Genomic DNA, 212,026 nt, shown 5'->3' with positions numbered 1-212,026 from the left:
TCGAAATGTTTTATAACAGTAAGCGTCGGCATGGTTCTAGCGAACAGATGTCACCGACAGAATATGAAAACCAGTATTATCAACGGCTCGGAAGTGTCTAGATTATCCGTGGCGATTCATGCCTCCCATGTTTTATTTCCACAATATTTATTCGCGCCAGTATTCCCTTCCTGATATTCACGCTACGGAAAATACCGTTTTCCCCATAAAAAAAGCGCCCGCAGGCGCTTAGAGAGTGTTGTTCGAAAACGGCATACTTATTTGGTCAGTTCAGCCGTCATATGAACATTATTGTTGGTGTTGGCTTCAATGATTTTATATGAAGCGCCAGCCTGCTGTGCTTTGGCGGCAATTAATGATTCCGCTTCGTCAAGCGTAGAAGCAGTGGCGGTTACGCTCTGAGCGAAAGCGCCAAATGACAGGACAGAAAGCACAGTAGCGACAGCAAGTGAATGGATGGTTTTCATAATGGTATTCCTTAAATTTTTATTTGTGCTGGGCGATAACGCCCGATTCAACATCTGTTATGAATGCCGGTTTTATACGGCAGAGCTTATTTGTAAATCACCGCAGTGCCGTGCAGGGTATTCGGGCCGGTCACGGAAGTAATGCGGAATGATTTCGCACCCATTTCATCGGCTTTCTGCGCCAGTTCGCTTTGCAATGAGGAGAGATTGGTGCCGGCATTGGCAGAAATCACGCCCACTTTTTGTTGGTCAGCCGGAGTGGACTGCACTTCAACGGCGGCTACGCTTGCGAAAGAAAGGGAGCTAAGTACAGCGACTGCGAGCAGGGATTGGATGGTTTTCATAATTTTTGCCTTCTGAATCTGGATTTGTATGAGGTCGCAAGTATTAACTTAACGATCGATAGGTAAATGATAAGTGTGATCTGTGTCACTCGTCAATACTATTTTTATAATGATCATTTAAATAATTAAAAATCGCTTTTTATTCATGAGGATAAATCGTGTATTTTTTAGAAAAATTTCCGCTGGTCAGCCGCTTTGTAATGTTTTTATAATGATTATTAACTAAATTGATATGAACGAGGGAGGAACAATGGCAACCGACGTCACATGCTGTACGAGAAAAGGTCGCGGACGGCCAAAAGTTTTTGACCGCGACGCAATGCTGGATAAAGCGATGATGCTGTTCTGGCAACATGGCTATGAAGCCACATCGCTGGCAGACCTGGTTGAAGCCACCGGCGCAAAAGCGCCGACGCTGTATGCGGAATTTAATAGTAAAGAAGGGTTATTCAGAGCCGCGCTTGATCGTTATATGGCACGGTTTTCCGCCAAACACCGGGCAGCGCTTTTCTGTGAAGAGAAAACCGTTGAGCAGTCGCTGCGCGATTATTTGCAAGCGTTAGCCGATTGCTTTGCCGGTAGCGATACCCCGGCAGGCTGCTTTTTGATAAATACGTCTGCCACGGTTTCTGCTGAGTCGGAGCCGATAGCCGACACCATCCGGGAGCGGCAAACGGCACAGGAGCAAACGCTGCTGACCTTTTTATTGCAACGTCAGTTACGTGGTGAGATCCCGGCGCAAACAGATGTGCAAACCACCGCGCTTTTTTTAAGCTGCATTATCCATGGAATGTCGGTCAGCGCGCGAGAAGGCGCCAGTTTGGATAAACTGCAGCAGATTATCGACACGACGCTGCGGCTGTGGCCGATGTTAATCAGCCAGAACGAACGGAATACCGGTTAATGAAACGGCTGACAATGCGCTTAATGATTGCCGCTCGCGGGCGAGAGGATAGTTCGCCCGCGGTGAAACCATCAGTGATGCAGCATCTCGTCGACAATCTGCGCTTCGGTCATATTGTACGGATAATATGTCGGCCAGTTATCCATCTCTTTTAGCAGCGTCTCTTGCGATTCGTTGCCCATAAAAATATGGAAATGTTGCGACTGGCGCGGGCCGATAATATGGTCGCTGAACTGCACATATTTCGGCGCTTTTGATTGCGCGTCTTTGCATTCGAAGAGATAACGCACGCCTTTTTTCCCGGAGGTGTAGGTCAGAATTTTATAGCCCGCGTAATCATAACGGCAGGAATTGACTGTTTTGCCAACGTGAAACTCCATCACGTTGTTTTCTATGCCAATCATCTCTACATCGGTGGCGTAACCTTTTTGGTAATAGGCGCGGTACTCTTCTACGCTTTTACCGCCTTGTTTTGCTTTTTTCTCCAGCACCGGATCAAGCGCACCGCTGAGCAGATACGGGTTCACGGATTGCCAGATCCCGTCCCAATCGGACAACACCCGGTCTTTCACGTCCTTATCATCAAAAATGCCTTCGCTGGCTTTACGCTCCGCTTCTGTAAGTGGTTTGCCGTGGTGGTGGTCATGCGCTAACGTCTGCGCGCTCACTAGCAGCACTCCCATGCCAAGTACAAAGGCCGATTTCTTCATGATCATATTGCGCTCCCTGGTTATCATTTGTTACGAAATGAAATGTTATAATATAACAATAACAAATACCACATCGCTTTCAATTCACCAGCCAAATGAGAGGGGCACCATCTGACATAGCCAACGCTATAAAACATAGCAATATCTATATAATGCTGATTAATAAGTGATTTTTGCATTTTTTGTGCGGCTGTGGCATCTTTGCCGCACTTTTCGCAGCGTCTGCGGTTTTGCCCTCGTCTGAGGGCATTTAGGGGTCAGCAATGAGTTTTTATGCAATTACGATTCTTGCTTTCGGCATGTCGATGGATGCTTTTGCTGCTGCTATCGGTAAAGGGGCGATGTTAAAACGTCCACCGGTAAGCGAAGCGCTACGCACCGGGTTGATTTTTGGTGTTGTTGAAGCCATCACCCCGCTTATCGGTTGGGCCGCAGGCTTAGCCGCCAGCCAGTACATTATGCAGTGGGATCACTGGATAGCCTTTGTACTGCTGTTTGTGCTTGGCGTGCGCATGATGAAAGAAGGCCTGAGTAAAACCACGGATGAAGAAGCCGAAGTGCCGCGTCGCCACGGTTTCTGGTTACTGGTCACCACCGCTATCGCTACCAGCCTTGATGCTATGGCCGTCGGTGTCGGTCTGGCGTTTCTCTATGTGAACATTGTGGCGACGGCGCTGATGATTGGCCTTGCGACCACCATCATGGCCACCACCGGTATGCTGCTGGGGCGTTTTCTTGGCGCGGCGATAGGTAAATGGGCTGAAGTATTCGGCGGTATTGTGCTTATCTGTATCGGCAGCTCAATTCTGGTTGAACACTTAGGCTTACTGTAACTTGTCCGAACATGCGAAATCGTCAACAATGCCTGCTCAGGTGATGGCGTTCCACCTGACCCAACCGCTTCCCTGAGAAGCTGATGACGCCTGGTATGTCTCTGTCATGAGGCATGTCGGGCGTTTTTCTTTTGTTCCCTGCATGCCTCGCACATTTGTTGATGAGGAAAAACATGCTGAAGTCTTTATTTGCCGTAATCATCGGTGGTTCTGCAGGTTGCGTGATCCGCTGGCTGCTCGCGATTCGTTTAAATACGCTGTTTCCCAACCTGCCGCCTGGCACGCTGCTGGTAAATTTACTCGGTGGGCTGATTATTGGCGGCGCGCTGGCATTCTTTACTCGCCAGCCGCATCTTGATCCTACCTGGCGGCTGCTGATCACCACCGGGTTATGCGGCGGCATGACCACCTTTTCCACTTTTTCACTGGAGATTTTTGCCCAGTTGCAAACGGGCAACTACGTGTGGGCGCTGGCTTCCGTGCTGGTACATGTTACGGGTTCGATTTTGATGACGGCGCTGGGGTTTGCGCTGATAAACGCCTGGTATTGATAAAACCGGAAGGGGGAGCAATGCTGCTCCCCTTTTCGCACGTTACTTCACGCCGCCATTTGCAGGCAGGCTTGTGCGCATGCCCGGCAACGTTTAGCGCACTGCTGGCAGTGTTGATGTTGATGCCGGCTGCACTCTTCCGCGCAGGCTTTACATACATCGACGCAAATCCGGCACAGTGAGGGTAAGTGTTTGCTTTCCAGTGCCATAAATTGGCCGGCAAGGCGGCACAGGGCGGCACATTGCACGTCCAGCTTGATGCATTCACGCATCATGTCGATATTCTCTTCCTGCAGGCAGGAAAGCGCACAGTGTTCGCAAGCCGCAGCGCATTGATAACAGGCTTCGGCGCATCGTTGGTGTTCTATATGCATGGTTTATCTCCACAATATTTATGTGTCATGAGATAATTGTGCACAAAATATTTATCCCTACCATTTTATTTACACATTTCATCACATCATTAATTTTATGAGATGAGTAAAGTTTTAGTAACCTGCTTATAATTATAAAGATTTATTTTGAATGCAACATATGTGTTTAAATATTTCTTTCGGATTTTTTATTTTTAGAGTGATATATTTTTGGATGATTAATTGACTAATTGATATAAATAGCCAAACTTAAGATTCCAACGCGATCGATATGGATTATTAACCGTATCGATTATATCGAAAACGAGATGTGGAGATATAACATGGCCGAACATAGAGGCGGTTCCGGTAATTTCGCAGAAGATCGTGAGAAAGCTTCAGAAGCGGGACGTAAAGGTGGTCAGCACAGCGGCGGTAATTTTAAAAATGACCCCGAACGTGCATCCGAAGCCGGCAAGAAAGGCGGTGAAAATAGTCACAGCGGTGGAAAAAAATAACCACTTTTATGGTCATTATTTTCCAAATGCTAGCGAGCCGGGGACGGCTCGTTTATTTTTTAATTAACAATGTCTTAAAGATAAAAACGTAGAGGTATTAATGGAATCACAAAATAATGATGAGGGTGAGAGGATATGCACATTACCTGAAGATTTATCTGAGCATTTATCTACTCATTTAATTGAAGATTCTCACTATCCTGCTGAAGTAATTTCCATTAATTTTACCGAAGCAGTTGATTTACGTCTCCCGCCTTATAAGAAACGTCTCGTGCACAAAATGTCCAATCGCAAACAACCCCCCAAAAGGCAATAATCAATAAATCCTTTTCACCTTTCTAACGGCGTTGTGCTTCTTCAACGCGGTGAACTCTTCTTTTAAAGTTATGCCGCTGAAAGAGACAGGAAACTTTCAGTCATTCGTTTTTACGAAAACGATCAGAATAATTTTTAGCGCATTGAAAATGAATAAAAAATAACCTTCAGGCCCAGCAAATCCGCGTTGCGCCTGAAGGCATGCAAGTGCATCTTTGTTACTAACAATAAGCGTGCTAATTATTAGCAAATTTCAACCAGAAAAGCGCTATAAAACAGCGAGTTATGATGAAATAAACCGATCTTTGCGAATAAAATTTTTTATCGTTAACGCATTGATGTTATTGATGATTTGTCTAAATTTCATCCATTCCCACATTTTTCAATTAAAACGTTGTCGCAGCGGTAACCACGTTTGATGGGCTGTTTTTTCGTCCGCCGCTTGGCCTCTATGGCGGCGGAGGATCTATAGTGAGTAAACTGAAGGCAAATAGAGGAGGTTTTGTGCTCTACATTGAAAAAGATGATCCTCGTGAAGCGCCGGAATCGGGTGACAAAAAACCCCAGCCGGTGAAGAAATAAATAAAAAGGTCGCTACGGCGGCCTTTTTATCGATTATTCAGTCCGTTAACAGAAAAACCAGTAAGCATCTCGCGTCTATCTTAGCGGCCTGGTTGCTTTATCGAACGCAAATTGCCACCTGCTGGTTGGTTTTACTGCTTATCAATGCCGCTGAAGCGCGCATCTGTCGTTACGCCCGCAAGCCATGCGGGCGCAGAGTTTTACTCCGCTTTCTTTTCCACATGCCCGAGCGGTTTTTCCGGGAAGCAGAAGTCGCGAACGCGGCGCTTTAACTCTGCCGCATCGGGAAAACCGCCGTCCAGCTTGCGATCCCATATCACTTTGCCATCAACATCAATGGCAAAAATTCCGCCAGTGCCCGGTATCAGCGTGACGGAACCGAGATCCGTACTAAACGTGTGCAACAATTCTTGCGCCATCCAGGTGGCGCGCAACATCCAGTTGCATTGTGAGCAGTAGTGCAAAGTGATGACCGGTTTTTTCATGTTTCGTTGACTCCTGGCGCGGATGGAAAAGGGTTGTATAAGCCTCGTGCTGCTGAAAAGCTGACGGCATAACAAATTTATTGCAAATGATAACTGTTATCATTATCTTCGGTGTCGATAACATAACAATAACCTGCAACTCTTTTGCGCTGACTGCAATCTTGCGCGGTTTCCTGGAAGTCATACGTGAGCCTGATACTAATAAATTCTAAGGCTTACAAGACAATATGTGTAAATCGCACCTTTCCCTGCTGCGCGTTGACAAGCGTGTGCTGGTCACTTCATTACTCGCAGCGTTGTATCAAACCTCCGCATTTGCGGTAGATAACGGCACCTCATCGACAGCTTCCACCGGGGCTCAGCAAGATAACGCCGAGGAGATGCTTGTCACGGCACCCGCACCGGTATTAAAAGCCGGAAGCACGCATTCCGTCAGCGCCCAGGATCTGCAAAACAAAGGCGCGAAAGACTTTGGCTCTATTATGCGTTATGAACCACTCATCAGCGCCACGGGCGCAAGCGGCGGTTCCGGCAACGGCAAAAGCGGTTTTGACCGCGGCGGTTATACCGGCTACAACATTCGCGGGCTGGAAAGTAACCGCGTCGGCATTGATGTCGACGGTATACCGCAGCCGGATGCCACCGGGCGCAGCTACGTAAGTCGCGCAGGCCTTAACACTTTCGGCATTGGCCGCGATTATATCGACCCGTACATGTACGGCAGCGTTGATATCCAGTCCGGCGCAACCCGTACCGAGCAAGCTAACACCTCCATTGGTGGTAACGTCTCCTTCCGCCCGAAGTCGGCGGATGATTATCTGCGCCCTGGCAAAGAGACCTACTTTGGTTACCAGAGCGATTACGACTCCGCGGATCGCAGCTGGCACAACGGCGTGACGGGAGCCGCAGGCGACGAAACCCTGCGCGGCATCATGGTTTACAGCCGTCGCGACGGTCAGCAAACCCGCAATAACAGCGGTACGGTTGACGCCTATCCGGCGAACTGGCACTCGGATGCGATGATGGCTTCCGGCATCTGGCAACCGAATGATGCGCATAAATTCACCGGTACGCTGGATTACTACCACAAAACCAACCACACCCACTACGATGCGTGGAATAACGCCGGCAGCGCCATCCTTGGCGACGCACAGCAAACCAGCCAGACGCGTCGCTGGGGCGTTAGCCTGAAAGATGACTGGACGCCGATGAACGACTGGCTGGACAGTATGTCCAGCAAAGTCTATTACCAGCACACCGAAGCGCATGACCGCACTTACATGCCAGACAGCGTCACGGCGACCATGGAAACGGTCTACTCCAGTTACGACACCGATACCTGGGGCATTCAGAATGCGCTGGCGAAAACAGTGGGCCGTCACGATCTGAGCGCCGGTTTTAACGCCAGCACCAGTAAAACCGAGCGTCCGTTTAACCAGTCACCGGTACCGAGCGCCTTTAGCGAGATCATGCAGCCGGAAGCCGATAGCCGCAGCTACACGTTAGGCGCATTCCTGCAGGATCAGATTAATTTCGCTGCTGATGGTCACCACTTTGCCATCATTCCCGGCATGCGCGTGGTTCATCAGTCGACAAAACCGGATAACCTCTCCAGCCTGACTGCCAACAGCAGCGTGTTGGACGAATCCGATGTGTCCTCCCTGTACGGTAAAAATTCCGACACCCAACTGCTGCCGTCGCTGACCTTCCAGTACGACATCACGCCGCGTCTGATGACATACCTGCAATACAAACGCGGCGCGCAGTTCCCCAACGCCAGCCAACTGTATGGCTCCTGGAACCTGGGTTCCAGCTATGCGGGACGCGGGCAATATGCGCTTATCGGGAATACGGATTTGGACACCGAAACCAGCGATAACCTTGAGTGGGGCATGAAGGGCGAGGTGACCGAGGGCGTAACGCTGCGCACGGCGCTGTTCTACAACAGTTATAAAAACTTTATCGCGTATACCCGTTACACCCGTTCCGGCAACCCGGATAAATTCACCAACGTGCCATCTAACATCTACACCACCTATCAGGCGGAAAACCGCGATAAAGCCTTTATCTACGGCGGCGAAATTAGCGCGAAATTCAACTTTGGCAGCTGGTTTGAACAGGTCGATGGTCTGAGCGCCACGCTGGCGTATGGCTACAGCGAAGGGAAAGCGAAATCGCGCTATCTGGGCGACAAATACATCGATCTCGATAGCGTCGCGCCAATGAAAGCGATTGTCGGCGTCGCCTGGGATGATCCGGCGAAACGCTACGGTACGGCGCTGACCGCCACCTTCGTCAAAGGTAAGCAAGCCACCGCCACCAACCGTCAAACCTACAGCAACACCGGCGGGTCGCTGGGCGATTCCGGCACGGAATATATGCGGGTGCCGGGCTATGGGCTGCTCGACTGGACGGCGTACTGGCGGGTGGCGAAAAACGTCAAAATTAACGGCGGCGTTTACAACATCACCGATCGTAAATATTGGGATTACCTGAACAGCCGTAACCAGGAAGAGACCACCAACCAGAATACGTATGACAAAGCGCTGGCGGTAATGCCGGGGCGGACATGGCAACTGGGCGTCAATGTTGATTTCTAAGGCGATTCCATTTCATGTTGCTCGTTTGCCGGCGCTACAGCTTTGCCGCCGCGATGCAACGCGAACGATTTCTTTGCACATCAGTAGGTAATTTCCCTCCCCGGTATCGCTGCCGGGGATTAAAACTGTTAAGGAAGTGAAAAATATGCCTGCAACATCACGTGATTTCACCGCCATCTGGCAGCAGTATCAGGCCATTAAAGCGCAACAGCCAACGAAATACGCCCGCGACATCGCGAACGAGATGGCGATAAGCGAAGCCGAATTAACCTATGCCCGTGTCGGCCACGACGCCGTGCGCCTGCAAGGGGAAATGCGCGACATCCTCGCCGCGCTGGACGTAGTCGGCGACACCAAATGTATCTGTCGCAACGACTACGCGGTTCATGAACAGATTGGCCGTTTCACCAATCTGCATATCAGCGAGCGCGCCGGGCTGGTGCTTAACCCGCGTGCGCTCGATCTGCGTTTGTTTATCAGCCAGTGGGCCAGCGCCTTTCATTTGCATGAACACAGCCCGCGCGGCGAGCGTCAGAGCATTCAATTTTTCGATCGGCAAGGCGATGCGATATTGAAGGTCTACCTGACGGAACACACCGATATTGCCGAGTGGAACGGCGTTATCGCCCGCTTTACCGTGCCGGAGAACCCGCCGTTAACGCTCACTGAAGCTGATGGCGAAAAATACGCGGAATACGCAGACGGCGCCGCGCTGGACAGCGAATGGCGGGCCATGACGGATGTGCATCAATTCTTTGGTTTGCTGAAAAAGTACAACCTCTCGCGCCAGCAGGCGTTCCGGCTGGTGGGCGACGATCTTGCCTGCCTGGTCAGCAATGACGCGCTGCCAAACCTGCTGGAAACGGTGCAACAGCAGGGGAACGAAATCATGATTTTTGTCGGCAACCGTGGCTGCGTGCAGATCTTTACCGGCGTGCTGGAAAAACTGACGCCGATGAAAGGCTGGATAAACGTCTTCAATGAAAACTTCACCCTGCATCTGCGTGATACCGGGATCGCCGAAAGTTGGGTCACGCGCAAACCTACCGCCGATGGGCATGTCACCAGCCTTGAGTTGTTCGCCAAAGACGGTACGCAAATCGCCCAGCTTTACGGGCAGCGTAGCGAAGGCCAGCCGGAGCAAAGCCACTGGCGCGCGCAGATTGATGCATTAACCAACCCGGAAAAAGCCGCATGAAAAAATTGCTGATCCTGCTGGCGGCGCTGCCGCTGGTGGCAAGCGCCGCCGGGCAAAAAATTGTCTCCCTGGGCGGCGACGTCACCGAAATTGTCTACGGGTTAGATGCGCAGGCGCAGCTGGTTGGGCGTGACAGCACCAGCACTTGGCCCGCCAGCGCACAAAAACTGCCGGATGTCGGTTATGTCCGTCAGCTCAACACCGAAGGCATTCTCTCTCTGCGCCCGACGCTGGTGCTGGCCAGCGACCAGGCGCAACCTTCGCAGGTGTTGCAAAAAGTTCAGGACAACCACGTCAGGGTGGTAGCGGTGCCGGGCGGTTACACGCTGGCGGCGATTGATAAAAAAATCGCGGTCATTGCGGAGGCTATCGACAAAACAGATGCAGGCGCGCAGTTGCGTAAAACGCTGGCGAACGATATTGCCGCACTACCGAAACAGCCGCTGAACAAGCGCGTGCTGTTTATCCTCAGCCACGGCGGGATGGGGACAATGGTGGCCGGGCAGAAAACCGCTGCCGACGGCGCGTTGCGTGAAGCGGGGTTACAAAATGCGATGCAGGGCTTTGACCATTACCGTTCGATGTCGCAAGAAGGGGTGATCGCCAGCCAGCCGGATCTGGTGGTGATTTCCGCCGACGGCGTAAAAGCGATGGGCGGTGAACAGAACCTGTGGCGGTTGCCTGGTCTGGCGCAGACGCCCGCCGGGCGTAATAAACAGGTGTTGCTGGTCGATGATGTCGCGCTGCTCGGTTTTGGCTTGCGCACCCCGCAGGCGCTGCTGGTGCTGCGTAATAAAGCGGAGCAACTGCCCTGATGAACCGCCACGCTTCCCGCACGCTCTGGGGGCTTGCGTTGCTGCTGCTTGGGTTGACGGGGCTGGCAAGCACGCAGGGCGCGATGCAATTGCCACTCGCCAGTTTATGGCAGGTCGGTGATGAGGCGCTGCGTCAAATCTGGCTGACGGTGCGTTTGCCGCGCGTGGTGTTGGCATTGCTGGTTGGCGCGGCGCTGGCGCTTTCCGGCTGCGTGATGCAGGGGCTGTTTCGCAACCCGCTTGCCGATCCCGGATTGCTGGGCATCAGCGGCGGCGCGTCGTTAACGGTCGCCTGCTGGCTGGTGCTGCCGATTACCGTTTCACCGCTGGTGGCGTTGTATGCGCCGATGCTGGCGGCGTTTATCGGTAGCCTGGCGGTAATGATAGTGATTTATCTGCTCAGTAAAGCGGGAGAGGTCGGTTTATCGCGGTTGTTGCTGGTGGGGATCGCCATTAATGCGCTTTGTGGTGCGGGCGTTGGCGTCCTTTCGTGGATCAGCAACGACGCGCAATTGCGCCAGCTTTCACAGTGGGGAATGGGCAGCCTCGGGCAGATTGAATGGTCGACGTTAGCGGTCGCCGCCAGCCTGATCCTGCCCGCATCGCTGGTGATTTGGCGCGTCGCCAGCGCGCTTAATCTGCTGCAACTGGGCGATGAAGAGGCGCACTATCTGGGCGTCAATGTGCCGCAGCTCCAGCGCGTATTACTGGTATGCAGTGCGCTGCTGGTGGCAACGGCGGTCGCGGTGAGCGGCATTATCAGCTTTGTTGGCCTGGTGGTGCCGCATTTGATGCGCATGTGGCTGGGGCCGGATCACCGTGCGCTGGTGCCCGGCGCGTTGCTGGCGGGGGCAATTTTGCTGCTGGTCGCCGATACCGTGGCGCGCACCGTTGTCGCGCCCGCCGAAATGCCGGTTGGCCTGCTGACCAGCATGGCTGGCGCACCGTGGTTTTTATGGCTGATCTTTCGCCAGTCGAAGGCGGTGACATGAACAGACTTTTAACTGCCGCGCATTTGCGGCTCAACGCCGGTTCACGGCGGCTGATTGACGATGTTTCCCTGACGCTGACCGGCGGCGAAAGGGTAGCGCTGATTGGCCCGAATGGCGCGGGGAAATCGACGTTACTGCGTCTGTTAACCGGTTTTCTGCCCGCGGCGGCAGGGGAGTGCCATCTGGAAGGCAAACCGCTACAGGCGTGGACGGCGCAAGCGCTTTCGCGCCGCCGGGCGGTAATGTTGCAACAGACCACACCTGGTTTTGACTGGTCGGTGGAGGCCATTATCGCCATGGGACGTGCACCCTGGGGATCGCAACACGAACGCGAAATTGTGCAGCAGGTGGTGACGCTGACCAGCTGTGAAATGTTGGTTGGGCGGCGCTACGCCACCTTATCCGGCGGCGAACAGCAGCGGGTACAACTGGCGCGCTGCCTCGCGCAGCTGTGGCATCATGACGGCCCGGAAGGCTGGCTGTTTCTGGATGAACCGACGTCGGCACTCGATCTCTATCATCAGCAGCAGGTGCTGCGCCTGCTAAAGCGGCTGACGCTGGGCGGCGAACTGCATGTCTGCGCGGTGCTTCACGATCTCAACCTTGCTGCGTTGTGGGCGGACAGGATCTTGCTGTTACACCAGGGAAAACTGGTGGCACAAGGCACGCCGGAACAGGTGATTCAGGCACCGCTTATCGCGCAGTGGTACGGTGCCGAAGTCGAGGTGAGCCAGCATCCGGGTGGGAATACGCCGCAGGTTTTTCTCTCGGTCTGATAAACGCCACGGTTGGCTGATGAAGCCGTATTTTTGCTAAAGTTTAGTGTGACTTAACTGATGCGGAGATCGGCAATGACCTTACCGCCTTTGCAGGCGCTCATCTGTTTTAATGCTGTCGCACAACACGGCAGCATGAAAGCGGCAGCGGCGGCGTTGTCTATCAGCGCCAGCGCAGTAAGCCAGCAGATTGCCAAACTGGAAGCCTGGGTGAATGTGCGGCTGTTTATGCGCGGCTCGCGCGTGCTCACGCTGACGCCGGAAGGGAAAATTTACCTGCGGGCCATTCAGCCTGCTTTTCGTCAGATTTCACAAGCCACACACCGGTTAATTGACGCGGCGGCGCACCACCGCGTGAGCGTCAGTTGTTCAACGGATTTTGCCATGCACTGGTTGCTGCCAAGGCTTGGCGGTTTTGAACGTTATTACCCGCATGCCGAGGTGCTTATCACTACCGCTACGCGGGACGTTGATTTGAAAACGGAAGGGATCGATTTTGCTTTTCGCCGTGCGGTGCAGGCCGGGAGTGAATACATTCTGCACCCGCTGGAGAACAGCGGCGGGATGCTGCTGATCTATGATAAGTCGGCGCTGTTAGAACCGCTTTGCCACGCCTTTCGCGACTGGCTGCTGGCTGTCGCGCAGGAACATCATTGGCCGGAACGGTAAATGCAAAAGTGGCGGCATGTTCGCGTTCCGGCAAGTGTATATTTATCCGCGGTTACGCATATTGCCACCACAATCGATGCAGTTCATCTCCATTGTCATCAGATTCGGGCCGCGTTTCCCACGGTTTATCGATAATGAAGTGCAGGTTTTTCACCTGCGCTAAATCCCACATTTGCGGATGCTGAAGCGGCAACGTTTTTAAGGCGTTATAGCCGTAATGCAGCGGTAGCCAACGGTCGCGGAACACCTCGTTAAGAAAATCCTGCTCGGCAAAAACATAGTCCGAAATATCCGCTTTCTCCGCCAGCTTCGCCATCATCTGCTGATAAAGGGCGTTATCCGGCGTGAGCAGCAGAAAACCACCGTTCAGGTAGTTATCCAGCGACGCCGGTGGGTTGGCATGCATTTGCGCGTCCGTACACCAGCTGTAATAGCAGTTTTCCGGCCGCCAGCTCGCCGGGTAACTTTCGATATGTTTAGGGTTACAGCGACAGGCATGGCAGGCGGCAATGGTGCCTGCGGCCAGCGGCAGTTCAAAGAGATGATCCATATTTTGCAGCACCAGCATGTCGGCATCGAGAAACGCCACCCGCTGGTATTCGGTGAGCGTCCACACCGCCAGTTTGCTCCACACGTCGGCAAAACGGGCGTTCGCATAGCAGCTTTCAAGCGCCGGATCGGGGCCGAGAACCGGCACTTCCCGCACTTTGCAGCCCTGCGCGCTTAAATGCTGGCGCGTGCTGTCGTCAATGGCGTCGGTCACCATTACCACCAGTGGCCACGGCGAACCACTGGCGAGCAGCGAACGGTGCAGCGTTTTTACCCCCGGCAGGTAATCCGGCTGTGTCAGGAGAGTTACCCAGGCGAATGCGGCGCTCATGACAACAGCTCCGTCATAAACGTGTTGAGGAATTTGCCCTGCGGATCAAAACGCTGGCGTACGGTCTGAAACGCCGTCCATTGCGGGTAGAGCGCGGGCCAGTCGTATAACGTCGGATCGAAGTATTTCCCCCAGTGCGGCTTCCCGCCTTCTTCTGCCAGCAACTGTTCGGCGGCGCGCAGAAACGCCAGCCCCTCTTCAGAGAGCGAGCCGTCTTCGGCGTAATAGACCACAAAGCCAAAAAAACAGGTCGCTTGCTGCCAGGCCGGGCTTAGCCATGCTCCGGAAGGCCCGGTGCAGCGCAAAATAATCGGGTAGTGCATATGCGGGTGCGATTGCTGATGCCACGCTTTAATGCGTGCAATCACCGCCGGGGCGCGCGCCAGCGGAATACCAATTTCTATATTGATTTGCGGCGTGGCGATACCGCGGCAGAACACCTGGTAGATATCGCCAATCACATCTGAAAAGTCTTTAAAGCGCGTCACGGTGCGAAACGGCTTGCCGTTTTCATCAACAATGTTGGTGTCGTCATGCATCTGCTCCAGCGTTTTTTCCACTGTGTCGTTCATCTGTGTGTCGGTCTCTTCCCGCTCGACCAGATCGCCATGGTTATCGCGCCATAGCGCCATTTCATCGGCGGTTGATTCGCGCGCGTTCCAGGTATGAACGTTGTTTTCATCCGGGAACCACCACGTTTTGCTGAAGGCCCATTGCTGGTTCCAGCTAAGCAAGTCTTGCGCAAGATTCTCTGCGCTGCTGGCGCTTTTAAAGCAGGTATACAGCGTTGCCGGGCGCGTACGTAGGGTGACGGCGGTAATCGCCCCCAGCGTGCCGAGCGCCAGTTGCGCGGCGGCAAACGCCGGTTGCTGGCGGTCAAGCTCGTGGATCTGCCCGGCGGCATCCACCAGCCGGATGCGCAGCGCTTCATCCGCCAGCGAGCTTTGTTGCATGCCCTGGCCGTGGGTTCCCGTTGAAATGGCGCCAGCCAGCGTTTGCGAGTCGATCACGCCCGGCGACGCGTACAGCATACGGTTCATGACGGTGAGGAGTTCAAACACTTCGTGCAACGGCGTCCCGGCGCCAAACGTCACGCTGTCGTCATCCACCGCCAGCACACCGCGCAGCGCAGAAATATCAATCAGCGTATCGCCCGGCTGGCTCAGTTTCAGCATGCGCCCAGGCGACATGCGGCTGCCCATCACCCGCACGCGCCCGGTAGCGGCAGCAATAACCTGCTGTAACTGCGCTTCATTTTCCACGCGAATAACGGCATTTTTGCAGGCCAGTACCGCGTTTTTCGCCCAGTTGAACAGGTGCGGATCTTGCGGGTCCGCATGTGGCTGACGGCGTGGAAAAAGGGTGTGCGTGTCGGTCATGGGCGGCTCCTCGCTCAGATTTTTATGTATTAACCAAGCGTAGCGCATCACAGAAACGTGTGAGTGTCGGCGCGGCTTTTCACGGTGTTGCGTCGTGGCGCAGCAGAGGGCGAGTGACTGATTGCCTGGCGCCACAAACACGCAGGCGGAACAGATAATTAAGCTTTCCACACGGCACGCTAGCGTGGACGTAGTGCTGATAATCAGGCCATTTGCGGCCTGATTATTGAGGGCTTACAACATGATGGTCGTGAAATGGACCAGCGCGACATAGCGAAACGCGGCAGAGTGAAAAGGTTAGCGGTTTAATAGGGTTATTAGCGTTGCGAGCGCATATTTCACCGACTGCTCAATCACGCTTTCGCAATCCCCGGCAAAATGACGCAGCGCCGTGATCGGCGCTTGCCCCGGCAGCGCCCAGGCAAACCACACGGTTCCGGCCGGCGTACCATCTTCGCCGCCATCCGGGCCGGCATAACCGGTGACCGCAATCCCGACCGGTTCATGGCTGACCGCGCAAGCGCCTTGCACCATCTCGCTGGCTGTCTGCTCGCTCACCGCCGTCCAGCGTGCCAGCGTTTCGCGCTTAACATGCAACAAGGTACTTTTCGCTTCATCGGTAAACGAGACAAACCCGCAGCCAAAGAAGGCTGGTGTATCGCCTGCGGCGCACAGCGCGGTGGCGATTTGCCCGCCGGTGCAGGATTCCGCTGTGGTAACGCGCAGCTGTTTTTGGGTAAGCAGTTCGCCCAGTTGTGCTGCCAGCATCGGAATGGGCAGACAGAGCAGGGCATTCATGTTGTTGGTTAAGTTAACATCTTCATTCATAGGCTATTTTTCGTTAAGTTGGTTGTGAGCCGGTAAGCAAAGTATAGCGAGCAAAAAGTCATGATGAGTTTTTGGGAATAATCGAGATATGGCCGTTGCGCTCAAGAATAGCGAATTTAATCTCCGCCAGATCGGCAATGCCCTGGTTGTTTCGCGCTGACACCATAATGTCGTCACGCGTGATATCGGCTTCGCGCATTTTGTTTTCCAGCATTTGGCCGTTCTCCACTAACACCACCGGCGTGCCATCGATCAGGTTTTCCGCCCCTTTGACATACTTCTTCAGCGTGCCAAATAAGATATCCACCACCACCAGCGTGATAATGGTCAGCGCCGCGCCGGTCACGGAGAAGTCATTGCCGAGCAGCGCTTGTTGCGTGGCCTCACTGATGATCAGCAGCAAAATCAGATCAAAAGAGGTCATCTGTAGCAGCGCCCGGCGACCAGCGATTTTGAACACCACCATCAGTACCAGATAGATAGCTATCGCGCGTAATACCATGTCCATCGCGTTCTCCTCAGGGCCAGATAAACTGCGTCAGGGTGACCGGGGTTGCGTTATTCACTGAAATCCGCTGCGCGCTGTTACCAACGCCGAGCGGTGTCAGCCCCAGCCACACGGTCAGCGGTTTATCGGCGGCAGGACGGGCATATTCCAGCACCAGTTCGCCGCTGCGGCTGAACATGTTGAGCGGTTGTGGTTGCAGGGTGCGGATCTCAAAATCGTGCATGAAATCGCCGCCTAAGGTGAAAGTGATGCGGTTATCGGCTGTGGCATTGGCGGTAATCTGCATATCCAGATCGCTTTGCAGCCGGCCAAAGCGGTCGTACTCCACGGTGAGATGTTGATCGGCGCTGGTCGCCGTTTTTTTGCTTAGCCAGCCTTGTGAAAAGAGCCCGCACAACGCGGCAATCACAATGGCGATAAGCGCTATCGCCCCCCATTTCTGCACCTGCATTTCAACATGCAGCCAGAAAGGGTTGTCTTCCACGGGCCATGTTCGTTCTGCATCAGCGCTGCTTTTTTTCTCCATACGCCCTCCACGGGTTCGCCGTAAATAACGTAAAGAGTGTAGATGACGAGGGGAGAAAGAGCGCTTCGTCACGCCAGCGCTCTGTACTGAGATCAGCTCGTAATACGGGGTGTCACACGCCCGTGCAGCGCCGGGTTGTCGCTTTCGTCTTTCAGCTGCACACCGGTGAGACGGCGCAGAAATGCCTGTTCCAGCAGCCAGGCGAGCTTAAACGCGGCGGCCTCGTAATTGAGCCCTTCCGGGCGAATGTTAGAGATGCAGTTGCGCTCGGATTCAATACGCTGGCGCGCGGGTTTCCAGGTGAGGTAGACGCCGAGGCTATCCGGTGAGGACAACCCCGGACGCTCGCCAATCAGTATCGCCACCGCTTTACTGCCCAGCGTTTCGCCAATGTCATCGCCAAGCGCCACGCGCGACTGGTGCGCCAGCACGATGGGGCCGAGAGAAATGCCCAGCGTGTCCAGATAGGGCAGCAGGGCGGTGATAAGCCCGACTGACTGGCGATGCACGGCGTGGGAAGAGAGCCCGTCGCCAATCACCAGCAGCAGATCGTGCGCGGGCGGGCGATGAGCAGCAAGCGTTTCGCGGCTCTCATCACTGAGCTTGCGCCCCAGATCCGGGCGATTCAGGTAGATATGCCGGTCGGCAGCGGCACTGTGCGCCTCCAGCGTTTTTAAGCCAAGCGTATGCAGCTGCTGCGCCAGGCTTTCGCTGTCAAAAGGCTGGTGGATGGCATCACGCGCCTGGGCGTGCGCGAGGCCAAAGTTGAGCACTTCCCGCGTTGGCAGGCTTGCGCCGCTGCGCCCCAGCGCAATGCGGGCATCGGTAAACTCACGCAGCAGCGTCCAGGCATCGGGTCCATTCATGCGTGCGCTCCTTGTGGCATAACGGTCAGCAGCGGGTGGTTTGCTCCGGTCAGGCGCAACTGGCCATGAGTGTCGATAATCTGCATCTTCGTTAGCCACTCGGCGAACTCCGGTGCATGTTTCAGCCCCAGCAGGCGACGGGCGTAGAGCGCGTCGTGAAACGAGGTGCTCTGGTAATTGAGCATGATGTCATCCGCGCCCGGTACGCCAATCAGGAAGGTCAGTCCGGCGGTACACAGCAGCGTCAGCAACGTGTCCATATCGTCCTGATCCGCTTCGGCGTGGTTGGTGTAGCAGACGTCGCAGCCAATCGGTAGCCCCATCAGTTTGCCGCAGAAGTGATCCTCCAGACCGGCGCGGATGATCTGCTTGCCATCGTAGAGGTATTCCGGGCCGATAAAACCGACCACGGTATTGACCAACAGCGGGTTAAAATGTCGCGCTACCGCGTAAGCACGCGCTTCGCAGGTTTGCTGATCGACGCCGTGATGCGCATTGGCTGAAAGGCAACTGCCCTGACCGGTTTCGAAATACATCACGTTATTACCCAGCGTGCCACGCTTCAGGCTCAGCGCCGCTTCATGCGCCTCCTGCAACAGCGCCAGGTTGATGCCAAAACCGCTGTTAGCGGCTTCCGTCCCCGCCACCGACTGGAACACCAGATCAACCGGCGCACCGCGTTCAATCAACTGGATGGTATTGGTGACATGCGTCAGTACGCAGGACTGGGTAGGAATGGCAAAGCGCTCAATGATGTCTGCCATCATATGGTTAAGCTTTTGTAGCACCGGCAGGCTGTCGCTGGCCGGGTTGATGCCTACCACCGCGTCGCCCGCACCATACAGCAGGCCATCGAGCATACTGGCGGCAATGCCTTTCAGATCGTCGGTCGGGTGATTAGGCTGCAAACGCACACTGAGATGGCCGGGCAGGCCAATGGTGTTGCGAAAGCGGGTGATCACGCTGCATTTGCTGGCGGCGAGGATCAAATCCTGGTTACGCATAAGTTTACTTACGGCGGCGGCCATTTCCGGGGTGATCGCCGTGGCAACATGGCTAAGCGTGGCGGTATCGGTGCTGTCGGCCATCAGCCAGTCGCGGAATTCGCCCACTGTCAGGTGGGCAATCAGGGCAAACGCGCGGCTATCGTGGGTATCGATAATTAACCGCGTCACTTCATCGTCTTCATACGGGATGAGCGGCGAGGCGAGGATCTCGCGCAGCGGCACATCCGCAAGGGCGATTTTCGCCGCCATTCGCTCTTCCGCCGACTGCGCCGCCACTCCGGCCAGCACATCCCCGGATCGCGCCGGGGAGGCTTTCGCCATTAACGTTTTCAGGCTGTCGAACTGATAAGTACGGTGAGCCAGCGTGGTTTTATACATTCCGTCTCCTCAGGAGAGTGCCCGCAGTTGCGGATCCATCCCGGCACGTTCACGCGCGTGCGCCGTTTTACGAAACCACATATAGCCGCCCAGCATCATCAGCGCAAAGATCAGTGCCAGCAGCGTGTTGTACCAGACCATCGCCACCAGGCAGAGCACCGCCATGCCCAGCGCAAACGCGGGGGCGTAAGGGAACAGTGGCGCTTTAAATGGGCGCTCAAGTTCCGGTTCGCTGCGGCGCAGCTTAAACAGCGCGGCCATTGAGGTGATATACATAACGATAGCCCCGAAAACGGACATCGTCACAATACAGGCGGTGAGCGGCATGCCGCTGATGGTGACCAGCGAGTCGGAGAAAATCGCCGCAATCCCGACCACACCACCGGCGAGGATCGCCAGGTGCGGAGTGCGGGTTTTGCGGTTGAGGTTTGCCAGGCTTGCCGGCAGATAGCCCGCGCGTGCCAGCGAATAGATCTGGCGTGAGTAACCCATAATGATGCCGTGGAACGATGCCACCAGACCAAACAAACCAAGCCACACCAGCATATGCAGCCAGCCGCTGCTGTTGCCGACCACCACTTTCATCGCCTGCGGCAGCGGATCGTTAATGTTCGACAGTGTGCGCCAGTCGCCAACGCCACCGGCAAAAATCATCACGCCAACCGCCAGCACGGTGAGGGTCAAAATACCGCCGCCGAGTGCACGCGGAATGGTGCGTTTCGGATCTTTGGCTTCTTCCGCTGCCATAGAAGCGCCTTCAATGGCGAGAAAGAACCAGATGGCGAAGGGGATCGCGGCGAACATGCCCGGCAGCGCCAGGCTGCTGAAGCTCTCTGCGCCTGCCCAGCCGTTGGCGGTGAAGTTGCCCCACGAGAAGCCTGGTGCCACCACGCCCATAAACACCAGCAGTTCGAAAATTGCCAGCAGGGTGACAATCAGCTCAAACGTGGCGGCAATGCCGACGCCGAGAATGTTCAGCGCCATAAAGATGAGGTACGCGCCGCAGGCCACCCATTTCGCATCCAGCGACGGGAACTGCACGTTCAGGTACGCGCCAATCGCCATCGCGATAGCCGGAGGCGCGAAAACGAACTCGATTAAGGTGGCAAAACCGGCAATAAACCCGCCTGTTGGCCCAAAAGCCCGGTACGCGTAAGCGAAGGGGCCACCGGCATGAGGGATCGCGGTAGTCAACTCGGTAAAACTAAAGATAAAGGCGCAGTACATCGCGGCAATTAACAGCGCGACAATCAAGAAGCCGAGCGTACCGGCCTGTGACCAGCCATAGCTCCAGCCAAAATACTCCCCTGAAATTACCAGCCCGACGGCAATGCCCCACAGACGGAAGCTGCCCAGTGTTCTTTTTAGTGTTGTTTGTGTGCTCATGCTTTACTGCCTCGCCATTGAATACAGTTAACAGTGAATGTGCAAAGGCGATGCCAGGAGATATATTCTTTGGTTAATTAAATAGTTAGATGATTATGGTTTTGAAATGATGCAGGGTTTGCACCGTGGCAGATCGGATTCTGGTGCAGGTTGCCCTGCAATGGTGAAACTGGCGAATATGCTGCTTAAGGTGAAATTCATTGCCGGTGGGTTAATAAAAAAAGGCGATAGCCCGATTTCTGGAAATGTTATAGGGAATAACTGGAAATTTAAATCCGACTATTCTTACCCCTTTTTTTGTCACATCGGGCTTTAATTAAAGTGACTGTGTGTTATTTAAATGGCGTAATTCACAATAACTTAACATGTTGATTTTACAGCGTGATTTATTTTGTTTTTTGTGAGGCGCAACACATATCATTATCGTAATAACCTGATGTTAAATCTAATCCGGAATAATGGGTTGACCTGAATTGTCTGGCACTTTAGTTTGACACAATAATTTTCAGCCAAACCCAGGATGATATTTAACAAAGGAGGATGTCATGGCCTGGCGACCCATTTTATATGTCATTTTTACCGACAACCCTCGTTTAAATAGCCGACGAGCACAGTTGCGGCTGGTGCATGGCTGACAGGATCCGTTAAAAAGCCGTCACGCATAACGCGACGGCTTTTGTATTTTGTGCAGGTTTACATTATGCCGTTTCTGTTTCCGGCTGGGGCAGATGCGCAGCAATATAGCGCTCGTAGCGGTTCGCTTTCAGGTGCGTTAAATCCACCAGCACCAGGCCATCCACGCAGTTATTAAAATCCGGGTCGCAGCCGAAATCGATAAATTGCACGCCGCCAGGCTCACACAGTTCGGAATATTGTTTATATAGCGGCGGAATGCCGCAGCCCAGGTTTCCCAGCAGCGATTTCAGCCGTGTCAGATCTTCGGTGTAGTCATCGCCGGTAAATTGCGCCAGCACTTCCGGCATACTGGCTGGCCACGGGCGGCGCGATGACGCCAGCGGCCAGGTTGCCGGGAACCACAGGCGGTAGAACGCCACCAGCAGGTCGCGCGCCGCAGGCGGCATGCCACCGGAAATAGAGACCGGGCCAAACAGGTAGCGATACTGCGGATAACGCGCCAGATAGGCACCAATGCCCGACCACAGATAATCCAGCCCGCGACGTCCCCAGTAGCGCGGTTGAATAAAGCTGCGCCCCAGTTCAATGCCGTGGCGCAGCACATCCGCCATACGATCGTCGTAATGGAATAGGCTGTGGCTGTATAACCCTTCAACGCCGCGCGCCGCCATTTGCTGCGCGGTCGGCATAAAACGGTAAGCGCCGACAATTTCCAGATCCGCGTCATCCCACAAAATCAGATGCAGGTAATCGTCGTCATATTTATCCGTATCACGACGTTTACCGCTGCCTTCGCCCACCGCGCGGAAGGCGATTTCACGCAGCCGCCCAAGCTCGCGCAGCAGCGGCGCATCTTCCTGCCCTTTACGCTGCCACAGATAGATGATCTTGCCATCAGCGGTGCGACCGAGGCACTCGGCGTTGTTAAGCTCCCGGCGCAGCGTAATGCGCTCTTCCGGACGTGCGATGGCACACTCGGTTTTGAAGGGGCCGGGCAATCCCTTGCCAAGACGCAGGACATGTTTGCGACACTTATCGGCCAGCTCGCGCGGCGCGAGCTGCGGCGTGTGCCAGCTGTCCCAGGGAATACGTTCACCGATTTTGATCGGCAACGCGCTGTCGCGCCGGCGAAACATCTGCTGCATAAGCAGTAAAAAGGGCAGGGTCTCAGAAACCATCGCGCTGGCGTAGAACAGGGCACTGTTGCGCGCGTCAATCCACACCGGTAGCAACGGGGTGCGGAATTTGCTGGCCAGTTTAATAAACCCGGCGTGCCAACCTTTGTCACGAATGCCTTTGCGCGTCATGCGCGAGACTTCTCCGGCCGGGAAGAAGATCAACACGCCGCCGCCTTGCAGATGGTTTTCCATTTGCTGCAATGAGGATTTGCGCGTGCGACCACCCATATTATCCACCGGAATAAACAGCGAACTGAGCGGTTCAAGGTGCGACAACATGCGGTTGGTGACTACTTTCACATCGCGGCGTACGCGGGAAACGGCGTACATCAGCGCCAGCCCGTCGAGCGTGCCTGTCGGATGGTTAGAAATGATGACCAGCGGGCCATGTTCAGGGATTTGTTCTAGGCAGTGAGCGGGAATGGTGCAGCGGATTTGTAGATGTTCAAGTACTTGTTCCACCATATCCAGCCCTTTCAGGTGGGGGTGGTGCGCGGCGAACTGCTGGAACTCTTGCTCATAGAGCAGGCGTCTGAGCAGATTTTTTTGCCAGGGTGCTGGCCTGGCCTGTGGCCAGAGATCCTCAAGTACATTGTCGAGACTAAACATGGTGATTCCTCCTCCCGTCTTGCCGATGACAGTAAAGGGCGAAGATGACGCTTACATTTCATTACAATGAATAAATGACACTTTAAAGACGGGAGAAGAATCAGAAGCAAAGGCAAAAAAAAGCGGGCCAGGCCCGCTTCGTTCAGAGGATGCCGCGTTCGGCGAGATCGAGGGCGAAATAGCTGAAAATCAAATCCGCGCCGGCGCGTTTAATCGCACCCAGGCTTTCCAGTACCACTTTGTCTTCATCAATCGCGCCTGCCTGAGCGGCAAACTTGATCATCGCGTATTCGCCGCTCACCTGATAAGCGCCCAGCGGCAGTTCGGTGCGCTCGCGAATATCACGCAGGATATCGAGATAAGCACCTGCCGGTTTCACCATCAGGCAATCTGCGCCTTCAGCCTGATCGATAAGCGACTCGCGAATCGCTTCGCGGCGGTTCATCGGGTGCATCTGGTAGGTTTTACGATCGCCTTTCAGCGCCGTGCCCGCTGCTTCACGGAACGGGCCGTAGAAGGATGAGGCGAACTTAGTCGAATAGGACATGATCGCGGTATCGGTAAAGCCCGCCGCATCCAGCGCCTGGCGGATCGCCTGCACCTGGCCGTCCATCGCCGCTGATGGCGCAATGAAATCGGCGCCCGCCGCGGCGGCAATCACCGCTTGTTTACCGAGATTAATCAGGGTGGCGTCGTTATCGACGCCGTGATCGCACAGCACACCGCAGTGGCCGTGCGAAGTGTATTCACAAAAACAGGTGTCGGACATAACGATCATTTCCGGCACTGTCTCTTTGCAGATGCGCGACATCCGCGCCACCAGGCCGTTTTCCTGCCAGGTATCGCTGCCAGTGTCATCGGTGTGATGCGAAATGCCAAAGGTCATCACTGAGCGGATCCCGGCGTTGGCGATGCGTTCGATTTCGCGCGCCAGATACTTTTCCGGAATGCGCATCACGCCCGGCATAGCGGCGATGGCTTTGTAATCGTCGAGCTCTTCTTCAACAAAGATCGGCAACACCAGGTCGTTTTTGCTCAGTGTTGTCTCTTCAAACATGGCGCGCAGCGCAGGCGATTTGCGCAGGCGGCGGGGGCGAGTAATTAAATCGGTCATGGTATGCCTGATGTTTGTGGAACAGATGGCGGCATTGTAGCCGAAAAGGCGGCGGGCTGTTTTACCAAAATCGCTGTTAAAAGGGGAAGGCAGGCGGCAAACCGCCTGCCTTTTGCCGCATCAGGAGGCCGGAACCACCAGCGGCTTATTGTTGCTCAGCTCGCTGACCAGGTCGTTCGCGCCGTCGCTCATGCTGGTAAAGCGCGTCAGCGGTGAACGGGTCATCACCACAAAGACGCCGACGTTATGCTGCGGCACCATCGCTATATAGGTGATGAAACCGCCACCGCCGCCAGTTTTCTGAATGATGCCAGGGTGGCCGTCTTTCGGTGCCATATAGACCCAGCCAAGACCCAGCGCGTCGGCTTTGCCGGGAACATCCATGCCAATCACTTTGGTGAGCTGATTACGCGGGTAGATCAGCGTTTGCATCCGATCGGCCTGGCTGTTGCGGGTATAGAAATCGGACGAGAGAAACTGCTGCATCCAGCGCATCATATCGCCTGGCGTGGAGTAAACGCCGCCGCTGCCAATCGCTGCCAGCGTGTTATCGCACGGGCTGGCGCCTTTTTCCGCCACCATCAGACGTTTGCACTGATCTGGCGACGGCGTAAAGGTGGTGTCTTTCATCCCCAGCGGGCGGGTTATCTGCTCTTCAAACAGTTGCGGATAGGGTTTGCCCGCCGCCTGAGAAAGCGCATCGGCCAGCAGGTCAAAGGCCAGGTTAGAGTAAGACGCCTGCGCGCCCGGCGCGGTTTTTAACTTCGCGGTGGAAAGCCAGCTCCAGCGCTGTTCGCGCGTTGGCCAGACAAATACCGAGCGGTGCGCTGCGCCGCCGGGCTGTTCACGCGGCAGCGCGCTGGTGTGGGTCGCGAGGTTAACCAGTTTGATCGGCGTGCCTTCGTAGGTCGGCACGCGTGCGCCAGGTGGCGCATATTTGCTTAATGGATCGTCGAGACGCACCCGGCCCTGATCGAGCAGTTTCACCAGCATTTCGCTGGTCATCAGCTTGGAGAGCGACGCAATACGGATAACCGAATCCAGCTGCGGGCGTACATTGTTGCCCGGACGGGTTTCACCAAAACTTCTGAACACGCGCTGGTTACCGTCGATGACCACCATTGCCATTCCGGTCGCACCGCTACCGTAATAGATGTGATTGGCGTAACGATCGACAATGTCAGAGGCAAATACCGGATCGGGAGATTGTTGCGCCGCACGGGCGCTGGTCATACTCAGCGCGCAGAGCAACGCGGAGAAAAGCAGACAACGTTTCAACGAAGGGGATCCATATAAGAATGGGAACGATAGAGGATATTTATACTACCCGGCGTTTCGATGCAAAGCACCAATAAGCGTGTTATTTCGCCCTAATACGTAACGATGGGTAAATATGAAATTTTTTCCCTATGACTTTGGCGTAAGGCGGCTGTGATAACCTCTTTCTTTCCCACACTCAGGAGTCAGGTAATGGCAAGTCAACGGGTAGTGATGGTGGTGGATATGCAAAACGGCGTGTTTGCCACAGAGCGTATTCAGCGTGAGCAATGCGTGGCGCGCATTAACCAACTCACCGCGGCAGCGGACACGGTGATTTTTATTCAGCACGCCGAAGCGGGCGGGCTGGAAGAGGGAAGCGACGGGTTTGCTCTTTTGCCGGAGCTGACGCAACCGGCGAACGCGCTGTATGTCACCAAAACCGCCTGTGATGCGTTTTATCACACCACGCTCGAAAGTGTGTTGCGTGAGCATGATATCCGCGCCTTTGTGATGTGCGGGTGCGCCACCGATTACTGCGTGGATACCACGCTGAAAAACGGCGCCAGCCGTGGTTACGCCATTACCGTCGCGCAAGATGCGCACACCACGGCGAATCGCCCGGCGGCGCAGGCCACGGTGTTAATCGATCACTATAACGAGGTCTGGCGCACGTTAACGGTGCCTGGCAACCCGGTGTTAGTGAAATCCGTCGAAACAATTCTTCACGAATGGCAAACGAACTAAGGCGTTAACCTCAGGTCAGATTTAACCAGACGGCGCCGCGCTTCGCGGCGCTTTTTTTGTCGCGGCCCATTCAGGGGCTTACAGACAGTGATGCACAGCATTTGTCGTAAATAATAAGAAGTGAGCAGGAGAGCATTATGTTTAAGTCCTTCTTTCCAAAACCGGCGTTGTTCTTTTTGTCGGTGTTCATCTGGACCGCGATTACCGTGGTTTTCTGGCAGGCTGGTGGTGAAGCGTGGTTGATGCGCCTCACCGGCGCGTCTGCGGATGTGCCGATTAGCGCCGCGCGTTTCTGGAGCCCAGGCTATCTTCTGTTTTATGCCTACTATCTGCTTTGTGTCGGCGTTTTTGCGCTGTTCTGGTTTACCCTCTCGCCGCATCGCTGGCAGCGCTGGTCGATTCTCGGCACCGCGTTAATTATCTTCGTGACCTGGTTTTTGGTGGAAGTGAACGTCGCCATTAACGCGTGGTATCAACCGTTTTACGATCTTATCCAGACTGCACTCAGTGCGCCGAATAAAGTCAGCATAAGCCAGTTGTATAGCGAGATTGGCGTGTTTTTGTGGATCGCGCTGATTGCCGTAACGGTGGCGGTGCTCAATAACTTTTTCGTCAGCCACTATGTGTTCCGCTGGCGCACGGCGATGAACGAATACTATATGGCGCGCTGGGATCGTTTGCGCCATATCGAAGGCGCAGCGCAGCGCGTGCAGGAAGACACCATGCGTTTCGCCTCGACGCTTGAAGATATGGGCACCAGTTTTATTAACGCCATCATGACCTTGATTGCTTTTTTGCCGGTGCTGGTGGCGTTATCGCCGCATGTACAAGAGATACCGGTGGTCGGACATATCGCTTATGGTTTGGTGATTGCCGCCGTGGGCTGGGCGTTGCTCGGTACCGTGCTGCTGGCGTTTGTGGGCATCAAACTGCCGGGGCTGGCGTTTAAAAATCAGCGCGTGGAAGCGGCTTACCGTAAAGAGCTGGTCTACGGTGAAGATGATGCCGAGCGCGCCAGACCGCATACCGTTGCGGAGCTGTTCGCCGCCGTGCGCCGTAACTATTTCCGGCTCTATTTTCACTATATGTATTTCAATATCGCCCGTATCCTGTACATGCAGGTTGATGTGGTGGTTGGCCTGATTGTGCTGTTCCCGACGATTGCCGCCGGGGCTATCACTTTCGGTCTGATGCGCCAGATAACCAACGTATTCGAGCAGGTGCGCAGTTCGTTCCAGTATTTGATCTCTTCCTGGACAACGCTGGTGGAGCTGATGTCTATCTTTAAACGTTTACGCAGTTTTGAGCGTGAACTGGATGGGCAGGAGATCCAGCCTGTGCCCCCTATTTTTGGTTAATACAAGGAACGTTATGGTTTACGTCCCCCGTTTTGGCTGGTTGCTGGCGACGTTGATTCTCGCCGGATGTAGTACGCAGGGTACGCTTTCGCAAAAAGAAGCCGACGCTGAAAAAGAAAAAGCGCTGGAACAACAGCAGAACAAGCCGATGGATGTCGCAAGCGTGGTGCGGCGAACCATCCCCGCCAGCGTGAAAGATCGCGAAGGCTGGGCGCAGGATCTGGCGACGACCTTTAGCAGCCAGAAACTGTCGCCGACGCTGGAGAACATCTGCTCGGTGCTGGCGGTGGCGCAGCAGGAATCCAATTACCAGTCTGATCCGGTGGTGCCGGGGCTGAATAAAATTGCCTGGAAAGAGATCGATAAGCGCGCTGAGCGGATGCACATCCCAACGATGCTGGTGCATACCGCGCTGAAAATCCCGTCGCCGAATGGTAAAAGCTACAGCGAACGGTTAGACAAAGTGCGTACGGAAAAAGAGCTTAGCGCTATTTTTGATGACTTCATTGGCATGGTGCCGATGGGGCAGAAACTGTTTGGTTCGCTTAACCCGGTGCGCACCGGCGGGCCGATGCAGATTAGCGTCGCCTTTGCCGAGCAGCATACGGACGGTTATCCGTGGAAAATGGAAGGCACCGTGCGCCAGGAGGTCTTTAGCCGCCGCGGTGGACTATGGTTTGGCACCTACCATCTGCTCAATTACCCGGCCAATTACACCGCACCCCTTTACCGTTTCGCCGATTTTAACGCCGGGCTGTATGCCAGCCGTAATGCGGCGTTTCAGAATGCCATCAGCAAAGCGACCGGCGTGAAACTGGCGCTCGACGGCGATCTGATTTTGTACGGCAGCAGCGATGCCGGTACGACGGAATTAGCCGCGCGCAAACTGGGCGCTTCGTTGGGTATGAGCGATCGTGATATCCGTCGGCAGCTGGAACGCGGAGACAGCGACAAGCTGGAAGAGACCAAACTCTATCGCGAAGTTTATCGGCTGGCCGAGAAGAAAAGCGGCAAACCATTGCCGAGAGAGGTACTGCCGGGGATCAAGCTGGAAAGCCCGAAGATCACGCGCAACCTGACAACAGCATGGTTTGCGAAGCGCGTAGACGATCGTCGGGCCGCCTGCATGGCGCAGAACTAGCGCGAATGGTGGTGTCGCCAGCGTAAGATAAGGAAGATAACACCAAGCAGGGCGCTTCCCGCGAGGAAAGGCACAAGACCGAAAATCGTGCCTACGCCCATTCCCATTTCTACGTGCGGGCGGGTGGTGTCCTGCACTTGCATCAGATGCTCGAACACGCCCGGTGCATGCACCAGCAGGTTCAGCAGCTGCGCACCCGCCCAGAAGCAGAGTAGTACGAATATGGCGTAAGCAATATTACCCGGTCTGGAGGTGTCACGTTTTTTTGCGCCCTTAAAGGGTTTTGACATAGTAAAGTCAGCCATAAGACCTCCGGTACTCTTTACTTTTAACGCTCGATTTAGTTGGCGCGTGGCCTCAACTGACGGTAATTTTGGCAGTTGTACCGCGTTGTCAACATCAGAATGGTGATAATTTCGCCCCGGGAATGATTCCAGTCGGATGATTTTTGCCGGCGCTCACATTTCTGTAACGTTTTAATTACCTTGGTAACATTTCAGAATTTCCGCATACGCCACAGACGGTAAGCGGCGGTTGTGCGATGATGCCGTTTTGACTGCCGGAGTTGTCATGAAGCTGCCTGTAAAAATCCGCCGTGACTGGCACTATTACGCGTTTGCGATTGGGTTGATATTTATTCTGAATGGCGTGGTCGGGCTGCTGGGGTTTGAAGCCAAAGGCTGGCAAACCTACGCGGTGGGACTGGTGACCTGGGTGATTGGTTTCTGGCTGGCTGGTTTGATTATCCGCCGCCGTCCGGAAGACGAGGAGACGGCGGATAAACCGCAGTGATTAATTGTTAACGGTAATTTTCAGCGCGCTGTTGGCCTGATGGCGCGCAATGGCCAGCTCAATCAGGCGCGTGATTAACTCGCTATAACCAATGCCGCTCGCCTGCCACAGTTTCGGGTACATGCTGATATTGGTAAACCCTGGCAGCGTGTTGATCTCGTTGATGATCACGTCGTTTTCCGGCGTCAGGAACACATCTACGCGCGCCATGCCTTCACAACCCAGCGTCTGATAAGCCTGCACGGCAATGGCGCGGATTTTATCGTTGATTGCCGGATCAATGTCGGCGGGCACAACCACCTGAGCGCCGTTTTCATCAATGTATTTGGTGTCGTAGGCGTAAAACTCGCTGTTAAGCACGATTTCGCCGCATGTGCTGGCTTGCGGCTCGTCATTTCCCAACACCGCGCATTCGATCTCGCGGCCTTTGATGCCGGTTTCAACAACCACTTTTTTATCGAATTCAAACGCCAGGTTGACCGCAGCGTGGTACTGCGTTTCATTTGTCACTTTACTGACGCCCACGGAGGAACCCTGGTTGGCGGGTTTCACAAACAGCGGCAAACCGAGTTGGGCTTGCACATCGCTGAAGCTAATCTGCTCGCGATTGGCGCGGGTGAGCGTGATAAACGGGGCGATGGAAAGCCCGGCATCGCGCAACAGGCGCTTGGTGACATCCTTATCCATGCAGGCCGCAGAGGCGAGTACGTCGGAGCCGACAAACGGCAAGTTCGCCAGACGCAGCATGCCCTGCAATGAACCATCTTCGCCCAGCGTGCCGTGAACAATCGGGAAGATCACATCGACATTCGGAAGCGGTGTGCTGTTTTCTGCCTGGATCAGTTGCTGCTGTTGGATCCCCGGCACCAGCGCCACGCTATTTTCCGAGGGGTTTAAGGCGATACGCGCCGGATCGCTGGCGTTTAGCAGGTAATTATTCGCATCGCTGACATGCCACTGCCCCTGTTTATCGATTCCCAGCAGCACCACGTCAAAGCGTGATTTATCCATGGCGTCGACGATATTTTTCGCCGACTGTAACGACACTTCATGTTCCGCTGATTTGCCGCCAAAGACGACCCCTACCCGCAGTTTTGCCATTTCTCCGTTCACTCACACTGAATTCACAAAGCACATACCATAGCACGTCAAAACGCACGATTCGCGGCCTTCTGCCATAATGTTTTCTGGAAACCAGAAGGAGGCGACGTGAGCGGGAAAGGGCTGATTGTTTTGTGCATTCTTCTGGCGGTGATTTGGGTTGGCTACCGCGCGTTGCCGTCTTACTACAATCCGTTTACGCCGTTACAGCTTAGCGACCCGCCCGGGCGCATCACGCAGTTCAAATTGCGCCGTTTGCCACCGCAAGCCTGTGCGGAATTATTGTCGCAGGCGAATCAGCAGCGGTTAATCTCCTCCGTCGCGGTTGCCAACAGCGCCGGAGATTGCCCATTAACCAATGTCGTGCGGGTGCGCGACTTTGGGGCAGTTAAACTGAGCAGCAGTTTTCTCGCCAGTTGCCCGCTGGCGCTCAGCTCCGCGCTGTTTGTTGAGCAACAGGCGCGGCCACTCACTGAGCGCTTTATGGGCAGTCAGCTTATGCGTATCGATCATCTTGGCAGCTATGCGTGTCGCAATATCTACAACCGCGCTGATGCCAGGCGTAGCGAGCACGCCAGCGCAGAAGCGCTGGATCTCAGTGGTTTTCGCCTGGCGAATGGTCAGTCGGTGACGGTGCTGAAAGGCTGGCGGCAGGCGCGAACACAGCCGTGGCTGCGGGCAATGTTAAGCGCCAGTTGCGGCTATTACGGTAACGGCCTTGGGCCGGAGTACAACGCCGCTCACGCCAACCATTTTCATCTTGGCATGCGCGGCTTTGGCCTCTGTCGCTAAGCATAATCCACTGTGAATAATGGGGTTTTTCTTCCCGGCGGCGGCGTGAAACGCAAGCTGACAGATAAAATACCGAAATTGTCATAACCGCATCTCTGGTGACCCATCGCTGGCGCATTCTTGTTAACCTGTGCGCTGTTTGTCGAAACCTCAATAATTACGCCTACTTATGGAATCCTGGAAGGTCAATCTCATTTCGGTCTGGTTCGGCTGCTTTTTCACCGGTCTGGCCATTAGCCAAATTCTGCCGTTCTTGCCGTTATATGTTGCGCAACTGGGCGTGACGTCCCATGAAGCGCTGTCGATGTGGTCAGGCTTAACGTTCAGTATCACCTTTCTGGTGTCGGCGATTGTTTCGCCCATGTGGGGCAGCCTGGCGGATCGGAAAGGGCGCAAACTGATGCTGTTGCGCGCCTCGCTGGGGATGGCGATTGCTATTTTGTTGCAGGCGTTTGCCACCAATGTGTGGCAACTGTTGATTCTGCGCGGGGTGATGGGGCTGACGTCTGGTTATATTCCGAATGCGATGGCGCTGGTGGCCTCGCAGGTGCCGCGCGAGCGCAGCGGCTGGGCGCTAAGTACGCTCTCCACGGCGCAGATAAGCGGCGTAATTGGCGGGCCGCTGATGGGTGGTTTTCTTGCGGACCATGTGGGGCTGCGCATGGTGTTTCTCATCACGGCGATATTGCTGATCGTGAGTTTCCTCGTCACGCTGTTTTTAATTAAAGAGGGCGTCAGGCCGACGGTGAAAAAGGGCGATCGTCTGAGCGGCAAAGCGGTGTTCTCGACCTTGCCGTACCCGACGCTGGTCATCAGCTTGTTTATCACCACCATGGTGATCCAGTTGTGCAACGGCTCTATCGGCCCGATCCTGGCACTGTTTATTCAATCTTTGTCGCCGCACACCACGAATATTGCTTTTCTCAGCGGGCTTATCGCCGCTGTGCCGGGTGTTTCGGCGCTGATTTCCGCGCCGCGCCTCGGCAAACTGGGCGATCGCATTGGTACATCGCGTATTTTAATGGCGACGATGGCGGTGGCCGTGGTGCTATTTTTCGCCATGTCGTTTGTCACGTCGCCGCTCCAGCTTGGGATCCTGCGCTTTATGTTGGGCTTCGCGGATGGCGCGATGCTGCCCGCCGTGCAGACGTTGCTGCTGAAATACTCCAGCGATCAGGTCACCGGGCGCATCTTCGGTTACAACCAATCGTTTATGTATCTGGGAAATGTTGCCGGGCCGCTGATGGGAGCCACCGTATCCGCGATGGCGGGTTTCCGTTGGGTATTTGCCGCCACGGCTGTGGTAGTGTTTATTAATCTTTGGCAATTACTGCTGGCGTTTCGCCGGGTAAAACGCTAACGCAACAGGGCCGGAATAATATAAGTCTGCTTCGGCCTTGCTATTGTTTTTTCTTATGCAAATAAGCCAGGCGCTTCTTTTTATTTATCGCTAAACCACTCAAAAGATTTGCCATCGAAGCGGGAGAAACGTTTCGTTAACCCTTTTTTTTTTAATGGCTATTAAGTGTTGTGAGAAAATCCGCAAAAATAATACATGTATCTACTTTGCAACATCAAAACTCAATGCTAACGTCTTCGAAATCTCGTAAGGAAATAGCGCTATGAAAAATCTCATTGCAGAGTTATTGGTCAAGCTGGCAGAAAAAGAAGAAGAGTCGAAAGAACTGGTCGCTCAGGTTGAAGCGCTGGAAATCGTGGTGACCGCGCTGCTGCGCCAGATGGCGACGACGGAACAACAGGCGTTAATTCAGAGTATCGAAGGCGCGCTGGAAGAAGCCCGGCCGGGGACTCACGTAACCCATCAGGACGCGGAGTTGCTGCAACAGTACGTAAAAAAGCTTTTAAGGCACCCGCGCAGCTAAACCTCTGACGCGCTGCCTGCACTGTCATATCACTGTCATCTGCGCTACCTATAGTCGCTCTGTTTTATTTTCTTTAAGTATTTGTACATGGAGAATATTAAAGTGAAACAGAGCGCATTATTTCTTGCATTATTACCTCTGATGTTTACCCCTACTATTCATGCCGAAACGACGTCGGCACCGGTTCTTGATAATCGTGCCGCTCAGGGTGATATTTCCACGCCTGGCGGAGCCCGCCGTTTAACTGGCGACCAAACCGTTGCGTTGCGTGATTCCCTTATTGATAAGCCCGCCAAAAATATTATTTTGCTGATTGGCGATGGTATGGGGGATTCCGAAATTACCGCTGCGCGAAATTATGCCGAAGGGGCAGGCGGATTCTTTAAAGGTATTGATGCATTGCCGCTGACCGGCCAGTACACGCACTATTCGCTGGACAAAAAAACCGGCAAACCGGATTACGTCACCGACTCCGCCGCATCGGCCACGGCCTGGAGCACTGGCGTGAAAACTTACAACGGCGCGCTCGGCGTCGACATTCACGATAAAGATCACACCACCATTCTGGAGATGGCCAAAGCCGCCGGTCTCGCGACGGGCAACGTTTCGACTGCGGAACTGCAAGATGCTACGCCAGCCGCGCTGGTTTCTCACGTTATCTCACGCCGCTGCTACGGTCCGACGGTGACCAGTGAGAAATGTGCGCTCAACGCGCTGGAAAAAGGCGGTAAAGGCTCGATTACCGAACAACTGCTGAACGCCCGCGCGGATGTTACGTTGGGCGGCGGCGCGAAAACCTTTAGCGAAACCGCTACCGCTGGTGAGTGGAAAGGGAAAACGCTGCGCGAACAAGCGCAGGCGCGCGGTTACCAACTGGTCGGCGATGCCTCTACGCTCGCGGCGATCACCGAAGCGAACCAGGATAAACCGCTGCTGGGGCTGTTCTCCGACGGCAACATGCCGGTGCGCTGGGAAGGGCCAAAAGCTTCGCTGCACGGCAACCTTGATAAACCTGCCGTGACTTGTACGCCGAACGCGAAACGCACCGACAGCGTTCCAACACTGGCAGCAATGACGGAAAAGGCCATTGATTTGCTCAGCAAAAACGAAAAGGGCTTCTTCCTGCAAGTAGAAGGCGCGTCTATCGATAAACAGGATCACGCGGCGAATCCGTGCGGTCAGATCGGCGAAACGGTTGATCTCGACGAAGCTGTGCAGAAAGCCCTGGAATTTGCCAAAAAAGATGGCAATACGCTGGTGATCGTGACGGCGGATCACGCCCATGCCAGCCAGATCATTCCGGCAGATACCAAAGCGCCAGGCTTAAGCCAGGCACTGAACACCAAAGACGGTGCGGTAATGGCTATCACTTACGGCAACTCGGAAGAGGAGTCGATGGAACATACCGGAACGCAGGTTCGCATCGCAGCTTACGGCCCGCATGCGGGCAACGTGGTGGGGCTGACGGATCAGACCGATCTGTTCTACACCATGAAAGCAGCGTTGAATCTGAAGTAACAGCCTCCCGGCGGTAAATCTTTGCTGCCGGGTGGTTTTTTCACCAATTAGTACCATTCTTAAAAGGCACATTAAGAGAAGGATGGTGCTATGAAAATAACATTACTGGTTACCCTCGTTTTTGGTCTGCTGTTTGTCACGGCGCTGAGCGCCGCCGAAAAAACGCTGACCCCGCAACAACAACGTATGACCCTCTGCAATCAACAGGCGACGGCGCAAACCCTGGCGGGAGACGCCCGTAAGAAATATATGAGTGACTGCCTGAAAAACACCAAAACTGAGCCCGGACAAAAAAGCCTGACGCCGCAGCAGCAGCGGATGCGTGAATGTAACGCCCAGGCGACGCAACAATCCCTGAAAGGCGAAGATCGCAGCAAATTTATGAGCGGTTGCCTGAAAAAACCGCAATAACGCAGCGGGTGAGCATTGCGTTTGCTCACCCTCTTTTCGGAATTTGCCCCGTCTTTTTGCCCGCCCGCTAATCTCTGTCAGGCTTACTTTGTGAGCTTCGTTTTATTTTCCCTTTTCCTCGTGGTTGTGCGCTGTCTGGCGTTACGCCCGTTTTCGCAACACTGACACGGGAGCAAAGTGATGAACTATCAATATGTTACTGAACTGAATGCCTTGCCGGAAAGCCAACCGGTCAAAGTGGATGTCGCGGGCACCTCAGTGATCCTTATCCGCACCGGGGCGAAAGTTCGCGCCTTTCAGAGTAAATGCCCGCACGCAGGCGGGCCGCTGGAGAAGGGCGCCGTGTGCGATGGCAAATTGGTCTGCCCGTGGCATAAAGCCGCGTTTGATATCACCAATGGCGAATGGCGCGAACCGCTGGCTCTGCAAAACCTCAAGCAGTATCCGGTGATGCTTGAGCAAAACCGTGTGCTGGTGAACCCGCGCCCACTTTCTCCTGCCAGCCACTCGCTTATCCGTGGCGAGCACCCGCAAACCGCCGTGATCCTCGGGACCGGTGCGGCAGGCAGCGCGGCATCGATAACACTGCGTGATGCCGGATTTAACGGTCACCTGGTATTGATCGATAAAGAAGATGATGCGCCCTACGATCGCACCGCGCTGAGCAAATTCGTTCCGGCGGGGAAAATGAAAATCAGTGAAGTCCCCCACTTGCTGGACAGCGCCTTTTACAGCCAACCCGGCGTCGAAAGCCTGCGTGAAGAGGTGGCGAATATTGATTGCCAGTCTCACCAGCTTACGCTTGCCGGTGGCCGAGAGATCACCTTCGACAAACTACTGCTGGCCACCGGCGGGCAGCCAGTGTGGCCGGATATTCCCGGCAACCACCTGGCGGGTGTGCATGTGCTGCGTGGCATTCACCAGGCTGAGCGTTTGCTTAATGAAGTCGAACAGGAGCAGCAACTGGTAGTGATCGGTAATAGTTTTATCGCCATGGAACTCGCGGCGGCGCTGCGTAATCAGGATATCGATGTGACAGTGCTGTCGCGCCATGCGCTGCCGTTTGTACCGCAGTTTGGTGAAGAGGTAGGTCGGTATTTTATGAATCTGCATAAACAGAATGGCGTGAAGTTTGTTACCGGCGAACCGGCGGCGCTGGAGGGGAACGGCCATGTGCAGAGCGTCACGTTAAAAGATGGTCGTTCAATGCCAGCTCATGTGGTGGTATTCGCCACGGGTGTCAAGCCAGTGACTGATATGGCACACGATCTGCCTCATGAAAAAGATGGCAGCCTGACGGTGGATGAAACGTTGAGCGCGGCACCGGATGTCTGGGCGGTAGGGGATATCGCCAGCTACCCGGCCCCGGAAGGGCGTCGGCGTATTGAACACTGGCGCGTAGCGCAGCAGCAGGGGCGGCTCGCAGCGCTGAATATGCTGGGCGAACAGCACACTTTTGATCGGGTGCCCTTTTTCTGGACGACTCACTTCGGTAACCGTTTTGAATACCTCGGTTATACCCGCGAGTGGGACTGCATGAAAATGTTGGGATCGTTTGATAATAAACGTTTTGCCGTGCTCTACGGCGAAGAAGGCATACTGAAAGCGGTGCTGAGCTGCGGTGAGTACAGTGAAACGGCGGGTTTACTGCTGAAGATGCAGCAACCAATTAGCCTGCATGCCGCCAGCGAAATGCTGGCCTGAGAAATCGCGCCACGCGGTTGAGCGTGGCGCATTGCTTTAGCTGCTGAGTTTGTCGGACTTCGCCATACACGCGGCAATGGCTTCGATAACCGCCGAGCGGAAACCTTTCTCCTCCAGCACTTTTACCGCTTCAATGGTGGTGCCGCCAGGCGAGCAGACCATATCTTTAAGCTCGCCTGGATGCTTGCCGGTTTCCAGTACCATTTTCGCGGAGCCCATTACCGCCTGAGCGGCAAATTTATAGGCCTGCGCGCGCGGCATCCCGCCCAGTACGGCAGCATCGGCCATCGCTTCGATAAACATAAATACATACGCCGGTGCAGAGCCGCTGACGCCAACCACCGGGTGGATCATCGGTTCGGCAATCACTTCCGCTTCACCAAAGCAGCGGAAGATATTCAGCACATCGGCGGTATCTTCCGGGGTGACCAGCGCGTTAGGCGTCACAGAGGTCATACCCGCGTTCACCAGCGATGGGGTGTTGGGCATAGCGCGGACGATTTTGCGGTCGTGGCCGAGAGCGCGAGCTAACTGATCAAGCGTAACGCCTGCGGCGATGGAGACCACCAGCGTCTCTTTGTTCAGGCTGGAGGCGATATCGTTAAGCACTTTCACCATAATGTTCGGTTTGACTGCGCCAAAGACGATATCGGCAATCTGCGCCACTTCCTGCGCGCTTTGCGCGGCGTTCACGCCAAACTGGTCATGCAGGGCAGCCACTTTATCCGGCGACGGGGTATACACCCAGATTTGCCCCGGCAGCACCTGGCCGCTGGCAATCAAGCCGCCAACAATCGCTTTTCCCATGTTACCGCAGCCGATAAAACCGATTTTCTTCTCCATCACATCCGTCTCTCTGCTTGTAAATGTTTGTGCGATATAGCTTAACGTGGATTGGCGGCGAGGGCGAAAGGATCTCTCCTTTCCCCGACAGGAAATTAAAGCGACAATGCGCCGCAAACAGAAAGGAGTAACGATGGCGATTTGGGTTGATGCGGACGCCTGTCCGAACGTAATCAAAGAGATTTTATTCCGCGCCGCCGAGCGCACACAGACGCCGTTAACGCTGGTGGCGAACCAAAACCTGCGCGTGCCGCCGTCGCGGGTGATCCGTTCCATCAGAGTGCCTGCGGGTTTTGACGTTGCCGACAATGAAATTGTCCGGCTATGCGAAGCCGGTGATTTGGTGATCACGGCCGACATTCCGCTGGCGGCGGAAGTGCTGGCAAAAGGCGCGGCGGCGCTGAACCCGCGCGGTGAACGCTATAGCGAGGCCACCATCCGCGAAAAACTGACGATGCGCGATTTTATGGATACCCTGCGCAGCAGCGGTATTCAAACTGGTGGTCCGGACAGCCTGTCACAACGGGATCGCCAGCAATTCGCTGCCGAGCTGGATAAGTGGCTGCTGGCCGACAAGCGCCGCCAGAGCGAGTAAATTCTGCGCGTCCCCGCATGATGTGTTACTGTTTGCCGCCTTGCGGGCTTGCCAGCCTGTGTTACATTCAGTAAGGTTGCCGCGACACGTACTGCCATAGAATCTTTACAGATGAAACCCAGATTAACTCTGGTTTCGCTTGAGGTTTTTATCGGCGAAGACATAAAAGTGTAACGTTAATTTTACGATGAATTCCGTACTAGTTTGGTGATATCATCGCTGTCTTATTTTCCGTCCTGCACTGTGCAGGACCCGGAGGGAACACCTGCTCATGACGCTCCCCATTTTTCTTATCGGCGCACGTGGTTGCGGTAAAACAACGGTAGGTCGGACGCTGGCGCTGGCGCAGGGATGCCAGTTTATCGATACCGATTACTGGTTGCAGGAAAACGCCCAACAGACCATCGCTGAGATTGTTGAACAAGAAGGGTGGGACGGTTTTCGCGCGCGGGAAACCGCCGCGCTGGAAGCGGTTAGCGCGCCATCACGCGTGGTGGCGACCGGCGGCGGAATTATCCTTCGCGAATACAACCGCCGCTTCATGCGCGAACACGGCGTGGTGATTTATCTTTGCGCGCCGGTCAATGTGCTGGCGGACCGGCTGGAGGCCTTTCCCCAAGAGGGGCAACGCCCGACGTTAACCGGTAAGCCCATCAGCGAAGAAGTTAGCGAGGTGCTGGCGCAGCGCGATGCGTTATACCGTGAAGCTGCGCATTATGTGGTGGATGCGGCGCAGTCGCCGGATAAGGTGGTGTCTGATATTGAGGCGGCATTACAACTGGCGCGCGCCAGTTAGCGAAACGTTTGTCTATACTTATTGCTCGACCCGCAAAATGAGGAAGAGCTATGCCGACCAAACCGCCATATCCGCGTGAAGCCCGTGTAGTCGCCGTTGAAAAAGGTGCGAACTGTCCGACGGTGACCTGGTATGAACTGCGCGCCGACCATCCGAAACCGGATACCTTAATTAGCGAACACCCCACCGAGCAGGAAGCTCTGGACGCCAAACGGCGTTATGAAGATCCGGACAAAAGTTAAGCCGGATCTGGCAGGCTGGATGATTTCCTGAACATTACAAAAATGGATCTACGTCACGTTTTTAAACTGGCTGAATAGTAGCCAGCGGTTACTCTTTTATGGTTACTGGAATTTACATGAACACGGGAGTGGCATGTTCTCTTTACACAACAGCCGTCAAAACGGCGTGATCGAGAGCGAATAAGAACAAGCAGTGATGAAAGGCGGAAAGTAAAAAATGAGTGCGTCCCTGGCGATCCTCACCATTGGTGTGGTTCCGGTAAAAGAGATTTTCCCGCTCCTCGCGGAGCACGTTTCAGAAGAGCAGATCACCCATCTCAGCTTGCTGGGAAAAATGGATCCGGATGAGGTGCGACGTGAATACGCCGTAGACGCCGGGGAGCACGCCATTCCCACTCGATTAAGCGATGACAGCCTCGGGATGGTTTCCCGCGAGAAAGTGGAGCGCGATCTCCAGGGCGTTATAGAAGTGCTGGATAACCAGGGCTACGATGTCATTTTGTTGATGAGCACCGCTGATATTCGTGGTTTCGTTGCACGTAATGCCATTTTGGTTGAGCCGCAGCGCATTATTCCGCCGCTGGTCGCTTCCATTGTCGACGGACATCAGGTAGGCGTGATTGTGCCCATTCCCGAACTCATGGCGCAGCAAAAGAAAAAATGGCAAGTGCTGGAAAATGAACCTTATTACGCGCTGGCTCATCCTTACCTGGCGACAGAACATGAATTAATTGAAGCGGGTAAAGGACTTATTGAGCGCGGTGCGGATGTGCTGATGCTGGATTGCCTTGGTTTCCACCAGTATCACCGCGATTTGCTGCAAAAAGCGCTGGATGTGCCCGTTTTACTGTCGAATGTGCTGGCCGCGCGGCTGGCATCTGAACTGCTGGTTTAGGCCTGCAATCGTGTGAATTTCTCGTGACAGAAGCAAAGCCCGGCCTCTATAGTGTTTTTCCATACATTTTCTTTATAAGGGCCAGTTCATGCTTCAAAGTAACGAATACTTTTCCGGTAAAGTGAAATCCATTGGTTTTACCAGCAGCAGCACTGGCCGTGCCAGCGTTGGGGTCATGGCGGAAGGGGAATACACTTTCAGCACCGCGCAGCCGGAAGAGATGACGGTGGTAAGCGGCGCGCTGAATGTGCTGCTGCCGGGCGAAACCGAATGGAAAGCTTACGCCGCAGGCGAAGTGTTCAACGTACCTGGTCATAGCGAATTTCATTTGCAGGTGGCGGAACCGAGTTCTTACCTCTGCCGTTACCTGTAATGCAAAACGCCCGGAAAATCCGGGCGTTTGTCTGTGGATAAAAGGTTAGCGCTGTGCTTCGCCGCCTAAGCCTTCCACCAGGTTTTGAATCAACGCCGCCAGTTCGCCGGTCATCAGAATAAAATCGGCATCGAAGCGCTGGGTAAAATCTTCGCGATCGATATCTTCGTTCTGATCGCGCAGCTCATCGCAGAATTTCAGGCGTTTTACGGAACCGTCATCGCACATCAGGAACTGGATACGCTGCTGCCAGTCGAGCGCCAGCTTAGTGACCACTTTGCCTGCCTCAATGTGTACGGCAATTTCATCGCTCACCAGATCCTGTTTTTTCGCACGGATCACGCCGCCATCTTCCAGCATCGCTTTCAGTTCTGCTTCGTCCAGCAACTGGAAACCCTGCGCCACCGTACCGGAACGCACCCATTCGGTCAGCGTCAGTTCGATAGGATTTTCCATCGCCAGCGGTACCACCGGCAGCGAGCCGAGGCTTTTTCGCAGCAGCGCCAGCGTGTCTTCCGCTTTTTTGGCGCTGGCGCAGTCGACCATAATCAGGCCATTCACGGTGTCGATCCACATCATGGTCTGGCTGAAGCGGCTGAACGCACGCGGCAGTAAGGAGTGCAGCACTTCGTCTTTCAGCGAATCTTTTTCGGTTTTTTTCAGCTTGCGACCCTGCTCGGCTTCAAGACGAGAAATTTTTGCTTCCAGCGCTTGTTTGACTACCGGCGTCGGCAGAATTTTTTCTTCTTTACGCGCGCAGATAATAATCTGGCCGTTGTTACTATGGGTCAGCGCGTCGCTGTGTGAACCCATCGGTGGAACCCATCCGGTTTTCGCCATATCCTGACTACCGCATGGAGTAAACGATAGTGGGGCAAGCTGTTTTTCCATCTCTTCCGCACGCAGCGCAACATCGCGGCTGAGACGGTATACCATTAAATTTTTGAACCACAGCATGATTTTTTCCACGGCCTTGTCGTTAAATGCAGCGGGCATGATAGCGAATTGTCGCCGCCGTTGCATTGCTAATGCGTGGTCCACAATGAGGAGTTTGATGTGCGTATCGGTATCGACTTAGGTGGTACAAAAACAGAAATCATTGCGCTGGGCGAACAGGGCGAAGAGTTGTTTCGCCATCGCCAGGCCACGCCGCGTGACTATTGGCAGACCATTGAGCTAATCGCCTCGTTGGTGGATCTCACGGAAAAAGAGACCGGGCAGCGCGGCACGGTGGGCATGGGCATTCCCGGTTCAATTTCGCCCTACACCGGTGTGGTGAAAAATGCCAATTCAACCTGGTTGAACGGTAAACCGTTCGATAAGGATTTAAGCCAGCGGTTAAATCGCGAAGTGCGGCTGGCAAACGACGCCAACTGCCTGGCGGTTTCCGAGGCGGTGGACGGCGCGGCAGCCGGTGCGCAAACGGTGTTCGCGGTGATTATCGGCACCGGCTGCGGTTCCGGCGTCGCGCTTAACGGGCATGCGCACATCGGCGGTAACGGCACCGCAGGCGAGTGGGGACACAATCCGCTGCCGTGGATGGATGAGGACGAGCTGCGCTATCGCAACGAAGTCCCCTGTTATTGCGGCAAGCAGGGCTGTATCGAAACCTTTATTTCCGGCACCGGCTTTGCCACGGATTATCAGCGGCTTAGCGGCAAGGCGCTCAAGGGCAATGAGATCATGCGTCTGGTCGATGAACAGGATGCGGTGGCGGAACTGGCGATTAGCCGGTACGAGCTGCGGCTGGCGAAATCGCTGGCGCATGTGGTGAACATTCTTGACCCGGATGTGATTGTGCTGGGCGGCGGCATGAGTAACGTCGAGCGGCTTTACCAGACCGTACCGGTTCTGCTGCGCAACTGGGTGTTTGGCGGTGAGTGCGAAACGCCGATCCGCAAAGCGCTGCACGGCGATTCCAGCGGCGTACGCGGCGCGGCGTGGCTGTGGCCGCAGGGCGAATAAACAACGAGGGCGCGGTTGAACGCGCCCTTATTTTTAACTCACCGCGAATTTCCCGTCGAGCTTGCTGTAGCCCAGCCCATTAATTTTCTTCACTTTGATCTGCACAGGAATGCGCTCTTTCATCGCTTCGACATGGCTAATCACGCCGATGGTTTTGCCGCTGGCGTTCAGCGCGTCAAGGGCATCCAGCGCCGTATCCAGCGTTTCGCTGTCCAGCGTGCCGAAGCCTTCATCGAGGAACAGCGAGTCGATGCGGGTTTTATGACTCACCAGATCGGAGAGCGCCAGCGCCAGCGCCAGGCTGACCAGGAAACTCTCGCCGCCAGAAAGGGTGCGCGTATCACGAACCGCATCCGCCTGCCAGGTGTCGACGACCTCCAGTTCCAGGGCATCGCTCTCCTTGCGTTTCAGCAGATAACGTCCGTGCAGGCGATTAAGCTGGTTGTTCGCCAGCCAGACGAGGTTATCCAGCGTTAAACCCTGGGCGAATTTGCGGAATTTATCTCCCTCTCTGGAGCCGATAAGCGCATTCAGATGGCCCCAGTCGTCATACAGCACGCTGGCACGCGCCATCTCCTGCATGACATTTTGCTGGCGTTTGCGGTTATCTTCATCCTGCTTCAGCTGTTGACGGAATTCACCCTGGCGGGTGGTATTTTCCCGAAGCTGGCGCGACATCGCGTCCAGCGCCAGGCCAATGCTTTCAACCGTGGCATCCGGGGCGAGTGCTGCAGGCGGCTGTGCCTGGTGTGCGCTCAATGCCCGTTCAGCGCTGTTCGCTAATGCCTGTTTCTGCTGACATTCGCTGTCGAGCTTCTGGCGTAACTGCTCAAGGCGCTGGCGTTCAGGTTCGGTGAGCAGGGCGTCGAGAAAGGCCTGATGATCGGTGAAAACGCTTTTTCCCAGCGCATCGGTAAATTGTTGCTCCAGCGCGCCTGCGGTTTGCTCCTCTTGCGCCAGTTGCTGATGCAGGGTTTGCCACTGGCTTTGCAGTGCAAGACAGGCATCGTGTACCTTTCGCCAGCCTTCCAGCGCTGCTGTCTGCCCGTCGTTGGCGCTGTCGCTTTCCGGTAGTGTGTCGAGGATCGGCGTGAGTTGCGCCATCTTTTCGTGCAGCGCACTGAGCTGTTGCTGCTGGTGTTGCCATTGTTCGGCTTCCTGCGTGCGCGCCGCCAGCCACGGCTCCTCTTCGCCTTCCGGCGGCAGGGCCAGATCCAGCTGTTGTAGAGTGGTCGCCAGTTTTTCACGGCGGGCAATCACAACTTGTTGATACTGCTCGCCTTGTTGATGAAGTTCGCGGATTTGCAACTGCAATGTCTGGCGCTGGTTCAGCAAATAAAGCTGATGTTCATAAGCATCCTGCGCGCTTTGCCAACTGGTGAGTTCGCGATGCGGCTCCAGCGTGACGCTGAGCGCGGCGCAGGCTTTCGCCCACTCCTGCAACCAGTTTTGCTCCTCCTGTTGCAGGTTTTTCACTTCGCGCTCATCTTTTTCGTAGCGTTCAGCCAGCCCTTTCAGCCGCTCGCCAAGCGCGACGCCATCCTCTTTGACCTGACGCACTTCGAGATCCAGCGCGCTGCGTCGCGCCTGATTGACGCCTGGCTCAAGAGTTTGATAATGCGCAACCGCCGGATGTTCGGTTGCGCCACACAGCGGGCAAGGGTGACCCGGTTGCAGGCGTGCGCGTTCGCTTTCCAGATCTTTGATGCGGTTTTCCAGCTCGCAAATGGTCGTGACTTCCGTCAGTAGCTGGTTTTTCTCTTTGTATAGCTCGCGTTTGCGCGCCAGTTCAGCGCTGATCTTTTCCTGCTCGGCGCGTAAATCAAGCAAGCTCTGCTGGCGCAGCGCCAGTTGTTTGCGCAGCGGAGCGAAACGGGCATGCAGAGCGGTAAGTTGCTGGCGCAGCGGGCGGTTTTGCGCGCACAACGCCATTGCCGCAGCCGTCTCTTCCACGCTCATTGCAAGTGTCGACTCAGGCAAGGTGCGCAGTTTCGCCTCGTGGGTCTGCACACGTTGTTGCAGGCCGAGCCACTGTTTTTTCTCTTCTTCCAACTGGTTGAACAACACACGCCAGCCGGTTAATTCGTTCTGCCAGCGCTCAAATCGCGCGTTCTCAACAAGCCAGCTTTCCAGTGTTTTCTGCGTTTCCCGCAAGGTTGCATGCTGCTGCTGGGCGCTAAAGCGAATACGTGCGCGCTGTAACAGGCTGGCATGTAAGCGAGTATTTACTTCTTCGCTCTGCGCGCGGGTGCGAACCAGCGCTTTACGCTGCTCTTCAAGGCGGTCCCACAGCGGGCGCAATTGTAGCGCCGGTTGCGCACGTTCCAGCGCCGCTAACTGCGGCTGGGCACCGGCCAGCGCCTGCTGCGCCTGTACCAGTGCGGCCTGGGCGCGTCCGCGCGCTGCGCGTAACTCAGCGTCGCGGTTCAGCCAGTTGGCCTGCGCCTGTATGTCGCGCTGCTCTGCCAGCAAACGTTGCTCTTCGTCAGTAAGCGCCTGCAAACTTTGTGTAAGCTGCTGGCGCTGCTCATCGCTAAGCAGTTCCACGCCTTTTGCCTGCGCCTGCAACTGCTCCAGCCGGGTTTTCGCCGCTTTATGTTTTTCAAACACCATGGCGGAAATCTGGCCGTAAATCTCGGTGCCGGTCAGCTCTTCGAGCAGCTCGGCGCGTTCACGCGGTTTCGCATTGAGGAACGCGGCAAACTGCCCCTGCGACAGCAGCATAGAACGGGTAAAGCGGCCATAATCCAGCCCGGTCAGTGAGGCGGTAAGCTCAAGCTTGTCTTTCACTTTATCGGCAAGGATTTTGCCATCGGCGCAGAGCGCAAGCTCAACGCGCGGGGCTTGTAGGTTGCCATCTGGCAGCCCGCGGGCGCGGCTCTGGCTCCAGAACGCGCGGTAGGCGACGCCTTTCACTTCAAACTCCACTTCGGCAAGACAGTCGGCCGTATCGCGGGTCATTAAATCGTTTTGCGATTGCGAAAGGGTGCTCAGGCGCGGTGTTTCGTGGTACAGCGCCAGGCAGATGGCGTCGAGCAGGGTGGTTTTCCCCGCGCCGGTCGCGCCGGTAATGGCGAATAAACCGTTACTGGCGAACGGCTCTTCGGTGAAGTCTATTTTCCATTCGCCTTTAAGCGAATTCAGGTTTTTTAGCCGCAGGCTCAGGATTTTCATGCCTCATTCTCCTCATCCAGCGCCTGGCGCGCTTCGCTAAACAGCGTGTGTAACCGCGCATTTTGTGTGTCGTCGAGTTCTGCCAGCGCAAGGCGACGAGCGAACACCTCTTCCACTTTTAATTCGTTTAAGGTTTCGCGTAACTCGCCGGAAAGAATTCGTTCGCGCTGCTCGCGGCTGCGGCGCACCAGCAGCACTTCTACCGGCAAATCTTCGGTTACCAGCTGGATTTTGCGCTGCATATCCGCCAGATATTCATGACTTTCGATTTCGATATCCAGCCATACGGGTGGTTCTGCGGGCGCATTGCGCCACTGTTCTAACTGGCGGCAGATTTCAGCAAAATCACCTTTGATCACCGCTAACGGTTGGGTTGCCGGCACCTCCAGCGCCGTGACATTGGCGAGTTTACCTTCGGCGAATGTCACCAGATTGACGCTTTTGCTTTTCCCGGTTTCATCAAAACTCAACGCAATGGGCGAGCCGCAGTAGCGGATATGCTCCTGGCCGCCAATCTTCTGCGCGCGATGAATGTGGCCGAGCGCGAGGTAATCCACAGGGGGAAAATTTTGTGCAGGGAAGGCGTCTAACGTGCCGATATAAATATCACGCACCGCGTCACTTTTACTGGCACCCACCGTGGTTAAATGGCCGCTGGCGATAATCGGCAGTGGTTTGTCACCGCGCAGTTCACAGGCTTTAGTAAATTGTTGTTGATAGTAATCGGTGATTGCTGCGAGTAAATGCTGCTGTTTTTGTTGTCCGGAAAGCCCCGCCTGGCTAACGGTAATGTCGCGCGGGCGTAGAAATGGCACCGGGCAAAATACCGCACCGGGTTCGCCATCGCGGCGCTTTAGCAGGAACGGACTGGCACCTGCACTGGCCACCACGGTGGTTTTCAGGTAGGCGAGGATCTCTTTTGATTCGTTCAGCGTGGCCACGGAATCGTGGTTTCCCGCCAGCACGATAAGCTGGCAGCCCGTTTGCTGGAGTTTGACCACAAAGCGGTTGTAAAGCTCGCGGGCGTAGCTTGGCGGGGAACCGGTATCAAAAATATCGCCTGCGACAATAATGGCATCCACCTGATGCATTTCGGCGGCGGCGAGCAGCCAGTCGAGAAAAGCGTCATGTTCGGCGGCGCGGTTTTTGCTGTAGAAGTTTTGACCCAGATGCCAGTCTGAAGTGTGAATGATGCGCATAGCGGTTCCATGGCGAAAAAGCGTAAAGCAGATTATAAACATTAAGCAGATGAGGGACATAACCGAACGCAAATTTGCGTTGTCACACGGCCACCGCGCGGGTCATATAGCGGTCATCTTATTCATAAATCTGTCATAAAACTGACGCATAATGGCGCCGCTACATATACTGACGACTTAATTAAAACAGGGCGAATTATGGCGAGACGAATTCTGGTCGTAGAAGATGAAGCACCGATCCGTGAAATGGTGTGCTTCGTGCTCGAGCAAAATGGTTTTCAACCGGTGGAAGCTGAAGATTATGACAGCGCGGTGAACCAACTTAACGAACCCTGGCCCGACCTGGTGTTACTGGACTGGATGTTGCCTGGCGGTTCTGGCATTCAGTTTATTAAACATCTTAAACGCGAAGCGATGACCCGTGATATTCCGGTGATGATGCTGACCGCGCGCGGGGAGGAAGAGGATCGCGTTCGCGGTCTGGAAACGGGTGCGGACGATTACATTACCAAGCCATTTTCTCCGAAAGAGCTGGTCGCGCGCATTAAAGCCGTGATGCGCCGTATTTCACCGATGGCGGTGGAAGAGGTGATTGAAATGCAGGGGCTGAGCCTCGATCCTTCCTCACACCGCGTGATGACCGGTGAAAATCCGCTGGATATGGGACCGACAGAGTTTAAACTCTTACACTTCTTTATGACTCACCCGGAACGGGTTTATAGCCGCGAACAGCTGCTGAACCACGTATGGGGAACCAACGTTTACGTTGAAGACAGAACCGTGGACGTGCATATTCGCCGTCTGCGCAAAGCGCTGGAACACAGCGGCCACGATCGTATGGTGCAAACAGTGCGCGGCACGGGATATCGTTTTTCGACCCGTTTCTGAAATTTGACAGGAGTGTGACGCGTGCTGGAACGGCTGTCATGGAAAAGGCTGGTGCTGGAGCTCCTCCTTTGTTGTATCCCCGCCTTTATTCTCGGCGCGATTTTCGGTTACCTGCCCTGGTTTTTGTTCGCCGCGGTAACCGGCTTGCTGATCTGGCATTTCTGGAATTTACTGCGTCTTTCCTGGTGGTTGTGGGTTGATAAAAGCATGACCCCGCCGCCGGGAACGGGAAGCTGGGAGCCGCTACTTTACGGGCTACACCAGATGCAGATGCGTAATAAAAAGCGCCGCCGTGAACTCGGAAATTTGATCAAACGCTTTCGCAGCGGTGCGGAATCGCTGCCGGATGCGGTGATCCTCACCACCGAAGAGGGGGCGATTTTCTGGTGTAACGGTCTTGCACAGCAGATGCTGGGGCTGCGCTGGCCGGACGATAATGGCCAGAATATCCTTAACTTGCTGCGCTACCCCGAATTTACGAAATACATCAGGAATCAGGAGTTTGGCCGACCTCTGCATCTGGTGCTCAATAATGGGCGGCATCTTGAGATCCGCGTCATGCCCTACAGCGAGCAACAACTGCTGATGGTGGCGCGCGATGTGACGCAAATGCACCAGCTGGAAGGCGCGCGGCGTAACTTTTTTGCCAACGTCAGCCATGAACTGCGCACGCCGTTAACGGTGTTGCAGGGCTACCTGGAAATGATGCAGGAGCAAACGCTGGAAGGGGCACCGCGCGAAAAAGCGCTGCACACTATGCGTGAACAAACGTCGCGGATGGAAGGGTTGGTGCGCCAGTTACTCACGCTGTCGAAAATTGAAGCTGCGCCGACGCTACCGCCTAACGAAACCATTGATGTGCCGATGATGTTGCGGGTTGTCGAACGGGAAGCGCAAACCCTCAGTCAGCAAAAGCACACTTTCAGTTTTGAAGTGGATAACACGCTCAAAGTGCTCGGTAATGAGGAGCAACTGCGTAGCGCAATCTCGAATCTGGTCTATAACGCCGTCAACCACACGCCAGCAGGCACGCACGTTATTGTGCGCTGGCAGCATGTACCGCAGGGCGCGGAATTTAGCGTGGAAGATAACGGACCGGGCATTGCCGCAGAACATATTCCGCGCCTGACCGAACGTTTCTACCGGGTGGATAAAGCCCGCTCACGGCAAACCGGCGGCAGCGGTCTTGGGTTGGCGATTGTCAAACACGCGGTGAATCACCACGAAAGCCGCCTTGATATTGTCAGCGAACCGGGCAAGGGCACCCGCTTTAGCTTTGTCCTGCCGGAACGTCTGGTTGCCAAAAAAGCCGCTTCCTGAAGGCTCTGTCAGCATATCTTTCCAGCGGCCTGTGAAGACAGGCCGCTTTCCCGCACCGTCTACCACCGCTGAAACGTATTTTGTACGTCTGCTGCTTTTTTGTTCGCATGATCAGCCATGTGTTTTTCTTATAAATAGAGTATTTGACTGCTTGTTTTTTACAATGCAGCATAACCATCTGGTTTTGCAATCCCACCTTGCCTTTAAACGTTATAAGCGTTTAAATTGCGCCCCATACATTGTCAGACCGACTGTGTTTACGTGGTAAATCGAAAAACTATTCTTCGCCACGTTGTACATAAAGCATTTCCCGCTGATTTTTCACGCAATTGGCGTTTTATTGTTCGGTCGGGAAAGGCCAATAATTCATCACTTTACGACACCACATCCACAGGCAGTAAAACTTATGACCCATCACTTAAAACCACGAGACATTGTTGCTCTGGGCTTTATGACCTTTGCCCTCTTCGTCGGCGCAGGTAACATCATTTTTCCTCCGATGGTCGGCTTACAGGCGGGTGAACACGTCTGGACGGCGGCGTTTGGCTTTCTGATTACCGCTGTGGGTTTGCCGGTGCTCACCGTTGTTGCGCTGGCGAAAGTCGGCGGTGGCGTCGATAGCCTGAGCACACCGATTGGGAAAGTGGCGGGTGTTCTGCTGGCGACGGTTTGCTACCTGGCGGTTGGGCCGCTGTTTGCAACGCCGCGTACGGCAACCGTATCGTTTGAAGTCGGGATTGCACCGTTGACCGGCGAAGGCGCGATGCCGCTGCTGATTTACAGCGTGGTGTATTTCGCGCTGGTGATCCTGGTATCGCTCTATCCGGGCAAACTGCTTGATACTGTGGGTAATTTCCTTGCTCCGTTGAAAATCATCGCGCTGACTATCCTCTCGATCGCCGCGATTGTCTGGCCGGCGGGTTCCATCAGCCACGCGCTGGACGCCTACCAGAACGCCTCTTTCTCCAACGGTTTCGTCAACGGCTACCTGACGATGGATACGCTGGGCGCGATGGTCTTTGGTATTGTGATTGTCAACGCGGCGCGTTCGCGCGGCGTGACCGAAGCGCGCCTGCTGACCCGTTACACCGTTTGGGCTGGCCTGATGGCGGGCGTGGGTCTGACGCTGCTTTATCTGGCGCTGTTCCGCCTGGGTTCAGACAGCTCTTCGCTGGTTGAACAGTCTGCCAACGGTGCCGCCATTCTGCATGCTTACGTTCAGCACACTTTCGGCGGTGCGGGCAGCTTCCTGCTGGCGGCGCTGATTTTCATCGCTTGCCTGGTGACAGCAGTTGGCCTGACCTGCGCCTGTGCTGAGTTTTTCGCGCAGTATCTGCCGCTCTCTTACCGTGCGCTGGTGTTTATTCTGGGTATCTTCTCGATGGCGGTGTCCAACCTCGGGTTGAGCCACCTGATTCAGATTTCGATTCCGGTGCTGACGATGATCTACCCGCCCTGTATCGTACTGGTGGTGCTGAGTTTTACGCGCTCCTTCTGGAACAGTTCAACACGCGTTATCGCACCGGCCATGTTTATCAGCCTGCTTTTTGGTATCCTTGACGGCGTGAAAGCCTCCGCGTTTGCTGAACACCTTCCTGCCTGGACACAGCGCTTGCCGCTGGCGGAGCAGGGGCTGGCCTGGTTGATGCCAAGTCTGGTGATGGTGATTCTGGCCGCAATCTGGGATCGCGCCGCAGGACGGCAAGTGACTTCCAGCGCGCATTAACAGCAGCAAACACGGTTTGTTTAACCACGGGGTACGCGCTCCGTGGTTTTTTATTTTTGTGTTGAATAATGGCAGTGGAAACGATGGAAAGTACTAATAAGCTGAAGCGTGGGCTAAGCACCCGCCACATTCGCTTTATGGCGCTGGGTTCAGCGATTGGCACCGGGCTGTTTTACGGCTCCGCAGACGCCATCAAAATGGCCGGGCCAAGTGTGCTGCTGGCTTACATTATTGGCGGTGTCGCCGCGTATATCATTATGCGTGCGCTGGGCGAAATGTCCGTGCATAACCCTTCCGCCAGCTCCTTCTCCCGCTATGCGCAGGAAAATCTCGGCCCGCTGGCCGGTTATATCACCGGCTGGACGTACTGTTTTGAAATCCTGATTGTCGCCATTGCCGATGTGACCGCTTTCGGCATCTATATGGGCGTCTGGTTCCCGACGGTGCCGCACTGGATTTGGGTGTTGAGCGTGGTGCTGATTATCTGCGCCATTAACCTGATGAGCGTGAAGGTGTTCGGCGAACTGGAGTTCTGGTTCTCGTTCTTTAAAGTCGCCACGATCATCATCATGATTGTCGCCGGGTTCGGCATCATCATCTGGGGGATTGGCAACGGTGGTGAGCCGACCGGCATCAGCAACTTGTGGAGCCACGGCGGCTTCTTCAGCAATGGCTGGCTTGGCACGGTGATGGCGCTGCAAATGGTGATGTTTGCCTATGGCGGTATTGAAATCATCGGTATTACCGCCGGTGAAGCGAAAGACCCGGAAAAGTCCATCCCGCGCGCTATTAATTCCGTGCCGCTGCGCATACTGGTATTTTACGTCGGGACGCTGTTCGTGATTATGTCCATTTACCCTTGGAACCAGGTAGGAACAGACGGCAGCCCGTTTGTGCTGACCTTCCAGCATATGGGTATCACCTTTGCCGCCAGCATTCTTAACTTTGTCGTGTTGACCGCCTCGCTTTCTGCCATCAACAGCGATGTGTTTGGTGTCGGGCGAATGCTGCACGGTATGGCCGAGCAGGGAAGCGCACCGAAGATGTTCGCCAAAACGTCGCGTCGCGGTATTCCGTGGGTCACGGTGATGGTGATGACGGTCGCGCTGCTGCTGGCGGTCTATCTGAACTACATCATGCCGGAAAATGTCTTCCTGGTGATTGCTTCGCTGGCGACCTTCGCTACGGTGTGGGTGTGGATCATGATCCTGCTCTCGCAGATTGGTTTCCGCCGCCGTCTCTCTGCTGATGAAGTGAAAGCGCTGAAATTCAAAGTCCCAGGCGGGGTAGCCACTACCGTTGCCGGGCTGATTTTCCTCGTGTTTATTATTGCGCTGATTGGCTGGCACCCGGACACCCGCATCTCTCTGTATGTCGGCTTCGCTTGGATCGTGCTGCTGCTGATTGGCTGGATGTTTAAACGCCGCAAAGCCTGATAACTGTGCCGGATAAGCGTCAGGCTTGTCCGGCATTTTCCCCTCTTTACCGGCTTATACCACCGGTGTCAGCAGTTTCCCTTGTGTAAAGTAGCTCAGCAGATTATTGATGGTTAGATCCGCCATCGCCTGGCGCGTTTCGGCGGTATTACTGGCGATATGCGGCAATAACACCACGTTTTGCAGGCTGCACAGCGCTGGCGGAATATGCGGTTCCTCTTCAAATACATCCAGTCCGGCGCCGCGTAATTTCCCTTCCTGAAGCACAGCGATTAACGCCTCCGTATCAACCACGCTGCCGCGCGCAATATTGATCAGAATGCCCTCCGGTCCCAGCGCGTCCAGCACGTCACGGTTGATAATGTGCTGCGTTTTCGCACCGCCTGGCAAGGTGAGCACCAGAAAATCGACCGCATTCGCAAGCTTGATAAGCGAGTCATGGCGTTGCCAGTGACTGTTGCGCGCTTCCCGTGGGCTGAAATAATGAATCGGCATATTGAAGGCCGCCGCGCGTTGGGCGATGTCATGACCAATATTGCCCATGCCGACAATGCCGCAGCGCTTGCCGCTCATCTTCCATGCGCCGGGGAAGGCGCGATGTTCCCATTCGCCGGCGCGGGCAAACCGATCGGCCTCGCAAATTTTCCGCGTGACGGCCAGCATTAACGCCAGCCCGGTATCGGCTACGCATTCGTTAAGCACGTTCGGCGTGTTGCTGACTTTTATTCCGCGCTGGCGACAGACATTGAGATCGGTGGCATCCACGCCGACGCCGAAACCGCTGATCACTTCCAGCGCCGGAAGCTGCTCTATCAGCGCGTTACTGATACCTTTCGCGGCGCGTGTCAGGGCGCCACGGATGGTAGGCGCGCGTTCGCGCAACAGGGCCTGTGCATCGGTCTGCCAGTAACGATGCACCACGAAATGGCGTTCGAGGGTGTCGATCATCGCCTGCGGAATTTCGCTAATGACAAGGATCTCGGGTTTGCTGCTCATACTAAGCCCTTTATTCATCTATAGTTTTTATCAGTATAAAAAGCACGTCTGCCTGCGGCTTCGGGCATCAGCACGAAGCGGGCGCGGAAAAACTCACACAAATGCCTGGTGAATATCTCGCCAGATCACATCTGCGCCCTCCCTCTCACCCCCGGAAAAAAGCGGAAAGAAGGAGGCAGGCTGAGAATCGCTATGGAAGAGTGGCGTCATTTTGAGCAAAGGGGATTTTTGATGTTGAATGCATGGCATTTGCCCGTCGCGCCGTTTGTGAAACAGAATCAGGATCAATTAGTTATTAGCCTTTGGCTAACCGGAACCTCGCTGCCGGAGCGGGTGACGCTGCGGACGGAAATCGATAACGAAGAGACGCCGGTAGTGATGCATCGCGCGCGCAAACCAACAGCCGATGGAGTGACTGTCTGGCGGGCGGCGATCGATGTGGCGAACGGGCAGCCGCGTCGTCGCTATAGCTTTAAGCTGCTGTGGGAAACCCGCCAGCTCTGGTTTACCCCGCAGGGCTTTAGCCACTTTCCGCCCGCGCGGCTTGAGCAGTTCGCTATCGATGCGCCGGACAGCGGGCCGCACTGGGTGGCGGACCAGGTGTTCTACCAGATTTTCCCGGATCGTTTTGCCCGCAGCCTGCCGCGCGGCGAAGATCAAGACAAAATCTATCATCACCATGCGGCCGGGCAGCCGATCATCAGGCGTGAATGGGACGATCCGCTGACTGGCGAAGCGGGTGGTTCGACCTTTTATGGTGGCGATCTTGACGGTATTAGCGAGAAACTGCCGTATCTGAAAAAGCTCGGCGTCACCGCGCTGTACCTTAACCCGGTATTTGTCGCCCCCAGCGTACATAAATATGACACCGAAGATTATCGCCATGTTGACCCGCAGTTCGGCGGCGATGAGGCGTTGCTGCGCCTGCGGCACAACACGCTTGACGCGGGCATGAAGCTGATTCTGGATGGCGTCTTTAATCATACCGGCGATTCCCACGCCTGGTTCGACCGGCATAACCGCGCAACGGGTGGTGCGTGTCACAACCCGGACTCACGCTGGCGTAACTGGTTCAGTTTTGATGAGAATGGCCACGCCCGCGACTGGCTGGGCTATGCGAGCCTGCCGAAACTCGATTATCAGTCGCCCGCATTAGTTGATGAAATTTATCAGGGTGAAGATAGCGTGGTGCGTCACTGGCTGAAAGCGCCGTGGCAGATGGATGGCTGGCGGCTGGATGTGGTGCATATGCTGGGTGAAGATGGCGGGGCGCGTAACAATTTGCGCCATGTCACGGGTATTACGCAGGCGGCGAAAGAGACTCAGCCGCAGGCGTATGTCTTTGGCGAACATTTTGGTGATGCGCGCCAGTGGTTGCAAGCGGATGCTGAAGACGCGGCCATGAACTATCGCGGTTTTACCCTGCCGGTGTGGGCTTTTCTGGCGAAGACCGATCTCTCTTATGATCCGCAAAAAATCGATGCGCAAACCTGCGCGGCATGGATGGATAACTACCGCGCCGGGCTGTCGCATCAGCAGCAATTACGCATGTTTAACCAGCTCGACAGTCACGATACGCCGCGCTTTAAGACCGTGCTCGGCAACGACATTGCGCGCTTACCGTTGGCGGTGGTCTGGCTGTTTAGCTGGCCGGGCACGCCGTGCATTTATTACGGCGACGAAGTGGGGCTGGATGGCGCTAACGATCCGTTTTGCCGCAAGCCGTTCCCGTGGGACAAAAAGCGCCAGGATGGCAAACTGCTGGCGCTTTATCAGCGCATGGCGAAGTTGCGTTCCCGTTCGCAAGCGTTGCGCTACGGCGGCTGTCTGGTGATTTATGCGCACGACAATGTGCTGGTATTTTTGCGTGTTTACCGTCAACAACGGGTTTTAGTCGCCATTAACCGCGGCGAAGCCTGTGAAGTTGTGCTGGAGGATTCACCACTGTTACGGGGGAAAAGCTGGCGGCTTCAGGAAGGTACAGGTACGCTACAGGATGATGTGCTGACGCTTTCAGCCATTAGCGCATCTGTCTGGTCCGCCGCCTGAATCGCCACGCGAAAAGGGGCGGGCATTACGTCTCCCCTTTAGCGAAGGCGATAGTACATGGATGGTCTTTTACTCTTTGGCGTGGTGGTGATGTTTCTGGCACTGGTGGTGGTGCCCATTGTGGCCATCACCGCCTGGCGGCGCAGCATTGCCACCCAGAATGAACTGCAACAACTGCGTCAGCGGCTGAGCATACTGGAACGGCAGTTTTCGGCGACGCCGGAAAGCCGCGAACCAACACCGGTGGCGGCGGCTGAAATTGCGCATTCCACCGAACCTGTTGAAATTCCTCAACCTGCCGCGCCGGTGGAAAACCCGTGGGGGCGAAAAGCCGAATCGCCTGTGGCGGCGGAAAACCCGTGGGGACGTAAAGCTGAAACACCTGCACCGGTTATGTCCGCACCTGCTATTGACGAACCTGCCGTAACGACAAAAACGCCGGAAACCGCATCGTGGGGAATGGTGACGTCGCTGGTGCGCTGGTTTATGCAGGGCAACCCGCTGGCAAAACTGGGCGTTATCCTGCTGTTTATCGGCCTCTCTTTCCTGCTGCGCTACACCGTGGAATATGCGTTGTTCCCGCTGGAACTGCGGCTGGCCGCCGTCGCGCTGGTGGCGATTGTGTTGCTTGGGCTGGGCTGGCGATTGCGACATAAACAGGCGGTCTTTGCGCTGATACTGCAAGGCGGCGCGGTTGGCGCGCTCTATCTCACCGTTTTTGGCGCGTTTCGCTTATGGCAGATGCTGCCGATGACGCTGGCCTTTGTGCTGTTAATTGTTATCTGTGCGGCGAGCGTTGGCCTGGCGGTGCTGCAAAAAGCGCTGAGCCTGGCGTTGCTGGCAAGCCTTGGCGGCTACCTCGCGCCGATCCTGCTCTCTACCGGCGGCGGCAGCCATATTGCGCTGTTCTCATTTTACCTGCTGCTTTCGGTGGGGATCCTCGCCATCAGTATCTGGCAGCACTGGCGCGAATTGAACCTGCTCGGCATGGTCTTCACTTTCGGCGTTGCCGGGGTGTGGGGCATGGATAACTATCGCCCGGAATTTTATCTCAGCTGCCAGTTGTTCCTGATGGCTAACATTCTCATCTTCGGTGTACTCAGTGTGGCGCTTTCACTGCGCGCGCAGCGCCGGGGTGAGCGCATTATTGATGGTGTTTTACTCTTTGCGCCGCCGCTGGCGGGCTTTGGTATGCAGTATGCCATCACGCAACACTGGCATTATGGCCCGGCATTTAGCGCGCTGGGCTTTGGTCTCTTCTATTTGGCGCTGGCGATGCTGGCGCTCAAACGGTTCCCTGCGACCGCAAAACCGCTGGTGCTGGCAGCGCTGGCGCTCGGCGGCGCGTTTGCCACGCTCGCCATTCCGCTGGCGCTGTCGGCGCGCTGGACGGCGATGGCCTGGGCGCTGGAAGGGCTGGGCATTTTGTGGCTCGGCGTGCAGCAAAATCTGCGCCGCATGAGCTACAGCGGCAGCGCATTACTTCTCCTGGCGTTGTGCAGCGCGCTGTGGGCGGTGGCGGACAGCATCAATGCCGTGTCGACATTGCTGATCTTTGCCGTGCTCAGCGCGTGCTGGCTGGCGGCCTCCTGGCTGTGGCGTGGTTTGCGGCAAGAGGGAAGCTGGCTATTGCTGGTGGGCGGCATCGCGTTTTGGCTGGTTGCGCTCGGCGGCGCGTCTCAGGCTGCGCTGCCAGCCTACATTGATAACGGGTTCAGCGTGCTGGCGTTGCTGGCGCTTTCCGTATGGTTATGGCGGGCGGGCAGCCTGCGCTGGTCGTGGCCGGAACTGGGCTACGCCCGCTGGCTGTTATGGCCGGGAATGGCAGTGATGCTGGGCTGGCAGATTATGACCGAGGGGCATCTGCTGGCGGCAGGTTGGCCAAATCTGGCCTGGTGTGTCGCGCTGCCTGCCGCATTCCTGCTGCTTTACCGCGAGAAAGAGACGATAGCCGTGTGGATGTCGCAAGGTTTGCATATTTCGTTGTTGTGGATGTTGCTGCTGGCGGCAGGCACTGAGCTGTGGTGGTTCGTCGATGGGCTGGCGTGGGGGAATGAACCCTGGCGGCTCGGGCTGCCCATGGTGGCGGGTGGTGTGCTGATTGCGTTGGCGCTGGCGGCCATTCGCCGCCAGTTCTGGCCGTGGCGCATCTGGCCTGCGCTGTATGGCGCGCTGGGATTATTGCCGCTGGTTCCTGTGCTGCTGTGTTTGCTGGTGTATGCCAATCTGAGCGATGGGGTGGTGATAGGCATGCCGTATCTGCCGGTCATTAACCCGCTGGAAGAGGGCGCGGCGTTTGCGCTGCTCGGCGTCTGGCTGTACAGCCGTTTTGCCGAAGCGCACTACCCGACGATCGCAGCGCAACTCTGGCGTGCGCGCCCGTGGGTACTGGCGGCGCTCGGTTTCTGGTGGCTAAACGGCGCGTTACTGCGCCTGCTGGCTTATTACGGCGACGTGGCCTGGGAGAGTGAAAGCCTGTGGCAGTCGCGATTGATTCAGACCAGTTTTGCGCTGTTCTGGATGCTGATTGCGCTGGTGGTGATGCTCCGCGCCACACGTCAGCATGCGCGCCAGCAGTGGATGTGCGGCAGTGTGTTGCTGGGCGTGGTGCTGCTTAAATTAATGCTGGTAGACAGCGCTGGCGGCGGCGGGCTTTCGCGAGCCATTGCCTTTATTGGTGTGGCGGTTCTGGTGCTGATTGTGGGGTATTTTTCACCCCTGCCGCCAAAGGCCGTGCGGGAAGAGGACAAGGGAGAAGAGCAATGAAAAAGTGGCATGGATTACTACTGGCCGCACTGATGACCACCGCAGGCGCGGCGATAAGCAGTGAAGCTGTTCCGGATTCACCGCAGGATTACGCGTTTGGCGCGACGCTCGATCTGCCGCAACCGGCATCCTGGTATCGCGTCGATCTGCCGCAGGATACTTACGCGCAGAGCGCCTGGCCGGATCTGCGCGATGTGCGGGTGTTTAACCATGATGGCGAGCGAGTGCCGTTTACGCTGGAAACACAGCGTGTTACCGCGCGTGCGCCAGAGCCTGTTGCGCTGCGCGTGTTCCCGCTGGATACGTCGCCGGTTGAAACCGGCACGGAAGGGCAAAATGTGGTGCGTTTGCACTCCTCGTCCGGCGTCGATATTCGTATTGAAGGCGAGCCTGACGAAGTGGTCGGGCAGAGCTATTTACTGGCGTTCCCGGAAAATACGCCGGAAAACTTCAATCTCGCGCAACTGAAGCTGGCCTGGTCGGAGCCAGTAAAGAACTGGCGTGGCAAAGTGACGCTCTTTTTCAGCGGCGACATGCGCAACTGGACGACATTGCAGCAAGACATACCGGTGATGGAGCTGGCGAGCGGCAGCGATCGGCTGAAGCTCGATCAGATTAACCTCGACCAACCGATGCCCGCCGATGGCGTACGTTATTTGCTGATGGTGTTTGATACCCCGAATCTGCCAGTGACGATTACGCAGGTCACCGCGCGGCCTGGTAGTGAGCCAACACCGCTGGAACAGGTGGAGATGGCAGGCCACGAACAACGGATGTCTCCGACCGAAGCGCAGTATCAATGGGCGCAACCGCAGCCATTAAGCGCGCTGTCGGTAAGGCTTACTGAAGAGGGCGTGTTGCCGGTGGCGATTGACTGGCGCAGCAGTGCCAGCGGTGAGTGGAAGCCGTTAAGTAAAACGGTGCTGAGGGCGCTTAATGGACGTGTTTCCGCGCCGCTCAGCCTGCCAGGCGATATCGTGCAAGCGGTGCGCATCACCACGCTTGATGCCCGTTTACCCGGAGCATTACCGCAGGTAACCGGCAGCCGCGACCGACAATCGCTGGTCTTTAATGCGCAGGGCAAGGGGCCGTTTATGCTGGCGTGGGGCAACCGGGCAGCGGCGTCTGCTGCGGTGACGATGGAAGGATTGATCCCGGAAGCGCTGCGTAAACAGCTCGATCTTACGGCGATACCGGAAGTGCAGGTGCAGGATCGCGTGGCGCTTGGCGGCGAGGAACGGTTAACGGCGACATCTCCGGCAGAACGCCAGCAGACGTGGAAAACATTGCTGGTGTGGGGCGTCTTACTGTTGGGGGTTGTGGTGCTGGTATGGATGGCATTGCGCATCTGGCGTGAAGTGAAGGCACGCGAATAACGATCCGCTTGTTAAGCGGGCGGTATTGGTTTCGCCCCTGAACGGGGTGCCGGAACTTAACAAGCAGCCGCGGCCCATCGGGTTTGCTTGCAATCCAAAGACATTGAGGCCGATTCAAACTTGTTGATGACGACGCCCACCGGGCGTTGTTTTAAGCTATCCATAAAAAAGGCCCGCAGTGCGGGCCTTTATCAATGCAGCCAATTACAGGCTGGAGACGTTTTCGCTCAGGTATTTTGCCACGCCGTCAGGAGAGGCGTTCATCCCTTCTTTGCCTTTTTCCCACTGTGCCGGGCATACTTCGCCGTGCTCTTCGTGGAACTGCAGCGCGTCAACCATGCGCAGCATTTCATCGATGTTACGGCCCAGCGGCAGGTCATTGACGACCTGGTGGCGCACGATGCCGTTTTTGTCGATCAGGAAAGAACCACGCAGGGCTACGCCCGCGTCTGGATGCTCGATACCATAAGCCTGCTGAATTTCACGTTTGATGTCAGCGACCATCGCGTATTTCACCGCGCCGATGCCGCCTTTCTCAACCGGGGTGTTACGCCATGCGTTATGAACAAACTCGGAGTCGAAAGAGACGCCAACCACTTCCACACCGCGGCTTTTGAACTCTTCGTAACGTTTGTCAAAAGCGATCAGTTCAGACGGGCAAACGAAGGTGAAGTCCATCGGCCAGAAAAACAGTACGGTCGCTTTACCGTTGGTGTGCTGTTTGAAGTTGAAGTTTTCAACAATTTCACCGCTGCCCAGAACGGCTGCGGCAGTAAAATCCGGTGCCTGACGAGTAACCAGTACCATATGTACTCCTGTAATTTACAAGGTTAATAGAACGCAACGCGGGCCAGTATAGGGAGAGGGGTAGGGCAGCTCAAAGCGCCACTGACAATCGCTGGTATAGGTTTTGTCTATCGATTGCTTTTGTAATGACGCTTTCCAAAATAGCGTAATGCACACACAGTGCAAGCGTTAAAGCTGCTGATCTTTAGCCTGCGCCATCATGCGCGGATAGAACGCCCAGAATTGTGACTCCAGCGCGGCGTAGTTGGCGTCGAGATCCTGCCAGGAGTCGCGCAGGGCGTCCAGGCGCGGGCGACGGTTCGCCATGCCGTTAAGCACATTCTGGATAAAGGTCATCTCGCGGTAGCGCTCCAGCCAGCGCTCTGACCAAAGGTAATTATTCAAATTAACAAATCGCGGCGGAGAGTCGGGCAGGATCGTCGCCACCTGCGTACGGGCGTAGCGAACAAAATCATCCAGCGGGAAATCCGGTGAGATTTGCGCCCAGTGGCGGGAGAGAAAATGATCCCACATCACATCCAGCGTGATCGGTGCGACCCTCCGGGTTTCTGGGCGGAACCACTCGCGGGCGGTTTTGACTTCCGGCAGGTTGTCAGTCATGACGTCGATACGGCGATGCATCTGGATCCCGTCAACGATCTCCACCGGGTAGAGGTCTTGTGGGTTGCCGCGAACAAAATCCGCCAGCAGGTTGCCGGGCAGGGAACTGTCGGCAAGATGGGCTAAGTGCAGGTGTGCTAAAAAATTCATGCTTATTGTTTGTCCAAAAGCGGCTAACGGTTGCAGCGAAGGGGCGTGGGCACTAGACTACCCGCCTCTTAAATATGTATCGAGTTAGTGTCATGCGCGTTGCCGATTTTTCCTTTGAATTGCCCGAATCCCTGATTGCCCATTACCCGCAGCCTGAGCGCAGCAGTTGCCGCTTACTGTCGCTGGATGGCCCAACAGGCGCGCTGACGCACGGTACTTTCACCGATTTGCTCGACAAGCTCAACCCCGGCGATCTGCTGGTGTTCAATAACACCCGCGTAATTCCGGCGCGCCTGTTCGGCCGTAAAGCCAGCGGCGGCAAGATTGAAGTGCTGGTCGAACGCATGCTCGACGATAAACGTATTCTGGCACATATTCGCGCATCCAAAGCGCCGAAACCGGGCGCGGAACTGCTGCTGGGCGACGCGGAAGATATCCAGGCGACAATGGTGGCGCGCCACGACGCGCTGTTCGAAGTGGAGTTTCACGACGAACGTCCGGTGCTGGATATCCTCAATGCTATCGGCCATATGCCGCTGCCGCCCTATATTGACCGCCCTGATGAAGAGGCGGACCGTGAACTCTACCAGACCGTGTACAGCCAGAAGCCTGGCGCGGTTGCCGCACCGACTGCAGGGCTGCATTTTGATGAGCCATTGCTTGAGCGTTTGCGTAATAAAGGCATCGAAATGGCGTTTGTGACGCTGCATGTGGGGGCGGGAACTTTCCAGCCGGTGCGCGTCGACAGCATTGAAGATCACATTATGCATTCTGAATACGCCGAAGTGCCGCAGGAGGTTGTTGACGCGGTGCTGGCGGCAAAAGCGCGTGGCAACCGGGTGGTTGCCGTGGGAACCACGTCCGTGCGTTCGCTGGAAAGCGCCGCGCAGGCAGCAAAAAAAGATCTGATCGAGCCGTTTTTCGGCGATACGCAGATTTTCATTTATCCAGGTTATCAATACCGGGTGATTGATGCGCTGGTCACCAACTTCCACCTGCCGGAATCGACGCTGATTATGCTGGTTTCAGCCTTCGCCGGGTACCAACACACCATGAATGCGTACCACGCCGCAGTTGCAGAGAAATATCGCTTTTTTAGTTACGGGGATGCGATGTTTATCACGTACAATCCGCAAGCCATTTTTGAACGCGTCGGGGAATAGGTCCGCGGCGCTGGTTTTAAACGTCAGACTGTCTTTCTGGCTGGAGAAGAAATGAAATTTGAACTGGATACCACTGACGGACGCGCCCGCCGCGGTCGTCTGGTGTTTGATCGCGGCGTGGTTGAAACGCCAGCGTTTATGCCTGTGGGCACTTACGGCACCGTAAAAGGGATGACGCCGGAAGAAGTTGAAGCCACCGGCGCGCAGATTATCCTCGGTAACACTTTCCACCTGTGGCTGCGTCCGGGTCAGGAGATCATGAAGCTGCACGGCGATCTGCACGACTTTATGCAGTGGAAAGGCCCAATTCTTACCGATTCCGGCGGTTTCCAGGTGTTCAGCCTTGGCGACATCCGCAAGATCACCGAAGCGGGCGTACACTTCCGTAACCCGATCAATGGCGATCCTATTTTCCTCGATCCCGAAAAATCGATGGAGATTCAGTACGATCTCGGTTCCGATATCGTGATGATCTTCGACGAATGTACGCCGTATCCGGCGGACTGGGATTACGCAAAACGCTCCATGGAGATGTCACTGCGCTGGGCGAAACGTAGCCGTGAGCGTTTTGATGGGCTGGGTAACAAAAACGCGCTGTTCGGTATTATTCAGGGCAGCGTTTACGAAGATTTACGCGATATCTCGGTCAAAGGTCTGGTAGAGATTGGCTTTGATGGCTACGCTGTCGGCGGTCTGGCTGTGGGCGAACCGAAAGAAGATATGCACCGTATTCTGGAGCATGTCTGCCCGCAAATCCCCGCAGACAAACCACGATACCTGATGGGCGTCGGTAAACCAGAAGATCTGGTTGAAGGCGTGCGACGCGGCATTGATATGTTTGACTGCGTGATGCCGACGCGCAACGCCCGTAACGGTCACCTGTTTGTGACCAATGGCGTGGTGAAAATCCGTAACGCGAAATATAAAAGCGATACCGGCCCGCTTGATAGCGAGTGTGATTGCTATACCTGTCGCAATTATTCTCTTGCTTACTTGCATCATCTCGACCGTTGCAACGAAATATTGGGCGCGCGTCTCAATACCATTCATAACCTGCGGTATTATCAGCGTTTAATGGCTGGTTTACGCAAGGCTATCGAAGAGGGTAAATTAGAGAGCTTCGTCGCGGATTTTTACCAGCGTCAGGGGCGGTCTGTACCACCTTTGAACGTTGATTAATTTAATAATGAGGGAATTTGAATGAGCTTTTTTATTTCTGATGCGGTAGCAGCAGCAGGCGCACCGGCAGCCCAAAGCCAGTGGACGTTGATTCCGATGCTGGTGGTGTTCGGTCTGATTTTTTACTTCATGATCCTGCGCCCGCAGCAAAAACGCACGAAAGAGCATAAAAAGCTGATGGACTCCATCGCTAAAGGTGATGAAGTGCTGACCAACGGTGGTCTGATTGGCCGCGTGACCAAAGTAGCAGACACTGGCTACATTGCTATCGCACTGAACGACACCACCGAAGTGGTAATCAAACGTGACTTCGTAGCTGCCGTTCTGCCGAAAGGCACGATGAAGGCGCTGTAATCTATTGTTTTCCCAAAGGGAACTGCCGTGTTAAACCGTTATCCTTTGTGGAAGTACATTATGCTGGTCGTCGTCATTATCGTCGGCCTGCTTTACGCACTTCCCAACCTGTATGGTGAGGATCCGGCTGTTCAGATCACTGGCGCGCGCGGTGTCGCCGCCAGTGAGCAAACGCTGATCCAGGTCCAGAACGATCTACAAAAAGAAAAAATCAACGCGAAGTCTGTGGCTCTGGAAGAGGGCGCGATTCTTGCTCGCTTCGATTCTACTGATACGCAGTTGCGCGCCCGCGAAGTGCTGGTCAGCGCGTTAGGCGATCAGTACGTTGTCGCGCTTAACCTTGCTCCGGCTACACCACGCTGGTTGACCGCCATTAAAGCCGAACCGATGAAACTCGGTCTCGATCTGCGCGGCGGTGTGCACTTCCTGATGGAAGTGGATATGCAAACGGCGCTCAGTAAACTGCAGGAACAGAACATGGACAGCCTGCGCAGCGATCTGCGCGACAAAGGCATTCCTTACACCACCGTGCGTAAGGAAGATAATTATGGCCTGAGCATTCAGTTCCGCGACAGCGCGGCGCGCGATCAGGCGAACACTTACCTGACAGCCCGCCACCGCGATCTCGTTATCTCCAATCAGGGCGACAACGTACTACGCGCCGTGATGAGCGATGCGCGTCTGAGCGAAGCCCGCGAATATGCTGTTCAGCAGAACATCAATATCCTGCGTAACCGTGTAAACCAACTGGGCGTGGCTGAGCCGCTGGTACAGCGCCAGGGCGCTGACCGCATCGTGGTTGAGCTGCCGGGGATTCAGGATACGGCACGAGCGAAGGAGATTCTGGGCGCTACTGCGACGCTGGAATTCCGCCTCGTTAACAGCAGTGTGGATGCTTCCGCCGCCGCCGCTGGCCGCGTACCGGGTGACTCCGAAGTGAAACAGACGCGCGAAGGCCAGCCCGTTGTGCTGTACAAACGCGTGATCCTGACCGGTGACCATATCACCGATTCCACCTCCAGCCAGGATGAGTACAACCAACCGCAGGTGAATATTTCACTCGATAGCGCGGGTGGCAACATCATGTCTAACTTCACCAAGGACAATATCGGTAAACCGATGGCGACCTTGTTTGTGGAGTACAAAGACAGCGGTAAAAAAGATGCCAACGGACGTGCGGTGCTGGTGAAACAGGAAGAGGTGATTAACATCGCCAACATCCAGTCTCGCCTCGGCAACAGCTTCCGTATTACCGGTATCAGTAACCCGACCGAAGCGCGTCAATTGTCGCTGCTGCTGCGCGCTGGTGCACTGATAGCGCCGATTCAGATTGTTGAAGAACGCACCATTGGCCCGACGCTTGGTTCGCAAAACATCACGCAGGGTCTGGAAGCGTGCCTGGCAGGTCTGGTGGTTTCTATCATCTTCATGATCTTCTTCTATAAGAAGTTTGGTCTGATCGCCACGTCTGCGCTGGTCGCCAACCTGGTGTTAATTGTCGGTATTATGTCGCTGTTGCCTGGCGCAACGCTGACGATGCCGGGGATTGCCGGGATCGTGCTTACCCTTGCGGTCGCGGTGGACGCCAACGTTCTGATAAACGAACGTATTAAAGAAGAGCTGAGCAACGGCCGTTCGGTACAGCAGGCGATTCACGAAGGTTATCAGGGCGCGTTTTCGTCCATTTTCGATGCGAACATCACCACGTTGATCAAAGTACTTATTCTTTACGCAGTAGGTACTGGTTCAATTAAAGGGTTTGCGATCACCACCGGTATCGGTGTGGCGACCTCTATGTTCACCGCCATTGTCGGCACCCGTGCCATCGTCAACCTGTTGTACGGCGGCAAACGCATTAACAAGCTGTCTATCTGAGGAGTGCGTTGTGGCACAGGATTATACTGTTGAACAATTGAACCACGGCCGTAAAGTCTGGGACTTTATGCGTTGGGACAACTGGGCTTTTATCATTTCCGGCGCGCTGCTGATCCTCTCCATCGTTGTGATGGGTGTTCGCGGCTTTAACTGGGGCCTGGATTTTACCGGTGGTACGGTTATCGAAATCTCGCTGGAAAAACCAGCGGATATGGATTTGATGCGTGACGCGCTGGAGAAAGCGGGCTTCCAGGAGCCGCTGCTGCAAAACTTCGGTAGTAGCCGCGACATCATGGTACGTATGCCACCTGCTCAGGGCGAAACCGGTGGCCAGGTGCTGGGAAGTAAAGTCGTTAGCGTGATTAACGAAGCGACCAGCCAGAATGCAGCCGTGAAACGTATTGAGTTTGTCGGTCCGAGCGTGGGCGCTGATCTGGCGCAGACGGGTGGGATGGCGCTGCTGGTCGCGTTGATCAGTATTCTGGTTTATGTCGGTTTTCGCTTCGAGTGGCGTTTGGCGGCTGGTGTGGTTATCGCGCTGGCGCACGACGTCATCATCACGATGGGCGTACTCTCGCTGTTCCAGATTGAGATCGACCTGACCATCGTGGCGTCGCTGATGTCGGTAATCGGTTACTCGCTTAACGACAGTATCGTGGTATCTGACCGTATTCGTGAGAACTTCCGCAAGATCCGCCGCGGCACGCCATATGAGATCTTTAACATCTCTCTGACGCAAACATTGCACCGTACGTTAATCACGTCCGGTACGACGTTAGTCGTGATTTTGATGCTTTATCTCTTTGGTGGCGCGATGCTGAAGGGCTTCTCGCTGACCATGCTTATCGGTGTTTCCATCGGTACGGCTTCGTCTATCTATGTCGCGTCTGCTCTGGCGCTGAAAATGGGAATGAAGCGCGAGCATTTACTGCAGCAGAAAGTGGAAAAAGAAGGGGCGGACCAGCCGTCTATTCTGCCGTAAGCATTCATTGCACCGAACAAACCGCAGCCATGTGCTGCGGTTTTTTTATCTGTGGCATTTTTTCTGTTTATAATAACAACGCATTTATTTATTAAATATATTAATTTCGCTTTTTTATTTTTATAAAATGCGAGCGCCTTTCCTTTATTAAATATTCATTCTGCATTGCCATTTTTTTTTGTTAAAGTGCGTGAACTCGTAATGATATGGCTGTGACCAGAGATTTCTAAGCGTGTTGAAACCTAAAAAAGTGTTGATTGCAGATGATCACCCTATTTATTTAATGGGGATGCGAACGTTACTCGCACCACTTTCCGCGCAATACCTCATCATTGATGAAGCCATGACCGCCGATGAAGTCGTGGCAAAGCTGGAGCAGCACGCAACTGATATTCTCATAACCGATCTCAGTATGCCCGGAGAGCGATATAATGATGGTCTGGCGCTCATTCAATTATTAAAAAGACGCTGGCCAGATTTACTGATTATTGTGGTTTCTATGATCAATAACCCCGGTATTCAGCATTCATTACTCCGTCTCGGAGTCCACACGGTATTAAATAAGGCCAGTTTGTCGACAAAACTGTTACAGACATTGCAAGCGCTCACCTCGCCTGCTATTTCTCCGAGAACGAATACGCCGCAAGATGACGCTTCCGCGCAACTTGAGGTGAAGTTAACGCCAAAAGAGAATGAGGTGTTGCGCCTGTTACTGCGCGGCATGACGGTGAACGATATCAGTACCCGGCTTAGCAGGACGAAACAAACCGTCAGCGCACAGAAAAAAAGTGCCATGCGCAAACTGGGTGTCACCTCCGAATACGAGCTTTATCAATACCTGCAGCAAATTGGATTAACAAGTTAACGACATGGAGTTTGTTATGCATGGAATGCAGACACTACTTGCGACATACAGTGCTGAGCAGCAGCGCGCACTCGCCCAACAGCTGCGCTTTTACAGTGATGTAAATATCGCTACTGTGAATATAAGCGATGCGCAGAATGCGCTTTCCCGTCACCCCTGGCATGCGCTATTGGTCGATTTGAGCGAGAGTGCACATTCAGGTGTTGATTTAGTTGAGAAACTTCTCGCTGCGGAGTTGGCGGGAGAATTAACATTGCCTTCGTTATTACTGGCCTGCATAGGCAATGAACAGCCAGAAACAGAATCAATGCTGCGTCTGAAGGGATTCGACCATATTTTGTCTCTTCCTTTATCTGCAGAGCGTTTACGCTGCTCTTTTCAGCCGAGGGATATAGCGCAACCGGAGTTGCATGAATTACATCTGCTGGCGAATCATCAGCAGCCAATAATTGATGCCATGCTTTCGAAGCTCTTACAGGCGTTAGCGTCCGATATTCAACAACTCGATATCATCGCGCGCGCTGGAACACTCCTTCAGATCGCGAATCTTGCCCACCGAATGAAATCTTCCTGGTATCTTTTGGGAATGCGCCGGGCGATACGCTACTGCATCGTGATGGAACGATTGCCGAAGTTGATCGATGAGGGAACGATAAATCAAGAAAATATTTCTAAAATGCGTCAGCGTTTTATTTCACTCATGTTTAAAGATTTTAACCAACTGGTGTTTTTGTTCGGTTGATTTGCTGTAAGTATACCCGGTCTGGAATATTAATTGTGTTTATACACATTGTATTGGCCAGCAATTAAAAACCAGGAAAAGAGAATGTTTTATTTTATTTCTCACTATATTAAATGGTGCGTTTTTTTATTATCGCTTCTCTTTACTTGCTGCCTCGCAGTAAATGCTCGTCAGACAAATATCGCTTTTTATACAGCCGATATTTCCGGCAGCGGAGCAGCAGAAAAGCAAATAGTTCAAGCAACTCCTCCTGTCGGATCTGCAGCCGTAAATACGTTTCCGGTGAACAGTGGAGTTGCTGCGCAAAAGAGCGTGTTTTGGCAGGGCGGGCGCCGTCATATCAAGGTCATTAGTCTGGTGATGTCGGTGATTGTTATCATCTCGATGGTGTGGATCATTTCGCTCAGACGCCAGGTCAACCAGCGCATACGTATGCAGCAGCGGCTTAAAGAGCAACTCGCCTGCATGAGCAATATGATGTTTTCCGTCCCCTGGCCGGTCGCGGTGCGTAATCTGCGCGGGGAGCTTGTCAGTTGTAATATCCGCTATCTGGAAGAGATGAACGTCACGCGCGAAGAGGTGTATGGGAAAACCGTCGATGTTTTGCCTCTGCCGGAATTCATGATCCGTGAGTTTCACCGCGACTATCAGCGGGTGATTACTACAGGTGTCCCGCACATGCGTGACAGGTTGCTGACGTTTAACCACTCAGCCCAATCACGCACTGTTTTTTACTGGATCATTCCTTTCCACGGGAGCGATGGCCGAAACAATGGTGTTTTAAGTGGCTGGATAGACATGACGGAGCGGCAGGAATTCATTCAGCAATTGAATGAAGCGAGGGATGAAGCCGTAGCGGCAAATCGGGCGAAGACGAATTTTCTCTCGGTGATGAGCCATGAAATTCGCACGCCGTTAAACGCGATTCTTGGCATTCTCGAACTGCAAATCAAACAGAATGTGCTGGCGCAACAGCCACAGCCAATGCTGGAAGTTGCGCACGATGCCGCAAAAAATTTACTCGCTGTCGTGGGGGATATTCTGGATATTTCACGGATTGAATCGGGCCGTATGGCAATAGCGCCGCGAAAAGAGGAGCTGATTGCGTTGACTCGCTCGGTGGCGCTGTTATTCAAAGAGGCGACCGATCAAAAACAGCTAACGATTAATATGCATGTAGAAGGTGGCGATCGGTGTCTGCTAAAAATTGACCCTCATCGTTACAAACAGATCCTTTCTAACCTGTTAAGTAATGCGGTTAAATTTACCCGCGAAGGTTCAATAGACGTCATTTTAAAACATGAACCGGCTGTTGAGGGGATGATTGCGGTTTCGCTGACCGTCAAAGATACCGGGATCGGCATTACGCCCGACGACCAGAAAAGGCTTTTTAAGCCCTTCACCCAGTTGAGTTCCGATAAAGACGCTTCGCGGCTTGGCTCTGGGTTGGGGTTGTTTATCTGTCGTACCCTGTGTGAACTGATGAAAGGTGAATTAACGCTGGAAAGCACCCCAGGTGAAGGTACCGCTGTGCATGTGCGTTTGCGTCTGCCTGCTGTAGCGGTAAATCCTGCTGAGCATGTATCGGCTGCGCCAGCAAGGTGCTCATCTTCCGGCGTAAAACGGGTGCTTATTGTTGATGATTATCCGCCGAACCTTATGTTGTTACGTCATCAACTTGAATTTCTTGGTCATCAGGTCTGCGAAGCAACGAATGGAGAAGAAGCGCTAACCCTTTGGTTAATGACCCGCAATTACGATTACATTCTGATCGATTGCAACATGCCGGTGATGGATGGTTTCGCGCTGGCAAAGCTGATACGCGCGGAAGAGCTGCGTTCCGGAGAGACGCGTGCAACGCTGTTGGGGTTCACCGCCATTGCGCAAGCCGAGGTTGTTGAACAATGCATCGCGGCAGGAATGGATGGCTGTTTGTTCAAGCCTTGCAGTCAGGAAGTTATCAATAAATGGATTAAATGACTGTTGATAATTTTTAAGTTATACATAAAGGCCTGAGTTGGAAAAATACTGAGGCCTTTTTATTTACCGGCTAAGAGATTAAATGCGATGCGGCAATTTACATTGCGATATCAAACATCCGCGTCTGAAATAATAAACAATAAAGCTGGCAATCCGTTCGCACATTGAGTTTTCCCATGGCGCGGAGTTTATGTGCGCTGACAGTTTTAATACTGATGTTCATGCGTTTGGAAATCGTTGTTAACGAAAGTCCACGGCATAATAAGCGTAAAACCTCACTTTCGCGCGTTGATAATTCCTGCGGCGTCAGCGCATCGCGGCGGAACAGTGAGTCCATTAACCCTCGTTCAATATAAACTTCGTCCATCAGCACGGTAGTAATGGCTCGCCAGAGTGTGCGTTCGCTGGTGTTACGGCTTATATAGCCTTTGGCACCCGCCTCCAGCGCAATACGAATAAGATTCGTATTGTTATAAGGCGACAACACGATGGTTTTTGTATTGGGGTAACGGCTTGAAATCCATTTTACCAGTGCAACGCCATCCAGTTCCGACACAGGGTTACCCGTTTTAATGGTATGCAGGCCATAACCCAGAAAGAGAAGATCCACTTTTTTACTGGCGAGAATATCAAGAAGCTCTGTTTGCTCATTGGTATCACCGATAACATCAATATCAAGTTTATCAGTATTAAGATTGCTGTTTTTTAGTGAGTTAATCATCGAGGTCATTCCCCGACGTATAATGGCATGCTCATCCACAATTAAAATATTAATGGACATAGATTAACCTCCTAAACCTGCCTGAGGAATGTAAGCGGGATAGAGAAGATACGATGTTCTATTCCTGTTTTCTATCTGACCAGTAAGAAAAATGACCATGATATTTAAGCCCGACATGGAAGATGTGATGAATAAACTGTCAACGTTATTTTCAGGGCTGCTCGTTATATTCCTGAAATGGATAGATTCCCGTTCAACAATTGTTGAGGTGATGAGTCAGGTTATTCATATTGTCATTGCGGGTCGGGGATTGCTAATGCCCCGGCAATATCACGCAGTTTAAAAATAGTAATCCACGGAGAGTTGCCAGCGCCTTTCTGGCTGCACGCTATAGGTCTTTTTCACCTCAGGGCGGTAGATTTTTTGCCACTGAAGGGCGATATCCACCGAATCCAGGTGACGCCTTAGCTCGACAAATCCCATATTTTTCTGACGCTGCAAATCCCTCTGCCAAATCAGGTTGAAGTCATACTGGTCGGCGATGTCTTTCCAGTACGCCTGCAATAGCGCACCACGTCGTGGCGTCAGCCCGTCTTGCGCTTGCTGCGCGGTGCTGTCTGCGGGAGAGGCGGCAATCTGTGCGGCAATATAAGGGGGAGCGGCACGGAGTGCGGAGATGGCCTTTTTACTGTCGGCACTGCCGTTATAGTGCCCCTCCAGACGCAGGGTTAAATGGTTCTCGCCAGTCCAGGTTAAACCAACTGCTGCACGGTTACGCCACGCCGTATTCCACTGGCTTTCGGGCAGCGCTTCCTGCCAGTTAAAGGGCTGGCGTCCTCCCGCCCATTCCGCATAGACCAGCGCGGAGCGCGACAACACTCGCGAAAGGTTTACGCCCAACTGAGGTGATCGGTGTTCTTCCTGTAGCAGCAATAACTGAGGATTAAGGTTTTCGGCAAAGCGATAGCTTCCCGCCAGTAAAATCCGTTCGCGGGGATTACTGGCATTCCAGTCAAGGCTGGCGCTGTTCTGCCGCCGGCTGGCACTGATTTTTGGCGACCAGATCACCGTTGCCGCCGCGTTGTCCCAAAATTTTTGCAAACGGATCATGGCATTGCCCAGTCGATTGCTGCGCAGGGACTCCGGATCGGCCGATATGGCTGAACGCACAGTACCGCGACCAAGAAAATCGGTAGGGTTATAGCCCAGCGCAACACCATAACGGGTGTTAATGCGCCCGACATCGATGGAGGCCTGAGACGTCAGCGCATAGCTAAGCCAGGCTTCACGCAAGGTATTGATATTACGGTTTTGGTTTAGAGCGTGAGAGAAACGGCTGTCGAAGCGGTTCGAAAGTACAGCCCGCCAGTTGCGTAACAGGGTTTTGTCCCAGCGCATATCCAGCGACGCGCGTTGCTCTTTAGCGCTGTTTTCGTTCAGGCTGCTGGCTATTTCGAGTAGTCCACTCAGCGCCTTATTTTCCATGGCGGTAAACTCGGTCTTATCCGCCAGTTCAAGCGCCGCCAGGGTACTATCCTGCTGTGCGCTGGCAGAAGCGTTGCACAGCGCGCCGAGTGCGATGAGCCAGCTTAAGCGCGCGCGCGTAGCCTTCATTGATCCGTATCCTTAAAGTGCGCCAGATAATCGCGTTGTAGCCACGCTTCCGGGACATCTCGCCAGGCAAAATTTTGCTGGCGCAGAACGGTAACAAGCTGGGCGTTGACGCCATCAATGATCACCGCCTCGGTAGGGCGCACACCGCCCAGTGCGGGTTCGTAGCGACGATACCAGGTCGTTTTCAGCAGGTTGCCATTAACGGCGTAAAACTCCGCTTTACGGCTTTTGAAATCGTTTTTGTCGACCCAAAGATCCATCGAAGGGTAGGGAGCGTCCGGATTGGTTGCGACTAAATGCAAGCGGTAGCAGTCGCGCATCTGTTTTTCGCCGTCCTGGATCTGTTCTTCCGCCACCAGGCTTGCCTTGTAATCTTCGGCCCAGTTTGCCGTTACGACATCGCCGTTAGACGCTTGCCCCAACAGACGCTGTTGCGGGGAGATTGGCACGCTCGCCTGGCTTGCCGGATCATAAAGCCAGAGATCGCGGCCACTTTTTAGGGTCAATTTTCCCGCATCGCGCTGCGGACTGATAAAGCGCAGCAGGCTGCGGAATTGACCGCCATTCGGCGATGCGCGCGAGTAAAGCACCAGTTTGCTGGTGTCGTTCTGCTTGCCGTTTTTATAACTGATAAGCGTTGTGACCAGGCTAAAGGATCGATCCGGGTTACGCACCTCGTCACTTTTTTTCAGGATTTGTTGCGCTTCAAGCGCGGCGCTTGCTGGCATCGCGGCCAACAAGAGCCACACCAGGCACAAGGGTGCCAGTGGTTTCTTTTGCAATTGCATTACGTTCTTCCTTGTTGATAGATGAAGGGCAGGGTCAGATATGGCGCAGCGCCTCGACGATAGAGACATTCGCCGCGCGGCGTGCAGGCCACCACGATGAGATCACGGTTATCAGCAACAACACGCCGACTACGCTGCTAACCATTGCCCACTCTCCCCACACGCTGATATGGATCCTGATTGGCACTGTCACGCCGGGAGGCTGCCAGGTAAGCCCGGCGTGATTGATCAGATACGCCAGCAATAAAGAGACGATTACCCCGATAATCGAGCCGAACACACCCAGTAGCGAGCCTTCGCTAAGAAACAAGCGCTGGATATCACGCCGTGTCTGCCCGACAGCACGCAGCGTACCAATCTCCACCGTGCGCTCCATTACTGCCATTCCCATGGTGTTACTGACGGTGAATAGCGCGATGGCGAGGATGAGAACCAGCATGAAATTGAGCATGTTGGCGAACATTTTTAGTACCTGTTTATACAATGGCTGCAGCTCGGTGAAGTCGTATACTGTCAGCGGATAATCCGCGAGTTCGCTGGCAAAAAGCTGCTGGAGCCGCGCTCGCGTCGCCGCCAGTTGCGAGGTGCTGTGCAGTTGCAGAATGATAGCCGTCACGCCTGGCGTCTCCTGACCAAACAGCAGTTGTTGCGCCTGGTGCAGATGGATGCCAACAAAGCTATCATCCAGCTCGCGAGCGGGTTGCGGCTGAATACCCTCCACTTTAACGCGCACAATATTTGGCGCGCCGTTACCGGAAGCCGCCAGCAGCTCAATGTAATTGTCGCTGTCTGTAGCGTGCGCCTGCCGCGCTTGCTGCGACAGTTGCAGAAGATCGGCCGGAAGATCGGCGGCGTGATTCTCTTTGGCTTGAGGAGCATTGCAAGGCTGGTTTTTTGCGAGGTCGCACAATTGCAGCAAACGCGCCAGGCCGCCGCCAATAAATGCCGAATCCGCTGCGGCACCAGAGTATATCTGGCGGTTTTGCAGGAAATCACCGAGGTGGTATTCGTCCCATTTGTTCAGTTGTACTTTCCCTGCGGCTTCACTGCCGTAAATAAGCGCCGGACGTGACGTCCCGATCGCATAATGCCCGGCGATGCCTGTCAGCATCAGCACTGGCGTGCTGACGGTGAGCATCGGTTGCAGTACCGGATCGCGGGCGATGATATCCATCACTTTCTGGTAATTGCGGATGCTGTATTGCGCCGGGTTTCCCGTACCGTGCAGTAAATAATCCCGATGCTGGATTTGCAGATGACCGGTACTACGCACGAATGTCGTTTGCAAACTGTATTTGATCGAGTGGTTATAACCGCCAAACAGCAGAATACCGACGGCACCCACCACGATTGCACAGAGTGTTGATAAGGTCCGCCGACGGTTGCGCAGCAGGTTGCGCAACGCGTGTTTCAGCGTTTTTAGTTTCAGCATGTTCTCTCCTTAGCGATCGCTCGGTCCGTTCACACTGCCGTCGTGGACGACATACAGATCATCGGCCTCGGCAATCACCTGCGGATCGTGGGAAGAGAACACCACCGTAACGGCATGCTCCTGCTGCAAACGCCGTAACAGTTGTAAAATGGATTTGCCTGTTTTGCTGTCGAGGTTCGCAGTGGGTTCGTCGGCCACCACCAGCGTTGGGCGGTGAATGAGCGCCCGGGCGATGGCGACGCGCTGGCGCTGCCCGCCAGAGAGCTGGTTCGGCAACGAATCAGCTTTATCGCCAAGGCCGACGCTCTCGAGCATGTCGTTGACCGCCTGTTTGCGCCAGGCTGCGGTGCGACGCTGTGCGAGAAGTGGAATTTCGACGTTTTCGCGTGCGGTGAGCACCGGGATAAGATTGAAGTTCTGAAAGATAAATCCAAGGTTACGGGCGCGAAAAGCGCTGCACTGGTCGTCATTGAGGCTGTTCATTTCGCGATTGGCAATCACCAGGCGGCCACTATCGGGAGTATCAATACCGCCGATTAAGTTCAGTAGTGTCGTTTTGCCACTGCCGGACTGACCGGATAACACGGTAAACCGTTTTGCTGCAATGTTGAGCGTCACTTCTTTTAATGCGTCAACACGAACCTGCCCTAATAAATAACTTTTACTGACGGCCTGCATTTCAACTGCCCACATTGTTCCCTGTTCCTTAGCGTGAAATTCCTGTTTGTGTCGACTACCGATTACGGCAGGGGGCGGATTTTATAGATATCATTTTGCTTTGAATACATAGCATGCTCATTAATGCTTTAGTTAATTATGTTTTTCGGATAATTATCGCGGCAGGACGGAAAATAGTAAGACGATCCCTACTGACAATATGCTGTCAGGAGCCCTCTGGCAGACTCGCTGTGTTGATTTTTTTAACGCAGAGGAACAGAGCATGAAAACATTAGTGAATTGGTTTGAATTGCCGGTACAAAAGCTGGATCGTGCAGTCGCGTTTTATGAGCATGTTTTAGGCGGCCAGTTTCGCCATGAGACCGTAGCTGGTATCGAAATGGCGGTATTTCCGCATGTAAAACCCGCCACTGGCGGTGCGCTGGTAAAAGGGCCAATGTTCCAGCCGGTAAGCGGTGGTACAGTGGTCTACCTGGCGACGGCAAACCTTGCGGCTGCGCTGGAGCGCGTACGTGAAAAGGGCGGTGAATGTTGTTTTGGCCCGGAAGTATTGCCGCAGGGCATTGGTACTATTGCCTTGATTATTGACAGTGAGGGTAACCGGGTTGGATTGCATCAACCCGCCTGAACCACTGATGCCCGTGCTAATGCGCGGGCTTTTCTTCATCCGGATAAGTTATGAGCCGTCGTGCCGATCGATTGTTTCAGATAGTTCAGGTTCTGCGTACCCGACGTCGCGTGACGGCGGCGCTACTGGCCGAGCGGCTGGAGGTTTCTGAACGCACCATTTATCGCGACATTCGCGATTTGTCGCTTTCCGGCGTACCGATTCAGGGCGAGGCGGGCAGCGGTTACCGTTTACTGCCCGGTTTCGATTTGCCGCCGTTAATGTTTACCGGTCTTGAGGTTGAAGCACTCATTGCCGCTATCGGCATGTTGCAAACCTGGAGCGGTGATACGCTGGCACAGGCTGCCGGTTCGGCGCAGGAAAAACTTTTGGCGGTGCTGCCTTACGACAAACGCATTACGGCTGAGCGCAACCGCATCGTTTCACCCAATTTTGATAAATACCCGCAGGTGCGCGTCTGGTTTGATGTTATGCACCAGGCGATGCGGCTACATCAGGAGCTGCATTTGCATTATGAAGACGACAAAGGAAAAGCCTCGGAGCGGGTGATCCATCCGTTAGGGTTGTCGTTTATGGGAAGCGTGTGGGTATTGGTGTCGTGGTGTACGTTACGCGATGACTATCGTTGTTTTCGTCTCGATCGCTGCACATCGGTCGCTTTTACCGGCAAGACATTTACGGAACGCGCGGACAGAACGATGCAGGATTTTGTTAACTTGCAGAAAGCGCGCTGGCAATAAAAAAGCCGACCATCGGGTCGGCTCTTGTGCAATGCTGCGGGATTAGAAGTTGTAACCAACAACCAGGTAACCACCCCAACCGGTAGAACGCACATAGCTATCGCCCATGGCTGCATCATCTTTAAACTGACCGCCATTGTGCCAATAACGGGCAACCACAGAGTAGTGCCAGTGATCGTAGCCCAGCGAAAGAATGTGGCTGGAAGCAATCGAGTTGTTGGTGCGGAACTGTTCGCCGTTAACGTAGTAGCGGCTGTCGCCCAGTTTTGAGCCCCAGTCAAAGTTCGTAAAACCGATGTAGCTCAGCTGGCCGCCCCACAGGCTGGTGATCGGCACGAAATATTTCACTTTGAAACGGTATCCATCCCACTCGTTCTGGTTCGGCGCATCGTAGTTCTGCCACTGGTATTTCGCATAGACGTTCAGGGAGAGGCTCATCGGCAAACCGGTGTCGATATCGGTACCCAGACCCATGTACCAGGTGCTCTGGCGACCGGAAGCGTTGCGGCCCATGTCGTAAATGTAGTTGTTGGCGAAGTACCACTCTTTGAACGGACCGAAACTCAGGTCGGTTCCGGTCAGTTTATCAATAGAGAAACGCGGCTCGATTTCCATAAACAGCGGCGAACCGTGGTTCCAGATCCCCTTCGCACCGGTGTTACCACCGAAGAAGACCGGCGCATCCAGGTAGCCGTAGAAATCAAACCAATCTTTCTTAGCGAACGCTTCATATTCCAGATAAGTATCGTTACGCGGAACAGGTCCGAAACGGGTGTGGTAGCTGCCCACCACGTTTACGCTCTGGTGCCACCAGTCGGAAACGTATTCAGGTTTGCTGTTATCCGCTGCGTTAGCAGTAAAAGAAGCGGAAAGCGCCAGAGCAGCACCGGCTGCGAGAATTGTTTTTTTCATCATTACGCCACTGATTGAGATCCCAGACGGGAGTGAAAGAAAGCACGCATGGAGTTTCTAAATGTTTCATATTTCTGCGCGCCTATTATAAGTATCCGCGTTCACAAAAATATGTGTTGTTTCACATTATTGACACACGCGTAATCGATTGCGTTCACGTTTGCGTGCAATAAACGACGGCGATTGTACTGGCATTTATCGATATTGCAAATTGGTGAATGTGATGAAGAGATGACAAAAAAGAAGAAAATGCATGACAGAGAGTAAGAAAGGGCGACAGCGTCGCCCCGGATGTTACTGCAAATTGGCGGGCTGGATATCGTGAATGCGGACAAAACCTAACTGCTCCGGCGTGATGCCGTTAAGTTGCAGCGGAATATCAATGTCGCTCGGCGCCAGCGTGCTGGCTGGTGCGTTAATCAGCTGGTTTTGTACATTCACTTCCTGGTAGTTCTCGGTGGTGCCCTGGATCTGACCCCACTCAACGGTGCCGCTAAAAGCCGGTAACGGATCGTTCGATTCGCCCTGAATTCGCAACACAACGCGGGTTCCCGCCGCATTCGGCGCGATATTTTGCAACGACATCCGCAGCATACCGATTTGGCTATTCAACCGGGCGGGCGTATTGGCGCCTGGCAGCAGGTAAACGCCGCTACCGGATTTGGCATTCAGCGTGTTCTGCTGGGTGATTTTCACCGTCTCTTTGTTCAGCTTGCTCATTTCATTATTTAGCGTGCTGACACTTTGATGAAGCTGGCGAACTTCGCTTTGCTGGGCGCAGGCACTGAGGGCAAAAAGGCTTCCCAGTAACAGGGTTCTTAGGTAACGTCTTGTCATTGTGTCTGTTTCCTTGGATAGGATCTTCTCTGTAATGGTAGATCGCAACGGCCTCGTTGCCATCGATCCATTGTCTCAAAAACGGTCTGCCTTTGTTGTCATGCCAGTTCAGGGTAAAATAGATTTCAGTTAACTCTAACGTCAGGACGCCGTATGCATTGCCCATTCTGTTTCGCCGTGGATACCAAAGTTATCGATTCTCGCCTGGTAGGTGAAGGTTCATCCGTTCGCCGTCGCCGGCAGTGCCTGGTTTGCAATGAGCGTTTCACCACCTTTGAAGTGGCGGAGCTTGTGATGCCGCGCGTCGTGAAAAGCAATGATGTGCGTGAACCGTTCAATGAAGAGAAGCTGCGTCGTGGCATGTTAAAAGCGCTCGAAAAGCGCCCGGTCAGCGCGGATGACGTTGAAATGGCGCTGAACCACATTAAATCGCAACTTCGCGCAACCGGTGAACGGGAAGTGCCGAGTAAGATGATTGGCAATTTGGTGATGGAGCAACTGAAAAAGCTCGACAAAGTGGCCTATGTCCGCTTTGCCTCCGTCTACCGTAGCTTTGAAGATATTCGCGAATTTGGCGAAGAGATCGCCCGTCTACAGGACTAATCATGCTCGACGAAATATACATGGCGCGGGCGCTGAAACTGGCGCAGCGCGGGCGTTTTACCACTCACCCGAACCCGCGTGTCGGCTGCGTAATTGTCAACGATGGCGAAATTGTCGGCGAAGGTTTTCATTACCGCGCAGGCGAACCGCACGCGGAAGTGCATGCGTTGCGCATGGCGGGCGAACGGGCTCGCGGTGCGACGGCGTACGTCACGCTCGAACCGTGCAGCCATCACGGACGCACACCGCCATGCTGTGAAGCGCTGATTAATGCTGGCGTTGCGCGCGTGGTTGCCGCAATGCAGGATCCGAACCCGCAGGTTGCCGGGCGCGGTTTGTATCGCTTACAGCAGGAAGGTATCGAAGTCAGCCACGGGTTAATGATGAGTGAAGCCGAAGCGTTGAATAAAGGCTTCCTCAAACGTATGCGTACCGGGTTCCCTTACGTGCAACTTAAGCTCGGCGCGTCGCTTGATGGCCGTACCGCGATGGCCAGCGGCGAAAGCCAGTGGATCACCTCACCGCAGGCGCGCCGCGACGTACAGCTGCTACGCGCGCAGAGCCACGCGATCCTGACCAGCAGCGAAACGGTGCTGGCGGACGATCCGGCACTGACCGTGCGCTGGGCAGAGTTAAATGCGGATACTCAGACGCTTTACCCGCAGGAAAATTTGCGCCAACCGGTACGCATTGTTGTTGACAGCCAGAACCGGGTGACACCCCAACATCAGTTAGTCGGCCTGCCGGGAGAAACCTGGTTTGCCCGCACGCGCGCCGATGAGCGCCAGTGGCCTGAAAATGTGCGTGAAATTATCGTACCGGAACATAACGGCCACGCCGATCTGGTCACGCTGATGATGCTGCTCGGCAAACAGCAGATCAACAGTGTATGGGTCGAAGCGGGTGCGCATCTTGCCGGCGCGTTACTGCAGGCAGGCTTGGTGGATGAGCTGATTGTCTATCTGGCTCCTACACTGTTAGGCAGCGATGCGCGCGGTCTGTGTGTGCTGCCGGGGTTATCTGCCCTTGCTGACGCACCACACTTTGAATTCAATGAGATACGTCAGGTTGGCCCCGATGTCTGCCTGCATCTCACTCATGCGTGATGCCTGCTGTAAAAGGGAAGCAGCGCGTAAAATATTATGCTAAAATCCGCCCCCCTGCGGGGTCCGAACTGAACCTGTGAAGGAAGTGTATGAACATTATTGAAGCCAACGTTGCTGCCCCGGACGCTCGCGTCGCCATCACCATTGCGCGTTTCAACAACTTCATCAACGACAGCCTGCTGGAAGGCGCGATTGATGCGCTGAAACGCATCGGTCAGGTGAAAGATAACAACATCACCGTTGTGTGGGTGCCTGGCGCTTACGAACTGCCGCTGGCGGCAGGTGCGCTGGCGAAAACCGGCAAATATGACGCGGTGATTGCACTTGGCACCGTGATCCGCGGCGGTACCGCGCACTTCGAATATGTTGCCGGCGGTGCAAGCAATGGTCTGGCACATGTTGCCCAGGACAGTGAGATCCCGGTAGCTTTCGGCGTGCTGACCACTGAAAGTATTGAACAAGCCATCGAACGCGCTGGCACCAAAGCCGGTAATAAAGGTGCGGAAGCCGCACTGACCGCGCTTGAAATGATTAATGTATTGAAAGCCATCAAGGCCTGATTTTTGTAAGGGGAATTCCGTGAAACCTGCTGCTCGTCGCCGCGCCCGTGAGTGTGCCGTCCAGGCGCTCTACTCCTGGCAGTTGTCCCAGAACGACATCTCTGATGTTGAATACCAGTTCCTGGCAGAGCAAGACGTTAAAGACGTTGACGTCCTGTACTTCCGTGAACTGTTGACCGGGGTGGCGACTAATAGCGCATATCTCGATGGCTTAATGAAGCCTTATCTGTCCCGTTTGCTCGAAGAGCTGGGGCAGGTCGAGAAAGCGGTATTGCGTATCGCGCTGTTCGAACTGTCCAAACGTGATGATGTGCCGTACAAAGTGGCGATCAACGAGGCTATCGAACTGGCAAAAACCTTCGGTGCTGAAGACAGCCACAAGTTTGTTAACGGCGTGCTGGATAAAGCCGCACCTGCGATCCGTCCCCACAAGAAGTGATCCGCAAGCCGGAAACTGGCGCTGCACGTTGCGCGTCGGTTCCGGCTTTTTCTTTTTTCTACAGAGGCATAACGTATGGCATGCGGCGAATTTTCCCTGATTGCCCGTTATTTTGACCGCGTACGAAATTCCCGTCGCGATGTAGAAACTGGCATCGGCGACGACTGCGCGCTACTCAATGTTCCCGAAAAACAGACGCTGGCGATAAGCGTCGATACGCTGGTGGCGGGCAACCATTTTCTGCCGGATATCGATCCGGCCGATCTGGCGTATAAAGCGATGGCATCGAATCTCAGCGATTTGGCGGCGATGGGGGCCGATCCGGCGTGGTTAACGCTGGCTCTGACGCTCCCCGAGGCAGATGAAGCCTGGCTGCAAGCCTTTAGCGACAGCCTGTTCGAACAGCTCAATTACTACGATATGCAACTGATTGGCGGCGACACCACGCGTGGCCCGCTGTCGATGACGATTGGCATTCATGGTTATGTGCCGGTTGGGCGCGCAATGAAACGTTCTGGCGCGAAACCAGGCGACTGGATTTACGTCACCGGCACGCCGGGCGACAGCGCTGCCGGGCTGGCGATTTTGCAACAGCGTTTAGCCGTGAACGATAGCGCTGATGCCCAGTATTTGCTCAAGCGCCACCTGCGACCAACGCCGCGCGTATTGCAGGGGCAGGCGCTGCGTAATCTCGCAAGTTCGGCGATTGATCTCTCCGATGGTCTGATTTCTGACCTGGCGCATGTGTTGAAAGCCAGCGGCTGCGGCGCGCGTATTGATCTGGATGCGTTGCCATTTTCCAACGCTGTTCGCCGCCACGTCATGCCGGATCAGGCGCTGCGCTGGGCGCTTTCCGGCGGGGAAGATTATGAATTGTGCTTTACCGTGCCGGAGCTGAACCGCGGTGCGCTGGATGTCGCGATTGGTCAGTTGGGTGCGCCTTTTACCTGTATCGGGCAGATCAGCGCGGATATTGAAGGGCTGCATTTCACCCGCGACGGCAAAGCCGTAACGCTTGACTGGAAAGGATATGACCACTTTGCCGCGCACTAAAGATGTGGCTAAAAGCCGTCTCAACTTACGCAACCCCTGGCATCTGCTGGCTACCGGTTTTGGTAGTGGTTTAAGCCCCATCGTTCCGGGAACCATGGGCTCGCTGGCGTCGATTCCCTTCTGGTGGGCGATGACCTTTTTGCCCTGGCAGCTCTACTCGCTGCTGGTGATGTTTGGGATCTCGCTTGGCGTTTACCTCTGCCACCAGACGGCAAAAGACATGGGTGTGCACGATCACGGCAGTATTGTCTGGGATGAGTTCATCGGCATGTGGATAACGCTGATGGCGCTCCCGACCAATGACTGGCAATGGGTCGCCGTGGGGTTTGTATTGTTCCGTATTCTGGATATGTGGAAGCCGTGGCCGATCCGCTGGTTTGATCGCAACGTGCATGGCGGTATGGGGATCATGGTCGATGATATTGTCGCCGGGATCATCGCCGCCGGGCTACTCTATCTGATTGGCCATCACTGGCCGCTTGGGCTTATCTGACGCTTTCCCTCTCCCGGCGGGAGAGGGCGGTTTCGTGTTTACTTAAAGCCAACCACTGGATGCGGTTGATATGGCGTCTCCAGCTCGGCAATCTGCTCCGGTGTCAGCGTTAAATCCACCGCGCCCAGTAAATCGTCCAGTTGCTCTTCACGCGATGTACCAATAATCGGCGCGGCAACACCGGGTTTACTCAGTAGCCACGCCAGCGCGACCTGCGCGCGCGATGCGCCAATTTCTTCTGCCACACCCGCCAGCCGCTCGGCTATCTGTGCGTCGTTGTCATCCGTTTCGCTGTACAGCGTTTTGCCGAATTCATCTGACACCAGACGCGCAGTGGTTTCCCCCCACGGACGCGTTAAACGCCCGCGCGCCAGCGGGCTCCACGGAATAATCGCCACGCCTTCTTTGTAGCACAGCGGCAGCATCTCGCGTTCTTCCTCGCGATAGATCAGGTTGTAGTGATCCTGCATGGTAACAAAGCGCGCCCAGCCGTTTTGCTCCTGCAACGTTAACGCCTGGGCAAACTGACGGGCGTGCATTGACGATGCGCCGATATAGCGTGCCTTACCGGCTTTTACTACCTCGTCCAGCGCTTCAAGTGTCTCTTCGATAGGCGTGGTGTAATCCCAGCGATGGATTTGCAGTAAATCCACATATTCCATGCCCAGACGCCGCAGGCTGTCGTCAATGGAGCGCAAAATTTGCGCGCGTGACAGGCCTTCGGGCAAATCGCCGACCTGGTGATACACTTTTGTCGCCACCACAACATCTTCGCGGCGGGCGAAATCACGCAGCGCCCGGCCAACAATCTCTTCACTGCTGCCGTCTGAGTAGCTGTTTGCGGTATCGAAAAAGTTGATGCCGCCTTCCAGGGCGTGTTTGATGATGGGGCGGCTGCTCTCTTCGGGCAATGTCCAGGCGTGTTTACCGCGATCCGGCTCGCCAAACGTCATGCAGCCCAGACAAAGGCGGGAAACCTTCAGGTCTGTTTTTCCTAATGTGTTGTATTGCATGGTTCCACTCCTGCTTGTCAAAACGTACGTTTAAGCATAGCAGGAGCGGAAAGGGGAGGTCAGGCAAGCCAGTTTCTGATGCGGGATTCGATACCTGCCGCATCCAGGCCTATTTCGGCGCGGGCTTCATCCTGCGTGCCTTGCGGGATAAAGAAATCCGGCAGCCCAAGATTCAGCACCGGTACCGGTTTGCGGTTAGCCATCAGCACCTCATTCACGCCGCTGCCTGCGCCACCGATAATAGAATTTTCTTCCAGCGTTACCAGCGATTCATGGCGCGCGGCGGTTTCCAGAATCAGCGCCTCATCCAGCGGTTTGGCAAAACGCATATCGATAAGCGTGGCGTTCAGAGCTTCGGCGGCTTTTTCCGCCTCCGGCAACAGCGTGCCAAAGTTAAGGATCGCCACTTTTTCGCCACGGCGTTTCACTACACCTTTGCCGATGGGCATTTTTTCCAGCGGTTGCAGCGGCACACCAACGGCATTACCGCGCGGGTAGCGCACCGCGCTTGGGCCATCTGCGTAGTGATAGCCAGTAAACAGCATCTGGCGACATTCGTTTTCGTCGCTCGGTGTCATCACCACCATGCCCGGGATGCAGCGCAGATACGAAATATCAAACGCGCCCTGGTGAGTTTGACCGTCTGCGCCAACGATCCCGGCACGGTCGATAGCGAACAGCACCGGCAACTTCTGGATTGCCACATCATGAATAACCTGATCATAGGCACGTTGCAGGAAGGTGGAGTAGATCGCCACTACCGGCTTGTAGCCGCCAATTGCAAGACCTGCGGCAAATGTCACCGCATGCTGTTCGGCAATCGCCACATCAAAGTATTGATCCGGGTATTTGCGCGAAAACTCAACCATGCCGGAACCTTCACGCATCGCCGGCGTGATCGCCATCAGCTTGCTGTCTTTGGCGGCGGTTTCGCACAGCCAGTCGCCGAAAATCTTCGAATAGCTCGGCATGCCGCCGCTGCTTTTTGGCAGCGTTCCGCTGGTTGGATCGAATTTCGGTACCGCGTGGAAAGTGATTGGATCTTTTTCGGCCGGTTCATAACCGCGCCCTTTTTTGGTCATGATATGCAGGAACTGCGGGCCTTTCAGATCGCGCATATTACGCAGCGTCTGCACTAAACCCAGCACATCGTGACCGTCGACCGGGCCGATATAGTTAAAGCCCAGCTCTTCAAATAGCGTACCCGGCACCACCATGCCTTTGATGTGCTCTTCGGTGCGCTTAATCAGCTCTTTAATCGGCGGTACGCCAGAAAGCACTTTCTTGCCGCCTTCGCGCAGCGTGGAGTAGAGCTTGCCGGAGAGCAACTGCGCCAGGTGATTATTCAGCGCGCCGACATTTTCAGAAATCGACATTTCGTTGTCGTTTAATACCACCAGCATATCCGGGCGAATATCGCCCGCGTGGTTCATGGCTTCAAATGCCATGCCTGCGGTGATCGCGCCATCGCCAATCACGCAGACGGTGCGACGTTGTTTGCCCTCTTTCGCGGCTGCGACAGCCACGCCAATACCGGCGCTAATGGACGTTGATGAATGGCCGACGCTCAGCACGTCGTATTCGCTTTCGCCGCGCCATGGGAAAGGGTGCAACCCGTTTTTCTGCCGGATGGTGCCGATTTTGTCACGACGGCCGGTCAGAATTTTATGTGGATACGCCTGGTGGCCCACGTCCCAGATCAGCTGATCAAATGGCGTGTTGTAGACGTAATGTAGCGCGACGGTCAATTCAACCGTGCCAAGCCCGGAGGCGAAGTGCCCGCTGGAGCGGCTCACGCTGTCGAGCAGATAGCGGCGCAGTTCGTCGCATAGCTTCGGCAGGCTCTCTTTCGGCAGCAGGCGCAACTCTTGCGTGGTATCAACCAGCGCCAGCGTCGGGTATTTGGCTATATCAAAACTCATCAGAGACTCATCGTGGTGTTTTCGTTATTTATCACGCTGGATTATGTAATTCGCCAGTGCTTCCAGTGCCGTCGTATCCAGCGACTGTGCCGCAAGCAGGCTTAAAGCTTGCCGGGCGTCGTCAATCAGGTCGCGGGCTTTTGTCCGGGCTTGCTCAAGGCCCAGTAGTGCGGGATAGGTGCTTTTCCCCAGTTGCTGGTCAGCGCCCTGGCGTTTGCCAAGCGTCGCAGTATCGCCGACAACATCCAGAATGTCATCCTGAACCTGGAACGCCAGACCAACGCATTCGGCATAGCGATCGAGCAATGGCAGGGCTTCGCGGCCTTTATCCCCAGCGCTTAGCGCGCCCATTCGCACCGCTGCGCGAATCAGCGCGCCGGTTTTGTGGCGATGGATCTGCTCCAGTTCAGCCAGTGAAACCCGCTTGCCTTCCGCTGCGAGATCCAGTGCCTGGCCGCCGCACATTCCTGCGACGCCGCTGGCGTGAGCCAGTTCCGAAACCATCGCCAGCCGGTCACGCGCATCGACTTCTGCCATTGGTGCATCTGCAAGAATGGAGAAAGCCAGAGTTTGTAACGCATCACCCGCGAGGATGGCGCTGGCTTCACCAAACTTAATATGGCATGTCGGTAAACCCCGACGGAGATCATCATCATCCATGGCGGGCAGATCGTCGTGGATCAGCGAGTAAGCGTGAATACACTCCACCGCCGCTGCGGGCGCATCCAGCGTTTGCTGGCTAACGCCGAACATGGTGCCCGTGGCATAAACCAAAAAAGGGCGCAGACGTTTACCGCCTAATAATGCGCCATAGGAAATGGCCTCAACCAGAGGAGTGTTCTGAAAGGGCAGTGGCGCGATAAATCGGCGCAGCGCTTCATTGGCCTGAGAGACACAGGCCTGTAGCTGTTGATCGAAATCCATTTATTCAGCGTCCGGAGCAAAAGGCGTAAGGGGAGCCTCTTGTGAATCAGAGAGCAGGATCTGCACGCGTTGTTCCGCTTGCTGGAGTTTTACCTGTCCCTGGCGCGCCAGCTGCACGCCGCGTTCGAATTCATTGAGTGCCTCTTCAAGCGGTAGATCGCCGCTTTCAAGACGAGTGACAATCTGTTCCAGTTCGCTTAGCGCTGTTTCAAAACTGGCCGGTGCGTCGTTTTTCTTTGGCATAGTGAATGTCTGACTCTTCTATTGTTCTGGCTCAACGTAGCTATGGTAGCGAAGTCCCGGCGCTTAGCAAATAACGCGCAATGGTAATGCAATGTGCGCAGCTTTATTACGATGGTGGTATACTCCTGCGCCTGGATGCAGCCGCGGGTATGGGGCTGCTGTATTATTTTCCTATACAGGCCCAGCCGGGCTTGCCAACGAACCATTGCCGCCATGAAGTTTATCATTAAATTGTTCCCGGAAATCACCATCAAAAGCCAATCTGTGCGTTTGCGCTTTATTAAAATTTTGACCGGGAACATTCGTAACGTTCTGAAGCAGTACGACGAGACCCTCGCCGTTGTCCGCCACTGGGATCATATCGAAGTGCGCGCCAAAGATGAAAATCAGCGCCTGGCTATCCGCGAAGCGCTGACCCGTATTCCGGGCATCCACCATATTCTCGAAGTGGAAGATGTTCCTTTCACCTCGCTGCACGACATTTTTGAGAAAGCGCTGGTGCAGTACCGCGAGCAGATCGAAGGTAAAACCTTCTGCGTGCGCGTTAAACGTCGCGGCAAGCATGAGTTTAGCTCGATTGAAGTTGAACGTTATGTTGGCGGCGGTCTGAACCAGCATGTTGAATCGGCGCGCGTCAAACTGACTCACCCGGATGTAACGGTGAACCTGGAGATCGAAGACGATCGCCTGCTGTTAGTAAAAGGCCGCTATGAAGGTATTGGCGGTTTCCCGATCGGCACCCAGGAAGATGTGCTGTCGCTTATCTCTGGTGGTTTCGACTCTGGCGTTTCCAGTTATATGTTGATGCGCCGCGGTTGCCGCGTACACTACTGCTTCTTTAACCTGGGCGGCGCAGCGCATGAAATTGGCGTTCGCCAGGTCGCGCACTATTTGTGGAACCGTTTTGGTAGCTCCCACCGCGTGCGTTTTGTGGCGATCAACTTTGAGCCAGTGGTCGGTGAAATCCTCGAAAAAGTGGATGACGGCCAGATGGGCGTAGTGTTGAAACGCATGATGGTGCGTGCAGCGTCAAAAGTGGCTGAACGCTACGGCGTGCAGGCGCTGGTGACCGGTGAAGCACTGGGCCAGGTTTCCAGCCAGACGCTGACCAACCTGCGTTTGATTGACAACGTTTCTGACACGTTGGTTCTGCGCCCGCTTATCTCTTACGACAAAGAGCACATCATCGATCTGGCGCGTGAAATCGGTACTGAAGATTTTGCCCGTACCATGCCGGAATATTGCGGTGTGATTTCGAAAAGCCCAACCGTTAAAGCGGTGAAGGCGAAGATCGAAGCGGAAGAGGAGCATTTCGACTTCTCCATCCTTGATAAAGTGGTTGCTGAAGCGAGCAATATCGATATCCGCGAAATCGCCCAGCAGGCCCAGGAAACGGTTGTTGAAGTTGAAACAGTAACTGGTTTTGGCCCGAACGATGTAATCCTGGATATTCGTTCTATTGATGAACAGGATGACAAACCGCTGAAGCTGGAAGGGATCGACGTGGTTTCGCTGCCGTTCTATAAACTGAGCACCAAATTTGGCGATCTCGATCAGAACAAAACCTGGCTTTTGTGGTGCGAGCGCGGCGTGATGAGCCGCCTGCAGGCGCTCTATCTGCGCGAGCAGGGCTTTGCCAACGTTAAAGTTTATCGCCCATAAAAAACTACCGGAAAGGGTGACCTTTTCCGGCAGCTTTCGCGTTACTTTGCATTGAAAGCCTGGCAGGCATCGCACCGCCGGGCTTTTTGTTTTCAGGCTTCGTAGTAGTTATAAATTCCGGCGGCCATCACCAGTTGTGACGCCACTTCGTGTGCTTTTTCGCGCCCCACCAGCAAATCAATAATCTTCAAACCAAAATCGATGGCGGTGCCCGGTCCCTGGCTGGTGAGCAGATTGACACGCGGATCCCACACTACTCGTTTATCCTGCCACTGTTCGGCGGGAATGGTCTCTTTCAGACCCGGAAAACCGGTCATATTGCCCAGCGGGAAAATCTCATGCGGCACCAGCACAGTGCCCGCCGCCGCGCAAATGGCGGCAACAATACGACCCGAGAGATGGAACTGGCGCACGGTTTCCACCAGTAACGGACTATCGCGAAAACACTCTGCCCCTTTCAGACCGCCGGGCAGTACAATCACATCGTAATCGCCATCGGCTACTTCTACTAACGGTGCATCCGCCAGCAGTTTGACGCCGCGTGAGCAGGTGATGACCTGCTTGCCATCGCTGGCGACGCTGGCGGTAGTCACGGCAATACCGCCACGAACCAGCAGATCGATAGTGGTGACCGCTTCGGTTTCTTCACTACCAGGGGCGAGACATATCAGAGCCGATGCGCTCATACTCACTCTCCTTACGTTTAATCATTTCATAGAGACGGGCGTTTTCCGGCACTGCGATACCGTGCGCGCGGGCGCGTCTGAGCAGGTAACCCGTAATATAATCGCACTCGGTATGGCGCATCGCGCGTACGTCCTGCAGCATAGATGAAATATTTTCTGCCGTGTTTTCAATGATCTGATTCACGTAGCTCAGTAAATCATCGGCAGAAATATGGTGGCCTTCACGTTCAATCACTGCGGCAACTTCATGCGTGACCTTGTGGATCTCCTCCGGAAAAGCTCGAAGATCGCCATTTTTACAGTCATGCAGCGCGGTTAACGGGTTGATGACGCAGTTCACCGCCAGCTTGCGCCACAGCGCCGGACGAATCGTGTTATGCCAGGCTACGTCCGGCAGCACATCCTGCAGGATGTCGGCCAGATAGCTGAATTCGCCATCCTGCTGTCGCGCCGGGCCAATGTGCGTGGTGCCGTTGGCAACGTGCACGATAACGTTGCCATCGCGGCGCGCAGCATGAGTGGTAGTGCCGATCAGTAACGGATTCGTCAGCGCTTTCAACTCTTCGACGGTGCCCATGCCGTTGTGAATCAGTAGCACGGGTGTTGAAGGCGAGAGTGTTGCTGCCAACCCTTTCACCGCATCGGAAACTTGCCACGCTTTTAACGTCACCAGCAATAAATCGCTACGCGCCAGGAATTCAGGATCGTTGGCCGTCAGGGATTCGTTAAATATTGAGCCGTCTTCATCAACGACATTCACACTGCAAAATGGCTGTGGAACGCGCAACCAACCCTGTACCTCATGTCCCTTTTTACACAACGCGGTTAACCACAATTGCCCTAAAGCACCGCATCCGAGTACGGTAATTCTCATTTATCCTCCTCACCTGCAACGTCGCCAGGTGTTGCTTTCACCATTATAGCGCTGTCGGCTAAGCTTCCCGTATTACAAGTTGAGTTATGCCTCGTTGCGGGTATTATGCAACGCAACAAATGCAGAGGGAGAAGAAAAGATGCCATCTTTCGATATCGTTTCCGAAGTTGAAATGCGTGAAGTGCAAAACGGCGTTGAGAATGCGACCCGTGAAGTAGCGACTCGCTTTGATTTTCGCAACGTTGAAGCCACGTTTGATCTGAACGAAGAGAAACAGACCATTAAGGTGTTGAGCGAATCCGATTTCCAGGTTAACCAGTTGCTGGATATTTTGCGCGCTAAGTTGCTGAAACGCGGCATTGAAGGGGCGTCGCTGGACGTGCCGGAAGAGTTTGTCCACAGCGGCAAGACCTGGTTCGTTGAAGCAAAACTGAAACAGGGTATTGATGCCGCGACGGCGAAGAAAATCATCAAGCTGATTAAAGACAGCAAGCTGAAAGTGCAAGCGCAGATTCAGGGCGAAGAGATTCGTGTAACCGGGAAATCCCGTGATGACTTGCAGTCCGTCATGGCGCTGGTGCGCGGCGGCAATCTCGGCCAGCCATTCCAGTTCAAAAACTTCCGCGATTAATGTACGTGCTCTCTCCCCGGCGGAGAGAGCGTGTCGCAGCGTTAACCCGCTACGGCTTGTTCAACTTCAAAGCGGTTAGTGATCTTACTGTCGATTTTGACGTAAGCGCTGCGCTCTTCGGCAATCACCAACACTTCACTCACACCTTTAGTTGCCAGCAAGCGCTGCTGCAGTGCTTCATTGATGGTGACATTTTCCGGGATCGCGATGCGTAAGCTGCTGACATAGGGCGGTTCCTGCATGGTGCCCGCGACAAGCAGCCAAACCATCGCCAGCAATGCGCCGGCAAGGAACACCGTTTGCGAGTCAAACAGACCATCTACCCAGCCGCCGAGCGCGCCGCCTATCGCCACGCCGATAAACTGGCTGGTGGAGTAAATCCCCATCGCCGTACCTTTATAGCCTGCAGGCGCTTCTTTGCTGATTAATGAAGGTAATAACGCCTCCATCAGGTTGAAAGCGAGGAAAAAGATCTGCACGCCAATGACGATTTCCCAGAAATGTGGCCCCGCGCCCCACAACACAATTTCCGCAATCAGCAGTAGTGCCACGCAGAACACGAAAACGCGCTTCATTCGGCGCTTTACTTCGGCGTAGATAATAAACGGCACCACAGAAACGAAAGAGATAAGCATGGTGACAAGGTAGATTTTCCAGTGATCCGGCGCGAGAAAACCGGCGGCTTCGAGTTGCCCTGGCAGTGCAACGAACGTCGACATCAGCAGGATATGCAGGCACATAATGCCAAAGTTGAGTTTTAGCAGCTTCGGGTTGACCATCACCATCTGGAAACAATCTTTCACCATGCCGGATTCGCGGTTACGCACATGTTGCTGGCTGTCTGGCACGACCCACACGGTTAACGCAATGCCGGCAGTTGCAAGCCCGGCAATCATCCAGAACAGTGCATGCAAACCCAACTGGTGCGTGATAATCGGGCCGAGTACCATCGCAATAGCGAAGGTGACGCCAAAGCTGACACCGATAAAGGCCATCGCTTTGGTGCGGTTCTGCTCGCGGGTGAGATCGGAAAGAAGCGCCATGACGGCAGCGGCGATGGCACCGGAGCCTTGTAATGCGCGGCCAAGAATAATGCCCCAGATAGAATCGGAAAGGGCGGCAATCACGCTCCCGGCAACAAAAATCGCTAACCCACCAACGATAAGCGGCTTGCGGCCAATGCGGTCAGAAAGCAAGCCAAAGGGAATTTGAAACACGGCTTGCGCGAGGCCATAAATACCAATCGCCAGACCGATGAGTGCTTCACTGGCGCCCTGCAGCGCCATACCGTACGTGGTCAGAACGGGCAGGACCATAAACATGCCGAGCATGCGCAGCGAGAATACAGTCCCTAAACCCCAGGTAGCGCGCAACTCGCCTGGCGTCATTTTATAATCGTTCATTACCACCTCAATTTGAAAACCGGACATAGTGTAGTGCGGGGGCAGGGCGGGGTAAATAACAGCTTAATTAACAAATATTACCTGTAAAGCGGGGCGCTTGGGCATGAAAAAAGGGTGCCGTAGCACCCTTTATAATGGCGGTTTGGATCACCAAACGTAGGTCAACAGGTTATGGGAATCCGGCACCATAAAATCGACCGACATCATCACGCTGAGCGAGGTGATAGCGACAATGGAGAAGACGAACAGCTTGCGCGCCCACACCCTGTCATCCTCAACTTTATATCCACGCAGCGCCATGCCCAGCCACCAGAGGCTTACCGCTGCGGCAACGACCAGGTATTTGTAACCGGCATAGCCGCCAAGCGACAGCATCAAAGTGGCGATAGCGAACGCCAGGATGTAGAGCGTGATATGGTTTTTCGCCACGGAAATACCTTTCACCACCGGCAGCACCGGGATGTTCGCTGCCTGATAATCCTTAAAGCGGAAAATCGCGATGGCATACGAGTGAGGCATCTGCCACAGGCTGAAAATCGCCAGCAGGATTGCCGCGCCGCTGTCAAACTCGTTGGTGACGGCACAGTAGCCAATCACCGGCGGCGCAGCGCCGGAGAGTGAACCTATCAGCGTACCGTAAACGGAGTGGCGTTTCATATACAGGCTGTAGACACCCACATATACCACGAACCCCATTACCCCGAGCCAGCAGGCCAGCGGGTTGGCGCCAAACCACAGCAGCATGAAGCCAGCAATACCCAGCAAGGCGGCGTAAACCAGCGAGACTTTTGGCGAGATCAGCCCTCTGACCAGCACCCTGTTTTTCGTCCGTTCCATCTTTTTGTCGATGTCACGATCGATGTAGTTGTTAAAAACACAACCAGAGGCGACCACCAGCGACACACCAATCAGCGTGTAGATGAACAGGGGATAGTCGATGTGGCCTTTAGAGGCCAGCAGGAATCCCCCGATCACGGAGATCAAGTTGCCAAAAATAATGCCCGGTTTCGTGACTTGCAGGTATTGCTTAAACATACTTCGCCGCTCTTATCGAACCATCATGTTGTAGTTGAGGTTCCACATAATCCAGATGGAACCTACCACCACGATTGCGATGATCAGCACAGTAAAGACGAAAGCCGTCATGTTCCAGCCTTCATCAGACTTGGTGTTCATGTGCAGGAAGCACACCAGATGCACCAATATCTGTACTACCGCTGTCACCAGCACAGTGCCGAGAATCGCAACGTGGGACGCAGTACCGCTCATCACCATCCAGAACGGGATCACCGTCAGGATGATCGACAGGATAAAACCTGTCATGTAGGTTTTTACGCTACCGTGGGAAGCGCCATGATCGGTTGAATGACTCATTACATCGCCCCCATCAGATAAACGACTGAGAATACGCAAATCCATACCACGTCCAGGAAGTGCCAGAACAGGCTCAGGCACAGGATACGCGTACGGTTTGTACTGGTCAGGCCGCGACGGGAAATCTGGAACATCAGCACTGCCATCCAGATCAGACCCGAGGTCACGTGCAGACCGTGAGTGCCAACCAGCGCGAAGAACGCTGACAGGAAGCCACTGCGATCCGGACCCATACCTTCGACAATCAGGTGATGGAATTCATAGAGTTCCATCCCGATGAAGCCTGCGCCGAACAGCCAGGTCAACGCCAGCCAGGAAACAACCTGGCCTTTGTTGTTCTTATACATGGCGATCGCCGCCATGCCATAGGTAATGGAGCTGAACAGCAGCAGGGCGGTTTCCACCAGAACGAACGGCAGTTCAAAGATGTCTTTACCCGACGGGCCACCCGCCGTGTTATTCACTAACACGGCATAGGTCGCGAACAGGATCGAGAACAGAATGCAGTCGCTCATCAGGTAGATCCAGAAACCGAAGACTTTCGTCGGTCCTGAATCATGGTGCCCATGTTCGTGCGCGTGGGCGTTCGCAGTCGTCAGAGTATCAGTTGCCATTTTTCAGCCCTGCCTTTTTGATCTCATCGAAATGCTGATTTTCCAGTTTTTCGACTTCTGCAACCGGTACGTAGTAATCCACGTCCTCGTCAAAGCTCTTCACAATCCAGCTAATTACGATGCCGGCGAAACCGACGATCGCCATCCACCAGATGTGCCAGATCATGGCAAAGCCAAACACCGTTGCGAAAGCGGCAATCACAATGCCCGCACCGCTGTTTTTCGGCATATGAATTTCTTCATAATGCGCAGGTTGCTTATACGCTTCGCCTTTTTCTTTCATTTCCCAGAATGCATCACGCTCATGAACGTGCGGCACTTCAGCGAAGTTGTAGAACGGCGGTGGAGAAGAGGTTGCCCACTCCAGCGTACGTCCGCCCCACGGGTCACCGGTCAGGTCACGGTTGAGGTGACGGTCGCGGATGGAGACGTAGTACTGAATCAGCTGGCACAGAATACCGCAGGCAATCAGCGCAGCGCCGCAAGCGGCAACCACCAGCATGGTGTGGAACTGCGGATCGATCTGCTGGCTCAGGCGACGGGTCATACCCATAAAGCCCAGCACATACAGCGGCATAAATGCTACGAAGAAGCCGATGATCCAGAACCAGAACGCGCGTTTACCCCAGGTTTCATTCAGGGTGAAGCCAAACGCTTTCGGCCACCAGTAAGTGATACCCGCAAAGCAACCAAATACCACACCGCCGATGATGACGTTATGGAAGTGAGCAATCAGGAACAGACTGTTGTGCAGCACAAAGTCCGCGCCCGGTACCGCCAGCAGTACGCCGGTCATACCGCCCACAGAGAAGGTCACTATAAAGCCGATGGTCCACATCATTGCTGAATGGAACACGATACGGCCCTGGTACATGGTGAACAGCCAGTTGAAGATCTTCACCCCGGTCGGGATGGCGATAATCATGGTGGCGATACCGAAGAAGGCGTTAACGTTCGCGCCTGCACCCATGGTGAAGAAGTGGTGCAACCAAACGATAAACGACAGTACGGTAATACACACGGTCGCCCAAACCAGCGAGGTGTAACCGAACAGGCGCTTACGCGAGAAGGTCGCGGCGACTTCCGAGAACACACCGAACACCGGCAGAACCAGGATGTACACTTCCGGATGGCCCCAGGCCCAGATCAAGTTGATGTACATCATCATGTTGCCGCCCATTTCGTTGGTGAAGAAATGGGTACCCAGATAGCGGTCCAGGGTCAGCAACGCGACGGTGACAGTCAGGATCGGGAACGAGGCGATAATCAGCACGTTGGCGCACAGTGATGCCCAGGTAAATACCGGCATCTTGAACATGGTCATGCCCGGCGCACGCATCTTCAGAATGGTGACGAAGAAGTTGATACCGGTCAGCGTCGTACCGATACCGGAGAGCTGAAGTGCCCAGATCCAGTAATCGACCCCTACGCCTGGGCTGTACTCGATTCCCGATAGCGGCGGATAAGCCAGCCAGCCAGTCTGCGCGAATTCACCCACGCCGAGAGACAGGTTAACCAGGATCACACCGACAACCGTGAACCAGAAGCTCAGGTTGTTCAGGAACGGGAACGCCACGTCGCGAGCGCCGATCTGCAGTGGGATAACCACGTTCATCAGACCGATAACCAGCGGCATTGCTACGAAGAAGATCATGATCACGCCGTGGGCGGTGAAGATCTGATCGTAGTGGTGCGGCGGCAGGAAGCCTGCTTCACCCGCCGAGGCGAGTGCTTGCTGGCTACGCATCATGATGGCGTCAGCAAAGCCACGAATCAGCATTACGATACCGACGATGCAGTACATGATGCCGAGTTTTTTGTGGTCAACCGAAGTCAGCCACTCTTTCCACAAGTAGTTCCACTTACCGAAGTAAGTAATCAGGGCCAGTAATGCCAGGCCACCGATGATAATGGCAGCCACCGTAACCACAATAATGGGTTCATGGTAGGGGACTGCATCCAGTGTCAATTTTCCGAACATCGTTTTCTTCCTCGACCCCTTAGTGAGAGGTTTCCGCGTGGCTCATGTCCATGCCTTCCATACCCTGGTGCTCGCTATGCTCGCCCTTCGGTTGGTTCATGTCCATGCTCATGCCGTGGCCCATAAATTTGTTGATAACGTCTTTAAACAAATCGGGTTTCACGCTGGAGAAGTATTCAACCTTGTTGTATTCGCTTGGCGCAGCAAGTTTGTCATACGCTGCCATATCCGGCAGTGTATTCGGAGCTTGTTTCGCTTTTGCGACCCACTGGTCGAATGCGGCACGGTCCGGCGTAGCAATTGCTTTAAACTTCATACCCGAGAAGCCCGGGCCGCTGTAGCTTGCGGAGATACCATCGTAGGTACCAGCTTCGTTGGCGATCAGATGCAGGTTGGTCTGCATACCGGCCATCGCATAAATCTGGCTACCCAGTTTCGGGATAAAGAACGAGTTCATCACGGAGTTGGAGGTCACTTTGAACTGAACCGGAACGTTAGCCGGGAAGGCGATTTCGTTCACGGTAGCAATGCCCTGCTCCGGATAGATGAAGAACCATTTCCAGTCCATAGAAACAACTTCAATGGTGATCGGCTGTTCGTCATGGGCTAATGGTTTGCTTGGTTCAAGCGCGTGGGTGGTTTTCCATGTCAATACGGCAAGGAACAGGATGATCAGAATTGGCACCGTCCAGACCACAGCTTCCACTTTATTGGAGTGTGACCAGTTAGGGCTATACTTCGCATCTTTATTGCTCGCACGATACTTCCAGGCGAAACCAACGGCCATCAAGATGGCGGGAATAACGACAATCAACATCAGGCCAAAAGCCGTCAGTATCAGCGAACGTTGCTCCAGTCCAATCTGTCCTTTGGGGTCAAGAAGTGCAGAATCGCAGCCACTGAGTAAAACAGTACCGGCGATTAATGACAACCATCCCAAACTTTTATTGTATTTCCTGAGTCTCATTTAACGACCTCAATTCCACGGGATCTGGTGGCGCTTAAAGTGTGCGGGCATTTTACGGAAAGGTTACGTTACTGTAAACATGATTGGCTCTGTGTCAGTAAGGTGTTACTGGCTTTTGCCGTTTATGTCACATCGAATGCAACAATCTGTAAAAAAAGCGATTCGCACTGCCAGAAAGTGAGATTATAACGGAAAAATTACATCACAATCAGTCATGGGGGTAAATTGGTATAACCAATTAGTTAAATATACATTTATTTAACAAATATCCAGCAAATATCGAACATTATTGGAACGAACTTGAAACACAACAATTAATAACCGTGCTGAATCGTTAAAGAGTAGCCTTTAATTTATAAGGCACAAAACAATTAAGATTTTTTATTTGCTCAGTTTGAATTAGGTGATTTGCTAAAAAGACAGGGTGTTTATTTATTGAGCATAATAATAACTTCTGTGAATTGTTTTGGGCCGTTTTTATTTTTTGATGACCTGATTTTAATAGGAAAATAGCCAGCAAATATATTCTTTAGTGATTTTTTTGTCACTTTACTGCTTTTTAACATTTTCAGGCTTTCGACGCCGAAAAGAAGCGCCCGCAGGCGCTTCTTAATCACGTCTTTTTATCACGTCATAGCAACTCGGTTTTACGTAGGGCCAGCAAATCCAACACACCGCCAAACACAATGCCGATAATGGCTAACAGCGCGCCCCATTCCAGCAGCGTGGTGCCGAAAGACCAGGTAGTAAAACCTGTGGCGTTAATCATCAGCACCAGCAGCCAGCATCCTAACAGCACGCAACCGGCGCTCAGTATGCGCAGCGCCAGCCGGTACGCTGCAGCGTATTCCGTCCTGCAGAGAAAACGTTCACTCTGTTGCGTAAATGCCAGTGTTTTTTTGCACAACACCAGCAATACCAGGCCGGGAAGCGCGGCCACAATCGAAAAGAGATAGAATGTCGACCAGCTGTAGCTTTCAACAAACCAGCCAGCCAGCGGGCCGACATAGACGCGCCCAACCGCCGACAGGGCCGAGAGCAAAGCAAACTGCGTTGCGGAGAAGGATTTGTTGCAGAGCGTCATTAATAGTGCAACAAACGCTGCGGTCCCCATGCCGCCACACAAGTTTTCTAAAAAGACGGCTGAACCCATCGTAAAAATGCTTTTCGCCGTAATCGATAGCAGCCAGTAACCGGCATTCGAAATGGCCTGCAGTACGCCAAAAATGAACAGAGCACGGAACAGGGATAACCGTTGCATCAGTACGCCGCCAAACAACGCGCCGATAATCGTGGCGATAAGCCCCAGGGTTTTGTTCACCACGCCGACTTCTCCGGCGTCAAAACCAACGCCGCGGATGAGAAATGTTGTTGTCAGGCTCATGGCGAACGCATCGCCCAGTTTGTACAGCACTATTAATAGAAGGATAAGCCAGGCGTTATTGCGCCCGAAGAAATCACGCAGCGGTTCGACAACGGCGCGTTCCAGCGTTTTCGGCACCGGAATCACATCCTCTGGCTCCGGTGCGAGCAGGGTAGCGATAATGCACGGGACCAGTAGCACAGCCATTAACCAGTACATCCCTTGCCAGCCGAGCCAGCGATCTGCCAGCCATAAGGCCAGCCCCCCGGAAACCAGCATTCCGAGCCGATAGCCCAGCACACTGATTGCCGCGCCTGCGCCTCGCTCTTCGAGCGGCAGCACATCCGTTTTCCATGCATCGAATACAATATCCTGAGACGCAGAGCAGAACGCGATAAGCACGGCCAGCGCTGCCATCCAGCGTAAATGGTTGGCAGGATAGAGGAAACCCATTGCGGCAATCGACACCAGCAACAGGATTTGCGTAAGGAGCAGCCAACCGCGACGACGCCCGAGTAAAGGCGGCGTGTAGCGATCCATCAGCGGCGACCACAGAAATTTAAAGACGTAAGCCTGGCCGACCAGAGAAAAGAAACCGATGGTTTTTAAATCGATGTTTTCAACGGTCATCCATGCCTGGAGCGTGCCGCTGGTCAGGGCGAGAGGCAAACCGGAAGCGAAACCCAGAATCAGCAGGATGGCTGATTTCGGCTGAGTGAATATGCGTAAGTAGTGACTGGACATGAGTTAAAAACTGGCCCGGAAAACCGGGCCAGAAAAAGATTAACGGGCGTTTTGCTTGATGAAATCGTGAATGCTGGTGTCCTGAGACATATCAGCGATGGTATCAGTCAATACGCTGTTAACCGCACCGGCAATCTTGTCGTTGGTAGCCTGGAATGCGCCTTCAACGTTATAGCTTGCGCGGTAGTTTTTGGTCATTTTGTTGCCGTTCGCGGCAGTGGCGATGATTGCAATATCCGCCTTGGTCGCAATGTTGTAGCGGACGTTGCCCTGAGAGACATCCGCATACAGCTGGTTAACAATAATCTGCAGGTTTACCGCACCGTTCGGCCCGATCATATAACCGCGCGCGGTCATCTGTTTTTCCAACACTTCTTGCAGCAGGAAACGCAGATCGCGGGAAGCGGTCAGGGTGACTAGCTGGTTATCGCGCGTCACTTTAGCCAGCGCCTGATCCGGGCGCTGATCGGCACCGTTGATGCTCACGGTGACACCCATCAGGCTTGGATCCTGCTGCGGCAGAGTAATTTTTGGGGTGACATCAAGCGTTGTCGGCGGGGTTGCGCACCCGGCCAGCATAAATAAAGCAACCAACGGAAAGAGTATTTTTTTAAACATGTTCAGGCTCTCAAGGATCTAAGCTTCTGGGGGAAAATTCTCGCCATCATAACATTGCCGCTGTTAAGAGGAAGTCCTCAATGCATGGAAATTCATCGTCTTGTGCTTTTTTTGCCCTCAAAAACCTTTTTATGGGTGATACCACGCAAAAAAAGCTGCTTTCAGTAGAGTTCATCGCCTTGAGCGCGAAAATAGGACGAACGCTAATTTTTTGTTGTTTTATTGTTATAGAGACGGTAAAAGCGGCTAACATTTAAAGAGATGGCTGGCATCTCAGCGTTGTCGGAGGTGTAATATCATGATGATGCGCGAACAAATAGAAGCAAAGCTGAAGGCGGCATTTGAGCCCCTCATTCTCGAGGTTGTTGACGAGAGCTATCGTCACAATGTCCCCGCAGGTTCTGAAAGTCACTTCAAAGTTGTACTGGTGAGCGACCGCTTTACTGGAGAGCGTTTTCTGAACCGTCATCGCATGATTTACGGCACGTTGGCAGATGAACTGTCTACGACGATTCATGCACTGGCTCTGCATACTTACACACTTAAGGAGTGGGAAGGTTTGCAGGATACCCTGCTGACCTCGCCAGCCTGTCGCGGTGCCGGAAGCATCGCGTAGAAAACCTGGTTGCAACTGCCCAAACTTTTCCAGTATGTTGCATGCAGATTATGTAAAAACGGCCTACGGGCCGTTTTGTTTTGTCTGAATTTTGAGCGAGAAACGCCCTTTTTTGAGCGAAATTGCTTCAGAAGTGTGAAAAATGACGCACCATTGCGACATTCCCGTTCTCGACTCATATCTGTGATGCCGCTATAATGCTGCGTCTTATTTTTCGGAATGTCTTCGGGATGATTCTGACGACAGGGAATGTATATCTGATTTGAGAGAACATCCCGGTTCTGCAAGCGAAACGGTTTGCTTCGCAGAGTAGAGTTGACCGAGCACTGTGATTTTTTGAGGTAACAAGATGCAAGTTTCAGTTGAAACCACTCAGGGCCTTGGGCGCCGTGTAACGATTACAATCGCTGCTGACAGCATCGAGACCGCTGTGAAGAGCGAGCTGGTCAACGTAGCGAAGAAAGTGCGTATTGACGGCTTCCGTAAGGGTAAAGTACCGATGACCGTTGTTGCTCAGCGTTATGGCGCGTCTGTTCGCCAGGACGTTCTGGGCGATCTGATGAGCCGCAACTTTATCGATGCGATCATTCAGGAAAAAATCAACCCAGCTGGCGCGCCGAATTATGTTCCGGGCGAATACAAACTGGGCGAAGACTTCACCTACTCTGTAGAGTTCGAAGTGTATCCGGAAGTTGAGCTGAAAGCGCTGGATACCATTGAAGTCGAAAAACCGGTTGTTGAAGTGACCGATGCTGACGTAGACACCATGCTGGAAACTCTGCGCAAGCAGCAGGCGACCTGGAAAGACAAAGACGGCGCTGTTGACGCTGAAGATCGCGTGACCGTTGATTTCACCGGTTCCGTTGATGGCGAAGAATTTGAAGGCGGCAAAGCCACTGATTTCGTACTGGCAATGGGCCAGGGCCGTATGATCCCGGGCTTTGAAGACGGTATTAAAGGCCACAAAGCGGGCGAAGAATTCACCATCGACGTGACCTTCCCGGAAGAGTACCACGCAGAAAACCTGAAAGGTAAAGCGGCGAAATTCGTCATTAACCTGAAAAAAGTTGAAGAGCGTGAGCTGCCGGAACTGACTGAAGAGTTCATCAAACGCTTTGGCGTTGAAGATGGCTCCGTTGCGGGTCTGCGCGCTGAAGTACGCAAAAACATGGATCGCGAACTGAAAGGCGCGGTGCGTAACCGTGTTAAATCCCAGGCGATTGAAGGCCTGGTAAAAGCGAACGAAATCGACGTTCCGGCTGCACTGATTGACAGCGAAATCGACGTTCTGCGCCGCCAGGCTGCACAGCGTTTCGGTGGCAACGAGAAGCAAGCTCTGGAACTGCCGCGCGAGCTGTTCGAAGAGCAGGCTAAACGCCGTGTTGTTGTTGGCCTGCTGCTGGGCGAAGTTATTCGTACCCACGAGTTGAAAGCTGACGAAGAGCGCGTTAAAGGCCTGATCGAAGAGATGGCATCTGCGTATGAAGATCCGAAAGAAGTGATCGAATTCTACAGCAAAAACAAAGAGCTGATGGAAAACATGCGTAACGTCGCGCTGGAAGAACAAGCGGTTGAAGCGGTTCTGGAAAAAGCGAAAGTGACTGAGAAAGCCACTTCCTTTAACGAACTGATGAACCAACAGGCTTAATCGACTTCTGCGATAGTTAAAAGCAATAAGCCCGTCACCTGCTTGCTGGTGACGGGCTTTTTTTATCGCATCAGGACTATCAGATCTGTGCTAAAAGGGCGTTTCAGTGTTAGCGTAACAGCAAAAGATTGTTATGCTTGAAATCAGGTAATGTCATCCCCACTAAGGGAATAGCGACAGAAAAGACTCTGGCTGATAATCCGTCCGTGAGGCGTCGTAGTCAGACCCCACTCACTCAAGTACAATCAGTACAGCAGGTTTGTTAATTTTTTATCCAGGAGACGGAAATGTCATACAGCGGCGAACGAGACAACTTTGCACCCCATATGGCCCTGGTGCCAATGGTTATTGAACAGACCTCACGCGGTGAGCGCTCTTTCGATATCTACTCCCGTCTTCTCAAGGAACGCGTAATTTTTCTCACTGGTCAGGTTGAAGACCACATGGCGAACCTGATTGTGGCGCAAATGCTCTTTCTGGAAGCGGAAAACCCCGAAAAAGACATTTACCTGTACATTAACTCGCCTGGCGGGGTAATTACCGCAGGGATGTCAATTTATGACACCATGCAATTTATCAAGCCTGACGTCAGCACGATCTGTATGGGTCAGGCCGCGTCAATGGGCGCATTTCTGCTGACGGCGGGTGCAAAGGGCAAGCGTTTCTGCCTGCCAAATTCACGTGTGATGATTCACCAGCCGCTGGGCGGCTACCAGGGCCAGGCGACGGATATTGAAATCCACGCGCGTGAGATTCTGAAAGTGAAAGGGCGCATGAATGAACTTATGGCGCATCATACGGGTCAATCTTTAGAACAAATTGAACGCGATACAGAACGTGACCGTTTCCTTGCCGCGCAAGAAGCGGTTGAATACGGGCTGGTTGATTCAATTTTAACCCATCGTAACTAAGCTCAGGCTGCAGGTGCCGCTATACTATTGAGTACAAGCGGCACACGCTTGAGTAATGTTTTGCGCCTGGAATGGCATATGCGTCGTCATGTGCGGCACAAAGAACAGATAAGAGGTTTTGACTCATGACAGATAAACGCAAAGATGGTTCGGGCAAACTGTTGTACTGCTCTTTTTGCGGCAAAAGCCAGCATGAAGTGCGTAAGCTGATCGCCGGGCCATCCGTGTATATCTGCGACGAATGTGTGGATCTGTGTAACGACATTATTCGCGAAGAGATTAAAGAAGTTGCGCCGCATCGCGAGCGCAGCGCGCTGCCGACTCCGCATGAAATTCGCCATCATCTTGATGATTATGTCATCGGTCAGGAGCAGGCGAAAAAAGTGCTGGCGGTCGCGGTATATAACCACTACAAACGTCTGCGCAATGGCGACACCAGCAACGGCGTTGAACTGGGTAAAAGTAACATTCTGCTTATCGGGCCGACAGGTTCCGGTAAAACGTTGCTGGCGGAAACGCTGGCGCGTCTGTTGGATGTCCCGTTCACCATGGCCGATGCCACGACGTTGACCGAAGCAGGTTACGTGGGTGAAGACGTTGAAAACATCATTCAGAAACTGTTGCAGAAGTGCGACTACGACGTGCAGAAAGCGCAGCGCGGGATTGTCTACATCGATGAAATCGACAAGATCTCCCGTAAGTCTGATAACCCGTCGATTACCCGTGACGTTTCCGGCGAAGGTGTACAGCAGGCGTTGCTAAAACTGATCGAAGGTACCGTAGCTGCAGTTCCGCCGCAGGGTGGACGTAAGCATCCTCAGCAGGAGTTTTTGCAGGTTGATACCTCTAAAATCCTGTTTATCTGTGGTGGCGCGTTCGCAGGGCTGGATAAAGTGATTTCTCACCGTGTTGAAACCGGCTCCGGCATTGGTTTTGGCGCAACGGTGAAAGGAAAATCTGAGAAAGCCAACGAAGGCGAATTACTGGCGCAGGTTGAACCGGAAGATTTGATCAAATTCGGTCTGATTCCTGAATTCATCGGCCGTCTGCCGGTCGTTGCAACGCTGAGTGAATTGAGCGAAGAAGCACTTATTCAGATTCTGAAAGAGCCTAAAAACGCCCTGACGAAGCAGTATCAGGCGTTGTTTAACCTGGAAGGCGTGGATCTCGAATTCCGCGACGAAGCGCTTGACGCTATCGCTAAGAAAGCAATGGTGCGCAAAACTGGCGCTCGTGGGCTGCGTTCTATCGTTGAAGCCGCGTTGCTGGACACGATGTATGACCTGCCATCGCTTGAAGATGTCGAGAAAGTGGTGATTGATGAGTCGGTCATCGCGGGTCAAACCAAACCCTTGCTGATTTATGGCAAGCCGGAAGCGCAGCAGGCATCTGGCGAATAATTAACCAAATCTTACAAGCAGTTAATCGAAAAGGGGGGATTTTATCTCCCCTTTTATTTTTCCGTAAACACAGCGTTGAATGTGTGGGAAACATCCCCATATACTGCTTTACATGTTAATGGTGCGTGTTGCACAGTCACGTCACCTGATTACCTGGCGGACTTTAAACTAAGAGAGAGCTCTATGAATCCTGAGCGTTCTGAACGCATTGAAATCCCCGTATTGCCGTTGCGCGATGTGGTGGTTTATCCGCACATGGTCATTCCGTTATTTGTGGGACGGGAAAAATCTATCCGTTGTCTGGAAGCGGCCATGGACCATGATAAAAAAATCATGCTGGTTGCACAGAAGGAAGCCTCAACGGATGAGCCGGGTGTAAACGATCTTTTCACCGTCGGGACCGTGGCGTCTATTTTGCAAATGTTGAAACTGCCCGATGGCACGGTAAAAGTGCTGGTCGAGGGGCTTCAGCGCGCGCGCATTACCACGCTTGCCGACGATGGTGAGCACTTCTCAGCGAAAGCAGAATACCTTGACTCGCCGGCTATCGATGAGCGCGAGCAGGAAGTGCTGGTGCGTACGGCGATCAGCCAGTTTGAAGGCTATATCAAACTCAACAAAAAAATCCCGCCAGAAGTGCTGACGTCGCTCAATAGCATCGACGATCCTGCGCGTCTGGCTGACACCATCGCTGCGCACATGCCACTGAAACTGGCGGATAAGCAGTCCGTGCTTGAGATGTCCGACGTCAACGAACGTCTGGAATATCTGATGGCGATGATGGAGTCTGAAATCGATCTGTTGCAGGTTGAGAAACGCATTCGCAACCGCGTGAAAAAGCAGATGGAGAAATCCCAGCGTGAGTACTATCTGAATGAACAGATGAAAGCCATTCAGAAAGAACTGGGCGAAATGGATGACGCGCCGGACGAAAACGAAGCGCTGAAGCGTAAAATCGACGCCTCGAAAATGCCGAAAGAGGCAAAAGAGAAAGCCGAATCTGAACTGCAAAAGCTGAAAATGATGTCGCCGATGTCTGCGGAAGCAACCGTGGTGCGCGGCTATATCGAATGGATGGTGCAGGTACCGTGGAACGCGCGTAGCAAGGTCAAAAAAGATCTGCGTCAGGCGCAGGAAATTCTGGATACCGACCACTACGGTCTTGAGCGTGTTAAAGATCGCATCCTTGAGTATCTTGCGGTTCAGAGCCGTATGAACAAGTTAAAAGGGCCGATTCTGTGCCTGGTGGGACCTCCGGGGGTTGGTAAAACCTCGTTGGGTCAGTCCATTGCGAAAGCTACCGGGCGCAAATACATCCGCATGGCGCTGGGCGGCGTGCGTGATGAAGCGGAAATCCGCGGTCACCGCCGTACTTACATCGGCTCAATGCCGGGCAAACTGATTCAGAAGATGGCGAAAGTGGGCGTGAAAAACCCGCTGTTCCTGCTTGATGAGATCGACAAAATGTCGTCTGACATGCGTGGCGATCCTGCGTCAGCACTGCTGGAGGTCCTGGATCCGGAACAAAACGTGGCATTTAGCGATCACTATCTGGAAGTGGATTACGACCTCAGCGACGTCATGTTCGTTGCGACCTCCAACTCCATGAATATTCCGGCGCCGCTGCTGGATCGTATGGAAGTGATTCGCCTTTCTGGTTACACCGAAGACGAAAAACTGAACATTGCTAAACGTCATCTGCTGACCAAGCAAATCGAACGTAATGCGCTGAAACCTAATGAATTAACCGTTGATGATAGCGCGATCATTGGCATTATCCGTTACTACACCCGCGAAGCGGGTGTGCGTGGTCTGGAACGCGAAATTTCGAAACTGTGCCGGAAAGCGGTGAAACAGCTGCTGCTGGATCCCTCTCTGAAGCATATCGAAATCAACGGTGAAAACCTGCACGACTATCTTGGCGTGCAGCGCTTTGATTACGGCCGTGCGGACGATGAAAACCGCGTAGGTCAGGTCACCGGTCTGGCCTGGACGGAAGTGGGCGGCGACTTGCTGACCATTGAAACCGCCTGCGTACCAGGCAAAGGTAAGCTGACTTACACCGGTTCTCTGGGCGAAGTGATGCAGGAGTCTATCCAGGCGGCGCTGACGGTTGTGCGTGCCCGTGCGGAAAAACTCGGTATCAACGGCGATTTTTATGAAAAACGTGATATTCACGTTCACGTGCCGGAAGGTGCGACGCCGAAAGATGGTCCGAGCGCTGGTATTGCGATGTGCACCGCGCTGGTTTCTTGTCTGACCGGTAACCCGGTTCGTGCAGATGTGGCGATGACAGGGGAAATTACCCTGCGCGGCCAGGTTCTGCCAATTGGCGGTCTGAAAGAAAAACTGCTGGCGGCGCATCGTGGGGGCATTAAGACTGTTCTGATTCCTTACGAAAACAAACGCGATCTGGAAGAGATTCCGGATAACGTTGTTGCCGATCTGGATATCCATCCGGTTAAGCGTATCGAAGAAGTTCTCGCCCTTGCGTTGCAGAATGAACCCTTTGGTATGCAAGTCGTAACGGCAAAATAGTGACCTTGCGCAAAGTGCGTTAATAAAAACAAGGCTGGTGAGTGATTTCGGACTTGCCAGCCTTTTTTTGTATAGCTAATTTAGATTGCTGGTTGGGTGTGTCATCATCAACTGGTGTTGTAAGGGCATGACAGGCCTGATATAACTGCTGCGCGGTCGCGCTGTGAAGGATTCAGGTGCGATATAAATTATAAAGAGAGGAAGAGTAGAGTGAATAAATCTCAACTGGTAGACAAGATTGCCGCAGATGCTGACATCTCTAAAGCTGCGGCTGGACGTGTGTTAGATGCTTTTATTGCTGCCGTTACTGATTCTTTGAAATCCGGGGACGACGTAGCGCTGGTAGGTTTTGGCTCTTTTGTTGTTAAAGAGCGTGCTGCCCGTACAGGCCGCAACCCTCAGACCGGCAAAGAAATCACCATTGCTGCGGCTAAAGTTCCTGGTTTCCGCGCAGGCAAAGCACTGAAAGACGCAGTAAACTGATCGCCTTCCCTTTGAAGGGATAGCGACAAACTACAAGGGCGCATCGCGAGATGTGCCTTTTTTATTTGTGCAGACGCACTTTCTGCGAGTTAATACGCGATGCGGGCTAACAATTACCCCATTTTCTTGTCAAAATACGCGCTTACACGCAGCGGGCAACTTGAGCTGCCTGAGATCTACAGTCACCTACAGCGGAGTGTTGTTACACCATGATGGACAATTTACGCGCGGCGGCAAATCACGTCGTGCTCAAGATCATTCTGGGTTTGATTATCGTGTCATTCATTTTGACTGGCGTAGGTAACTACCTGATTGGCGGTAACAATAATTACGCCGCAAAAGTTAATGGTCAGGAAATCGGCCGTTCACAGTTTGAAAATGCGGTGAATAGCGAGCGCAACCGCATGGCGCAACAGCTGGGCGATCAGTTCTCTGAGCTGGCTGCTAACGAAAACTATATGAAATCGGTGCGTCAGCAAGTGCTCAACCGCTTAATTGATGAAGCACTGCTGGATCAGTATGCAAAAAACCTGGGTCTTGGCATTAGCGATGATCAGGTGAAAAAAGCGATTTTCGCTACTCAGGCATTTCAGGCTAACGGTAAATTTGATAACAATCGCTTCAGCGCCATCGTAAACCAGATGGGGATGAGCACCGATCAGTATGCTCAGGCGCTGCGCAACCAGTTAACCTCTCAGCAACTGATTAACGCCGTTGCCGGTACTGATTTCATGCTCAAAGGTGAGACCGACGAGCTGGCTGCGCTGGTCGCTCAACAGCGTGTTGTGCGCCAGGCGGTAATTGATGTTAACGCGCTGGCGGCGAAGCAGACCGCGAGCGATGAAGAAATTGCCAGCTACTACGATCAGAACAAGAGCCGCTTTATCTCGCCGGAGCAGTTCCGCGTAAGCTATATCAAGCTGGATGCTGCATCGATGCAGGAAAACGTCACTGACGAGCAAATCCAGGCCTATTACGATCAGCATCAGGATCAGTTCACTCAGCCGCAGCGTAATCGCTACAGCATTATCCAGACCAAAACGGAAGACGAAGCGAAAGCGGTGCTGGATGAGCTGAAAAAAGGCGCGGACTTTGCGGCGCTGGCAAAAGCGAAATCTGCGGACATCATCTCTGCGCGTAACGGCGGTGATATGGGCTGGCTTGAAGATGCCACCACGCCGGAAGAGCTGAAAAACGCCGGTCTGAAAGAGAAAGGCCAGCTGTCTGGCGTCATTAAATCTTCTGTGGGTTACCTGGTTGCACGTCTGGATGATATCCAGCCTGCGCAGGTGAAACCGCTGAACGATGTGCGTGATGAACTGGCAGCGAAAGTGAAACAGGAAAAAGCGCTGGATGCATGGTACGCGCTGCAGCAGAAAGTGAGCGAGGCGGCGAGCAACGATAACGAATCGCTGGCGGGTGCTGAGCAGGCTGCTGGTGCCAAAGCAGTTCAGACCGGCTGGTTCGGTCGCGATAATCTGCCGGAAGAGCTGAATTTCAAACCGGTAAGCGATGCCATTTTCAATGGTGGTCTGGTAGGGCAGAACGGTACGCCAGGCAGCAACTCCGATATCATCACTGTTGATGGTGATCGCGCATTTGTGCTGCGTATCTCCGATCACAAAGCCGAAGCGATCAAGCCGCTGGACCAAGTAAAAACTCAGGTCAGCGATATCGTGAAGCACAACAAAGCGGAGCAACAAGCAAAACTTGATGCGGATAAACTGCTGGGTGAGCTGAAAGCCGGTAAAGGTGATGATGCGCTGAAAGCGGCTGGCCTGAGCTTTGGTGAGGCAAAAACGCTGGCACGTACTGGCCAGGATCCGGTAAGCCAGGCGGCATTCAATCTGCCGCTGCCAGCAAAAGATAAGCCTTCCTTCGGCACTGCCAACGATCAGCAAGGCAATGTCGTTATTATGGCGCTGGATGAAGTGAAAGCAGGCACGATGCCGGATGCGCAGAAGAAAGCGATGGTGCAGGGCATCACGCAGAACAACGCGCAAATCGCGTTTGAAGCATTGATGAGCAACCTGCGTAAAGAAGCCAAGATCAAACTGGGTGACATCGTCGCTGAGCCACAGCAATAAAAAGGCTCGATGCGCCTCGCAAAAAAAGAGTAATTCTCTGCAAACCTTAAAGGCCGCTTTCGCGGCCTTTTCCATTTTGAATGTTTGTGTTTTGTCTGCGTCCTTTGTTGTGGTTATTGTTGCCTGGCGTTGAAAACAAAGGAGAAACACAATGAAACATGGAATCAAAGCACTCTTAATTTCGCTGTCCTTCGCTTGCGCGACACTGAGCCACAGCGCGCTGGCAGCGCCTTCTGCTGCGGCTAAGCCACCCGCAGTGCAAAGTAAGAGCGACGCCGCCACGCCAGCGCAAAGCAAAGCGCAGGATGCGGCGAAAGGCGCGGATGATGAAGGTGGTACCCGGGTCAGTATCAATAGCGCAACGGCAGAAGAGCTGTCGCGGGTCATGAATGGCGTGGGGATCAAGAAAGCGCAGGCGATTGTCAGCTATCGGGAAGAGTATGGCCCGTTTAAATCTGTAGACGATCTTAAGCAGGTGCCAGGCATAGGAGGGACGCTGGTTGAGCGTAATCTGTCGAACCTGAAACTGTAAGCCGCTTGCGTAGTCGCTAATCTTTGCCAGAATAAAGAGGTCATACCAGTATGACCTCTGTCTCTATAACTATAAACGGTAAAGGTTGAAGCGCTATGCAGACGCAAATCAAAGTTCGTGGTTTTCATCTTGATGTCTATCAACATGTGAATAATGCCCGCTATCTGGAGTTCCTTGAAGAGGCGCGCTGGGATGGGCTGGAAAACAACGAGAGCTTTAAATGGATGACCGCCAACAACATCGCTTTCGTGGTGGTCAATATCAATATCAACTATCGCCGTCCGGCCGTATTGGGCGATGTGCTTACAGTGACCAGCCATGTGCAGCAGATTAATGGTAAAAGCGGTGTGCTGAGTCAGGCCGTGACATTGAACCCCGAGGGGCAAATGGTTGCTGATGCGCTGGTGACGTTTGTCTGTATCGATCTCAAAACACAAAAAGCGCTGGCGCTGGAAGGTGAACTGAGAGAAAGGCTGGAGAAGATGATCCGCGAAGGCGATTAATTCAACCTTTCGCGTCGTTTCGTCGTTCGGATAACGCAATGCCGCCATCAGGCCAAAGCCCGGTGGCGCGCACGCTCACCGGGCCTTATAGTGTGCTTACTTCAGCCCGGTTTTCTGTTTCATTGCCGCCATTACGGCAGGTTTATCCGCCAGGTAGTGCTGTAAACCGTTGGCGCGCAGGTTACAGGCCGCGCATTGGCCGCAGCCATCGCCTTTGATGCCGTTATAGCAGGTCAGCGTCTCGCTGCGCACCAGATCCAGCTTGCCCCAGTAATCCGCGAGCGCCCAGGTCTCGGCTTTATCAATCCACATCAGCGGCGTTTCGAAACGAATATCTTTTGCCAGGCCCAGGTTAACCGCGTGATTCAGCGCCTTAACGAACTCATCGCGGCAGTCGGGATAACCGGAAAAATCCGTTTCGCATACGCCAGTGATCACTGCTTCCGCCTGCACCTGATAGGCATACACGGCGGCCAGCGTCAGAAACAGAATATTACGTCCCGGCACGAAGGTGTTCGGAATGCCGGTCGCGTCGGGTTCATAATCCGGAACCGGAATGCTGTCGCGCGTCAGGCTACTCACCGCCAGTTCATTCAGCAGCGTCACATCCAGCACTTTATGCGCGCGAGCGCCCAGCGTTAGCGCCAGTTCTCGTGCCACATCAATTTCGGCGCGATGACGCTGGCCGTAATCAAAGGTCACGCAATGCACTTCATCGTAGTGCTGCAACGCCTGAACCAGGCAGGTTGTGGAGTCTTGTCCGCCACTAAACACGACAACGGCTCGTTTCATAATTCTTCCTGACAATGACAAATAAAGCACTATGGTAGCGCGAGCCGCTGGCAGCGACCAGCTTCTTCACAGCGATGGGGCAGGAAGCCAGGCTTCGGCAAAATCAAACCAGCCGCGCGTATTTAAGTGGATCCCTTCCACGCCCGGTGGCGCACTAATGCGGTACTGATAATTAAACATCGGGGTGAGAATAGCGTTGTCCATCAAGTGATAAAAAACATCCTGTAGTGCGCGGTTGCGCTGCTGTTCGTCGGGCTGGCGTTGAACCGCATCCAGCGTGGCTTGCAGATGCGCAAATTGTTGAGTGCTCAGCAGGTTTGGCCACAGCGGATCGCAGCGCAGCCACTGTTCCAGCGTGCATTCTGGCGCTTCGCCGATCAGCCTGTCGCCCATCATCAAATCGGCGCTGGCGAGCTGAGTACAACCTTCCCAGTTTTTGCCGTTATGGAAAATCACCGTCAGTTCACAGCCGAGTGTCCGCAAATGTTGCTTAAACTGTTCCGCCATGGTGTGTAATTCCACAGGTAAGTGATAAACCAGCGTAAGTTTGTTAGGTAGCGAAACCTGTTCGGTGGGCCAGTCGGGCATTTGCCAGCCGGGTAAAAGCTCCCGACTTGGCGTGATGAGATTCTCATCCAGCGGCAACGTTTGCAGCAGCGAAGAGTGGCGAATAATCTGCACCAGCCGGCGTAGCTGGGCGTCATTCAACCGTGCACCCGGGCGCAGAGTAAGGTAGCAGAACCCCAGGCTGATACTGTTACTCACCGGCTGCAAGTGTTGCAACTCATCGGCCTCGCCAATGGCAATCTGTACCGGGTGCCGACAACTGGTGCCGAGATCTTGCTCAAAGAGTTGCGGGGTTATCCAAAACTCCACCGCTTTAAGCAGTGGATGGCCCAGGTGGTAATAGTCGTGGCTTTCCAGGCGAACCAGTTCCCGGCTGAATGTCACCAGCCGAAAAGGTCCGGTACCCAGCATCGGTTGCTGCGGGTGCGCCAGACGGCTGCCATAGCTGGCTAGCCTGTGCGCCAGCCAGTAATCGGGGTGATGCAGCTTGAAGGTCAAACACCAGGGATGCGTTATGTCGATACGCTCGACGCTGGCAAACAGTTTTTGCAGGGCGGGCAGCGTCAGCAGCTTGTGCAATTGTGCCTGCAACTGTTCAGCCGTCACGGGGTCGCCGTTATGCCAGTGCAACGTTGAGTGCAGATGAAAACGCCAGCACAACCCATCCGGGCTGATATCCCAGTGATGTGCCAAATCGCCCTGCGGCTGGAAACTGCGTGTCACGAAACGTGTTAAGCCGCTAAAAATCTGCCCGGCTAAATGCTGCTCCGCGCGGCCGGGGAGAAACCCCGGCACCAGCGGATCCAGCGGGCGATAATAGGGAATGCGCAGTGTCGGCGTTTCGTTTTGCCATAAGCCACCCAGAAAGGGATTGAGCAATGCGCGAAGATCGTCAGGATCGAGCTGCGCCAACGCCAGCGCGTTCTGCTGTTGCCCGGCGTTTAACGCGAGTTCCAGCATTTCGCTACGCAGAGATTCAGGCGTGGCGAGAAAATGAAGCTCACCGCGCTTGCCGCGCCCGGATTGCGACTGCCAGTTTAACCAACCCGCTTCCTGCATCTGGCGCAGCAGCGTGCGCATATGCCTCTCGCTGCAAAAACAGCGCGTTGCCAGTTCACCAATGCTGATGGATTGCGCCTCTCCGGCGGATGCCTGCCACAGGCGCTGGTATTGATTAAGCCGATTGAGTTGTCGCATAAACCCGGAACAATAATTTTCATCTATTCACTATTACTTCCGTATATCCCACGCAATACTGGAACGCAACACTGAACTTCACAAAAACGCACTGCAAGCGGAGAAAAATCATGGCACGTCTGGCCGCTTTTGACATGGATGGCACCCTGTTAATGCCCGACCATCGTTTGGGCGACCAAACCTTAGCAACCCTCCGGCGCTTACATGAGCTGGATGTGACGCTCGCTTTCGCGACCGGGCGGCATGCGCTGGAGATGCGCCGCATTCTCAGCGCTATCGCGATGGATGCCTTTTTAATTACCGGCAACGGTACGCGGATCCATTCTCGCGAAGGTGACGTGCTGTATCGCCAGGATCTCAGCCCGGAAGTGGCCGATCTGGTGCTGCACAGCCGCTGGGAAACCGAAGCTACTGTCCACGTTTTCAATGATTCTGGTTGGTTAACCAACAAAGCGTTGCCAGAGACGTTGCAGGCGCACCTTTATAGCGGATTTACCTACCAGCTCACCGATCTCAAACGCCTGCCAGCGCATGACGTGACCAAAATCTGCTTTGTTGGCGATCACGACGATCTTTGCCGTTTGCGCATTCAGTTAAATGAGGTGCTGGGCGCACGCGCGCACTTGTGTTTCTCGGCGATGGACTGCCTGGAAATCTTGCCGGTAGGGTGCAACAAAGGTTCGGCGCTGGCGGTGCTCAGCACGACGCTGGGTTATTCCTTGCAGGATTGCATGGCATTTGGCGATGCGATGAATGACAGAGAGATGCTCGAAAGCGTCGGTAAAGGAATGATCATGGGCAACGCCATGCCGCAATTGCGTGCGGCGCTGCCCCATTTACCGGTAATTGGACACTGCCGGGATCAGGCGGTATCACACTTTTTGACACACTGGCTGGACACACCCAATCTTCCTTATTCCCCCGAATGAAAAGATCTTTCCAGCAAGCCAGGCGCTACTGCCTGGCTTTTTTTTATGCCGTAAGGCGGGCGATTTCGGCTTTCCACTGCTCAATATCACCAAAGTTTGCCGCTACCCATTGCGGGTTGTAGTAGGTGTCCAGATAGCGTTCACCGCTGTCGCACAGCAGCGTCACGATAGAGCCGTTGCGGCCTTCTTCACGCATCCGCGCGGCAAGCTGCAACACGCCCCACATATTGGTGCCGGTGGATGCGCCCACTTTGCGCCCCAGTTGCGTTTCCAGCCATTGTGCGGTGGCAATGCTTGCCGCGTCCGGCACGCGCAGCATCTCATCAACAACGTCGGCGATGAACGAGGGTTCTACACGCGGGCGGCCAATGCCTTCAATTTTACTGCCCACCGCGCTTCGCAGACTGGCGTCGCGATGTTGCCAGTAGTCGAGGAACACTGAATTTTCAGGATCGACCACCATTAACTGGGTGCCATAACCCTGGCTGCGAATATAGCGGCCAATGGTGGCGGAAGTCCCGCCGGTGCCCGCACTCATCACAATATAGTCGGGTTGCGGATGCGGTTCATTTTTCATCTGGCGGAAAATACTGTCGGCAATATTGTTATTGCCACGCCAGTCGGTTGCGCGCTCGGCAAAAGTAAACTGATCCATATAGTGACCGTTCAACTCTTTTGCCAGCCGTTCGGACTCGGCGTAAATCTCGCAGGCGCTATCGACAAAGTGGCAGCGACCGCCGTAGAACTCAATCTGTTCAATCTTGCGTTTCGCCGTACAGTGCGGCATCACGGCAATAAACGGTAAACCTAAAAGCCGTGCGAACCACGCTTCTGAAACCGCCGTGGAACCGGAAGAGGCTTCAATAATCGTGGTGCCTTCTTTGATCCAGCCGTTGCATAAGCCGTAAAGAAACAGCGAGCGCGCCAGACGGTGCTTCAGGCTGCCGGTCGGGTGAGTGCTTTCGTCTTTTAAATAGAGGTTGATGCCTGCAAAACCGGGCAGTGTCAGGCGGATCAAATGGGTATCTGCCGAACGCTGTGCGTCAGCATTGATTTCGTTGATAGCGTATTTAACCCAGTTGCTATTCATGGTGGTTATCCGTTTGTCATTTTGTGCCCAGTCTAGCGAAAGAGAAAGAAAAAAGGGTTGTCATTTCGCCTTTGTATTAGACTATTAAGAGAAAAATATTCTCCTGAGGTGGGTAATGTTAGATAAAATTGACCGCAAACTGCTTTCGCTGTTGCAACAGGATTGTTCGCTCTCTTTGCAGGCGCTGGCAGATGCCGTTAATCTGACCACCACACCGTGCTGGAAACGTCTGAAGCGGCTGGAAGATGACGGTATTTTACTCGGTCGGGTGGCGGTGCTGGATGCCGAAAAGCTGGGGTTAAATTTAACGGCGTTTGTGCTGATCAAAACCCAGCATCACAGCAGCGACTGGTACTGCCGTTTCGTTAACGAAGTCACGCAGATGCCGGAAGTACTCGGTTTCTGGCGCATGGCGGGAGAATACGACTATCTTCTGCGGGTGCAGGTGGCCGATATGAAACGCTATGACGACTTTTACAAGAAGCTGGTGAACAGCGTTCCGGGGCTGTCAGATGTCACTTCTAGCTTCGCCATGGAACAGATAAAATACACCACGGCTTTGCCCATTGAATAACCCTCGCGGCAGTAATTCACTGCCGGAAAATCACGTTCAGGATGTAACCGCGTGCGATTATTTGCTCAGTTAGGCTGGTACTTTCGCCGGGAATGGCAACGCTATCTCGGGGCTGTCGCCTTACTTATTATTATTGCTATCTTGCAGCTTATCCCGCCCAAAGTGGTTGGGATTGTGGTGGATGGCGTCACCGAAAAGCACTTCACTACGCAACAAGTGTGGATGTGGGTGGGGGTGTTGGTCGCTGTTGCGATCGTGACCTACTTGCTGCGCTACGTCTGGCGTGTCTGGCTGTTCGGCGCATCCTATCAACTGGCCGTTGAACTGCGGGAAGATTTTTACCGCCAGTTAAGCCGACAACACCCGGAATTTTATCTCCGTCACCGCACCGGTGATTTGATGGCGCGCGCGACCAACGATGTTGATCGCGTCGTTTTTGCCGCGGGCGAAGGGGTGCTGACACTGGTGGATTCGCTGGTGATGGGTTGTGTGGTGCTGGTGGTGATGTCAACGCAAATCAGCTGGCAGCTTACGCTGCTGTCGCTGTTACCGATGCCGATTATGGCGCTGGTTATCAAGCGTTACGGCGATCAGTTGCATCAGCGCTTTAAGCTGGCGCAGGCGGCGTTTTCGGCATTAAACGATCGAACCCAGGAGAGCATGACCAGCATTCGCATGATCAAAGCGTTTGGCCTGGAGGATCGCCAGTCGGCGCTGTTCAGCCGTGAGGCGGCAGATACCGGTGCGAAAAACATGCGCGTGGCCCGCGTTGATGCCCGTTTTGATCCCACTATTTATATCGCCATTGGTATGGCAAATATGCTGGCGATTGGCGGCGGTAGCTGGATGGTGGTGCACGGCTCTTTAACGCTTGGCCAGTTGACCAGCTTCGCCATGTATCTGGGGCTGATGATTTGGCCGATGCTGGCGCTGGCATGGATGTTTAATATCGTCGAGCGCGGCAGCGCTGCTTACAGCCGTATCCGCGATATGCTGGCGGAAGCGCCGGTAGTGGATGACGGCCCCGAACCGGTGCCGGAAGGGCGCGGTAATCTGAATATCGCCATCCGTGAATTTCGTTACCCGCAGACTGAAAGCGCGGTGCTCAACAATGTGGCTGTGACGCTGGCGCCAGGCCAGATGTTGGGCATTTGCGGCCCGACAGGCGCCGGGAAAACCACATTGCTCTCTTTAATTCAGCGTCATTTCGATGTTGAGCAGGGCGATATCCGTTTCCACGATATCCCCCTGACGCGCCTGCAACTGGACGCCTGGCGCAGCCGCCTGGCGGTGGTCAACCAGACGCCATTTCTCTTCTCCGATACCGTGGGCAACAATATTGCGTTGGGTAAACCGGGTGCGACGCAGGAGGAGATCGAGCATGTCGCGAAGCTTGCCAGCGTGCACGACGATATTCTGCGTCTGCCGCAGGGGTACGACACCGAAGTGGGTGAGCGCGGCGTAATGCTTTCCGGCGGGCAAAAACAGCGGATCTCGATTGCCCGTGCGCTGCTGCTGAATGCGGAGATTTTAATCCTTGATGATGCGCTCTCCGCCGTGGATGGCCGTACTGAACACCAGATTTTGCACAACCTGCGCCAGTGGGGCGAAGGGCGCACCGTTATTATCAGCGCGCATCGCCTGTCGGCGCTGACCGAAGCCAGTGAGATTATCGTCATGCAGCATGGGCACATCGCACAACGCGGCCAGCACGAGCAACTGGCGCGCCAGCCCGGCTGGTATCGCGATATGTATCGCTATCAGCAACTGGAAGCGGCGCTGGATGATGTTCCGCAGGAGGCGGTTGATGCGTAATTTCACCAAACAGTGGCCAACGCTTAAACGCTTGCTGAAATACGGCTCGCCGTGGCGCAAACCGTTAGCTAAAGCGGTGCTGATGCTGTGGGTCGCGGCGATTGCCGAAGTCTCCGGCCCGGCGCTGATCAGCTACTTTATCGATAATATGGTGGCGAAAAACTATCTGCCGCTCGGCGTGGTTGCCGGGATGGCAGCGGTGTATATCGGCCTGCAATTGCTGGCGGCGCTACTGCATTATGCGCAAGCGCTGTTGTTTAACCAGGCGGCGGTCGGCGTCGTCCAACAGTTGCGTACCGATGTTATGGATGCCGCCCTGCGCCAGCCGCTTAGCGCGTTTGATACCCAGCCCGTCGGGCAGATTATTTCGCGCGTGACTAATGATACTGAAGTGATCCGCGATCTCTACGTCACGGTGGTGGCAACGGTGTTGCGCAGCGCGGCGCTGATTGGCGCGATGCTGGTGGCAATGTTCAGCCTCGACTGGCGCATGGCGCTGGTGGCGATGGCGATTTTCCCGGCGGTGTTGATAGTGATGCTGCTATACCAGCGTTACAGCACGCCTATTGTGCGACGCATGCGTGCTTATCTGGCGGATATCAACGATGGTTTCAACGAAATCATCAACGGGATGAGCGTTATTCAGCAGTTCCGTCAGCAGGCGCGTTTTGGGGAACGCATGAGCGAATCCAGCCGTTCGCACTATATCGCCCGCATGCAAACCCTGCGGCTGGACGGTTTTTTGCTGCGTCCGCTGTTGAGCCTTTTCTCCGCGCTGGTGCTGTGTGGCTTGCTGATGCTGTTTGGTTTCTCGTCCGTAGGCACGGTAGAGGTCGGGGTGCTGTATGCCTTTATCAGCTATCTTGGGCGTCTTAACGAGCCGTTGATTGAACTGACAACGCAGCAGTCGATGTTGCAGCAGGCGGTGGTCGCCGGTGAGCGCGTGTTCGAGTTGATGGACCGACCGCGCCAGACTTACGGTTACGATGACGCGCCGCTACAAAGCGGGGCTATCGACATCGACAATCTCTCTTTTGCTTACCGCGACGATCAACTGGTGCTGCAGGATATCTCCTTGCACGTGGAGCCGCGCAGTTTTGTCGCGCTGGTCGGGCATACCGGCAGCGGGAAAAGTACGCTGGCCAGCCTGTTAATGGGCTATTACCCACTGACGAAAGGGGAGATCCGTCTGGATGGGCGTCCGCTTTCTGCATTAGGCCACGCGCCGCTGCGCAAAGGTGTGGCGATGGTGCAGCAGGATCCGGTGGTGCTGGCGGACAGCTTCTATGCCAACGTGACACTGGGTCGCGATATCAGCGAAGAACAGGTGTGGAAAGCGCTGGAAACGGTGCAGTTGGCTGAGCTGGCGCGCACGATGAGTGACGGTATTTACACTCGGCTGGGCGAGCAGGGCAATAACCTTTCGGTGGGGCAAAAACAGCTGCTGGCGCTGGCGCGCGTGCTGGTTGAGACACCGCAGATCCTGATTCTGGATGAAGCGACAGCGAACATCGATTCCGGGACCGAACAGGCGATTCAGCACGCGCTGGCGGCCGTGCGTGAGCATACGACGCTGGTGGTGATCGCCCACCGTTTATCGACCATCGTTGAGGCAGAAACGATTCTGGTGCTGCATCGCGGGCAGGCAGTTGAGCGCGGCACCCATCAGCAACTGCTTGAAGCGAAAGGCCGTTACTGGCAGATGTACCAGTTACAGCTTGCCGGTGAAGAGCTGGCTGCCAGCGCGCGCGAAGAGTCGCTTATCGCCTGATGCACCAAAATTAAGCACGCACCTTCACGGAATCTCTGTTGGTGCAAAAAAGTAACGCATCATGCACTGTCATGGTGCGTTTTTCTTTACACTTAACCTGCCGAATCCCAGGCAGACTTTTTTCCCTTTCTTACCCTGCCTGTCCGGGCGCATTAACGGCCTGAAAACCTCCCTCTTTTCATTCCTGGCACAACGATTGCAATGTCTGTTGCGTGTTAGCTGCGGCCATTATCGAATTCGACTGGAGGGGGATCTATGAAGCTGGTTACCGTGGTGATTAAGCCATTCAAACTTGAAGACGTGCGTGAAGCGCTTTCTTCTATTGGTATTCAAGGGTTGACCGTAACTGAAGTGAAAGGCTTTGGCCGTCAGAAGGGTCACGCTGAGCTGTACCGCGGTGCGGAATATAGCGTCAATTTCCTGCCGAAAGTGAAAATTGATGTGGCGATCGCCGACGATCAACTCGATGAAGTGATCGATGTGATCAGCAAAGCGGCCTACACCGGAAAAATTGGCGACGGCAAAATTTTCGTTGCCGAGCTGCAACGCGTCATTCGTATTCGTACCGGCGAAGCCGACGAAGCGGCACTGTAATACAAGACACACAGTGATGGGGATCGGAACAATGAAAAACACAACATTAAAAACAGCTCTTGCTTCGCTGGCGTTGCTGCCAGGCCTGGCGATGGCGGCTCCCGCTGTGGCGGATAAAGCCGACAACGGCTTTATGATGATTTGCACCGCGCTGGTGCTGTTTATGACCATTCCGGGCATTGCGCTTTTTTACGGCGGTTTGATCCGCGGTAAAAACGTACTGTCGATGCTGACGCAGGTTGCCGTCACCTTCGCTCTGGTGTGCATCCTGTGGGTGGTGTATGGCTACTCGCTGGCATTTGGCGAGGGCAACAGCTTCTTCGGCAGCTTCAACTGGGCAATGTTGAAAAACATCGAACTGAAAGCCGTGATGGGCAGCATTTATCAGTATATCCACGTGGCGTTCCAGGGATCCTTCGCTTGTATCACCGTTGGACTGATTGTCGGCGCGCTGGCTGAGCGTATTCGCTTCTCTGCGGTGCTGATTTTTGTCGTGGTATGGCTGACGCTTTCTTACGTGCCGATTGCACACATGGTGTGGGGCGGTGGTCTGCTGGCAACCCACGGTGCGCTGGATTTCGCAGGCGGTACGGTTGTTCACATCAACGCTGCGATTGCAGGTCTGGTGGGGGCTTACCTGATTGGCAAACGCGTGGGCTTTGGCAAAGAAGCATTCAAACCGCATAACCTGCCGATGGTCTTCACTGGCACCGCTATCCTGTATGTTGGCTGGTTTGGCTTCAACGCTGGCTCTGCAAGCTCGGCGAACGAAATCGCTGCGCTGGCTTTCGTAAACACGGTTGTTGCCACTGCGGCCGCTATTCTGGCGTGGGTATTTGGCGAGTGGGCAATGCGCGGCAAGCCGTCTCTGCTCGGTGCCTGTTCTGGTGCCATCGCGGGTCTGGTTGGTATCACGCCGGCCTGTGGTTATGTGGGTGTCGGCGGTGCGCTGATTGTGGGTCTGATTGCCGGTCTGGCTGGGTTATGGGGTGTTACCGCTTTGAAACGTATGCTGCGTGTTGATGACCCGTGCGACGTCTTCGGTGTGCATGGCGTGTGCGGCATCGTGGGCTGTATCCTGACGGGTATCTTCGCCTCTACGTCGCTGGGTGGTGTCGGTTTCGCTGAAGGTGTGACCATGGGTCATCAGGTGCTGGTGCAGCTGGAAAGCGTTGCCATCACTATCGTGTGGTCTGGCGTGGTGGCCTTTATTGGTTACAAACTGGCGGACATGACGGTAGGCCTGCGCGTACCGGAAGAACAAGAACGTGAAGGGCTGGATGTGAACAGCCACGGCGAAAACGCCTATAACGCCTGATTCTGTTGAGTTATCTCCTGAGCATAAAAAAGCCTCCGTTCGGAGGCTTTTCTTTTTTAAGCGCGGTTAGTTGCGATTGCGCATGACGCCTTCCTGCACGCTGGACGCGACCAGCACACCCTCTTGCGTATAGAACTCGCCGCGCACAAAACCGCGAGCGCTGGAGGCTGACGTGCTTTCCACACTGTAGAGCAGCCATTCGTTCATATTAAACGGGCGATGGAACCACATGGAGTGGTCAATGGTGGCAACCTGCATACCGCGCTCAAGGAAGCCCACGCCGTGCGGCTGAAGTGCAACCGGCAGGAAGTTAAAGTCCGAGGCATATCCAAGCAGATATTGATGCACGCGAAAATCGTCCGGCACCGTGCCGTTTGCGCGGATCCATACCTGGCGGGTGGGATCGGCAACGTGGCCTTTCAGCGGGTTATGAAACTCAACCGGGCGGATCTCTAGTGGTTTATCACTGAGAAACTTCTCTTTGGCCTGCGGTGGCAATAAATGGGCAAGTGCGCGGGCGATATCCGTTTCGGATTGCAGCGAATCCGGTGACGGTGCCTGCGGCATCGTTTTTTGGTGCTCGTAGCCGGTTTCCGGCGCCTGGAACGACGCGGTCATGTAGAAGATGGGTTTGCCGTTCTGGATGGCCGCGACGCGTCGGGCGCTGAAACTGTTGCCATCACGTAACACTTCCACGTCATAAATAATCGGTTTTTCACTATCGCCCGGACGTAAAAAGTAACTGTGGAACGAATGCACCAGGCGCTCGGCAGGAACAGTCTCTTTGGCGGCATACAAAGCCTGGCCTACGACCTGGCCGCCAAAAACCTGGCGCAAGCCGAGATCTTCGCTCTGCCCGCGAAACAAGCCCTCTTCAATTTTTTCCAGGTTCAGTAATGCCAGCAGATTAGATAACGCCTGACTCATAGATTTCCTCAAATTAATAACGGCTGACGGAGCGAATTATCCGAATAGTATAACCTGGAAAAATTGCTGGTCCGATGGGTTCAATAATCTGAATAGATGGCAGTTTGCAGGAATATACCTCGCACGTGTGCCACACTTGTTCAGGTTACGATGGTTTGACCACACATCCTGGCGGGCGAAACGCCTGCCGGTGCATTGAAGATAAGGAGAAATCAATGAAACTCGTGCACATGTTAAGTGGTTTAGCAGTCGCGGTCGCGCTGTCTGCCTGCGCCCAAAAGGGCGGCGATATTCCGACACCTGCACCTAACCCAAATGCACCTGCGGCAACAAATAAACCGGCGATCACGCAACCGAATGTTTCGGGTACGGTTTGGATCCGTCAGAAAGTGGCGCTGCCGCCAAATGCGGTACTCACCGTAACGGTTTCTGATGCCTCGCAGGCAGATGCGCCGTCGAAAGTGCTGGCGCAGAAAGCCGTCCGTACTGAAGGTAAACAGTCACCGTTTAGCTTTGTGCTGCCATTTAACCCGGCGGATATTCAGCCGAACGCCCGCATCCTGCTGAGCGCGGCGATTACCATTGACGACAAAATCGTCTTTATTACCGATACGGTTAAGCCGGTTATCAACCAGGGCGGTACGAAAGTTGACCTGACGCTGGTGCCGGTACAGCAAACCGCTGTGCCGCTGCAACAAAGTGGCGGGGCGGCAACCACGGTGCCTTCCACTTCTCCAACTCAGGTAAACCCGTCGGAAGCGACACCTGCGCCGACGCAGTACTAATATGACTGTGCTCCTCCCGCCCGGGAGGAGCCTTAATAAAGCCAGCGATAGTGCTGTAAATCGATTTGCCCACTCCCCGACACCACCACGCCTTCCGCCAGTAGCGCCTGACGCTGACGCTGTAAATCCGGCCCGGTCAGCGAGATACAACCATGACGATTCACTACCCGATGCCACGGTAACGTGCTGCCTTCCGGTAAGCGTTTCAGCACACCGCCCACCTGGCGCGCCGCGCGCGGTGAACCGGCCTGCTTTGCCACATCGCCATAGGTCGTGACATAGCCTTCGGGTATGGCGGCAACGATTTGCCACACCCGCTGCGGGAAAGAGTCCTGTGTATCCATTGTGATGTTGATGTCCTGAACGAAGAAGAGGCAGCATAAATAGCGAATCGTGTGCTGTGAAGAGAGGATTGCGCAAGAAACCAGCATCCGTCCCGGCGCGGCTTGCAATTGCCATCCCGGATAGGGATAATGCGCCAGCGCGTTGGTTAACAACGCTCTCAATGGGGGCTCTGTTGGTTCTCCCGCAACGCTACTCTGTTCACCAGGTCAGGTCCGGAAGGAAGCAGCCAGGGCAGATGACGTGTGTGCCGGGATGTAGCTGGCAGGGCCCCCACCCAATTCTGCTCCCCCTTGTTTTCTTACTCGCGTGAATAACGCAAATACCCCGCAATGCCATTTTTTCCGCCATCCGAAGGGTGATGAACACCTTCTGAAACCGGAATTTGCGCAAAATCGAAGGGCGAGACTCCTTCAATGCAGGCCACATTCACGCCGTATTGATCCGGGTTAGATCGCCGCTGGTGAAACGTATAGATACCGCAAACCGAGCAAAAATAGTGCACGGCGGTGCCGGTGTTAAAGCGATACTCGGTCAATTTATCCTTGCCTTTAACAACCTCAATGCCCGAGAGCGGGGCCGACACGGCAACAGCGCCGCGCATTCGGCAAAAAGAGCAATTACAGCGCCGCACGGTGTTAAAACCATCCGAAAGTTGCACAGAAAACGCCACCGCGCCGCAGTGACACTGCGCCATTAATTTTTCTGACATCGCTTTCCTCACAGAGCAAATCAAACGGGTCTTTCAACCTTAGCCTTTTTTACCTTTTTTGGTGGGGGAAAACGCGTGGGTTCACTGGTGATGTTTTTATGCAGAGACGGTACGCTGTAGCCGCAAAAATAATTCTGATAAAAGGGCAAGGAGTATGCGCAACATCGTATTGGCAGTGACGTTATCGGTATCGGCGGCACCTTTTGCCGCCACGTTGCAGTCGGGAGTTTATGAAGAGCTGCAACTGGCGGTCTCCCCCTCCGGGCAGGTCACGGGCTACTACTCTGAAACGATGGGTGTTGGCGTGACGCGAAACTGCGCGTTTGCGCTGGCGGGTAACGTGTCTCCGAACGGGGAGGCGGAAATATCCAGCTGGTCTTCAGATGTGCTGCCGGGACATCTTTCTGCCACGGCGGACGGCGTGACATTGAAGATTGCGAACGGGCAAAACCATGACGGCTGCATGAATGTGATGGTGCCGCAAATCAACGAGGGGATTGCGTTGAGTAAAACCCAGTCGACACAGTGGATTTCTCTCGCCGAAGTGGTTGATGAGCGGGTTTATCTCAGCAGCACACCGGATGTCAGCACGCGTCGCAAAGCGTGGATTGTCAAAGATGATGTTGTCGGTGTGCTCAAAATCGGGAAAGGCTGGACGCAGATCCAGTTTATTAACGAGTCAGGAAAAAGCACCACTGGCTGGGTTAACAGCCAGTCGATAAAACCGCTGACGCCGCCTGCGGCCTGAGTTTTACACCACGCTACGTTTTAATGGCGCTTCCGTTTCGCGAAGCGCCAGCCACAACGGTTTCAGTCGCAGCAGTGCATTTTCCAGCTCACCGGGATCCAGGGCGAAAGGGATGCGCAAATAGCGCTCAAATGCTCCTGTCAGTCCAAAACGCGGGCCAGCGCCGAGGTGGATACCAATTGTTTCTGCACGGGCGGCAAACTGCGTTGCCAGCATATCGGGCAGTTCTATCCAGAAAGAGAGGCCGCCTTCCGGCAGTGAGAAACGCCAGTCGGGGAAATGTTCCCGCAGCAACGCCGCACAGCCATCGCGTCGTGCTTTGAGCATGTCACGACGCGCAGGCAGGAAAGTTTCTGCATTCTCCATCAACCACAGTGTTGCCAGTTGTTCCAGCAGTGGTGAGCCGAGTTCCAGTGTATCGCGCGTCTGCACCAGCGTAGCAATGGTCCGCGATGAGGCGCGGATCCACCCTAAACGCAGCCCACCCCAGAACGTTTTACCCGCCGAACCGAGCGTAATGACCGTGCTGCTACTATCAAACGCCGCCATTGGCGGTGGCGGCGGAGACTCGTACCACAAATCAACCATCGTTTCGTCGACCACCAGGGTGGTGCGCGCTTGTGCGGCAACGCTAACGATGGCCTGCCGCGTGGCGATATCCATACAGCGGCCGGTTGGGTTGTGATAATCAGGCATTAAGTACGCCAGCCGTGGCGCGGTCTGCGCCAGCGTCGCGGCGAAACCGTTGGTGTCCCAGCCCGTTTGCGGCAAGGACACGCCAACTGGCCTGCACGACGCGCCCTGAATGGCGGCAATCGCCAGCGGATAGGTCGGATGATCGACCACCACGCGATCGCCTGGGCCGGTCAGCATACGCAGAACCAGCGCCAGCCCGCTGAGCGCGCCATTGACCACCATCACTTCATCAGCATGCGTGGGCAAGCCGCGGGCGGTGTATCGCGCGGCAATCGCTTCGCGCAGCGCCTGCACACCTAATTGCCCGTAACCGGTGCGAGAAAGATAGGGCGGAATGGCCGCCAGCGCGTGAGTATAAGCCTGGTGGATTTCCGGGCCAGCGCTGAGCGCGGCAGTGGAGAGATCGAGCGCTGTGCCCGCCGTGCTAAGGGTTGGGATCGCCCGGCTATCGGGCAGGATCACACGCGAGCCACTGCCGTGGCGGCTCTCCAGATAACCTTCATCACGCAAGTGTGCGAGTGCGCTGGCAACCGTTGTGCGGCTGATCTCAAGCATTGAGGCCAGTTCACGCTCTCCGGGAAGGCGTGTCTCAATTGCCAGTCTGCCGTCAAGGATCAGCAGACGCAGCGCGTCGGCAAGTTGTCGCCATAACGGCGTACGGGATGCGGGTTGTTGCCAGTGTCCCAACAGACGGTGTAAAGAGTGGCTACCCAGGCGGCGCGATGACATATACAGTCCACTATTTTAAAACTGGACATTAATAATAAGGCCATTTCCGGTAAAGATGAAAGCCTGAACAACCGGAGAAAAACAATGCTGCGTCGATTAATTCAACTTTACATAGGCCTGGTTCTGTACGGCGTTTCCACCGCCATGTTTGTACGCGCGGATCTGGGCGCGGATCCGTGGAACGTTTTTCACCTGGGCGTGATGAAACTGTTATCGCTGGATATTGGTACGGTGATGATCGTGACCGGTGCGCTGGTGCTGCTGTTGTGGATCCCGCTGCGCCAGCGGCCCGGATTGGGAACGTTAAGTAATGTCATTGTATTAGGCCTTGCCGCCGATGCCGCGCTGTCGTTGATGCCGGTGCTGGATTCGCTGGTGGCTCGCGGCACTTTGCTGGTTGGCGCTGTGGTGGTGAATGCCATCGCGACCGGAATGTATATTGGCGCGGGGTTCGGTGCCGGGCCGCGCGATGGGTTAATGACCGGTATTCATGCGCGTACGGGCTGGTCGGTGCGAACTATCCGCACGGCGATTGAACTTTCTGTACTGTTTATCGGCTGGCTGCTGGGGGGAACCGTTGGCGTGGGGACGGTGGTTTACGCGCTGGCGATTGGCCCGTTGATCCAGCTTTGTCTGCCGTGGTTTCGTCAGACACCGACGCTAAAGCCTGAGCCACAAAGCGAGCCCGCGCTATAACTGTGTATTGAATGCAGTGCGCTGCGCCATTCATCCCCTCAATTTTGGTGTCAAACGGGCTGTTTACTTTATAAAACGGCCAGGGGATTCTGGTGTAACAACATCCGTTGGCGTTGCAAAGGAGTATGGTCAATGACAACACCCGAGCTCGAAACCGCAAGACTTCTTCTCAAGCCGCTGGCATCGGAAGATGCCACGCACATTCAGCGTATTTTTCCGCGCTGGGAAATCGTGCGCTACCTGATAGCCAGTGTACCCTGGCCCTACCCGGAAGGTGCCGCGCAGCATTATGTCGATAATGTTGCGCTGGCGGCAAACCGCGCAGGGGAGGGCTGGTTTTGGACGCTGCGTCGCAAAGCAGACCCGGCAGAGTTGATGGGGGTTATTTGCTTAATGAGTACGCCAGACAATAACCGGGGGTTCTGGCTGGCACCGGAGTGGCAAGGGCAGGGTTATATGACGGAAGCTTGCCATGCGGTGAATGATTACTGGTTTAATGTGCTCGATCGCGATGTGCTGCGCGCGCCGAAAGCCGTGGCGAATGCGCGTTCGAAAAAGATTTCGGAACGTAGCGGAATGCGGCTGGTTCGCCGCCAGAAGGGGCAATATGTGGCCGGGGAGCTGGACACCGAGCTCTGGGAAATAACTCGCGACGAATGGAATAATCTTCACCGCTGAAACCTGTCAGCCTGAGATGGCTGGCAGGATATTTAAATTTTATTGTCGATATATTTATTTACGCTGGTTTATTTGTCATTTTACTGAAATATTAATTTAATCTTTTTGTCATAATTCTTAGGCAGATTAGTCTAGGGTTTTTTTAAGTTGTTATAATTCTGAAATATATTTCTGGATCAGTTCCATAAGTTCGTGTATTAATTAGCATGTTTATTCACACAAGAAGGGATAATCATGACCAGTGCTGTATTAAACGTCAAAATTGATGAAGCGCTAAAAGAGAAACTTCGTCATTACGCAGAAGTAAATAGTGAAAATCTCGGTACCGCGACAGAAAAGCTGTTGCTGCTGGCTTTTCAGGCTGCGGAAGAGGCGGGAGTATCGGAAGACGACATTGACAACCAGCATACCGAAGAAGAGAGTTCTACTCCGTTAACTCCTAAAGAAATTAAAGCGTTACGTAAACTTCTGAAGAAGAAAAAATGAACCAACAACTGCTATCAACCGCCAGCAACTATGGCGAAGCCTGCGAGATGCTGCGCTCAGGTTTTGTCAAACAAGTTCGTCTGGACTGGAATATCGGAAGTGATGAGTTTTTTCGCATCGCATCAGACTGGTGTGACGCCGGAGCGAAAATTAAAAAAGAAGGGCACAGTTTTATTATTTCAATAAAAGGTTTCCCAATCCCACGTCAGCAGTAATGTATTTGTCATGAAACTGTCATTTTAATTGCATTAAAAAATGTGATGGTGGTTTCATAATAAAAATACGTAACCATCTCAAATGCACATTACGGATGATGTTTCCGACGAGCCTTTTGTGGCTCGTCGCTATTTCTTTTCCCGCAAATTATTCTTCAATTGTATTTAGTCCCGTCTGGTTTTTTCTCCGAAGCGCTCACAGGCGCTGACCTGCAAACCGGGTATACTGGAAAACTGTTTGCAGCCGGGAAGCGCTATGAAAACCATCACTCTTTATGATGTCGCCAGCCATGCGGGCGTCTCTTACCAGACCGTTTCGCGCGTGATTAACGATGCGGCACATGTCTCTACAAGAACGCGTGAGAAAGTGCTCGCTGCGATGGCGGAGCTGCATTACATCCCCAATCGCGGTGCTCAGCAACTGGCGGGTAAACGCACGAAAACGCTCGGTTTGTTGACGACCGATCTGGCTTTGCATGCGCCATCGCAAATCGCGTCGGCGGTAAAATCCCGCGCCGGCCAGGCCGCGGCCAGTGTGATCATCTCTATGCTGGAGCAGCACGATGCAGCCAGTTGCACCGCCGCTTTACAGGAGCTGCTGGCGCAGCGCGTTGAGGGTGTGTTGATCAACGTGCCGCTTGATGATGCGCTGGCGCAGCAACTCGCGGCGCAGGCGGCTCCCACGCCCGTGTTGTTTCTGGATGTTGGCGAGACGGCGGCGGTGAACAGCCTGGTGTTTGATGCCATGCAAGGTGCGCGGCTGGGCGTAGAACATCTCCTGGCGCAAGGGCACCGTCAGATTGCGTTACTCGGCGGGCCGCAGACCTCGGTTTCCGCGCGCACCCGCTTTGCCGGTTGGCTGACGGCACTTCAGCAGGCGGGGCTTACGCCTTGTGCCTGCGCGCATGGTGACTGGAGCGCGGCTTCCGGTTATGAAAAAGCGCACAGTTTGCTCGCGGGCAGTCAGTTACCCGACGCGGTACTGGTGGCAAACGATCAGATGGCGCTTGGCGTTATCCGCGCCTGCGTCGAGAAAGGGATTGCCGTACCGGCGCAGATCTCGGTGGTGGGTTATGACGATACCGCCGACAGCGCCTGGTTTTCCCCGCCGCTCACAACTATCCGCCAGACGTTTAAAGAGGCCGGGGAGCGAAGCGTCGACTGGCTACTCAGCCCGTCAGCACGGGGCGATGTCACTGGTCAAACGCGGTTGCCGGTGATGCTTATTGAACGCTACTCCACTGCGCCAGCCCGACAACAGAAACTGAGCGGTGAAACCCTTGCCAGACGCTTAAGCGAACTGGCGCAGCAGGTAGCGATGCTGGATCGCCGTTAACACTTTTGTGATCCCCTTCGCTTTGATCCTGCTACCCGCTTTACCTGTGGTGAAAAATGCGTCATTGTGCCTTTAATTGTGAGCGCTTCGCAAAATGAGGTTTTTATGTCAGCTTCTGCGTTAAATTCGATTCTCTCCCGTCGCGACTGGGAAAACCCGGTCCTCACGCACTGGCACCGTTTAGCGGCGCATGCGCCGATGCGCAGCTGGCGCGATGAAGCATCTGCGCGCGACAACGCGCCATCGCCTGCACGTCGCTTACTCAACGGTCAATGGCAATTCAGTTTTTTCGCTGCGCCTGAAGCGGTGCCGGCGGGGTGGATCGAAGAGGATTGTGCTGACGCGGTGGCAATGCCAGTCCCTTCAAACTGGCAAATGCAGGGGTTCGATACGCCGATTTATACCAATGTTACTTATCCGATCCCGGTAAATCCTCCGTTTGTACCGCAACAAAACCCGACCGGTTGTTACTCGCTCACATTTGAGGTGAGCCAGGCTGAACTGGCGCACGGGCAAACCCGTATTGTTTTTGATGGCGTAAACTCGGCTTTTTATCTGTGGTGTAACGGGCAGTGGATCGGCTACTCACAGGACAGCCGACTGCCTGCTGAGTTTGATTTGAGCCACGCGCTCAAGGCCGGAGAGAACCGGCTGGCAGTGATGGTGTTGCGCTGGTGTGATGGTAGCTACCTGGAAGATCAGGATATGTGGCGGATGAGCGGCATTTTTCGCGATGTCGTTTTGCAACATAAACCGGCCACGCGGATTGCCGATTTTCATCATGTTACGCAGTTAAATGCGCAGCTGACTCACGCGCAGTTGCAGGTTAATGCCCGGCTTGAAGGCGACTTTACCGATTGCCGCGTCGCTTTTGTTTTATGGCAAGGGGAAGAGAAAGTTGCCGAAGCGCAACAAACGCCGGGTAGTGCAGCGGTTGATGAGCGCGGATGTTGGGCGGAGCGCCTGAACGTCACGTTGCCGGTGGCTTCCCCGTTGTTGTGGAGCGCCGAAACGCCGCATCTTTATCGCCTGACGCTCACACTGCTCGACGCGCAGGGAAATGTCCTGGAGGTGGAAGCCTGTAATGTCGGGTTCCGCCAGGTTGAAATCAGTAACGGCTTGCTGAAACTCAACGGTAAACCGTTGCTGATCCGTGGCGTTAACCGCCACGAGCACCACCCGGAAAACGGGCAGGCGATAGATGAAGCCACCATGCGTCGCGACATTGAGCTAATGAAACAGCATAATTTTAATGCGGTGCGCTGCTCTCACTATCCTAACCACCCGCTGTGGTATCAGTTGTGCGATGAATACGGTTTATATGTAGTGGATGAAGCCAATATCGAAACCCACGGTATGGTGCCAATGAGCCGTCTCGCTGACGATCCGCTCTGGTTGCCGGCAATGAGTGAACGCGTAACCCGCATGGTGCAACGCGATCGTAACCATCCGTCAATCATCATCTGGTCGCTGGGAAATGAGTCCGGGCACGGCGCGAACCACGATGCGCTCTATCGCTGGCTGAAAACCACCGATCCGACGCGGCCGGTGCAGTATGAAGGTGGCGGGGCGAATACCGCCGCGACCGATATTGTTTGCCCGATGTATGCACGCGTTGACCAAGATCAGCCATTCCCGGCGGTGCCGAAGTGGTCGATCAAAAAGTGGATCGGTCTGCCGGATGAAAATCGTCCGCTGATTTTATGTGAATACGCCCACGCGATGGGCAACAGCTTTGGCGGCTTTGCCAAATACTGGCAGGCCTTTCGCGCCGCGCCGCGCTTGCAGGGCGGTTTCGTCTGGGACTGGGTCGACCAGGCGCTAACAAAAACGGACGAGAACGGGCAACCGTTCTGGGCTTATGGCGGCGATTTTGGCGATACGCCAAATGACCGACAATTCTGTATGAATGGGCTGGTTTTCCCGGACCGCACACCGCATCCGGCGCTGTATGAAGCGCAGCGCGCCCAGCAATTTTTCCAGTTCAGCCTGCTGAGTACGCAGCCGCTGGTTATTGAGGTGGAGAGCGAATACCTGTTCCGCGCCACCGATAATGAGTTCCTGCGCTGGCGCGTGGAGCGAGATGGAGAGGTACTGGCGCAGGGAGAAACCGCACTTGATATCGCACCGCAAGGAAAACAGAAAATTGCGCTTACGCTCCCTGAGTTGCATGCGGCACCGGGGGAAGTGTGGCTGAATGTCGATGTTTTCCAGCGGGCGGCAACGCGCTGGTCGGCGGCGGAACATCTTTGCGCGTGGGATCAGTGGCGTTTACCTGCGCCGCTGTATAGCGCGCCGCGCGTGGCAAGAGGTGCGCGTCCAGCATTGCAGACGAGCGAGCTGGATTACACGGTAAGCGCCGATCATCAGCGCTGGCAGTTCTGTCGCCAAAGTGGCAACCTGGTGCAGTGGTGGCGCGATGCGCAACCAACACTGTTAACGCCGCTAACGGACTGTTTTGCCCGCGCGCCGCTGGATAACGATATCGGTATCAGCGAAGTGACGCGTATTGATCCCAATGCCTGGGTGGAGCGCTGGAAAGCGGCTGGCATGTATGACCTGCACGCACAGTTGCTCTATTGCGAGGCGGAAGAGGGGACGGCGGAAGTCGTTATTCATACGGGCCATTGCTGGGTAGGCGCGGGAAAAACGGCTTTTATCAGCCACAAGCGCTGGCGCATTGATAGCGACGGTGTATTGCACGGTGATGTGGAGGTGCAGGTGGCAACCGATATTCCGCCACCGGCGCGTGTTGGTCTGGTCTGCCAGCTCGCAGAACACCATGCACAGGCAAGCTGGTTAGGGTTAGGGCCGCATGAAAACTACCCCGACCGTAAACTGGCAGCGCGGCAGGGATTGTGGACATTGCCGCTTGCCGCGCTGCATACGCCCTATATTTTCCCCGGCGAGAACGGCCTGCGTTGTGATACGCGCATGTTGCGCTATGGCGCGCATCGACTGGACGGCGATTTCCACTTCTCGCTGGGGCGATACAGCGATAAGCAACTGCGCGAAACCACACATCACCATTTACTGCGTGAAGAGGCCGGTTGCTGGTTGCATGTCGATGCGTTCCATATGGGCGTTGGCGGCGATGACTCCTGGAGCCCAAGTGTGTCGGCGGAGTTTATTCTCAACACGGACAAGGTGCGTTACGCCTTTTGCTGGCGGCAAGACTAAACTTATCGGGCCTGATGCGGTGGGGCTGTCCTGCCGCACGGCCACTTCGGAGGTCAACTCATGAAGTATGTTGATGGTTTTGTGGTTGCCGTACCGGCGGATAAAAAAGAGGCCTACCGCCAGTTAGCGGCGAAGTCTGTCGCGCTGTTTAAAGAGTTTGGCGCCACGCGAATTGTCGAATGCTGGGCGGACGATGTTCCCGCCGGTAATTTCACCGATTTTCGCATGGCAGTGAAAGCTGAAGACAACGAAGAGGTGGTCTTCAGCTGGATTGAATACCCGTCAAAAGAGATACGCGACGCTGCGAATCAAAAAATCATGGCTGACCCGCGGATGCGCGAGCTGGGCAACGAGATGCCCTTTGATGGCAAGCGCATGATTTACGGGGGCTTCGTTCCCATTCTTGACGAATAAGTGGCCGCTCAGGAAACTTTGGTAAACAGTGCCTTGCGCTCCAGCACGTCGCCATCTGCACGGAATACGCCCCCACCGACATAGTGCAGGGTTTGCGGCCACTCCGGCTGGGGGTTAACCCGCGCAGCAACCACTTCAAAAATAAAGAAGTTATAGTTCTCCACCATCGCGTCATCGTAGAGGCGACACTCGAACTGCCCGAAACACTCTTTTATCGACGGTGCGCTGACCTTGTCGCTCTTTTCTGCTGTCAGGCCAAATTCCGCGAACTTGTCGACGTCATCGCCGGTGCAGTTACCGATGCGAGAAACGGTATCGATCATGCTGGCTTCCGGCAGATTAATCACACATTCACCGCTCTGGCGAATGCGCGAAAAACTGGCGTTCCCCGCTGAGATCATGCAGCCAACCAGCGACGGCGAAAATTCCAGAATCGTGTGCCAGCCGAGGGTCATAATATTGTTTTGCCCTTGCCAGTGGCTGCTGAGCAGCACCACCGGTCCGGGTTCCAGCCAGTGCCGGACATCATGCAGCGGCCAGGATTGCTTTTTCATCATGCTTCCTCCGCGTGTTAAACCACTTTTAACCGTAGCAAAACTAGGCGGCGTGCAGGTTGTTTTCCGCCCACTGAATAAACGCGTCAGGCGGCAGCGCTTTGCTGTAGAGCCAGCCCTGGCCGTATTCCACGCCATACTTCTTTAGCCACTGAAGCTGGCCTTCGGTTTCAATGCCTTCCGCCACCATCGCCAACCTGAGCGCTTTCGCCATATCGATGATGTGCGGCGTCACGGCTTTGTACTCCAGCGCATCGACAAACGATTTATCGATTTTGATGATGTCGACATCCAGGTTTTGCAGATAACTCAGGCTGCAATAGCCGGTGCCAAAGTCATCAATATAAATTGCGTGTCCGGCGGCGCGTAGCGCACTGATTGCCGGGCCGCTCACCGCCGGATCGGCGAAACCGCGTTCGGTGAGTTCTAAAGCGATTTGTGATGGAGAAAGTTGCCACTGGGCGATCAGACGCGCCAGCAGATGTGGCAGTGTGGGATCAAGCAGATCAGCAGGCTCAAGGTTAATCGAAATATGCTGGTCCGGGTGTTGATGCAGCCAGGATCCGAGGGTGGAAAATACGGTTTCGATCACCAGTTTTGTCAGCTGTGGCATCAGGCCGCTGTGCACCGCCAGGGGAATAAAAATATCTGGTGCAAGGTAACTGCCATCTTTCTGCCGCCAGCGTGCCAGCGCCTCAGCGCCGACTATCTTGCCGTTATCAAGCTCAACAATGGGTTGAAAAAACACGGTAATTTCGCGTCTGTGAATAGCGTCCTGCAACTGCGCACGCGGTGAATGCAAACGGCGCAGCAGCCTTAACATGACAAAAGCGAGCAGCAGGCTTACCAGCAAACCGAGTGGCAACCAAACCATCAATAATCGGTGCCAGTTTTTTTCCAGCGGCGCAATCGCCATCCAGGTGACAATTGCCAGCCCCATGTCCGCATCCCGTTGGATCCGGTAGACCTCGCCATTGGCCATGATGCGCGTTGGTCCCTGCTGGTTTATTTGTGCCAGCCTGGCCGCAGTCAGCCGGGGGCTTCCGGCAATGCGCTGGTGCGTTTTGGTATTGATAAGCGCGATATAAACGGGGGAAGTGCCATGCGGCAAAATATCAATAAACGACGTCGGATCGACCATCACCACATAATGCGCGCTGCCGATCGCGACCATATATTTCGCCAGACCCAAATCGTTATGGCGAGTCAGCCAGGCGCGAAAACCATCGGAGGTGATTTTTCCAGGCTCGGGGAAAGGTGGAATGTGGCTATCGGCTTGCAGTGATGAGCAGAGCGGTTGCAGCCCATCGATATACAGCACTTCACGCACATAGCGCCACGAATAAGAAATACGCCGCATCGCCAACAAATGTTCGGGCGTACAGGGCGCGCCGTCGTAGGCATCCAGCTCACGAAGCGCGGCTTTACTCTGGTTGATGACGCGTTGGCTACGCATTTCTGCCAGAGTGGAGTACATGTCCAGATCATTCATAAAGTTTTCTTCAGCCTGGCGGTGACTCATCCAGATACTCAGGCTCACCGGCAGGAAAATGGCGAGCACCAGAGCAACTGTCGCAAGACTCATCAGTCGTCGGTTGGTCATGATCAAAAATCCTTCTTTGATACTGATAAACGAGGAGTATCTTTTAGCCGCTGATGTTATAACACGCGGCAGCGATTGTTTTCTTTCAGGAAAGAAAGGATGAAGAAAAAAGAGTTTGTGACCCAGGATTTGCTAAGCAAAATTTATCAAATCAGTGCGCCTGGCCCGCGCAAACTCCCACCTGAACGCCAATTGGCTCAGGAGTATGGCGTTTCACGCTTTACCATCCGACAGGCGCTGGAAAAACTCGCGAGTATTGGTGTGGTGAATATTGTGCAGGGTTCCGGCATCTGGATTAACGAGCAGGCGCGCAACAATCCGCTGGTTTACAACTCCATTACCGAAAAGCGTTTTGATCAGATTCGTTTCCGCATGATTAGCCTGCATAAAAAGCGCCCGGATCGCGATGAACAGCAAATCTTTGGCCTGAACGAGGAGAGCTTTATCTGGCAGTTTTGCCGCTTGCGGTTTGTCGACGAACAAGCGGTACAGATTGAGATTTCCCGCATGCCGGTGGAAGGGTTTGCCGATCTCAACCAGCAGGTCATTGAACGCTCGATCCAGCAGTATGTGCTGGGCAAAGGCTACCGGATTTCACATCTGCTGACCACCTACCGGGCGGTGAGCGTGAGTCGCGAACAGGCGGCGCTGTTGGGATGTAAAAAGGGCAGCCCGGCAATGCACATCAGTAATCGCGGCATCCTGGAAGGCGGACAGGTGTATGAGATCAGCGACATTATTGATATCAACTACACCTGCACGTATGTCATCCCGCATAACCGCGAAAATCTCACCTTCCGCCAGGGCGGCGGCTGACGTTACGGCGTGTGGATGGCGCCGTCGGCAAGGCGGCTTTGCGTCCACTCATGTGGGCGATAGATACCAGGGCGAGCCAGCGCTTGCTGTTCGTCAAAACTCACACCAATGCCCGGTTTTTCCGGCGCGTAAACGAACCCATCTTTAACTTCCGGCGCGCCAGGAAAAACCGCGTCTGTGCTGGCGGAACGGGGGATATACTCCTGGATCGCCGCATTATGCAGATGAATATTCAAATGCGTGTTCACCGCCACACCAATGGGCGTCATATCTCCAGGCCCGTGCCAGGCCAGTCGTACGCCAAATGCCTGGCACAGAATCGCCAGTTTTAATGCCGGTGTGATGCCGCCAATTTGTGAAATGTGGCAGCGGATAAAATCGATGCGGCGATTCACAATCAACTCGTGCCACTCCGCCGGGTTGTTAAACAGCTCACCCATCGCCAGCGGTGCGCTGCTGTGCTGGCGCACTTGATCTAGCCAGGCGCTTTGCGCTGGCGGCAGAATATCTTCAATAAAATAAGGCTGATACGGCTCAAGTTGCTTCGCCAGTTGCACCGCCTGCTGCGGGAATAAGCGCTCGTGAACATCGTGCAGGATCTGCAGGCGATAACCGTATTTTTCCCGCAACGCTTTAAACATCGCCACGGTGTTGGCCATGTACTCCTGCTGATCAAAATAGGCGCCGGTTGTGGGATTTTCCGGCGTATGCAGTTGCGCAGGCGTACCGCCGTAAAAACCGAGCTGGCAGCGAATATGCCGGTAGCCCTGAGCTGCCAGTTTATCGACCGCAGTAAATAACTCTTCCAGCGTTTCGCCACTGGCATGGCTGTAAGCGGCAATGGCATCACGTGATTTCCCGCCGAGCAATTGATACAGCGGCATGCCCGCCAACTGACCTTTGATATCCCACAGCGCCATATCAACGCCGGAGATGGCGTTATTCATGATGGGGCCGTTACGCCAGTAGGCGTTGACGTTCATCATTTGCCAGAGATCTTCAATATGGTTGGCATCGCGGCCAATCAACAAGGGTTTCAGATATTCATCGACCAGCGTTTTTACCGCCAGCGGACGTTGCTGAAAGGTGGCGCAACCGTGCCCTGTGATGCCTTTATCGGTTGTCACCCGCACTACCACCAGGTTGTGGCGGTCAGGCCGGGTGATAAAACATTCGATATTCTGGATAAGCGTGGGCGTCACGGGAGCTCCTTTACAACGTGAGATAAGCGAGTGAGGGCTATTATCTTCGCCCTAATTTTGGCGAAAGGTAAACTGTTTTGTTGAATAAATTTTTTGGTCAGTTATTACTTTCTTTTTTAATTAAAAACCGAACCAATTTAAGGTTTGATGTGTTTTCGTTGCTTGTTAATTGCTAATTGTGACGAAATTCATATTTTATTGGTTTGTTTTAAGATTTGGCTTTCTCTACCATTTGTGGCAATGATTAAAACGACAACATCCGGCAGGAGTTTTTATGGGGACGCAAGAAGCCATCGGCAATATTATTCGCCTGGTGGGCGGACGGGATAATATCAACAACGTCTGGCACTGTATGACACGCTTACGTTTTGACCTGATCGACGACGATAAAGTGGATCAGAACGAAATCAAAAAACTGCCGGGCGTGCTGGGGGCGCAACTGCAAAGCGACCAGTTCCAGATTGTGATTGGCCCAAAAGTGAATAGCTGGTACGAACAACTGCTGGCTATGCTGGGCAAAACGTCAGAACAAACCGCAGGGCAGGGGAAAGCGCGCAAAAGCCTGGTGTCGATGTTTATGGATACGGTATCCGGCGTGTTTGGGCCGATTGTGCCCGCCATTGCTGGCGCGGGGATGATCAAAGGGCTGCTGGCCGGGTTGATTGCGCTAAAAGTGGTGTCGGCGAAAAGCGATACGGTGATGGTTATCGATCTTATCGCCAGCGGCGTTTTCTATTTTCTGCCGTTTTTCCTCGCGGTTTCGGCGGCAAAAATATTCAAGACCAATGAATACCTCGCGGCGGCGGTTGCCGCTTGCCTGATGTATCCGTCGCTAATTGAGGCGGCAAAAGCGTTAGCGGCACATCAGGATGGTGCGATAAGCGCGTTCTGGCTGTTTAACGCACTGCCGGTGTCGGTATTTAACTACTCGGCCAGCGTCATCCCGGTTATCTTCTCGATCCTCGCGCTGAGTTACATTCATCGCTGGGTCGATAGCATCATGCCCGATGTGTTGAAAACCGTTTTTACCCCAACGTTGACGCTGTTTCTCGGCGCGCTGGCGGCGCTAGTGGTGATTGGCCCGATTGGCATTTACCTGGGCAAAGCGCTGGCGTGGTTTATTGAAGGGCTGTTTGGCGTGTCAGCGAGTTTTGCCGGGCTGATTGTCGGCGCGATTCGGCCGGTAGCGATCCTCACCGGGATGCACCATGCAATGACGCCGATTGCCTTACAGAATTTTAGCGAGCGCGGTTACGACATGCTGATGCCGATGATGTTTATGGCAAACATGGCGATTGCTGGGGCGACGTTTGCTATCTGGCGGTTGAGTAAAAACCGCCAGGACAAAACCGTTACGCTGTCGGCGGCCATCTCCGCGCTGCTGGGGATAACAGAACCGGCGCTGTTTGGCGTACTGACGCGCTACAAAAAAGCCTTTATTGCTGCCACCGTCGCAAGCTCGCTGGCCTCTGCGTTTATCGCCTTCTTCGGCGTGCGGCTGTATGGCTATATTTTGTCGAGCATTTTCAGCCTGCCGGCCTATATTGGCCCGTACTTTGTCTTTGCGGTTTCAGGTGTGATCATCGCGCTTGTCCTGTCGTTTGTGCTGACCACCTTGCTGGTGGGTAAAGAGGCGCAAGAGTAATCTTATCGTCGGTGCGCCAGGCGGCGCACCAGCCTGTCGCCCGCCATTTGTACCCCCTGAACTAGCGCCACCAGAATCACTACCGTGCCGACCATCACCTGATCGTTAAACCGCTGATAGCCATAACGAATCGCCAAATCGCCAAGACCGCCGCCGCCAATTACGCCAGCCATCGACGAGAAACCAATCAGCATAACGATAGTAAGCGTGATACTCGCCAGCAGCGTGGGTAACGCCTCCGGCAGCAGCGCTTTGGCAATCACATGCCACAGATTACCACCCATCGAGAGAATGGCCTCAATACGCCCGTAATCCACTTCATCGAGCGCGTTTTCCGTTAACCGTGCGAAGAAGGGAAACGCGCCGATGGTGACCGGCACCACGGCAGCAGTGCTGCCAAGCGTGGTGCCAATCAGCGCGCGGGTAAAGGGAATGAGCGCAATCAGCAGCACAATAAAAGGTAGTGAGCGGCCAAAGTTAATCACCGCACCCAGCAAGGCATTTAGTTTTGGCATTGGCGCCAGCCCGTTCCCGCGGGAGACAAATAACAACACACCGACGGGCAAACCGATCAGTACGGTGAAAAATGCCGCCAGCCCAACCATATAAATCGTCTCCAGCGTGCCGTTAAGTAGCAGCGGCCAGAGATCGTCCCAGTTCATGCGACCACGCATAACGGCCTCCCGTTAAAACCATGGCGGGCCAAAAACGCCTGTTCGGCTTTTGGATCGTGCAATAGCGTCTGGCGCAGTTTTGACCACGGAGCGACCAGCAAATCGGCGATTTTTCCGCTCTCGATAAGCTCGCCGTTTTCCAGCAGCGCGGCGTGATCGCACAGGGTTTTTACCACTTCCAGCTCGTGGGTGATCAGCACAATGGTGAGCTTCAGTTTCTGGTTGATATCTGCTAGCAGCTCAAGTACAGACGTGGTGGTTTGGGGATCTAACGCGCTGGTGGCTTCATCGCACAGCAGCACGTCTGGCCTTGTTGCCAGCGCACGGGCGATACCGACGCGCTGTTTTTGCCCGCCGGAAAGCTGCGAGGGAAAAGCATTGGCTTTTTCACTTAAGCCAACCAGCCAGAGTAGCTCTTCAACCCGCGCCTGGCGCTGCGCTTTTGCGACGCCAGCGATTTCGAGCGGCACGGCGATGTTGTCGGTCACCGTGCGCGCATGCAGTAAATTGAAGTGCTGGAAAATCATGCCGGTGCGCAGGCGATGCTCGCGCAATGCCGCTTTGTCTAACTGTGTGATGTCGTTGCCGTTGACAATAATACGGCCCGCCGTGGGCCGCTCCAGCAAGTTAAGGCAGCGTATCAGCGTGCTTTTGCCTGCGCCACTGCGCCCAAGGATGCCGTAAATCGCTCCCTTTGGTACGCTCAGCGAGACCTCTTTCAACGCCGGTCGGCCTGTTCCGGCATAGGTTTTGCTCAGCCCTTCAATCTCTATCATGACTGCGGCGCGACCGGGATCACCGAGCCGTTATATTGCTTACGGATAAACGCCGCCACCTGCGGCGAAGTGAGATCTTTCGCCAGTTCTTTGATGCGCGGATCGTTAGCCAACTGCGGATTGGTAACCAGAATATTGGCATACGGGTTGTGGCTCGCGCTCTCCAGGCCGAGCGCATCTTTCGCCGGGGTTAACCCGGCTTCCAGCGCGTAGTTACCGTTAATGACTGCCAGATCGACATCATCCAGCGATCGCGGGATCTGCGGTGATTCGATCTCAAGGATCTTCAGATGTTTTGGGTTTTCGGCAATATCTTTCGGTGTTGCCTGCGTAGTTGCCGGGTCGGTGAACTTACTGTTGAGCTTTATTAGCCCCTGAGCTTGCAGCAGGAACAGCGCGCGGCTCAGGTTAGTCGCGTTGTTCGGAACGGCTACGGTGGCGTTGTTGGGCAGCGATTTGAAATCTTTATATTTGTGCGAGTAAATGCCGAGAGGTTCGATATGAACCGTCGCGGCGACGGCAAAGGTTTTACCCAGCGCTTTTTCCTGATCCTTCAGGTAAGGAACATGCTGGAAATAGTTCGCATCGACGTCGCCGTTCGCCAGCAGTTCGTTGGCATTAGCGCCACTGGTTAGCTCTACCACTTGCAGATCCAGTTTGGGGTCGATCTTTTTTATGTAGTTAAGGATTTCTGCGTGTGGCACCGGATCGGCAGCAACACGCAGGGCGGCAGCCTGGGCGGAAGACCAGACCAGTGAAAGAGACAGTGCAACCCCTGCCAGAGCGAATGCGGCATGTTTCATGATGTGTGTTCCTGTGTTGTTATTAGACGATCAGTTGTTCTGTGCGTTCGCGCAGCACATCGCGGTAATAGCGTTCCGCCACATCCGGGTGGGAGCGCAGACGCCCTTTCAGGTAGTTCCATCCCACGTCGCGCAGTAGCGGATTTTGTGGGTCGCTCTCAGGCCCGCGCGCTTCTTGCGCCAGCTCAGCCGGCAGTGTGTAAAGCGGGACGACGGCATCCAGTTGCGCGCCGAGGAAGAAGGCGATAGAGAGACGCTGCTGGCTGGCCGGGGGCGATACCACGCGGTGCACGGTGGCGCGCAGATAACCGTTTGTCGCCAGCTCCAGCAACTCGCCAATATTGACCACAAAACTGCCTGGCAGCGGTAACGCATCGATCCAGCGGCCGGGTTCGACTTCGACCTGCAACCCTTTTTGCTCGTCCTGCAGCAGGAAACTGAGGAAACCCGAATCTTTATGCGCGCCGACGCCCTGTGTACTTTGCGTCTTTTGCTGGCCGGGATAGCGGATCAATTTGATATGTTCGTTGGGCTTGCTGCCATAGAGCGCATCAAAGGCATTAGCTGGCAGTTGTAGCGCTTCGGCAAAGGCACGCAGCAAGGTGATTGCCATGTTGGTCATTGCCCGTTGCCAGTTAAGCAGGGCGGGTTTTAGCGTCGGTTGTGCCGCTGGCCACAAGTTTGGGCCTTGTAAACGTCGCCAGCGCGGATCGTCTTCGCTGAGCAGCAAAGCCGGGCGTTCCGCGCCAATATCAAACTGTTCGCGCCAGTCAGGCTGCCCACGGGTGATTTCTGATGCAGCGCGGTTGTAGCCGCGAAAATGCGGAGAGTGGATCATCGCTACTTGCTGTTTTTGTGCATCAGAAAGGGCAAAAAATTGCCGGGCTTCGTGCTGGACAGCCTGCTGTAGCGCGTCATCGACGCCGTGGTTAATAAGATAAAAGAAGCCGATATCGCGTGCGGCATGGCGCAGCTCGGCAAGAAAGGTGTCGCGCTCAGCGCGTTGCGTATAGCGGGCGAGATCGAGAATAGGCAGTGTTGTCGCGGTCATTGTGTTCTCCGGGGGCGGTAAAAAGATGTCGGTTCTGGCTTAGGATTCGGGGGCAACAACAGCGCATTTTCTTTTCCTCACATTTGGGTGTCGTCACAGCTTGCCTGACGACAAACACTTCAACCAATAACGTTCTTTTCTAATTTATGACCGGGCAGGATCATGTGCTTTTGCAAAAAACGCATAACGCGGAACGCTTGAAATGGGCAAACAAGTCCGATAGACTTTTGTTATGTTATAACAAAACAAAAGAGTAAATAATGAGACCTGATATCCATCCCCATTACCGTACCGTTGTGTTCCATGACACCAGCGCCAATGAGTATTTCAAAGTGGGTTCGACCATTAAAACGGACCGTGAAATTGAGCTGGAAGGCGTAACGTATCCGTACGTCACGATTGACGTCTCTTCGGCTTCGCACCCGTATTACACCGGTAAACAGAAAGTGATTGCTAACGAAGGCAGCGCGGCGCGTTTCCAGCAGCGTTATGGCCGCTTTTTTGCCGATAAAAAGGAGTAAATGATGCAGGTGCTGAATTCACTACGCAGTGCGAAACAACGCCACCCTGACTGCCAAATCGTTAAGCGCAAGGGGCGTTTGTACGTGATTTGCAAATCTAACCCGCGCTTCAAAGCCGTGCAGGGTAAAAAGAAAAGACGTTAAGCGCGAAGCGATGCCAGGGAATAACGCTGCTTGCCGTCAGCACTAAAATTATCGGCGGCAAGCCAGCGTTGCAGCGCGCTATCCACTGCTGGCCATTCATTATCAATAATTGAAAACCAGTCTGTGTCGCGGTTATGGCCTTTACTCACCAGCGCCTGACGAAAGCGGCCTTCAAACTGAAAACCTAAGCGCAGCGCGGCCTGGCGTGAAGGTTCATTCAGGCTGTTGCATTTCCACTCATAGCGGCGATAGCCAAGCGTGTCGAAAACATAGCGCATCAGTAACCATTGCGCTTCTGTCGATGCCGGGGTACGGCTTAGCAGGGGCGAAAAATGCACGCTGCCCACTTCTACCACACCGTTTTTTTCATCAATGCGCATCAACGATAAGCTGCCAACCGGCAAGCCGGTTTGTTTATCGATAACGACAAAATGAAGTGGATCGAGAAGGTCGCATACGCTGGTGACCCACGCGCTAAATGCGGCTTCATCCTGCTCGGGCTCGCGTAACAACCATGTCCAGCTACGGTTGTCCCCCGCACGTTGATGCGCCTGAAACAGCGCGGCGGCGTGGCCTGGCTGCAAGGGTTCGAGACGACAATAATCGCCTTTCAGTACTACTCGCTCGGGGAAAGGTCGTGGTTGCCAGTCCGGCAGCGCTGCGCCAATCGGCTGTTGATACATGTTGAATGCGTTCATTGTGGCTCCTTTTGATGTGCTGCCAGCGTAGCGTGGTACTGGTTCCCTAAAAAGATCCATACCGTTATAGTCTTATGGGGCCACGATTGAGAGCGGGATATGAACATTCCGGACGATGAGTTATATGCGCTACTGCGCCAGCCGCTGGCGGCGCGCACGGGCGCGACGCGGCAGCGGACGCTTTATCTGGCGCTGCGTGATGCGATACGTAATGGCAGGTTAAAATCGGGTAGCCTGTTGCCGGGTTCACGCGTGCTGGCACAGGCGTTGGTGCTTTCACGCAATACCGTTAACACAGCACTTGAGCAACTGGCGGTGGAAGGCTATGTATTGCGTGACCGGCAAGGAACGCGTGTCGCCACACTGGCAAATGTTGAACGTTCATCGCAGACACCGCCACCGGTCAGGCTGGCTCGCGGCGTACAACAGTTGCCCGGCGGTGTGCAGCGTTATTCACCCGCGCTGGCATTTACTCCCGGCATTCCCGCCGCCAACTATTTTCCGCTGGCTATCTGGCGGCGTCTGACGGAGCGAGTATGGCGCGACGAGGGCAACGCGCTACTGAATTATGGCGCGTCTGCCGGTGAACTGCGCCTGCGCGCAGCAATTGCGCGCCATCTGGCAATTTCCCGCGGTATTCATTGTGACGCCGAACAGATTGTGATCACTGAAGGTGCGCAGGAAGCACTGATGCTGTGTGTACGTTTGTTGTGCGATGCCGGTGATAAAGCGTGGGTGGAAGAGCCTAGCTATGGCGGCGCAAAAACCGCGTTTTTATCGGCGGGGTTAAATGTCACGGGAATCGGCGTCGATAATGAAGGGATGCGGCTGGATGTTACGGCAACTACGCCGCGCATTATTTACACCTCGCCATCGCATCAATATCCCTTAGGCCAGGTAATGAGTGCCACCCGTCGGCTGGCGCTGCTGGATTATGCCGGCCGCACGGGGAGCTGGATTATCGAGGATGATTATGACAGCGAGTTCCGCTATCCCGGCGAGCCTATTCCAGCAATGCTCGGCATGGTGGCTCATCCGCCAGTGGTCTATATCGGGACATTCAGCAAGACGCTGTTTCCCTCGCTGCGTATTGGCTTTATGGTCATGCCGCCTGCCCTGGCGCAGGCGGCCGCGCCGGTTATTGGTAGTTTATTGCGCGGTGGCCACCGGGCGGAGCAACTGACGCTGGCGCGTTTTATTGAAGAGGGGCATTACACGCGCCATCTGGCGGCGATGCGGCGTCTCTACCGCAAGCGGCAGGCACATTTGCTGGAGGCGTTACACAGTGAAATACGGGTTGAGCATCATATTTATGGTGGCGGCGGTGGGCTGCATTTAGCGTTATCAATTCCGGGAATTGACGATCAGGCTCTTGTTCGCGAAGCGCACAAACTTCAGCTTGCGCCGCATGCGTTAAGTCGTTTCTGGCTTAAGCAAAACGCGGCATCAAGTGGGCTGGTTCTGGGTTACGGTAATACCTCCGCCGCGCGGTTTCCGGCGGCGGTGAGTGCGCTTAACCGACTGATTGTGCGCCAGCAGGGCGGGTTAGGGTGAAGACATCGTAAAAAGAGAGTTCACCTTTACGCTCAACCATTTTCTGTAGCTGCGCTTTATGTTCGTCATCGACATTCGGCGAATGAAGAATGGCCTCAATCAAGCCATCAGGAACAAAACGGGTGTTGTACCACTCGCCGTTATAACAGACGCGAAAATCGAGAACATCGATATCGTCGTAGTTGTAGCGCGGGTAAACATCGAAAAAGAAAAAGCCGTTTAGCACGACGAACAGGACAACCAACAACCATACCGAACCGGAGAGGGTTTCGGATTGCAGCATCACGGCGAGCGTAGCCAGCCAGGCCAGATACATACCGATAAACAAGCCGGGGTGATTGCGAATAAAACTGATGCTGAAGCGCGGTCGGTTATCTCGTTTCTCGCGCTGATTTATCTCTTCAATCGTTTCGGTGAGCAGCCGCTGTATCTCTGTCATCTTACGCCTTTGTTGATACTGTTTTGCAGGTGGACAGTCTATTTTAAGTTGCCACCATGTATGAAAAAAGTAACAGTTTCACCACAAAAAACGATAACAGTTACAGCGCGCTGGGGGGCAATGTCTTGATGATTTGCGCCGGGTTACCGCCGACGACCACATTAGGTGGGACATCTTTGACCACAACCGCACCGGAAGCAATGACGGCGTTATCCCCGATAGTGACGCCAGGATTAATCACCGCTCGCCCGCCAATCCAGACGTTATGACCAATGGTGACGGGTTTTCCATATTCAATGCCGCTTATGCGTTCCGCGGCATCAACCGGATGCGTTGCCGTGTAAATATGTACGCCAGGCGCCAGCATGCAATTGTCGCCGATATGAATAGGGCAGACATCGAGCATCACGCAATCAAAATTAGCGTAAAACGACTTACCGAGGAAAATATTGTACCCATAGTCACAGCGGAAACAGGGTTCAATGTAAGCATCTTCACTTTGACCAAGAAGATCTTTGAGGATGGCTTTGCGTTCAGCTTTTTCCTCCGGGCCTGAATGGTTATAGCGATGAAGCAACTGCCGGGCGCGCAGGCGATCGGCACGCAAGGTTTCATCAGACGGGCGGTAGGGTAGGCCGGCTGTCATTTTTTGTTTTTCATCATTCATTGGGAGCGGATACACCTGTCACCAAGGTTGAACGCCGTGTTGCGGTAGAAAAATCTTCGATAAACATTCAGGAGAATTAGCGCACAAACTTCCACACGGAGGAGGGGATTTTGTCATAAAGCTTATTCATGGTCAGTTCTGCCAGACGATGATCCGCTGCTGAATAAAACACCGCGAGTTCCTCGTCGGGAAGTTCGTATTTATTTTTTTCAATTACTCGTTCAAGGGTATCAATTGTCTGACAGCGTCTTAAACGCATCAAATAATCAATTTTTGTTAATGGTTTTTCGGACATACCTTCACCTTAGTGTTGAAAAATTAACAAGAGTGGCTAACAGGATTAGCCTTGCTTACATTGACGAAACTGCGGAACAATTTGTTACCTGTTTTACGCCATTTCTGTAAGTCGTGTGTATTTATGCCATAGCTACTGAACAACATAAACGTATCGTCGAGGTATTCGTCTATCAGTTCAATCAGCTTATTATCTTCATTGTACTTAATTTTATAATTAAGTGCGAAAGTGGCTATGTGTTCTATCAGCTCGTTTAACTGCAAATTGATTGCTGATGTAGGATCGTTAACCCACCCATGATGGCTCTCTTCAAGATTAACGAGGCAATCATGATACAACGTTTCGCAGAGAAATTTGAGCTGCGCAATATCATGCCTTTTCGGCGAGTATTCGTCCATATCGCATCCCCTTCTGAGTGGTAATTTTTTTACTAACCAAACGCTGTTTCAGGATGGGAAACTTCTGCTCTGACCAGAGACACAGGCTGCTTTATGATGTTGATATAACTATAAGCTAGTCTGAATAGGATTTCATGGTGCCATCATGAAAAATTACAAATAATATGTTTTCCTGTCCAAAATGGACGAAATAGCAATCAATTCAATGGAGATAAAATGTCGCGTTTATGCGATTTAATGTTCGCGCATCCTTACGATTCATTAAGTTAGCGCAGTTGAGATTATTCCTCAGATGGGAATATTTTTATACCAGGATTTTTCTGACTTAATCTGATTGTACCAGCTAATTAAGAGTATTACCTGGCGACCAAAGTTTTATCCCAAATACACAGTAATTATATGCCTTATATTTGCAGCATAAAATAAACAAACAGACAATAAATGCTTTTAATGACCGTTTATTGACGGATGAGTTGATGTGAAAAAGGCCGCTATGCGCGGCCTTTTCTAATATAGAGACTGAGTAACTTAGTGGTGCTCAACCTTGTGGCTGTGTTCGATATCTTCGCTGCGGCGGCTAAAGCGGCGGCGGACCACCACAAAGAACACCGGAACGAAGAAGATAGCCAGTACGGTTGCGGTGATCATTCCACCCATTACGCCGGTACCTACGGCGTTCTGTGCGCCGGAACCTGCACCGGAGCTGATAACCAACGGCAGTACCCCGAGGATAAACGCCAGAGACGTCATCAGAATCGGGCGCAAACGCATACGTACTGCTTCGAGCGTCGCTTCTATCAGCCCTTTGCCCTCTTTATCCATCAGATCCTTGGCGAATTCGACGATAAGTATCGCGTTCTTCGCCGACAAGCCAATGGTTGTCAGCAGGCCTACCTGGAAGTACACGTCATTGGTCAGGCCACGGAAAGTCGCCGCCAGCAATGCACCAACAACCCCCAGCGGAACCACCAGCATGACCGAGAACGGAATCGACCAGCTCTCATAGAGTGCCGCCAGACAGAGGAAGACCACAATCAGCGAAATGGCGTACAGCGCTGGCGCCTGGTTACCGGAGAGACGTTCCTGATAGGACATCCCCGTCCAGTCATAGCCGATACCGGTAGGCAACTTGCTGGCCAGTTCTTCCATCATGGCCATCGCTTCACCGGTACTTTTACCCGGAGCTGCCTGACCAAGAAGTTCCATTGACGGCAAACCGTTGTAACGTTCCAGACGCGGTGAACCATATTCCCAGTGCGTTGTGGAGAAGGCTGAGAACGGCACCATCTGACCATCGGTCGCACGGACGTACCAGTTACCGATGTCGCTTGGCAGCATGCGGTATTTCGCCTGCGACATCACGTACACTTTCTTCACGCGACCACGGTCGATGAAGTCGTTAACGTAGCTACCACCCCATGCTGCTCCCAGCGTGGTGTTGATATCGCTAATCGATACGCCCAGCGCCTGCGCTTTTTCCTGATCGATATCGATCTTGAATTGCGGTGTATCTTCAAGCCCGTTAGGACGCACGCCGACCAGCAGATCCGGATGCTGCGCGATTTCACCAAACAGCTGGTTACGCGCCTGCGTTAACTTCTCATGGCCGAGGTTAGCCTGATCGATTAACTGGAAGTCAAAGCCGGTAGCCGTACCCAGCTCGACAATCGCTGGCAGGTTAAAGGCGAAGACCATCGCATCTTTAATCGACGCAAAGTGTCCGCTGGCACGGCCCGCAATCGCAGGAACCTTGTTCGCTTCACCTGGACGTTCATCCCAGTTTTTCAGCGAAACGAATGCCAGACCGGTGTTCTGACCGCGACCGGAGAAGCCGAAACCGTTAACTGTAAAGACAGAGTTAACGTTGTCTTTCTCGTTTTCCAGATAATACTTCGTCACTTCATCCAGCACTTTCTGCGTACGTTCTTGAGTCGCACCCGCAGGCAACTGAGCCATGGTCAGAAATACACCCTGGTCTTCATCCGGCAGGAACGAACTTGGCAGACGTACAAACAGCACCGCCATGCCCGCAACGATGATGATATAGAGCAGCAAATAACGACCGGTGCTGCGCAGGATGTTGCCCACGCTGTCGGTGTAATGGTGCGTGCTCTTCTCGAACATGCGGTTGAACCAGCCGAAAAAGCCTTTTTTACCTTCGCCGTGATCGCCTTTGGCAACAGGTTTCAGCATCGTGGCGCACAGCGCTGGCGTCAGGATCAATGCCACCAGTACAGAGAGCACCATCGCAGAAACAATGGTGATCGAGAACTGGCGATAGATAGCGCCGGTAGAACCACCAAAGAAGGCCATTGGGATAAATACGGCTGACAGAACCAGCGCAATACCGACCAGCGCGCCCTGAATCTGCTCCATCGAGCGCCGTGTCGCCTCTTTCGGCGGCAAGCCTTCTTCCATCATCACACGCTCGACGTTTTCCACCACCACGATGGCGTCGTCCACGAGCAGACCTATCGCCAGCACCATACCAAACATGGTGAGGGTGTTTATCGAGTAGCCAAACGCGGCGAGTATGGAGAAAGTACCGAGCAGCACCACCGGCACCGCAATGGTTGGGATAAGCGTTGCGCGGAAGTTCTGCAGGAACAGATACATCACCAGGAACACCAGTACGATCGCTTCAACCAGCGTTTTCACCACTTCGTTAATAGAGATCTTAACGAACGGGGTGGTGTCGTACGGGTAAACCACTTTCAGACCGTGAGGGAAGAACGGTTCCAGTTTGGCGATAGTACCGCGTACTGCCTCGGCGGTATCCAGTGCGTTCGCGCCGGTTGCCAGTTTAATCCCCAGACCGGCTGCCGGTTGACCGTTGTAGCGGGCGATAACGTCATAGCTTTCGCCGCCCAGTTCGATCTTCGCGACATCGCGCAGACGAACCTGCGAGCCATCGCTGTTCACTTTCAGCAGGATTTTGCCAAACTCTTCGGTCGAGGTCAGACGGGTCTGCGCGATGATGGAGGCGTTCAACTGCTGCCCTTTCACCGGCGGTGTACCGCCTAACTGACCGGCCGCTACCTGGGCGTTCTGCGCTTTAATAGCCGTAATCACGTCAACCGGCGTCAGTTGGAAGTTATTGAGTTTGTTCGGATCCATCCAGATACGCATCGCGTACTGCGCACCGAACAGCTGAACATCACCCACGCCCGCAGTACGGCTGACCGGATCTTTAATGGTCGCGCCCACATAGTCGGCGATATCTTCCTGCGTCATGGATCCATCGGTACTGATCATACCGAGAACCATCAGGAAGCTACTGGATGATTTCTCAACGCTAACACCTTGCTGCTGTACTTCTTGCGGTAACAACGGCATCGCCAGTTGCAGTTTGTTCTGCACCTGAACCTGCGCGATATCCGCATCAGTACCTGAATCGAAGGTGATAGTGATCTGCACCGTACCAGAGGAATCACTGGCAGAGGACATATACAGCAGGTTATCGATACCGTTCATGTTCTGTTCGATAACCTGCGTTACGGTATCCTGCACCGTTTTCGCATCAGCACCTGGATAGGAAGCCGTGATCTGAATTGCCGGTGGCGCGATCGTCGGATACTGCGCTACCGGCAATTTGAGGATCGAAAGCGCCCCCGCCAGCATGATGATAATCGCGATAACCCACGCAAATATGGGGCGATCGATAAAAAACTTAGCCATGTCTTAACGGCTCCTGTTTAAGTTAAGACTTCGGTTTTTCTGACTGGCCGCCGGCCTGGGCTTGCTCTTTATTGTCAGAAGTCACTTCCTGCGCTTTCACCTGCGCGCCCGGTTTGACTTTTTGTAAACCAGTAATGATCACGCGATCGCCGGTTTTCAGGCCATCCGTTACGAGCCATTTGTCGCCAATGGCCTGGGTCGCAGTGATATTACGGATTTCAACTTTGTCGCCTTCGCCCACAATCATCACCGTTGCATCGCCACGCGGCGTACGGGCAACGCCTTGTTGCGGAACCAGCATCGCGTTCGGATTTACACCTTCTTCAAGTTTGGCGCGCACAAACATGCCCGGCAGCAGAGTGTGGTCAGGGTTCGGGAACACCGCACGCAGCGTGATAGAACCGGTGGTCTGGTCAACGGTCACACCGGAGAACTCCAGCGTACCGGCTTGCGAATACTGAATGCCGTCATTGGTGACCAACTGCACTTTCGCTTTGCCGTTTTCCTGTTTCAGAGAACCATTTGCCATCTCTTGTTTCAGGCGCAAGAAGTCGTTGCTCGACTGGGTTACATCAACGTAGATCGGATCAAGCTGCTGCACGGTAGTCAGCGCAGTCGTTTGCCCGCTCTGCACTAACGCGCCTTCCGTCACGGTTGACGTACCGGTGCGACCGCTAATGGGCGAGGTCACTTTGGTGTAAGCCAGATTGATGCGCGCGCTTTCAACCGCTGCTTTTGCGGCGATAACCGACGCATTAGCCTGCTGTGCATCCGCCTGGGCGGTATCGTAATCCTGTTGGCTGATGTACTTGGTGCCGATCAGTTTTTTATAACGATTCACGGTCATCTGCGCGATATTCGCGGCAGCTTGCGCTTTAGCAAGATCGCCTTTCGCGCTGTCGTAAGCCGCTTGATAAGTTGCCGGATCAATCTGATAGAGCGAGACACCTGCTTCAACGTCACTGCCTTCGGTGAAGTTGCGTTTTAAAATAATGCCGCTAACCTGCGGGCGGACTTCCGCAATGCGGTACGCACTGGTTCGACCCGGCAGTTCTGTGGTGATTTGCAGAGGTTCAGTTTTGACCGTTACGACGCCAACTTCTGGCATCTGGCCTGCTCCCTGCTGCGCAGGTTTTTCGTCACATCCTGTAAGCGCTAAGCTGCCCGAAAGCATCAGAACGACCGCCAGAGGCGTTAACCCTCTGTTTTTGTTCATAAGTAAACCTCGAGTGTCCGATTTCAAATTGATCAATGGATCAATGGCCCAAAAACCCATTGCTGCGTTTATATTATGGTCGTGCTATGGTACAAACATTCACAAATGTATGTAAATCTGACTCCTGTAAATTCACCAACATATGGCACGAAAAACCAAACAACAGGCGCTGGAGACTCGTCAGCACATTCTTGATGTCGCCATGCGTCTGTTTTCGCAGAATGGCGTTTCTGCAACGTCGCTGGCTGAAATTGCGCAGGCGGCAGGCGTGACTCGCGGCGCGATTTACTGGCACTTCAAAAACAAGTCGGATTTGTTTAGTGAAATATGGGAGCTATCAGAGTCCAGTATTAGCGATCTTGAGACTGAGTATCGGGCAAAATTCCCCGGCGATCCACTCTCTGTATTAAGAGAAATATTGGTTTATATCCTTGAAGCAACAGTTGTTGAAGAACGGCGTCGCTTAATGATGGAGATCATTTTTCACAAATGTGAGTTTGTCGGCGAAATGGCGATTGTGCAAGAAGCGCAGCGGAATTTGTGCCTGGAAAGTTATGATCGAATCGAGCTTACACTTCGCGAATGTATGCAAGCAAAATTGCTGCCGGACAACTTACTGACCCGCCGCGTCGCAGTGCTTATACGCGCCTATGTTTCAGGCATTATGGAAAACTGGCTCTTTGCTCCGCAATCTTTTGATCTCAAAAAAGAAGCGCGTGATTACGTTTCTGTTTTGCTTGAGATGTGCCAGCTCTGCCCGACGCTACGCGCTGAGCAGCACGCGCTTAACGCATAACATTGTAAGCCGCCAGGATTTCTCCTGGAGGTTTCTCACTTCGCTAGGTTGTTGCATAACAGCGTGATATTCTTGCGCGCGTGGCTATTCCGGCCGCCTTCCCGAACAGAAAACGATCGCTCAAATTATGTTGCACAACTATCGCATGCGAAACACGTTCGCCGCTTTTGCCGCCGCATTGTTTCTTGTCATTATTTGCCTTGCGAGTAACGTCGCCCGGGCGCAGACAACCAACGATTTGCCTTCCCGCACCGATGTGCAAAGCCAGCTTGACGCGTTAAATAAGCAAAAAGAGCACTCCGCGCAGGACAAATTAGTTATCCAGGATTTAACGGAGACGCTGGACACGCTCGACAAAATTGACCGGGTCAAGCAAGAAACCGCGCTACTCAAGCAAAAAGTTGCCCAGGCGCCAGACAAACTGCGCCAGGCAACAGATGCGCTCAACGCGCTTAACGACAAAGACAACGACGACGAGACGCGTAAAACGCTGGCCTCGCTCTCCCTGCGCCAACTCGAATCCCGCGTTTCACAACTGCTGGAAGATCTGCAAACCGCGCAAAACGACTTATCCAATTACAACAGCCAACTGGTGTCCTTACAGACTCAGCCGGAGCGTGTGCAGAATTCTATGTACTCCGCTTCGCAGCAGCTGCAGCAAATTCGCAACCGTCTGAACGGCACTGCGGCGGGTGAAGGCGCACTGCGTCCTTCGCAGCAAAATCTGTTGCAGGCACAGCAGGCATTGCTCAATGCGCAGATCGAACAGCTGCGCAAAAGCCTCGAAGGCAACACGGTATTGCAAGATACGTTGCAAAAACAGCGCGATTACGTAACTGCGAACAGTAATCGCCTTGAACACCAGCTCCAGTTATTGCAGGAAGCGGTAAACAGCAAACGCCTGACGCTCACCGAAAAAACCGCACAAGAAGCGGTCACGCCAGACGAAACGGCGCGCATCCAGGCGAACCCGCTGGTAAAACAAGAGCTGGATATTAACCATCAACTGAGCCAGAAATTGATTTCTGCGACAGAGAGCGGTAACGCGTTGGTGCAGCAGAATATCAAGGTGAAAAACTGGCTCGATCGTGCGTTGCAGTCTGAGCGCAATATAAAAGAACAGATTTCCGTATTGAAAGGCAGCTTACTGTTGTCGCGTATTCTCTACCAGCAACAGCAGACCTTACCGTCGGCGGATGAACTGGAAGATATGACCAACCGCATTGCGGATCTGCGTCTTGAGCAGTTCGACATCAACCAGCAGCGTGACGCCCTGTTCCAGAGCGATAACTTTGTCGCCAAGCTGGAAGAGGGGCACCAGGCCGACGTTAACGACGAGGTTCATGACGCGCTGTTGCAAGTAGTCGATATGCGCCGCGAACTGCTTGATCAACTGAACAAGCAGCTTGGCAACCAGCTCATGATGGCCATCAACTTGCAGGTGAATCAGCAGCAATTGATGAGCGTGTCGAAAAGCTTACAAGAGATCCTGACCCAGCAAATCTTTTGGGTAAACAGTAATAAGCCGATGGACTGGGAGTGGTTCAAATCTTTCCCGAAAGCGCTACGCGACCAGGTTAAAAGCACCAAAATTACCGTTAACTGGGAAAAAGCCTGGCCAGCGGTGGCCATTGCTTTTCTGGCCGGTTTGCCATTATTGCTGATTGCCGGGGTGATTCGCTGGCGTTTGCGCTGGCTGAAAAGCTACCAGGCGAAACTCGCCGCCCAGGTTGGGCAACTGCGTAGCGACAGCCAGTTGCATACGCCGAAAGCGATTTTTATCGATCTGATTCGTGCCTTGCCGGTCTGTTTGCTGATCCTGGCGGTCGGCCTGATCCTGCTAACCATGCAGCTAAACATTAGCGAGCTGCTGTGGGCATTCAGTAAAAAACTGGCGCTGTTCTGGCTGGTATTTGGCCTGTGCTGGAAAGTGCTGGAAAAAGACGGCGTTGCGGTCAGCCACTTTAATATGCCTGCACAGCTCACCAGCCACTGGCGTCGGCAGATTGTTCGTATCAGCCTGGCATTATTGCCGTTGCATTTCTGGTCGGTGGTATCGGAACTCTCTCCGTTGCATCTGATGGACGATGTGATCGGGCAGTTTGTCATTCTGGTTAACTTGCTGGTGATCACCGCGCTGGTGTGGCCGATGTTCCGCGAAAGCTGGCGTGATAAAGAGTCGCACAGCATGCGTCTGGTGACAGTTACCGTGCTGGCGATTGTACCCATTGCCTTAATGGTGCTGACGGCGACGGGGTATTTCTATACCACGCTGCGCCTCTCCGGGCGCTGGATTGAAACGGTTTACCTGGTCATTATCTGGAACCTGCTTTACCAGACGGTGCTGCGTGGCTTAAGCGTAGCGGCACGCCGTATTGCGTATCGTCGTGCGCTGGCGCGTCGGCAGAATATGGTGAAAGAGGGCGCGGAAGGGGCTGAACCGCAAGAAGAACCGACCATTGCGCTGGAGCAGGTCAACCAGCAGACATTGCGTATCACGATGTTGGTGATGGTGGCGCTGTTTGGCGTAGTGTTCTGGGCGATTTGGTCAGATTTGATCACCGTTTTCGCCTACCTCGACAGTATCACCTTGTGGCATTACAACGGCACTGAAGCCGGTGCGGCGGTGACGAAAAGCGTGACGCTCGGCAGCTTGTTGTTTGCGGTGATTGTCTTTGTCGTGGCATGGGCGCTGATCCGCAACTTACCGGGCTTACTGGAAGTGCTGATCCTCTCGCGGCTGAATATGCGCCAGGGCTCCTCGTATGCCGTCACCACTATTCTCAACTACATCATCATTGCCGTTGGCGCGTTAACCGTGTTCGGCTCGCTTGGCGTCTCGTGGGATAAACTGCAATGGCTGGCAGCCGCGTTGTCGGTTGGTCTGGGGTTCGGCTTACAGGAAATTTTCGGTAACTTTGTTTCCGGCCTGATAATTCTGTTTGAACGCCCGGTGCGCATAGGCGATACGGTAACCATTGGCACCTTTTCCGGTACGGTCAGTAAAATCCGTATCCGTGCCACCACCATTACCGATTTTGACCGCAAAGAGGTCATCATCCCCAATAAAGCGTTCGTCACCGAGCGTCTGATTAACTGGTCATTGTCCGATACCATCACCCGCGTGGTGATCCGCATTGGCGTGGCGTATGGTTCGGATCTCGACAAGGTGAAAAAAGTTCTGCTGAAAGCGGCGATGGAGCATCCAAAAGTGATGCACGATCCGGAACCAGCTGTCTTCTTCACTACTTTTGGCGCCAGCACGCTGGATCATGAGCTGCGTCTGTATGTGCGTGAACTGCGCGATCGCAGCTATACGGTGGATGAGCTCAACCGCACCATCGATAAACTGTGTCGCGACAATGATATTGATATCGCCTTCAATCAGCTGGAAGTGCACCTGCGTAATGATAAAGGTGATGAGCTGACCGAAGTGAAGCGTGAGCTAAAAGGTGACGATCCGACACCGTCGGTCGCGCAATAAACGCGTTCCCCTCTCTTACGGGAGAGGGGCATCCAGTTGTTTGTTTTCAAAATCTTTTTTTACAATCTCCAGCGCCTTCAGCACCAGCTCAGGCGCAATATCATGCTGCTCCAGCAACATAATCAAATCCACCGCCAGCTTGACCTCATCCGGGGCATTTTCCAGTGACATTCTCTCTCCTGGGTTAACGGGTTAAGCGCGTCAGTACGCCTTCGATCTTCTCCAGCGCATGGCGACAACGGGCAAGCCTGCCGGCAAACGCTTCAACTTCTTTATGCAACTGTTGCTGTTCAACAAGCGTAGTGACCGAACGCAAACGCTGTTCGCGTTCTTGTTTCATCGTCAGCAGTCGACGCTCATACTCCTGATGTTTCAGGCGTCTGCGCTGCCAGCGTGCAATGCCCGGCGAAGCGTGATCCCACTCGCGTAGCGACCAGACGGCGCTTTCGCGCGTCAACGCCGCGATTTGCGCGGTCAAATGCTCCGCCAGCCAGACTACTTGTTCCAGCCGCCCATGCTCAACCGCATGGCGCAACGCCGCCATATTCGCTGTGCTTTCATCAAGATAAGATTGCATCCGCGTACTGCGGGTTTGAAAAAGATGCCTGTCAAAACGGGCGCTTACCGTGGCGTGTTGCGCCAGCGGTGCGACCTGCTGGCGTAGCGTCGCGAGTTGTTGTTCCAGCCTCTGTAAAAGCACGGCGCTTTTCACGCGTCTTCCCCCTGTAAATCACCCTGACTGTGCTACATTAGCCGCTCATCCTGATAACGATTCGCATTATGCAACGCACTATTTTAATCATCATAGGTTGGTTGGCGGTAGCCCTTGGTACGCTCGGCGTGGTATTGCCGCTGCTCCCGACCACCCCTTTTATATTGCTGGCGGCGTGGTGCTTCGCCCGATCTTCGCCGCGTTTTCATCAGTGGTTGCTCTACCGTTCCTGGTTTGGTGGTTATCTGCGCCACTGGCAGCAGTACCGTGCAATGCCACCGGGCGCGAAGCCGCGCGCGATTGCGGTCATCCTGGTTACGTTCGCCATTTCATTATATTTCGTGAACATGTTATGGGTACGTATTCTGTTGCTGGTCATTCTGGCCTGTCTGCTTTTCTTTATGTGGCGCATCCCGGTGATTGACGCAAAGCAACAAAAACCATAAAGCGCAGCGAAGGCAGTTGCAATTGTGGCGGACTGCCAGTAAATTCGAGCGTTTTCGAGCACGGGTGCGGCTGATTAAATGTTAATCAGTGGTTACATCAAACCTTCAACGCGCGTCACCGTGAGTAATACCGTTTCTATCAGGCAAAAATCCATGACAGCGACTGCGCAGCAGCTTGAATTTCTTAAAAACAGCATCAAAAGCATTCAGGATTACCCGAAACCGGGCATCCTGTTCCGTGATGTCACCAGTTTGCTGGAAGACCCGAAAGCGTACGCTCTCAGCATTGAACTGCTGGTTGAGCGTTATAAAAACGCCGGGATCACCAAAGTTGTCGGTACCGAAGCGCGCGGCTTCCTGTTTGGCGCGCCGGTCGCACTCGGTCTGGGCGTCGGTTTTGTACCGGTGCGTAAACCGCGTAAACTGCCGCGCGAAACCATCGCCGAAAGCTATGAGCTGGAGTACGGTACCGATCAGTTAGAGATCCACGTTGATGCGATCCAGCCCGGCGATAAAGTGCTGGTGGTGGACGATCTGCTGGCGACTGGCGGCACCATTGAGGCGACGGTAAAACTGATTCGCCGTCTGGGTGGAGAAGTGACCGACGCCGCATTTATCATTAATTTGTTCGACCTTGGCGGCGAACAGCGCCTGCAAAAACAGGGCATTACCAGCTACAGCCTGGTGCCGTTCCCGGGGCATTAATCGCGCTGTGTACGCCAATTACCTCCATTCCTCACGCCTGAGGGATGGAGTGTATTCACAGCATGGCTGTGTTAGCATTATCCCTTCGTAAATCCACCTTCCAGCGTTTCAGAGCCTGCCAATGAGTTATCAGGTCTTAGCCCGAAAATGGCGACCACAAACTTTTGCTGACGTCGTCGGCCAGGAGCATGTGCTGACCGCACTGGCGAACGGCTTATCTTCAGGACGCATCCATCATGCGTATCTGTTTTCTGGCACCCGTGGTGTCGGAAAAACCTCTATTGCCCGCTTGCTGGCGAAGGGGCTTAACTGCGAAACCGGCATCACCGCCACCCCGTGCGGCGTCTGTGATAACTGCCGTGAAATCGAGCAGGGCCGCTTTGTTGATTTAATAGAAATTGACGCCGCCTCGCGCACCAAAGTGGAAGACACGCGCGATCTGCTGGACAACGTACAGTACGCACCGGCGCGCGGGCGTTTTAAAGTTTATCTTATTGATGAAGTGCATATGCTCTCGCGTCACAGCTTTAACGCGCTGTTAAAGACGCTGGAAGAGCCGCCCGAGCATGTCAAATTCCTGCTGGCGACCACTGACCCGCAAAAACTGCCGGTGACCATTCTCTCCCGCTGCCTGCAGTTCCATCTGAAAGCGCTGGATGTCGACCAGATCCGTAATCAGCTCGAACATATTCTCGATGACGAGAAGATTGAGCACGAGCCCCGCGCGCTGCAACTTCTGGCGCGCGCTGCCGACGGCAGCCTGCGTGATGCGTTGAGTCTGACCGATCAGGCGATTGCTAGCGGCAATGGCCAGCTTTCCGCTGAAGTGGTCAGTTCAATGCTCGGCACGCTGAATGACGACCAGGCGCTTTCGCTGGTTGAAGCGGTCGTCGCCGCCAATGGCGAACGTGCAATGTCGCTGGTGAACGATGCGGCCTCGCGCGGCGTTGAGTGGGATGCGTTGCTGCTGGAAATGCAAACGTTACTGCACCGCATCGCGATGGTTCAGCTCACGCCTGCGGCACTTGGCAGCGATATGGCACCGGTTGAACACCGTCTGCGCGAACTGGCTCGCACGGTGCCGCCCGCCGATGTGCAGCTCTATTACCAAACGCTGCTGATTGGCCGCAAAGAGCTGCCGTTTGCGCCGGACAGGCGTATGGGCGTCGAGATGACGCTGCTGCGCGCGCTGGCTTTCCACCCGCGTATGCCGCTGGCCGCGCCGGAAGCTCCACAACAATCTTTTGCTCCCGTGGCACCCACGGCGGTGGTCTCGCCGCAGCAGGTTGCTGTCGCACCACAAATGCCTTCGCAGATACCGCCGCCGCAAGATGCGCCGATGCCCGACGCGACCAGCCAGGTGCTGGCAGCGCGCAGACAACTGCAACGCGCGCAGGGAGCAGACAAAGCAAAAAAGAGTGAACCGGCAGCCGCAACCCGCGCGCGGCCGGTGAGTAACGCCGCGCTGGAACGACTGGCTTCGGTGACCGAGCGTGTGCAATCGCGTCCGGCTCCGTCTGCGCTCGAACAGACTCCGGCCAAAAAAGAAGCCTACCGCTGGAAAGCGACAACGGTTGTGGAAACGGTAAAAGAAGTTGTCGCCACACCCAAAGCGTTGAAAAAAGCGCTCGAGCATGAAAAAACGCCAGAGCTGGCGAAAAAACTGGCGGAAGAAGCGATAGAACGCGACGCCTGGGCGAAAGAAGTCAGCCAGCTCAAATTGCCGAAACTGGTCGAGCAGGTTGCGCTGAATGCCTGGAAAGAGCAGGACGGCGAACGAATATGCCTGCATCTGCGTAGCTCCCAGCGCCATCTAAACTCGCAGGGCGCGTTGAAAACGCTGGGCGAGGCGCTGAGTGAATTACATAGCGCAGCGGTTGAACTGACTATCATTGAAGATGATAATCCGGCAGTGCGTACGCCGCTGGAGTGGCGACAGGCAATCTATGAGGAAAAACTTGCGCAGGCGCGCGAGTCGATCATTGCGGATAACAACATCCAGACGCTGCAACGATTTTTCGATGCGGATCTGGACGAAGAGAGTATTCGCCCCCTTTGACGGGCAGCTGCGGCTACCCGTTTTCAACCCTGAATGTGACTTATCACTCTGGTCAGTCACCACAGCTAAAGAGAGAAGCCTATGTTTGGAAAAGGCGGTCTGGGTAACCTGATGAAGCAGGCCCAGCAGATGCAAGAAAAAATGCAGAAAGTGCAGGAAGAGATCGCGCAGCTGGAAGTGACCGGCGAATCGGGCGCGGGTCTGGTGAAAGTGACCATCAACGGCGCGCATAACTGCCGTCGCGTGGAGATCGATCCGAGCCTGCTGGAAGACGACAAAGAGATGCTGGAAGATTTGGTTGCCGCTGCTTTTAACGATGCTGCTCGCCGCATTGACGAAACGCAGAAAGAGAAAATGGCCTCCGTCTCTTCCGGTATGTCGCTGCCGCCAGGCTTTAAGATGCCGTTCTGATGCAGACCAGCCCGCTGTTAACGCAGCTTATGGAAGCACTGCGCTGCCTGCCGGGCGTCGGCCCGAAGTCGGCGCAGCGTATGGCGTTTACGCTGTTGCAGCGCGATCGCAGCGGCGGAATGCGGCTGGCACAGGCGCTCACTCGGGCGATGTCGGAAATCGGCCACTGCGCCGATTGCCGCACGTTCACCGAACAGGAAGTCTGCAATATTTGCAGTAACCCGCGACGCCAGGAAAACGGTCAAATCTGTGTAGTGGAAAGCCCGGCAGATATCTATGCTATTGAGCAGACCGGGCAGTTTTCCGGTCGCTACTTTGTGCTGATGGGGCATCTGTCACCGCTCGACGGCATCGGCCCGGACGACATTGGCCTTGACCGGCTGGAACAGCGTCTGGCGTCCGAGAAAATCCAGGAACTGATCCTCGCCACCAACCCGACGGTGGAAGGCGAAGCGACCGCTAACTATATTGCTGAGCTTTGCGCGCAGTATGGTGTGGAAGCCAGCCGTATCGCCCACGGCGTGCCGGTGGGCGGCGAACTGGAAATGGTTGACGGGACGACGCTGTCGCACTCGCTGGCCGGCCGCCACAAGATTCGTTTTTAACCAAACGGAGGCAGAAATTTTTGCCTCCGCTTGAAATTTCCCGCCAATATCCCCACTTCTCCCTCAACGCATTTTTACCTTGTAAATGGCATTGTTGAGGTTTTCCCAATGAAAGGACAAGAAACTCGCGGTTTTCAGTCTGAAGTGAAACAGCTTCTGCACTTGATGATCCATTCTCTTTATTCGAACAAAGAAATCTTCCTGCGTGAGCTTATCTCCAACGCCTCGGATGCGGCGGACAAACTGCGTTTTCGCGCGCTGTCCAAACCGGAACTGTACGAAGGCGATGGCGATCTGCACGTGCGCGTCTCCTTTGATAAAGAGAACCGTACGCTGACCATTGCCGATAACGGCATTGGTATGACGCGTGATGAAGTGATCGACCACCTGGGGACGATTGCAAAATCGGGCACCAAGGCGTTTCTGGAATCAATGGGTTCCGATCAGGCGAAAGACAGCCAGCTGATTGGTCAGTTCGGCGTCGGTTTCTATTCGGCATTTATCGTTGCCGATAAAGTCACCGTGCGCACCCGCGCGGCGGGTGAAAGCGCTGAAAACGGCGTGTTCTGGGAATCCGAAGGCGCAGGTGAATATACCGTTGCCGATATCACTAAAGCCGATCGCGGCACCGAAATCACGTTGCACCTGCGTGAAGGGGAAGACGATTTCCTCAATGACTGGCGCGTTCGCTCAATCATCAGCAAATATTCCGACCATATCGCCCTGCCGGTAGAGATCGAAAAACAGGAAGAGAAAGACGGCGAAACCGTGGTCTCCTGGGAGAAAATCAACAAAGCGCAGGCGCTGTGGACGCGTAACAAAGCGGAAATTAAAGACGACGAATACAACGAGTTCTACAAACATATCTCCCACGACTTTACCGATCCGCTGATCTGGAGCCACAACCGTGTGGAAGGTAAGCAGGAGTACACCAGCCTGCTTTACATTCCGTCGCAGGCCCCGTGGGATATGTGGAACCGCGATCATAAACATGGCCTGAAACTCTACGTTCAACGCGTGTTTATCATGGATGAAGCCGAACAGTTCATGCCGAACTACCTGCGCTTTGTGCGCGGCCTTGTTGATTCCAACGATCTGCCGCTCAACGTTTCGCGTGAAATCCTGCAGGACAGCAGCGTCACGCGCAGCCTGCGCACCGCGCTGACCAAACGCGTGCTGCAAATGCTGGAAAAACTGGCGAAAGATGACGCGGAAAAATACCAGACCTTCTGGCAACAGTTTGGCCTGGTGCTGAAAGAGGGCGCGGGCGAAGATCACGCGAACCTGGAAAACATCGCCAAACTGCTGCGCTTTGCCTCCACGCATAACGACTCCTCCGCACAAACTGTGTCGCTGGAAGAGTATGTGTCGCGCATGAAAGAAGGGCAGGAAAAAATCTACTTCATCACTGCCGACAGCTACGCCGCAGCGAAGAGCAGCCCGCATCTGGAGCTGCTGCGTAAGAAAGGCATCGAAGTGCTGCTGCTTTCCGATCGCATCGACGAGTGGATGATGAGCTACCTGACCGAGTTCGACGGCAAGCCGTTCCAGTCTGTTGCCAAAGCTGACGCTTCGCTGGATAAACTGGCAGACGAAGTGGATGAAAGCACTAAAGAAGCTGAAAAAGCGCTGGAGCCGTTCGTTGAGCGCGTTAAATCCCTGCTCGGTGAGCGCGTGAAAGAAGTGCGTCTTACCCACCGTCTGACCGATACGCCAGCCGTTGTCGTGACCGATGCTGACGAGATGAGCACCCAGATGGCGAAACTGTTCGCCGCTGCGGGTCAGAATGCGCCGGAAGTGAAATACATTTTCGAGCTCAACCCGGACCACGCCCTGGTGAAACGCGCGGCGGATACACAAGACGAAACCCAGTTTAACGAATGGGTTGAGTTGTTGCTGGATCAGGCGCTGTTCGCCGAACGCGGTACGCTGGAAGATCCGAACCAGTTTATTCGCCGCATGAACCAGTTGCTGGTTTCATAAGCAGAAACTTGTCGTTCAGGGAGGCCTCAGGCCTCCCTTTTTTATCTCCACACCTCCGAATCTTGTCTCCCTCGATGTTACCGGGCACTTTCCTTTCTGAGTCTCACGCACCTTAAGAAAACGTATCATTAACCGTTTCAGCCGATCCCGCTTCCTTGAGCGCCGGTCATTCTGGTGTTATCTTTTAGCGCTTTTTGAAAAATTGAACCAACATTTGAGGGGATTTTCGCAATGCGTATTATTCTGCTTGGCGCTCCGGGCGCGGGTAAAGGAACTCAGGCTCAGTTCATCATGGAGAAATACGGTATTCCGCAAATCTCTACCGGTGACATGCTGCGCGCCGCTGTTAAATCTGGCAGCGAACTGGGCAAACAGGCAAAAGACATCATGGACGCGGGCAAGCTGGTCACTGACGAGCTGGTAATCGCGCTGGTGAAAGAGCGTATTGCCCAGGAAGATTGCCGCAACGGCTTCCTGCTGGACGGTTTTCCGCGCACCATTCCACAAGCGGACGCGATGAAAGAAGCCGGTATCAAGGTTGATTTCGTACTTGAGTTCGACGTGCCGGACGAGCTGATCGTCGATCGCATTATCGGCCGCCGCGTTCACGCTGCTTCCGGGCGCGTTTACCACATCAAATTCAATCCGCCGAAAGTAGAAGGCAAAGACGACGTGACCGGCGAAGAGCTGACCACGCGTAAAGACGATCAGGAAGAGACCGTGCGTAAACGCCTGGTGGAATACCATCAGATGACCGCGCCGCTGATCGGCTACTACCAGAAAGAAGCGCAGGCGGGTAACACCCAATACGCTAAAGTTGACGGTACCAAAGCCGTTGCTGATGTACGCGCAGAGCTGGAAAAAATCCTCGGCTAATCGCGCCCGCTCACCCGGACTCTCCGGGTGAGAATTTTTCTCATCTTACCTATCGCAGCAATGGGTTCCGTTTAACCGCTTTTACGCTACAATTACCAACCATTCAAAAGGTTAAGAGGCGTGAATGAGTCAGGCGAAAACCGGCATCCTGCTTGCCAATCTGGGCACTCCCGATGCCCCGACCCCCGAAGCGGTGAAACGCTATCTGCGGCAATTCTTGAGTGACAGACGCGTGGTCGATACGCCGCGTTTATTGTGGTGGCCGCTACTTCGCGGTGTGATCCTGCCTATTCGTTCTCCCCGCGTCGCCAAACTCTATCAATCTGTCTGGATGGAAGAGGGCTCACCGCTGATGGTTTACAGCCGCAGGCAGCAGCGGGCCCTGGCAGCGCGCTTGCCTGACGTGCCGGTGGTGCTTGGCATGAGTTACGGTTCGCCGTCGCTGGAAAGCGCGGTCAATGAACTGCTGGCACAAGAGGTCGAGCATATTGTGGTGCTGTCGCTCTACCCGCAATACTCCTGTTCCACCGTTGCCGCCGTGTGGGACGAGCTGGCGCGCATTCTGGCGAAAAAGCGCCATATTCCGGGCGTCTCTTTTATTCGCGACTATGCCGACAATGCGGATTACATCGCTGCGCTCGCCAACAGCGTGCGTGCCTCGTTTGCGCAGCATGGCGAGCCGGATTTATTGCTGCTTTCTTACCACGGCATTCCCCAGCGTTATGCAGCAGAAGGGGATGATTACCCGCAGCGCTGTCGCGATACGACGCGCGAGCTGGTGTCCGCGCTCGACTTACCGCCGGAAAAAGTGATGATGACGTTCCAGTCACGCTTTGGCCGCGAGCCGTGGTTGACGCCATACACCGATGAAACGCTGAAGATGCTCGGCGAAAAAGGTGTGAAGCATATTCAGGTGATGTCTCCGGGTTTTGCAGCCGACTGTCTGGAAACGCTGGAAGAGATCGCCGTGCAAAACCGCGAATTCTTCCTGGAAGCCGGTGGCGAAAAATATGAGTACATTCCGGCGCTTAATGATTCTCCTGAACATATCGAGATGATGGTCAATCTGACGGCTAAATATCGCTGATCGCAGGGCGGGCTGAGAGTGTGTTAACATTCCCAGCCCGAATGTATAGCGCTTATTACAATCATGAAATTTCCCGGTAAACGTAAATCCAAACACTATTTCCCCGTTAATGCCCGCGACCCGCTGTTACAGCAAATTCAGCCCGAGAGCGAATCCGGTACGTGTTGGGTAGTCGGTATCGATCAGACGCTGGTGGATATCGAGGCGAAAGTGGATGATGCGTTTATTACCCGTTACGGCCTCAGTGCGGGTCATTCGCTGGTGATCGCTGACGATGTCGCGGAAGCGCTCTACCAGGAACTGGTCAGTAACGACCTGATCACTCACCAGTTTGCGGGTGGCACCATTGGCAACACCATGCATAACTACTCGGTGCTGGCGGATGACCGCTCGGTGCTGCTTGGCGTCATGTGCGACAACGTGCAAATCGGCAGTTATGCCTACCGTTACCTGTGTAACACCTCCAGCCGTACCGATCTCAACTACCTGCAAGGCGTTGATGGCGCGATTGGCCGCTGTTTCACGCTGATTAGCGACAGCGGCGAGCGCACCTTTGCTATCAGCCCTGGCCATATGAACCAGTTGCGCCCGGAGAGCATTCCGGAAGCGGTGATCGCCGGGGCGTCCGCGCTGGTGCTCTCCTCTTATCTGGTACGCTGTAATCCCGGCGAGCCGATGCCGGAAGCCACCATGCAGGCAGTGGCCTACGCCAAAAAGCATAATGTGCCGGTGGTGCTGACGCTTGGCACCAAATATGTGATTGCCGATAACCCGCAGTGGTGGCGCGATTTCCTCAAAGAGAACGTCTCGATTCTGGCTATGAATGAAGAGGAAGGTCAGGCGCTGACTGGCGAAAGCGATCCGCTGCAGGCGGCTGATAAAGCGCTGGATTGGGTTGATCTCGTACTGTGTACCGCAGGCCCAATTGGCCTGTATATGGCCGGTTTCACCGAAGATGAAGCGAAGCGCAAAACGCAGCATCCGTTGCTGCCGGGGGCGATTGCCGAATTCAACCAGTACGAGTTCAGCCGTGCGCTGCGCCACAAAGATTGTGAACATCCGCTGCGCATTTACTCGCATATTGCGCCATATATGGGCGGGCCGGAAAAAATTATGAATACCAACGGCGCGGGCGATGGCGCGCTGGCGGCGTTGCTGCATGACATTACCGCCAACAACTATCACCGCTCCAACGTGCCGAACTCCAGCAAGCACAAATTCAACTGGTTGACGTACTCTTCGCTGGCGCAGGTGTGCAAATATGCCAACCGCGTCAGTTATCAGGTGCTGAACCAGCATTCGCCGCGTTTAACGCGCGGTCTGCCGGAACGCGAAGACAGCCTCGAAGAGGCGTACTGGGAACGTTAAGATGATTGCCCGACGAAGCCGGGCAGACAAGAAGATGAAACATGGCCGGAGCCGCGTAAGCACTCCGGCCTTCTTTATTAACCCGTTACGGCTTCTTCGACCGGTGGTTTTTCCAGTAATGTCAGCATGGTGTTGGCGATTTCGCGCTCGCCCATGACCACCTGATTCGCGCCACGTTCGGTGATGTAATCCACTTCATCGTCGTAGTGCGCGCGGGCGATAATTTCAATATGCGGGCACTTCTCACGCGCGGTGGCGACAATCTCCCCGGCTTCGTAACCGTTCGGAATGGTCAGCAGCAGCCAGCGGGCGCAATCGAGATGCGCCAGGTTCATGATCTCTTCGTTGGCGGCATTGCCCAGCACCGCGCGAATGCCACGTTCACGCAGTTCATCCACGCGAGTACGTGACGTTTCAATCACCACCAGCGGAATGCCCTGCGCCATCAGTTTTTCACCCAGCAGACTGCCGACGCGGCCAAAACCTACCAGCAAAGCGTGGTTGCAGATATCCACTGGGATCTGTTTCTCTTCTTCGATGGCCTCTTCCAGCGTTTGCTCTTCCAGCGTCTCAGTTTTATCGAGGTATTTTTCCAGCAGGGTAAACAGCACCGGGTTGAGCATAATCGACAGGATAGCGCCCGCCAGCACCAGATTTTGCCCGGCCTGCGGCAGCAGGTTCAGCGACATGCCGAGGCCTGCCAGAATAAAGGCGAACTCGCCGATCTGCGCAAGGCTTGCGGCAATGGTCAGCGCGGTGCGCGGCGAGTGACCAAACATGCGCACCAGCAGGAATGCAGCAACGGATTTACCAAAGATGATGATCGCCAGCGTAGCGAGCACCGCCAGCGGTTGCTCGATGAGAACCAGCGGATCAAACAGCATACCGACGGAGACAAAGAACAGCACCGCAAACGCGTCGCGCAGCGGCAGTGTATCGTGCGCCGCACGGTGGCTGAGCTCGGATTCGTTGAGCACCATCCCGGCGAAGAACGCGCCCAGCGCAAACGAAACATCAAACAATTCCACCGCACCAAAAGCGATACCGAGCGCCAGCGCCAGCACGGAGAGCGTAAACAGCTCGCGAGAACCCGTTGCTGCGCTGCGCGCCATAATCCACGGTACCAGACGGCGGCCAACCAGCATCATGATGGCGATAAAGGCCACCACTTTACCGATGGTGATACCCATATCCACCGCCAGCGACGCCAGCCCGACATTGCCTTTTTCCACCATTCCGGCGACGGCAGGCAGCAACACCAGCGTTAACACCATCACCAGATCTTCCACAATCAGCCAGCCGATGGCGATTTGCCCACGCTGGCTGTCGATAAGCTGCCGCTCCTCAAGCGCGCGCAGCAGTACCACGGTACTGGCGGTGGAGAGACAGAGCCCAAAAACGATGCCGGTCATCAGTGACCAATCCAGCATTGCGGAAAGCGCCATACCCAGTAGCGTCGCAACAGCAATCTGCGCGATCGCACCGGGAATGGCGATGGACTTTACCGCCATCAGATCCTTCAGTGAGAAATGCAGCCCGACGCCGAACATCAGCAAAATCACGCCCAGCTCCGCCAGCTCAGGCGCGAGTTGGGTATCGGCGACAAAACCCGGCGTAAACGGCCCGGACAATACACCCGCTAACAGGTAGCCCACCAGTGGCGAAATACGCAGTTTATTGGCAAGCATGCCGAGGATAAAAGCGAGCACAAGGCCGCCGACAATGGTGGTGATAAGCGGTGTGGCGTGATGCATTCCGTCTCCTTTCGTTGGTGCGTGGATCCCGCGGTTAAAAACCGACAACTGCGTTACAGTTTATGACAATTTTCGCCAGTATGTTTATGAATAATTGTTGAATTATGAAGAAAATGGCAATTTGGCTGAAAAAAGATAATAAGCTGGGTGTCCGTGACAGAAATCACGCGCCAGGGGCAGGCAGGCAAGAGAAAGCGGCGGCCAAAGTACCACTTTGGCCGTGTGGAAATCAGTGTTGTGGGCGGTTATCGGGCAGGAATATGGTTAGAATCCCGAGTAATGGCAGGAAAGCACATATTTTATAGACCAACTCAATGCTGGTATGATCGGCAACCAGCCCCAACACCGCAGCGCCAAGACCGCCCATCCCGAAGGCAAAACCAAAAAACAGTCCGGAAACCATGCCAATACGACCTGGTAACAGCTCCTGTGCATAGACAAGAATGGCTGAAAAGGCGGAGGCGAGTACGAAACCAATAATCACCGTCAAAATCCCGGTCCAGAAGAGTGTGGCGTAGGGTAAAAGAAGGGTAAACGGCGCGACACCGAGGATAGAGCCCCAAATCACATATTTTCTGCCAATCTTATCGCCCAGTGGCCCACCAATGACCGTACCTGCCGCAACCGCAAACAGGAAGATAAACAGATGCATCTGGGCATTTTGCACCGACAAATCAAACTTTTGCATTAAATAAAAGGTGAAATAGCTGCTAATGCTCGCCATATAGAAGTATTTCGAGAAAATCAGGATCAGCAGCACACAAACCGCCAGCACCACTTTATTACGTGGCAGCGGATTGCTCACGGAAATGGGCTTTTTACCTTTATTCACCCGGTGCTGCGCGGCGTACCAGCGGCTTACCTGCATCAGCACAATAATCGCCAGCAGGGCAGCCAGCACAAACCAGGCAACATTGCCTTTGCCGTAAGGCGCAATGATCACAGCCGCCAGTAATGGCCCAAGCGAGGCACCAAAGTTGCCGCCGACCTGAAAGATGGATTGCGCCAGTCCGTGACGTCCGCCAGACGCCATGCGCGCCACGCGCGACGATTCCGGGTGGAAAACCGATGACCCCGTTCCTACCAGCGCGGCAGCGATCAGCACAGTGGTAAAACTCCCCGCCAGTGCCAGCAGCACCAGACCGCTTAAGGTGAAACACATACCGATGGGCAGCGACCACGGCATCGGGTGTTTATCGGTCAAATAGCCCACTACCGGCTGGAGCAGCGAGGAGGCGACCTGGAAGGTCAGCGTGATAAAGCCAATCTGCACAAACGACAGGGAAAAATCGGCCTGTAGTAGCGGATAAATCGCCAGCAGCAGCGACTGAATCATATCGTTAAGCAGATGCGAGAGGCTGATAGCGCCAAGAATACCGAACGAGGTGCGCGCAGCAGGCGATGTCTGCGACGTTTCACTGATTGCCATAAATACCACGTATGTTGTCAGAAGAGGTTAAGGATAAAGCACGGTAATGATTCTCTGATTACCATACCTTTGCTGAAAGTTTGAAGGAAGTTGCGATTCTGAATACATATTTGTCTATTATTTGCAGGCGCTGTAATTTCTCAGTTTATCAATGGGTCAGGGAGGGAAGCATGAGATTGTTAAAGAAGAGCATTACGCTGGGGCTGCTGGCGGCGATGGGCGTTGCCAGCTGGCAGGTACAGGCTTACGAGCAGGATAAGACCTATAACATCACCATTCTGCATACCAACGATCATCACGGTCATTTCTGGCGCAGTGATTACGGCGAATATGGTTTATCGGCGCAGAAAACGTTGGTTGATGGCATTCGCAAAGAGGTGGCGGCCGAAGGCGGCAGTGTGCTGCTGCTTTCCGGCGGTGATATCAACACCGGGGTGCCGGAATCGGACTTGCAGGATGCCGAACCCGACTTTCGCGGAATGAACCTGATTGGCTACGATGCGATGGCCGTAGGCAACCATGAGTTCGACAACCCGCTTAGCGTACTGCGCCAGCAGGAAAAATGGGCCAAGTTCCCGTTCCTTTCCGCCAACATTTACCAGAAAAGTACCGGCGAGCGCCTGTTTAAGCCGTGGATGATATTTAATCGTCAGGGGCTGAAAATTGCCGTTATTGGGTTAACCACCGACGACACGGCGAAAATCGGCAACCCGGAGTTTTTCACCGATATCGAATTCCGTAAACCGGCCGACGAAGCGAAGCTGGTGATTTCTGAGCTGAATCAAAACGAAAAACCGGATGTAATTCTGGCGACAACGCATATGGGCCATTACGACAACGGCGAGCACGGCTCAAATGCGCCGGGCGATGTCGAGATGGCGCGCAGCCTGCCAAAAGGCGCGCTGGCAATGATTGTGGGTGGTCACTCACAAGATCCGGTCTGCATGGCGTCAGAGAATAAAAAACAGGTCGATTACGTGCCTGGAACTCCATGTGCGCCGGATCAGCAAAACGGCATCTGGATTGTGCAGGCGCATGAGTGGGGCAAATATGTCGGACGCGCGGATTTCCAGTTCCGTAACGGCGAAATGAAACTGGTACGTTATCAGTTGATTCCGGTCAACCTGAAGAAGAAAGTCACCTACGACAACGGCAAAAGCGAGCGCGTACTCTACACGCCGGAAATTGCCGAAAACCCGCAGATGCTCTCCCTGTTAACGCCGTTCCAGAACAAAGGTAAAGCGCAGTTAGAGGTGAAAATAGGTAACGCGAATGGTCATCTGGAAGGCGATCGCAGCAAAGTGCGCTTTGTGCAGACCAACCTCGCACATGTGATCCTCGCTGCACAAATGGCGCGTACCGGCGCGGATCTGGCGCTGATGAGCGGCGGCGGCGTGCGTGACTCTATCGAAGCGGGCGACATCACTTACAAAGACGTGCTGAAAGTGCAGCCGTTTGGCAACACGCTGGTTTATGTCAACCTGACCGGTAAAGAGCTCACAGATTACCTCACCGCGGTGGCACAGATGAAGCCGGATTCAGGTGCGTATCCGCAGTTCGCCAACGTCAGTTTTGTGGCGAAAGATGGCAAGCTGAACGATCTCAAAATCAAAGGCGAACCGGTCGACCCGGCGAAAAGCTACCGACTGGCGACGCTCAGTTTCAACGCAACCGGTGGCGATGGCTATCCTCGTCTGGATGATAAAGCAGGCTATGTGAATACCGGTTTTATTGACGCTGAAGTGCTGAAAGAGTACATCCAGAAAAACTCACCACTGGATGTGAATGCTTACGAACCTAAAGGGGAGGTGAGCTGGCAGTAACCAGCTCCTCATCCGTCAATCGCGGCGGGCGATATCGGCAAATTTCGCGTCCAGCATTTTTGCCAGATCGCTCGCTGCCAGTTCAATATCCAGCCCGCGTTTGCCGCCGGAAACATAAATGGAAGCGAAGCCTTGCGCGGGGGCATCAATCAGCGTCGGCAGACGTTTTTTCTGCCCCAACGGGCTGATACCGCCTACCAGATAGCCAGTGGTGCGCTGGGCGACCAGCGGATCGGCCATATCGACTTTTTTCGCGCCAAGCGCTTTGGCGACTTTTTTCAGATCTAACTGCCCGGCAACCGGCGTGACCGCAACGGCAAGGTGTTTCATATCGCCATTGATCGCCACCAGCAGCGTTTTATAGACCTGATCGGCGTTCAGTCCCAGCTTGCGCACCACTTCATCACCAAAGTTGGTTTCATTGGGATCGTGATCGTAAGTGTGCACCTGAAAGGGAACCTTGTTTTTTTCGAGTAACTTCACGGCGGGTGTCATAATAATCCTTCTTACCACGGTCATCTCACGGCGCTTAGCATACGCCTGCTCGCGTGCGCGAAAATAGTACCATCTTGCGCTATTGCGCCGCTCTTTCGCGCAGCAGCGCCGGTAAGTTCCCTTCGCCATACAGATGCAGGGCGCCCGCTGCCACTACATAGCGCCCTGGCGGCAGTGCAAATAAACGCTCGCACCACGCCTGGTTGCGCTGGTGCATCAACACATCATGCAGTGGCTGGCTGAACGTTGATGGCAGCGTCAGTTCATCTTCCGCAGGCGGATTTTCCAGCCACCAGCTCATCATCACCTGTAATAAACGCGCATTTTCATGCCAGTGAGTCAGGGTATCCTGCAACAGTTCATTTCCTTCGTCCGGCAACTTGCGCAGGATATCCAGCTGGCTGCTCGTGCCTTCCAGTTCCATTACTTTCACCTGATATTGCTGCGCCGCCTGCAACAACTGGTAGTCGATGCCGTACTCCGGGCGTAGCCCCAGCCGCTGTGCCTGCGTGGCCTGCAACACCAGCGCGATATGCCAGGCGGGCCGCTGGTTGAATTCATCTCGGTGAAGCGACAGGGTTTGCAGCGTGTTGTCGAGTTGGGCAAGAAGTTCTGCGGGAAGGCGCTGTTCGAGCGGTTCGGCGGGTGGCAGATTGTCGAACGGTGAATCCGACCCGGCGATATCCGCTTCCACGATAAGCGCGTCGGCATCGCGCATTTTTTGCAGCAGTTGTGCCGGGAGCGGCGACATGCCGTAGGTGCCCATGTGAATACTGCCCACCAGGTGCAGATGGCGACCGCCGGGCAAATCAACATCCAGTGCAGGCCAGCGGTAATGAGGCACACGAAGCGCAAGAAAAAAGGTTTTCAATCGTTGAAACAGGCTCATACGCGCTTCCAGAGTGAAAAATCTCATGCTAGCGCGCGCGGCCAGAAGGTGCAAACCCCACCGGATAAACGGCGGGGTTGTGGTATTTACTGGTGGGGTTTAAAGCGCAATAACCGGTTGGCGTTGCTGACCACGGTAATGGACGAGAGCGCCATGGCCGCGCCTGCGACCACCGGGTTGAGCAATGTGCCGGTCAGCGGCCAGAGAATGCCTGCCGCAATCGGAATACCCAGCGAGTTATAAACAAACGCGCCGAGCAGGTTCTGTTTCATGTTGCGCAGCGTCGCTTTGGAGATCGCCAGCGCATCGGCAACGCCCTGCAAGCTGTGGCGCATCAGCGTGATGGCGGCAGTTTCAATTGCCACATCGCTGCCACCGCCCATCGCGATCCCCACGTCCGCCTGCGCCAGCGCGGGTGCGTCGTTAATCCCGTCCCCAACCATCGCCACCTGGCGGCCTTGCTCTTGCAGATTTTTGATCGCTTCGGCTTTGCCGTCCGGCAGCACGCCGGCGATCACCTCATCAATAGCGGCTTCTCTGGCGATGGCATTGGCGGTGGTGGGGTTGTCACCGGTCAGCATCACCAGGCGGTAGCCTTCACGGTGCAGACGTTGCAGCGCATCAATGCTGTCTTCGCGTAGCGGATCGCGGATCGCCAGCAGCGCCACGGCTTTCCCGTCAATCGCCAGCAGTACCGGCGTGGCACCCAGGCTTGCCTGAGCGTTAAGCTCTTCGTCAAGCGCGCGGGTATCCACGTTTTGTTCAGCCAGCAGCGCCTGGTTGCCAAGCAGCACACTGTGCCCGTCGACCTCACCGCTCACGCCCAGCCCGCGCAGTGTACGGAACTGACTGACCATCGGCAGCGTTTCCGCGCCTGCTTTTTCGATAATCGCTCGCGCCAGCGGATGGCTGGAACCTTGCTCCAGTGCCGCCGCCAGGCGCAGTGCCGTCGCGTCGTCGATATCCAGCGTTTTCACGCTCACCACTTCCGGTTTGCCGCGCGTCAGGGTGCCGGTTTTATCAAACACGATGGTATCGAGCGTGCTGGCGCGTTGCAGTGCATCGGCATCGCGAACCAGCACGCCAAACTCCGCCGCGCGACCGACGCCGGAGATAATCGACATCGGCGTTGCCAGCCCCAGCGCACAAGGGCAGGCGATAATCAGCACCGTGGTGGCGATGACCAGCGTATAGACAATTTGCGGCGCGGGACCGAAAAAGTACCAGATAGCGCCGCTGAATAAGGCGATAGCGACCACCACTGGCACAAACACGGCGGAAATACGGTCAGCAAGCTGGCCGATCTCCGGCTTACTGCTTTGTGCCTGGCGCACCATGCGAATAATGCGTGACAGCGTGGTGTGGCTGCCGACGGCGCTGGCGGTAAACAACACGCTGCCGTCCTGCACTACCGTCCCGGCATGAATGCTCTCGCCGGTGCTTTTTTCCTGTGGCACCGGTTCGCCGGTAAGCATGGCTTCGTCGAACCAGGCTTCACCCTGGCTGATTTCACCGTCAACCGGCACACGATCGCCGGTCGTCAGGCGCAGCGTCATGCCCGGCTGAACGTCTGCCAGCGGCACGTTTTTCTCGCCGTCGGCGGTGACCACGCGTGCGGTGGGCGGGGTTAAATCTAATAACCGCTCAAGCGCTTTAGACGAACGCTGGCGCGCACGTGCTTCCAGCATGTGACCGAGGTTAATCAAACCGATGATCATTGCGCTGGCTTCGTAATAGAGGTGCCGGGCTTCCATCGGGAACCACTGCGGCCAGATATTGACGCTCATGGAGTAGAGCCAGGCCGCGCCAGTCCCGAGTGCCACCAGTGTATCCATGGTCGCCGTGCCGTTACGCAGGCTTTTCCAGGCACTGGTATAAAAATGGCCGCCCGCCACGATCATGACCGCTAACGTGACCACACCGAGCACCAGCCACAGCGAGCGGTTGGTGTCGGTGACCATCATATTATCGCCGAGCATGCCCCACACCATGATCGGCACGCCAACCAGCAGCGCGACAATCGCCTGCCAGCGGAAGCGCTTCATGGTGGCGAGCGCGGTTTCCTGCTGGCGCTCGCGGCGCTTGATGTCATCTTCAATGGCTTCAGCGCCATAGCCTGCGTTCTCTACGGCGCTGACTAATTCAGCGGCGGGGGCACTGCCCATGACCAGCGCGGTGCGCTCCGCCAGATTGACCCGTGCCTGCGTAACGCCCGGTACGGCCTGTAAGGCCTTTTGCACCCGGGAGACACAACTGGCGCAGCTCATGCCGTTGATCAACAACTGTTGGCTGTCATCAAGCTCGCTGGCTGCCGGAAGCTCAGGTGTGGCCGCTGTCAGTGCTTCCGACGGGAGTGATGACTCTGCCAGCGGTTTAGCCTTTGGGTGGCTTAAGCTCGCACCGTATCCGGCTTCTTTGATGGTTTCGATCAGCGCGTCAGCGCTGGCGCTGCCGGTGACTTCCGCACGTTCAATGGTGACGTCTGCCTGTTCTACATCCGGGCGTTTTTCCAGGCTCTCTTTGACGCGTTTTACGCAATGGCCGCAGGAGAGGCCATCCAGGTCTAGCGCTATGGTATGAGACATACTTAATCTCCTTAGTTGTGGTGCTTCAATAGTGACTGTGTAGAAGCTTAAACCTTCCATCAAGGGGAAGGTCAAGGTTTTATCATCACAAAGAGGCGGCAGGTGTTCCATAAACGACAAACCCCGCACAAGGCGGGGTTTGTTTATTACCGGCGGGGTAAAACTCAACCATATTTACGGGCAAATTCCTGATCGGAGTTGCACAGGTAAATAATAAATTCGATGAAAGAGATGATCGCCGGAATAAAGGTCCAGCAAAACAGAAGATAAAGGATCCCCTGCCATGGTTTCCCTAAATAAAATTTATGCGCGCCAAATCCACCTAAAAAGAAGGCGAACAGCGCAGCAGAAATTCGGCTTTTCTTCCCGGCGGTGTTTTGAGGCGCGCCGCACTGCGGGCAAGCCACCGCTTCTTTATGTATTTGCTTTCCGCAACCACGGCAAAACGCCATATCACTCATAACCACTCCTGTGTGTAAATCATTTATCATTCTTAGAAATATCCGGCCACATGTTATAGCGAAGCGGCGAGGTGGGTAAATAAAAAACCATTAACAATATGGATATATTTGTTTTATTACATGGCGCCCATTTATAGTGATTAACTCAGGTTCTGGCAGTGAGGGGGAAACGTGAATATCAGCGATGTGGCAAAAAGAACCGGTTTAACCAGTAAAGCGATTCGCTTCTATGAAGAGAAAGGGCTGGTGACACCGCCGCTGCGCAGCGAAAACGGCTACCGCAGCTACAACCAACAACACCTGAACGAGCTGACGCTGCTGCGCCAGGCGCGGCAGGTCGGGTTTAATCTCGAAGAGTGCGGTGAGCTGGTAAATCTGTTTAATAACCCAGCCCGTCATAGCGCAGATGTTAAAGCGCGCACGTTACAGAAAGTGGCCGAGATCGAGCGGCATATTGGCGAACTGCAACAGATGCGTGTGCAACTGCTGGCTCTGGCGGATTCCTGCCCCGGCGACGACAGCGCCGATTGCCCGATTATTGATAACCTTTCTGGCTGCTGCCACCACGCGAAGGGTTGAGCATAAATGTCACCGTGCCGCGATACCACGGGGATGCGGCGAGTTGCTGCTCTTCGCTGATATCACGCGCGCCGTTCTGCACCAGCCCCAGTTTAAACGGGATGCGTAACGCTAAAAGTGCGGGCAGGTAGGCGGTGTAATTCGCCACGGTGCTGCGCCCCTGATAGCTCTGCACCACCAGTTCATCTACCGGCAATGCGTTAAGGGTTTGCACGCTGCCGGTTTTCGCCCAGTCCAGCAATCCGGTGACGCCCAGCGCGTAGTCTGCTGGCAGCGTCTGGCGCAGACGGTGCAAAAACAGCGTGTAATCGCCAAGGCGGTGAGTGGCGGCATCGAAATCCACCTGCAACCCGACGACATGGTTTCCCGCCGCTTGCCAGCGAGCTAACAGCCGGGTGAGACGTAACAACAGCGCATCCGACACGTCCAGCGTGGTAAAACGTACCGTGAGCCAGATGCGCGGAAACGTAAGCTGGTTGACCGGTAACCCTTTACGCTCGAACACGGTTTGACCGGCAACGGTGACGACATCGCCCTGGTGCAAGTAGACAATATCGGCATCACGCAGCGTTTGCGTGGGTCGCACGCCAGACCATAACCAGTACGCTGCCTTCCCCTGAGCGGATAACGCCGCAGGGAAGAGCAGCGCGCCTGCCAATGCCATTACCAGTAATATTTGAGCTCTTTGGCCCATACGCTTCCCGGATAACGGCTTTTCAGTTGCTGGAACCATGCTTTACGCACGGATTTATCGACGTCTTCGCCGCCGCAATCGTTATAACCGGAGGGGGCATAACACATCACGGCGCGATACAGCGCGTAGCTCTTATCTTCCGGCTCGGCTTTGGCGTCGTTGATAACCTGCTGGTACCAGGCCAGACGATGCGCGACGCCGGGCGCAGCGTTAAGTTTTGTTGCGTCGTCCAGCGCGTCGTTACCCCACTGGTCGGTTTCCCGGTTAACGCGGGTTTGCGTGATGCGGAAGAACTCACCCAGGCAGTTCAGCGCATGGCCATCCTGCGCTTTCTGGCTCAGAGTGGTGACCGTTTTTTCCAGCGCGGCACAGACATAAACGTTCTCTTTGTCGGTGCCTTTCCAGCCAAATGCGCTCAGGTTGACGTCATCAAACGCTTCGCCAGTGACCGGCGGTGCGATTGCGTCGATCAGTTTTTTGTCTTGTAACCAGTCGGCGTAATGCCCTTCAGTTAAATCACGTGTCAGCAGCGTGTGCAGTGCAATGGTGCGCTCTTCGTTATTCGGACCGTTGCTGGCTTGCTGGCGCAGCAACTCGCGTGGCGCTTTGGTTTTCAGCACTAAGGAGCGGTAACGCAGATTTGTGACCTTGCTGTCTGGAGTAAAAATCTGCGCCAGCGTGTCGCTTTCCACCAGCGTTGCCGCTAGTTTGGCCTGCAGCAACTGCTGCTGTTCGACATCTTTGCTCAGCTCCAAAAGATGCAGCCAGTGCGCTTTGGCCTCCGGCCACTGTTTTTCCGCCATCAGCGCTTCGCCGTACAGCACTTGTTCGCTAAACGCGAGGATATTGTGCGGTGCCAGCGTTTGCGCAGGGGTGATGGCGCTGCGCACGGTGGCGTAATCCCGTTTGCTGAAAGCCAGTTTCAGACGCAGGTAATTCCACAGATCGCCGCGTTTATTTTTGTCGAAATCGGCTTTGATGCGATCAAGCCAGGCTTGATCGATACAGGGATGCTTTTCATCGCATTTGTTATCGCGCAGGCGGCGCAGCGTCAGTATAAAGGTCATCAGCGAGGCATCCGGCGTGCTGATAAAATCATCACCGCCCCATTCGAGGAGTTTGTTGTCGCTTTCATTCACCAGCGCGATTAACGCATCCCCGCTGGCCGTCTGTGCCAGCGCCTGTTCGTAGAGCGCCGCCAGCGCATTCCAGTCCTGTAAATACCAGTTGATGCGGCGCAACATCCCCTGAGCCGATTCTGCGTAGCGACCCTGCGGCCAGCTTTTCAGATAATAAAGCGCCGCATCCCACGCTTTCTGCGCCTGGGCTTTATCCACTTTTGTAACGTCAAAATCGCCATATTCACCGTTGGCATTAGCGCTACTGGCGTTGAGCGCGGTGCGCATCAGCATATAACTCGCTGTTTCGGCAAGCCACGGCTGCGGGCTGCTGGCGAGCGAAGTAAAATCCTGCGCTGCGGCCTCATAATCACCGGCATAGAAAGCGTTAGCGCCGTGTAAATAGGTACGGAAACCAAGAGCAACTGAACCTTCCGGGAAGCTCAGCGAATCAATGATGACTTCACCGCGACCGTCCGCCGCCGCCCGCGCTTTCGCCAGCGCCAGGCGCTGTTCCGGCGTCAACGCCGTTTCGTCCAGCAGGGCGGCGAAAAAGCCAGAAAGTGTCTCGTTATTGCGCGATACAAAACGGTTTTCCATCTCATCGGATTCAAACCCTTCGCCAGTTGCTGTCTGCGCCGCGTCACCTTCGGCGATCAGGCGCAACAGCGCCGGAGGAATTTGATCATCAGGTTTGATGCCCAGCGCTTTCATTTGCTGGCGCAGGGTGTCGTCACTGGAAAGAGGTTCTGCCGTTGCTGCCGGGACGGTAGTGTCATCGTGATGAATACCGAAATAGAAGCTTCGGCTGCGCGTGAAATCTTGCGGTACGGGCTGGCGCAGCGGCAAAAATCCTTTTTGCTCATCCACCAGGCGCAGCAGGTTATCGCGGGTATCGGTATCAATGCCCAACACCGGCGGGCTGGTGATGAAACATCCCGAGCTCCCCCAGGTGCAGCTATCGATATCAGAAGACGCCAGCGCGGTTGCGCTGGCGGTAAAAGAGAGGCACAAGCCCAGCGCGAGGCGACGGCGTTTTATCATTCCCTGAATCCTTGCGTTATTGTTATTCGTTTACGGCTTTGATGCGTAAGGTGATGCCTTCAACGGCTGTCACCTCAACACGCGTTCCGGCTGCGAGATCGTGGTCGGCACTGACCGGCCACGAACTGTCGCCCACGCGCATATGGCCCCGACCATTCACCAGTGCGTTATCAAGCTGGAATCGGCGACCGATGAGCTGTTGCCCACGCAAGTTCAGCGACGCGTCGGCGGGTTTTTGCTGTTTTACCCGCCGCGAAAGCCACTGCCACCACAGCCAGGCGGCCAGCATGGTCAGCACGGCGAACAGCACACCTTGCCACTCCCAGCCGAAAGGAATAACCCACGCCAGCAGTCCGGTGATCACCGCTGCGACGCCGCTCCACAACAGATAGCCGTTACCGCCCAGCATTTCCGCAGCCAGCAACAGGCCGCCGAGCACCAGCCAGGCAAGGTGCGTATGTTCGAGCAGCAGTGCGGCAATCATTTTTTACGCTCGCCGGCACTGTCTTTCACCAGTTCGGCGATCCCGGCGATCGAGCCCATCAGGCTGCTGGCGTCCAGCGGCATCATCACCACTTTGCTGTTGTTCGCCGAACCAATTTGTTGCAGCGCGTCGGTATATTTCTGCGCGACGAAGTAATTCACCGCCTGAATATCCCCGGCGGCAATCGCTTCAGACACCATTTGAGTGGCGCGGGCTTCGGCTTCTGCTGAACGTTCACGTGCTTCCGCCTGCAGGAACGCCGACTGGCGATCGCCTTCCGCTTTCAGGATCTGCGACTGTTTTTCCCCTTCGGCTTTGAGGATCTCCGCCTGGCGGATCCCTTCAGCTTCAAGAATGTAAGCGCGTTTGGTACGTTCCGCTTTCATCTGTGCATTCATTGAGGCAATCAATTCCGCCGGTGGGCGCACATCGCGGATTTCAATACGCGTGACTTTTACGCCCCACGGATTGGTGGCTTCATCCACAATATGCAGCAGACGGGTGTTGATGCTGTCACGTTGTGAAAGCATTTCGTCCAGCTCCATTGAGCCGAGCACGGTACGGATATTGGTCATGGTCAGGTTGATGATCGCCAGTTCCAGGTTGCTCACCTCATAAGCGGCGCGCGGGGCGTCGATCACCTGAATAAAGCACACCGCGTCAATGGTGACGTTGGCGTTGTCTTTAGAAATAATTTCCTGCGAAGGGATATCAAGAACCTGTTCCATCATATTGATCTTACGACCAATACGATCCATAAACGGCACCACCAGGCTTAAACCCGGTTGCAGCGTGCGGGTGAAACGACCAAAGCGTTCCACAGTCCACTGGAAGCCTTGCGGGACGATTTTCACACCGGAGATAACCACCACCAGCGCGACGAAGATAAGAACCAGAATGACGATTGGCATCAAAAAAACCTCCTGTTTAATTTGATGCCATCTTAGCCCGAATTAGCGATTAAAACAGCGCGATCGCCAAATTTAGCAGGGGAATTAGTAGAGCAGGGAGTAGAGCTGGCGGCGGTATTTCGATGCCAGCGCGTCGCCGGTGCCGAGTGCGGCCAGGATCTCTTGCAGCATTTTGCGCGCTTCACCATTAGCCGCTGCCAGATCTTTGCGCAGGTGGCTAAACAGCAGTTCTAGCGCTTCTTCATTGCGGCCCACCTGGTGCAGTTGCAGCGCCAGTTGTGTAGCCAGCAGCGCGTCCTGCGGGTTATCTGCAACTTGCTGTTGCAACTGCTGGATCTCTGGCGTATCCGCGGCTTTTTTCAGCAGTTCGATCTGCGCGATAAGCCCCTGATAACGGGTATCCTGATCCTGTAACGGAACCGCTTTCAGTGCCGCTTCGGCTTCATCCGCGCGGTTCAATACAATCAGCGTTTCCGCCAGCAGCAGCGTGATTTCGCTGTTTTGCGGCGCCAGCTGGCTGGCTTCTTTCAGTAGCGGCAGCGCGTCGATATGCTTGCCTTCCTGCATCAATTGCATGGCCTGCTGTGCTTTCAGCTCCTCTTCGCGCGGCAGCACTTTATCCAGCAGCGCGCGAATCGCTTCTTCCGGCTGCGGTCCCTGAAAACCGTCAACCGGCTGGCCATTCTGGAACAGGTAAACAGTAGGAATGGCGCGTAAACCAAATTGCGATGCCACCATCTGCTCTGCGTCGCAATCGACTTTCGCCAGGATAAATTGCCCGTTGTACTGGGCAGCGAGATTCTCCAGCACCGGCGTCAGTTGCTGACAGTGCTGGCTGCGTTCGGACCAGAAATAGAACAGCACCGGCGTGGCAACGGATTGCTCAAGCACCTGTTGCAGGTTCATTTCGGTAATATTGACAATATTCTGTGCAGACATACTAAGTTCTCTTTATTTCACTGTTTCGTCATACATGGGGGACGGGCTTCGCGCCTTCAACTCACCCGTGCAAAATTTTATCCATCATGCGCGTCGGCAGCAGGCGTTTTAAAAAGGTCACCGCCCATGTCACCAGCGTTACCGGGTAGCGCACTTTCGGGTTGCTGCTCTCAAAAGCATGGCGCACTTTGGCGACGACCGCTTCCGGCCCCAGCGTAAAACGTGCGGCGATGCCGGGGTTTTCCACCGGTTTATCGCTTTGTGTCTGATTCACGTTGTCGGTAAAGCGCGTACGGATCGGGCCGGGTTCAATCAGGCTCACTTTGATGCCCGTATGGCGTAGCTCCATTCGCAAAGCGTCCGACCAGGCTTCCAGCGCATACTTGCTGGCGGCATAAGCGCCGCGGCCTGGCGTTGAGATCAGCCCCATCACCGAGGAGGTCATTACAATGCGCCCCTCTTCGTGCGGCAACATCGCAGGCAGCAGCAGCATGGTGAGCTGGTGAGTGCCAAAAAAGTTACTGGAAAACTGCTGTTCCAGCTGTTCGCGGCTGATGGTATCGAGCGGGCCATAAACACCGTATCCGGCGTTATTGAAGATCCCATACAGGCGATTGTCGGTCAGCGCTATCACTTCGGCGGCGGCGCGTATCACGCTTTGCGCGTCGTCAAGATCGAGCAAAATGCCGGTAAAGCCTTCACTTGCCATCCGGGCGACATCGTCCGGTTTACGGCAGGCCGCCAGCACGCGAAAACCCTGACGCTTCAGTTCGCGTGCGCTTTCCAGCCCGATACCGCTGGAACATCCTGTTATTAAGACTGCTTTTTGCATAACTTTACCTGGGGGCGTGCCTGAACAATCAGGAGTCGTGGTTAACTAAAGGCGCCAGTCGCGTTGCCATCCAGTCTGCAATAAACGGCTGCGCATCGCGGTTGGGATGGATGCCATCATCCTGCATCCATTGCGGTTTCAGATAGACCTCTTCCATAAAGAATGGCAGCAGAGGAACATCCAACTCCTTGGCAAGCTTAGGATAAATGGCGCTAAAGGCTTCATTATAGCGGCGACCGTAGTTGGCAGGGAGCCGAATTTGCATTAACAACGGTTGCGCGTTGGCGGCTTTCACCGCCTGCACCACCTGGCGCAGCGTTTGCTCTGTTTGCTGCGGCGCGAAACCGCGCAGACCATCGTTACCGCCCAGCTCCACCAGCACCCAGCGCGGTTGATGCTCTTTTAGCAGTGCAGGCAGGCGCGCCAGCCCTTGCTGCGAGGTGTCACCGCTGATGCTGGCATTAATGACCGTCGGTTTTTGCTGCCATTTATCATTGAGTAGCGCAGGCCACGCGGCATTCGCCGCCATGCGATACCCGGCGCTCAGACTGTCGCCAAGAATCAGTAACGTGTCCGCCGCCGCGGCGCGAAAGGTTAACAAAAGCAAAAACAGGAAGGGCAAATGCCAGCGGAAAACATTGTTGAAGTTCATCATCTTAAGAAGTCCGTCGGTCAGGGGGAGCATGAGCTTTCCATCCTTACCGGAGTTGAGCTGGTTGTCAAACCAGCCGAGACCATCGCCCTGATTGGCGAATCCGGCTCCGGAAAGTCCACCTTATTAGCGATCCTCGCCGGGTTAGACGATGGCAGTAGCGGCGAGGTGAACCTGCTCGGCAAACCTCTGCATAAGATGGATGAAGAGGCGCGCGCGCAACTACGTGCGCAAAATGTCGGCTTTGTTTTTCAATCTTTTATGCTCATTCCCACGCTGAATGCGCTGGAAAATGTCGAACTCCCGGCCTTGCTGCGTGGCGAAAACAGCAGTGAAAGCCGCAGTAGCGCGAAAGCGTTACTGGAAGAGTTGGGGCTGGGTAAACGGCTGGATCATCTGCCCGCACAACTCTCCGGCGGCGAACAGCAGCGGGTGGCGCTGGCTCGCGCGTTTAATGGCCGTCCGGCAGTGCTGTTCGCCGATGAACCCACCGGTAATCTCGACAGGCAAACCGGCGACAAGATCGCTGATTTGCTCTTTTCCATGAATCAACAATACGGCACCACGCTGTTGTTAGTGACGCACGATCCGCAGCTTGCCGCGCGTTGTGACCGGCGGTTGCGGCTGGTCAATGGTGAACTGCGGGAGGATGCATGATAGCCCGTTGGTTCTGGCGCGAATGGCGCTCGCCGTCGCTGCTGATTGTCTGGATGGCGCTAAGTCTGGCGGTGGCTTGCGTGCTGGCGCTCGGCAACATCAGCGATCGCATGGAAAAAGGGCTTAGCCAGCAGAGCCGGGAGTTTATGGCGGGCGACAGAGCGCTGCGCAGCTCTCGTGAGATACCCCAGGCGTGGCTGGATGAAGCGCGAAAAACAGGGCTGCGAGTCAGCGAACAGATCAGTTTCGCCACTATGACTTTTGCCGGCGACACGCCGCAATTAGCCGATGTGAAAGCCGTTGATAACATTTACCCCCTTTATGGTGAGCTGCAAACCAGCCCGGCGGGGTTAAAACCGCAAGCGGGAACAGTGTTACTGGCACCACGTTTAATGGCGCTGCTCAATTTGAAAATCGGCGATTCTATTGATGTGGGCGATGCCACATTGCGTATCGCCGGGGAAGTGGTGCAGGAGCCGGATTCAGGCTTTAACCCTTTTCAGATGGCACCACGTCTGTTGATGAATATCGCCGATGTGGCGAAAACCGGCGCGGTGCAGCCGGGTAGCCGCGTCAGCTGGCGGGTGAAATTTGGCGGCACGCCTGCGCAGTTAGATGCCTACGAAAAATGGTTGCTGCCACAGTTAAAACCGGAGCACCGCTGGTACGGGCTGGAGCAGGATGAAGGTGCGCTGGGCAAATCCTTGCAGCGTTCGCAGCAGTTCCTGTTGTTATCTGCGCTTTTAACGCTGCTGCTGGCGATAGCCGCCGTCGCGGTAGCAATGGGGCACTATTGCCGCAGTCGCTATGATTTGGTGGCGGTACTGAAAACCCTGGGCGCGGGCCGTGCGCAATTACGCAAACTGATTGTCGGTCAGTGGTTAATGGTACTGGCGCTGTCCGTGGTGGCCGGGGGCGCTATCGGGCTGGTATTCGAAAGCGTATTAATGGTGCTGCTCAAGCCAGTGCTGCCTGCCGCGCTGCCACCCGCCAGTTTGTGGCCGTGGCTGTGGGCCGTCGGGGCGATGGTGGTGATTTCACTGCTGGTGGGACTGCGGCCCTATCGCTTGCTGCTGGCGACGCAGCCGCTGCGTGTGCTGCGACGTGATGCGGTGGCCAATGTCTGGCCGCTAAAGTTCTACGTACCGGTGATCTGCGCGGTAGCCGTGCTGCTACTCGCCTGGCTGATGGGCGGCAGTATGCTGTTATGGGCCGTGCTGGCGGGCGCTGTGGTGCTGGCATTGCTGTGCGGCGTGGTGGGCTGGCTGTTGCTTAATGTGCTCAAACGCCTGACATTCAAAGCGCTACCGCTGCGTCTTGCGGTGAACCGGCTGCTGCGCCAGCCGTGGTCAACGCTGAGCCAGCTTTCGGCGTTTTCGCTCTCCTTTATGTTGCTGGCGATGTTGCTGGTGCTGCGCGGCGATCTGCTGGACAGGTGGCAACAGCAGTTACCGCCGGAAAGCCCGAACTACTTTTTAATCAATATTGCACCGGAGCAAGTGACACCGCTGAAAGCGTTTCTTTCGCAGCATCGTGTTGCTCCAGAGGCGTTCTACCCGATCGTGCGGGCAAGGATGACGCAAATTAACGGCCAGTCAACGGAGGGTAACCAGGATGAGGCGCTGAACCGCGAACTCAATCTCACCTGGCTGCAAGAGCGCCCGGATCATAACCCGGTCACCGCCGGAAATTGGCCGCCGAAAAATGGTGAGGTTTCTGTTGAGGAGGGGCTGGCGCAGCGGTTAGGCCTGAAGTTGGGCGATTCCGTGACGTTTATGGGTGATACGCAAGAATTCAGCGCCACAATCAGCAGCCTGCGCAAAGTTGACTGGGAAAGCCTGCGGCCAAACTTCTTCTTCATCTTCTCCTCGGGTGCGCTGGACGGCCAGCCGCAGAGTTGGCTCACCAGTTTCCGCTGGCAGAACGGCAACGGCATGTTAACGCAACTGAACCGGGCGTTCCCGACCATCAGCCTGCTGGATATTGGCGCGATTTTAAAACAGGTCGGTCAGGTGCTTGAGCAGGTAAGCCGGGCGCTGGAAGTGATGGTGGTGCTGGTCACGGCCTGCGGTGTGTTGCTGCTGCTCGCGCAGGTACAAGTCGGTATGCGTCAGCGTCACCAGGAGCTGGTAGTTTACCGCACGCTCGGCGCGGGCAAGCGGCTGCTGCGAACCACGTTGTGGTGTGAATTCGCGCTGCTGGGGCTGGTCTCCGGGCTGGTCGCGGCGATGGGCGCGGAAACCGCGCTGGCGGTGCTGCAAACTCGCGTGTTTGACTTTCCGTGGGAGCCGGACTGGCGTTTGTGGACAACGTTACCGTTGTGCGGCGCGCTGTTACTTTCGCTGTGCGGCGGCTGGCTTGGCGCGCGTTTGCTTAAAGGAAAAGCGCTGTTTCGTCAATTCAGTAATTAATCCCTTCATCAATATTTGCTCAACGAAACGCACACCGATAATTCTATCGGTGTGCGTCTGTTTCAAAGTGTAAAAGTTCCCCTGGCAATTGTTTACCAGCACAAAACAACAAAAAAACCCCACCAAATAGAAGCTTTTAGACGTTAATATTTCGCCGCTAGTAACTTACTAGTGGTGTCTATCCATCAAGGAATAACCATGAAAATAAAAACAACCGCTCTGGCGACAGCCATCGGCGCAGCAGTGGCATTGACGTCTTTCGCAACTCAGGCGGAAATTACTGTACTTAAGCAAGATCCGCAGGCTGGCAATCCGTTAAGCCGCCTGAACTTCACCGTTGGTGGTTCTATTCGTCCGCAATTCGATAACATGATGGGCGACGGTGATAAACACTCATACAAACGTAATGGTTACGACGGCGGTACCCGTTTCCGTTTCGCGACTGATTACTACCTGTTCGATGATATTAGCTGGGTTAACTATTACGAACTGGGCGTGAACATTCCGGCGCTGTTCGACTGGGACAGCCACTATGCAGACGGCGCGCATAACACCACTCGCCGTATGCTCTACACCGGTCTGAAAAGTAAGACCTGGGGTACTATGACCTTCGGCCAGCAGAACAGCGTGTACTACGATGTGGTTGGTGCGAAAACCGATATCTGGGATTACGACATGAAAGCCCAGGCTTCCGGTAACGGTATCAATGGCGATTACGACGGTTCTTACCGTTCACGTAAAATGCTGAAATACAAAAACACCTTTGGTGATGCTGACATTTATGCATCCTACCTGTTCTCTGATAACGATCTGCTGCGTGGTAACGGTCTGCGTTACAAACGTAAAGGCGGCGGTTCTCTGGGCGTGGATTACCACATTGCCAAAGACCTGACATGGGGTACGGCGTGGAACTATACCCAGGCCGATATGCGCAACGTCAACACCGGCGGCAGCGATACCTACAGCCAGAATATCTATGGCACAGCGCTGAGCTGGACGCCGGATAACTGGACCTTCTCCTTCGGCGGCGGCTGGTACGAAAACTATCTGACCACCGGTAAAAAAGATATTCATAACTACTTCGCGGGCGACGCATGGGGTATTGAATATTTTGCCGGCTACAAAATCCCGGTCGGCCAGTACGCGCTTAAATATGTACAGCCGTACGTCATGGGTGACCGTCTGCAATACACCACGGGTCGTGATTACCAGCGTATCGATAACGGCGTGGGTGTGACCTTCCAGCTGGATTACGGTTTCCGTGTCGATTACGAACACGTATTCACCTCCAGCACCGACGACCTGGGCGACATGAACATCGTTCGTCTGCGTTACGACTTCTAAGAAGTCTGCATCCACCGGGTTTAACGCTTCGTTTAAATCCGGCAATGCTTAGCAATAAAAAGCATAACGAGAGGCCAGTAAACCTATTAAGGGCAGGGCTTTTCGTTATGCTTCATCGCCTTACCCCGCAAAGATCTCCCCGCCATTCAGTGACATAGTTCACAGCATGTTGAATTTATTTCAATTACCGCTGCGCTGTGTTTATGCCATCTTATTCAGCAGCCTTATCAATCAAGTGAAAATGGAACGCGCCGCACTGTACGTCGCGTCACACAACAGCTCAACTCGTTAGGGAGAATTTATGGGACGTCGTCTCAGCTTGCGCGCGACCTTCGGCGCATTACTTCTGGCCTGCGGCTTACCGTTTGCTCACGCCAGCAGCGATCCGCACACCATTGTTTTTGGCGTCGCACCTGGGCCATATGGCGATATGGTGAAACAAGCGATTGCGCCGTCGCTAAAAGAGAAAGGTTATAAAGTAGTGGTGCGTGAATTTAGCGATTACGTACAGCCAAATATGGCGCTGGCGAACGGCAGTATTGATGCCAACCTGTTCCAGCACAGCCTCTATTTTGACAAATTCACCGCCGATAAGGGCCTGAAATTAACCAAGCTGATTACGGTGCCGACGGCGGGCATGGGCTTTTATTCACGCAAAATCAAAAGCCTGGATGAGTTGAAAAAGGGTGATATTGTCACGCTCTCCAATGACCCGACCAACCTGGCGCGCGGGCTGCGTTTCCTGCAATCGCTCGACCTCATCACTATCAAAGATAACATCGATCCGACTAAAGCCTCCGAGCGCGATATTGCCAGCAACCCGAAAGGGCTGGTGTTTAAACCGCTGGAAGCGGCGCAACTGCCGCGTACGCTGGACGGCGTGACCGCGTCGCTGGTAAATGGCAATTTTGCGATTGCCGCCGGGTTGAATCTCTCCTCTGCGCTCAAACAAGAGCACCTCGATGAGAACCTGAAAAATATCATTGCGGTGCGTACGGAAGATGCCGATAAACCGTTCGCGAAGGATATTGTCGAGGTGGTGAAATCGCCGGCTTACCGCGCGGTAATTGACGATCCGAACAATGTTTACGGCGCGTTCCAGAAACCCGACTGGATGCAGAGCGCGGATAAAAAGTAACACTCCGGCTGATTTGACGGGCAGGCTGCGGCCTGCCTTTTGTCGTTTGAGGTTTGCATGATTGAAATAGAAAAAGTGTGCGTGGATTTCCCCGCAGCGCGCGGCAGTACGAGCACGACCCGGGCGGTAGAGGATGTCACGCTGCGTATTGCGCCGGGGGAGATCTTCGGCATTGTCGGTACCAGCGGCGCGGGCAAAAGTACGCTGCTGCGCACGCTGAATGCGCTGCAACGCCCAAGCCAGGGCAGCGTCAAAATCAATGGTGTGGCGATTTCGGCGCTGGAAGGCATCACATTACGCAAAGCGCGTCAGCGCATTGGCATGATTTTCCAGCACTTCAACCTGATGCATACCCGCACCGTGGCGCAGAATGTGGCTTTCAGCCTGAAAGCGGCGGGGTGGGAACGCAGTAAAATCGCGCCGCGCGTGGCCGAGATCCTGCAACTGGTGGGGTTAAGCGATAAGGCCAACCGCTACCCGGTGCAACTCAGTGGCGGGCAGAAGCAGCGGGTCGGTATTGCACGCGCCATCGCTAATCACCCGGATGTATTGCTGTGTGATGAACCGACCTCGGCGCTGGATCTGGAAACCTCCGCCACCATTCTGGCCCTGCTCAAGCAGATCAATGAACAACTTGGGATCACCATTGTGCTGATCACCCACGAGATGAACGTGATCAAATCGATCTGCGATCGGGTGGCGGTGATGTCCGGCGGTAAAGTGGTGGAAGAGGGCGATGTGTTCGATATTTTTGCCCATCCGCAGCATCCCTTCACCCGCCAGCTGGTGTCGCACACGCTGAATTTGACCTTACCGGAGCGTTTGCAACAGCATCTGCCGGGGCAATTACTGAAGATCCTGTTTATTGGTGACTCCGCTGAGCAGCCGGTGCTCTCTGACGCGGCAGTAAAATTTGGCGTCGCGGTTAATATTCTACACGGCAAAATTGAGTACATCGGCGAGCGGGCGCTTGGCATCCTAGTGGTGCAGTTGACGTCGGCAGAAAACCCGGCGGGAGTGAGTGACGCCGTGGACTATATTCGCAACCGTACCGCGCAGGTGGAGGTGATCCGTGGATGATTTAATGGCCGATCTGAGCCTCGCCTTTGGCGAAACTTTCCAGATGTTAAGCATCTCAACGGTGCTGGCGATTGTCGGCGGTTTGCCGCTCGGTTTCCTGATTTTTGTTACCGACAGGCACCTGTTCTGGCAAAACCGCGCGATCTATCTGGTGAGCACGGTGCTGGTGAATATTATCCGCTCAGTGCCGTTCGTGATCCTGCTGGTGTTGCTGTTGCCAGTGACGCAGTTTTTGCTCGGCAACACCATTGGGCCGATTGCCGCGTCGGTGCCGCTGTCTGTGGCGGCAATTGCCTTTTATGCGCGGCTGGTCGATAGCGCCCTGCGCGAGGTGGATAAAGGCATTATTGAAGCGGCGGAAGCCTTTGGTGCCAGCCCGCTGCGCATTATCTGTACCGTGCTGCTGCCGGAAGCCAGCGCGGGTCTGCTGCGCGGCCTGACCATTACGCTCGTCAGCCTGATTGGGTATTCCGCGATGGCCGGGATTGTCGGCGGTGGTGGGGTGGGTGATCTGGCGATCCGCTACGGCTATTACCGTTATGAAACTCAGGTCATGATCGTAACGGTGATCGCCCTGATCATCCTGGTACAGATAGTCCAGGTACTGGGCGACTGGCTGGCGAAACGCGCCGATAAACGCGATCGTCATTAAGGATTGTGTGCTGCCAGCCAGGCCGTTACTTCTGCAAAAGTGCCGCGAAAGCGAATGGCTTTCGCGCGCTTTTCAAGCTGGTAGCGGTACATTGGATCGTAGTACTCCTCCAGCAGCGGCACGAGCCATGCGAAGTGCCCCTCGGTATTGCCGCTGCGTTGCTGCTGATCCAACGCGTTCTCCAGATGACGCGTCAATTCCGCATAACGCTGTAACCCCAGACGGCGGCGAATGGCAAAAAGCCCGTGGCGCAGATATTCCGCATACTGACGCCAGCCTTCCTCCTCACCGTCGCGGGTGATAAACGCCGCGTGCATTTGTACGAAATAGTCGACACGCAAACGCTCCAGCCGTTGTGCAAAGGGATCTTCCACCACCACCAGCGGCGATTGCGCCATTCTCTCGCGCATTACCTCTGGCAGGTGATTCGCCCCAATCGCGGCGCTTTCGTCTTCCAGCAGCCAGTACGGGGGAGTCACTTTCAGTAGCGCCGCTGCCAGCTGGTTTTCGAAACTGGCCTGTGAGCGCTGCGGTTGCAGCGTCCGGCCAAACGAGGAACCGCGATGCCGGGCGAGTCCTTCAAGATCGATACCGTTACGCTGTGAACGCACCAGCAACGTTTTGCCACTCCCTGTGCAGCCACCCACCAGCAACGCCGGGCGTTGCATGCATTGTTGGATTGCCTCGATAGCGGCCTGGCGCAGCGCTTTATAACCACCGACCACCAGAGGATAGTCCACCTGGCATTCTCGCAGCCACTGCTGAACGATATGCGAACGCTGACCGCCGCGGGCGCAACAAAGGTAACCCTGCGGATATTGCGCGCAGGCTTGCCGCCATGCTTCGATGCGTTGTTCGCGGGTTTCGCCATTAACCAGTTGGTGGCCGAGACGAAGTGCGGCTTCTGCGCCTTCGCGTTTATAGCAGGTGCCGACAGCCGCGCGCTCGTGGTCGTTCATTAAGGGCAGATTGATGGCGGCGGGCATGGTGCCTTTGGCGAACTCAACCGGTGCGCGAACATCAATAAGAGGCGTTTCATCCCGCAGGAGAGCGAGATAATCCGTGGCGTTGTTCATTGGGCTTCCTTCTGCAAAACGCTGGTGGTAACCACCAGCGTGCAGATTTTACGCCCCGAACAAGGGAGATCAATTCCCCGGCGGGAGATTACTGCAGTTTTGACTGTGCCCAGGCAATGCCGCTCGCGTACTCGGGCGGCAGCAGCGGCACCAGTGCTTCCAGCGTGGCGCTCAGACGCGCGGTGTCATCATCGTTCAGGTTCAGATGGCCCACTTTGCGCCCCGCACGCACCTCTTTGTCGTACCAGTGCAGATGTACCAGCGGCAGTTTCAACCAGTCGTAGTTCAGATCGCTGCCAATCAGATTGATCATCACCGATGGGCTGTTGACCACTGGCGGCGGCAACGGCAGATCCACCACCGCGCGCAGATGCAGTTCAAACTGGCTGATAGATGCACCGTTCTGCGTCCAGTGACCGCTGTTGTGCACGCGTGGCGCCAGTTCGTTAATCAGCAGCCCGCCGGGTGTGACGAAGCACTCCATCGCCATCACGCCGACATAGTTCAGCTCATGCATGATGGCAGAAAGCATGTTTTCCGCCTGCTGTTGCTGCGTGGCGTTCGCCTGCGGGAAAACTACGCTGGTACGCAAAATGCCATCCTGATGCAGGTTGTGCGTCAACGGATAGAAAACGGTGCTGCCATCACGCGCGCGCGCGCCGACCAGCGATACTTCACCGGAAAAATTGATGCCCTGTTCAACAATGCACTCGCCGTAGCAGTCGTCCGGCAACTGATCCGTTTCGCCGGCGCGTAAACGCCACTGCCCACGACCGTCATAGCCCCCCACGCGGCGCTTAACAATCGCCAGCTCGCCCAGGCGGGAAAACACGGCGGGCCATTCGCTTTTATCCGCCAGTAACTGCCACGGTGCGGTGGCCAGTTCGAGTTTGTCGAATAACTGTTTTTGCGTCAGGCGATCGGCGATTATCGGAAACACGTCGCGGTTAACAAATGCCGGGTGGCGCGCCAGCTCACGCGTTAACGCCGTTTCCGGCCAGCGCTCAATTTCAGCGGTGATAACACTCTGCTGAAACGGCACCGCTTCCGGCGCGTCATCCAGGCCAACCGGCCAGACCGCGATGCTGAGTGGTTCACCGGCCTGGCGCAACATCCGGCCAAGCTGACCGTTGCCTAATACGCAAACCTGTTTCATGCCGCGCCTCTCGGATCCGGATTATCCAGCACCTCATCGGTTTGAGATTTGCGCCAGTCTGTCAAACGCTGATGCAGTTGCGCATCATGCTGCGCCAGGATCTGCGCGGCCAGCAGCGCGGCGTTGGCCGCACCCGCTTTGCCAATCGCCAGCGTCCCCACCGGAATGCCGCGCGGCATCTGCACGATAGAATAGAGGCTGTCCACACCGCTTAACGCAGCGCTTTGTACCGGCACACCCAGCACCGGTACCAGTGTTTTCGCCGCGATCATGCCCGGCAGATGCGCCGCGCCACCGGCACCGGCAATGATCACCTGGTAACCGTTTTGTTCCGCGTTTTCGGCGAAGCTAAACAGTTTATCCGGGGTGCGGTGTGCGGAGACGATTTCAACATGGTGCGGAACGTTCAGGGTATCGAGGATTTCAGCGGCGAACTGCATGGTGGCCCAGTCGCTTTTCGAGCCCATAACAATGGCGATGCGCGCCGGTTGGTTGCTTGAAGACATACGTCTCAAAACTCCTGTGGGTGTGCTTCAGACTACATAAGAGGGCACAGAGAATAGCATGTAAAACGGGCAAGGAAAACGGTTGCGTAGCGATGTTTCACGCGTTTGACGCGTAATCGCAAGCGTATTCAGAAAGGGAAATGAATCAGTTCGACATCGCTTTCGCTGACGCGCACCATTGAGCCTTCGCTGTGCCATGCGCCTAAAACGGCACGGAATGCGGGCGCGTTATTCGCCGTGAGTTCATGCACTGCCGGGCGATGGGTATGACCGTGGATCAACCACTGCACCTGGTGTTTTTCCATGGCTTCCACCACGGCGTGCTGGTTTACATCCATAATCGAAAGCGACTTGCTGCTGTTGGCGGCTTTACTGCTGGCGCGCATTTTAACGGCAATACGACGGCGGATAAACAGCGGCAGGGCGAGGAACAGCTTTTGCAGCCAGGGCTGGTGCACTTTGGCGCGAAAGGCCTGGTAACCGGCATCGTCGGTGCAGAGCGTATCGCCATGCATAATCAGCACGTTACGGCCATACAAATCGAGTACCTGTTCCTGAGGTAACAACTGCATACCGCAGGCGTGTGCGAAGCGTTTTCCGAGCAGGAAATCGCGATTGCCGTGAATGAAGTAGCAAGGAACGCCGCTGTCGACAACGGCTTTGATCGCCTGAGCAATTTGCTGATGCAGCGGGTTTGGATCGTCGTCGCCAATCCACGCTTCAAACAGATCGCCCAAAATGTAGAGCGCATCGGCTTCACGCGCCGTACCGGCCAAAAAACGCAGAAAACCGGCGGTGATCGCCGGTTCTTCTGTTTGCAGATGCAAATCTGCGATAAAGAGTGTCGCCACCAATTACTCGCTGACGTCTACGCTTTCAATCACCACGTCTTCTTTCGGCACGTCCTGATGCATGCCGCTGCGACCGGTAGAAACGCCTTTGATCTTGTCAACAACGTCCATGCCTTCAACCACTTCGGCAAATACGCAGTAGCCCCAGCCTTGCATGCTTTCGCCGCTGAAGTTCAGGAAGTCGTTATCAGCCACGTTGATGAAGAACTGTGCGGTAGCGGAGTGCGGAGCCTGAGTACGCGCCATTGCCAGCGTACCACGGGTGTTTTTCAGACCGTTGTTGGCTTCGTTTTTGATGGGGTCTTTGGTGACTTTCTGGTTCATGCCCGGTTCGAAACCGCCGCCCTGAATCATAAAGCCATTGATAACACGGTGGAAAATCGTGTTGTTGTAGAAACCTTCACGGCAGTAGTCCAGGAAGTTTTTAACTGTTTCAGGCGCTTTGTCATCAAAGGTTTTGATTACGATGTCGCCGTGATTAGTGTGGAAAGTAACCATTATTGCATCCTGTTCTGATAGTGTAGTGCGTAGACCCGCCAGTGGGTCAGAGATAGTCGCTTGTTATAGCATAACCGCGAGGCTGGATCACCTTGCAAAGTGTGCTGCTTCGGGTTTGAATTACGGGTAATATATGCGGTTTTCGTTCCACACACGTCCACATGGAATCTTCGATGTTAAAAATCTTTAATACACTGACGCGCCAAAAAGAGGAATTCAAACCTATTCATGCCGGGGAAGTCGGCATGTACGTGTGTGGTATTACCGTTTACGATCTCTGTCATATCGGTCACGGCCGTACGTTTGTCGCCTTTGACGTGGTATCCCGCTATTTGCGCTTTCTCGGCTATAAGCTGAAATATGTCCGCAATATCACTGATATTGACGACAAAATCATTAAGCGCGCTAATGAGAATGGTGAAAGTTTTGTCGCGCTGGTCGACCGGATGATCGTTGAGATGCATAAGGATTTTGACGCGCTCAATATCCTGCGCCCGGACAGCGAACCGCGCGCAACGCACCATATTCATGAAATTATTGAAATCACTCAGCGCCTGCTGGAACGCGAACATGCTTACGTTGCCGAAAACGGTGATGTGATGTTCTCGGTGCCGACCGATCCGACTTACGGCCAGCTTTCGCGCCAGGATCTGGATCAGCTGCAGGCGGGGGCACGCGTCGAAGTCGCGGAAGTAAAACGCAACCCGATGGACTTCGTGCTGTGGAAAATGTCCAAGCCCGGCGAGCCGAGCTGGCAGTCGCCGTGGGGCGAAGGGCGTCCGGGCTGGCACATTGAGTGTTCGGCGATGAACTGCAAACAACTGGGTTCGCATTTCGATATCCACGGTGGCGGTTCTGATCTGATGTTCCCGCACCACGAAAACGAAATCGCTCAGTCAACCTGTGCGCATGACGGCGAATACGTGAATTACTGGATGCACTCCGGCATGGTGATGGTTGATCGCGAGAAGATGTCAAAATCGCTCGGCAACTTCTTTACCGTGCGCGACGTGCTGAAGTATTACGACGCGGAAACCGTGCGCTACTTCCTGATGTCCGGTCACTATCGCAGCCAGTTGAACTACAGCGAAGAGAACCTGAAACAGGCGCGCTCTGCGCTGGAGCGTCTGTACAACGCGCTGCGTGGTACGGATAGCAACAACGCGGAACACCGTTATTTTGAGAACGGTGAGCTGTTCCAGAAACGCTTCTGCGAAGCGATGGACGATGACTTCAACACGCCGGAAGCCTATTCCGTGCTTTTTGACCTCGCGCGCGAAGTGAATACGCTGAAGCATGACGGGGATTCGCTGGGCGCGAATGCGGCGGCGAAAAAGCTGCGTGAACTGGCGGGCGTTTTGGGTCTGCTGGAGCAGGATCCGGATCTCTTCCTGCAAAGCGGTGCGCAGGCGGATGACAGTGAAGTGGCTGAGATCGAAAAGCTTATCCAGCAGCGCCTCGATGCGCGTAAAGCAAAAGACTGGGCGGCAGCCGACGCCGCGCGTGACCGTCTGAACGAGATGGGTATCGTGCTGGAAGATGGCCCGCAGGGCACGACCTGGCGTCGTAAGTAAGAAAAAAGCGGCTTCGGCCGCTTTTTTGTTGTCCCTGCAAAAGTACTTGCGGTGGTCGATTTATCCCCGCCGCATTTTCCACAACAGCAGCATCAGAATCACACCCGGCAGCCACACCCACAGCAACTCCGAAATAATCACCTGATGACCATACGGTGTGGTGTAGCGCGACAGCGCAAACGGCGCGACTTTGATCACCTGCCACGGCGCAAAGAAGCGTTCATCGGACCATGGCCACAGCCAGCCGACGCCTTTTCCACCGGTGGTAATAGAATCCAGCAGACTGTGCGACAACAGCGACACGGTGAGAAACGCCCAGCAGCGCGCCAGACTCGCTTTGAAGTATTTTCGCCCAAGCCAGGCCACCAATAGCGGTACCACAAAAGCGAACAGCAAGGAGTGGGTAAACCCGCGATGACCGAAAACATTGCCGTAAGCGATACCGAATTTAAACGCCAGCACGTCGGCATCGGGCAACATAGCAAGCCCTATCCCCGCCAGCAGTAAGCCGCGAGGGATCACTTTACTGCCGAGCCCCAATCCCAGACAAAGCGGGACAGCCGCATGTGTAACAATCGTTGGCATAACGCAGGTCTCTGAAGAAAAACGAAATTATAGCCGAAGCGCCAGGCGGGTAAACTGCGGGGTTTTCTGAAACTTTTGTCGTCAGCTGAGGATCTGGCGCGTTTTAAGCCGATGCCAGTTTACAGCCCGTGAGTACGTCGCTGTTTCTGCGACGTGTGCAGATTACGCAGACTCGCGGGCAATAAGCTGTCCGGAAAGGGTGACGCGCTGCGTTTGCAACTCGGGCTCTTTCAGTTTACGAATGATCAATCCCGCCGCCTGGCGCCCGGTCTCTTCGCTGGCGGACGAAACATAGGTAAAGGAAGGCGAGGTGAGATTGACGTGCAGCATATCTTCAAAGCCGACGAGCGCCACTTGTTGAGAGAGAAACACATCTTTGCCCACCGTATGCCCGGTTTGGTGGATCCCGGCGATGGAGCCAATCATGGCGTCCGGTGAGTGGCAGAGCAGGGCGGTGATGGTGCTGTTTTTTTCCAGCAACTGGCGCACTGCGTGACTCGCCGCGCGGGTGTCATCACTACATGCCGGAGTGGCTTCTTCGCGCACTACCAGCCCGTTCTGCGTCATTGTGGTGCGAAACCCCAGCAGACGCTGCTGGCGGATTAAATCGCCTTCAATACCGCCAATATAGGCAATGTTGCGGTGTCCGCGCTCGATGAGATACCGCGTCGCCAGGCTGGCGGCCTGACGATTATCGCGCATGACCAGGTTGCACTCTTCATTGAGCAACGACTGCGACACCACTACCAGCGGCAGCGGGCAGTCGCGGATTTGGGCGGGAAGCGTTGAGCTGCGTGTGTCAGAGGCGAGATAAATCACCCCAGCAACACCTTGTTGTTTGAATGACAGCAGACAGCGTTCCAGGTGATCGCCATCGTTGAGCGGTTGACCCAAAAAAACCATGTAACCCTGTTTTTCCAGCTCCTGCACGATGCTGGCCATCACTTTTATTGAGAAGCTGTCGCTGAAATCACGCAGGATAAGGCCAATCAAGTTAGACGTGTTGGCGCGAAGGTTGGCGGCAGCAACGTTGTGAACATAACCAAGCGCATCGATAGCGGCATGGACTTTTCCAATCGTCGCTTGTGAAATTTTCCCTTTCTGGCGCAGCACCAGCGAGACGGTGGAAACGGAAACGCCCGCCTGTTTAGCGACATCAATGATGCTGACTTTCTTCAAACTCGCTCCCTGATTTTTCCGGTTTTCCACCTGATATGGCGCGTGCGGGACGCGCCAACCCGGTATCTTATTATTTGCCGATCATTGTGGACATGGTCTGGGCGATAAATTGCGCCCTCGCGCCGAAAATAACCTGAATACCGCTATCGCCGACAAATACCACGCCGCGCGCACCCAGGCCGTTAAGGCCATCTTTATCTACCATTTCGCTTTTCGCCACTTCCAGGCGCAAGCGGGTGATACAGGAACCGACGGAGTCGATGTTCTGCGCGCCGCCCAGCATGGCGATGATCTCGGTTGCCAGTTCGCTGTCGGTTTTATCATCTGCCACGGCGGTAACTTCCGTGCGTCCCGGTGTTTTCACGTCGAAGCGGCGGATTACAAAACGGAAGGTGAAGTAATAAATCAGCGCCATCGGGATGCCAACGATCACCGCGTTAAGGAAATTGGTTTGATAACCGTTAAACGACGGCAGGATCCCGAACGATAAGTAGTCGATAAACCCGGCAGAGAAGGATTTCGCGATGTGCGCGTGCAGCAGGTACATCGTCATATACGCCAGACCGGCCATGATGGCGTTAAAGACGTAGAGGATCGGTGCAACGAAGATAAAGGTGAATTCAACCGGCTCGGTAATGCCCGTCAGGAAGCAGGTCAGTGCGGCAGAGAAAAGAATACCAAACGCGATCTTCTTATTGCGGGTGTGCGCTTCGTGGTACATCGCAATGCAAGCGGCAGGCAGCGCAAACAACATTAGCGGGAACTCACCCTGCATAAACTTACCGGCGTTCTGGTAGGTATCGCTGCTAAAGGATTTCACGCCTTCTTCGAGCATTTTGAACCAGATGGTCTGATCGCCATGGATCACCTGGCCGGCCTGCGTGGTGTAATCGCCAAACGAATACCAGAACGAAGGATACCAGATATGGTGCAGACCAAGCGGGATCAGCGCGCGTTCCACTAAGCCGAAAATAAACGTCGACGCGGCCTGATTATCACCGTTGACGATCACGGAAAGCGCATCGATGCCCGCCTGAATATGTTGCCAGACATACGGCAGCAGCAGGCCGAGCACAAAGGATAAGAACGCGGTAGCGATGGCAACAAAACGCTTACCGGAGAAGAAGCCAAGGAACTCCGGTAACTGCATGGTGTGAAAGCGGTTATAGCACCAGGCGGCGAGAATACCGCAGATCAGACCACCAAAAACGCCCATTTGCAGCGAGGGAATACCGACCACCATGGCATATTTCCCGCCCTGCGAGGCCATCTCAGGCGTGATACCTAACATGGTGCCAATAGTGATATTGGTAATGAATACCGATACCGCCGCGGAAAGCGCCGCAATCCCGGATTCTGAAGCGAGCCCAACCGCCGAACCGATGGCGAACAACATCGGCAGGTTATCGAAGATAACGCCACCCGCGTTCATCATCAGCGGTAAGTGAAATTTATCGCCGAAAGCGAGTAACAAGCCTGCGGCTGGCAGCAACGAGATTGGCAACATTAACGCGCGGCCAATCATCGACAATTTAGACAATGATTTAACAAACCCTGATATCAGACCCATGCTGATTTCCCCCGAAGTAGCGCTCTTTTGGCGCCGTTATTGTTAGTAGAACGTTTTAGTAGAACGTTCTACTCATCGTGAGATAAGTCGTAACGGGCTGCAACTAAATTTTCACATTTAGCCAGATGAATTAATGATTCTTTGAGGTTGATCGGTAATTAACCGTGATGATGGCAGGGGGAATGAGAAAGAAGATGCCGGGCTGCGGTGACGCGAAACCCGGCTTGCTACGCGTGATTACGCGGTTACGGTAACGCTCTGGCCTTCAAAACTCACCGTTTGACCGGCGACGATTTTGCAGCGTTTGCGCGTTTCAACCGCGCCATCCACTTTGACAAATCCATCGGCAATGGCGATTTTCGCCTGCGCGCCGCTTTCGCTCCAGCCTTCCAGTTTCAGCAGATCGCACAGCTCAACGTGCGGGTGTTTACCGAGAGAAAATGTTGCCATCTTATACGCCTTTTACATCATGGTATTCTTCACACGCTTGCAGCGTGTTCTGGATCAGGGTGGCGACTGTCATCGGGCCAACGCCACCCGGTACCGGCGTAATATACGCTGCTCGCGCGGCGGCTTCTTCATAAATCACATCGCCGACGACTTTGCCGTTCTCCAGACGGTTAATACCGACATCAATTACAATCGCGCCTTCTTTGATCCACTCGCCGGGAATAAAGCCCGGTTTACCTACGGCAACGATCAGCAGATCGGCGTTTTCCACGTGCTGGCGCAGGTTTTTAGTGAAGCGGTGCGTTACGGTGGTGGTGCACCCCGCCAGCAGCAGCTCCATGCTCATCGGGCGACCGACAATATTGGACGCGCCAATCACCACGGCGTTGAGGCCAAAGGTATCAATGTTGTAACGCTCCAGCAGCGTGACAATGCCGCGCGGCGTACAGGGGCGCAGACGCGGCGCACGCTGGCACAGGCGGCCTACGTTATACGGGTGGAAACCATCTACATCTTTGTCCGGCGCGATGCGTTCCAGCACTTTCACATTGTCGATGCCCGCAGGCAGCGGTAGCTGTACCAGAATACCGTCAATCGCGGTATCGGCGTTCAGCTTGTCGATAAGCGCCAGCAGTTCCGCTTCGCTGGTGGTTTCCGGGAGATCGTAAGAGCGGGAGATGAAACCCACTTCCTCACAGGCTTTGCGCTTGCTGCCGACATAAATTTGTGATGCCGGGTTGCTGCCAACCAGTATGACCGCCAGGCCCGGTGCGCGAAATCCTGCCGCAATGCGCGCCCGAACTTTTTCAGCAACCTCAGAGCGCACCTGCTGCGCAATCGTTTTACCATCAATAATCTTTGCTGCCATCAGAGAGAGGATTCCATCTGTCATATCAACTAAGGGGATGGCGGCTATTTTGTCAGAAGCGCGGCGCGCTGTCAGTTACCGTTTGCGGATTTCACCACCGCTGCGCCTGAAATCGCGGCAGATCAAGGGCTTCGCCGTCGCGGGTTGTTAACCAAATTTCAACAATTCATCACCCTTAAGAAAGGCCGGTATTAAGCCACCGTTACAGGCATTTACGGCTATTTCTTATCCGTTTGATAAATAAAAGCCAGGCTTTTTCCTAAGCGCTAATAAGAACAGACCTGGCGTAATGACAGTATTGGCGAATATTTTAATTTTTACGCAACCCCTATTGTTATGTTGTGGCTAGTTGTTCTGCCCACAGAGAAAAATATCGGGTGTTTTCCCAGGGGAGAAATGGGAAGCAAGTAAGTTGTTCCCGATGCGTTATATATTCACAGGAAAAGGTTCTTTCATCTGGTATTTAGCGTAAGCAAGTCTCAAACGGTTTTCGGCAGGATGTCGGAATCGCAACTCTTTATTTCAAGGAAAATAGTATGAATATGAAATTAATGGCTAGTTCTGTTGCTGCAGGATTGATGCTGATGGCGGGAGCCGTACAAGCAGACACCGTAAGCGGCGGTAATGTGCATTTTGAAGGGGAACTGGTGAATGCAGCCTGCGCTGTCAGCACCGCTTACGCCGATCAGACCGTGACGCTGGGGCAATATCGCACCGCCTCCTTCACGGGCGTAGGGGCTACCAGCGGATCGGTGCCGTTCAACATTGTGCTTAATGATTGCGATCCAAGTATCTTCCCGACAGCTTCTGTCGCGTTTTCAGGTCAGGCCGATGCCACCGAACCTACGCTGCTGGCGCTAACCTCCGGTGACAACAGCACAACGGCAAGCGGTGTGGGCATTGAAATCCTTGATAACGCCTCCAAAACGCTGAGCCCGGACGGCGCGAGCTTCTCCACCGCACAGGATCTGCTTGCAGGCACCAACACCTTGCATTTCTCCGCACGTTACAAAGCCACCAGCGCGACCGCGACACCAGGGCAGGCAAATGCGGACGCGACGTTCATCATGAAATACGAATAACCCATTACTTCAGGGAAGACGCAGCCTCAGGGATGAGGCGTTTGATTGTGTAATGCGAGAAATTACCCATGATGAGGACAGGTCTCACGCAGGCACTGATGCTGTGCATGATGCCTTTGCTGGCAAGGGCTGCAGTCGTTGATGGTGGACGCGTTCACCTGCGCGGATCGCTGGTCAATGGCGCATGCGCGGTTGCGCCGGAGAGTGAAGATTTACATGTGCCGATGGGGCAACACCGTACGGATGCATTTTCCGGCACCGGCAGTTTCTCCCCCATAAGCACCGGGTTTGCGCTGCGTTTAACGGCGTGTGATGCGGATGTTTCCCGTTATGTCGGCGTGGTGTTTTCCGGGCAAACGCCAGCGGAAGATCCGCAAGTTTTTGTCGCACACAGCACGGGAGGAGGGGGGGCTGAGGGCATTGGGCTGGCGCTGTTTGATCAACAGCAGCGGCAAATTATACCGAACAGCATGCCGCCCGCTTATTCCCCGCTGGTAGCCGATGAAATCACACTGCATTTTTCCGCACGCTACCGGGCGATTGCTGAACGTATTACACCCGGACACTTGCGTTCCGATGTCTGGTTTACCCTGGTCTACCCCTGATGTATTTCTTGCGACCATCATAATATTCTGAAGAGTTATTTTCGCTATGAACATTTTTTTTAAACCAGGTTGGCTTGTCTGCTTTTTATTATCCATCGCGCTGCCAGCAAATGCCGCTGGTGGAATAGCACTTGGCGCAACCCGGGTTATTTATTCTGCCGAGGATAAACAGACCTCGCTTTCTATTTCTAATAGCGATAAGAAAGCACGTTTTCTGGTGAATTCGTGGGTGGAAAATAGCCGTGGAGAAAAAGAAAAAACATTTGTCGTGACCCCACCGCTTTTTGTTAGCGAGCCGGAAAGTGAAAACACGCTGCGTATTATTTACGCCGGGCAACCGTTACCCGACGACCGCGAATCTCTGTTCTGGTTGAGCGTAAAAGCGATTCCATCGGTGAATAAAGAGAGTGCCATGGACAAAAACGTGCTGCAGTTAGCTGTCCTCTCTCGCATTAAGCTGTTTGTTCGACCGAAAAGTCTATCCGGGTTAACAGACGATGCGCCTGCGAAACTGCAGTTTTCGCGTCTCGATAAACACCTGAACATCACTAACCCCTCCGCGTATTACATCACTTTGGTGAATGTTCATATCGGCAAACAGAGGCTCGACAATGTCATGGTCGCACCCAAAGGCCGCGCGCAGTTGCTTATTCCCCCCAATGTTCGGGGCGGAGTGACTTTCCAGACGGTGAATGATTACGGCGCGCTGACGCAGGTGAAAACCGTTGGTCTGCCATAACACGGACAAATGACAGGGATGCTTATGAATAAGCGCACGTCTCCTTCAGCTTACTCGCGGCTGGCGTTGTCGGTGCTGGCAGTGTTGCACCCGGCAATGGGCCGTGCAGAGAACTACTTCAACCCGGCTTTTTTATCAGAGGACGCCGCTGCTGTTGCCGATTTGTCGCGCTTTGAAAAAGGTAACCAGCCTCCGGGAGTTTATCGGGTGGATATCTGGCGCGACGGTGAGTTTATCGCCACCCAGGATCTGCGTTTCGCTATTGCCCGGCACGGGGCGACGCCCGCTTCCGGTGGTCTGATGCCATGCCTCACTCCCGATTTGCTCAAGCGGTTGGGTGTAAATATCCGCGCTTTTCCGGCACTGCTCACCGACAAGGGCGAAACCTGTATCGATATCACAACCGCCATACCGGGTGCTGAAGCTGATTTTGATTTCTCAGCAATGCGGCTGAATATTGGATTACCCCAGGCTTCGATGCTGAATAGCGCACGTGGTTACATTCCAGCAGAGGAGTGGGACGATGGCATTACCGCTGCGTTGTTTAACTATAGCTTTACAGGAAGCCACAGCCCCGGCAGCAATAACGGTTTTCTGAGCTTACAAAGCGGGCTGAATTATGGCGCATGGCGATTGCGTAATAACGGCGCCTGGCGTTACAGCAGTGGCGGGAAGGAGCATACCCGCAGCTGGAGAACCATCGGAAGCTGGTTGCAACGCTCCATTATCCCGCTGAAAAGCGAGCTGATGATGGGCGACAGTAATACCGGCAGCGACGTTTTTGATAGCCTCGGTTTTCGCGGGGTGCGCCTTTACTCTGCCGACAATATGTTTCCCGATAGCCTACAAGGTTACGCACCAACCGTACGCGGTATTGCGCGTACGCCTGCCAAATTAACCATCCGCCAGAACGGGTATGTCATTTATCAGAGTTATGTCTCGGCGGGCGCTTTTGTTATTTCCGATCTGAACCCAACCTCATCCAGCGGCGATCTGGATGTTACCGTGGATGAAAAAGACGGCCGTCAGCAACGTTATACGGTGCCGTATTCGACGGTGCCGATCCTGCAACGTGAAGGGCGCTTTAAATATGACCTCGTGGCCGGGAATTTTCGCAGCGGCAACGATCAACAATCTTCCCCATCTTTTGTTCAGGGCAGCGTGATCGGCGGCCTGGCGGGCGGTTACACCGCCTATGGCGGAACTCAACTGGCGAAACGCTATAACGCCTTTGTGATGGGCGCGGGCAAAAACCTTGGTGGCTGGGGGGCGATATCGTTCGATTTTACCCAGGCACGCAGTGAACTGGCGGATGGCAGCACACATCAGGGACAATCGCTGCGCTTTTTGTATGCCAAATCACTCAACCAGTACGGTACCAACTTTCAGTTGCTCGGCTATCGCTACTCAACACGTGGTTTTTACACGCTGAATGATGTCGCCTACCGACGCATGGAAGGTTATGAGTATGAAGACCAGGACGAGAGTGAGGGGGAAAGAGAGCCAAAGCCGGTGCTCGTTAGCTACCACAACCTCAACAACAACCGAAAAGGGCGCTTTCAGGTCAATATTTCGCAAAACCTGGGGGATTACGGTTCGTTGTATATTTCCGGCAGCCAGCAAACTTACTGGAACAACGTGAAGCCCAGCAGTTGGTATCAAATCGGTTACGCCAGCGGCTGGCGGGGGATGAGCTACTCGCTCACCTGGTCGTGGAACCGCTCACCCGGTATCAATAATACGGATCGTATTATTGCGTTGAATCTTTCCGTGCCGTTTAGCGCTCTAAGCGGGCAGCGCTACAGCCGGGGAAGCGCGCTGGATCGCACTTATGCCAACCTTAACGCCAGCCGTAACAGCAACGGGCAAAACAGCTGGCAGAGCGGGGTTGGCGGCACATTACTGGAAGGACGCAACCTCAGTTACATCGTAAGCCAGGGGCACAGCAGCACAAATGGCTACAGCGGCAGCGCCAATGCCAACTGGCAGGCTGGCTGGGGCACGCTCGGCCTTGGTTACAACTACGATCCCTACCAGCACGAATATAACTGGCAACTTGGCGGTGGCGTAGTCGCGCACGCAGACGGGGTGACCTTTAGCCAGCCGCTTGGCGATACCAATGTACTTATCAAAGCGCCGGGCGCGCAGGGCGTGCGGGTGGAAAATCAGACCGGAGTACAAACCGACTGGCGAGGCTACGCCATCGTCCCTTATGCCTCGGTTTATCGTTACAACCGCATTGCGCTTGATACCAACACGATGGATAACCACACCGATGTGCAAAACAGCGTCAGTAGTGTCGTGCCTACGCAGGGCGCACTGGCCCGCGCCAGCTTTGACACCCGGATTGGCGTACGTGCACTGATTTCGCTGATGCGCGGCGATCACCCGGTGCCGTTTGGTTCGGTGGTGCGTGAAACCAGCAGCGGCGTGACCGGCATGGTGGGTGAGGATGGTCAGGCGTACTTAAGCGGCTTGCCATTGCTGGGTGAACTACTGGTGCAGTGGGGAGACGGTACGCAGTCACGTTGCCTGGCACGCTACGCCTTACCACAAGCAAGCCTGCAACAGGCGGTGGTGATTACCAGCGCCCGTTGTGAACAAGGATGATTTTATGAACAGATTTTATGCACTGCTTTGTGGTTTGTTGTTACTGGCAGCGATGTCGGCGCAAGCCACGATTTGTGTGAACGCGAAAGGCATACCGACAGATATCTATTATGACCTGTCGAACCTGTTTACCAGCGGGAATAACCATGTTGGAGAGGTAGTGACGTTGCCGGAAAAATCCGGCTGGGTTGGTGTCCAGGCTATCTGCCCTGCCGGCACTACAGTGAATTATACCTACCGAAGCTATGTCTCTGACTTGCCGATACATACCATTGATGGTGGTTACAAATACATGAGGTTAAATGATTATCTGGAAGGGGCTATGAGCATCACAGATGATTACGCCGGCATCTTTTTCCCGCCGAGGAATTTTATCCGCATGGGAACACACCCTAACGTACCCAAGGAGAAGCCATTTGGCGTAATGGACTCGAAGCTCATCTTTAAACTTAAAGTGGTGCGGCCGTTTATCAATATGGTGCCGATCCCGCGCCAAACCATGTTTAAGGTATATGTCACCAGTACGGACACTGATGCGCTCGCGGTACCGGTTTATACCATTAGCTACAGCGGCAAAGTGGAAGTGCCGCAAAGCTGCAAACTCAATGCAGGCCAGGTCGTTGAATTTGAGTTTGATAAAATTGGCGCCGCGCTCTTTAGTCAGGCCGGGCCAGGAAATCGCCCGAACGGCGTTGATCCGCAAATAAAAACCGTGGCAATAGAGTGCACGAATGTTGACGCTCAGGCCTATCTTTCGATGCGTCTGGAAGCGGAAAAAGTCAGTGGGCAGGTGATGGTTTCTGATAACCCTGACGTGGGGTTTGTCGTCGCTGACCGTGAGGGGAACCCGCTTACCCCCAACATGCTGGGGAGCAAAATTCCTTTCCAGCTTGATGACAACGCTTCTGCGCGTGTTGATATCAGTGCGTGGCCGGTTAGTGCTACAGGCTTCAAACCCGCCGAGGGTGATTTTGTGGCGCGGGGCTATTTGCGCGTTGATTATGATTAAGGAGCCATGATGTTTATCAAACCGCGCCATGTCATGCTCGTTGGGTGCTGGCTGAGCCCGTTTGCGACCGCCGATACGCCGCTTGGGGAAATTAACATTCAGCTACGCGCGACGGTGGTGGACTTCACCTGTTATGTCGAGACGGCTGACAGCGACAAAACGGTGCAATTAGGCCGTTGGCCCACTAAGCAGTTGCAAAATGCCGGTAACACCACGCCTCCGGTACGTTTTAGCTTACGATTAGCCGGGTGCCCACCGGGTAGCGCGTCGATCACCTTTTCGGGCAGAGCCGCCAGCAACCCGGCACTCCTGGCGTTGAAAGATAACGTGATGGCGCAGAAAGTGGCTGTTGAGCTGCGCGACAGAGATCGCACGCCGCTAGCGCTGGAGACAGCCAGCCAGGAGATAGCCGTGGACAGCAATGGCAATGCAACGTTGCAGTTCTACGCAAATTACATTGCGCTGGCAGATAATCCTGCACCCGGCACAGCAAATGCCGACGCGACTTTCACGATTAATTACTATTAACTTCTGTTCAAAAAAATACGCCCGGTTTTTTCCGGGCATATATCGCTAGAGCAGTTCGTGTGATTTGGCATAATCAATCAATTCGACGATAGTATGCACGCCGAGTTTCGAAAAAATATTCGATTTATGAGCGCTGATTGTCTTGTTGCTTAATAAAAGTTGTTCCGCAATCTCTTTGTTTGATAATCCATTGGCCAGATAGCGTAATACAGTGACTTCTCTATTAGAAAGCGGCATATCCCGCTGCTCCCCTTTCTTCTTACCCGGTTGGTTTATATAACTCAGTGTCTCTGATGGGAAGAAAGAGTATCCGGCAAGAATCATCTTTACTGCGTTATAAATATCGTTGAGTTCTTTCCGCTTACTGACAAAACCATTCGCGCCAGCGCGAATGGCGCGTGCCGCATAGAATGATTCAGATTTCGATGATAAAAAAAGCACGTTGACATCTTCTCGTATTGCTTTGATTCTTCTAAGTAAAGTAAAGCCATCTGTTTTAGGAAGTTCAATATCCAAAATAACCAGATCAACGGGCAGTGTACGGATATAATCAAGCGCCGCGCGGCTATCATCCGTTTTTAGTACCACTTTTACATTCTGGTTTTTCTCTAAAAGCACCTCTATCGACATCCTGACAATAGGATATTCGTCCATAATGATAACGGAAGCCGGTTTCATTTTTTTGCCTCAGTTTGTTTTTTATGCCACGCCTATGCGTAAGTGCGAAAGACGTCGAAAGGACTAATGTAACTTCAAGTATTCCAGGAGGAAGAATAATTCACTGGAAAACCGATAGCATCCTTACTCGCTAATTTATTTCCACTCGTCACCTACGCATGTGGAGAATATCAATTACGTGCTAATACAGAGAGATATCATAATTATTAATAAGACATTGTAATTATACCTGGGAAGTTCTGACAGAAAAGCGTTAAGAGTTCATAAAGGCTATTTCTAAATATGAAGTTCTGAGAGCAATAATGGGTAGTTGAATATTTAGCATTATAGCTTCATGATTTTGGTAAATGTGGTTTTTTACCCTTTTTTTAATGGTTAAAACAATGCAATTATTTGATTGTTTACTTATTGTTAATAACAGTTGTCGCAATTTCATTGCTATAACCCCGGATAACAACGTGCGCGTTGGGTGAAATCTGAGGGGATTTTAAAAAGAGGACAACGCCAGGAATAGTTGTAATTGTTGGTTTTATGTAAAAAACTTCCCCGGCAAGAAAACTTGACTAAGTAATTTCTTAGACGAGAAGGATAGCAACGCCTGTTATCCCCAATAGTGATTCGCATCAATCGTTAAGCGATGCAGTAAATGAAGCAAACTTTGACGATCGGGCAGCCCAAGTTGCCTTAGCCGCGTGTTGAGGCGATAAATAATGCGATGGTAAGGCAGATTGAGTAGGTGAGCGATATGTTTCAGCGTTTTTCCTTGCGCCAGCGCGGTGAACATCTGCCACTCTACCGGCGGGAATTTGCGCGAAACATCAACGGACGAAGCTGGAGTCAGCAGCGCCTGCCTGAATGGCGTGACGGGGAGATCCCGCTTTAATACACGAAAGGGGCCCGCAGCGCGCAGGAAATTGAACAGCGGCGTGTCACTTTTTGTCGCTAACAGATAGATATGAAGTTTGCGATTATGCGAAGCGAGCTGTCGCAAGGTTTCCAGGGCGCTAAAACGGGATGTGAGCAGGCTTTCCATATCCACGATCAGATGCGAGAGATGCGGCTCTGCGAACCGATGATGTGCTAAATCAAGCGATGAAAACACGGCGTTTCGTTTACCGGAGAAGAGGCCCCTATTCCACGCATAACTGAGAAAGCCATCGGTTGAAATCAATATCTGGCTGATGATGCATTCAGGCAGAGCGAAACTGAGCTGCTGAGTAAGATATTCCAGCCTGTCAAACACAGGTGGCGGATATTCCCGATAGGGTAAAACCCGGTGATCGGGTCTGTGGCGACGATTTTTTTCCCGCCGGATGAAAGTTCGCATTTTCCCTCGCAAACGTATTTCACTTTTCCTGACAGAAAAGTGTTGGCCAAAAAAAACCATGTGCAAACGGTGCGCCTGGCTGTTGTGTTGTATCGGGCTGTGTGGCTGTTTCGCACCATTGAATGGATGCCATGTGGGCAAATTGAGTGGCCTGATTCATGCCTGGTTTGAGAATATCGGACGTATAAAGGCGCCGCCAGGTTGCCGTTTTATCAACCAGTAGACCGGACGTATGCCAGCCTGTATTAACAAAAGCTTCTGGCGCTTCCCGGGTGAGATCATCCGGACAAAACGCGGCACCAGACGTGAAAAATACCTGCGAGTTCAGCGGGCTGACCGCTGAATCAGCGCGATATAATATCGGTATATCCATAAACGAGATGGTATAAGGCTGAGAATTAAGCGGCAGATTAGACAAGCATTGGCTCGTTGATTCCGGCAATGTTACGTTTCGCGTCTGGTCGTGTAATAACCGCAGAGCAAAAGAGCAGGAATCATGCTTAACGCTGTTTCCGGTCGCGCGAATAGTCGGCTGACGGTTAAGCACACCATCATTATTATCGCGCTGTTTAATCGGTTCTGATTTCCGTTGATAACCCCAGCCTTTTTTTTGTTTCGCTCTATTTGTCACGTATAGGCTCCATTACATTAGTTAATGGAAACATTTTGACCTTCATAAGTCAGTGGATATAGGCGCGAATACTTAAAGAGACATGGGACTTTTCCCAGGAAGCGATCAGGATAAGTAGAAAGACCTGGTCTTTTCGGGCATAAATGGGACAGGTGTTGCGAAAACGTGCGGCGTCGTTCACTAAGCAAGCAACCAGCGGAAAATACATTGACTCACCAGGCGCTGACCGTATAATTCCAGGCGTTTCCACCTCAACGGTGAGCATCCGCGTAATGCGCCCTTAGCTCAGCTGGATAGAGCAACGGCCTTCTAAGCCGTAGGTCACAGGTTCGAACCCTGTAGGGCGTACCATCCTTTCTTCTACTCACGTCTCCATAAGTCTACTAAACCCAGACTCCACGCTGTTTCTCCATTATCTATCGTCTCCCATCGTCTATTAACATATCTTGAAATCTACCGTTATGTGGGGGTACATTTGGGGGTGTTTTCTGTTCAATGAAATGAGATACCCCCAGAATGAAGCTCACCGCACGTCAGGTAAGCACCGCCAAACCTCAGGACAAGCCCTATAAACTTTCTGACGGGGGCGGAATGTATCTGCTGGTTAACCCAAATGGTTCTCGATACTGGCGACTCAAATATCGTTATGCCGGTAAAGAGAAGTTGCTGGCTCTTGGCGTATACCCTGATGTCACCCTGGCTGATGCGCGCGATAAACGTAATGAGGCAAAACGTGTCATTGCAGCTGGCAGCGATCCATCTGATGTGAAGCAGGCCATTAAAAACGCCAAGGCTTTAGCAATGCAGAACAGCTTTGAACTGATTGCTGTTGAATGGCATAAACACAAAAAACCTAACTGGTCATCTGGTTATGCCGACGACATCCTTGAGTCTCTCAGGAAAGATATTTTCCCTTATATCGGCAAGCGTGCCATTACGGATATCAAGCCTGTAGATATGCTGGCCGTTCTGAAGAAGCTGGAAGAAAGGGGCGTACTGGATAAGCTCAAGAAGATACGACAGGCCTGCAAGCAAATTTTCACATACGCAATCATTACCGGGCGTGCAGAGTTTAATCCAGTTGCGGACCTGGCGGGAGCACTCAAACCACCGAAGCAACAACACTATCCTCATTTACAGCGCGATGAACTTGGCGGATTTATTGAAGCTCTTATGGATTATAGCGGCAGTAAAATCACCCGGACCGCTACCTTCCTGTTGATGTATACAGGTGTCCGTACTATTGAATTACGTGCCGCAGAGTGGAAGGAATTCGACTTTTCAAATGACCTCTGGCAGATACCTAAAGAGCGTATGAAGATGCGCCGCCCTCATCTGGTTCCTCTTTCGAGCCAGGTGAAAGCGATGTTCCTGGAGGTTAAGAGCATTACCGGGCGCGGTAAATATGTTTTCCCGGGGCGTAATGACGCTGGCAAGCCGATGAGTGAGGCCAGTATCAACCAGGTCATCAAGCGAGTAGGGTACGACGGCAGGGCAACAGGCCATGGCTTCCGGCATACCATGAGCACTATTCTGCATGAGCAGGGTTTTAACACGGCCTGGATTGAAACTCAGCTAGCCCATGCCGATAAGAACACTATCCGTGGGACGTACAACCATGCACAGTATCTGGAAGGGCGAAGAGAGATGGTGCAATGGTATGCCGATTTCCTGGCGGCGTTATAGATGCTCCAGACCGTGCTACCTGATAAAACACCAGGTATTACATTCATATTGTCTGATCTAAGATTTATCCGAACTCGGTTACTTGAATCGCCACGGGTTTAACAGACACCTCAGAGTCATTTAAGATGGCTTAAAGAGAGGTGCCCATGAGCGGTAAGCGTTATCCCGAAGAGTTTAAAACTGAAGCAGTCAAACAGGTTGT

204 protein-coding genes, 1 tRNA gene, 1 other RNA gene, 1 riboswitch and 1 other annotated feature are annotated in these 212,026 nt (G+C 54.3%); of the genes, 111 read left to right on the top strand and 95 right to left on the bottom strand.

Annotation, left to right across the window (positions count from 1 at the left end; all coding sequences use genetic code 11):
* Window positions 1-257 precede the first annotated feature (257 nt).
* Window positions 258-467 carry a DUF1471 domain-containing protein gene (locus JKP81_RS19725; protein WP_200553050.1) on the bottom strand — a complete coding sequence of 70 codons (210 nt, stop codon included), beginning with the start codon at window positions 465-467 and terminating at the stop codon, window positions 258-260.
* Window positions 468-553: 86 nt separating this feature from the next.
* Window positions 554-811, bottom strand: a complete 258-nt coding sequence (gene bhsA / locus JKP81_RS19720) for a multiple stress resistance protein BhsA (protein ID WP_200553049.1) — start codon at window positions 809-811, stop codon at window positions 554-556.
* A gap of 250 nt (window positions 812-1,061) precedes the next feature.
* Here bhsA and JKP81_RS19715 point away from each other — a divergent pair, with 250 nt between their 5' ends.
* The gene (locus tag JKP81_RS19715) at window positions 1,062-1,715 is read left to right on the top strand and encodes a TetR/AcrR family transcriptional regulator (protein ID WP_200553048.1); all 654 of its coding nucleotides are present in this window, start codon (window positions 1,062-1,064) and stop codon (window positions 1,713-1,715) included.
* Between the two features lie 71 nt (window positions 1,716-1,786).
* On the opposite strand, the gene zinT is transcribed toward JKP81_RS19715, so the two are convergent.
* Window positions 1,787-2,431: a metal-binding protein ZinT gene (zinT, locus tag JKP81_RS19710; RefSeq protein WP_200553047.1), complete on the bottom strand. Its 645-nt coding sequence runs from the start codon at window positions 2,429-2,431 to the stop codon at window positions 1,787-1,789.
* A gap of 257 nt (window positions 2,432-2,688) precedes the next feature.
* Between zinT and mntP the strand changes: the two genes are divergently transcribed.
* Entirely contained in the window at window positions 2,689-3,258 is a 570-nt protein-coding gene (gene mntP / locus JKP81_RS19705) for a manganese efflux pump MntP (RefSeq protein ID WP_200553046.1), read from the top strand.
* Between the two features lie 30 nt (window positions 3,259-3,288).
* Window positions 3,289-3,358: riboswitch (Fluoride riboswitch) on the top strand.
* A 73-nt stretch (window positions 3,359-3,431) separates the two neighbouring features.
* Entirely contained in the window at window positions 3,432-3,809 is a 378-nt protein-coding gene (gene crcB / locus JKP81_RS19700; protein WP_017458790.1) for a fluoride efflux transporter CrcB, read from the top strand.
* A 47-nt stretch (window positions 3,810-3,856) separates the two neighbouring features.
* Here crcB and JKP81_RS19695 read toward each other — a convergent pair whose 3' ends face one another.
* Window positions 3,857-4,183: a four-helix bundle copper-binding protein gene (locus tag JKP81_RS19695; RefSeq protein WP_200553045.1), complete on the bottom strand. Its 327-nt coding sequence runs from the start codon at window positions 4,181-4,183 to the stop codon at window positions 3,857-3,859.
* Window positions 4,184-4,506: 323 nt separating this feature from the next.
* On the opposite strand from JKP81_RS19695, the gene JKP81_RS19690 reads away from it, so the two are divergent.
* The 3 genes from JKP81_RS19690 (at window position 4,507) to JKP81_RS23655 (ending at window position 5,577) form a co-directional block, all read left to right on the top strand.
* On the top strand, window positions 4,507-4,680 hold the full coding sequence (locus JKP81_RS19690) for a general stress protein (protein ID WP_200553044.1): 174 nt from the start codon (window positions 4,507-4,509) through the stop codon (window positions 4,678-4,680).
* Window positions 4,681-4,780: 100 nt separating this feature from the next.
* Window positions 4,781-4,996 (top strand): hypothetical protein, encoded by a 216-nt coding sequence (locus JKP81_RS19685; RefSeq protein WP_200553043.1) that lies wholly within the window; start codon window positions 4,781-4,783, stop codon window positions 4,994-4,996.
* Between the two features lie 503 nt (window positions 4,997-5,499).
* Window positions 5,500-5,577 carry a hypothetical protein gene (locus tag JKP81_RS23655; protein ID WP_249882697.1) on the top strand — a complete coding sequence of 26 codons (78 nt, stop codon included), beginning with the start codon at window positions 5,500-5,502 and terminating at the stop codon, window positions 5,575-5,577.
* A 200-nt stretch (window positions 5,578-5,777) separates the two neighbouring features.
* Here JKP81_RS23655 and JKP81_RS19680 read toward each other — a convergent pair whose 3' ends face one another.
* Window positions 5,778-6,062, bottom strand: a complete 285-nt coding sequence (locus tag JKP81_RS19680; RefSeq protein ID WP_200553042.1) for a SelT/SelW/SelH family protein — start codon at window positions 6,060-6,062, stop codon at window positions 5,778-5,780.
* A gap of 227 nt (window positions 6,063-6,289) precedes the next feature.
* Here JKP81_RS19680 and JKP81_RS19675 point away from each other — a divergent pair, with 227 nt between their 5' ends.
* From JKP81_RS19675 to JKP81_RS19650, 6 genes are all read left to right on the top strand, one after another.
* Complete coding sequence (locus JKP81_RS19675; RefSeq protein WP_200553041.1) at window positions 6,290-8,662, top strand: TonB-dependent receptor domain-containing protein; 2,373 nt, start codon at window positions 6,290-6,292, stop codon at window positions 8,660-8,662.
* A gap of 145 nt (window positions 8,663-8,807) precedes the next feature.
* A complete protein-coding gene (locus tag JKP81_RS19670; RefSeq protein WP_200553040.1) occupies window positions 8,808-9,860 on the top strand; it encodes a hemin-degrading factor in 1,053 nt (350 codons plus the stop codon).
* Window positions 9,857-10,675, top strand: coding sequence for a hemin ABC transporter substrate-binding protein (locus JKP81_RS19665; RefSeq protein ID WP_200553039.1), 819 nt, complete (start codon window positions 9,857-9,859; stop codon window positions 10,673-10,675). The genes JKP81_RS19670 and JKP81_RS19665 overlap by 4 nt, the downstream gene beginning before the upstream one ends.
* Window positions 10,675-11,667 carry an iron ABC transporter permease gene (locus JKP81_RS19660; RefSeq protein WP_200553038.1) on the top strand — a complete coding sequence of 331 codons (993 nt, stop codon included), beginning with the start codon at window positions 10,675-10,677 and terminating at the stop codon, window positions 11,665-11,667. The genes JKP81_RS19665 and JKP81_RS19660 overlap by 1 nt, the downstream gene beginning before the upstream one ends.
* A complete protein-coding gene (locus tag JKP81_RS19655; RefSeq protein ID WP_200553037.1) occupies window positions 11,664-12,443 on the top strand; it encodes a heme ABC transporter ATP-binding protein in 780 nt (259 codons plus the stop codon). The genes JKP81_RS19660 and JKP81_RS19655 overlap by 4 nt, the downstream gene beginning before the upstream one ends.
* A gap of 75 nt (window positions 12,444-12,518) precedes the next feature.
* Complete coding sequence (locus tag JKP81_RS19650; protein ID WP_200553036.1) at window positions 12,519-13,112, top strand: LysR family transcriptional regulator; 594 nt, start codon at window positions 12,519-12,521, stop codon at window positions 13,110-13,112.
* Window positions 13,113-13,164: 52 nt separating this feature from the next.
* Here the strand turns inward: JKP81_RS19650 and JKP81_RS19645 are convergent, their stop codons facing one another.
* The 11 genes from JKP81_RS19645 to ampH all read right to left on the bottom strand — a co-directional run bounded on the left by JKP81_RS19645 (window position 13,165) and on the right by ampH (window position 25,685).
* Window positions 13,165-13,992 (bottom strand): glycosyltransferase family 8 protein, encoded by an 828-nt coding sequence (locus JKP81_RS19645; protein ID WP_200553035.1) that lies wholly within the window; start codon window positions 13,990-13,992, stop codon window positions 13,165-13,167.
* Entirely contained in the window at window positions 13,989-15,371 is a 1,383-nt protein-coding gene (locus JKP81_RS19640; RefSeq protein ID WP_200553034.1) for a D-arabinono-1,4-lactone oxidase, read from the bottom strand. Before JKP81_RS19640 ends, JKP81_RS19645 begins: the two co-directional genes overlap by 4 nt.
* 297 nt (window positions 15,372-15,668) lie before the next feature.
* Window positions 15,669-16,199: a 2-oxo-tetronate isomerase gene (locus tag JKP81_RS19635; protein ID WP_200553033.1), complete on the bottom strand. Its 531-nt coding sequence runs from the start codon at window positions 16,197-16,199 to the stop codon at window positions 15,669-15,671.
* Window positions 16,200-16,257: 58 nt separating this feature from the next.
* Window positions 16,258-16,707, bottom strand: a complete 450-nt coding sequence (locus JKP81_RS19630; protein WP_017458803.1) for a DUF421 domain-containing protein — start codon at window positions 16,705-16,707, stop codon at window positions 16,258-16,260.
* 10 nt (window positions 16,708-16,717) lie between these two features.
* Entirely contained in the window at window positions 16,718-17,233 is a 516-nt protein-coding gene (locus tag JKP81_RS19625) for a hypothetical protein (protein WP_200553032.1), read from the bottom strand.
* A 92-nt stretch (window positions 17,234-17,325) separates the two neighbouring features.
* Entirely contained in the window at window positions 17,326-18,099 is a 774-nt protein-coding gene (eutC, locus tag JKP81_RS19620) for an ethanolamine ammonia-lyase subunit EutC (RefSeq protein WP_200553031.1), read from the bottom strand.
* Entirely contained in the window at window positions 18,096-19,484 is a 1,389-nt protein-coding gene (locus JKP81_RS19615) for an ethanolamine ammonia-lyase subunit EutB (protein ID WP_200553030.1), read from the bottom strand. Before JKP81_RS19615 ends, eutC begins: the two co-directional genes overlap by 4 nt.
* Window positions 19,485-19,493: 9 nt before the next feature.
* The gene (gene eat, locus JKP81_RS19610) at window positions 19,494-20,870 is read right to left on the bottom strand and encodes an ethanolamine permease (protein WP_200553029.1); all 1,377 of its coding nucleotides are present in this window, start codon (window positions 20,868-20,870) and stop codon (window positions 19,494-19,496) included.
* A 698-nt stretch (window positions 20,871-21,568) separates the two neighbouring features.
* On the bottom strand, window positions 21,569-23,293 hold the full coding sequence (locus JKP81_RS19605) for a lysophospholipid acyltransferase family protein (protein ID WP_200553028.1): 1,725 nt from the start codon (window positions 23,291-23,293) through the stop codon (window positions 21,569-21,571).
* 142 nt (window positions 23,294-23,435) lie between these two features.
* Window positions 23,436-24,407 (bottom strand): porphobilinogen synthase, encoded by a 972-nt coding sequence (gene hemB / locus JKP81_RS19600; RefSeq protein WP_200553027.1) that lies wholly within the window; start codon window positions 24,405-24,407, stop codon window positions 23,436-23,438.
* A 120-nt stretch (window positions 24,408-24,527) separates the two neighbouring features.
* Complete coding sequence (gene ampH / locus JKP81_RS19595; RefSeq protein ID WP_193821871.1) at window positions 24,528-25,685, bottom strand: D-alanyl-D-alanine-carboxypeptidase/endopeptidase AmpH; 1,158 nt, start codon at window positions 25,683-25,685, stop codon at window positions 24,528-24,530.
* 192 nt (window positions 25,686-25,877) lie between these two features.
* Between ampH and JKP81_RS19590 the strand changes: the two genes are divergently transcribed.
* The 3 genes from JKP81_RS19590 to JKP81_RS19580 all read left to right on the top strand — a co-directional run bounded on the left by JKP81_RS19590 (window position 25,878) and on the right by JKP81_RS19580 (window position 28,910).
* Complete coding sequence (locus JKP81_RS19590; protein ID WP_200553026.1) at window positions 25,878-26,411, top strand: isochorismatase family protein; 534 nt, start codon at window positions 25,878-25,880, stop codon at window positions 26,409-26,411.
* Window positions 26,412-26,548: 137 nt separating this feature from the next.
* Window positions 26,549-27,769, top strand: a complete 1,221-nt coding sequence (gene sbmA, locus JKP81_RS19585; protein WP_200553025.1) for a peptide antibiotic transporter SbmA — start codon at window positions 26,549-26,551, stop codon at window positions 27,767-27,769.
* Between the two features lie 13 nt (window positions 27,770-27,782).
* Complete coding sequence (locus JKP81_RS19580; protein ID WP_200553024.1) at window positions 27,783-28,910, top strand: DUF1615 domain-containing protein; 1,128 nt, start codon at window positions 27,783-27,785, stop codon at window positions 28,908-28,910.
* Here the strand turns inward: JKP81_RS19580 and JKP81_RS19575 are convergent.
* Window positions 28,907-29,215: a DUF2755 family protein gene (locus JKP81_RS19575; protein ID WP_200553023.1), complete on the bottom strand. Its 309-nt coding sequence runs from the start codon at window positions 29,213-29,215 to the stop codon at window positions 28,907-28,909. The two genes, JKP81_RS19580 and JKP81_RS19575, sit on opposite strands and share 4 nt — an antisense overlap.
* A 265-nt stretch (window positions 29,216-29,480) precedes the next feature.
* Here JKP81_RS19575 and JKP81_RS19570 point away from each other — a divergent pair, with 265 nt between their 5' ends.
* Window positions 29,481-29,702: a DUF2754 domain-containing protein gene (locus tag JKP81_RS19570; protein ID WP_017458816.1), complete on the top strand. Its 222-nt coding sequence runs from the start codon at window positions 29,481-29,483 to the stop codon at window positions 29,700-29,702.
* Here JKP81_RS19570 and ddlA read toward each other — a convergent pair whose 3' ends face one another.
* Window positions 29,703-30,803, bottom strand: coding sequence for a D-alanine--D-alanine ligase (ddlA, locus tag JKP81_RS19565; protein WP_200553022.1), 1,101 nt, complete (start codon window positions 30,801-30,803; stop codon window positions 29,703-29,705).
* Window positions 30,804-30,911: 108 nt separating this feature from the next.
* On the opposite strand from ddlA, the gene JKP81_RS19560 reads away from it, so the two are divergent.
* The 6 genes from JKP81_RS19560 to JKP81_RS19535 all read left to right on the top strand — a co-directional run bounded on the left by JKP81_RS19560 (window position 30,912) and on the right by JKP81_RS19535 (window position 37,111).
* Complete coding sequence (locus JKP81_RS19560) at window positions 30,912-31,595, top strand: extensin family protein (RefSeq protein ID WP_200553021.1); 684 nt, start codon at window positions 30,912-30,914, stop codon at window positions 31,593-31,595.
* Window positions 31,596-31,764: 169 nt separating this feature from the next.
* Window positions 31,765-32,955: a multidrug efflux MFS transporter gene (locus tag JKP81_RS19555; RefSeq protein WP_200553020.1), complete on the top strand. Its 1,191-nt coding sequence runs from the start codon at window positions 31,765-31,767 to the stop codon at window positions 32,953-32,955.
* 262 nt (window positions 32,956-33,217) lie between these two features.
* Window positions 33,218-33,478: an anti-adapter protein IraP gene (gene iraP / locus JKP81_RS19550; protein WP_017458820.1), complete on the top strand. Its 261-nt coding sequence runs from the start codon at window positions 33,218-33,220 to the stop codon at window positions 33,476-33,478.
* An 87-nt stretch (window positions 33,479-33,565) separates the two neighbouring features.
* On the top strand, window positions 33,566-34,996 hold the full coding sequence (gene phoA / locus JKP81_RS19545) for an alkaline phosphatase (RefSeq protein WP_200553019.1): 1,431 nt from the start codon (window positions 33,566-33,568) through the stop codon (window positions 34,994-34,996).
* Between the two features lie 90 nt (window positions 34,997-35,086).
* Window positions 35,087-35,407 carry a phosphate starvation-inducible protein PsiF gene (gene psiF / locus JKP81_RS19540; RefSeq protein ID WP_020456720.1) on the top strand — a complete coding sequence of 107 codons (321 nt, stop codon included), beginning with the start codon at window positions 35,087-35,089 and terminating at the stop codon, window positions 35,405-35,407.
* Window positions 35,408-35,587: 180 nt separating this feature from the next.
* Complete coding sequence (locus JKP81_RS19535; protein WP_200553018.1) at window positions 35,588-37,111, top strand: FAD-dependent oxidoreductase; 1,524 nt, start codon at window positions 35,588-35,590, stop codon at window positions 37,109-37,111.
* 36 nt (window positions 37,112-37,147) lie between these two features.
* Here JKP81_RS19535 and proC read toward each other — a convergent pair whose 3' ends face one another.
* Window positions 37,148-37,954, bottom strand: a complete 807-nt coding sequence (gene proC, locus JKP81_RS19530; protein WP_200553058.1) for a pyrroline-5-carboxylate reductase — start codon at window positions 37,952-37,954, stop codon at window positions 37,148-37,150.
* A 133-nt stretch (window positions 37,955-38,087) separates the two neighbouring features.
* On the opposite strand from proC, the gene JKP81_RS19525 reads away from it, so the two are divergent.
* The 5 genes from JKP81_RS19525 (at window position 38,088) to ppnP (ending at window position 40,855) form a co-directional block, all read left to right on the top strand.
* A complete protein-coding gene (locus JKP81_RS19525) occupies window positions 38,088-38,549 on the top strand; it encodes a YaiI/YqxD family protein (protein WP_020456723.1) in 462 nt (153 codons plus the stop codon).
* A gap of 271 nt (window positions 38,550-38,820) precedes the next feature.
* Entirely contained in the window at window positions 38,821-39,345 is a 525-nt protein-coding gene (aroL, locus tag JKP81_RS19520) for a shikimate kinase AroL (RefSeq protein WP_200553017.1), read from the top strand.
* 50 nt (window positions 39,346-39,395) lie between these two features.
* Complete coding sequence (locus tag JKP81_RS19515) at window positions 39,396-39,587, top strand: YaiA family protein (protein WP_200553016.1); 192 nt, start codon at window positions 39,396-39,398, stop codon at window positions 39,585-39,587.
* Window positions 39,588-39,804: 217 nt separating this feature from the next.
* Window positions 39,805-40,482 (top strand): AroM family protein, encoded by a 678-nt coding sequence (locus tag JKP81_RS19510; protein ID WP_200553015.1) that lies wholly within the window; start codon window positions 39,805-39,807, stop codon window positions 40,480-40,482.
* A gap of 88 nt (window positions 40,483-40,570) precedes the next feature.
* Window positions 40,571-40,855 (top strand): pyrimidine/purine nucleoside phosphorylase, encoded by a 285-nt coding sequence (gene ppnP / locus JKP81_RS19505; RefSeq protein ID WP_017458829.1) that lies wholly within the window; start codon window positions 40,571-40,573, stop codon window positions 40,853-40,855.
* 45 nt (window positions 40,856-40,900) lie between these two features.
* Here ppnP and rdgC read toward each other — a convergent pair whose 3' ends face one another.
* Entirely contained in the window at window positions 40,901-41,812 is a 912-nt protein-coding gene (gene rdgC / locus JKP81_RS19500) for a recombination-associated protein RdgC (RefSeq protein ID WP_200553014.1), read from the bottom strand.
* Between the two features lie 99 nt (window positions 41,813-41,911).
* Between rdgC and mak the strand changes: the two genes are divergently transcribed.
* The gene (mak, locus tag JKP81_RS19495) at window positions 41,912-42,820 is read left to right on the top strand and encodes a fructokinase (RefSeq protein ID WP_200553013.1); all 909 of its coding nucleotides are present in this window, start codon (window positions 41,912-41,914) and stop codon (window positions 42,818-42,820) included.
* Between the two features lie 33 nt (window positions 42,821-42,853).
* Here mak and sbcC read toward each other — a convergent pair whose 3' ends face one another.
* Together sbcC and sbcD are read right to left on the bottom strand one after the other, a co-directional pair.
* Entirely contained in the window at window positions 42,854-45,994 is a 3,141-nt protein-coding gene (gene sbcC / locus JKP81_RS19490) for an exonuclease subunit SbcC (RefSeq protein ID WP_200553012.1), read from the bottom strand.
* A complete protein-coding gene (gene sbcD, locus JKP81_RS19485; protein ID WP_200553011.1) occupies window positions 45,991-47,193 on the bottom strand; it encodes an exonuclease subunit SbcD in 1,203 nt (400 codons plus the stop codon). Before sbcD ends, sbcC begins: the two co-directional genes overlap by 4 nt.
* 198 nt (window positions 47,194-47,391) lie before the next feature.
* Between sbcD and phoB the strand changes: the two genes are divergently transcribed.
* The 4 genes from phoB (at window position 47,392) to proY (ending at window position 52,563) form a co-directional block, all read left to right on the top strand.
* Window positions 47,392-48,081, top strand: coding sequence for a phosphate response regulator transcription factor PhoB (gene phoB / locus JKP81_RS19480; protein WP_007373472.1), 690 nt, complete (start codon window positions 47,392-47,394; stop codon window positions 48,079-48,081).
* A 21-nt stretch (window positions 48,082-48,102) separates the two neighbouring features.
* Window positions 48,103-49,401, top strand: a complete 1,299-nt coding sequence (phoR, locus tag JKP81_RS19475; protein WP_086873223.1) for a phosphate regulon sensor histidine kinase PhoR — start codon at window positions 48,103-48,105, stop codon at window positions 49,399-49,401.
* Between the two features lie 406 nt (window positions 49,402-49,807).
* Window positions 49,808-51,127 (top strand): branched-chain amino acid transporter carrier protein BrnQ, encoded by a 1,320-nt coding sequence (gene brnQ, locus JKP81_RS19470; protein ID WP_200553010.1) that lies wholly within the window; start codon window positions 49,808-49,810, stop codon window positions 51,125-51,127.
* 83 nt (window positions 51,128-51,210) lie between these two features.
* Window positions 51,211-52,563 (top strand): proline-specific permease ProY, encoded by a 1,353-nt coding sequence (proY, locus tag JKP81_RS19465; RefSeq protein WP_020456732.1) that lies wholly within the window; start codon window positions 51,211-51,213, stop codon window positions 52,561-52,563.
* 54 nt (window positions 52,564-52,617) lie between these two features.
* On the opposite strand, the gene JKP81_RS19460 is transcribed toward proY, so the two are convergent.
* Window positions 52,618-53,559 carry a 2-hydroxyacid dehydrogenase gene (locus tag JKP81_RS19460; RefSeq protein ID WP_200553009.1) on the bottom strand — a complete coding sequence of 314 codons (942 nt, stop codon included), beginning with the start codon at window positions 53,557-53,559 and terminating at the stop codon, window positions 52,618-52,620.
* Window positions 53,560-53,790: 231 nt separating this feature from the next.
* Between JKP81_RS19460 and malZ the strand changes: the two genes are divergently transcribed.
* The 3 genes from malZ to JKP81_RS19445 are packed head-to-tail and all read left to right on the top strand — an operon-like array spanning window position 53,791 to window position 59,750.
* The gene (gene malZ, locus JKP81_RS19455; RefSeq protein WP_200553008.1) at window positions 53,791-55,608 is read left to right on the top strand and encodes a maltodextrin glucosidase; all 1,818 of its coding nucleotides are present in this window, start codon (window positions 53,791-53,793) and stop codon (window positions 55,606-55,608) included.
* 57 nt (window positions 55,609-55,665) lie between these two features.
* Window positions 55,666-58,374, top strand: a complete 2,709-nt coding sequence (locus JKP81_RS19450) for a DUF2339 domain-containing protein (RefSeq protein WP_200553007.1) — start codon at window positions 55,666-55,668, stop codon at window positions 58,372-58,374.
* Window positions 58,371-59,750, top strand: a complete 1,380-nt coding sequence (locus tag JKP81_RS19445; protein ID WP_200553006.1) for a DUF3999 family protein — start codon at window positions 58,371-58,373, stop codon at window positions 59,748-59,750. Before JKP81_RS19450 ends, JKP81_RS19445 begins: the two co-directional genes overlap by 4 nt.
* 204 nt (window positions 59,751-59,954) lie before the next feature.
* On the opposite strand, the gene JKP81_RS19440 is transcribed toward JKP81_RS19445, so the two are convergent.
* Both JKP81_RS19440 and acpH read right to left on the bottom strand, forming a co-directional pair.
* Window positions 59,955-60,557 carry a peroxiredoxin C gene (locus tag JKP81_RS19440; protein WP_017458841.1) on the bottom strand — a complete coding sequence of 201 codons (603 nt, stop codon included), beginning with the start codon at window positions 60,555-60,557 and terminating at the stop codon, window positions 59,955-59,957.
* 168 nt (window positions 60,558-60,725) lie between these two features.
* Window positions 60,726-61,307: an ACP phosphodiesterase gene (acpH, locus tag JKP81_RS19435; protein ID WP_200553005.1), complete on the bottom strand. Its 582-nt coding sequence runs from the start codon at window positions 61,305-61,307 to the stop codon at window positions 60,726-60,728.
* Between the two features lie 92 nt (window positions 61,308-61,399).
* Between acpH and queA the strand changes: the two genes are divergently transcribed.
* The 8 genes from queA (at window position 61,400) to JKP81_RS19395 (ending at window position 70,447) form a co-directional block, all read left to right on the top strand.
* Complete coding sequence (queA, locus tag JKP81_RS19430; protein WP_200553004.1) at window positions 61,400-62,470, top strand: tRNA preQ1(34) S-adenosylmethionine ribosyltransferase-isomerase QueA; 1,071 nt, start codon at window positions 61,400-61,402, stop codon at window positions 62,468-62,470.
* Window positions 62,471-62,521: 51 nt separating this feature from the next.
* Complete coding sequence (gene tgt, locus JKP81_RS19425) at window positions 62,522-63,649, top strand: tRNA guanosine(34) transglycosylase Tgt (protein WP_020456739.1); 1,128 nt, start codon at window positions 62,522-62,524, stop codon at window positions 63,647-63,649.
* 21 nt (window positions 63,650-63,670) lie between these two features.
* On the top strand, window positions 63,671-64,003 hold the full coding sequence (gene yajC, locus JKP81_RS19420; RefSeq protein WP_020456740.1) for a preprotein translocase subunit YajC: 333 nt from the start codon (window positions 63,671-63,673) through the stop codon (window positions 64,001-64,003).
* 27 nt (window positions 64,004-64,030) lie between these two features.
* Complete coding sequence (secD, locus tag JKP81_RS19415) at window positions 64,031-65,878, top strand: protein translocase subunit SecD (RefSeq protein ID WP_200553003.1); 1,848 nt, start codon at window positions 64,031-64,033, stop codon at window positions 65,876-65,878.
* A gap of 10 nt (window positions 65,879-65,888) precedes the next feature.
* A complete protein-coding gene (secF, locus tag JKP81_RS19410; protein WP_020456742.1) occupies window positions 65,889-66,860 on the top strand; it encodes a protein translocase subunit SecF in 972 nt (323 codons plus the stop codon).
* 232 nt (window positions 66,861-67,092) lie between these two features.
* Window positions 67,093-67,725 carry a response regulator transcription factor gene (locus tag JKP81_RS19405; protein WP_200553002.1) on the top strand — a complete coding sequence of 211 codons (633 nt, stop codon included), beginning with the start codon at window positions 67,093-67,095 and terminating at the stop codon, window positions 67,723-67,725.
* Window positions 67,726-67,741: 16 nt separating this feature from the next.
* Entirely contained in the window at window positions 67,742-68,467 is a 726-nt protein-coding gene (locus tag JKP81_RS19400; RefSeq protein ID WP_200553001.1) for an Hpt domain-containing protein, read from the top strand.
* Window positions 68,468-68,551: 84 nt separating this feature from the next.
* A complete protein-coding gene (locus JKP81_RS19395) occupies window positions 68,552-70,447 on the top strand; it encodes an ATP-binding protein (protein WP_200553000.1) in 1,896 nt (631 codons plus the stop codon).
* 97 nt (window positions 70,448-70,544) lie between these two features.
* On the opposite strand, the gene JKP81_RS19390 is transcribed toward JKP81_RS19395, so the two are convergent.
* From JKP81_RS19390 to JKP81_RS19370, 5 genes are all read right to left on the bottom strand, one after another.
* The gene (locus tag JKP81_RS19390; RefSeq protein WP_200552999.1) at window positions 70,545-71,228 is read right to left on the bottom strand and encodes a response regulator transcription factor; all 684 of its coding nucleotides are present in this window, start codon (window positions 71,226-71,228) and stop codon (window positions 70,545-70,547) included.
* 279 nt (window positions 71,229-71,507) lie between these two features.
* The gene (locus tag JKP81_RS19385) at window positions 71,508-72,782 is read right to left on the bottom strand and encodes a hypothetical protein (protein WP_200552998.1); all 1,275 of its coding nucleotides are present in this window, start codon (window positions 72,780-72,782) and stop codon (window positions 71,508-71,510) included.
* Complete coding sequence (locus JKP81_RS19380; protein ID WP_200552997.1) at window positions 72,779-73,570, bottom strand: outer membrane lipoprotein-sorting protein; 792 nt, start codon at window positions 73,568-73,570, stop codon at window positions 72,779-72,781. The genes JKP81_RS19385 and JKP81_RS19380 overlap by 4 nt, the downstream gene beginning before the upstream one ends.
* A 34-nt stretch (window positions 73,571-73,604) precedes the next feature.
* Window positions 73,605-75,002, bottom strand: a complete 1,398-nt coding sequence (locus JKP81_RS19375; protein WP_200552996.1) for an ABC transporter permease — start codon at window positions 75,000-75,002, stop codon at window positions 73,605-73,607.
* 9 nt (window positions 75,003-75,011) lie between these two features.
* On the bottom strand, window positions 75,012-75,695 hold the full coding sequence (locus JKP81_RS19370) for an ABC transporter ATP-binding protein (RefSeq protein ID WP_200552995.1): 684 nt from the start codon (window positions 75,693-75,695) through the stop codon (window positions 75,012-75,014).
* 247 nt (window positions 75,696-75,942) lie between these two features.
* On the opposite strand from JKP81_RS19370, the gene JKP81_RS19365 reads away from it, so the two are divergent.
* Window positions 75,943-76,308, top strand: coding sequence for a VOC family protein (locus JKP81_RS19365; protein ID WP_200552994.1), 366 nt, complete (start codon window positions 75,943-75,945; stop codon window positions 76,306-76,308).
* A gap of 50 nt (window positions 76,309-76,358) precedes the next feature.
* Window positions 76,359-77,048, top strand: a complete 690-nt coding sequence (locus tag JKP81_RS19360; protein WP_200552993.1) for a YafY family protein — start codon at window positions 76,359-76,361, stop codon at window positions 77,046-77,048.
* Between the two features lie 42 nt (window positions 77,049-77,090).
* On the opposite strand, the gene JKP81_RS19355 is transcribed toward JKP81_RS19360, so the two are convergent.
* Together JKP81_RS19355 and JKP81_RS19350 are read right to left on the bottom strand one after the other, a co-directional pair.
* Window positions 77,091-77,960: a nucleoside-specific channel-forming protein Tsx gene (locus JKP81_RS19355; protein WP_200552992.1), complete on the bottom strand. Its 870-nt coding sequence runs from the start codon at window positions 77,958-77,960 to the stop codon at window positions 77,091-77,093.
* Between the two features lie 294 nt (window positions 77,961-78,254).
* A complete protein-coding gene (locus JKP81_RS19350; RefSeq protein WP_065369183.1) occupies window positions 78,255-78,797 on the bottom strand; it encodes a DUF3251 domain-containing protein in 543 nt (180 codons plus the stop codon).
* A gap of 153 nt (window positions 78,798-78,950) precedes the next feature.
* On the opposite strand from JKP81_RS19350, the gene nrdR reads away from it, so the two are divergent.
* The 6 genes from nrdR (at window position 78,951) to pgpA (ending at window position 83,051) form a co-directional block, all read left to right on the top strand.
* Window positions 78,951-79,400 (top strand): transcriptional regulator NrdR, encoded by a 450-nt coding sequence (nrdR, locus tag JKP81_RS19345; protein WP_017458860.1) that lies wholly within the window; start codon window positions 78,951-78,953, stop codon window positions 79,398-79,400.
* A 2-nt stretch (window positions 79,401-79,402) separates the two neighbouring features.
* Entirely contained in the window at window positions 79,403-80,506 is a 1,104-nt protein-coding gene (ribD, locus tag JKP81_RS19340) for a bifunctional diaminohydroxyphosphoribosylaminopyrimidine deaminase/5-amino-6-(5-phosphoribosylamino)uracil reductase RibD (RefSeq protein ID WP_200552991.1), read from the top strand.
* An 89-nt stretch (window positions 80,507-80,595) separates the two neighbouring features.
* A complete protein-coding gene (gene ribE, locus JKP81_RS19335) occupies window positions 80,596-81,066 on the top strand; it encodes a 6,7-dimethyl-8-ribityllumazine synthase (RefSeq protein WP_065369181.1) in 471 nt (156 codons plus the stop codon).
* 19 nt (window positions 81,067-81,085) lie between these two features.
* Entirely contained in the window at window positions 81,086-81,505 is a 420-nt protein-coding gene (gene nusB, locus JKP81_RS19330) for a transcription antitermination factor NusB (RefSeq protein ID WP_017458863.1), read from the top strand.
* 75 nt (window positions 81,506-81,580) lie between these two features.
* Window positions 81,581-82,558, top strand: coding sequence for a thiamine-phosphate kinase (gene thiL / locus JKP81_RS19325; protein WP_020456757.1), 978 nt, complete (start codon window positions 81,581-81,583; stop codon window positions 82,556-82,558).
* On the top strand, window positions 82,536-83,051 hold the full coding sequence (gene pgpA / locus JKP81_RS19320; protein WP_200552990.1) for a phosphatidylglycerophosphatase A: 516 nt from the start codon (window positions 82,536-82,538) through the stop codon (window positions 83,049-83,051). Before thiL ends, pgpA begins: the two co-directional genes overlap by 23 nt.
* Window positions 83,052-83,089: 38 nt before the next feature.
* Here the strand turns inward: pgpA and JKP81_RS19315 are convergent, their stop codons facing one another.
* Genes JKP81_RS19315 through xseB form a run of 4 tightly spaced genes read right to left on the bottom strand, consistent with a single transcriptional unit; the run spans window position 83,090 to window position 87,153 of the window.
* The gene (locus JKP81_RS19315) at window positions 83,090-84,064 is read right to left on the bottom strand and encodes an aldo/keto reductase (RefSeq protein WP_200552989.1); all 975 of its coding nucleotides are present in this window, start codon (window positions 84,062-84,064) and stop codon (window positions 83,090-83,092) included.
* A 59-nt stretch (window positions 84,065-84,123) separates the two neighbouring features.
* Window positions 84,124-85,986 carry a 1-deoxy-D-xylulose-5-phosphate synthase gene (gene dxs / locus JKP81_RS19310; protein ID WP_200552988.1) on the bottom strand — a complete coding sequence of 621 codons (1,863 nt, stop codon included), beginning with the start codon at window positions 85,984-85,986 and terminating at the stop codon, window positions 84,124-84,126.
* Between the two features lie 24 nt (window positions 85,987-86,010).
* Window positions 86,011-86,910: a (2E,6E)-farnesyl diphosphate synthase gene (gene ispA / locus JKP81_RS19305; RefSeq protein WP_200552987.1), complete on the bottom strand. Its 900-nt coding sequence runs from the start codon at window positions 86,908-86,910 to the stop codon at window positions 86,011-86,013.
* Window positions 86,911-87,153, bottom strand: a complete 243-nt coding sequence (gene xseB / locus JKP81_RS19300) for an exodeoxyribonuclease VII small subunit (protein WP_017458869.1) — start codon at window positions 87,151-87,153, stop codon at window positions 86,911-86,913.
* Window positions 87,154-87,366: 213 nt separating this feature from the next.
* On the opposite strand from xseB, the gene thiI reads away from it, so the two are divergent.
* On the top strand, window positions 87,367-88,815 hold the full coding sequence (gene thiI / locus JKP81_RS19295; protein WP_200552986.1) for a tRNA uracil 4-sulfurtransferase ThiI: 1,449 nt from the start codon (window positions 87,367-87,369) through the stop codon (window positions 88,813-88,815).
* Between the two features lie 92 nt (window positions 88,816-88,907).
* On the opposite strand, the gene yajL is transcribed toward thiI, so the two are convergent.
* Window positions 88,908-89,501: a protein deglycase YajL gene (gene yajL, locus JKP81_RS19290; RefSeq protein ID WP_200552985.1), complete on the bottom strand. Its 594-nt coding sequence runs from the start codon at window positions 89,499-89,501 to the stop codon at window positions 88,908-88,910.
* Complete coding sequence (gene panE, locus JKP81_RS19285; protein ID WP_200552984.1) at window positions 89,464-90,375, bottom strand: 2-dehydropantoate 2-reductase; 912 nt, start codon at window positions 90,373-90,375, stop codon at window positions 89,464-89,466. The genes yajL and panE overlap by 38 nt, the downstream gene beginning before the upstream one ends.
* 139 nt (window positions 90,376-90,514) lie before the next feature.
* On the opposite strand from panE, the gene JKP81_RS19280 reads away from it, so the two are divergent.
* Window positions 90,515-91,006: a YajQ family cyclic di-GMP-binding protein gene (locus JKP81_RS19280; RefSeq protein WP_200552983.1), complete on the top strand. Its 492-nt coding sequence runs from the start codon at window positions 90,515-90,517 to the stop codon at window positions 91,004-91,006.
* A gap of 41 nt (window positions 91,007-91,047) precedes the next feature.
* Here the strand turns inward: JKP81_RS19280 and JKP81_RS19275 are convergent, their stop codons facing one another.
* The 8 genes from JKP81_RS19275 to JKP81_RS19240 form a co-directional block, all read right to left on the bottom strand.
* Window positions 91,048-92,409, bottom strand: coding sequence for an MFS transporter (locus JKP81_RS19275; protein ID WP_200552982.1), 1,362 nt, complete (start codon window positions 92,407-92,409; stop codon window positions 91,048-91,050).
* A 147-nt stretch (window positions 92,410-92,556) separates the two neighbouring features.
* Window positions 92,557-93,444, bottom strand: a complete 888-nt coding sequence (cyoE, locus tag JKP81_RS19270) for a heme o synthase (protein ID WP_200552981.1) — start codon at window positions 93,442-93,444, stop codon at window positions 92,557-92,559.
* Window positions 93,445-93,456: 12 nt separating this feature from the next.
* Entirely contained in the window at window positions 93,457-93,783 is a 327-nt protein-coding gene (locus JKP81_RS19265; RefSeq protein ID WP_017458876.1) for a cytochrome o ubiquinol oxidase subunit IV, read from the bottom strand.
* Complete coding sequence (locus tag JKP81_RS19260) at window positions 93,783-94,397, bottom strand: cytochrome o ubiquinol oxidase subunit III (protein WP_200552980.1); 615 nt, start codon at window positions 94,395-94,397, stop codon at window positions 93,783-93,785. Before JKP81_RS19260 ends, JKP81_RS19265 begins: the two co-directional genes overlap by 1 nt.
* Window positions 94,387-96,378 (bottom strand): cytochrome o ubiquinol oxidase subunit I, encoded by a 1,992-nt coding sequence (gene cyoB, locus JKP81_RS19255; RefSeq protein ID WP_200552979.1) that lies wholly within the window; start codon window positions 96,376-96,378, stop codon window positions 94,387-94,389. Before cyoB ends, JKP81_RS19260 begins: the two co-directional genes overlap by 11 nt.
* A 19-nt stretch (window positions 96,379-96,397) precedes the next feature.
* A complete protein-coding gene (cyoA, locus tag JKP81_RS19250; protein ID WP_200552978.1) occupies window positions 96,398-97,345 on the bottom strand; it encodes a cytochrome o ubiquinol oxidase subunit II in 948 nt (315 codons plus the stop codon).
* 631 nt (window positions 97,346-97,976) lie between these two features.
* Complete coding sequence (ampG, locus tag JKP81_RS19245) at window positions 97,977-99,452, bottom strand: muropeptide MFS transporter AmpG (RefSeq protein ID WP_200552977.1); 1,476 nt, start codon at window positions 99,450-99,452, stop codon at window positions 97,977-97,979.
* A 39-nt stretch (window positions 99,453-99,491) separates the two neighbouring features.
* Window positions 99,492-100,070, bottom strand: coding sequence for a lipoprotein (locus JKP81_RS19240; protein WP_200552976.1), 579 nt, complete (start codon window positions 100,068-100,070; stop codon window positions 99,492-99,494).
* Window positions 100,071-100,368: 298 nt separating this feature from the next.
* Between JKP81_RS19240 and bolA the strand changes: the two genes are divergently transcribed.
* The 9 genes from bolA to JKP81_RS19195 all read left to right on the top strand — a co-directional run bounded on the left by bolA (window position 100,369) and on the right by JKP81_RS19195 (window position 110,788).
* Window positions 100,369-100,686, top strand: coding sequence for a transcriptional regulator BolA (bolA, locus tag JKP81_RS19235; protein WP_017458883.1), 318 nt, complete (start codon window positions 100,369-100,371; stop codon window positions 100,684-100,686).
* 349 nt (window positions 100,687-101,035) lie between these two features.
* Window positions 101,036-102,334 (top strand): trigger factor, encoded by a 1,299-nt coding sequence (tig, locus tag JKP81_RS19230; RefSeq protein WP_017458885.1) that lies wholly within the window; start codon window positions 101,036-101,038, stop codon window positions 102,332-102,334.
* Window positions 102,335-102,621: 287 nt separating this feature from the next.
* The gene (clpP, locus tag JKP81_RS19225; protein ID WP_017458886.1) at window positions 102,622-103,245 is read left to right on the top strand and encodes an ATP-dependent Clp endopeptidase proteolytic subunit ClpP; all 624 of its coding nucleotides are present in this window, start codon (window positions 102,622-102,624) and stop codon (window positions 103,243-103,245) included.
* A gap of 125 nt (window positions 103,246-103,370) precedes the next feature.
* Window positions 103,371-104,645 carry an ATP-dependent protease ATP-binding subunit ClpX gene (gene clpX / locus JKP81_RS19220; protein WP_017458887.1) on the top strand — a complete coding sequence of 425 codons (1,275 nt, stop codon included), beginning with the start codon at window positions 103,371-103,373 and terminating at the stop codon, window positions 104,643-104,645.
* Window positions 104,646-104,828: 183 nt separating this feature from the next.
* Window positions 104,829-107,183 carry an endopeptidase La gene (gene lon / locus JKP81_RS19215; protein ID WP_200552975.1) on the top strand — a complete coding sequence of 785 codons (2,355 nt, stop codon included), beginning with the start codon at window positions 104,829-104,831 and terminating at the stop codon, window positions 107,181-107,183.
* A gap of 210 nt (window positions 107,184-107,393) precedes the next feature.
* A complete protein-coding gene (hupB, locus tag JKP81_RS19210) occupies window positions 107,394-107,666 on the top strand; it encodes a nucleoid-associated protein HU-beta (RefSeq protein WP_017458889.1) in 273 nt (90 codons plus the stop codon).
* A gap of 209 nt (window positions 107,667-107,875) precedes the next feature.
* Window positions 107,876-109,753, top strand: a complete 1,878-nt coding sequence (gene ppiD / locus JKP81_RS19205; protein WP_200552974.1) for a peptidylprolyl isomerase — start codon at window positions 107,876-107,878, stop codon at window positions 109,751-109,753.
* A gap of 151 nt (window positions 109,754-109,904) precedes the next feature.
* Window positions 109,905-110,285 (top strand): helix-hairpin-helix domain-containing protein, encoded by a 381-nt coding sequence (locus JKP81_RS19200; protein ID WP_200552973.1) that lies wholly within the window; start codon window positions 109,905-109,907, stop codon window positions 110,283-110,285.
* Window positions 110,286-110,380: 95 nt separating this feature from the next.
* Complete coding sequence (locus JKP81_RS19195; RefSeq protein WP_020456774.1) at window positions 110,381-110,788, top strand: YbgC/FadM family acyl-CoA thioesterase; 408 nt, start codon at window positions 110,381-110,383, stop codon at window positions 110,786-110,788.
* Between the two features lie 96 nt (window positions 110,789-110,884).
* On the opposite strand, the gene queC is transcribed toward JKP81_RS19195, so the two are convergent.
* Both queC and JKP81_RS19185 read right to left on the bottom strand, forming a co-directional pair.
* Entirely contained in the window at window positions 110,885-111,580 is a 696-nt protein-coding gene (gene queC / locus JKP81_RS19190; protein ID WP_200552972.1) for a 7-cyano-7-deazaguanine synthase QueC, read from the bottom strand.
* Between the two features lie 66 nt (window positions 111,581-111,646).
* The gene (locus JKP81_RS19185; protein ID WP_200552971.1) at window positions 111,647-113,344 is read right to left on the bottom strand and encodes an SgrR family transcriptional regulator; all 1,698 of its coding nucleotides are present in this window, start codon (window positions 113,342-113,344) and stop codon (window positions 111,647-111,649) included.
* Window positions 113,345-113,454: 110 nt separating this feature from the next.
* Between JKP81_RS19185 and cof the strand changes: the two genes are divergently transcribed.
* Window positions 113,455-114,273, top strand: a complete 819-nt coding sequence (gene cof, locus JKP81_RS19180; protein ID WP_200552970.1) for an HMP-PP phosphatase — start codon at window positions 113,455-113,457, stop codon at window positions 114,271-114,273.
* 43 nt (window positions 114,274-114,316) lie between these two features.
* On the opposite strand, the gene JKP81_RS19175 is transcribed toward cof, so the two are convergent.
* Entirely contained in the window at window positions 114,317-115,363 is a 1,047-nt protein-coding gene (locus JKP81_RS19175) for a PLP-dependent cysteine synthase family protein (protein WP_200552969.1), read from the bottom strand.
* 115 nt (window positions 115,364-115,478) lie between these two features.
* Here JKP81_RS19175 and JKP81_RS19170 point away from each other — a divergent pair, with 115 nt between their 5' ends.
* From JKP81_RS19170 to amtB, 5 genes are all read left to right on the top strand, one after another.
* Window positions 115,479-115,937 carry an Lrp/AsnC family transcriptional regulator gene (locus tag JKP81_RS19170; RefSeq protein WP_017458897.1) on the top strand — a complete coding sequence of 153 codons (459 nt, stop codon included), beginning with the start codon at window positions 115,479-115,481 and terminating at the stop codon, window positions 115,935-115,937.
* 51 nt (window positions 115,938-115,988) lie between these two features.
* Window positions 115,989-117,752, top strand: coding sequence for a SmdA family multidrug ABC transporter permease/ATP-binding protein (locus JKP81_RS19165; protein ID WP_200552968.1), 1,764 nt, complete (start codon window positions 115,989-115,991; stop codon window positions 117,750-117,752).
* Complete coding sequence (locus JKP81_RS19160) at window positions 117,745-119,523, top strand: SmdB family multidrug efflux ABC transporter permease/ATP-binding protein (protein ID WP_200552967.1); 1,779 nt, start codon at window positions 117,745-117,747, stop codon at window positions 119,521-119,523. The genes JKP81_RS19165 and JKP81_RS19160 overlap by 8 nt, the downstream gene beginning before the upstream one ends.
* A gap of 255 nt (window positions 119,524-119,778) precedes the next feature.
* Entirely contained in the window at window positions 119,779-120,117 is a 339-nt protein-coding gene (glnK, locus tag JKP81_RS19155; protein WP_002891893.1) for a P-II family nitrogen regulator, read from the top strand.
* Window positions 120,118-120,148: 31 nt separating this feature from the next.
* Window positions 120,149-121,435, top strand: a complete 1,287-nt coding sequence (gene amtB / locus JKP81_RS19150) for an ammonium transporter AmtB (protein ID WP_020456781.1) — start codon at window positions 120,149-120,151, stop codon at window positions 121,433-121,435.
* 66 nt (window positions 121,436-121,501) lie between these two features.
* Here amtB and tesB read toward each other — a convergent pair whose 3' ends face one another.
* On the bottom strand, window positions 121,502-122,362 hold the full coding sequence (tesB, locus tag JKP81_RS19145) for an acyl-CoA thioesterase II (RefSeq protein ID WP_200552966.1): 861 nt from the start codon (window positions 122,360-122,362) through the stop codon (window positions 121,502-121,504).
* Window positions 122,363-122,577: 215 nt separating this feature from the next.
* Here tesB and JKP81_RS19140 point away from each other — a divergent pair, with 215 nt between their 5' ends.
* Window positions 122,578-123,147, top strand: coding sequence for a YbaY family lipoprotein (locus JKP81_RS19140; protein ID WP_200552965.1), 570 nt, complete (start codon window positions 122,578-122,580; stop codon window positions 123,145-123,147).
* Window positions 123,148-123,179: 32 nt separating this feature from the next.
* Here the strand turns inward: JKP81_RS19140 and JKP81_RS19135 are convergent, their stop codons facing one another.
* On the bottom strand, window positions 123,180-123,491 hold the full coding sequence (locus JKP81_RS19135; RefSeq protein WP_200553057.1) for an MGMT family protein: 312 nt from the start codon (window positions 123,489-123,491) through the stop codon (window positions 123,180-123,182).
* Window positions 123,492-123,662: 171 nt separating this feature from the next.
* On the opposite strand from JKP81_RS19135, the gene ffs reads away from it, so the two are divergent.
* Window positions 123,663-123,759: signal recognition particle sRNA small type (gene ffs / locus JKP81_RS19130), an RNA gene on the top strand.
* Between the two features lie 31 nt (window positions 123,760-123,790).
* Here the strand turns inward: ffs and JKP81_RS19125 are convergent.
* On the bottom strand, window positions 123,791-124,201 hold the full coding sequence (locus JKP81_RS19125; protein WP_200552964.1) for a GFA family protein: 411 nt from the start codon (window positions 124,199-124,201) through the stop codon (window positions 123,791-123,793).
* A gap of 154 nt (window positions 124,202-124,355) precedes the next feature.
* Here JKP81_RS19125 and JKP81_RS19120 point away from each other — a divergent pair, with 154 nt between their 5' ends.
* Complete coding sequence (locus JKP81_RS19120) at window positions 124,356-124,949, top strand: hypothetical protein (RefSeq protein ID WP_200552963.1); 594 nt, start codon at window positions 124,356-124,358, stop codon at window positions 124,947-124,949.
* A 3-nt stretch (window positions 124,950-124,952) separates the two neighbouring features.
* Here JKP81_RS19120 and JKP81_RS19115 read toward each other — a convergent pair whose 3' ends face one another.
* Window positions 124,953-126,374, bottom strand: a complete 1,422-nt coding sequence (locus JKP81_RS19115) for a PLP-dependent aminotransferase family protein (protein ID WP_200552962.1) — start codon at window positions 126,372-126,374, stop codon at window positions 124,953-124,955.
* 84 nt (window positions 126,375-126,458) lie between these two features.
* Between JKP81_RS19115 and JKP81_RS19110 the strand changes: the two genes are divergently transcribed.
* The 7 genes from JKP81_RS19110 to JKP81_RS19080 all read left to right on the top strand — a co-directional run bounded on the left by JKP81_RS19110 (window position 126,459) and on the right by JKP81_RS19080 (window position 133,379).
* The gene (locus tag JKP81_RS19110) at window positions 126,459-127,070 is read left to right on the top strand and encodes a YitT family protein (protein WP_200552961.1); all 612 of its coding nucleotides are present in this window, start codon (window positions 126,459-126,461) and stop codon (window positions 127,068-127,070) included.
* Between the two features lie 132 nt (window positions 127,071-127,202).
* Window positions 127,203-127,748, top strand: a complete 546-nt coding sequence (locus tag JKP81_RS19105; RefSeq protein WP_200552960.1) for a GNAT family N-acetyltransferase — start codon at window positions 127,203-127,205, stop codon at window positions 127,746-127,748.
* 234 nt (window positions 127,749-127,982) lie between these two features.
* Window positions 127,983-128,234, top strand: coding sequence for a hypothetical protein (locus tag JKP81_RS19100; RefSeq protein WP_200552959.1), 252 nt, complete (start codon window positions 127,983-127,985; stop codon window positions 128,232-128,234).
* A complete protein-coding gene (locus tag JKP81_RS19095) occupies window positions 128,231-128,449 on the top strand; it encodes a hypothetical protein (RefSeq protein WP_131406044.1) in 219 nt (72 codons plus the stop codon). Before JKP81_RS19100 ends, JKP81_RS19095 begins: the two co-directional genes overlap by 4 nt.
* Window positions 128,450-128,705: 256 nt before the next feature.
* Window positions 128,706-129,785 carry a LacI family DNA-binding transcriptional regulator gene (locus JKP81_RS19090; RefSeq protein ID WP_200552958.1) on the top strand — a complete coding sequence of 360 codons (1,080 nt, stop codon included), beginning with the start codon at window positions 128,706-128,708 and terminating at the stop codon, window positions 129,783-129,785.
* Between the two features lie 105 nt (window positions 129,786-129,890).
* Entirely contained in the window at window positions 129,891-132,965 is a 3,075-nt protein-coding gene (locus tag JKP81_RS19085; protein ID WP_200552957.1) for a beta-galactosidase, read from the top strand.
* A gap of 60 nt (window positions 132,966-133,025) precedes the next feature.
* Complete coding sequence (locus tag JKP81_RS19080) at window positions 133,026-133,379, top strand: DUF1428 domain-containing protein (RefSeq protein ID WP_200552956.1); 354 nt, start codon at window positions 133,026-133,028, stop codon at window positions 133,377-133,379.
* 8 nt (window positions 133,380-133,387) lie between these two features.
* Here JKP81_RS19080 and JKP81_RS19075 read toward each other — a convergent pair whose 3' ends face one another.
* Together JKP81_RS19075 and JKP81_RS19070 are read right to left on the bottom strand one after the other, a co-directional pair.
* The gene (locus JKP81_RS19075; protein WP_200553056.1) at window positions 133,388-133,933 is read right to left on the bottom strand and encodes a flavin reductase family protein; all 546 of its coding nucleotides are present in this window, start codon (window positions 133,931-133,933) and stop codon (window positions 133,388-133,390) included.
* A gap of 43 nt (window positions 133,934-133,976) precedes the next feature.
* Window positions 133,977-135,536: an EAL domain-containing protein gene (locus JKP81_RS19070; protein ID WP_200552955.1), complete on the bottom strand. Its 1,560-nt coding sequence runs from the start codon at window positions 135,534-135,536 to the stop codon at window positions 133,977-133,979.
* A gap of 99 nt (window positions 135,537-135,635) precedes the next feature.
* Here JKP81_RS19070 and JKP81_RS19065 point away from each other — a divergent pair, with 99 nt between their 5' ends.
* Complete coding sequence (locus JKP81_RS19065; RefSeq protein WP_017459977.1) at window positions 135,636-136,352, top strand: GntR family transcriptional regulator; 717 nt, start codon at window positions 135,636-135,638, stop codon at window positions 136,350-136,352.
* Window positions 136,353-136,354: 2 nt separating this feature from the next.
* Here JKP81_RS19065 and JKP81_RS19060 read toward each other — a convergent pair whose 3' ends face one another.
* Window positions 136,355-137,554, bottom strand: a complete 1,200-nt coding sequence (locus tag JKP81_RS19060) for an enolase C-terminal domain-like protein (RefSeq protein ID WP_017459978.1) — start codon at window positions 137,552-137,554, stop codon at window positions 136,355-136,357.
* A gap of 274 nt (window positions 137,555-137,828) precedes the next feature.
* On the opposite strand from JKP81_RS19060, the gene JKP81_RS19055 reads away from it, so the two are divergent.
* The gene (locus tag JKP81_RS19055) at window positions 137,829-139,199 is read left to right on the top strand and encodes a PTS transporter subunit EIIC (protein WP_065369150.1); all 1,371 of its coding nucleotides are present in this window, start codon (window positions 137,829-137,831) and stop codon (window positions 139,197-139,199) included.
* Window positions 139,200-139,201: 2 nt separating this feature from the next.
* Here the strand turns inward: JKP81_RS19055 and JKP81_RS19050 are convergent, their stop codons facing one another.
* Genes JKP81_RS19050 through JKP81_RS19035 form a run of 4 tightly spaced genes read right to left on the bottom strand, consistent with a single transcriptional unit; the run spans window position 139,202 to window position 142,503 of the window.
* Window positions 139,202-139,861, bottom strand: coding sequence for a methionine ABC transporter permease (locus tag JKP81_RS19050; RefSeq protein ID WP_200553055.1), 660 nt, complete (start codon window positions 139,859-139,861; stop codon window positions 139,202-139,204).
* Window positions 139,858-140,649, bottom strand: coding sequence for a methionine ABC transporter ATP-binding protein (locus tag JKP81_RS19045; RefSeq protein ID WP_200552954.1), 792 nt, complete (start codon window positions 140,647-140,649; stop codon window positions 139,858-139,860). The genes JKP81_RS19050 and JKP81_RS19045 overlap by 4 nt, the downstream gene beginning before the upstream one ends.
* Window positions 140,646-141,452, bottom strand: coding sequence for a MetQ/NlpA family ABC transporter substrate-binding protein (locus tag JKP81_RS19040; protein ID WP_200552953.1), 807 nt, complete (start codon window positions 141,450-141,452; stop codon window positions 140,646-140,648). Before JKP81_RS19040 ends, JKP81_RS19045 begins: the two co-directional genes overlap by 4 nt.
* Before the next feature lie 22 nt (window positions 141,453-141,474).
* Window positions 141,475-142,503 carry an isopenicillin N synthase family oxygenase gene (locus JKP81_RS19035; RefSeq protein ID WP_200552952.1) on the bottom strand — a complete coding sequence of 343 codons (1,029 nt, stop codon included), beginning with the start codon at window positions 142,501-142,503 and terminating at the stop codon, window positions 141,475-141,477.
* Window positions 142,504-142,763: 260 nt separating this feature from the next.
* Between JKP81_RS19035 and JKP81_RS19030 the strand changes: the two genes are divergently transcribed.
* Together JKP81_RS19030 and ykgO are read left to right on the top strand one after the other, a co-directional pair.
* A complete protein-coding gene (locus tag JKP81_RS19030; RefSeq protein ID WP_017459984.1) occupies window positions 142,764-143,024 on the top strand; it encodes a type B 50S ribosomal protein L31 in 261 nt (86 codons plus the stop codon).
* Between the two features lie 3 nt (window positions 143,025-143,027).
* Window positions 143,028-143,168, top strand: a complete 141-nt coding sequence (gene ykgO / locus JKP81_RS19025; protein ID WP_025263710.1) for a type B 50S ribosomal protein L36 — start codon at window positions 143,028-143,030, stop codon at window positions 143,166-143,168.
* Here the strand turns inward: ykgO and JKP81_RS19020 are convergent.
* On the bottom strand, window positions 143,165-143,866 hold the full coding sequence (locus JKP81_RS19020) for a GNAT family N-acetyltransferase (protein WP_200552951.1): 702 nt from the start codon (window positions 143,864-143,866) through the stop codon (window positions 143,165-143,167). The two genes, ykgO and JKP81_RS19020, sit on opposite strands and share 4 nt — an antisense overlap.
* A 99-nt stretch (window positions 143,867-143,965) precedes the next feature.
* On the opposite strand from JKP81_RS19020, the gene JKP81_RS19015 reads away from it, so the two are divergent.
* Entirely contained in the window at window positions 143,966-145,420 is a 1,455-nt protein-coding gene (locus JKP81_RS19015) for a PLP-dependent aminotransferase family protein (protein ID WP_200552950.1), read from the top strand.
* Here JKP81_RS19015 and JKP81_RS19010 read toward each other — a convergent pair.
* From JKP81_RS19010 to acrA, 6 genes are all read right to left on the bottom strand, one after another.
* A complete protein-coding gene (locus JKP81_RS19010) occupies window positions 145,380-145,859 on the bottom strand; it encodes a YlaC family protein (RefSeq protein ID WP_200552949.1) in 480 nt (159 codons plus the stop codon). The two genes, JKP81_RS19015 and JKP81_RS19010, sit on opposite strands and share 41 nt — an antisense overlap.
* Before the next feature lie 100 nt (window positions 145,860-145,959).
* Window positions 145,960-146,526: a maltose O-acetyltransferase gene (gene maa / locus JKP81_RS19005; protein ID WP_200552948.1), complete on the bottom strand. Its 567-nt coding sequence runs from the start codon at window positions 146,524-146,526 to the stop codon at window positions 145,960-145,962.
* A 76-nt stretch (window positions 146,527-146,602) separates the two neighbouring features.
* Window positions 146,603-146,821 carry an HHA domain-containing protein gene (locus JKP81_RS19000; RefSeq protein WP_017459990.1) on the bottom strand — a complete coding sequence of 73 codons (219 nt, stop codon included), beginning with the start codon at window positions 146,819-146,821 and terminating at the stop codon, window positions 146,603-146,605.
* Between the two features lie 23 nt (window positions 146,822-146,844).
* The gene (gene tomB, locus JKP81_RS18995) at window positions 146,845-147,219 is read right to left on the bottom strand and encodes an Hha toxicity modulator TomB (RefSeq protein WP_017459991.1); all 375 of its coding nucleotides are present in this window, start codon (window positions 147,217-147,219) and stop codon (window positions 146,845-146,847) included.
* Between the two features lie 528 nt (window positions 147,220-147,747).
* Window positions 147,748-150,897, bottom strand: coding sequence for a multidrug efflux RND transporter permease subunit AcrB (gene acrB / locus JKP81_RS18990; RefSeq protein ID WP_200552947.1), 3,150 nt, complete (start codon window positions 150,895-150,897; stop codon window positions 147,748-147,750).
* Between the two features lie 22 nt (window positions 150,898-150,919).
* The gene (gene acrA, locus JKP81_RS18985) at window positions 150,920-152,113 is read right to left on the bottom strand and encodes a multidrug efflux RND transporter periplasmic adaptor subunit AcrA (RefSeq protein WP_200552946.1); all 1,194 of its coding nucleotides are present in this window, start codon (window positions 152,111-152,113) and stop codon (window positions 150,920-150,922) included.
* Window positions 152,114-152,255: 142 nt separating this feature from the next.
* On the opposite strand from acrA, the gene acrR reads away from it, so the two are divergent.
* Together acrR and mscK are read left to right on the top strand one after the other, a co-directional pair.
* Complete coding sequence (acrR, locus tag JKP81_RS18980; protein ID WP_200552945.1) at window positions 152,256-152,909, top strand: multidrug efflux transporter transcriptional repressor AcrR; 654 nt, start codon at window positions 152,256-152,258, stop codon at window positions 152,907-152,909.
* 145 nt (window positions 152,910-153,054) lie between these two features.
* Entirely contained in the window at window positions 153,055-156,393 is a 3,339-nt protein-coding gene (gene mscK / locus JKP81_RS18975; RefSeq protein WP_370568901.1) for a mechanosensitive channel MscK, read from the top strand.
* 15 nt (window positions 156,394-156,408) lie between these two features.
* Here the strand turns inward: mscK and rsmS are convergent, their stop codons facing one another.
* Window positions 156,409-156,564: a pleiotropic regulatory protein RsmS gene (gene rsmS / locus JKP81_RS18970; RefSeq protein ID WP_200552943.1), complete on the bottom strand. Its 156-nt coding sequence runs from the start codon at window positions 156,562-156,564 to the stop codon at window positions 156,409-156,411.
* Between the two features lie 13 nt (window positions 156,565-156,577).
* Window positions 156,578-157,105, bottom strand: a complete 528-nt coding sequence (priC, locus tag JKP81_RS18965) for a primosomal replication protein N'' (protein ID WP_200552942.1) — start codon at window positions 157,103-157,105, stop codon at window positions 156,578-156,580.
* A 68-nt stretch (window positions 157,106-157,173) separates the two neighbouring features.
* On the opposite strand from priC, the gene JKP81_RS18960 reads away from it, so the two are divergent.
* The 9 genes from JKP81_RS18960 (at window position 157,174) to JKP81_RS18920 (ending at window position 166,645) form a co-directional block, all read left to right on the top strand.
* Window positions 157,174-157,551, top strand: coding sequence for a DUF454 family protein (locus tag JKP81_RS18960; protein ID WP_017459998.1), 378 nt, complete (start codon window positions 157,174-157,176; stop codon window positions 157,549-157,551).
* Between the two features lie 153 nt (window positions 157,552-157,704).
* A complete protein-coding gene (gene apt, locus JKP81_RS18955; RefSeq protein WP_017459999.1) occupies window positions 157,705-158,256 on the top strand; it encodes an adenine phosphoribosyltransferase in 552 nt (183 codons plus the stop codon).
* Window positions 158,257-158,377: 121 nt separating this feature from the next.
* Complete coding sequence (dnaX, locus tag JKP81_RS18950) at window positions 158,378-160,315, top strand: DNA polymerase III subunit gamma/tau (protein ID WP_200552941.1); 1,938 nt, start codon at window positions 158,378-158,380, stop codon at window positions 160,313-160,315.
* Window positions 159,648-159,712, top strand: a sequence feature (DnaX frameshifting element). (Overlaps the previous gene by 65 nt.)
* Before the next feature lie 81 nt (window positions 160,316-160,396).
* Window positions 160,397-160,726 (top strand): YbaB/EbfC family nucleoid-associated protein, encoded by a 330-nt coding sequence (locus JKP81_RS18945; RefSeq protein ID WP_017460001.1) that lies wholly within the window; start codon window positions 160,397-160,399, stop codon window positions 160,724-160,726.
* Complete coding sequence (gene recR, locus JKP81_RS18940) at window positions 160,726-161,331, top strand: recombination mediator RecR (RefSeq protein WP_017460002.1); 606 nt, start codon at window positions 160,726-160,728, stop codon at window positions 161,329-161,331. The genes JKP81_RS18945 and recR overlap by 1 nt, the downstream gene beginning before the upstream one ends.
* 108 nt (window positions 161,332-161,439) lie before the next feature.
* Window positions 161,440-163,314, top strand: coding sequence for a molecular chaperone HtpG (gene htpG / locus JKP81_RS18935; protein ID WP_200552940.1), 1,875 nt, complete (start codon window positions 161,440-161,442; stop codon window positions 163,312-163,314).
* A 231-nt stretch (window positions 163,315-163,545) separates the two neighbouring features.
* On the top strand, window positions 163,546-164,190 hold the full coding sequence (adk, locus tag JKP81_RS18930) for an adenylate kinase (protein ID WP_200552939.1): 645 nt from the start codon (window positions 163,546-163,548) through the stop codon (window positions 164,188-164,190).
* A gap of 124 nt (window positions 164,191-164,314) precedes the next feature.
* Window positions 164,315-165,277: a ferrochelatase gene (hemH, locus tag JKP81_RS18925; protein ID WP_200552938.1), complete on the top strand. Its 963-nt coding sequence runs from the start codon at window positions 164,315-164,317 to the stop codon at window positions 165,275-165,277.
* A gap of 63 nt (window positions 165,278-165,340) precedes the next feature.
* The gene (locus tag JKP81_RS18920; RefSeq protein ID WP_200552937.1) at window positions 165,341-166,645 is read left to right on the top strand and encodes an inosine/guanosine kinase; all 1,305 of its coding nucleotides are present in this window, start codon (window positions 165,341-165,343) and stop codon (window positions 166,643-166,645) included.
* Window positions 166,646-166,722: 77 nt separating this feature from the next.
* Here the strand turns inward: JKP81_RS18920 and ybaL are convergent, their stop codons facing one another.
* Window positions 166,723-168,399, bottom strand: a complete 1,677-nt coding sequence (gene ybaL / locus JKP81_RS18915) for a YbaL family putative K(+) efflux transporter (RefSeq protein WP_200552936.1) — start codon at window positions 168,397-168,399, stop codon at window positions 166,723-166,725.
* A 229-nt stretch (window positions 168,400-168,628) separates the two neighbouring features.
* Window positions 168,629-169,828 carry an MFS transporter gene (locus JKP81_RS18910; protein WP_200552935.1) on the bottom strand — a complete coding sequence of 400 codons (1,200 nt, stop codon included), beginning with the start codon at window positions 169,826-169,828 and terminating at the stop codon, window positions 168,629-168,631.
* A 215-nt stretch (window positions 169,829-170,043) separates the two neighbouring features.
* Here JKP81_RS18910 and ushA point away from each other — a divergent pair, with 215 nt between their 5' ends.
* The gene (ushA, locus tag JKP81_RS18905; RefSeq protein ID WP_370568905.1) at window positions 170,044-171,651 is read left to right on the top strand and encodes a bifunctional UDP-sugar hydrolase/5'-nucleotidase UshA; all 1,608 of its coding nucleotides are present in this window, start codon (window positions 170,044-170,046) and stop codon (window positions 171,649-171,651) included.
* Window positions 171,652-171,666: 15 nt separating this feature from the next.
* Here the strand turns inward: ushA and ybaK are convergent, their stop codons facing one another.
* The 4 genes from ybaK to JKP81_RS18885 all read right to left on the bottom strand — a co-directional run bounded on the left by ybaK (window position 171,667) and on the right by JKP81_RS18885 (window position 176,081).
* On the bottom strand, window positions 171,667-172,146 hold the full coding sequence (gene ybaK, locus JKP81_RS18900) for a Cys-tRNA(Pro)/Cys-tRNA(Cys) deacylase YbaK (protein WP_017455688.1): 480 nt from the start codon (window positions 172,144-172,146) through the stop codon (window positions 171,667-171,669).
* 79 nt (window positions 172,147-172,225) lie between these two features.
* Window positions 172,226-173,035, bottom strand: coding sequence for a TraB/GumN family protein (locus tag JKP81_RS18895; RefSeq protein ID WP_200552933.1), 810 nt, complete (start codon window positions 173,033-173,035; stop codon window positions 172,226-172,228).
* Between the two features lie 86 nt (window positions 173,036-173,121).
* On the bottom strand, window positions 173,122-175,620 hold the full coding sequence (gene copA / locus JKP81_RS18890) for a copper-exporting P-type ATPase CopA (RefSeq protein ID WP_200552932.1): 2,499 nt from the start codon (window positions 175,618-175,620) through the stop codon (window positions 173,122-173,124).
* A 164-nt stretch (window positions 175,621-175,784) separates the two neighbouring features.
* The gene (locus JKP81_RS18885; RefSeq protein ID WP_017455691.1) at window positions 175,785-176,081 is read right to left on the bottom strand and encodes a TM2 domain-containing protein; all 297 of its coding nucleotides are present in this window, start codon (window positions 176,079-176,081) and stop codon (window positions 175,785-175,787) included.
* Between the two features lie 171 nt (window positions 176,082-176,252).
* Here JKP81_RS18885 and cueR point away from each other — a divergent pair, with 171 nt between their 5' ends.
* Window positions 176,253-176,660, top strand: coding sequence for a Cu(I)-responsive transcriptional regulator (cueR, locus tag JKP81_RS18880; RefSeq protein ID WP_017455692.1), 408 nt, complete (start codon window positions 176,253-176,255; stop codon window positions 176,658-176,660).
* Here cueR and JKP81_RS18875 read toward each other — a convergent pair.
* From JKP81_RS18875 to tesA, 7 genes are all read right to left on the bottom strand, one after another.
* Window positions 176,617-177,354, bottom strand: coding sequence for a DUF3142 domain-containing protein (locus JKP81_RS18875; protein WP_200552931.1), 738 nt, complete (start codon window positions 177,352-177,354; stop codon window positions 176,617-176,619). The two genes, cueR and JKP81_RS18875, sit on opposite strands and share 44 nt — an antisense overlap.
* Complete coding sequence (locus JKP81_RS18870) at window positions 177,324-179,516, bottom strand: hypothetical protein (protein WP_200552930.1); 2,193 nt, start codon at window positions 179,514-179,516, stop codon at window positions 177,324-177,326. The genes JKP81_RS18875 and JKP81_RS18870 overlap by 31 nt, the downstream gene beginning before the upstream one ends.
* 22 nt (window positions 179,517-179,538) lie before the next feature.
* Complete coding sequence (locus tag JKP81_RS18865) at window positions 179,539-180,000, bottom strand: NfeD family protein (protein ID WP_234455721.1); 462 nt, start codon at window positions 179,998-180,000, stop codon at window positions 179,539-179,541.
* A complete protein-coding gene (locus JKP81_RS18860; RefSeq protein ID WP_200552929.1) occupies window positions 179,997-180,911 on the bottom strand; it encodes an SPFH domain-containing protein in 915 nt (304 codons plus the stop codon). The genes JKP81_RS18865 and JKP81_RS18860 overlap by 4 nt, the downstream gene beginning before the upstream one ends.
* 84 nt (window positions 180,912-180,995) lie before the next feature.
* The gene (locus JKP81_RS18855) at window positions 180,996-181,850 is read right to left on the bottom strand and encodes a co-chaperone YbbN (protein WP_200552928.1); all 855 of its coding nucleotides are present in this window, start codon (window positions 181,848-181,850) and stop codon (window positions 180,996-180,998) included.
* Window positions 181,851-181,911: 61 nt separating this feature from the next.
* Window positions 181,912-182,682, bottom strand: coding sequence for an SDR family oxidoreductase (locus JKP81_RS18850; RefSeq protein WP_200552927.1), 771 nt, complete (start codon window positions 182,680-182,682; stop codon window positions 181,912-181,914).
* 28 nt (window positions 182,683-182,710) lie between these two features.
* Window positions 182,711-183,334, bottom strand: a complete 624-nt coding sequence (gene tesA, locus JKP81_RS18845; RefSeq protein WP_020456831.1) for a multifunctional acyl-CoA thioesterase I/protease I/lysophospholipase L1 — start codon at window positions 183,332-183,334, stop codon at window positions 182,711-182,713.
* Between tesA and ybbA the strand changes: the two genes are divergently transcribed.
* From ybbA to JKP81_RS18815, 6 genes are all read left to right on the top strand, one after another.
* Complete coding sequence (ybbA, locus tag JKP81_RS18840) at window positions 183,305-183,991, top strand: putative ABC transporter ATP-binding protein YbbA (RefSeq protein ID WP_200552926.1); 687 nt, start codon at window positions 183,305-183,307, stop codon at window positions 183,989-183,991. The genes tesA and ybbA overlap by 30 nt on opposite strands.
* Window positions 183,988-186,402: a putative ABC transporter permease subunit YbbP gene (gene ybbP, locus JKP81_RS18835; protein ID WP_200552925.1), complete on the top strand. Its 2,415-nt coding sequence runs from the start codon at window positions 183,988-183,990 to the stop codon at window positions 186,400-186,402. Before ybbA ends, ybbP begins: the two co-directional genes overlap by 4 nt.
* A 198-nt stretch (window positions 186,403-186,600) precedes the next feature.
* Window positions 186,601-187,746, top strand: a complete 1,146-nt coding sequence (locus JKP81_RS18830; RefSeq protein WP_200552924.1) for a porin — start codon at window positions 186,601-186,603, stop codon at window positions 187,744-187,746.
* A gap of 301 nt (window positions 187,747-188,047) precedes the next feature.
* The gene (locus tag JKP81_RS18825) at window positions 188,048-188,884 is read left to right on the top strand and encodes a MetQ/NlpA family ABC transporter substrate-binding protein (protein ID WP_200552923.1); all 837 of its coding nucleotides are present in this window, start codon (window positions 188,048-188,050) and stop codon (window positions 188,882-188,884) included.
* Between the two features lie 57 nt (window positions 188,885-188,941).
* Complete coding sequence (sfbB, locus tag JKP81_RS18820; RefSeq protein ID WP_200552922.1) at window positions 188,942-189,964, top strand: virulence-associated ABC transporter ATP-binding protein SfbB; 1,023 nt, start codon at window positions 188,942-188,944, stop codon at window positions 189,962-189,964.
* Complete coding sequence (locus JKP81_RS18815; protein ID WP_200552921.1) at window positions 189,957-190,616, top strand: methionine ABC transporter permease; 660 nt, start codon at window positions 189,957-189,959, stop codon at window positions 190,614-190,616. Before sfbB ends, JKP81_RS18815 begins: the two co-directional genes overlap by 8 nt.
* Here the strand turns inward: JKP81_RS18815 and mnmH are convergent.
* The 5 genes from mnmH to ppiB form a co-directional block, all read right to left on the bottom strand.
* Entirely contained in the window at window positions 190,613-191,692 is a 1,080-nt protein-coding gene (gene mnmH, locus JKP81_RS18810; RefSeq protein WP_200552920.1) for a tRNA 2-selenouridine(34) synthase MnmH, read from the bottom strand. The two genes, JKP81_RS18815 and mnmH, sit on opposite strands and share 4 nt — an antisense overlap.
* Window positions 191,693-191,780: 88 nt before the next feature.
* Window positions 191,781-192,848 carry a 5-(carboxyamino)imidazole ribonucleotide synthase gene (purK, locus tag JKP81_RS18805; protein ID WP_200552919.1) on the bottom strand — a complete coding sequence of 356 codons (1,068 nt, stop codon included), beginning with the start codon at window positions 192,846-192,848 and terminating at the stop codon, window positions 191,781-191,783.
* Window positions 192,845-193,354: a 5-(carboxyamino)imidazole ribonucleotide mutase gene (purE, locus tag JKP81_RS18800; RefSeq protein ID WP_200552918.1), complete on the bottom strand. Its 510-nt coding sequence runs from the start codon at window positions 193,352-193,354 to the stop codon at window positions 192,845-192,847. The genes purK and purE overlap by 4 nt, the downstream gene beginning before the upstream one ends.
* Window positions 193,355-193,482: 128 nt before the next feature.
* Window positions 193,483-194,205 carry a UDP-2,3-diacylglucosamine diphosphatase gene (lpxH, locus tag JKP81_RS18795; protein WP_200552917.1) on the bottom strand — a complete coding sequence of 241 codons (723 nt, stop codon included), beginning with the start codon at window positions 194,203-194,205 and terminating at the stop codon, window positions 193,483-193,485.
* A 3-nt stretch (window positions 194,206-194,208) separates the two neighbouring features.
* Window positions 194,209-194,703 carry a peptidylprolyl isomerase B gene (ppiB, locus tag JKP81_RS18790; RefSeq protein ID WP_020456843.1) on the bottom strand — a complete coding sequence of 165 codons (495 nt, stop codon included), beginning with the start codon at window positions 194,701-194,703 and terminating at the stop codon, window positions 194,209-194,211.
* A 173-nt stretch (window positions 194,704-194,876) separates the two neighbouring features.
* Between ppiB and cysS the strand changes: the two genes are divergently transcribed.
* On the top strand, window positions 194,877-196,277 hold the full coding sequence (gene cysS / locus JKP81_RS18785; RefSeq protein WP_200552916.1) for a cysteine--tRNA ligase: 1,401 nt from the start codon (window positions 194,877-194,879) through the stop codon (window positions 196,275-196,277).
* Between the two features lie 60 nt (window positions 196,278-196,337).
* Here cysS and JKP81_RS18780 read toward each other — a convergent pair whose 3' ends face one another.
* The 5 genes from JKP81_RS18780 to folD all read right to left on the bottom strand — a co-directional run bounded on the left by JKP81_RS18780 (window position 196,338) and on the right by folD (window position 200,929).
* Window positions 196,338-196,862, bottom strand: coding sequence for a metal-dependent hydrolase (locus JKP81_RS18780; RefSeq protein WP_200552915.1), 525 nt, complete (start codon window positions 196,860-196,862; stop codon window positions 196,338-196,340).
* Between the two features lie 162 nt (window positions 196,863-197,024).
* The gene (malI, locus tag JKP81_RS18775; protein WP_200552914.1) at window positions 197,025-198,041 is read right to left on the bottom strand and encodes a Mal regulon transcriptional regulator MalI; all 1,017 of its coding nucleotides are present in this window, start codon (window positions 198,039-198,041) and stop codon (window positions 197,025-197,027) included.
* 70 nt (window positions 198,042-198,111) lie between these two features.
* Complete coding sequence (locus JKP81_RS18770) at window positions 198,112-199,611, bottom strand: PTS transporter subunit EIIC (RefSeq protein ID WP_200552913.1); 1,500 nt, start codon at window positions 199,609-199,611, stop codon at window positions 198,112-198,114.
* A 237-nt stretch (window positions 199,612-199,848) separates the two neighbouring features.
* A complete protein-coding gene (gene ybcJ, locus JKP81_RS18765; protein WP_017455715.1) occupies window positions 199,849-200,061 on the bottom strand; it encodes a ribosome-associated protein YbcJ in 213 nt (70 codons plus the stop codon).
* Window position 200,062: 1 nt separating this feature from the next.
* The gene (gene folD, locus JKP81_RS18760; RefSeq protein ID WP_200552912.1) at window positions 200,063-200,929 is read right to left on the bottom strand and encodes a bifunctional methylenetetrahydrofolate dehydrogenase/methenyltetrahydrofolate cyclohydrolase FolD; all 867 of its coding nucleotides are present in this window, start codon (window positions 200,927-200,929) and stop codon (window positions 200,063-200,065) included.
* Window positions 200,930-201,465: 536 nt separating this feature from the next.
* Between folD and fimA the strand changes: the two genes are divergently transcribed.
* From fimA to sfmF, 6 genes are all read left to right on the top strand, one after another.
* A complete protein-coding gene (fimA, locus tag JKP81_RS18755) occupies window positions 201,466-202,011 on the top strand; it encodes a type 1 fimbrial major subunit FimA (RefSeq protein ID WP_200552911.1) in 546 nt (181 codons plus the stop codon).
* Between the two features lie 68 nt (window positions 202,012-202,079).
* The gene (fimI, locus tag JKP81_RS18750; RefSeq protein WP_200552910.1) at window positions 202,080-202,616 is read left to right on the top strand and encodes a type 1 fimbrial protein subunit FimI; all 537 of its coding nucleotides are present in this window, start codon (window positions 202,080-202,082) and stop codon (window positions 202,614-202,616) included.
* A 46-nt stretch (window positions 202,617-202,662) separates the two neighbouring features.
* Window positions 202,663-203,355, top strand: a complete 693-nt coding sequence (fimC, locus tag JKP81_RS18745) for a type 1 fimbria chaperone FimC (RefSeq protein WP_200552909.1) — start codon at window positions 202,663-202,665, stop codon at window positions 203,353-203,355.
* A 24-nt stretch (window positions 203,356-203,379) separates the two neighbouring features.
* Entirely contained in the window at window positions 203,380-205,965 is a 2,586-nt protein-coding gene (locus JKP81_RS18740) for a fimbrial biogenesis usher protein (RefSeq protein ID WP_200552908.1), read from the top strand.
* A gap of 4 nt (window positions 205,966-205,969) precedes the next feature.
* Complete coding sequence (fimH, locus tag JKP81_RS18735) at window positions 205,970-206,974, top strand: type 1 fimbria D-mannose specific adhesin FimH (protein WP_200553053.1); 1,005 nt, start codon at window positions 205,970-205,972, stop codon at window positions 206,972-206,974.
* Between the two features lie 33 nt (window positions 206,975-207,007).
* On the top strand, window positions 207,008-207,502 hold the full coding sequence (sfmF, locus tag JKP81_RS18730) for a fimbria assembly protein (RefSeq protein ID WP_370568904.1): 495 nt from the start codon (window positions 207,008-207,010) through the stop codon (window positions 207,500-207,502).
* Between the two features lie 45 nt (window positions 207,503-207,547).
* Here the strand turns inward: sfmF and fimZ are convergent, their stop codons facing one another.
* The 3 genes from fimZ to JKP81_RS18715 all read right to left on the bottom strand — a co-directional run bounded on the left by fimZ (window position 207,548) and on the right by JKP81_RS18715 (window position 210,138).
* Entirely contained in the window at window positions 207,548-208,180 is a 633-nt protein-coding gene (gene fimZ / locus JKP81_RS18725) for a fimbria biosynthesis transcriptional regulator FimZ (protein ID WP_020456855.1), read from the bottom strand.
* A 601-nt stretch (window positions 208,181-208,781) separates the two neighbouring features.
* Entirely contained in the window at window positions 208,782-209,507 is a 726-nt protein-coding gene (locus tag JKP81_RS18720; RefSeq protein ID WP_234455719.1) for a DNA-binding response regulator, read from the bottom strand.
* 19 nt (window positions 209,508-209,526) lie between these two features.
* Window positions 209,527-210,138, bottom strand: a complete 612-nt coding sequence (locus JKP81_RS18715) for a hypothetical protein (RefSeq protein WP_200552907.1) — start codon at window positions 210,136-210,138, stop codon at window positions 209,527-209,529.
* A gap of 274 nt (window positions 210,139-210,412) precedes the next feature.
* On the opposite strand from JKP81_RS18715, the gene JKP81_RS18710 reads away from it, so the two are divergent.
* Both JKP81_RS18710 and JKP81_RS18705 read left to right on the top strand, forming a co-directional pair.
* Window positions 210,413-210,489 (top strand) — tRNA-Arg (locus JKP81_RS18710).
* A 165-nt stretch (window positions 210,490-210,654) separates the two neighbouring features.
* A complete protein-coding gene (locus JKP81_RS18705; protein WP_200552906.1) occupies window positions 210,655-211,824 on the top strand; it encodes an integrase arm-type DNA-binding domain-containing protein in 1,170 nt (389 codons plus the stop codon).
* Window positions 211,825-212,026 lie beyond the last annotated feature (202 nt).

The organism is Kosakonia sp. LAM2021, assembly GCF_016620385.1.
GTDB classification, from domain to species: Bacteria; Pseudomonadota; Gammaproteobacteria; order Enterobacterales; family Enterobacteriaceae; genus Kosakonia; species Kosakonia sacchari.
Note: the sequence above shows the minus strand (reverse complement) of the source record. Positions and strands in the feature narration are given on the sequence as shown.

Coding starts and splice junctions, on each gene's coding strand:
- JKP81_RS19725 (WP_200553050.1), bottom strand. CDS start 467: ATGAAAACCATCCATTCACTTGCTGTCGCTACTGTGCTTTCTGTCCTG.
- bhsA (WP_200553049.1), bottom strand. CDS start 811: ATGAAAACCATCCAATCCCTGCTCGCAGTCGCTGTACTTAGCTCCCTT.
- JKP81_RS19715 (WP_200553048.1), top strand. CDS start 1,062: ATGGCAACCGACGTCACATGCTGTACGAGAAAAGGTCGCGGACGGCCA.
- zinT (WP_200553047.1), bottom strand. CDS start 2,431: ATGATCATGAAGAAATCGGCCTTTGTACTTGGCATGGGAGTGCTGCTA.
- mntP (WP_200553046.1), top strand. CDS start 2,689: ATGAGTTTTTATGCAATTACGATTCTTGCTTTCGGCATGTCGATGGAT.
- crcB (WP_017458790.1), top strand. CDS start 3,432: ATGCTGAAGTCTTTATTTGCCGTAATCATCGGTGGTTCTGCAGGTTGC.
- JKP81_RS19695 (WP_200553045.1), bottom strand. CDS start 4,183: ATGCATATAGAACACCAACGATGCGCCGAAGCCTGTTATCAATGCGCT.
- JKP81_RS19690 (WP_200553044.1), top strand. CDS start 4,507: ATGGCCGAACATAGAGGCGGTTCCGGTAATTTCGCAGAAGATCGTGAG.
- JKP81_RS19685 (WP_200553043.1), top strand. CDS start 4,781: ATGGAATCACAAAATAATGATGAGGGTGAGAGGATATGCACATTACCT.
- JKP81_RS19680 (WP_200553042.1), bottom strand. CDS start 6,062: ATGAAAAAACCGGTCATCACTTTGCACTACTGCTCACAATGCAACTGG.
- JKP81_RS19675 (WP_200553041.1), top strand. CDS start 6,290: ATGTGTAAATCGCACCTTTCCCTGCTGCGCGTTGACAAGCGTGTGCTG.
- JKP81_RS19670 (WP_200553040.1), top strand. CDS start 8,808: ATGCCTGCAACATCACGTGATTTCACCGCCATCTGGCAGCAGTATCAG.
- JKP81_RS19665 (WP_200553039.1), top strand. CDS start 9,857: ATGAAAAAATTGCTGATCCTGCTGGCGGCGCTGCCGCTGGTGGCAAGC.
- JKP81_RS19660 (WP_200553038.1), top strand. CDS start 10,675: ATGAACCGCCACGCTTCCCGCACGCTCTGGGGGCTTGCGTTGCTGCTG.
- JKP81_RS19655 (WP_200553037.1), top strand. CDS start 11,664: ATGAACAGACTTTTAACTGCCGCGCATTTGCGGCTCAACGCCGGTTCA.
- JKP81_RS19650 (WP_200553036.1), top strand. CDS start 12,519: ATGACCTTACCGCCTTTGCAGGCGCTCATCTGTTTTAATGCTGTCGCA.
- JKP81_RS19645 (WP_200553035.1), bottom strand. CDS start 13,992: ATGAGCGCCGCATTCGCCTGGGTAACTCTCCTGACACAGCCGGATTAC.
- JKP81_RS19640 (WP_200553034.1), bottom strand. CDS start 15,371: ATGACCGACACGCACACCCTTTTTCCACGCCGTCAGCCACATGCGGAC.
- JKP81_RS19635 (WP_200553033.1), bottom strand. CDS start 16,199: ATGAATGAAGATGTTAACTTAACCAACAACATGAATGCCCTGCTCTGT.
- JKP81_RS19630 (WP_017458803.1), bottom strand. CDS start 16,707: ATGGACATGGTATTACGCGCGATAGCTATCTATCTGGTACTGATGGTG.
- JKP81_RS19625 (WP_200553032.1), bottom strand. CDS start 17,233: ATGGAGAAAAAAAGCAGCGCTGATGCAGAACGAACATGGCCCGTGGAA.
- eutC (WP_200553031.1), bottom strand. CDS start 18,099: ATGAATGGACCCGATGCCTGGACGCTGCTGCGTGAGTTTACCGATGCC.
- JKP81_RS19615 (WP_200553030.1), bottom strand. CDS start 19,484: ATGTATAAAACCACGCTGGCTCACCGTACTTATCAGTTCGACAGCCTG.
- eat (WP_200553029.1), bottom strand. CDS start 20,870: ATGAGCACACAAACAACACTAAAAAGAACACTGGGCAGCTTCCGTCTG.
- JKP81_RS19605 (WP_200553028.1), bottom strand. CDS start 23,293: ATGTTTAGTCTCGACAATGTACTTGAGGATCTCTGGCCACAGGCCAGG.
- hemB (WP_200553027.1), bottom strand. CDS start 24,407: ATGACCGATTTAATTACTCGCCCCCGCCGCCTGCGCAAATCGCCTGCG.
- JKP81_RS19590 (WP_200553026.1), top strand. CDS start 25,878: ATGGCAAGTCAACGGGTAGTGATGGTGGTGGATATGCAAAACGGCGTG.
- sbmA (WP_200553025.1), top strand. CDS start 26,549: ATGTTTAAGTCCTTCTTTCCAAAACCGGCGTTGTTCTTTTTGTCGGTG.
- JKP81_RS19580 (WP_200553024.1), top strand. CDS start 27,783: ATGGTTTACGTCCCCCGTTTTGGCTGGTTGCTGGCGACGTTGATTCTC.
- JKP81_RS19575 (WP_200553023.1), bottom strand. CDS start 29,215: ATGGCTGACTTTACTATGTCAAAACCCTTTAAGGGCGCAAAAAAACGT.
- JKP81_RS19570 (WP_017458816.1), top strand. CDS start 29,481: ATGAAGCTGCCTGTAAAAATCCGCCGTGACTGGCACTATTACGCGTTT.
- ddlA (WP_200553022.1), bottom strand. CDS start 30,803: ATGGCAAAACTGCGGGTAGGGGTCGTCTTTGGCGGCAAATCAGCGGAA.
- JKP81_RS19555 (WP_200553020.1), top strand. CDS start 31,765: ATGGAATCCTGGAAGGTCAATCTCATTTCGGTCTGGTTCGGCTGCTTT.
- iraP (WP_017458820.1), top strand. CDS start 33,218: ATGAAAAATCTCATTGCAGAGTTATTGGTCAAGCTGGCAGAAAAAGAA.
- phoA (WP_200553019.1), top strand. CDS start 33,566: ATGGAGAATATTAAAGTGAAACAGAGCGCATTATTTCTTGCATTATTA.
- psiF (WP_020456720.1), top strand. CDS start 35,087: ATGAAAATAACATTACTGGTTACCCTCGTTTTTGGTCTGCTGTTTGTC.
- JKP81_RS19535 (WP_200553018.1), top strand. CDS start 35,588: ATGAACTATCAATATGTTACTGAACTGAATGCCTTGCCGGAAAGCCAA.
- proC (WP_200553058.1), bottom strand. CDS start 37,954: ATGGAGAAGAAAATCGGTTTTATCGGCTGCGGTAACATGGGAAAAGCG.
- JKP81_RS19525 (WP_020456723.1), top strand. CDS start 38,088: ATGGCGATTTGGGTTGATGCGGACGCCTGTCCGAACGTAATCAAAGAG.
- aroL (WP_200553017.1), top strand. CDS start 38,821: ATGACGCTCCCCATTTTTCTTATCGGCGCACGTGGTTGCGGTAAAACA.
- JKP81_RS19515 (WP_200553016.1), top strand. CDS start 39,396: ATGCCGACCAAACCGCCATATCCGCGTGAAGCCCGTGTAGTCGCCGTT.
- JKP81_RS19510 (WP_200553015.1), top strand. CDS start 39,805: ATGAGTGCGTCCCTGGCGATCCTCACCATTGGTGTGGTTCCGGTAAAA.
- ppnP (WP_017458829.1), top strand. CDS start 40,571: ATGCTTCAAAGTAACGAATACTTTTCCGGTAAAGTGAAATCCATTGGT.
- rdgC (WP_200553014.1), bottom strand. CDS start 41,812: ATGCTGTGGTTCAAAAATTTAATGGTATACCGTCTCAGCCGCGATGTT.
- sbcC (WP_200553012.1), bottom strand. CDS start 45,994: ATGAAAATCCTGAGCCTGCGGCTAAAAAACCTGAATTCGCTTAAAGGC.
- sbcD (WP_200553011.1), bottom strand. CDS start 47,193: ATGCGCATCATTCACACTTCAGACTGGCATCTGGGTCAAAACTTCTAC.
- phoB (WP_007373472.1), top strand. CDS start 47,392: ATGGCGAGACGAATTCTGGTCGTAGAAGATGAAGCACCGATCCGTGAA.
- brnQ (WP_200553010.1), top strand. CDS start 49,808: ATGACCCATCACTTAAAACCACGAGACATTGTTGCTCTGGGCTTTATG.
- proY (WP_020456732.1), top strand. CDS start 51,211: ATGGAAAGTACTAATAAGCTGAAGCGTGGGCTAAGCACCCGCCACATT.
- JKP81_RS19460 (WP_200553009.1), bottom strand. CDS start 53,559: ATGAGCAGCAAACCCGAGATCCTTGTCATTAGCGAAATTCCGCAGGCG.
- malZ (WP_200553008.1), top strand. CDS start 53,791: ATGTTGAATGCATGGCATTTGCCCGTCGCGCCGTTTGTGAAACAGAAT.
- JKP81_RS19450 (WP_200553007.1), top strand. CDS start 55,666: ATGGATGGTCTTTTACTCTTTGGCGTGGTGGTGATGTTTCTGGCACTG.
- JKP81_RS19445 (WP_200553006.1), top strand. CDS start 58,371: ATGAAAAAGTGGCATGGATTACTACTGGCCGCACTGATGACCACCGCA.
- JKP81_RS19440 (WP_017458841.1), bottom strand. CDS start 60,557: ATGGTACTGGTTACTCGTCAGGCACCGGATTTTACTGCCGCAGCCGTT.
- acpH (WP_200553005.1), bottom strand. CDS start 61,307: ATGAATTTTTTAGCACACCTGCACTTAGCCCATCTTGCCGACAGTTCC.
- queA (WP_200553004.1), top strand. CDS start 61,400: ATGCGCGTTGCCGATTTTTCCTTTGAATTGCCCGAATCCCTGATTGCC.
- tgt (WP_020456739.1), top strand. CDS start 62,522: ATGAAATTTGAACTGGATACCACTGACGGACGCGCCCGCCGCGGTCGT.
- yajC (WP_020456740.1), top strand. CDS start 63,671: ATGAGCTTTTTTATTTCTGATGCGGTAGCAGCAGCAGGCGCACCGGCA.
- JKP81_RS19400 (WP_200553001.1), top strand. CDS start 67,742: ATGCATGGAATGCAGACACTACTTGCGACATACAGTGCTGAGCAGCAG.
- JKP81_RS19395 (WP_200553000.1), top strand. CDS start 68,552: ATGTTTTATTTTATTTCTCACTATATTAAATGGTGCGTTTTTTTATTA.
- JKP81_RS19390 (WP_200552999.1), bottom strand. CDS start 71,228: ATGTCCATTAATATTTTAATTGTGGATGAGCATGCCATTATACGTCGG.
- JKP81_RS19385 (WP_200552998.1), bottom strand. CDS start 72,782: ATGAAGGCTACGCGCGCGCGCTTAAGCTGGCTCATCGCACTCGGCGCG.
- JKP81_RS19380 (WP_200552997.1), bottom strand. CDS start 73,570: ATGCAATTGCAAAAGAAACCACTGGCACCCTTGTGCCTGGTGTGGCTC.
- JKP81_RS19375 (WP_200552996.1), bottom strand. CDS start 75,002: ATGCTGAAACTAAAAACGCTGAAACACGCGTTGCGCAACCTGCTGCGC.
- JKP81_RS19370 (WP_200552995.1), bottom strand. CDS start 75,695: ATGTGGGCAGTTGAAATGCAGGCCGTCAGTAAAAGTTATTTATTAGGG.
- JKP81_RS19365 (WP_200552994.1), top strand. CDS start 75,943: ATGAAAACATTAGTGAATTGGTTTGAATTGCCGGTACAAAAGCTGGAT.
- JKP81_RS19360 (WP_200552993.1), top strand. CDS start 76,359: ATGAGCCGTCGTGCCGATCGATTGTTTCAGATAGTTCAGGTTCTGCGT.
- JKP81_RS19355 (WP_200552992.1), bottom strand. CDS start 77,960: ATGAAAAAAACAATTCTCGCAGCCGGTGCTGCTCTGGCGCTTTCCGCT.
- JKP81_RS19350 (WP_065369183.1), bottom strand. CDS start 78,797: ATGACAAGACGTTACCTAAGAACCCTGTTACTGGGAAGCCTTTTTGCC.
- nrdR (WP_017458860.1), top strand. CDS start 78,951: ATGCATTGCCCATTCTGTTTCGCCGTGGATACCAAAGTTATCGATTCT.
- ribD (WP_200552991.1), top strand. CDS start 79,403: ATGCTCGACGAAATATACATGGCGCGGGCGCTGAAACTGGCGCAGCGC.
- ribE (WP_065369181.1), top strand. CDS start 80,596: ATGAACATTATTGAAGCCAACGTTGCTGCCCCGGACGCTCGCGTCGCC.
- thiL (WP_020456757.1), top strand. CDS start 81,581: ATGGCATGCGGCGAATTTTCCCTGATTGCCCGTTATTTTGACCGCGTA.
- pgpA (WP_200552990.1), top strand. CDS start 82,536: ATGACCACTTTGCCGCGCACTAAAGATGTGGCTAAAAGCCGTCTCAAC.
- JKP81_RS19315 (WP_200552989.1), bottom strand. CDS start 84,064: ATGCAATACAACACATTAGGAAAAACAGACCTGAAGGTTTCCCGCCTT.
- dxs (WP_200552988.1), bottom strand. CDS start 85,986: ATGAGTTTTGATATAGCCAAATACCCGACGCTGGCGCTGGTTGATACC.
- ispA (WP_200552987.1), bottom strand. CDS start 86,910: ATGGATTTCGATCAACAGCTACAGGCCTGTGTCTCTCAGGCCAATGAA.
- xseB (WP_017458869.1), bottom strand. CDS start 87,153: ATGCCAAAGAAAAACGACGCACCGGCCAGTTTTGAAACAGCGCTAAGC.
- thiI (WP_200552986.1), top strand. CDS start 87,367: ATGAAGTTTATCATTAAATTGTTCCCGGAAATCACCATCAAAAGCCAA.
- yajL (WP_200552985.1), bottom strand. CDS start 89,501: ATGAGCGCATCGGCTCTGATATGTCTCGCCCCTGGTAGTGAAGAAACC.
- panE (WP_200552984.1), bottom strand. CDS start 90,375: ATGAGAATTACCGTACTCGGATGCGGTGCTTTAGGGCAATTGTGGTTA.
- JKP81_RS19280 (WP_200552983.1), top strand. CDS start 90,515: ATGCCATCTTTCGATATCGTTTCCGAAGTTGAAATGCGTGAAGTGCAA.
- JKP81_RS19275 (WP_200552982.1), bottom strand. CDS start 92,409: ATGAACGATTATAAAATGACGCCAGGCGAGTTGCGCGCTACCTGGGGT.
- cyoE (WP_200552981.1), bottom strand. CDS start 93,444: ATGTTTAAGCAATACCTGCAAGTCACGAAACCGGGCATTATTTTTGGC.
- JKP81_RS19265 (WP_017458876.1), bottom strand. CDS start 93,783: ATGAGTCATTCAACCGATCATGGCGCTTCCCACGGTAGCGTAAAAACC.
- JKP81_RS19260 (WP_200552980.1), bottom strand. CDS start 94,397: ATGGCAACTGATACTCTGACGACTGCGAACGCCCACGCGCACGAACAT.
- cyoB (WP_200552979.1), bottom strand. CDS start 96,378: ATGTTCGGAAAATTGACACTGGATGCAGTCCCCTACCATGAACCCATT.
- cyoA (WP_200552978.1), bottom strand. CDS start 97,345: ATGAGACTCAGGAAATACAATAAAAGTTTGGGATGGTTGTCATTAATC.
- ampG (WP_200552977.1), bottom strand. CDS start 99,452: ATGTCCAGTCACTACTTACGCATATTCACTCAGCCGAAATCAGCCATC.
- JKP81_RS19240 (WP_200552976.1), bottom strand. CDS start 100,070: ATGTTTAAAAAAATACTCTTTCCGTTGGTTGCTTTATTTATGCTGGCC.
- bolA (WP_017458883.1), top strand. CDS start 100,369: ATGATGATGCGCGAACAAATAGAAGCAAAGCTGAAGGCGGCATTTGAG.
- tig (WP_017458885.1), top strand. CDS start 101,036: ATGCAAGTTTCAGTTGAAACCACTCAGGGCCTTGGGCGCCGTGTAACG.
- clpP (WP_017458886.1), top strand. CDS start 102,622: ATGTCATACAGCGGCGAACGAGACAACTTTGCACCCCATATGGCCCTG.
- clpX (WP_017458887.1), top strand. CDS start 103,371: ATGACAGATAAACGCAAAGATGGTTCGGGCAAACTGTTGTACTGCTCT.
- lon (WP_200552975.1), top strand. CDS start 104,829: ATGAATCCTGAGCGTTCTGAACGCATTGAAATCCCCGTATTGCCGTTG.
- ppiD (WP_200552974.1), top strand. CDS start 107,876: ATGATGGACAATTTACGCGCGGCGGCAAATCACGTCGTGCTCAAGATC.
- JKP81_RS19200 (WP_200552973.1), top strand. CDS start 109,905: ATGAAACATGGAATCAAAGCACTCTTAATTTCGCTGTCCTTCGCTTGC.
- JKP81_RS19195 (WP_020456774.1), top strand. CDS start 110,381: ATGCAGACGCAAATCAAAGTTCGTGGTTTTCATCTTGATGTCTATCAA.
- queC (WP_200552972.1), bottom strand. CDS start 111,580: ATGAAACGAGCCGTTGTCGTGTTTAGTGGCGGACAAGACTCCACAACC.
- JKP81_RS19185 (WP_200552971.1), bottom strand. CDS start 113,344: ATGCGACAACTCAATCGGCTTAATCAATACCAGCGCCTGTGGCAGGCA.
- cof (WP_200552970.1), top strand. CDS start 113,455: ATGGCACGTCTGGCCGCTTTTGACATGGATGGCACCCTGTTAATGCCC.
- JKP81_RS19175 (WP_200552969.1), bottom strand. CDS start 115,363: ATGAATAGCAACTGGGTTAAATACGCTATCAACGAAATCAATGCTGAC.
- JKP81_RS19170 (WP_017458897.1), top strand. CDS start 115,479: ATGTTAGATAAAATTGACCGCAAACTGCTTTCGCTGTTGCAACAGGAT.
- JKP81_RS19160 (WP_200552967.1), top strand. CDS start 117,745: ATGCGTAATTTCACCAAACAGTGGCCAACGCTTAAACGCTTGCTGAAA.
- glnK (WP_002891893.1), top strand. CDS start 119,779: ATGAAGCTGGTTACCGTGGTGATTAAGCCATTCAAACTTGAAGACGTG.
- amtB (WP_020456781.1), top strand. CDS start 120,149: ATGAAAAACACAACATTAAAAACAGCTCTTGCTTCGCTGGCGTTGCTG.
- tesB (WP_200552966.1), bottom strand. CDS start 122,362: ATGAGTCAGGCGTTATCTAATCTGCTGGCATTACTGAACCTGGAAAAA.
- JKP81_RS19140 (WP_200552965.1), top strand. CDS start 122,578: ATGAAACTCGTGCACATGTTAAGTGGTTTAGCAGTCGCGGTCGCGCTG.
- JKP81_RS19135 (WP_200553057.1), bottom strand. CDS start 123,491: ATGGATACACAGGACTCTTTCCCGCAGCGGGTGTGGCAAATCGTTGCC.
- JKP81_RS19125 (WP_200552964.1), bottom strand. CDS start 124,201: ATGTCAGAAAAATTAATGGCGCAGTGTCACTGCGGCGCGGTGGCGTTT.
- JKP81_RS19120 (WP_200552963.1), top strand. CDS start 124,356: ATGCGCAACATCGTATTGGCAGTGACGTTATCGGTATCGGCGGCACCT.
- JKP81_RS19115 (WP_200552962.1), bottom strand. CDS start 126,374: ATGTCATCGCGCCGCCTGGGTAGCCACTCTTTACACCGTCTGTTGGGA.
- JKP81_RS19110 (WP_200552961.1), top strand. CDS start 126,459: ATGCTGCGTCGATTAATTCAACTTTACATAGGCCTGGTTCTGTACGGC.
- JKP81_RS19105 (WP_200552960.1), top strand. CDS start 127,203: ATGACAACACCCGAGCTCGAAACCGCAAGACTTCTTCTCAAGCCGCTG.
- JKP81_RS19100 (WP_200552959.1), top strand. CDS start 127,983: ATGACCAGTGCTGTATTAAACGTCAAAATTGATGAAGCGCTAAAAGAG.
- JKP81_RS19095 (WP_131406044.1), top strand. CDS start 128,231: ATGAACCAACAACTGCTATCAACCGCCAGCAACTATGGCGAAGCCTGC.
- JKP81_RS19090 (WP_200552958.1), top strand. CDS start 128,706: ATGAAAACCATCACTCTTTATGATGTCGCCAGCCATGCGGGCGTCTCT.
- JKP81_RS19085 (WP_200552957.1), top strand. CDS start 129,891: ATGTCAGCTTCTGCGTTAAATTCGATTCTCTCCCGTCGCGACTGGGAA.
- JKP81_RS19080 (WP_200552956.1), top strand. CDS start 133,026: ATGAAGTATGTTGATGGTTTTGTGGTTGCCGTACCGGCGGATAAAAAA.
- JKP81_RS19075 (WP_200553056.1), bottom strand. CDS start 133,933: ATGAAAAAGCAATCCTGGCCGCTGCATGATGTCCGGCACTGGCTGGAA.
- JKP81_RS19070 (WP_200552955.1), bottom strand. CDS start 135,536: ATGACCAACCGACGACTGATGAGTCTTGCGACAGTTGCTCTGGTGCTC.
- JKP81_RS19065 (WP_017459977.1), top strand. CDS start 135,636: ATGAAGAAAAAAGAGTTTGTGACCCAGGATTTGCTAAGCAAAATTTAT.
- JKP81_RS19055 (WP_065369150.1), top strand. CDS start 137,829: ATGGGGACGCAAGAAGCCATCGGCAATATTATTCGCCTGGTGGGCGGA.
- JKP81_RS19050 (WP_200553055.1), bottom strand. CDS start 139,861: ATGAACTGGGACGATCTCTGGCCGCTGCTACTTAACGGCACGCTGGAG.
- JKP81_RS19045 (WP_200552954.1), bottom strand. CDS start 140,649: ATGATAGAGATTGAAGGGCTGAGCAAAACCTATGCCGGAACAGGCCGA.
- JKP81_RS19040 (WP_200552953.1), bottom strand. CDS start 141,452: ATGAAACATGCCGCATTCGCTCTGGCAGGGGTTGCACTGTCTCTTTCA.
- JKP81_RS19035 (WP_200552952.1), bottom strand. CDS start 142,503: ATGACCGCGACAACACTGCCTATTCTCGATCTCGCCCGCTATACGCAA.
- JKP81_RS19030 (WP_017459984.1), top strand. CDS start 142,764: ATGAGACCTGATATCCATCCCCATTACCGTACCGTTGTGTTCCATGAC.
- ykgO (WP_025263710.1), top strand. CDS start 143,028: ATGCAGGTGCTGAATTCACTACGCAGTGCGAAACAACGCCACCCTGAC.
- JKP81_RS19020 (WP_200552951.1), bottom strand. CDS start 143,866: ATGAACGCATTCAACATGTATCAACAGCCGATTGGCGCAGCGCTGCCG.
- JKP81_RS19015 (WP_200552950.1), top strand. CDS start 143,966: ATGAACATTCCGGACGATGAGTTATATGCGCTACTGCGCCAGCCGCTG.
- JKP81_RS19010 (WP_200552949.1), bottom strand. CDS start 145,859: ATGACAGAGATACAGCGGCTGCTCACCGAAACGATTGAAGAGATAAAT.
- maa (WP_200552948.1), bottom strand. CDS start 146,526: ATGAATGATGAAAAACAAAAAATGACAGCCGGCCTACCCTACCGCCCG.
- JKP81_RS19000 (WP_017459990.1), bottom strand. CDS start 146,821: ATGTCCGAAAAACCATTAACAAAAATTGATTATTTGATGCGTTTAAGA.
- tomB (WP_017459991.1), bottom strand. CDS start 147,219: ATGGACGAATACTCGCCGAAAAGGCATGATATTGCGCAGCTCAAATTT.
- acrB (WP_200552947.1), bottom strand. CDS start 150,897: ATGGCTAAGTTTTTTATCGATCGCCCCATATTTGCGTGGGTTATCGCG.
- acrA (WP_200552946.1), bottom strand. CDS start 152,113: ATGAACAAAAACAGAGGGTTAACGCCTCTGGCGGTCGTTCTGATGCTT.
- acrR (WP_200552945.1), top strand. CDS start 152,256: ATGGCACGAAAAACCAAACAACAGGCGCTGGAGACTCGTCAGCACATT.
- mscK (WP_370568901.1), top strand. CDS start 153,055: ATGCGAAACACGTTCGCCGCTTTTGCCGCCGCATTGTTTCTTGTCATT.
- rsmS (WP_200552943.1), bottom strand. CDS start 156,564: ATGTCACTGGAAAATGCCCCGGATGAGGTCAAGCTGGCGGTGGATTTG.
- JKP81_RS18960 (WP_017459998.1), top strand. CDS start 157,174: ATGCAACGCACTATTTTAATCATCATAGGTTGGTTGGCGGTAGCCCTT.
- apt (WP_017459999.1), top strand. CDS start 157,705: ATGACAGCGACTGCGCAGCAGCTTGAATTTCTTAAAAACAGCATCAAA.
- dnaX (WP_200552941.1), top strand. CDS start 158,378: ATGAGTTATCAGGTCTTAGCCCGAAAATGGCGACCACAAACTTTTGCT.
- JKP81_RS18945 (WP_017460001.1), top strand. CDS start 160,397: ATGTTTGGAAAAGGCGGTCTGGGTAACCTGATGAAGCAGGCCCAGCAG.
- recR (WP_017460002.1), top strand. CDS start 160,726: ATGCAGACCAGCCCGCTGTTAACGCAGCTTATGGAAGCACTGCGCTGC.
- htpG (WP_200552940.1), top strand. CDS start 161,440: ATGAAAGGACAAGAAACTCGCGGTTTTCAGTCTGAAGTGAAACAGCTT.
- adk (WP_200552939.1), top strand. CDS start 163,546: ATGCGTATTATTCTGCTTGGCGCTCCGGGCGCGGGTAAAGGAACTCAG.
- hemH (WP_200552938.1), top strand. CDS start 164,315: ATGAGTCAGGCGAAAACCGGCATCCTGCTTGCCAATCTGGGCACTCCC.
- JKP81_RS18920 (WP_200552937.1), top strand. CDS start 165,341: ATGAAATTTCCCGGTAAACGTAAATCCAAACACTATTTCCCCGTTAAT.
- ybaL (WP_200552936.1), bottom strand. CDS start 168,399: ATGCATCACGCCACACCGCTTATCACCACCATTGTCGGCGGCCTTGTG.
- JKP81_RS18910 (WP_200552935.1), bottom strand. CDS start 169,828: ATGGCAATCAGTGAAACGTCGCAGACATCGCCTGCTGCGCGCACCTCG.
- ushA (WP_370568905.1), top strand. CDS start 170,044: ATGGGCGTTGCCAGCTGGCAGGTACAGGCTTACGAGCAGGATAAGACC.
- ybaK (WP_017455688.1), bottom strand. CDS start 172,146: ATGACACCCGCCGTGAAGTTACTCGAAAAAAACAAGGTTCCCTTTCAG.
- JKP81_RS18895 (WP_200552933.1), bottom strand. CDS start 173,035: ATGAGCCTGTTTCAACGATTGAAAACCTTTTTTCTTGCGCTTCGTGTG.
- copA (WP_200552932.1), bottom strand. CDS start 175,620: ATGTCTCATACCATAGCGCTAGACCTGGATGGCCTCTCCTGCGGCCAT.
- JKP81_RS18885 (WP_017455691.1), bottom strand. CDS start 176,081: ATGAGTGATATGGCGTTTTGCCGTGGTTGCGGAAAGCAAATACATAAA.
- JKP81_RS18875 (WP_200552931.1), bottom strand. CDS start 177,354: ATGGGCCAAAGAGCTCAAATATTACTGGTAATGGCATTGGCAGGCGCG.
- JKP81_RS18870 (WP_200552930.1), bottom strand. CDS start 179,516: ATGATAAAACGCCGTCGCCTCGCGCTGGGCTTGTGCCTCTCTTTTACC.
- JKP81_RS18865 (WP_234455721.1), bottom strand. CDS start 180,000: ATGATTGCCGCACTGCTGCTCGAACATACGCACCTTGCCTGGCTGGTG.
- JKP81_RS18860 (WP_200552929.1), bottom strand. CDS start 180,911: ATGCCAATCGTCATTCTGGTTCTTATCTTCGTCGCGCTGGTGGTGGTT.
- JKP81_RS18855 (WP_200552928.1), bottom strand. CDS start 181,850: ATGTCTGCACAGAATATTGTCAATATTACCGAAATGAACCTGCAACAG.
- JKP81_RS18850 (WP_200552927.1), bottom strand. CDS start 182,682: ATGCAAAAAGCAGTCTTAATAACAGGATGTTCCAGCGGTATCGGGCTG.
- ybbA (WP_200552926.1), top strand. CDS start 183,305: ATGCCAGCGGAAAACATTGTTGAAGTTCATCATCTTAAGAAGTCCGTC.
- tesA (WP_020456831.1), bottom strand. CDS start 183,334: ATGAACTTCAACAATGTTTTCCGCTGGCATTTGCCCTTCCTGTTTTTG.
- ybbP (WP_200552925.1), top strand. CDS start 183,988: ATGATAGCCCGTTGGTTCTGGCGCGAATGGCGCTCGCCGTCGCTGCTG.
- JKP81_RS18830 (WP_200552924.1), top strand. CDS start 186,601: ATGAAAATAAAAACAACCGCTCTGGCGACAGCCATCGGCGCAGCAGTG.
- JKP81_RS18825 (WP_200552923.1), top strand. CDS start 188,048: ATGGGACGTCGTCTCAGCTTGCGCGCGACCTTCGGCGCATTACTTCTG.
- sfbB (WP_200552922.1), top strand. CDS start 188,942: ATGATTGAAATAGAAAAAGTGTGCGTGGATTTCCCCGCAGCGCGCGGC.
- mnmH (WP_200552920.1), bottom strand. CDS start 191,692: ATGAACAACGCCACGGATTATCTCGCTCTCCTGCGGGATGAAACGCCT.
- purK (WP_200552919.1), bottom strand. CDS start 192,848: ATGAAACAGGTTTGCGTATTAGGCAACGGTCAGCTTGGCCGGATGTTG.
- purE (WP_200552918.1), bottom strand. CDS start 193,354: ATGTCTTCAAGCAACCAACCGGCGCGCATCGCCATTGTTATGGGCTCG.
- ppiB (WP_020456843.1), bottom strand. CDS start 194,703: ATGGTTACTTTCCACACTAATCACGGCGACATCGTAATCAAAACCTTT.
- cysS (WP_200552916.1), top strand. CDS start 194,877: ATGTTAAAAATCTTTAATACACTGACGCGCCAAAAAGAGGAATTCAAA.
- JKP81_RS18780 (WP_200552915.1), bottom strand. CDS start 196,862: ATGCCAACGATTGTTACACATGCGGCTGTCCCGCTTTGTCTGGGATTG.
- JKP81_RS18770 (WP_200552913.1), bottom strand. CDS start 199,611: ATGGGTCTGATATCAGGGTTTGTTAAATCATTGTCTAAATTGTCGATG.
- ybcJ (WP_017455715.1), bottom strand. CDS start 200,061: ATGGCAACATTTTCTCTCGGTAAACACCCGCACGTTGAGCTGTGCGAT.
- folD (WP_200552912.1), bottom strand. CDS start 200,929: ATGGCAGCAAAGATTATTGATGGTAAAACGATTGCGCAGCAGGTGCGC.
- fimA (WP_200552911.1), top strand. CDS start 201,466: ATGAATATGAAATTAATGGCTAGTTCTGTTGCTGCAGGATTGATGCTG.
- fimI (WP_200552910.1), top strand. CDS start 202,080: ATGATGAGGACAGGTCTCACGCAGGCACTGATGCTGTGCATGATGCCT.
- fimC (WP_200552909.1), top strand. CDS start 202,663: ATGAACATTTTTTTTAAACCAGGTTGGCTTGTCTGCTTTTTATTATCC.
- JKP81_RS18740 (WP_200552908.1), top strand. CDS start 203,380: ATGAATAAGCGCACGTCTCCTTCAGCTTACTCGCGGCTGGCGTTGTCG.
- fimH (WP_200553053.1), top strand. CDS start 205,970: ATGAACAGATTTTATGCACTGCTTTGTGGTTTGTTGTTACTGGCAGCG.
- sfmF (WP_370568904.1), top strand. CDS start 207,008: ATGCTCGTTGGGTGCTGGCTGAGCCCGTTTGCGACCGCCGATACGCCG.
- fimZ (WP_020456855.1), bottom strand. CDS start 208,180: ATGAAACCGGCTTCCGTTATCATTATGGACGAATATCCTATTGTCAGG.
- JKP81_RS18720 (WP_234455719.1), bottom strand. CDS start 209,507: ATGCGAACTTTCATCCGGCGGGAAAAAAATCGTCGCCACAGACCCGAT.
- JKP81_RS18705 (WP_200552906.1), top strand. CDS start 210,655: ATGAAGCTCACCGCACGTCAGGTAAGCACCGCCAAACCTCAGGACAAG.